Raw genomic sequence first — 230686 nt, 5'->3', positions numbered from 1 at the left:
CATGTGGCGACTTGCGAAATGCTTTCGTTTTCCCAACTTAGCCGGATAGCGGTAAGTCCAGGCGGTCTCAGCCAAAACCCGGCGCACTCGGGCATTTCCGGTCTTGGTGATGCCACCACGGCGTACGGCGTCACCGGTCGAGCGTTCCGAAGGTACAAGGCCGAGATAGGCCATTAACTGCCGCGGGTTCGTAAAGCGGCGGACATCACCGACCTCAACCATGAAAGTCGCTGCGCAAATGAGTCGGACCCCGCGCAAAGCCTGTAAACGTTCGACCACCGGTGCAAGCGGCCAGTCGAGCATGCTGTCTTCGATCGCCTTTTCCAAACGCAATACTCTTTCCCGGCACTGCGCCTCCGCGACGATCAACTCCTGCAGGACAGTTTGCTGGCCCGAATACGCAAAGCGGAGCCCGTGCATCCACTTAAAGTACTTCGTTCCCCAGGCTTTCAAGCCGGGAAAAATCTTGCCATGTCGCAACAGGAAGGATCGGATCTCCTGTCGTTTGCGGGTCCGATCCTTCACCGCTGCCTCCCGCGCACGGATCAAGTCACGCATAGCCTCATGCGCTGCATCCGGGGTCCAGATCTCCGTCAGTTCGCCGGCGCGGTACAACCGGGCAAGCTTCTCAGCATCCCGGCGGTTTGTTTTGATCCGATCGCCGGGCTTGCGTGGAATAAGGGACGGGGCAATAACAGCACATTCATGGCCAAGCGCTTCGATCTCTCGCTTCAGCCCATATCCCGTCGGCCCAGCCTCATAGCAAAATCTCAAACGTAAACCTGGCCGCGCGAGCTTGCGGACGAGCCGTCCTACCGACGCGTTGTCAGAGGGTATTTCACCCAGATAGCGAACTTCACCGTTGCGCCCGCTCTCGGCAACCGCAACTGCATGTCGATCTTTGGAAACATCCAAACCTACGAAAAGGGCGTTATTATCTTCCACGGTTCGTCCTCCTGGCGTGAGGATAGGCTCCTTGAGCAACCCTCGTTCAACACCGCCAGTGTAGGGCGAACCACCTCACCGCCGCCATCCAGAAAGGACATACGGTCTTACGGTACACAGTCGATCCGCGCCCGAGGATTGGGGTCGCCGACCGTGCGTCGAGCCGCGATGTGATTGCGCAGCGCCTTGACCTTCTTTGATTTCGCCCCACCGGCCAAATAGAAGATCAGCGTAATGGAATTTGGTTAGCCCGCTCCGCGCGGCCTGTGCCTTTCGCGCGGTGCCAAAGAAAGTCTGGCTGTCCCGGCGAATTCGAAGGCTCGGTACCGAGGGGAGGTTACGCTAATCAGAAATGACTTTCAGTGCTTCCACCAAAAGCCTATTGTCGTCTTCAGTGCGGCTTGCGATACGCAAGAATCGTTTGCCATTCTGAAGCGTCTTGCCGCCATTGTGCCTGATCAGTATCCGTCTATCTTTCAAAAGTTTTGAGGCGATCACGTCCCCATCCGGAAAATGGGGCGGGAGTTCGCAGAACACGAAATTTGCATCTGGCTTCAGAACTCTCATTCCAGCGATGCTTCGTAGGTCTGCGTACAATTTGTCCCTGTCGCTGCCCACCCGCATCCAACTCAGGTTCGCCGCGTGCGCCAGGTGAGGAAGCTTGCTTAGAAAAAACTCCGCAAACGTGTTGACATTCCACGCGGGCAGGGCAGCCCTAATTTCGTTCATCGTCTGTGCATTTGCCGATGCCGCATACCCCATCCGCAAACCGCATGTCCCGTAAATCTTTCCCAGGCTTTTGAGAACGATCACATTGGGAAATTCGAGCAAGTGATTTTCCAGGCTCGCACTTCGTCCGACTTCACTAAATTCGATGAATGACTCATCGATCAATAGGAGTTGCTGCTGATCTCGAAGCGCGGAAGCGAGATATAGCAAATCCGCATAGGGAACGGCGCGCGAAGTTGGATTATTCGGCGATATCACGATCGCGCCGTCGACACCATTTGCACGCGCAAACGCCGCATAGCCCTGCACATCGAGTTCAAAATCTGGCGGTGGCAGGACGAAACGAGACAACCGCCCGGGCAAGGCGGTGGTTTCATAAGGATTGAAGGTTGGGACCGGGACCGCAATCCTCATACCCAGTCGACCAAGAAGGATGGGAATCAGTTCAGCCACGCCATTGCAAATGACAAGATTATGCGCCGGAATCTTCACCGCATCCGCAAGAAGCTGAAGCATCTGCACATTAGGAGAGGGATAGCAGGTGATAAGCCGCGGTAGAGCGTCCTTAAGTTCGTCAAGGAACGCTTGCGGCGGAAAATATGGATTCACCAGAAGGACGAAGTCCTTGATGTCATACTTCCAATAGCCGCCGGGGAATCGGTTGACGAGGTCAGAGACGTCATCCGACCTAAGCGGTAGGTTTGTTTGTGCAGTGCTGTTCATGAGGGAGACTACTGAAACGTTTCAGGGCCGACGAAAATTCTGGAATGGTCGCGTTCTCTCGACTAGCTCACGGCGAACAGCCATCGGCAGCGCCGATTGGCGTGAAAAGTGGCCCGGCAATAGGACTGGTGCGCGCACATTGCGATTGGCGAGACTACACGTCATCACGCGACCTGCATGGTAGGGAAAGCCTGCAACACGCAGCCGCCCACTTCGTTGGATCATACTTCCATCCGCAATCAAAGGGAGCGACTAACCAAAGCCACCGATGATGCGACTGCGAAGATGCTTATTGCCGCATACATTATTGCACTGAGTGGTGGCACACGAACAGGCGCGACATGCGCCATGGCGAGCACCAAGAAGCCAATGCTCACGATGTCAGCAAATGCTTCAGCAGGAATGAGAGGCTTGAGAAGGAATAAGAGCGCCAGGAGCGGCACGTCGTAAGACAAGGGAACGCCTAAGAAGCATCCATCGCACGACCGGCCAAAGTTCGCAAAGTAGCTAAGCCTTATTGCACCAGCGACCAGTAGCGTGGTTGCGGTCGCAACGGCGAGCGCCGAGGATTGGCTGACTTGTACCACAATTACCGCAGGCAGAACGGCTCCATAGACAATATCGGCAAACCCGTCGAGGCTCGCTCCCATCTTTGCAACATCTGGATCGCGACCCTTCGTACGACCTGCCACAAACCCATCCAGGTGGTCCGACAGAACAGCCCAAAGCGCTACTGCCACAGATAGCTCGAGGCGCTCAGAGAGAGCAAGAAATAGGCTGGTGGAGGAAAAGAGGAGACCCGTGATTGTTATGGCGTTCGCTGGATCCCAAAGGTATTTTAGCATTGGGCTCTCACCTAGTCTGCAAATCACGTCTCGGCGTGTAGGCGTTCGTTCGATTCCTGAAAATGCGCTTGGCAATTTGCAAATCCTCAGCATTATCAATTTCGTACCAGCTGAGGCCATCGCATCGCGCAGCTGCGAGCTGCAAACCTCGTCTTTCTATCAGATAACCCAAAAGTTCTTCGGTGTAGGTCTGCCTAGCTCCGGCAGCGACGATATCGTCCAGCGTCGGAACGATCGTTGCCTTGAGCGTCGGCGCCGAGAGACGTAATAGGTTCATCGTCTTGAATAGCTTTGGGCCATCCGCAACAAGATTTGACGCCGTTTGCTTCATTCGAAAACCTGAGATGAAGCCGTTCTGCGACAACAAGACGGCTGATCCTTCCATGGAACCATCGAAGGGAACGACTGCAGCCACGTCAGTCCCCCGACAGATAATCAAATATCGCAACGCATCCTCTTCGAAAAAGACGTCGCCCTCGAGAAGAAAGCAGTCGCCGGAGAGAAGAGCGTCGCGCGCCAGCCACAAAGAATAGGCGCTTCCGGTGCGGTCAAAAACAGTCGACTCGACATATTTGAGTGTGAGCTTGCCAAAGCGGCTGCCGCAGGCATACTGAATGGCGTCTTTGCGGTAACCCACGACGATCGTCACCTCTTCCACGCCGACAGTTTCCAGATTGCGCAGCGCGTTGTGAAGAATCGAAGTGCCATTGACCTCGATGAGCGGCTTCGGCCTCAGATCTGTCAGAGGACGCAGGCGAGAGCCGCAGCCAGCGGCGAGAATAACGGCGTTCTTGGGAGCATCAGTCATCATCTAGTTCCTTTTCGTGGCTCCCGCTAAGGTGAAACACCGACGAGTGTCTTCGCCCGCAACTTATGCTTGCCGAAGCGAAATCAAGTCTGCCGGAGCTCTCGAACTGCTGCCGAGATAGCAAAACGCGTATTTCGGCCGAGTGAGGCGTGCTACGCGATCTAAGGACATGTACAACGAAGGCCATTTGAGATTGAAGTCGCACCTGGCCAGCTAGCAGGAAGTCCAGGACGGTAGGTGTTCGGCAACAAATATGCTCCTGTATCGACGAAACCCTATTTGCGCAATTCAGCGTCGGGCCGCAGATACAAGGCTTCCGCACGGGCGAGTTCGTCGTACTTCAAAAGTTCGAAGACTTCGTCGAGAGTAGCGATATTCGGCTCAACGCTCGCGGTGTTTTCCTCAGCGATGATGCGACTGCAGGCTTGCCGCATTGCCGCTACTGCCGCTCGCATAGAGTGGTTGGCCCAGATCACGGTGGAGATGCGGGCTTTACGGTATACAGAGATCGGCGTTCGGTAGTATTTCGTCGGAACGATCACGACGGGCAATCTGTTCTGCCAAGCGCGCGCGAACGAAAGGATTTCGTCCGCGGTGCTCCTTCGCGAATGAATGAGGATCGCATCGGCTCCCGCGTCGGCGTAGGCGTGAGCGCGCAAAAGTGCTTCGTCGATCTCATATCCAGCGATCAACGCCTCGATCCTTGCTACCAGAACCAAGTCGTCTGCGACCGTATCCTTCACTGCCCGGAGGCGGCCCGAGAATTCGTCGATAACGGCGAGGGGGTGCCGATCCCCAACAAAGGAGTTCATCTTCGGAAAACAGCTGTCCTCCAGTGCAACACCGGCAGCGCCGCGCTGGAGGAGCTTGCGCGCCAGCAGGCGAGCATTGTTGAAATTCCCGAAGCCGCCGTCGCCGTCAACCAGGACAGGAAGTTGGCTCGAATCCACGATCCGCTCAACGGCGTCGACAAGCTGGCTCCACGCTGCTTCGTTCGCGTCGCGGTAACCTAGAGAACAGGCAATCGACAGACCGGACGCCCAGAGCCCCTTGAATCCTGAGCGCTGGGCGATTGTAGCGGATAGGCCGTCATGCGCCTCCATCAGAAACGAGAGCTCGCCATTCGAGCAGACCTGGGCACGAAGCATTTCGACAGGCGACGGCCGAGTGCATTGATGACCTGCGTTGGGCCGAGCGAATTGTGGTTGATCCTTCATACAGAAATCCTGGAGGCCGGCCGTCGATTGGCGCAAACAGCACTGCTCATACCGTTTTGTTGTGATGCCGATCAATGACCAGCGCTGGTAGGTGATTGGGACGGAAAACCTTGCATGATGGACGGTGCCGAACGCGGGCCTGTTGTGATGGGTGGATCCGAGCCGACACGCTGGAAAGGAAAGCTTTGGATCAAATGAAGGATCTCGGCTCGCAAGCCGGGTGCTACGGCCCCTTCACAGAGCATTCACCCCTTGCGGGAGGACGCCTGGCCAAACGGTGATATCCAGCTCACACAAATGCGGAGCAAATATCGACGGTTGTCGTAGTTACTGCTGTTGCATTTTCGACATATGTTCGCATCCCGTCAATGGGGCTGCAGTTGCGTGGCAGTCTCCGGAGAAGTAAACCTGCAATCTCCCAAAATCTTGTCGCTGCCGCGAGACTTTGCGGTGCCACTGACTGGTATGGCATTTGCTGATCTCATTCCACGTCCTCTCGGCTCCAGGAGAAACTCATGGCGGAGGTTGTTTTGTCGACACGGGAAAGACAGTGCTTACGATGGGTCGAGGAGGGGAAGTCATCCTGGGCCATCGGAGTCATCCTGAAAGTGAGCGAGAACACCGTCAACTTTCATGTGAAAAATGCAATGCGAAAGCTGGAAACGACCACCCGTATCCAATGCGTCATCAAGGCGCGGCGTCTGCGTCTTATTGAGTAACTGCCGCCGTTCCGTTGCCGCTGATGCAGATCTAGCGAAATGTAAGGGCCGACTGTGGGTTGCTCCGGCGGAATGCGAAGCGAAGCAATGATTGGCAGGTGACTGTCGACCGACAGAAGCTGCAGCGGAAAGGCTGTAGGCTGCCAAATTGAAGGTTGAAGTGCGCACGCTCAAGAACATCGGTTAGGGAGTGCCCGGCTGCGACGGGTTGGCGGATGCAGAAGGATGGTCAATCGTTCGTGTTCTGTAGTTCACGGGCTTGGAATCTCGAGCTCGATCTCACGCGCCACTTCGATGATGCTCTCTGGATGGCGTCCGTTCTTGAAGAGGGCGTATTTCAGAGCTTCAGCGCGGTTGATAAAAAGCCCGCCAAACGCACCCCCTTTTTCGCGGGCAACCCAGTTGCCAGCCCGATTTCTGCCGACAAAAACAATCGGCGGAGCGCATGCACTTGAATCGGAATCGAGAACCTCAATCACCATGCCCGCTGGGTGGGATGACAGCTCACATTCGTGTGGAACAAGCATAGCGGAGGTGCTCCGGCTCGCGATCATAATGCGACTGTCGACTCATCGTGCTACTCACACCGCAGCATTCGAAATCAGCATCAGCGACTTCAAAAGTTCGGCTATTCGCCGCCAATCGGCTGTGGCCTTGGCTGGCGGCTCGACCTGGAAGGAATAGCGCAAACGGAAACGGAGTTCTCCTATCAGTTCTGAGAAGAGAAGAGGGTTCCGCGAGGATGCGCTGTCGGCGCGTGCCAACGGGGAAAAAGTACCGTGTTTGTGCTCGCGGGTGTCGCTCTTGATGTGGGGCCCGACGATGCGGTCGATGCATGAGAGCTTTTACACGCCCTCATCACTCCGGCTGTTTGCAGGTCTTCATTGATTTCGGCAGGGAAGATGTTCACCTTCGGCCGCATAGTTGAAACTTTGCTCCTCGAAGCGGATCAGGGTTTCGGTCACCTCGGCGCGGCGGAGTCCCTGCGTACCAAGGACAGGTAATCGTGGGTTACTGGCAGCACGCGGAGTCAATAGCGTCACCAGCAACGCAAATCCAGCTCGCGAGGCGCTGTTCACGATGGTGCCGTACCCGCATAATCCTGTCTGGACGCACTGAAATGTCAGCGCTTGCACGTACTCGAACAGATTGTCTCTGATCTCGGGATGCGCTTTCATGATCCGACGAAGATCCTCGGCGCGAATTCTGTGCGCGCTCCCGGGGGAAGACGACGACGGATTGATCCTTGAAAGATGTCCTCTCCACAAGAAAGAAGTGCCGCCCCCCGCGATGGCCTACCGAGAATACTGCCCGCGGCAACAACTCTGAGCGACACGAGGCCGCTTAGACGTGCTCGTCGGGCCTTTTTGGCTCTTGCAGAACCATCCGTTCTTTCAAGACGACCGGCTCGAGGCACTCCCCATTGCCGTAAGCTGTTGGAGCGAAAAACGCGCCAAGATTACATTCTTCACAAAGTGCCGTTTCGCAGGACGCACCGGAAGAGAACGCACAGGCTCCGGTCGTGTGCCAGGCAGCTGCCTGATAGCACTATACAGAGCAGTCAAGCACTTCGAGGACGGCGGGCACGCGATCGGTCATGGCCCGGCAGCGGCCTTTGCGCCGTAAAGGGAACGTGATTACGAGTTATAACAGCATCTTCATCTTGATTGATGCAACGAGTAACTCAACGGTGCCCAAGTCCAGCGTTGAGAGGCCTGTCTTCGATGAATTTCGACCAAGCGAATAGAGGCGTTCGCGCCACGTACCGCGTTCTTGCTTTTGCACCTTGTCTTAGCGGTACGATGCTTGCGCCCACGACATTGCAGCGTGATCCGTCGGCCACAATGGCAACAAGCTCGATAGCGGGCGCGAGAGTCTCACCCGGATCGGTGCAATCAATCGTCTGGGGGAAGCTCAACCGGAACAGCAAATCCAACCTTTACGCGATCCAATATGACCATGCTCTTGAAGCCCTTGATGTCGCGATTTTCGTAGAAGAAGCGCCGCGTGAACTCCTCGTACTCCTCCATGGACCGCGCGGTAATGTACAGGACGAAGTCGGCATCGCCTGTGACGTAAAAGCCGTTGACGACGTCAATGGATGATTTGATGGCCTTCTTGAATCTGTCGATGATATCAGCGCTTTCCCGCTCCAAGGTCACCAGTGCAAGCACTTGAATAGGTCGTCCGACCGCCCTTGGCGATACGACCGACACGTCAGCCTGGATGATGCCCTCCGAGCGAAGCCTCTTCAACCGTCGTTGGCACGCGGTAGCAGAAAGCCCGGCCATCTCGCCAATCACGTCGGAAGTCAGACGGTTATTCTTTTGCACGATCTCGAGGATCCGGGCATCTATCCGATCGTACTGCATAATCAACTCCAGCCTGAGACGAATTCCGCCGCGAGACGACGGCTCCGCGCAGGAAATCGCCGAGGGTAAAAATACGACGAAATCTTCCGTGACAAAGGCCCTACTTGATCAAAGTAGGGATGAGGGGGCGTTGTCCTTGGCATCTGCGGCGCGGCAGCAGCGAAGCCGCAAAGCCGGCCTTTCGGAGAGAGATCCGGGCCTTCGTTTTTGATAAAGATGTGAACCAAAGCGAAACCCAAGCGCAATAGGGCCCTGCGGCGTAAACTGCATCTTGATTGAGGCCAGCGAGCTACTCGCCCCTGACGAGCGCGCGCCATGGCGCCGTTTTGCCTCTGAGAGGCGAACCTTTGGGGCGACTTCGTCTCCCAGCTCGATAACAGCCGCAACATGAAATCATGACTGCGATGGTGGCGGCCGCTCCGGTACAACCCGGATCGCAAGGGGCCTTCGTGCGCGACTCGTTTGCGCGAGACAGCCGCGATCGGCACAGGCTGTAGCCTGCTCGCAACCCCATCTTGCTGGAGAGGCGAAGAAGCGCTGTCCTCGGCCCATTTTCGTGCGGTGATGTTGCTGTCGACGCACGGTGCGTAATGTACAGCTTATATTCTCCGGAAGGTGGGTACCGTTCCGTAAGAGTCATTACGGACGCACGTCCCAAGCAAACTGGCCGAACCAATTTCGTTCGTTGGCGGGTAGTCGGTAGTCGCCTGCATTGTTAGTGCCGCGGGCAGAGCATTAAGCCCACCACATCGGGGTATCCTCCTCACGGTATCAACAGGCGCATGTCACGGAACGGACCGTATCAGCGCGCAGGGCGAGACCCTGAGACAGCCAAGATTGTGAGCCGCGGCAGTTTGAGAGGAGAAGCTTCGCTGCAGGTTACTACCTCTTATTCGGATGCGCGCCGATACGTCGGGCGCGGGCGACGCCAGGACCCCTATGATGTCCGTCTATATCGTACTGTCGGAAGGCCGGAGCGGGCGACCGATCTTGGCAAGCAAGATCTGCCACATTCAGAGGGTTGAGTACTCCATATAGTCGTCAATGCGCACTAGCGCCATTCAAATGGTGCCGATCAGGACGGTGACCTCGCCACAGCGCCCGAGTCTTCCTAGCGTCGAGGCGCACTGTGCGTCGTCGCCTATGACGACAACGCCCTGCGTGTACTCATCAAGTCAATGAAGCCAAACGTCGACCTGCCTTAATCCGACATCTCGTCGCCTCCTCCGCCGCCACCGCCTCGAAGTCCTGGATGGATGCAGCAATCCGACTATTTTGCCCGACCGGTCAGCTTCGCGAAAGCTAGACCTACCATCCTGGCGAAGTGGAGGTATCTCGGGGCTGATCTGCGACTGCAACAAACGTAAACATCGTCAAGCGGAGTTGCGAGATGGTTCGAATCCAAGACACGCTCGATACGGCAACGTTGGACCCCGCCAGCACATCAGCCGCCACCGAGCAAGATGAAACCATAGGTCAAGCTGGCCTTTGATCAGCACCTGGACGAGAGACCGCAAGAGCAACAAGCTAGTGCAGGTCCTTCCGATCCCAGTGTATCGGACGAGGTGGAGGATCGCCTTGATGCTGTCAACCAGCAACCCGATTTGAATCTTGTCGTCATTTCGAACCGCATTGCGCCGTTCGACCCCAATAAACCCCAGACTGGGGGGCTTGCCGCGGGTCTCGAGCCGGTGGTGGAACGTTCGGGCGCGGTTTGGATAGGCTCTTCGGAGACCCGTGGCGACGGGATCGAGCGGCCCCTGCCACTGGTGCCGACTGGTGCAGGCCACGTCGCCAGGCTCGATCTGCCGGCCGCGGACCATGCTGGCTACTATCGAGGTTATTCGAATTCAACCTTGTGGCCAGCATTGCACTCTTTGCCGGACCGGATGTCGGCCTCGCAAGAGGATTATGGCAGCTATCGAAGGATCAACGACTTCATCGCTCGCGCGGCTTTCGACGTACGAGATAGGGACGCATTCTGGGTTCATGATTATCATCTGCTCCCGCTTGGGGCCGAGCTGAAAGACCTGGGCGTTGAGCGGCCAACCGGCTTTTTCCTCCATACGCCATGGCCCACGCCTGACATGATAGAGTGCGTACCCAACCATCGCGAACTGATGAAATCGATGCTGAAGTACGATCTGCTCGGCTTTCAGACGAACCGGGATCTAAACAATTTCCTGGCCTGCCTGCGGACCCATTTCGGGCTCGAGAGCAAGGATGGCATTGTGACCACGGAAAGTGGGCAGACACGACTTCAAAAGTTCCCAATCGGTATCGATCCCGAGCAGTTCGCGGCGTATCTTGCGGCAGACCTCTCTCCCGCTGAGCAAGAAAAAGTCTCGTCGTTATTGCAAGAATTTCAAGGCGCCAAGTTTGCTATCGGCGTAGACCGGCTCGACTACACCAAAGGCATCGATAAACGGGTCGAAGCCTTCAATGAGCTTTTGAAGAAGGAGCCGCAGAGCATCTCGCTGTTACAGATCGCGCCGTCCTCGCGCGCCGACGTCGAGGAGTATCAGAAGTACAAAGAGGACGTGGAGAATGCGATCAACCACGTCAATGACGATCATGGCACCGACGAGTGGAGGCCGATCCACTACACGAATGACTCGTTTAACCAGGCTGCACTCGCGCGTCTCTACCGCGCGGCACATGTAGGTGTGGTCACGCCACTGCGGGACGGCATGAATCTGGTAGCGAAAGAATATGTTGCTGCCCAAGTCCCGGAGGATCCCGGCGTTCTGGTCCTATCGAAGTTTGCAGGGGCGGCTGAAGACTTCAACGAGGACGAGGCGCTGCTGGTGGATCCAAACGATCCCAAAGAAGTCGCAGATGCTATATCAAGAGCGGCAAACATGCCGCTTGAGGAGCGTGTCAAGCGCTGGCGGTCGATGATGGATAAGATTGAATCCTATACCATCCACGACTGGTCGGCAGACTACGTCCGGGAGCTGGACAAACCGTTCCGGCTGATCAGTGCCTTATTATCGGTCGCGGCTGGACCAACGTGGCTCAGATGCCGCTGTACCGGAACCATGCCGAGGCGCTGGCCACCTACAACGAGATCGACCCCGCGGATGTCGCCCTGAAGGAGGCCGCGCGTGCAGACGCGAAGAAGGCCTATGAAGCGCTAGAGGCCCGACTGATGCACTCTCAGCACAGACTCTGGGAGCTGCCGATAGCCACAGCTTCGCTCAGCGGTCGTCCCGAACAAGAGCCCGGTGTCGGGTAGGATTGAGCAGGCGAGGAGCACAGCACGGCAGATTACGCTGTTCTGCAGCAGCACAGAGGAACGAATAGAATTAACGCCGACGCGGTTCTTGCAGGTTGCGCAAGCCTGGGTGATGACCGGAAAAGATTGAACGAGCTGCATCAAGGTATCAAGGGAGTGATCCATAATGGACGGGGCGGTGTGCAGCGTTGTTCCGTACCCGTAAACGACGCTTATGCAAGTGGCGTCGGCATCAGCGAGCTTTTGGTCGTTCCGCGACGGAAAGGCTGCCCATTGCAATGGAGGCCGCAAGTCCCGTTAGCACAGGGTGGCCCGCACTCGCCTCGCCCCCGCCAAGCTGCTCCGCCGCAGCGGACATTCTCGATCGACATCTCGCCCCTTCGTCCTTAGCGTGGTACGCCTTTGAAGGACCACGGGCTCGTGCGCCCGATTGCCGCCGGTAGGGTCAGGACTGTTTGAGCCTGACCCTAGCGACAAAAGAACTCCTGATGACAGCTTCGTTTCGTCAACTTATCGAAAGATAGAACCTGACCCGGCGCTTGAACCCGTCTGGTTAGAGCCTCGACCTCAAGACGGATTGCTACTAAGAGCCGTAGTCCTTGCTTCTGCCCTCATCGTCTTGAGTGCAATCCCCTGGGAAAGTCGCTTCTCTTTGTCATGATACCCCCCGTCGACAAGTCTGCCAAATAAACTCGCTCGAAGGGATCTACACAGGCGGAGCATCCGTTCTTGGTCGCTGAATCCGAAAAGACCGGTGCCATCTGACGGACTGTCCGGCTGACACGTTGTCGGTGTCTGCTTGGCAACCAGTGAAGGGAAGCGGACATCGTGCTGCAACCGGAGCGTTGAAACTTGCGACTCTTTAGTCGGCACGCAGCTTGCAGTGAGGGGGTAGCGCAAGCCGCGCTGTGTCACGCGCTTGCGTGCTTTCCGCCGCTTCTGATTGACTCGGGGCGAGCCTGGCCGCTGGACGTTAGCCGGAGCAACCATGAAGTCATCACTCCTGTTCGCCACGCTGATGTCGATTGCCTGCTTGATCTCCACGACGCTTTCACAGGAGCGAACCGATGCGGCACTGACTGATGATCCATTCCGTTGGCTCGAGGAGATCGAAGGGCCAGCCGCAGTGGCCTGGGTTCGCGCCGAGAACGAGAAGACGCTCGGGGTGCTTCAGTCGGATCCTCGCTATCGGCACTTCTACGAACAGGCGGTCTCCATCCTGCAGAAGGATCGAATCGCAGATATTCAATTGGAAGGGCGCGGTTTGGAGCATTTCTGGCAAGACGAGAACCAGGTGCGCGGCGTCTGGCGGCGCACCACGCGTGAGAGCGATCGTGGCCAGGACCCAAAGTGGGAAGCCATCCTCGACGTGGACGCCTTGGCCGTCGCCGAGAATAGAAATTGGGTCTTTCGAGGTGCCAGCTGCCTTCCGCCTGAAGAGCGCCTCTGCCTAATTAGTCTTTCCGATGGCGGCAAGGAGGCCGTGTCCATGCGGGAGTTCGATCGCACCGCGAAGACCTTCGTTGCGGACGGCTTTAGTCTCCCGGAGGGCAAGCAGGACGTCAGCTGGGTCGATCGTGACACACTGCTTGTTGCACGGGACTGGGGCGAGGGGACTTTGACGCAAGCCGGCTACCCCTTTGTGGTGAAGGAGCTCAAACGCGCTCAGTCGCTCAGTGAGGCTCGCGAGATCTATCGTGGCGAGCCCACCGACAGTGAGACGCAGTCCTTCGTGCTTCGTGACAGCGAGCGTCATATTCATGCGACCGGCGCGGTCCGCGCAATCAGCTCTTTCGAGTCCGAATATGTGGTCTTCCGCCCCGATGGGCCCGTCAAGCTCAATCTGCCGAAGAAGGCCGAGATCGTCGCGCTCGCGTGCGGCCGCCTGCTTGTGAAACTTGACGAGGACTGGATGCCGTCCGAGGACAACCGCTTCACGGCGGGCTCGGTGATCTCGTATGACCTCGACGAATGGAAGCAGGATCCGTTGCGCGCCAAAGCCTCGCTTGTCTTTCAACCTGGACCCCGCCAGGCCGTGAGCGAGTTAACGGCCACAAAGAAATTCTTGATCCTGACGATCCTTGAGAACGTTCAGAGCAAAGCGTTCGTCTATAAGTACGCTCAGGGAGCTTGGTCCGCGACGCCCATACCGCTGCCGGAACATACAGGTGTCAGCCTGTCAGTTACCTACGATGAAGCGGACCGGGTCAAGTTTGCCGTCTCGAGCTATCTCGGACCAACGTCAGTCTGGTATTTTGATGCGGAAAGCAAAAGACTTGAGGAATTGAAGAGGACACCGTCTGCCTTAGATGTGTCCAAGCACGTCGTGGAGCAGCTCGAAGCCACTTCGCCTGATGGCACGTCAATTCCCTATTTTCTGGTGCGGCCTAAGAACGCAAGGTTTGACGGCGCAATTCCGACACTTCTCCATGGCTATGGCGGTTTCCAGGTTCGGCTTCTGCCCTCTGATCTGGGGCCGGGGGGGCGGCTCTGGCTCGAACAGGGCAATGCCTATGTCGTTGCGAACCTGCGCGGGGGCGGCGAGTTTGGCCCACAATGGCATCAAGCCGCCCAGGGGGCAACGAAGCAGACGACATGGGATGATTTCCTTGCCGTTGCCGAGAACCTGATCCGCCGCAAGATCACGAGTCCACGCCGGCTTGGAGTAATTGGCGGCAGCCAGGGTGGCCTCCTCGTTGGCGCGGCAATCACCCAACGTCCCGAGTTATTCAACGCGGCGATCATCGAGGTGCCGCTGCTTGACATGCTTCGATACACTAAGCTGGGCGCGGGCGCCTCCTGGATCGGCGAGTACGGTGACCCCGCCATTGCCGAGCAGCGTGCTTGGATCGAAAGCTACTCGCCCTACCAGAAGCTGGTGGCGGGAAAAACCTATCCCGTTCCCTTAATTCTTACCTCCACCAAGGACGACCACGTGCATCCAGCACACGGCCGCAAGGCTGCCGCGAAGCTCGCCGCGCTGGGCCAACCTTACCTGTATTACGAGAACATCGACGGGGGACACAGCGCCGCGGCCAATCTCACGGAACACGCGCGTCAACTGGCGCTTGAATACACCTATGCATGGAGGCGGCTTTGTTCTGAGTAAACTTCCGTCAACGGGCTGATCGAAGCAGATCAGATCGAGACGGTTATCTCAAGGCCTTCACGTTGCTCCGGTGAATTCATCGGACCCGGGCGAGAGGCTGGTGAGCCGCCGGCGGCGCGACGAAGTTCGTCAGATGCGCAAGTTACCGGTTTGACAGGCTCCGCCGTTGTCGAGCGGGTTTGCCGATTCGCCCGAATACAACAGGACGAGCGGATAGCTTGCCAAATGCGCTTCCTTGAGCTCGGCAGGCCCTGTTCGTTCGACAGGGCGCGACGTGCGGGCGACCTCCGAAGACGAACAGCCAAAGCGCAGCCGTGTGAGCGTCTTCGTGCTTGAGAAAACATTTCAGGCATCTTCATGCAGGCATGCTCGGATTGACATTCCTGCTCCAGGCTGCGCAAGGAGTTCGCGGCCGGCCTGTCGTTCAAGGTCGATGAAAACCATCCGCCGGCTCTGGATGAGCGCGGCATGTTCGAGGCTACGCAACTGTTCTGTAAGCCGGTGGTGCGCGATGAGTGAAGCGAATATCAAAATGTCATCTGGGCTGAAGCCTTGGCGAAACTGTCGTCGACGTCAGGATTTTTGTCGCTTGCACGATGCGGCCGCAGCTAGACCACGCCATACAGAAAACAAGCACGTGATCAGCGGAGCGATTTTGGGCATCTCTTGCCGACCGTCTTGATGACGGGGAGACTCTTCGCTAGATCACAATGGTTCACTATGGAGATGCCGCCGTGGCAATGGGTATTGTGAAGTGGTTCAACCCGACCAAAGGTTATGGATTCATCAGGCCTGAGGACGGAAGTCCCGATGTCTTCGTGCACATCAGTGCCGTCGAAAAGGCCGGTTACACCACCCTCGAAGAGGGGGCCCGGGTAAGTTATGAGCTCAAGGCCGGGCGTTCGGGTAAGACCTCAGCTGAGGATCTCCGGGTTGGCTGATCCGACCCGCCTCCGGACACTGCTCTACAAAGCGTGTTCTCGCACCTGTCCGGCGATGCCTGTCACGGCGCGCCGGGCGTTCGGCCTTTCGACCGTCTCTTCTACGCATGTGGCCGTCGCGTAAACCGCTTGAGAGCTTCGATCTTCTGGGACCATCGACCAATCGCTGCAGCCAGAGTCACAGCTCTACCAGCCAGGTCGCAGTGCCGCTGTGGCAACGTATTTCGGCCAGCTAGCCACCTCGAGCCGTACGCTCGTGAACAGTCGGGAAGAAGTCGCGCACGCCTCGAGCCCATGAAGCGGTTGGCGGAACAGGGGCCGGATCCCGGCGGACTTTGTGTTTGGCGATGCTCTTGGCCGGGAAATACGCAAGAGGGGCGGCAATTCCTGTCTGCGCTCGAAGGCAGACCAGGACGGCACCGCTACTCCGGCAACCTTTTGCGAGAAGCTGACGGGCTTCGCTCCTGGCTGAAAGAAACGGCCAATTGTTGCATCTGCCCGTCGGAGCTACTATTGTCCTCAATTGGTTCAGACCACTGGCCGGCAGCGTTGCGGACATTCGGCAGCGTACCGGAGGAAGTGCTGATGGACAATCCAGGCGCGCTCGTGGTGCCCGATGACGCGGTGGGCCGGTCGGTTCAGTTTAAGACGAGCTCATCGCCTTCGCGAAGCACTGGGGCTTCCGTCTTGCACCTCCGCGCAGTAGCGGGGCGCACGAAGGGGAAGAGGGAGAATGGCGTCGAGTAGGTGAAGAAGAACGCGATCGCGGCGCGCCGAGCTGTAGAACTCAAGATGCTTTGAGATCGCATGATGGTGACAGCCTCTCGCTGGACAGAGCGTGTAGATGCGGACCCTCACGAGACCAGCCTTCGTGTCTATGATCATCGCTTCGAGCTCGAAGGCGTTAGCGCACAGAGATCTTCGCTGAATTCCTCGCGCAAGCCATGTTCCGGCCCAATCTCGGCGCAACGTACCTTTACCTCTGCAACGCGATCGGCTGGCATCAAGGCGATTCCGCGTTCCTTCTTTTCGCGGGCAACTCAGCGCAGACGGAGAGTCTTTAGGTAAGGATCTCACCAGTTCCTTGTCCAGCTTGTTGATGAGGTCCCGAAATGGAGGTCCATACTCATCCGGCTGAACACAATAGGCTGTCCGAACCCGTCGAGACCGCGGTGCTGCTACCCCAAATGCCGGAGGGTTCTCTGCGCATCGATCGCGGCTGGCGCAGCCGTGCATGCGAAATCGTCAACGACGGGCCGGTCCAGCCAGGGACACCACTGATTCGGAAAGTTCATGCTGAACCCTCGGTCAACCAAAGCCTGGCGGTCGGAAAGCTAAGGTCATCAAAATCTTTCTCAAACATAAATGAAGATCATTTCGAACGATAGAACAGCACGCGTCCAGCTGGTATCAGCTGAAGTAGAATATCATAGTCGCCGACATTCGCAGTCAGGATGACCAGGCCGAGCTTTTGCCCCTGCAGGAACAGCACGCAATCCTGAAGCGCGCGCAACTTGCCGTCCTTTTCATATCCCTGGAGGCGGCAGAGGATCCCTGATAGCAGCGCGGCTCGTCCCAGCACGTCTATGTCCGGCGCAAAGATCCGATGCGGCGGCATCGCTTTGATCTGCTTCCCGATCACATCGACGACAGAAGCGGTTCGCGCGTCGGAAGGATTGAGCGCGCCGACCGTGTGCATCAACTCCTGGATCGCGACAGTCGAATGATTGACTTGTCGCTGCGTGATCAGGTCGTCCAGGATCGGAGGCGAACGATCTTGCATTTGATCAATATAGACGCAGGTATCGAGCAGTAGCCCCTGTCCGGCGGTCAGGCCGACGCTGACGAACGGAAGTTCATCGTCGCTGCGCCGTGCCAGCGTGTTTTCCGGATTGAACCGCGCCCAACGTCGCGCCGCATCAAAGTCGAATTCCGCCACGTTAGAAACCGAGCTTTAACGCTGGGTCAACCTTGCCCCGAGACTTCTTGAACGCTTCTGCGAAGTTGTCCTCGAGTGCGACCGTCGCCAACGCAAACTCGATCAACTCCGTATCCGCCTCGATTCCCGTCTGGTGCTTGGCCTGCCGGACCAAGGCAGGACTCACCCGGCCACCGATGCGGCTGACTTTTTCACTCAAAAGGCCAGATCGTTCCGCCGCCAGCATGACCGCTTCAAATCGTGCCTTGCTCGCGACAAGCCCGCTGGTCGCCAGCTCACGCTTAAAGATTTGTATCAGTACTGAGCCACCCTTGGATGCAGCTCTTCTCCGCTTCGCCCGGAGGGGCGTGGACTTGCGAGCCGATCTTTTTGCCATAGAACTTTACCCGTTTGTTGAACAAAAATTGAATTTGTCTAACATAGTCCTTTTGCTGCGTCGACTTCAAGGCGTCTGATTGCTACGCCGGTCTCGAGGACCAAGTGGACTATCATTGGAAGGAGTTGTTGGCCGCAGCTGCGCTGTCGATGCTGCTGTCGAACTCGCGCGCGCACAAGGAGGAAGGCTCCGCGATTTGGTTCAGCTGGCAATCAGGGACACGCCCGATCACCTAGCGCCTCATGTTTTGACGCGGCTCGCCGCAGCGAGATCGTCCCGTATGTCGCCCATCCGCTGCCGGTTCGCGAGCCGCACAGGATCGCCGGGATCGTTCTGAGGCCGCAGCGTCCGCTCGACGTCGAGCGGACGCTAAGGATCTGCTTCGCTCGAGGGGCATTAGGGGGATTTCCCTGCCGATCGTCGTCGATCTCCTCTTCAATGAACCCAGTTGATATTGGGAGCAGGTTTCCGGATCGGTAACTTTTCTTGGCCCTCAGGCTCGCTTATGAGAAATATTCCCGCTCGGTAACTTTTTCACCTCCTTTGATCGGAATCACAAAAAAGTTCCCGAGCGGTAACTTTCACTGGACCTTTGCTGTTTCGCCTCATAAAGATCCCGCTCGGCAACTATAGGATGAGAGAGCTATGAACACGCCTTCAAAGGGCACTCCGCCCTCGGGCGGAAACGAAGCCCCTGGCGAGACCGGTGTTGAGCGCCAAGCCGCCGAGTTCGCTGCAGCATTCGGTCGCCTCATCCAGAATGAACGCAAACGCCAGCGCCTCCGGCAGGACCAGCTCGCCATGGTGAGCGGGACAGGAAAGCGCTTCATCGTCGACCTGGAGGCCGGAAAAAGCACCTGTCAGCTCGGGCGCAGCCTGCACGCGGCAAACGTGCTCGGGCTGCGCATCGAGGATGTTCTCAAGGAGGCCCAAGCCAGCCGCGCGAACACTTCCGAGCCACCGGACATTCCCGACAGCGACGAGGAGGAGCCTCATGGACCGTCTTCCGGTCTACTTTGAGACGCGAGGGGTTGGCTGGATCACGGCCGCTGACGAAGCGTCAGCTTCACCTATGCCGAATCCTGGCGCCGACTGACCGGCGCCTTCCCTATGTCGCTCACCATACCGCTCTCGCGGGCGTCGCACGATGCCTCGGGACTTCTGCCATGGGCGGCAAATCTGCTGCCGGAGAACGCAATTCTGGGGACCGTGGGTCATATGCTCGGCAAGTCGCCGGCCGACGTCATCGGTCTTCTTGCCCGAGATGGGCCGCGACACCGCCGGCGCGCTCTCCGTCGGACAACCTGGCACTGGTCTCATCGCCGGCAAATCGCGAGAGATCCCCGACAAGGCCTCGCTCGAGCGCATCTCAGTGAGCTACCCCACAAGCCCTTCCTCGTCGGCGAGGACGGCTTTCGATGTCGCTTGCCGAATGTGTCAGCTATGTCTCCGAACACCCGTCAGTGATCTGTCCGGTCTAAACACCCATGCCGACGGTGACGACCGGGACGGCAGGCGAATGTAGCTACCTGCCGGCTGAGCGCTATGACCGTCGTCGTGACGGTAAGAGGTGGCGGCGGCTGCATCAGGAGGACTTCTGCCAAGCCCTCGGCCGGCCGCCAGCTGCCAAGTACCAGAACAACGATAGAGGCCTAAAAGGACCATCATTTGCCGACATGATCGGCGTGACCCAGCGCCACATGACAGCACAGGACACCGCCCGCTTCCGCACGCCAAAAATTACTCGCTGATGCTATCGGCGCGCGGCGCCGCCATGGCGCCTGGCTACGACATCGTCTGGTCGGCACCATATCCGAAGATCACCCGCAACATGGCGCAGAAGATCGGCGGGCAGAAGCAGGCTGACCAGCTCGGACGCAACCACTGGGAGCGCTTCGCCATCGACTGCAAACTCTCTCCAACGCAGACGATCCGGCGCGTCTCCGAGATTGCTCAGGCCGTGACGCACCATGCAATGCCGGCCAAGGCCGAGGTCGAAGCCATGCCTCCCGGCGGCGATCCCGTCCTGGACACGGTGGTCGAGGCGGTGATTTCGTGCGCGCCCGGCTACCTAGAGCGCCTCAAGCAAGCGGATCCAGCGCCGGAAGGCGCAGCAGCCCCATTGCCCTAGCAATAGACGCATGTCGCGACGAAAGCCGAGCCTGCCTGCCTCACCGCCTGAAACATGGCTGCACATCGTGCTCAAGTCTCATGGCACAGCGAGGGCTCGGGTACTGGCCGCACTCGGGATTTCAAAGTAGGCCACTCGAATTACACACCGTAGTTATACTGACTCCAACTACCATTGCGCGAACTTATCTCTGGACTCCACCAGAATGGAGGTAGGGAATATGTCCCGAGTTACGGAAGCTGAAGTTGCCGAAGCGGCCATCAAAGTTCTTACCGATCGAGCTTCAGGTCGTGCGACCATTAAACAGTTGATTGAAGAAATTCCGAATTACCTACCGCTTTCAGCCGAAGACCTTGCGCCATCAACGACCCGGCCCGGCGAGGCGTTATGGGAGCAGCAGGTGCGCAACATCACCTCGCATAAAGCGTCGCCCGGAAACGCCATCTACGAAGGCAAGCTCGTCGCCATCCCCGGCGGCTTGGCGCTGCAGGGGCGCGAGGTTGCAGCCTAGCTAGGAGAACTTCGCCTTATAGCCGGGTTTGAACCATTTCAGTTCGGTTCTGCCCGGCGCTTCTTTATCCCAAACAAACCATGCATAAGCCGTCGTTCCGCTGCCCTTCGGCTCCACGCCGCTAGGATAGAAGGTAATACGTTCACTGAAAACCCAGACCCGAGCGGGCGGTATCTTTGCGAAGATCGTATTTGCGCGGTTCGCGCCCTCTAAGAAGGCAAGCCGCAACAGCAGTGCGAACTTGCGGTTCGAATGCTTGACGCCGCTGGCGACAAAGCCCTCAGCGCAGTTGTAAGGCGGATTGGTTACGATGTTGTCGGCTGACCATTTCGGCTCAAGAAAGTCGACGCCGATCTCGCCATAGCCGCGATCGTATAAATCAGAACTGCGAACGGGCTGCCCGGTCTGCTCTAGCACCCGGGACATCGTCCCATCACCACACGCGCTTTCCCAAATCTCGCCGGTGAATTTTTCATTGTCGATCAGAGCAAACGTTGCCCACGGTGGGGTGGGGAAAAAATCAGGCCCGCTGAGATCAGCGAACCTTTTCATTGTCGGCTTAAAGCCGCCGTTCAAATTGTAAGTTGGGTCTGCCATCCGAATCTCCTCGGATTGCAGAGTATCAGAATCATTGATTCAGCAAGGGTTCTTAGTGAGTTATTATGACTCACCCCTACCTCCCTCCCTGAATTACCTTGAACTTCCGGCGACGATCTGGCGGCGTCACAGTGGGCAGTGCAGGCGCCACGGAGAGTGCGGCGTCAACAAGCTGGGCAACGCTCCACGCCTTGTCAGCCTCGCCTAGCGCCTTAGCTGGCGTCGTGCGCAGGGCCTCCAGACTGTCGTGCGCGACGTACAGCGCGACCGCCGCAACGTGGTCGGGTGAACCGGCGCGTAGCAATGCGCAGCGAAAGGTTCTGACGCTCAACATAGCTGGTTGAAACGTACCGATCGGGATCGCCAGATACTACGTCACGGCTTACCGCTACTACGGCGGCGAGCGAGTAGCGGCCCTGCGCTTACTTTACCACGCCTACCGAGTAGGTCTTCACGCCTGAGAGGCGTCCGGGCCGAAGGCATTGCGGATTGCTACGGGGATGGAAGCCGTCCGTTAAAATCTCAGGCTGGCCGATGACGCGGCTGCGGAGGTCATGCAGTCCGTCCATGCTGCTTTCGGCGTTACGTTTGCCGAGGCCCCAGCTAACGATTGCCTTCTGCGTCCCGGCCAGCGCACGCCGACCATGATCCCCGGTCGTGCAACTCCATGCAGCCCATCCCGACGCGAAGAGCCAGGTTGGCAACGCTGCCCCCTTTTGTTGCCAGACGAGGTAACGGGGTTCATGTAAGTCACACAGATTACCACAATACTGCCATTCACCTTAGCGAACAAACTCCTGCGTTTACAACCGTGCACAAAGATTGCACACATAAGTTACCCTGACATCTGCTGCCACGTGGCAAATCAGGTCACCCTTGAGGCCACCGCGCTCGGAAACAGGCCAGTGCCTCTAACCGAGAGGTACTTCCAAAATGACACTCGAAATTAACCACGTCCCGAACTGGGACGGGGTCGATAACCCGTGGTTACCGGTTGTAGACCATCCTCCGCTCCCGTGTCAGGACGGGGGATCGGACGTGGCAAAGTCGAGGACTGCCAATCAGTTGTTCTATGGGGACAACTTGCACTATTTGCGAGAGCATGAGCGCGAAAGCGTGGATTTGATTTATCTCGACCCGCCGTTCAATTCGAAGGCGAATTATAACCTCCTTTACCGAACGCCGCAGGGTGATGCCATCCAGGCACAGACAACTGCTTTCCAAGATACTTGGTGGTGGGATACGCCGGCCGCCGTCGCTTTTGATGATGTCGTTGCATCGGGATCGCGAGCCGCGCCGATCCTCATCGCGCTGAAAAGCTATTTAGGCGAGAGCGACTTAATGGCCTATCTGGCAATGATGTCAGTCAGGCTAGTCGAAATGCACCGCATTCTTCGACCGACAGGCAGTCTTTACCTGCACTGCGACCCAACCGCTAGCCATTATCTCAAGCTGATTCTTGATGGCATCTTTGGTTTCGAAAACTTCAAGAACGAAATTACTTGGAAACGAACCGCCGCGCATGGCGATAGCAGAACGTGGAGCCGAGTGGCGGATAAGATACTGTTCTATACGCGCACGCAGGATTTCACTTGGAATATACCCTACGAACCGCACTCGGACAGTTACGTGAGTTCGCACTATTCAAATGCTGATGCGGACGGTCGCAGATTCCAACTAACATCTATTCTTAGTCCGTCGCCCCGCCCCAATATGATGTACGAATGGAAGGGTTTCCCGTCGCCTCCCATGGGATGGCGCTATTCGCGAGAAACGATGGCCGATCTCGATAGAAGGGGGATGATATGGTATCCGCGCACAAAATCCGGTGCGCTCGATACAGCAAAGAGACCGCGCTACAAGCGCTACTTGGATGAACAGAAAGGCAACGTACTAACCACGATATGGACAGACATCCCGCCAGTGAATGCGCGCGCAAAGGAGCGCATGGGATACCCGACGCAAAAGCCTGTTGTTCTCCTAGAAAGAATATTAGCGGCATCCAGCAACCCAGGTGACATTGTCCTTGATCCGTTCTGCGGGTGCGGAACGACGATTGAAGCAGCGCAACGCTTGGACCGCCGTTGGATCGGCATAGACGTTACGCACCACGCTATCGATGTCATTGAGGGTCGCCTTGATGAGAGATGCCCGAAGGCCAGCTATAAGGTTACTGGCAGGCCTGAAAATCTGAGCGAGGCAAGGGACCTTGCAAAGCGAGATGCTTATGAATTCCAATGGTGGGCCAATTGGCTTGTCGGCGTGCAGAATTACCTTGAGCACAAGAAAGGCGCCGACAAGGGGATCGACGGACTTATCTATTTTAAGAATGGCCCGCGCGGCATCGGCAAGGTGATCGTTTCTGTCACACCGTCATGGTTGCGACTTTAGCTGTCTCGTTCAAGACGTTGTTCGTTTCAAACCCGGCAACAGCGCCGCCTCCAACTAGGTGCTGCGGGAAAATTCTTCATAAAAAGGCTCAAGCGGCGCTGGCATGCCGGTTGCTTGAATATGTGGTGAAACCACTTGTGACCATGATGCTCGTTCAGCATCCGGTTGAGGTATTCAGATGAACTTGCCCGCTTGACCGATGGCAGAGGTCTCCTGATGCGCTTTCCAAACCGTGCGCCTGCGTCGCGAACTCTGCCATCTTCGGATCGCGCCCCGGTTTGCCGAGCAGAATCTGATTGTCTTGTAAAGGGCTTGATACGAATGGCGGTCCTCAACAAGATGGGGCACACCAGGGTAAAGGCGTTGTACCTCAGGACGCTTGTTTGCGTCAGTTTTGGCCGGCGGCTCAAGCGTCGGGCATCTGCGAGATACCGAGCCTGGGTTCGTGAAGCTAAGCGGCGGCCTTAAATCGGTGCTTTGCAGATGGTGAATGAGCTAATGCAGGACGATTGGGATCCTGAGAAAATACTTAGGCAACAGGACGAGCTCAAGGTCAAGCTGCTTCGCGCCCAATCGGTTGTCGCAGAATGTAAGGCAGGATTGGCGGATCTGGAGCGAAGCCTTGAGCGTCGAGCGGTCTCATCGTCGATCGATAAACGCCAGCGCAACTCTGCGGCAAACAATTCGATACGTAACGCACGACCGCCCCAATCGCGAAGCGTCGATGATCCTGTTGACCAAGATGCTGCCGTGGCGTTTTCGAGTCAATCATGGGACCGCTGAAAGCTGCCGCCGCGCACGTTAGCGGCGAAGGGTTTTGTCTCGGACTTGGCGAAGATCTCGAGACGCATGGTGTTGCGAGCACGGCGGGCGAACTGGACAACTGGGTGCGGCACTGCCGATAGGCTCGGCCTTTGGTTGATCGCGGCGCGTTGGCCAGGAGATGCGCGCAGAGTAGCACCACATACGGGACGCATCGCCGCGTTTTGGCTAGAGTTGCCCTGTTTCGGGGGGCTCACGTAGATGTCCTGAATCGAATGTCAAAGAGCTCTCCACCTTGAGCCAGCCAGTTCGCTCGTTTTGTCCATCTTCAAGGCGCTCAAATTGCCGGTAGGCGTGTCTGGAGGGGGACGCGAGGGGCGCGTTCAATGACGCGATGCTTCGCTATGGCCGTGGGCAAGGCATGCGAGTTACGGTTGGTGCTGACCGGGGAGGCCGACCATGCCTCGTCCGGCACTGCATGGAGGATGACGAGAACTGGCTGACTATGTCCGCAAATGATCACAATGCACCCGAAAGAGGGCAGGTAACGGCGGTCGCCTAAGTTCGTGAGAACCCAGGAAGAGGGTTCCTGGTGCGAATGCGCTCGAGTGCCGGCCGTAGCCTCGTCAGCTTCTCGAAAGCTTCCCCGAATACGGACTAACCCAGTGATCCTGGACGGGAGGCTGGCATGGACTTGGGGCTCAATCGAAGCGAAGCGGATCGCCTTGGACAAAGTTTAGCGGCAGCGGCGATGCACAATCCATGTCCCTAACCTCGCGGGGGCTCGATCTCGATCTTGCCGCCGTGAAAGCCGATCCGGCCGCGCGTTCGTCCAACGACGTGTCGCTACACATCTTGCGGCGCGCCTTCCAGGCTGAACGGTAGATTCGGTGTCGGATGACCCTGGGCGCTGCTGTCAGTTCTTGTGGTGCGGGCCTTTGATCGAACGTCGATGCGACGGAGCGTACGGATTGACGCGCAGTTGAGATGCCGCAAATCGGGACCGGTCGGCGCTTAAACACTGTGAGAACGCTGACAAGCTGTTTGGATTTTGGACGACCGCACAACGCTTCGTCGTTTTCGCGCATAGGCAAGGTGCTACGGCGCGATCGCACGATGGAGGCCTCTGCTACGCGTCTTATAAATGTCATCTTGCGCGGGCCAGTGACGCGCGCGACGGCTCGATCGAGCCAGCGCTCAATACAAGACAACGCACGCGGCAAGGATGCGTGTGACAAAGCACGAGCAGGTCGATGATAAAGCGTTTTCGCAACTGGGTCCTATTGTCCATACTCACCTCCATGATTGTCTGCTCCGCCGCAAAAGCGCAAGACCGCCGGACTATCGTCGAACCTGTTGCACCTGATACGATCTGCGATCGCCCTGTGCCTTCCGGCAAGAACGATACAGTTAGCCTACAGGACGCCATTGAACATTGCCCCGCTGGGGCTGCAGTCTATCTCGGGCGCGGCGAGTTTCACTCAGGTCCACTCGAGATGAAATCGGGCGTGACCTTATGGGTCGGACGCGGTGCGACGCTGATCGCAATTTCCGAACCTGCTGCTTACGACAAGGGCCTCGGACAATGTGGTCGCATCGCGGAAAAGGGCGACGGTTGCCGGCCATTCATCAGCTTCTCTAAAACGCGCGGCGGCGGCATCTACGGAGAGGGCGTCATCGATGGTCAGGGCGGGGCAATGATTGGCGGCGGCGCGGAAAGCTGGTGGCAGCTAGCCCGCCGCGCCCAAGCCCAGGGCGGCAACCAGAACGCCCCGCGATTGATCCAGATCGACCATGCGCAGGACATCACGTTCTCTGGTGTCACGTTGCGCAACGCTCCCAATTTTCATGTCGCGCTGAGCCGGGTCGAAGGTGCCACGTTTTGGGGCCTCACGATCGATTCACCGGCGGATGCCCGCAACACCGACGGCATCGATCTTGGCGCGAGTCAGGATGTGACCGTCACCCACAGCTTGATCCGTACGGGTGACGACAACGTCGCAATCAAGGCCGGCGATAGTGGCTCAAGCAGCCATATCTCGATCATTGATAATTATTTTGGCTGGGGGCATGGCATGTCGATCGGCAGTGAGGTGAATTCGGGGGCCAGAGACATATTGGTGCGTAATCTGACGCTGGATGGTACGACCTCTGGCCTGCGCATCAAGAGCGATGTTAGTCGAGGCGGTGTGGTCGAGGGCGTGACTTATGAGTACGTGTGCCTGAGGGGCAACAAGTGGCCGGTGGCTTTCGATACAAAGTATGATCCGCGCGCACAAGGCACGAGGATTCCGGTCTATCGGCAAATCGTTCTCCGTCATGTGCATGGCGACACCGGTGTGTTGCTGATGCGCGGCCTGGACGAGCGGCATGCACTTGACGTGACACTCGAAGATGTCCGATTTACCAATTCCGCGACTTGGCAAGTTGAACATGCGAACGTCACCGCAAAACATTCTGACGTATCACCGCCGCTGCCCGGACGAGCTGCAGAACCGCTGCTGCGCGGATCGGAGGTATGCTCCAGGGCATTCCGCGACGGCAATCGGTAAGCACACACACCCGGTGCCGAACTCGGGTGCTGAGTTCCGCATCTGGGGCAAGATGACCGGTGCTGACGAAGGTCAGCCTCATGCCCCGAGTTGGTTGCAACTGTCCGATGGTTTGCAGGGCCGCGAATGAAGGTGACGTGCAGGTTCTGATTCGGCGCGAAAAATGTGTTGACCACGCGCGGCGGCTATCCCGCGGCGCTATCTTACATCGGCTGCGTCGACCGTGCCGCGAACTCAACGAAGAGTGAGATCACATGCGAGTTTTGGTGCCGTCTGCGCTTCTGGCCGGATGTTTCTTCATCCCGGCGGCGTACGCTCAGCCAGTATCGGTGTCGCATGCCGGAAATGCAGACTATCACTCCGTGCAGCAAGCCGTCGACGCGTTGCCGGCGGAAGGCGGAAATGTCCGGATCGCGCCGGGCATCTATCGCGAGAAGGTCAAAATCTCCAAATCCGGTATTCATATCGAAGGGACTGGCAGGAAGCCGGAGGATACGGTCATTGTGTATGGCGACGGCGCGCTCACTGTAGGAGGAACCGCCCGTTCGGCCACGCTGGATGCCGCGGGCGATGACTTGCGGCTCGAGAATCTGACCATCCAGAACGACTACGCCCTCAATCCGGCCAATCCACCCTCGCAGGCGGTAGCGCTGTCCGTCACCGGAGACAGGGACGTCGTTACCCGAGTCCGCCTGCTCGGTGCCCAGGACACGCTGTTTGCCGGTAAGGGACCAAACGGCAGAATGTCACGACAATACTTCTCGAACTGCTACATCGAAGGGCATGTCGATTTCATATTTGGCAACGCCAAGGCCTGGTTCCGGCAATGTGAGTTGCATGGCATCGCAAATCAAGCGGTCATCTATACGGCTCAGAGCAAGGCAGCGCCGGATGAGGACAGTGGCTATGTTTTTGATCATTGCAGGCTAACTGCCGACCCTGCTGCGGGCTATATCGCACTTGGCCGCCCTTGGCGCCCCTACGCCACAGTGGTCTTCCTGGCGGCGAAGATAGATGCCCCCGTGATCGCGGAAGGGTGGCGCGAATGGACGCCCGGCAAGACCGATACGTTGAGGACAAGCTATTATGCTGAATACAGATCCTTCGGCGTCGGGGCCAACCCCTCCGCCCGCGAGCCTCACTCCCATCAACTGACAGATCGCGAAGCTGCAAGATGGTCGCTGAGCGTGTTCTTCGGAGGAGCCACAGATTGGCTGCCAAGTGAACCATATCGATGGAAGACAAAGCAACGGTGACGAGACGACAGCGATCGTCGGATGAACGACGGGAGAGTGCGGATATCACGGCAGCGTGGGCTGCGACCGACATCGCGCTTGGCACCAAATTTGCGGCTAATCGAAAGCCTCACCAGACGGTTACTCACGAACAGGGAAACGCGCAACTGCGTGCGATAGCCCAGTGCTTGATGAACGCGTTGCACGGTGTGAAAGGCGTCAAGTTCACGATGCTTGCCTTGCCTCGCGGCGACGGCAGAGCCCTTGAGATAGGTGGGTGGCGCGGGGCGGTACAGCCCTGGCTATGTCAGAACCGGCCGTGAACCCCGCGATCCATTGGGCTCTCGTGATCGATCGTTGATCCGGCGCCACCGAGCGAATAGGCCTGGACGGGTCGCTTCTGCGCCGAAACCCTTTCCATACTGCCAACGAGTGTCCCCGGAAAGGTTTGTACTTTCGTGTTGCCTCTCGAACAACGGAGGATCAATCGTGCGCACCTCCTGTTGGAGCTTCAAAGGTGGCACCGGCGGTAGTAGCGACTCAGCGGTCAGGAGTGGAAGGAGCCGTTTGGCATTTCCACGAACCCACCGCTGGGCCGATGCAGCCGTCAGGTCCACAGGATCTTGCCGCATCCCTTTTTCCGGCCCTTCTTCCTGACCGCTGCGCGGAACGAAAGGAACCGGTCATCGTGTCGATTGTCCGCCATGGTCGCCCGAAAGCGTTAGCCAGGGGAGTCAAATTGCCCGCATAGCCAGAGCAAGCTCTGGATGGTTCCGTCCTCCACTTCCGATGCGCCGTTGAGGTTCGCTGAGATGTTCGGGCTAGTGCTAGCGCACCACGGTCTTCAGGTACTGGTAGGCCTTGATGATCTCGACCAGGCGATCCTCCGTGGAGCGGTCGCCGCCATTGGCGTCGGGATGGTGCTGCTTGACCAACGCCTTGTACTTCGCCTTGATCTCGCTGAGCGTCGCGTTGGCATTCAGGCCCATCACCTGCAACGCGTTGCCCTCGACATTGAAAATCTTGCGCGCCTCAGGCTTGGCCTTCGCGCCCTCGCGGTCACCGGCGCGTCCGTTCAGCTCGACGAGCGTGCAGCGGGCATACCAGTCGTCCTCAAAATTGGCAGTGCTGCCGGTCATTTTGTGTGCGCTGATGCTCTCGCCCATCTTCCAAGTGGGACGATGGCCGGTCAGCGCGTCCCTCTCGTAGCGAGCGACCGCTTCCGGGTCCATTCCCGAGAAGAAATTGTAGGATTGATTGTATTGGCGAACATGATCGATGCAGAAGTGCCAATAGGCGCGCGCATTGTCGCGGCCCTTGGGCGCGGGATGGGTAGCGTTGTTCTTGCAGCCAGGCCATTCGCATAGCGCCGCGGGCTGGCGCTCCTGCGCTTCCTGCCTATTGATGCGAATGGAGTCGAGAATTTCGGATGTGTCGATCAACATGACCTAGCTCCGTTGGCGGAGCGGCAGTTAACAGAGCCGCTTCTATGCTAGAGACTTAGTTTGGACGGCAAGTCGGGTCTGACTCGGCCTTTGCGTCTAGTTCGTGGCATGATGTAGCGGGCACTTCCCAGCAATTGACATGCCAGGTCGCGAAGTTGATTCAGACCATCATCTCTTTGAGATTTCAGATCGACACAATCGAAATTTGCTGTCGGGTTCTGCACATGGTGGTGTTAAATGGCACGGGGGAGTACGTTCAAAAGCCAAGCGAAGGCACTGCTCGGCGGCAACGACGAAGGCGAGCGACGTCTTCTGAATCGTCTTTCGAGGCTTTGAAGGTCTTCCGTCTTGCGTAGCGAAACAGAGGGCACATTGCCTCGATTTGAAAGGCATTCGGAGCCGCTCCTTCACGGATCAACGCAATTCACAACGTCTGTCCGCCGCTGACGAAGCGCCTGCTCACCAGCCTCCCGCAACAGCCTCGCTTCAGGATTTCTTAGTCCAGAGTCTCGTCGGCCCTCACTGAAGGTTGGTCTCGACAATATCCGAGACGATCAGAGCTGCCCGTCTGGCAAAGCACCGGCGGGCTGGGACAAAGATCCGGGTTGAGGACGAGCTAGGAGTGACCAGGCCGGAGCTGCTCTAATACGGCAGAGGCCACGTCATAGGGTGAGGCCGTGCTCATTGAGCACCTTATCTCTGAGAGCCCCCTTGATCTCACGGGCGATCTCTTTGCGAACTGCGGCACCCAACTCTAGCTTGGCATCCTCGACAAGGTCAGCTTCGGCCCCGATCAAACCTTTGTCGGTGAGCTGTTGCTGCAGCCGGCTGTCGAACTCCGTCCCCATTGCAGCAAGGAGCTGGTCGTGCGCCCTGGTGTGGTCTTCGGGTGCGATGCGACTCATAACGTCGTCCCAGGGTTGCCAGTCCACCGCCAAATAGTCGGCGAATTCCGCCGCCTCTCGGTTGCGCACGGATGTCTCCGCGCTGTCAACGTCAGCGTCGGTCACACCGCAAACCTCAAAGAAGCGCATGTTCGGGGCGACGTGTTGCAGTCCCAGCCGCTCGCGGAGCTTATTTTGATAAGCAAGAGAGACCTCAATGGCGTCAATGTCTTCGCCGTTGTTGCCCGAGCCTAGCGCGTGAACCTTCTCGCGCGCAATTCTGTCCAGCGCGTCCAAGCGGAACATGACCCGCCCCAGATCGATGAGATCGGGAAGCCGGCCCTTGTTGTTATAGGCGCCGTTCTCGACCTCTGCGATGAGGCGTGCGGTCTGCATGCCGTTCCAGGTCAAAGTTCTGCGATCCTCGCAGCTCTGGTTGGCGTCCAGGACCAGTTGGAAGTAGCGCTTACGCAATTCCGGGTTTTTCGCCACTTGGCGCAGATCATTGGCCACCGACTGCCGGAATTCTTCGTTGCCAGAGTTCACGGAGTCGAACAGTTTGCCAAGGAAGAGCGCGTATTCTCGGGCGCCCGGCTCTTCAGCGACGCTCTGCCAAGCGGCCAGCACCTCTCGATCACCTTCCTGTGGATTTCCCCGGAGCCAGTTTGCGACCGCTTCAATGAGAGCATCGGCCTGTTCATCGTCCGTCTCGGACAATTCACTTTCGTCATTGCGCGAATGGTAGACGGTCGGACCGGCATAGCCCTCGGCGCTTAGGATTGTATCCAGGTTCGCGAGCACCTGCTCGGGCAGCGGATTTTCAGTCAGAATTATTCTGCCATCGGTGCCCAACTGCGTCAGGAGGTCCTCGGGCAGACTCGTCAACTGGTTTTGGCTCGCGTCGAGAAACTCCAGTGGAGCAGGGAGGGCGTGCGGCAAGCGCGTTAGTTGGTTTTCGCTGACGTCGAGAAACCGAAGCGTGGCAGGAAGGACCTCCGGCAGATTGGTCAACTGATTGTGGCCGGCGTAGAGAAACTGGAGCGAAGCAGGGAGAACCTCGGGCACATCCTGCAACTGATTGTGGCTGACGCCGAGAAACTCCAGCGCAGCAGGTAAGACCTCTGGCAAACTCCTCAGCCGGTTGGAGCTCGCGTCGAGACCTCTGAGCTCGGTCGGAAGCGCGGGCAGGCTGGTCAGCTGATTGCCCCTAACGTCAAGACGCTGGAGCGAAGCAGGGAGGCTATCCGGCAGAGTGGTCAACCGATTGAAGGGCACATCAAGCGCAACGACAGCGTTCGGCAGTCTTGGCAGGCTTGTAAGGGACAGCGATCCAAGATCCAGTGTAGTGGTCTCACCGAGAGTGTTTACTCGGCGCACCGCTTCTTCCCGATCCTCGAGCGGGCCTACCTCCGGTTCAGCAGCCCAAATCTCAAGCACCTCATCTCCGGCACCCTCGATATGGGCGGAATCTCCGGGGTTTGCTGCGGAGCCTGCGACGACCGCGTTCCACTGCGCCGCGTCTTCGTGTTGCCCGTCCTGCCCTCCGGAAGATAGAGAAGGGATGCCACCGTTGCGGTGAATATGTCCTGTCTCAAATGGATCCATCCCACCCTCCCCACGAAATTGAGCGCAGACTCAGCCCACGGTGGCAATGCTCTAGGACCCTTAGCTTTCGATAAGCTGACAAACTGTCGCCGTAAGTGGCATCGGTCGCAACGAAGCTGGCATGACCTTGGATGCAGGATTTGATCGGTCGATCCCCCGACCGTAAGATATTTTCCGCTGACGCGTTTCCGCGCATAACCGCGCAGCCGCGGCTCAAGTATAAAGCCCGCGCGTGGCGACGGTGCCTTTCTCCAATTCCTGCGAAGCAAGAGCGCACGCGCTCCAACGCCCAACGTCCGCGTCGGTCCTCTCTCGTGCCAAGACAATCGCTGCCGTGCTGGTATTTGCCGTTGGTGGCGAGCCCAACGATCTGGGTGTTTTTGCAGCGACACCCGTCAGCTGATCGACAGGTGGGCCTGCTAAGGGCGCGGGCTGCCACCGTTGACGGATCTCCGGACTTATCTGGCCAACGAGATGGCAGAGTGCGGGCAGCAGTATCGATCTATTGTCCAGGTTGGGCTCGTATCGGCCTGTGTCGAAGAGGTACTGAACGGTAGTCGCGGCCCGCGCGCTCAGGCCTTCGAATGATCATTTGCTCTGCGGACCTAGCTGCTTCCCGGCCTTGGGAAGCGGGGGGTATTCTTGTTCTGACGATGGAGAAATTGATGAACACGGGACAGGCACAGTGGAGTGCAGGTTCTTCCTCGGCGCTTTCTGAAGACGCGGACCAGGAAAGCTACCTCGGCGGCTTCAATCGTGCCGTGGCCAATTTGGTCGAAACCCTGACTGGGTATCGGACCCCAGCCTCCGCGCGCGCGCAGATTTTGGACAATTGGGTTGCCGAGGAGGGACAGGGCGAAGCCGAGAATAGGCGACAGGGGCGCAGACGAATCAGGAATTCGGATAGCACAGGCTCGCGCTCGCTGGATTTGTCCTCGCTCTCGCTGACCGCGCTGCCCGCCGCCCTGCCGCCAAGGTTGCTCGAACTGCGCGCCAGGCACAACGAGCTAAGCAGCCTGCCTGCTATGTTCCCACCCGGTCTCCAGCATCTTTTCATTAGCCATAATCGCTTGACCAGTTTGCCGGATGATCTTCCGGCGACCCTCACTGAGCTGGAGGTCGCTGACAACAGCTTGACCAGCCTGCCGGCAAACCTTCCGGCCGGGCTCCAGATCCTGAACGCAAACGACAACCGGCTCACCAGCCTGCCGGACGCTCTTCCTGGCGGGCTCACCTCGCTTGCGGTCAGTGGCAATCAGCTGACCGAGCTCCCCGCATCCCTCCCTTCGTGGCTCATTGAACTCAACGTCAGCGGCAATCAGTTGGCCAACCTCCCCGACCCTCTTCCGAGCACGCTCCAATCACTCAATGTCAGCGGTAACCGGCTGACCAGCCTGCCTGAAGGCCTTTTAGATGAGCTGCTGCCGGTTTGATGGACACCGAGATTAGGTGTTTCATGAAGCCGGAGGTGGGCGATGAAGAGACGGAAGTTCAGTCGCGAGTTCAAGGTCGAGGCGGTTAAGCTGGTTCGGGAACGTGGTGTGTCGGTGGCGCAAGCCGGCCGTGACCTGGACGTTCATGAGAACGTTCTGCGTAAATGGGTGAAGGAGTTCGGCTCCCACCCGGCGCAAGCCTTTCCCGGCCACGGGCAGATGAAGCCGGAGCAGCAGGAGATCGACCGGCTGCGCCGTGAGGTCGCCAAGCTGAAGGCCGAGCGGGATATCCTAAAAAAGGCCGCAGCCTACTTCGCGAAGGAAGCGACATGAAGTTCGCCTTCGTCGCGAAGCACCGGACGATCTGGCCGGTGGCATGGCTATGCGATGCGCTGGGAGTTTCGCGGTCGGGCTTCCATGCCTGGCTGAACCGCTCTCCCAGCGCCAGATCCCGCAGCGACGAGGAGCTCGGTGGCAAGGTCAAGGCCAGCTTTGTCGCCAGCGACCGCACCTATGGCGCGCGCCGGGTCTGGCGCGATCTGCTCGCCGGTGGGGCTGACTGCGGCCTGCACCGGATTGAGCGGCTGATGCGCCTGCAAGGCCTGCGGGCGCGGCCGCGACGTCGGCGCTTGCCGAAGGACAGCGACGATCGACAGCTCGAGACCGTACCGGCGAACCTCCTTGACCGGCAGTTCGCCGCCGAACGGCCGAACCAGAAGTGGATCGCCGACTTCACCTATCTCTGGACGGCCGAAGGCTGGCTCTACGTGGCGGCGGTGATCGACCTGTTCTCACGCCGCGTGGTGGGCTGGTCGATGAGTGCCGCCATGACGGCACAGCTTGTGGCGGACGCATTGTTGATGGCCGTCTGGCGACGCGGCAAGCCGGATGCGCTGTTGCATCACTCCGACCAGGGCAGCCAAGGCGGATTCAAACGGTCGTCGCAACACTCGGAGTTTGGAGGTTGCGATGAACGTTGTAAGGCGCAGATCGGCGCGGTCAGGACGAGCCCCATTGCCGTCGCCAGGACGGCCCTCTGTTGCGGGACGCAGTGAACAGAATAAATTTTGGCGGGCGATTGCCGCTGGGTTAAGCAGCGAAGATGCTGCACTCGAAGCCGGATTGTCACAACCTGTCGGAAGCAGATTATTCCGAAAGGCGGGCGGCATGCCACCAGCGATGTTCAGATCTTCGGCAAAGGCGCTCTCCGGGCGGTACCTCTCGTTGATTGAGCGCGAGGAGATCGCACTTCTCAAGGTGCAGGGCCATTCCATACAGGAGATTGGACGTCGCTTGGGGCGGGCTGCTTCGACAGTCTCCCGTGAACTGCGGCGCAATGCGGCCACCCGCGGCGGCGGGTTGGAGTATAGGGCAACAACTGCCCAATGGCATGCGGATCGATCCGCCCGCCGGCCCAGGCCGACCAAGCTTGCGCTCAATGCAACCTTGCGCACTTATGTGGAGGAGAGACTTGCTGGCGGCGTCGTAGCCGCGACCGGCGCTCCCGTTCCTGGTCCCTCCGTTCCGTGGAAGGGGCGCCGGCATGGCCCGCGCAAGGATCGGCGATGGGCCAAAGCCTGGAGCCCTGAGCAGATTGCCCGACGCTTGCCGATCGACTTCCCGGACGACAAGACGATGCGCATCAGCCACGAAGCTATCTATCAAGCTCTCTTCGTTCAGGGCCGCGGCGCGCTACGCCGCGAGCTGACGGCCTGCTTGCGAACAGGGCGTGTATTACGGATGCCCAGAGCGCGCGTACGCAGGCGAGGCAAGGGCTTTGTCTCCCCGGAGATCATGATCAGTGAGCGTCCTGCTGAAGCTGCCGATCGAGCAGTGCCGGGACATTGGGAGGGAGACCTCATCCTCGGTGTTGGCAGCTCGGCAATCGGCACGCTGGTCGAGCGCACGACGCGCTTCACGATGCTATTGCACCTTCCCCGGTTGGCGGGGCATGGCCAAGCTCCGCGCGTGAAGAACGGACCTGCGCTCGCGGGACATGGGGCCGAAGCCGTGCGCGACGCGATCACGCGCACCGTCATCACCTTACCCGAAGAGCTGCGTCGCTCGCTAACCTGGGATCAGGGAACCGAAATGGCTCAGCACGATCGTCTCAAGATCGATGCGGGTATCCAGGTCTACTTCTGCGACCCGCAAAGCCCTTGGCAGCGCGGCACTAACGAGAACACCAACGGGTTGCTGCGGCAGTACTTCCCGAAAGGCACAGACCTGAGCATCCACAGCGCCGAGGAGATATCCGCTGTGGCAGCCGCCCTCAATGCCCGACCGAGAAAGACACTAGGCTGGAAAACGCCGGCGGAGGCGCTTGACGATCTGCTGTCATGAGTGAAAGTAACTGGTGTTGCGACGACCGTTTGAATCCGCCCAATACACCAGCGAGCAGTTCCAGCGCCTGATGGCCGACCATGGCATCGTCTGCAGCATGAGCCGCTCCGGCAATGTCTGGGACAATGCGGCGATGGAGAGCTTCTTCTCCTCGCTCAAGACCGAGCGTACAGCTAACAAGATTTATCGAACCAGAGACGAGGCACGCGCCGATGTGTTCGACTACATCGAACGATTTTACAACACGACCCGCAGGCACTCGACTATCGGCTATCTCAGCCCGGTTGAGTTCGAGCGCAAGGTGGGATTAGCTTAACCGGGTGTCCGTCAAACCGGCAGCAGCTCAAGATGCTCTTGTGCCGAATAATAGCCTCTACTACCCGCATCTGGAGAGCCTCGAGTTCGCCGACAATGCGCTGCCGGACGACGTCCTCGCTCATCTGGCGGCGGCTGAAGCGCCACCGCAGCTTGCGCAGCAATCCCTGCATGAGGCTGCCGCCCACTGGCTCGCAGACGATCCGGCCACGCTGGCCGAATGGCAGCACTTTGCGGATGAGCCCGGCGCCCAAGACTACGCACAGTTCCTGGAGAGGCTACGAGGTACCGTGAACTACGGCAGTGACGGGTTTCGGCAGGCAGTGGCTGATGATCTGCGGCATGCGGCCGCCAATCCGACATTGCGCGAGCAGTTCTTTGCGCAGGCTTCCGAAGCCAACACGAGCTGCGAGGATCGCGTCACCTTGCACTGGAATGGTATGCAGACCGCGCGCATCAACGCTGACGTCAAGGACGGGTTATATGACGATCGGCTTGGCGATCTGATTCAGCGCGGCCGCGTCGCCTTCCGATTGGAGGCGTTGGACGAGATCGCGCGCGACAGGATCAATTCGCTCGCCAGCGGCAACCCGAACGTAGACGACATCGAAGTCTACCTAGCCTATCAACATCGGCTGCGCGAGGCGCTGGAGCTCAGTCATCTCGCCCCTGACATGCGCTTCCTGGTGGTCTCTCACGTAAGCGAGGATGATGCGACGGCGGCGCTCGACCTGATCCGGGAGCGGGAAGCAAGCCAGTTCACCAACTACATGGCTAGCCGTTGGCAACCCTGGGAGACGGTGCTGGAGCGCATCGCTCCGGGCGAACATGCAGCGATGGGAGACCGGGTGGTCGAAGCCATGGGCGAAGAGTTTCAAACCCGCTTGGATCAGCGACTGGCCGAGCATGGTCTTCTAGGCGATTCAGATGCCCAGCGGGTGCTCGGAGCCCAAGTCCGAAACGAGATCGCTGGCGAGATCAAAGGCGAGGTCATGCACCGTGTGCTCGCAGAGCGTGGCCTCGAACTATGAGGTTCCCAAACTGCCGCAGAGATATCGATTATTGCTCTGTGGCGGTACCTAAAGATCGATCGTGAAGGCTCACCCATCGCTGCCAAGGTGCTTTTGCGCCTTAAATGCGCTGCCGTCGATGAGGGTCTTTCGGCCTTGCCGAGTGATGAAAATTCCCGCGTGCCAGGCGAGGGCGTATCTACGTCCAATCGAAGGCGCTTCGGGACGAGAGCTCCTCGGTCGAAAAGTTGTCGAGGAGACAAACGTGCGCAGCGGTGCAATCATCGGTTGCGGAGGCGCTGCCGCAGCCAGCCAGCTCGGTTTGACGAGGCAGCTAACTGTTCGGGCGGGGATGCTTGAATTCGGCGCACGATCTACAGGCGATCCATTGTTACGTCCGTCGACGAATTTCGTCCGCTCGAACTGGAGGCCGGCGAAGAGGTGCGGCAAAATTGGAGCGATCCCGTCCCTGGTCAGGCGAGTGCCGATCCGAGGCCGGTCTCGCGCGCAGTAATGTCCTGATCTCGTCAGCTTTTCGAAAGGTTACGGCTACACAATCGAGAATCTGATTCTTGCTGAACGAGCTGCTATCTGGCCGTAATCCGAGCCCTATGGGTTGCTGCAGGGTCTGTATAAACATGAGGAGAGCAGGATGGATCCGATTGACCCATTCTTCCATTCAGGAGCCTGGATGCGGGAGTACGCCGCCCTGCAGGGGCGAACTGGGCAGCGAGCAGACAGCCCAAGCGAGCAGGGTGACTTTGAAGGGCGGCTGCAGGACTTGAATCTCGATCCGCCTGATGAAAGCAAGTCAACTTCACCTGATCCGGCCCCCGCAGGAGGTGGTCGAGCAGTCCGGCGGGAGGATTTCGGCGGTTCGATGCGGGTGCCGCCGCACTCCGCTTTTGGGGAGAGTGCGCTAGGCGGCACGCGCCGGAGCGTCGACATTCCCAGCTTTCCGCTTCCCGCTGCGGCGCGAGTGCCGCAGTCCAGTTTGCGAGATGATCTGTTCAGCAGCGCACGTTACAGCTTTCCGGACGCAGAGTCTGCCGCCTCCGCCAAGAGCGGAAAAGGCCGCGGATTGTGGTCACGCTTCAAGTCGGGAATCGGCAAGGCCCTTGGCGGGAGCAGCAGCGGAAAGTCGTCGCGCGACGCGCGGCAATCTGACGTTTCTTCGACAAATTTGCGAATTGATTACGCCAGGCAGCCCGGCCGGACGCGCGGGGTCAATTCGGCCGATGAGGAGCTCATTGAAGATTTCCGAAACAAGGCGACGGGTAATCTCAGCGATGGCACCATCAAGAATGCGGCAGCCGATTTGCGCCATTTGAGCGCGCGCCTGCGCGACGCCGGCAGGCCCTCAATTGCCGATCGAATTCGCCGCGAATTTGAAAATGCGCAGCTGGAAAATCCCGATGTGGAAAACCACCAGCTCGAAGCGGAGCTTGATGAGGACGTCGACACCTACGCAAAGGACCGCGGCAGGCGCATCAAGGCGGCCCTGAAGAAGCTTCGCGAAGTCGGTGCGGGAAACGCCTTGGCAGCCGATGCCCGCCGGCTGGCTCCTCATGCTGAGGATGCAACCCTCATCCGCATGTGGGCGGCGGCGGAAAAGGCAACAGACAGGATCGACCCAAAGACGATCGACAGGCAAACTCGCCGCATGTTCAGGCTGAGTGAGTGGCTGCTGACGCATGATAGACAGCCGATCGCCGGCCGACTTTCCACCCCTGGGCTCGCTGAGGATGTCGAGGAGTACAAGCACGAGACCGGGGACAGCAAGATCAACGCTGATCTGGTCAGGCTTGGGCTCTTCCAGCAAATCCTTGAGGCGAACAGGGCACTGGGATTGCCGCCTCCTGAGGACCCGGGTCAGCCTTCTGCGGAAGCTGCTCGGCAGGCCCACTCGCCACAGGAGCTTCCCGCAACGCCAGCCACGCCGAGCGCGGGAGCTTGGGATTGGCTTGGAGAGCAAATGCACGGATCTGGCTCATCGATGCCGGCGCCGCAAAGCGGATGGCGGGCCGGCTCGTCCCAGCTGCTTCCCGCAACGCCTGCGACGCCGAGCGCGGGAGCCTGGGATTGGCTCGGCGACCAAATCCATGAACCTGCCTCACCAGCGCCGGCGCCGCACTGGGCAGCGCAAGCTCATCTGCCGCTCGAGCTTCCTGCCACTCCAGCCACCCCGAGCCACGGAGCCTGGGCTTGGCTTGGGCAACAGATGCAAGAACCCGCATCGCCTTCGTCCGTGAGGCCTCGATCGTCAAACATCTACGGCGGTCTCGACTCCTTTGTTGATCTGGATCCACCCACACCCCACGACTTGCGTGACGATGCGCGCTCCGCGCCAGCACCTGAATTCACGGCCGCCTCGCCGTTCGCAGGGCCGCCGGGGGCGGCTTGGGAGCTGCGGGACATTGGAGCGATCGTTGGCGCCAACTGGCGGCACGGCTCCCAGGCGGCTTCAGACATGCTGATCGATGTATTGGGCAACATCAATCTGCTGCCAAACCAGTTCGGGCCAAGTCAGTTCACGATCAATGGGGAGCGCTATTCGTCGACATTTGGGCCGCGCGGTCGCAGGGATATTCGCCTGATCCATCACCCGCACGCCGGTGGAATGAACGAAGCCGGGCCATCCCGGCCGCTGCATCGCCCACCGCCAATCGTAAGCGCAAGGCAAGCCGGGGAAGGTCCAGTCGATCTTGGCTATCTTATCCGGGGCGGCTGGGAGCATAGGGAGCGGTTCCTGCCGCCTTACCTCGTGCGCGTTTTGGAAGGCGAGCGCCTCATGCCCCAGCCCGGGCGGCCCACCTATTTCGAGATCCGCGGAGTGCCTTACAGGGGCGAGTTGGTGGAAAGCGAGGGCCGCCAGCGCGTACGCATTTATCCTGATCGTGGCTGAAGAGGTAGCAGGGCTGCAATCTCAGTCTATCGGCGGGCAGCTCGCGTGAGCTAGCGCTGCAGATCGAACGCATTCGTAGTCGACGGAGCACAGCGCGGAGCGCACTCGACGGAACAAGGACCAAGAACATGGATACCAGACAAAGGTTTGCTGACGAAGGCTGCTTTTCCTGATGCGCGGGCCAAATTCCTCCGCGAGCGCGGTACTTCGCAACCTGCATTCGTTTAAGTCTTCATGGGCAGTTCAGTTACTGCGCTATGGAAAGTATCCTCGCGATGCCTTGCCTTCCGCTCAGTGCAGGGTGCAAGTGCCCGCCGGATCTTGGAATCGATTGAAGCAAGGTTGGTGGGAAAGAAATCGATAAACCATCATATAGCTCGTTTCGCCCTTTCCTTTTCGGTATTTATCGCACAGTCGGCTATTGGAGCGTAGACTCTCCGTGGCACTTGTCTCCGCCGTCGTCGGACAGGATTTGTCGCGAGCTATGGATTCGGCTGATCGGAAAAGTGTGCCGAGATGTTGATACATCATCTAACAGCAAAGATTATGCCTGAGACAGCGCACGATCGCGATCTCGCTTTGGACTTCACCAAAGGAGTGCTCATCATTTTAGTGATCGTCGGTCACCTGATCCAATATATCCTCTACCGAAATGAAGGGTTTTGGGATTCGGCAAGTTTCAAATGGATCTACATGTTCCACATGCCCCTCTTTATGGGAATAAGCGGTTATCTTTCCTGCCGAGCGCTGCTGGAAAAGTCCTTCATGCAAGCCATGGGCGATCGTGCGATGCAGCTCCTGGTGCCTATGCTGTTTTGGTTCTCTCTCCTGGCGACATTAAAGTTGACCGTGTTTCCCCGACTGGCGAGCGCACCAGACAACGCTTTGCAGTTCCTGAATGATTTCGCCGGCACATACTGGTTCGTCTGGGCCGCGTTCATTTGTTTTCTTCTCGCTAAAACTATTTCGATCTTCAGTCATTCGTCACCATGGGCCTTGTTCGTGTCGGTCATTCTGGTGGTCCTTGCACCTGTGACCTTTTCCATATTCCCTCTCATAAAGTATACGTACCCGTTTTTCTGCCTGGGATTCTCATTTGCAATGTCGAGAGAACGGTGGACGAGCATGATGCGCTCTCACAGGCCGTTCTTCATTATGTCTGTCACAATCGCGGCTATGATGTGCTTTCCGATCTGGCGCAAGGATACTTATGTCTACAACAATCTCGCTTTGGTCCAGGATTTGCAGTCGGCAAAAAATGTGCTTCTGATGTTTCTTGGCTCCGCAGCTGCCTCAGCGGTGATGATTAAGGTCCTGCTTCGATCCTGGAATATTGGTCGTTCAAATCGGGTGGTCCGCTTTATCGCCGCGAAACTGGGACCCAGCACGCTGGTGCTGTACTTGATCCAGGGTACGGTATTCCGTCTCATGGATTCGATACAATATGGAGAATCTTGGGACGCCACGATGAGGTCGGCCGCGGCTGCATTTCTCGGGACAATGATTGTTGCCGCCGCGCTAACGGTTCGCTGGGCCGTGCGCGACATTCCTTATCTCTCCCAGCTCGTGCTCGGAGTGCCACCCCGCTCCTTGTCGGGCAGCCAAATCAATCAGGAGGCTCTCGCAGAAGATCGTAGCTTGCGGGACTTGTGAACCTGCTGTCCATTCATGGCGCCCCAATCTGGGTGCCTCGCCGAAAAATGTTCCAGAAGATTGCGTCTTTGCTCCACGTGATTTGCTTCCTCCGAAAGTGACGGAGTAGGGACAGCGATGAGGCGGCTTTGGATGTCGACGCACGAGATGCTGACAGAGAGTTGTTGGCGAGCGTTACAGATCGGCAGACCTCGCGGAGAATATGCGAATTCTGGAAGGCTTCGCCACCATCACGGGCTTCCATCGCAAGTACGCCATGAGGTCTTCTGTCAATCGGCCCTTTAATTGCGGGTTGTTGTCAACTCTCTTCTTGAAGCCATTCGGCAAAGTGGTAGCGCTCGGCCCGACGGAGCAGGTCGGGGTTGCGCAGACGGGGCGAGCGCGGCTGGTGGATCTATAGCCAGCTCGTAGTAGTGGGCCGATTAGCTGTCACCTGGTTTCAATGCGATCAGTTGCCCGTCGCTGGGGTCATGGTCCTTTCCGAGGTCGCAAGCGCCTCATGATGATGTCCGGATCGGGTGCCTCATCGTTTGCAACGGGGTGCGGACGAGCCGCCACCAGCCGATTGACCGAGGTCACCACGACCACCGTCCCAGCGGGACATCGCCAGCCCGGCGAACCGGGCCAGGAACTTGCAAAATAAGGTCAGGCCGGCGCGTTGCCCCAGTCGAATGACGTGTCGTCGACCCAGATGCAGTGGAGGATGACAGCGATCTTGCGGGCGATAGCGACCTTTGCCTTTTTCATGCCGATCCGCTTCGCAAGTTTCATTCCCCAGGCTTTGAGGGAGGACCATTTCTTTGTTCGATAAAGCAGAACGGTCGCCGCCTCGTAAAGGTAGGTTCGGAGGAGCCTGTCGCCCCATCGGGATATCTTGCCATTGGTGTCAGTTTCACCAGATTGGTTGCGCCGAGGTGTGAGGCCGAGATAGGCGCCGACTGTCGAGGCCGATCGGAAGCGAGACGGGTCATCGATCGTATGGCGGAACGTCAAGGCGGTGACCACGCCGACACCAGGAACTGTCATCAGGCGACGCGTCGTCTCGTCCGACTTGGCCAATCGGCGGACCTCGTCGTCAAATTTGCTTTGCTGCTGGCAGATGTGCTCATGAATCGACAGGAGCGGCGCGATCACGCTGAGGAGTTGATGATCTTCGCCCAATAGCTCGCCGACCTGGTTACGGAACTGTTGGCCAATGGCGCGAGGGAATAGCAACCCACATTCCTTGATCAGACTCCGGACCTGGTTCTCGATATCCCGGCGTATGGACACAAGGCGGAATCGCGCGACGAGGATAGCTCGAACCTTCTGGCTCTCCTCACTCTTGATTTTGACTTCTCGATACCAACCAACCCGCACCAGTTCGGCAAGGCCCCGAGCATCGTTCTGATCGCTTTTGTTCATGCGGACCGACAGTGCTGCGTGTGCATGCCTTGCATCGATGCAAACGACGGGGAGTTCGACCCTACGAAGCTCATGCCAAAGCCAGCTCGCCATTGCGCCCGTCTCAAAGCCGATACGCTCCGCCAGTGGCGCATGTTTACGAAGTAACTTTGACAGATCTCCAGGATGAGACTTGGCCTTTCCTTCAAAAATTGCTTCACCAGTCTCATTGACTACGCAAACCGCAGTCTCTCTCTGCGAGACATCTAGCCCGACGTATTGCCGCATGACAGCTCCTCCGAATCGCTTGATTGCGAGAGATGGACGATAACGGAGCTCTCGTGCCCAGAGCGCTGACCGCAATTACGTCATCGTTTCCAACTATTGCAGGCGGAATGACAGCCGTAACGGTGACTTCGCGCGGCAGTAGTGTGCAGGTCAATAATGCCGGCTCCGCAAGCGACCGTCCAACGCTATCATTATCATCGACATGATCAGCTCGAAGCTCTCATCTCGCCGACTTCATCGCCTACAACTATGCACGGCGGCTAAAGACCCTGAAGGGCCTCACGCCTTACGAGCACATCTGCAAATGCTGGACGTCCGAGCCAGGACGATTCAAACTCAATCCGCTCCAGCAAATGCCGGGACTAAACACCTAACAGGGCAGTTACAATCATTCAGATTCTTCGTCAGCTTCTCGAAAGCTAAGCCTCGTAGCAAGAACGTGTTTATCCAGGTTCGACGTTAGCTGCTCAGATGTCAGGAGAATCGGATGGATGCGTTCAACCACCTCCACCCCGTCGAGGCCCCAGATGTCGAGCGGGCGTACGACGACGAGCTGGGACAGCAGCAGGATTACCAAGCGGGCTTTCAGCAGCACCTGAACGAGTTGCATCCGCACGAGCGCCCGCCCCAGAATTCAAATAACCTCAGCGACCGCGACGTTGTGTCGAACAGAGATGCGGAATTTTTGAGAATGCCGCACGGGGATCGCGTCGGACAAGGCACCTCGCGGTTGCCCTCGGATTCGTCCGCCTTCTCTGGACAAGGCGTCAATCAAGATCTGCTTTTTCCGGGCGCGGATCGGAGTGGCCAGTTGCCAGCCGGCAGTTTCAGTCTGACGGATGGTTGGCACGGCGTGGATGCAGCTGCCGATTGGCCGACGCAAAGTTTCGATGAGGAGGAGCATTGGTGGGCGGAGCCCGGTGATGTGGTGCCTGAGTGGCCAACGACCGCGGCAATTCCTTGGCAGCAAGATCTCGGAGTATCAATCCTCGGCCGACAGCCTCGGCCGGGCGATGGCAGTACGACGGACCTTGAGGACCCCGTCCTCAGGCAATCGCGGCTCGACCACGTCTTGGACACCTGGGCCGGCGAGGAGGGGCAGACGCAAGACGAAGACCGCCAAGAGGCCGTAAGACGAATAAGAGCCTGGGCAGAGGCCGGCGACGTCTATGCAGGGCTGGAGCTGCATGATCTGGGCCTGACGACACTGCCTGCCGCCCTTCCGCCCGGGCTCCAGTCGCTCAACGTCAGCGACAACGAGCTGGTGCGCCTGCCTGACACCCTTCCGTCCGGCCTCCGGACGCTTGGCGCCAGCAACAACCGGTTAACCGACCTGCCGGACACTCTGCCGACCGGACTCCAGTCTCTGGTCATCGGCAGCAACCAGCTGACCGGGCTGCCTGAAACGCTTCCGGAGAGCCTTTCGACACTCGCCGTCTGCAGCAATCGGTTGACCAGCCTGCCAGACAACCTGCCGGCCGGGCTCCAGGACCTCGATGTCCGCGGCAACCTGTTGACCCGCCTACCCGACACCTTACCGACCGGACTTCAGTCGCTTGCCCTCGGTAGCAACCGGTTGACCAGTCTACCCGACACTCTCCCGCCCGAACTCAAAGAGCTCGAAGCCGACGGCAACCGGCTGACCAGCCTGCCCGACACTCTCCCGGCCGAGCTCCTGTTGCTCTTCGCCCGCGATAACCGGCTGAACAGCCTGCCCGAGACCCTCCCGACTGAGCTCCAGAGACTCCACGTCAGCGGCAACAGCCTGTCGAGCTTGCCCGAGAACCTCCCGACCGAGCTCCAGATGCTCGAGGCACGCAACAATCGGCTCACCAGCCTGCCAGAGACCCTGCTGACCCGGCTAGGTTCTGGGTGCATGGTTTATGTGGAGGATAATGCGCTGCCCGAGCAGGTGCGGACGAATTTGGCGGCAGCCCTGAATGCGCCGAGCTATGCCGGCCCGCGGGTCTTCTTTTCAATGGGTGGAGGAACGATGGTGGACCAGGAACGGCCGCTGGCCAATGCGGTCGCGGACTGGTTGAAGGGCGAGCCGGAGGCGATCGCCGTCTGGCAGAACTTCGCCCACGAGGAGGGTGCCCCGGAATACGCGCTCTTCCTCGACAAGCTGCAGAAGACTGTGAATTATGACAATCCCGAATTCCGAGAGGCGGTGGCCGAGGATCTACGGCAGGCGGCGATCAGGCCGGAAGTGCGGCGGCAGTTTTTTGAGCTGGCCTACGGGGCGAGCGAGACCTGCCAGGATCGCGTCACCTTGACCTGGAACGGCATGCAGACCGCACGTCTGAACGCTGATGTCGAGGACGGAGCCTATGACGATCGGCTCGGCGAACTCATCCAGCAGGCGCGGATCCTGTTCCGCCTGAACGCGCTCGAGCCGATCGCCCGTCAGAAGGTCGACTCGCTCGGGTTCGTCGACGAGGTCGAGGTCTATCTCGCCTATCAGGTCAAGCTGCGTGAGCGGCTGGATCTACAGCTCATCGCTCCGGATATGCGATTCTTTGATATCGCCCACGTCACTGAAGACGACCTCACCGCAGCCGAGATCCAGGTGCGCAACGAGGAGGCGACGGGGTTCGCCGACTATCTGGCAACTCGCTGGCAACCCTGGGAGATGGTGGTGAGTCGGATTGCCCCACAAGCTCATGCACAGATGGAGGGCCGGCTCAGGGAGGCGATGGACGAGGAGTTTCCGAGCCGCCTTGAGCAACGGCTCGCCGACCATCAGCTAACCGGAGATAGCGATGCCGAGTTGCAACTCGGAGCCCAGATTCGCGAGGAGATCGCCCGCGAGATCAAGGGTCCTCTGATGCGCCAGGTGCTTGGGGACCGCGGGCTTGAGCTGTGAAATGGCCATCCTTGCGAGGAGCGTCAATTTTACGGGGACCTATATCTCAGTGACACAGCGTAACTGGCGGCTTAGTCTTGCAAATATCGATTCGTGCCGAGCCTCTGCTAGTACCGGCGGCGTTGCCGCATGAGGAACGAGATGGCGGACTGAGCAGAAAATGGTCTGTTCACGAAGCTGGTATTGTGTCCTGCGTGCAGCCACTCTTATAGCCACCCTCCGGCCACCCGGAGTCTTTGCGTTGACTAAACCTATGCGCGGGACAAGCCCGCGAAGTCACCCTTCAGATGCACTGGATGCTGAAGGCTTGGCGGACGGGATAGAAAACGGTCTATCCACGCAACTGGTATTGCGTGTCGAGTTCAACGCAGGTGTAGGGCACGCCACGGTCAAACGTCCCGTGCCTGGACTGAGCAGATTACGTACACCCAAGGCCCCGCGATTGGCGGGATTCCTACCTCTGGTCTGCTCGGCGGCAAGTTCGCTTGCTCACTAAAGAGAATGGATCGAGTCGATTCATTCTCCCGTTGGGAAGAATTACCCCGTAATTGCCCGGAGAATCGGCCGCAACCCAAATCAGATAGAACACCCAAGCTACCGTCAGCGGCTTCTCCACAACCGACAATGGTCGGGCTCCACGCCGCGCGGCTGCAATAATGCAGTCCGGAGCAAGCGGGCTTCCACCCGCCCAAAGTGCAGAGAACCGAAATGGGAATGCACCCCACTTCGGAGTCGAAGCGCGTGCACGTGAATTCGTACACGCGGAAGCGGCTCGGTCGCCTAGAGCATGTGTGCGAGCACTGGCGCTCTTGGCCGAACCAACTCAGCTTCGACTTCTAGGCCAGTCTGCAAAACTGGCTTTGCTAACGGTAGCTTGGGTTGCCCTCCATGCAACCGAGATGCGAAGCCCGGCCAGCGCCGGGCTTCGCTGCTTATGACGGTAATGCTGTCGATTCACTCCCTATTAGGAGAGTTACATCACTCTCGAAATGCAAACTCGCTAACTGCGTCCGAACCCGGCCATCGCGCCGGGTTTTTTCATGCCCGGATGTAGGAGCCCGCCACAACCAGGTTCGGCGCGCCTCCCCAAGCCCTCAATCTCAGTTCGAGGCCGCGACAGCACGCCGGTCCTTTTGCGACCGGCCGCGCCATCGCGCGTGCGCCTTTGCGTCCCCCTCAACGGAATGAAAAGGAAACACACGCATGAACGGCTTTATCTGGATCGATACCTACAATCGCATTCGCGATGGGAAGATTCAGCAGGTTTGCGGGCATTGGCGACGCTTGCCGCGTCGCCGCACCTCAGCGACCGTTATTCCGTTTCCGCATCCGTCGGTCGCGTAGAGACACCACGTTCTCTTGACTGGCTTCGCCGTCGGACGGGAGCTTCCGCTTCCTGCCCGGCGGCTTCTTCTTTTTGGACCGCGTGACGCCAGCCTCCACCTCTCTCGGGTCCGTTCCGATGAAGCGCTTCAGTGCCTCGTCAAACGGCATATCGAGGCCAAGCCGCGGCTCTGGCGGCGTGCTCTTAATCTTCTTACTCATCGGCAATCAGCACTTTGTACGGCAGAGGACCGACGACGCAGTCGAACAGGGCGTTCATGCGCTCGGCGGGGCTCGTGCTACGCCGATTCAACCGCCAAGCCATTTCCGCACCTACTGTTGCAGATGCTTCGCGCTCACCCAATGGTGGGTGCCGACGATCTGGCGCTTGAGGAGTGCCCAAACCGCCTCAATCGAATTGGTGTGTGCCTCGCCTTTCTTATACTTGCCCGCCTGATGGTTCACGATCTGGTGCGACGGATAGCCCTCAAGGCGCTAGTAGACCGGGTGAGCATCGGTCGCCAGCATCTTGGCTTCCGGCGCTACCGTCTCTTTGACGAACTCATGCATGGTCGCCTTATTGGCAACCGGCAACACCTTGGCGACGACCTCACCCTCACGCTCAACAGCCCCAATCACAGGCGTCTTGTCCTTCGGTCCACCCTGCGTGCCGCTGCGACGCTTATGACGGTTGATCGCCTTTTCCGCCGATGTAGGTCTCGTCAACTTCCACGTTGCCGGTCATGGGCCGGTTGAAAGAGCGAGTCCGGGCCGCGTGCCGCAGGCGATGCAGGACAAACCAAGCCGACTTCTGCGTGATGCCCAAGTCCTTCGCGAGCGTCGTGGAAGCAATGCCCTTGGGATGGTTCGTAATCAGCCAGATTGCCCCGAACCAAATGCGGAGCGGGAGCTTGGTATCCTCGAAGATCGTCCCGACCGTCACCGAGAAGTTCCGGCGGCACTCAGCGCAACGGTGCATGTTCTTGCGACTCAGGGTGTAGGCCTTGGCCCTGGCGCAGTAAGGGCAGACCGGCCCATTCGGCCGACGGATCGCCTTGACGCAATCGATTGCGGTTTGCGGGTCCCGAAACGCAATCATCAGGTCGCTCAAGGTCTTAAAACATGCCTATCTCCCTGATAGGCTAAGGAATCAGACCTTTGTTTGGTGTCAACTGATATATAGGTCCCATTTTACGTCATGTTGTTTTCGGATGCCGGCGCGCTGAATGGGTCGTTTGTTGAAAACGCTCGGCCGCGGATCTAAGCGCATGGGCGCTCGATCTCCCCGAAAGATGGCCGCAGGGGCGCGCGGCAGCGACGAAGATGCAATTCATCAGCTTCGCAGCTGACCGACACTATCGCTTGTTGCGCAATTGCTGCTTGGCATCAGGGCATCCATCCGGGGGTGAAGCGGACTGATTGACTGGCACATCGCCTATCCTAGGAGTCCGATGCCTCGCAACCGGAACGATGACGATGCGCCGCTCGGTACGATTCCAACTCTAGAGCATCCGCCGATCACGTTGCAGCGTATCCTGCGGCGATGAAGTAGTTACGGCATTCGGTTCCTGTGATGCGACCAATCGCGCTCCAGAGGCCGTGAACGGTTCGTTTTGCGGCCTCTACGCAAGAGTGGCTTGAGCTTGGCGAAGGCTTTCTCGATGGGGATTGAAGCCGGGGCTGTAGGGAGGCAGGTAGAGCAGGCGTGCACCCGCAGCCTCGATCATCCGGCGCACCCTTGGTCCCTTATGGCTGGAGAGGTTGTCCATGACGACGATGGCGTCTGGCGTAAGGTCGGCGATGAGAACCTTCTCGACATAGACTTGGCGTATCTGCAGTACCGCATGGGTACATCGATGCGGTTGATTTCTTCGATGAACTCCAGCGCGAAATGAGAAAATTCGCTTGATATCTGCGGTGCCCGGCAGAAATTGGCGAATTTTCCTCTTCATGACGAGGTAAGTTTTCAATTGTCGACGGTGTCCGGTCGAAGGGCCCGGGTCCGGATGAAGGCTCAAGCCGAATGAGCTCACGCCGCAGCAGCATTTTTCTATCGATACCGAGCAGCTAGGCTGCTTCGGGTGCTGCACACCAGGGTTTCTGACTCCGGAGTTGCGGAAGATGAAGGCGTGGGATCGTCGCGAAGGCTTTAAGTCTCTCCCAGGAGCGACAACTGGGAGTGATCGGGCATCTCGGCATTTCGGCTCGCTTCGATCGGGGTCCGTGAGAGTGACCAAAGTTGGTCCTCTCCAAAGCGTCAGCGCGGCACGGTGTGTGTTCCCAGCCGATCGCCGCATTTGCCAGAATTTCGACGCAAGGTCGCGAGGAAAGCGGCTCCCAGGACTGAGGAGCTGGCTCAGATTCGACCTGTACGAACCCTACCCAAAGACACACGGTCCGCAACATGGATGACGCGATACTCATGTTAAAGGTGCCGACGAATCTTCGCGTCGCCCTCAAATTCGGCGGCCCCTTCGAGCCCTCATCGACAATCCCTTTCAGCGTTTGCCGATACTTGGTGACAACACTCCGCGCAAGATTGCGATAAGAGGATTTTACTAGTTTGTTCTGATTGGAATTAAGCGAGTCCTGTTGTGAGCACTTTCCAATTTATCCATACCGGCGACATACATCTGGACAGCCCCCTGAGAGGCCTGAGCGGACAGGAGGGGCCAGCGGCCGAGCGTATTCGAACGGCGACCCGAACTGCCTTTGAGGACCTCATTACTCAGGCAATCGATAGACAGGCGGCTTTCGTGGTCATCGCCGGAGACCTCTACGACGGCGATTGGCGCGATTTTCACACCGGCCTGTTTTTCGTTCGGCAGATGGGTCGTTTGCGGGGGGCGAAAATCCCCGCCTTCGTGTTGCACGGCAATCATGACGCCGAAAGCCAAATCACGAAACGGCTGACGCTTCCCGACAATGTTGAGGTGTTTAGCTATCGAAAGCCTCAAACTTTCAAGCTCGATGATTGCCGCGTCGCCCTTCACGGTCAAAGCTTCCGCCTGCAGGCGACGACGGAAAATCTGGCGGCAGCCTATCCCGCGCCGATCAAAGGCTATTTCAACATCGGCGTGCTGCATACTGCACTCGGCGGAACGGGTGGTTCTCACGAGAACTACGCCCCTTGCACGCTCGAAGAGTTGGTCAACAAGGGGTACGACTATTGGGCGCTCGCGCACGTGCATCAGGGCGGCGTACTGCATCGAAATCCGCACGTGGTGTTCTGCGGCAATCTACAGGGGCGCCACATCCGCGAAGCCGGCCCGAAATCGGCGCAGCTCGTTACGGTCCAAGACGGAGCGATCGAAGGCGCTGAGCTGCTCCAAACGGATGTCGTGCGGTGGATGCATGTCGATGTACCGGTCAGTGGTAGCGCGCGGTTCGGGGATGTTGTAGATCAAATCAAACGCTCGATCGACGAGGCGGCCAAGAACGCAGAAGGCCGACTGCTGGCTTGTCGCATCAAACTAACTGGCCCGACCGCTCTTCACGCCGAACTGATGGCGTCTGCGCCGCAATTGTTGGCTGAAGCGAGGGCCGCAGCACTGGCTCTTGGCGAAGAGGTTGCATGGATCGAACGTGTGATCAATGCGACCGTGCCTGCGACGGCAGTTTCTAACCAGCCAGAGGGCAGCGCGATCAACGATCTCAATGTCCTGCTAGCTCAGGCTGCGGGGGATTCCGATCTCCAGGCAGAAATCGCGAACGATCTGGGCGACCTTGTCCGCAGGCTTCCTCACGACGCGGCACTTGATATTGACGATTTTCTTCTCGAAGCGGTGATCGCGAAACAATACTCGGTTGTGATTGAGCAGGCTGGCGAATATCTGAGCGCACGTCTGACTGCGGAAAGGCGTTGATCGGTGCGTATTCGTTCTCTTGACCTGATCCGTTACGGACATTTCACCGACACGACGCTTCATTTTCCGTCAGGCGAACCTGACTTTCATGTCGTGTACGGCGAGAATGAGGCTGGAAAGTCGACGACGATGTCGGCGATTGAAGATCTTCTCTTCGGTATTCCCGGGCAATCATCCCGTAATTTCCTGCATGAGAATGCGGCGCTGCGCATCGGCGCCGCCCTAGAACGCGACGGCGCGCTGCTTTCGGTCCGGCGTCGCAAGGGCAACAAGGACACGCTTCTCGGTCCGGACGATCTGCCGCTTGCGGCTGGCGATGGCATGCTTGCTCCTTTGCTCGGCGGGATGGACCGCGCGTTTTTCTGCCGGATGTTCTGTCTTGACCATGAGCGCCTGCGGGCTGGCGGGCGGGATATCACCCAGGCCAAGGATGATATCGGCGCGGCATTGTTCGCCGCCGGGGCCGGCGTGTCAGGTCTCCGCGATCGGCTGGGTGCGATGCAGGCAGAGGCGGATGGGCTCTGGGCCAGCCGCAAGGCGGGACACCGAAAATACTACCAAGCGGAAGACCGCCTTAAAGAGGCTGATGCTTCGTTGCGTCAACACACGGTGAGCGTAAACAAATGGCAGGAATTGAAATCCGCATTTGAAGAGGCGCGCGGCCTTTGCAATCAGATCGAGAAGGAAATCGAAGAGCACGTTTCCGAACTTGCGAAGATTTCTCGAGTCCGGCGCGTAAATCGCGGTGTGCGTCGGCTTCAAGAGATTGAAACGGAGATAGTGGACCTCGGCGCGGTGGTCGAATTACTTCCCGACGCGGCTAGCCAATTTGAGAAGGCCTCGGGCGATAACGCTGCTGCAGAAGTGCGTATAAGCGCATTCCACGAACAGATCGCAACAATCGGCACGGAAATTTCCGGACTTGTGGTTGACGATGGCGTTCTGCTCCACCAAACGGAGATTGAACGACTTTCGAAGCGCAGCATACAACTCTCTTCGGGCCGGGCGGACTTACCGAAGCGACGGGTCGAACTCGCCGCAGCGGAAGAAGTCCTGAAGCGCGCGGCGATTGAACTGGGGTGGACAGGGTCCGTCGCCGACCTGGTCGAGAGAGTTCCGCCGCGGGCCAAGGTTGCAGCAGTCCGCGGACTGTTGACATCGCGTGGCAGCCGATTTGCCGCCGTTGATAGCGCTGAAGCGGCGCTAGAGGATGCCAGCGAAAAACTCGCCGATATTCATGCACGGATTGAAGCGCTCGGAGCGCAGAAAGACCTTTCGGTGCTGGCTGGGGTCGTTGAGTCCATTCGCGCTTTTGGCGATCTCGATGCGCGTCTCCTGAGTATCCACCAAGAGCATCAGGATGCCGATAGATCATGTCAGCGGCAAATGGCTGATATGAATCCGCCTATCGTGAGTGAAACGAGTTTGCAGGCCTTGAAAAGCCCGGCGGAAGAGGCGGTAAGGGCGCATCGCGATGCCGCCCGCGAGCTTCAGGCGCGTATTCAGCGCCAGTAAGCTGTGACGCGTGAGCTGACGCGTACAGTCGAAAACAATCGAAAGTCTTATGCTCGTCTTGTGTCAGATGAAAGAATTGTCGGCGTTGAGGAGTTGAAGAAACTGCGCGAACGGCGAGATGCCGGATGGTCTATCATCAGGCGCAGACATGTCGACAAGATCATGGTGCCAGAATCGGAGGAGCTCGCTTTTACAAGCGGCGAGCCGCTGCTCAATGCCTATGTGAAGGCCATCGAAGACGCCGACACCGCGGCGGACCGTCGCTTTCAGAATGCGCAGTCGACGGCTGCGGCCATGGTGCTGGCGCGGCAAATCGCTGATGAGCAAGACGTCCTTGAATCCGCCAAGCAGGAGCTTTTTTCGTTCGCCGAAGAGCAGAAAGCGTTGGCCGAGGCTTGGGCGATCCTGTGGAAACAGGTTACCGATGACCCGCGTTCTCCGGACGAAATGCTGGATTGGCTCGATGCGAGGGCTGGCGTGCTCGATCAAATCGCAAAGCGTGACGGCGCGCTTCATGCAGGGTCCTCGCTCCAGGAGCAAATTGCAAAAGCCAAACAACAGCTCGCCAGCTTGATGGCGGACACGGCAATCGCAGCCTCGGCAGATATACTGCCGCTGAACGGAATTCTTGGGGCTGCCGAAGCGCGCCTCCGCACGGAGGAGGGCAACACACAAAAGAGGAATGAACTCGCGCTCGAGGAACGGAAGGTCGCAACAGAAGTCGAACGCAGGCGCGTGGCCGTTGAAAACGCTGCGAAAGAGCGTGATGTCTGGAACGCGCAATGGAAGGAGGCCCTGAGGGGGCTCAATCTGTTACCCGAAGCCCCGCTTGAGACCGTTCAAGAGCAAATCGAAGCAATCGATCAGATGCGGGAGACGTCTGCCAAGATCGCGGATTTGAAGCACGAGCGCATTGGAAAGATCGAGCGGGACATCACGGCGTTTACGGAGGATGTCGAAAAGCTCGTAAATGCGATCGCGCCACGGTTTTCCGGGCAGAATGCAGATGAAGCAATCCTCCAACTCCATGCGCAATTGAATGCGGCGAGGCAGACTGTCGTCTCCCGCGACGAAAAAGCTGAGGCGATGCGGGGCCTCCAGAAGAAATTGGAAGAATGCGACAAGTCCAGGACGGACGCCGCGGCCGTAATGGATCGCCTTAAAAGGGCCGCAGCCGTCGATTCGATCGACGGATTGCGAGCGGCTATTCTTCAGTCCGATCTACAACGCGCGCTTCGGGATGAGCGATCGCGCTTGCGGACCACGCTTGAGGCTGATGGCGATGGGCTTGGTGTCGAACAACTCGCCGAGGAATGTCGCAGCGCCGATCCCGATCAAACAACGGCTCGGGAGCAAACGCTAAAGGCAATACTCAAAGATGTCAGGGAACGCCAGCTGATCGCAATTCAGAGTCGCAATGATACTGAGCGTTTGTTCGAAGCCGTCGGCGGCGACGCCGCTGCGGCCAAAGCTGCTGGTGATCGTCAGCTGGCTTTGGCCGAGATGAAGGAGGTGGCGGCGCAGTATGCGCGCGTTCGCTCCGCAACCATCATCCTGAGGTGGGCGATCGAGCGGTTTAGGCGCGAAAAGCAGGCGCCATTGCTCAAACGGGCAGGGGAGCTGTTCTCTATTCTGACCGGCGGCTCGTTCCAACGCCTTACGCTCGAATACGACGAAAAAGATCTGCCACATCTGGCGGGCGTGCGTGGGGACGGTGGAGCGGTGCCCGTATCAGGTCTCAGCGAAGGCGCCGCCGATCAGCTCTTTTTCGCGCTGCGCATTGCTGCCGTTGAAGAGTATCTGATGCATGCTGCGCCGGTGCCATTTATCGCCGATGATCTTTTCATCAATTATGACGATGCGCGCGCCTCGGCCGGTTTCAGGGTGTTGCAACTGCTTGCGGAGAAAACGCAGGTGCTTTTCTTCACCCATCACCAGCACCTGCTTGATGTGGCGTCTACTGCGTTTGGCAGGAGTGTTTCGACGGCAACGCTTGAGCCTCGCCCACATCAAATGAAGAATGTTGCTTAGATGGATTACAAAATGCATGTCTCGACATCATTATCGCTAAGTTCAAACGCAGTCCGCGACGCGGAGTTTGCGTCGATATGCTTCTCGGACTTCCTTTGAGGATGATCAATCCCGGAAAGTTCACGGTCCTGCAGGCCCTTCGTCGCCGCGACACCAAGCGTAACCTGATCGGCTAAGGGCTAATTTCAGATCTAGCGAGGGCACAATCCTCGCCGAAATTGTTCCATTCACTAAATCTCATGGGGATGACGACGGCTGTAGTGGATACAGTCCGCGCTGGCCGGGAAGGGGACTGTATGGCGGCCAAGAGCGCGCCGGAGATGGCGCAGGAATTCGCGCAGGCGGCGCTTAGCGCCACACCGGTGATCATTCTGGGCAGCGGCGCCTCGGCTGCACACGGTGTGCCCGGCATGGGCGGCTTGGCGTTGCAGCTTTCCGCCATCAAGCCTCCCACGAGCTGGACAGCAGACGAGAGGAGCGAATGGGGTAAGTTCGTCGCGCAGCTTGCGGCCGGCAATGATCTCGAAAGCGCCCTCCAGGCCGCGCGCCCGACGGAACGCCAGACCCAGTTCATCGCCACCGAGACCCGCGCTGTCCTGCTGCCGCACGATCTTCGCGTCCTCCAGACGCTTGTGGCGGATCGACGCGCGCTACCCCTTTCGCGGCTGTACCGCCATCTCTTCGACAGCACGCACAAGACCGTCCATGTCGTCACGCCTAACTATGACCGGCTTGCCGAATATGCCGCGGATGCCGTCGATGTAAGCACGTTCACCGGCTTCAACCACGGTTATCTGCGATCGCGCGCCCGCGATTCGAACACGCGCGTTTTCGTTAATCGGCAGGTGACCCGTACCGTTGCCGTCTGGAAAGTGCATGGCTCTCTCGACTGGTTCCAGGATTCTGCTGGCCAGATCATCGGCGTTTGCGGAATGCCCGAAGTGCCGGCCGGATACTCGCCGCTGATGATCACGCCGGGCATCGATAAATACCGGCTGACACATGGCGAGCCGTTCCGAACGATCTTGGGCTGGAGCGACGACGCGCTGGAGAACGCCCGCGCCTATTTCTGCGTTGGTTATGGCTTTAACGACGAACACCTTCAGACCAAGCTGATCGAGCGTTGCGACCGCGATTCCGTCCCGCTTGTCGTGATTACCAAAGAGCTGACCACGTCCGCCCGGACCTTCCTGGGCGGCGGACGCTGCCGGCGCTACCTCGCGATCGAGGAGGGGACGATGGGCGCGCGCGCCTACATGCACGACGTGCCCAACGGGTTCGACGTAGATCAACCGATCTGGCGGCTCGACCGCTTCCTCAATGAGATGACAGGAGTTTCCGCGTGAGCATTCTGAATTTTGCGGACGCAGAAGCGCTGGGTCGCGTCCAATCGGTCGACACGACCACGGTGATCGTCCACGTCGATGATGTCGAGGCGCTGCGGGCGCTGCAGGTGAACCGGCTGGTTGCGCTCCAGAGCAGCCTTGCCGGCCATAAGTTAATTGGGGTGATCCAAAAGATCATCCGTACCGCGCTCGGTGAAGCGAAGATCGCCGATGTCGAGCTAGGCGAGGCCGCGCATCCCGAAGTCAATCTGGTTCGGATTATGTTGATCGGCACGCTGCTCGATCGGGACGGACCGCGCGCCAATGTCTTCCGCCGGACGCTCGAGACCGTCCCGGAGATCGATGCCTGCTGCTTCGCTCTCGAAGGCGAGCGCCTTACGCGCTTCATGGGGGTGATTTCGGAGGTGACCGGCGGCGCGCAGCGCCTGTCGCTTGGCGCCTATACGCTCGATCCCAACGCTCAGGCGTTCGTCAATGGCAATCGGTTGTTCCAGCGTCACGCGCTCATCGTGGGCAGCACCGGCTCGGGCAAGTCGTGGACGACCGCGCGCCTGCTCGAGCAAATCGCCGAGCTCGACAGCGCCAATGCCATCGTGTTCGACATGCACGGAGAATATGCGTCGATGGCTGGCGACGGTTTCGTCCATCTTCGCGTCGCAGGCCCAAGCGACATCGAAGCGGGGAAGGGGTTGAACGATGGTGTGCTGCATTTGCCCTATTGGCTCATGAGCTACGAGGCGCTTGTCTCGATGTTTGTTGACCGCTCCGATCAGAACGCCCCAAACCAGGCCATGATCATGTCGCGTACCGTCGTTGACGCCAAGACGGGCTTCCTGAAAGCCGGCGGTCATGTCGAGGTGCTCGCCAACTTCACGATCGACAGTCCGGTGCCTTTCAGGATGGAAACCGTGCTAGGCGAGCTCAACCGGCTCAACGCCGAGATGGTACCGGGAGCCAAGGCGGGCACTGAGAAGCAGGGCGATTTCCACGGCAAGCTCAGCCGTCTAATCCAGCGCCTCGAGGGCAAACGCACCGATCGACGCCTCGGCTTCCTATTCCCTGCGTCCGGCGTGGCGGACAGCTATGATTGGCTCGATCGCGCAGTTGAGCTGCTGCTCGGTGGCAGGGCGGCCAAAGGCGGCCACGGTGGCGTCAAGATCATCGACTTCTCTGAAGTTCCATCCGACATTTTGCCGCTGATCGTCGGCATGGTCGCGCGCATGGCCTTCCACGTGCAGCAGTGGAGCACGCAGGGGCTTCGCCATCCGGTGGCCCTGTTCTGTGACGAGGCGCATCTTTATATTCCACAGGATCCGACTTCGGGCGCCGCGGAGAATGCGATCGCTACCTTCGAGCGCATCGCCAAGGAGGGGCGGAAATATGGCGTCGGGCTGGTGGTGATCAGCCAGCGCCCCGCCGAAGTGAACCGCACGGTTGCCAGCCAGTGCAACAATCTCATCGCGATGCGGCTAACCAACGGTGACGACCAAGCTGTCGTGCGACGGCTGCTGCCCGACAGCCTCGGCGGCTTCGGCGACCTGCTTCCGGTCCTCGACACGGGCGAAGCACTCGTCGTTGGCGATGCGATTCTACTGCCCACGCGTATCCGCATTGCCAAACCGATAAACGAACCGCTTAGCGGCACGATCCAGTTCTGGGATCGTTGGGCCGACCCAGCGGCTGCGGCGACGCTCGACAAGGCTGTCGAGAGCTGGCGCCGTCAGACGCTTGTCAAATAGTTGCCTTCCGGCAAGCCTCTTCCGCATCACCATGCTGGGCGCGACGCTGCAGAAACTGATCCGGAGGGTGATCCTGCCTGCTTGCCACCATCTTTATGCACTCCTCTTGGCAGTGCGTCCGCTACGTGGTGCTGATGCCGTCCGAGATGGTTGGGGCGAAGGCAAATCTTGGCTGTCTCATCATCAACAGTCAGTACACGTTCCTGATGCCTCAGATGTAGGGCATCATCAGCATCACGATGATCGGACTTGCTTTCAACGCCGTTCTAGAGGCGCTGGAGCGGCGCCTCATGCGGTGAACGCGCCGGGCACGAATTGAGTGCGGCGGTGGCGGATTGGGCTCCTTCGATGAAGGCCGCCTTGAAAGATGGGACGCGGAGAGCGACTTCTTTCATCAAGGCGACACATAGCAAATTTATGATCCCGAGATCTTGGCTGCAACGCCGGCTCGGTCAGAAAAGCCTACCTACGCGCCGCGCCGACTGGCCGCGGATCATTCACTACTCTTGAGACCAGCCAGCGAATTCACACGGCGCTTCGCGCCATCAGCAATCGATATGGCCATCTTCTCCGGAAATCCTTTTGGAAGCGCATTCAGCACCTGATCTATGGCTTTTGCGGCTGTATCGCCGAGCTGCTGGATGACAGCCTTGACTGTTTTGTCGGATAGACCGCAGCTCTTAGCAGTCTGCACGAAATGTCGGCCGAGAACCCTGTGGACGACGTAATGCCGGTTGCTACCGATCGCCATGGCCAGCTTCATTTGGTTTTGGCTGATCTGTCCAGCGTCCAGGCTCGGTTGGGTCGAGATGATGTCGTAAAGCGGGGCAAGATGAAAACGTCCGCCCGGCGCCAAATGAATGCTAAAATTCTTCGCATGGCCATCGGTGGCGGCAAGCAGCCAGAACACGATCTGCGCCTTGAAGAAAATGGCCCGGTCGTCCTCAGGCGTATCGCTGCCCTTGAGGAAATCCGAGATTTTGCGGATGCCAGGTCCGCCGTCGGATTCATACTTGCGCGCGGGCGGAACCGATAGTGCTTGGCAGCAGTCTTCCTGCGGCAGCCGCAACAGCCGGCCGTCGCGCGTCCAGATGCGATCGAACCGCTCAACTGCGAGCACGCGGCGCCCGGCGAAATCGATGATGCTTGATTTGGCGACCGGCAAGCCGAGTGCGGCAACCAGCTCGAGGCACAGATGCTCGTTTTCAACGCTGCTGGTCAGGTCGATTCCGTTCGGCAACTTCCCGATCTGCGGCTTGATGATGTGCGTAGTTGCGGTCGTGCCATGAGGAACGTACCACTTGTCTTTCCAGTAAAGCAGCGCTGTCTTTTCCTGCGCACCGGCCAGAGAAATACGGAAATCCTGGTCGGGGCCGATGCCGAGTGGATTGCTGGCAAGATTGCCGAGAATGGCTGCAATCTCCTGATCGCTGGCGGCACGGCCATCAATAGCGCCAGCGGCTCCGGGCGCGGCACCATCGGGCAGGAACTGCAGCGCACCAATGCAGTCGCGGCCGATGGCGGAGAGCAGGCTGTAAGCGTCGGGGCCGTCAGCATGCGCACGTTCAGCGACGCGTTGGCGAATGTCGTCATTGTCGGGCAGAAGATTGTCAAAGACAGCGACGACTGGATCGCCAATATAACGATCCTCGCGCAGAGGCAGCGACACCGAAACAGGGATGGCATTTTCCCACGCGAGCCACTGCCTGTCGTACTGGAAATCGATTGCGCCGCTGCTCTCGCGTCGCAGCCGGCCGACCAGCCGCGTGTTGAGGTAAACATTGAGCGGCGCCCGGGCAGGACGACGCGCCATCAAAAGAGATCCTCAATCGCTTCAGCCGTTAATCTGGTGCGCGGCCGGATGACGAGCTCGAGGTCGAGCCCGGCCAGCGCATCCATCAGGATGCGCAGCTGCGTTGCAGGTTCGCCGGCCTCGAGCTTCGAGACTGTCGCTTGACGCGCATGCATCTTCTCACCCAGGTCACGCTGGGTAAGCTTCTTCTGCCGCCGGAAGCGCCTGATTCCAGCGCCAACTTGTTGCGGGGTGCGGGCGATCGTATCCATCAAATCACGATACGCGAGTGCGTATATGACGTCAATATGCGCGTTCGCGAATATCTATCAATTATGCGCCTTCGCGTATATTTACGCTTAATACGCGATTGCGTATGAATGGAGAGCATGGATTCGGTCGATGATGGAAAAATGCTTCGTAGATGTTTGTTAATGGTAACAAAACGGTTGTATCTCTCGCGCCAGCAACTCCTCGTACCGGAAGAGTTACACAAATAGATTCAACGACTTGAGGCCGGATTGTTCCGTATCTAAAGACCGGACACAAACTCCGATCCGACTTTTGGAGCCTCGACAGCGATTGAGCTGGAAAGCTATATTAGAACATACTAAGAACGAATCGATCTTCCGGTTGTATTTTCAAGACCCACTCTCAATAACAATGTTGTCCGGCACATCATGCCTTTAGCGTCGCCATCTCAGCATGAAGTCGGGCCCAGGAGCCGCGTCATTGACCTTGTTCCGCCATTTGCATGACGACGCGTTTTTGGCCTTCTCGCGCGATCACAAGCACCTGTACGCGGCCTGTCTGCTCGATCTGCACGAACGCTTCTTTTCAGGCGCACCGTCGTTTCCGACCCCGCAGCAGGTCGTCCATGCCATCTACGATGTCATGCGCGCCAACCCCGCCCTCTGGAACGAGGGCGATGATTTCGGCAGCCTTCCGGAATTGATCTCCGCGGGACGCCGCCGGATCCGCAAGGCCGACGTCGCGCTCGCTTCCGAGAAGGGCGACAAGGCGCTCGGTCTTGCCCGACAACTGTACGCTAGGCTGCTCGCCTGGGGATGGCTCGAAGAGGAGGAATACGGGCTTCGCGTTACCGTGGACATGGCTATGGGACCGCTGCTCGTGATCCAGCGGCTCGCGAGCCTCAACAAGGATCTCTCGCAGCGATTCGGCGGCTTGATCGTGCAAATCCGCCTCAACCTGGAGGCCGTTGAAAAACTGAGGCCCGAGATCACCGACCGCAAGCAGCGCGAAGCCGCGCTCGCCGTCCGCGAGGCGCGCAATCAGGCCGATCAGTTCACTAAGAGCCTGCGGGCCATTCTCGCCGACCTGAAGCGCGTCCGGCGGACCGTCATGGAGTCGAAAACAGTCGCTACCCGGCTGGAAGCCTTTTTCGAGGAGTTCGTCGACCAGCTCCTGCTGAAGGATTTCGAGTCCATTCTCACCGTCAACCATCCGTACCGCTTCCGCGACGCCATCGTCGATCTCGCGCGGAGGATCTCCTACACCCCGCAAACCATGCAGGTCCTCGCAGAGGAGTACACAGCTTCCAGCATGGCAGCCGATATCGAGGACGGTCGAATGGCCGCGGCCGACGACCTGCTGGCCATCGAAAGCATCTTCGATCAGATCGGGGAGATGTTCGATAGGATCGAGGCCTTCCGCAGGCAGCTCGAAGCCCGGGTCCGCAACACCATTAAGTACGCCGAGCGGGGCGGGCAGGGACTGGTCGGCCGGGCCGGCGACTTGGTGCGGCGCCTGGATGCCCTACTGCGGGACGGCAGACACCACAAGGCAACTATCGAATGGAGCATCGAGCCGCTGTGGTCCCCCTGGTCGGAGCACCATCAGGCGCCGGCCAGGCAGCCGCGCCGTCCCCTCGAAGCAAGGGAGCTCGCCGAGCCGCCATCGGACCCGCTGTACGAACTGCGCAAGAAGCTCCGCCTCGAGTACATCGCTCGCATCGCGCCCCGGCCCGAGGATGTCAGACGATTCCTCGAGGGCCAGGTGCCGCCCTTCGCGACCAGGGAAGCCCGCTTCATGGAAATCGAGACCGTGGACGACTTTCTCGCCTTCGATTGCGCCCGCCGATATGCGTTGACAGGCGAGGTTCCGGCGCAGGTCGCGGCCGGGTTCGATCTTGAGCCGCGCCCAGACACGCCGCCGCACGACAGCCAATGGCTTCGGTGCGCGAACTTCGTGGTCAGGCGATCCGGCCACTTCCGGAAAGCAGAGGCAGCCCGTGCTCAGTGAGTTCGAAAACGTCGAGCGATCCTTCGGCGCGGAAAAGGCAGCTGACCTCCGCAAAGCGCTTCACTTCCTGCTACGGCGGCAGTTCGTGTTCGCGGGAGATCCCCGGACTGGGACAGTCTACAACATGATCATGGATGGCCGCTTCCGCGACGTGGTCGACGGCTTCTTCGATAGTTGCGGATACCGCGTCCATCGCGATCCGGAAGCGCAATGGGCGGGCATCGTGGCCATGGACGAGGATGTGCCGCTACCCCGGATGAAGCTCGACGAAACTATCGTCATGCTGGTGCTGGCGGCATACTGGCAGCAGGAGGTGAACGTCGGAGCGGTCGAGGACCGGGCCGTCGTTGTCGCCACCTTGAACGACCTGTTCGATCGCTACCGTGAGATGGCGCAACATGGCGGCGGAGGCGCGATCTCGGCCGCCCGTTTCCGTGACGTCCTGCGCGAGGCCGCCCAGCGCAACCTGGTTGAGATCGGGGACTTCGACGACGAGCAGCAGGACTGCGAGATCAGGATCCGCCCGATGATCAAGCTGATCAGTGGCGGCGATGCCCTCCAACGGCTTGAGCGCTACGTCCGTAGCGAGGAGGCGCGGTTTCCGCAGCCCGCAGGAGACGAGGCATGATGGAGCTACGCCACCTGACGATGGTGAACTGGCATCTGTTCGACCTCGCCGACATCGACGTGACAGGACACGTCGGGGTCCTGGGCGAGAACCGGTCCGGAAAATCGACAATCCTCGACATGGCACAGGTCGTTCTCACCGGCGGGAGCCGGCGGTTCTTGCGCCTGAACGCGGTCGCCGGCGACAGCGGAAAATCGCGCAGCGGCTCGAAGCGCAGCGTCGTCGATTACTGCCTTGGGACGCTCGGCGAAGACCAGCGCCGGCGCGACGAGGCGCGCACCTACGTGGCGCTAGGCTTCGAAGACAAGGAAGGCGATCGACCGCCGGTCACGATCGGCATGGCGCTTGAGGCGCGCAAGTCCGACAGCAGGGAGACCGTGCTGGCACTGTTCGTCGCCGTTGGTACCGTTCTGAGCTCCAAGGACTTCATCGAGCAGCGCGGAAAGTCGCAATTCCCGGCGCCGTGGGAGGACGTGCGCGCCCGGATCGTCGCGGCGGTCGGCGAAGGCAACTTCGTCAATCATCGCGACCGGGCGAGCGACTATGTCCGCGAGTACATGCGCCATCTTTTGCCGCATTCGCCCTATGGCGAGCAGAACGCCAGCGCCCTTCAGAAATCAATCGTCAACGCGATGACGCTCGACCACAACCAGACGGCCACGCAGTTCGTGCGGAACTACATCCTCGAAGACAGCCCGATCGGCATCAAGGAGCTGCGCGAGTCGATCCAGACATACCGCAACATCAGCGAAACCATCAGAAAGATGCGCCTCAGGCTCGAAGCCCTGAGGGCGCTTCGGGTCGTCCTCGGCACTCTTGAAGAAGCGCTCGAGACCAAGTTCAGGGAGGAGTGGATCGCAAAACGCGCGACTTGGCTCGCGGCGCGCGCGATAAACCTGGACTTCAAGACCAAGCGGCGTACCGAGATGGCGCGCCGGGACGCCGCAGCAAAAGAGCTCGATTTCATCGACGACGACGTCAAGGCCATCGATAACGAGATCGAGCGCCTCACGGCCGCGATCGCCGAGCACGATGCCAAGACCGGCAGAAAGTCCCTGCAGCAGACCGCCGATGCGGCCGGGCAGACGGCGCACCGCGCCTCGGCGGACTTCAAGGCTCGTCTGGAGGACATCCGCCGCCTGGAGCCGCTCCGCGCGATGTGCGTGGACGGTTTCGAGGACTTCGTTCCTGTCCTTGAGCGTCTTCTGACCGCCACCGCCGGGGCCGACATCGGGCGCGTCTCCGACGAGCTCTCCGCGGCCGAGAAGTCCTTCGCGGCAAGCGGCCAGGAATGGCTGCCGAAGATCGACGAAGCGCGCCAAAGGATCATCGCGGAGCTTTCCGGGCTCCGAGGCCGCCGCGACGAGGTGCTCGAACGGATTCGACAGCACGCCGCCGGAGGGGCGCGGGCCTATCTCGGCGATGACACTGAACTCCTCTGCCGCAGGCTGCGGCAGAGCGGAATGGTCCCGCGCGTGCTCTGCGAGATCATCGAAGTCGCCGAACCCGAGTGGGTGGGAGCCGCCGAGGCGCTCCTCGGCCGCGACCGAGAAGCCGTGTTCGTGGACAGAGGAGATATCAGCGCCGCCACGTCGATCTTCAAGGAAGGTCGCCGCGAGTTTCGCCATGCATCGCTAGTGAGCCTAAACAAGCTCGAGCAGTTCAGGGCCAAGCCGGAGCGCGGTACTTTCCCCTCGATCTTCCGGAGCCAGGATCCGGACGCGATGGCCTTCATCATGCGCCGCTACGGCACGGTCCGCCTCGCGGATACGCTCGACCAGTTCAACAGGCCGGGGCGGGCTATCATGAAGGACGGCCTCTACGACGACGGACTCGTAAGGACCCATCGCTGGATCGAAGCCTCGCAGCACAAGATTGGAAAGGCGGCCCAGGCGAACGCCCTGCGCTCCCTGCAGGATCAGGCCGAGGAACTGGATCGGCTCCAAACGGAAAAGAGCAAGGAGGCCCAGGCGGCAGAGCAGGCCTTTGCCGCTCTGAAGAACATCTGCGAGGAGCGTGACGATCTGAAGGCTAGCGCCGCTGCCTTCGCAGCCGCGCAGACCGAGATCGCCGAAGCCCAGGCGAGGCTCGAAGCGCTTGACGGGGCGGGCGACGGCGGACTTCGCGACAAGAAACGAGCGCAGCAGAAGCTGAAGGAGAAGAGGCTCAATGAGCGAAAGATCCAGCAGAAGGCGTTCGGCGAACATGACGGTGAGGTCAGATCGGCAGAGAGGAGGCTCGGAGAGGGCGAAAACGTACCCGGCTCCGAGCTTAACCTGCGGGTCGCCCGGTCGATCTATCGCAAGACCTTCCCGCTCTACTCCGCCGCAAAGGGTAGGATCGTGTACCGCGAGCGCCTCAATGCCGCATTCCAAAAGGGCTTCGCGGAGAAACACCGCGCCATCGCGGACAGGGCACTAAAGGATGCGGACGCCTCCGACGCAGAGCGCGCCCGCATCGAGCGGCGGGTCCGCGAGCTCCTCTACGATTACTTCGACCAGTTCGGGATGAGCTCGCAAGTCGGCGCCGAGAGCGAGCCGCTGAGAGAGGTAAAGCCCTGGATGGAGCAGCTCATCGCGGATATCGAATCCAACGAGCTGCGCCAGTACGAACGGCAGGCTCGGGAAGCGGCGGAAAAGGCCTCCACCCTGCTGCGCGGCGAGTTCATCAACGCGCTCACGGCCCGGATCGGCAAGATGGAGCGGGAGCTGCAATCGTTGAACCGCAGTCTCTACGCACATCCCTTCCACAACGAGCGTTATTCATTCCACCGCACCCAGGTCGTGGAGTTCCAGCCCATCCTGAAGATCATTGAGATCGCCAAGACGTCCCCGGAGGCGCTCGACATGTTGTTCCGGGGCGACGTGCCCGACGACTTTCCGCACAAGGATACGATCGTCGCACTCGAGGCGCTGCTTGAGGACTCCGACAAGGATTTCACCCAGTTCGAGGACTACCGGAATTTTTACACCTTCGAGATTCACATGGAGGATGTCGCCACCGGCCGCTCGACGCGCTGGGAGCAGCGGCGCGGGACCGGGTCTGGCGCCGAACAGCAGGTGCCTATCTACGTCGCCATCGGCGCTTCGCTGGCCGCCGTCTACGGCAGCGCGGAGCGTCGTGCCGGCAAGCCCGCCGGTTTCGCCCTGGCCATGTTCGATGAGGCCTTCTCCAAAATGGACGGCAAGAACCAGCGGCAGATGATGAGCTTTTACAAAAAACTCGGCCTGCAGTTCGTGATCGCGGCGCCGTTCGAGAAGCGGGTCGCCGTGCTCGAGCACATGGACACGATCGTGGAGGTGGACCGGATCGGCGAGCAGTCCAGGGCGACCGTGGTGGAACTGAAAGAGAAGGCCAAGCGCGAGCTGATGGCCATCGATCCGGACCTGATGTCCGAAGATGAGCTCGCCACCCGTCTGGCCGCCGAGTAGCTATGGCGCGACGTTTCACGGACGCGATCGGCCTGCTTAACGACCTGCTCGATCGCTTCGAGGCCGGGGCCGCAAGTCCGATCGCCCACCCGGACTATGTCGCTTTCTCGTCGGTCGTCGCGGCGGACGCTTTCCTGAAGCAGATCAGGAAAGCCGAAAGTGCCGGCGCGGTGTCCATTGGCTGGGGGCGCGGCGCCCAACGAGACCAAGTGGCACACGTGCGGTTGGCCTCGGCGGAGATCTTATACCGACATCTCGGCCGTACCCCGGCGTCACGCATCGCGGAGGACGCCGCCGCGCGGCTTGTAGCCGGAGTGGCGCTGCACGAGTCCCTGAAGAACACCGGCTCTCAAATCGCAGAGGTGTGGGCGCGGGGTAAGACGTGGCACGGATTCGGTTCGTCCGACGTCGACACGCTGCGCCACGCATTCGTTCTCGCGCAGGCGATCCTCGATAACAAGCATCTGGACGTCGACTACAAAACTTTCTCGCGACGTACGGTGGGGCACAGCAAGATACTCGAACGCATCGAGGGTGCCGTGGTCCGGCTTTTGAGCGGCATAATGGACTTTCCACCTGGCGCCCGTCCCCGCGAGGCACTGCGAGCGATCGGACTGGAGCGCTTCGCGCCGCCGCTGCTGATCGCGGGCAAGATCGACCTCGACGGAGCCGATCTTTCCAGCATATCTCCGCACTATCTCGGAATCGCTCCCAAGGAAGCAGATCGCGTCCGCTTCCGGGAGCCACCGGCCTACGTTCTGACGATCGAAAACTTCGCAAGCTTCAACCGGCACATCGCCGAGGCGGACCCCGGCCGATTAGGAACGACCATGTATGTCGGCGGGTACCCCTCGCTTGCCACCCAGCAGGCGCTCCGGACGATCGCAGGATTGGTATCCGAACAGACGCCGATCTTTCATTGGTCGGACATCGATCCGGACGGCACCTGGATCTTCCACACCATCGAGCGCGCCGTCGATCGACCGATCCGTCCCCACCTCATGAGCGTCGAAGTTGCCGAGCGCTTGGGGCAAGTGCCGTTCAAAAAATCGGCACCCGCTCGGTGTCCACCGGCCTCCGGTATCGCGGCTCTGGCAGCGTATCTGGCGGAAGATGGAGCCAAGACGCTCGAGCAGGAAGAACTCGATCCAGTCCTGCCAGAGCTTCATTAGAAAATGCCCGCGGATGAACGCGGTGTCGATCCGGATGAGCTTGCTCGGTCGACGATCTCCGTCGGCCTTTGTTGAACAACACCTGTATTCCGCAGAGCGAACACATGAGGTAGGCCCTTGCCGTGCTTCGACAATCCCATGGGCACCATGGCGACAACGCTCCGAAGCACCGCCTCTCGCCTCCAGAAGTGAAGAATGGGAATCGCTTATAACCGGGGAGTTAGTCCGTTGATCCGACTACGAAAGCCCCAGTCGGTCAACGGTTTGTCGACAATCACCGAAATCAGACCACTCATGTTGTTGCCGTCTCCATAAACGCGCGGCGATGATCGCCTATCCGCCGCGTCAGCCTCGACTACCACGTCGAGGTGGAGAAGCATCACTACAGCGTTCCACATCGCTTCGCGCGTGCCGAGGTCGAGGCGCGGTTCACCGCCCGCACCGTCGAGATCTTCCACAAGGGCGAGCGGATTGCCGCGCATCAGCGCATGAGTGGCAATCACAAGCACACCACCGTGAAGTCCCATGCGGCTCGAGAAGGTGGAACCAAAACGGCACCTGCGATGATCAGAAGAATATCAACGTAGATACCAACAGATTGAGCGCGTGTTCCGTTTGGGGCGTGTGCGTGATGCTTGTGGGGTTATGAATGTATGATAATCCAACGCCTGCATATATTCCCGGAGCAAGATGGGCGGTATATGTTCCGGTGATTGCCGTGGTCTCACGATGCGCAAGCTGGCCTTTAGCCAGAGCAGCATCCACCGCAAATTTGCTCCAGCTCGTCTTGCTAGCAACGAGTGCAATCAGATCACTGGGCCGGCTATCAAAGGGGCCTTTCGCATAAAGACGAAGCTCGCAATATTGGCTGATCCTGTTGAGGTCAGGCGGAGCTCCCATGATGGAGAAGCCGCCATAGATGCCGCGAGACGGCAACCCAAGGGCGTCGCTCTGCCAGAGCTGCCTGTCCGCAGCGATGTAGTGAAAATGATTCCCAGTCTCCCTTTGTTGCTTGGGGTCCGCCAAATTCGTATAGCGGCTATTGTTGAAACCAACGCCCGCCCGCAGCCACGTGTCGGGTACGCCGGGAGCCGCCTTGCTCTTGTAGCCGGCTTCGTCAACGAGAAGGATGCCTGCATTGGCCGTGCTCCAGTTCAGGCCGGTGGGATTCTCGATTATGTGGGCATAGGCACCATCTGGGCTGATTGAGCGCTGGACGGAGACCTTGTTGTACAAGCGATCGTCAAAATTGTACTTCAAGTTGGCCGCCGGCGTCGGCGCAGCATTGGTGCTCATCCCTGCCTGGAACAAGGCAGACATGTTCGATCCTGTAATCCCTCCGAACAATGTGCCGGTGAACTCATTTTGGTTTCTGAGGTAGCCAAGCTTGAGTTCTAGCGTCCTGTCGAAGAAAGTCTGGTAATAGGCGAGCGTATTGATTCCCACTCGATCTGGTCCCGGGCGATCCCACGTCCAGTATTGCTGCTCGGCTCCTACGACAATCTGTCCGTCGGCAATGCCAAACCGGCTGAGATCGTAGGTGACGATCATGAGGTTTACCGACGCGAAGGTCGGATTCTGGCCCATATAGAGCTGGTTTGCGATAGTGCTTCTGGCCGCATTCGGCAGCTGGTTGTTTACAAAGCTGTTGTGTGTCCAGCCGATGTAGCCGATGCCGACATCTGCCAGCGCCGATCTAACGCCGTCCTTGTCCTGATCAATCGTGTCCGCAGGACCAGGTATGTTGAACCACAACCCGTTTTCACGCAGCTTGTCGTACCTTTCGAAGGGATTGATCGTCTTTTGCGGTCTCGTCTGAGCACGCCTGCCCGCATTGCCGCGCCTCTCGAAAGGCACTCCGGGACCTGCTGCTGGCGCCGGGGCAGGAGGGCGGATTGCCTGATGAACCAGGTCGATCGGGAGCTTTGCGGCCCGATCGGAAGTGTTTCCTTTCTTGCCGGTCTGATCCACAGGGTGGTTACTAGGATCAGGTCCGCTTGCGGTTTGGGCCAGGACGGAATTGCCGACCAGACAAGCCGCTAGCGAAAAGGCGATAACGAGCCCAGATCGCTTTCCCCGTGGTCTGAAATTGAAAGAAAGTGCCGCCGCAGCCGAGTATGTCCGACGCGAGCTCGTCGCAAGAAGGCAATCACGCATGGCGTGCTTCGGGTCCATGTCTGCCGGCCATGATTAAATTGGACTGCGGCCTGATTGGCCCACAGTGAGCTCCCGGCGTTTTCGCGTCCGAGGGCGAGGGCGACGAGCCAGAACACGATTCATCCGAAGCGAGTCACTCAGGCTTGCTGAACCTCTCAGCTCGCGGCGCGATGATGATCTGGTCCGAAACTCTGCTGGTGCATAACGCCGGTGCGCCCAGGGCCAGAGGACGGGGCTGGCTCGGCAAATGCTCACGATGAGCGCGCGGGCGCTTGCTGTCCGGGCCGCCGAACATTGCGAATGTCCGCCCTGCTCACTGTGAGTGGAGCGAGTCTGGCGCTGTCGCGCATCTGCATCGAAGGCGGCTTTCTGAACTAAACGGCAGCTTCCGGAAAGCAAGGCTCGCCGTGCAAGAGGCTTGCATTCACGACGCGCTTTAGCGATATGGTTGTCAGCGAAACACGAGACAATCGCCAGGCTTGAAGTTGCGCGCGCGGCAACCTCACCACAACATCCGACGCGATCGGCGCGGAGACCGCAGGAATCAGCCATCGAGCAGCTTTCGCGTGTATCGGCGAACAGTTGCTGGCTGCCGTGAGCGCGGCAAAACCTGTCTTGCATCCGAATCCTTGACGTGTGCGTCGCTTGTTGGTCACGCTTGCCACGTCCCCGTCATCTCGAACAATCTGCCGGAATTGGTAGTTGACCAGGTACAGTGTTTGCCATTCCAATCGACCATTGCCGTGGTCTCGCCGCCGTGAGGGGGCTCCATCGAACACACTGCAGGAATGAGTGAACGATTTGCATTCGTGCCGTGGGAAAGAAAATCTCCAGGGTTCTTCTGAATGGTGAAAAAATGCTGCGCCTTCGCCGGCGAAGATGAGTACCGTTGCTTACTGGTGACGCTATCATGGAGAACGCGCGCAAATTGTCGCGTTGCGTTGCTCAAGAAGTAGCGTTTCATAGGAGCAGGGCAGCCGATCGGGAAGCTCGGCAAGATTGACTATAGTCGACGCTGGCAGCTCCTGCAGCGCGTGAGCATCGCAGCCTATCGCGTCGACAAAACAAGCCTGCTGGAATGGGATCTTGGCGAGGGACAATGGACTTGATTGATCAAGCGGCCGCTTCAGACTTGCGGCCGCTCTTGCGCGGTCCGTCAAGACGGATTCTCCCGGTTTTGGTGCTCCCGCTTGTCCTCGTCAGCTCGTGTGCTGCTGGCGTCTGGCTTTGGGCTAACCTTGAAGCGTTCGTCGAGAAGCCGGAAGCCCGGGACGTCGCTTCAACGATGAGCCTGTCACTGGAAGACAGGGCAGCCTTGTTTGAGATAAACTGGGCACAGCAGAAAACTGGCGACGAGATCGCAGTACTCAACAGCCGGATCAATGCCCTGCGGGATGACCTCAAAGGGATCCTGGATCAGATCACCATGCTGACTTCGCGGATCGATTCGCTGCAGAGTTTAACACCTGTCCCTTCTGCTGCGTCCGAGCCACCTTTGTCGCCAGCCCGGGCTGCTTCGAGCGTCGCCAGGAAACGCTTCAGGCGGTCCAAACCACAGGGGCCTGTTTCCGTCGGAGGCGCGCCGGTGATCGCCGGACCGAAGACAGCCGAGCCTTGAGGTCTGAGACGCTGCAGGCGTGGTCAACTTTGCTCGATGAGGTGGACCGTAGCTTCGCAAAGCTGCCTGCCGCCGTAAAATACACGAAGCTTGTGCGGGCGCCCTCGTCTCCAGCGGCATGTCGCTGAGGCCGTCACTATCATCGAGCGCACTCCAGGACAGGTGGCGCAGAGCATTTTCCGCATGATCGAGCCGTGGCCCTGAACGGCGGAATCCGCTGAACCTTTCCCTTAAATCAGCTCTCTTCTAGTCAGCCCCGCCACTTTTTGAGATCATATCTGAAAGGTCGTGTCATCGCACCGCGGCTGCATCTTCGAAATCTGGCCTGTCTGCCCGAGGCGCTTCTTCGGATCGCTCCTCGCGAAGAGCTTAGAGGTTGGGATCTGCTCACATGGTGGCTTAGTTAATAGGAATGCGGTCGAGATAAGTGTCGAACGCGGCAGCAACAGCGCGAATGACAAACCGGTGCTTCTGCTTGACTCGAATGAATCCCTCTTCAATCTCCACTATCCCGTCTTCTGCAAGCATTCCCAGGCGGTCGGCCGAAGCGAGAAGAGGAATCGGATCAAATCCGTGAGCAGCACAGATCGCTGGTACGTCGGCCTGCAAATCGCACATCAGACGCTCGATGATTGCGGCGCGGAGGCGATCTTCGGCGGTGAGACAGTAGCCTTTTGAGGTTGCCAGACGGCCAGTCTGAATGTGTTGGTGATAGGAAGCGGTTTCGATCTCGTTCTGGACGTAACCGTCATGCAGACGGCCGATGGCTGACGGACCTAAGCCGATCACGGCTTTGCAGGTATCAGCCGAATACCCCAGGGAGTTGCGGCGCAGCCGACCAGCTTTCTGCGCCTGCGCGAGCTCGTCATTGGGCAGGGCGAAATGGTCGAGCCCGATCTGGCAGTAGCCGGCCGAGACCAGCGTGTCTGCAATAGCCGCGGCTTGCTCACCGCGGGCGACATTATCTGGCAGCGCCGTCTCGTCGATCTGGCGCTGACGTTTCATATAGGAGGGGACGTGAGCATAGCCGAAAACCGCAAGCCGGTCTGGCCGCATGGCCAGGGCCGTCCGCGCGGAGTCCACGCAGGACCGCACCGTCTGATGCGGCAGTCCGAAGAGAAGGTCGAAATTGATGCGGCTTATGCCATGCTGGCGTAGACTTTCGACGACCGAAGCTGTGAGCTCCTCGCTCTGCACGCGGTTGACCGACCTTTGAACCACCGGATCGAAGCTTTGCACGCCGATGCTCGCGCGGCTGATCCCGGCCGCTTGTAACGTTTCGACCATCTCGGCCGTGACTCCGCGCGGATCGATTTCTATCGCGATGGTAGCTGATTTACTGAATGCAAAGCAGTGGCGCAGGAGTTCCATCAAAGTGAGAAAATCGCGCGGTGCAATGGTGGTCGGCGTCCCGCCGCCGAAATGCACGTCGCTCACCGGCAGAGCGCACGGCACTTGCTCTGCGACCAAGCCGATCTCGTCCCGCACTGCTGCCAAGTAATTGCCGACCGGTCGCTCGCCGCGAGTGAGGCTTGTAGGGAAGCCGCAATACCAACATATAGAGCGACAGAACGGAACATGGATGTAGAGCGAAACGGGCTCCTGGGGCGGCAGCCGCCTCAGCCATGTCTCACAAGTCTTGGCACCGACCATCGCGGAGAAATCCGGCACGGTTGGATAGATGGTGTACCAAGGCAGGTGAGCATCGCAATACTTGTTAAGGAGGGAGGTCTGCAAGGCTTAACTTTCCCATACTCGAACAGCATGAAGCTGACCGATGCCCTCTCTTGTGTCTTTGCGTTATGTCAAACCCGGCTAGTGGTTTCTGAGATCTAGTCCGGTTTTCGATGTTACTGCCAACGCAGCTTAGGTGCAGAGCAGGGGAGTGAGAGCCGCTCGTTGGCGATTATCTGGACGTTTAGGTATGAATTTTCTCGGGCGTGCACGGTTGAAGCGGCTAGTCGTGCCCGACGAGCCGGCGCGAACGATCAATCGCCCATCAACTCGGTTCGCATTTGCTGGTCGCCATTTATTTTTGCGACGAGAACATGGGCTGTAGGTCCCACCAGGAGCAGCTGAGCTTCCCCGGATCTTCAAACCGGAAGAAAAAGCCGATTTGGTTGCTCACAGAGTTCAACGGATGCCTCCCGTTCAAGGCCGGCGCGCCACGGAAGATGAGTTGGTTGCCAGATGAGAGCGCGAGGAGCGCAATCGCACAACGTGACGCGACGTGCGATTCAAGTCCTTTGGCGCGGGCGACGAAAACGAGTTTTGATCTCTAGTATTGAACGCATAAGCCTCAATTCCGCCACGCTGCTTGTCTCATTGCCACAAGCATCATCACGGATGTACTGATGATGTTGGGGCGACCCCAGCGCACTTTCTGCCCCCCGGCGAAGTGCGTCGGGGCGCCTTGGTTCGGCGGCGTCTCGTCGCTGTCTAATGTAGCTCACCAACTCACAATGGAGCTATCGGTCCTTCGCCAGATCCCGCATGTCTATTCCGTTAGCCTTCCTTGGCGTCGCATTGATGCGATCGCAGTCAGTTTCACATAGATTGCTTGGTCAGGCGTCGACCATCCCGTCACTATGTTCTCGATGCTCCGAGCTGGAGCCGTCTATGCAGGAGCCGGCTGGGAGATCTTGCGCCTGTTCATTGCATGAAATTAGCCTTCGCATCCTGCCATTTCAGTCCATTCACAGCGGATCGAGGAAGTGTGGTAGGCCCCAATCAAACCTGGAGCTCGTCTCCCGGAAATGAGAGCTGAGCCTAGCCAGGCAACAAGGAGATTGCGGCCAAACAGCGTGATCAGTCGAAAGTGGGCGCCCCACAATTTCTGTTGTACAACGCCGAAGGCATCGAACTCATCGGGGACCGGTAAAAGGATGACTATTGTGGCGCGGATGATTTCAAAGGCTGCACGCGCGATATTTTGACGGCTTCGTGGCCGAGGCGGCTGATTGCCGCGCCTTCGCATCCATGCATCTCGAATTTGCCTGCGACTTTTGGCGCTCAGCACATCACCTTCCGTGATATTCTCCATGAGAACGTAACCGACACACGCGCGGGAAAGGAAATTGCGCGGCGTGCCGGTTCTACATTGAAGTAGATCTTCCAGGCTCCCCACCGCTCTTGAGAAAGTCGAAGACGCCCCCTGGCGCGATCCGCAGGTTAGCGTGGTCGTGCTCGATCCTCGCCCATCAGATGCTCTTCTTCCTCCGTTACTGCGCCCTAGATTAGAGGGCCGCGCAAGCCATAGACGAGATCGAGGTAGGCCTCATCCTGCTCGCGCGCCCCGCCAACATTGAGCTTCCCGCCAAATTGAAAGCGCGAACGGGATGTGACTAGGTACGGACCGCTCGGCTCATAAGAATCAGCTGGGATGCGCGAGGTGATCCGCCCCATCGCCGCTCGGCCCGACAGCTTTTCGTGGTCGCGTCGGCGGCTTTCAGAGTTAGGCAAGGCGCGCGGACCAGAACTTAAGCTGCGGCCTCCATCATGTTCTGACCGTGCTGGATCTCCTGCCGATCTCACGAAAGATGGGAGTTGAGACTTTCAAGTGAGAACCAATTGGATGCCGGCAACGACCAGAACCGCCACTAGGATAAATCTGATGCCTGCCGGGTTCAGGCAGTTCAGGCTGACTACCGTTCCAGCGACCGCACCCGCCAGCGCAGAGATAGCGTAAAGAGCCAAATCCGGAGAGGGAAATTGGCCGCTGAAAAGAGCTCCGACGAAGCCAACTGTGGAATTGGCCAGAATAAAAGCGGGTGATAACGCGACGGCCTGCTTCGGTGATGCCCAATTCAGTGTGATGAGCGTCGGCGCGAGGAACACTCCGCCGCCCACGCCGGTCAGGCCGGAAACCAGGCCAAGGGTTGCGCCAATGCTCACGCTTGCCGTGAGTGGAGTTTCGCAAAGACGATCGGCAGCTCGTCCCCGCTGCATGATCATCACTGCGCTCGCCAGAAGAAGAACGAGCCCCGTCAGCGTCTTGTACGCGTGGTCCTCGAGCACAATCAAGCCACCGGCAAGCGACGCTGGCACCGACGAAAAGAGAAGCGGGCGCAGGAGTGCCCAGTCAACGACCTTGTTGCGGTTGAAGACCCACGTAGAATAAGTCGCGACGACAATGTTGAGAGCAAGTGCCGTCGGGCGCATCTCTGTCGATGACATACCAAAAAATGCCATTAGCGAGACGAATGCAGTCCCACCAGCCTGGCCAACGCTCGCATAGAGCAGTGAGATGATCGCGAAGAGCAGAGAAGCCATGCTTCACCGACCCTGGCGACAATCTTCGCCGTTTTCCACCGAGCCCATCATGATTCGTGCATCAGCTAACCGTGTTTCTGCTTGGGGACGGATCTAAACGCTTCGCCGGAATCGCTGGCCGGAGGTGCAGTCAGTTCAATTTTCTTAACGGGTGCCATGTTTGGACCGTCCCATCAATTGCCGAACTTGGCACTTGACTGGGCTGGAATAGGGCTGCGTTTGGGCCCTAAGGGGGCGGCACTCGAGGGGGCCGCCGAGGTGAGCTGCATTTCTTGCTGTAGCTCACCTCGTGCCGCGCCTGGCAATGGTGTTGTCGCCTTTCTTCCGCATGTCATAAATGCTTCGAGAGTCCTACGTCGCAACCAAACGTGGGCGTTCGAAGCCCTTTCTGCGACGTTTGATTTGGTGAAATCAACAGTTGGTATGACACTTGCTGGTTTGGCGCGGGTCCTCTCCCTGCTGGAGAAGCGCATGCAAAGTTTCCTTCGCATCAAGCAGATCTCGCCGTTACGAGTATCTCTCGTTGCGCCTTTAAGGTGGCCCCTTTCTGCACGTTCGGTCCGTTTGCGCCAAGCCTGCCGGACGGAGTCGATGAGACGCCGCACAATGATGCGAGGCGTATGGCTTTTGCGCCGCCTGTTTCGTGTTGCTCATCGATCGCGTCGCCGGCGCCGTCGCACGGCGGAGAACCGGCGAACGGTTAGCGATGGCATCTCTCAAGATTGGGAAAAGACATGACTCTCCCGTTGTCTTCGTCTCCAAGCAGAGAATGGATGCTGAGACGCTCCTCGAGTCCCGAGCGCCCAAGCCGCTTGAGCTTAGCTGTATCGCGCAGATCAGAGCCCAGGATCTCGTCGTGCTCGGCCTCGAGACAAATCAAAGCGTCGTTCGGCTTCGTTTTCCCGCCATGCAAGCTCAACAGAGCCAAGCCTCTAGCCGGTGGAGCTGTTTCGAAGCTCAGTCTAGGACCCGCGGACCTTCTATCGGTGTCGGCATCATCAAACAGGACACCGTTGGCTTCGTATCGATGGCACAATCCTTCAACACCGATGAGGGCGATGATCTCCGATCTGGCCAGTGCGCTATCGGCGAACTGGACCGATCACTTCCGCTCAGCCTCAGGGGCAGGGATGATGGCGCTATCTCCGGTTTTTCAAGCGATCATGCCGGCGCATTCGGCGGCAGGGCAACGAATTCGGCGAATGGCGCCCGGCACAGCGCTAGCGTTCAGACTGCACGAATAACTAACTCTCGAGTTCAGCTCATGGACTGGAATTTGGCTCCGCCTGAAACAAGCGCAACCGAACACGATGACGGGAAGCTCGATCGTCGTCCTGAGGCGCCCATCATGGACCTCTTTAGCTTCACCGAATGCGCTAACCAAACGCATTCACTCAGAGCGCTATTCGAGCTTCTTGTAGGCTGTGCCACCAAGGAAGGTTTCAGTGAAGTCGCATACGGCGCTCTCAACTTCGTTGAGCCACTTCGGCTGGCGGAGTATCCACCCCCGACAGTGGCTGTGAAGTGGCCGCCAGACTGGTGCGATCGATACTTCAAACGCAAATACCATACTATCGATCCGGTGGTTCGGCGGACGCCGATGCTTACGCGGCCGTTTTTGTGGGATCAACTCGCCGACCACTATCAGCTTCGACCGGACGAAAGACGCGTACTGGACGAGGCGAGAGAGGCGGGGCTGAAGCATGGCATGAGCGTGCCGTTGTTTGGGCCGTTGGGTCGGATATCTGTGGTGTCGTTTGCATCTGCGTTCGACGATGCTGATCCTCAGGACCGCATCGGTCATCTCAAGGCGCTGGCTTGGCAGTTTCACACCGCCTATGGCGACATCGCTCGTCCCTGCGATAATGGTTGCGAAAGAAAAGTTGCACTATCGCAGCGGGAGATCAGTTGCATGCGGTGGGTGGCAGAGGGGAAATCGTCATGGGAAATTGGGAAGATCCTGGGAATCAGCTACAATACAGTCAACTTTCATGTCAAGAACGCGATGCGCAAGCTGGATGCGACCAGCCGAATTCAAGCGGTCGCTATAGCTATTCGCCTCAATGTTCTTTGAAATTTGTGAACGGGGCACTAACAGCCAAATCTTCGGCTTCCAGCTTCTGGCATGTTGAGCATGGCACCTTCGGCGAGCTCACCGATGCGCTCCTTGGAGCAAGTCCGCTATCTCACGCTGCGTGAGGTTGTGGGAATTCACGAGATCGATGAATTGTCGAATGACTGACCTGTTCTCCCAGTGTGTTGGCGGCATCTCGGCTACACTCCAGCCAGCCTCTGAATCCATTACTCAGACGAGCTCGCACCTGGTGCTTCGGAACTGGACTGGGCGCCGGCGGGGAGAGGAGCAGCTGAGGAAAGAACCCCGACCGGGGTCGGGGTTCCGATTCACGCAACCGCGTGGAGATCAGTATTTGGCAAAGGGCGAGCCAAACTTGTAATTGAGCCGTGCCGTGATGAGATCAATGTCCTGGTGGGCGCGGTCCGTGCCGAGAAACCCTGGGAAGCTTATGTTGCTGCGCTGCATGAACAAGTGATTATACTCGACGCCAGCTGACCAGGTCGGCGTGAGGCTAACTTCGGCACCGGCCCCCAGCACGCCACCCCAACGCACATCATTGCTGTTGGCAAGCTCGGTGCCAGAAGCGACCGAATTGAGGACATAGTTGTTGCTGGTCACCGCAGCACCACCCTTTCCGTAAAGTAGGACGGCATTGAACGCGTAGCCGATATGTCCCGTGAGTAGACCGAATGCGTCTGTCGTGGTGCCAACGGTGTTTGCCGGAAAGGCGGTGCTGACATTGGAGCCGCTGAAGTCGGCCCAGTTGCCCTGACCTTCGATGCCGTAGACCATGTTGAAGATCTGCCAACGATAGCCAATCTGGCCGCCAATGGTCCCGCCGGTCGAATTATGGCAGCCCTCGGGAGTAACACCATTGAAATCCCAGCAATTGTGGCTCGTTCCCCAACCACCATTGATACCGATATAGTAGCCGGACCAGTCGATAATCGGGGCTGCGACCGGCAGCAGTGGCGCCTTGACCTTGACGGGCTGTCCGGCCAAGTCCGTGCCGAATGAGGGAGCGGCGGCGCCGAGTGCGCCAATGCTTGCAGTCAGAATCAGAATCTTTTTCATTCGAGTGTCGTTTCCTTTCGGTGCCCCCGGCGTCGTGCCTTTAACAATATGAACGCGAATTGCTGTAACTGCCGCACAACATGTCTTCGAAAGAAATGGGTCCAATCGCACGCCGCGTCAGATTGTGGAGCGCGCAACGTGCCATGCACTGCCTCGACCGAAATGCTGGGCCTGACGCTGGTCGCTTCGCGCAGATGCTTCTTCGAATACGGTCCGTTCGTGATGACCTGTGACGGGACGCCGCGCTGCGAGCTGTTTGGCTCCCTCTGTCGCTGACTAGCGACAAAGCCAGGCTGAACCAACACGTCACGTGCATGCTCGCTATTCAGAGAGTTCGGTAAATGAAGACCGCCGATCGAAGGACGCGTCTTGTGCGCTCAACCTCATTCTCCCGTCAGCACCGTCGTGCTGCCGCTTGCAATCGTGAGCGATGCGGCGATGATCGATCACAGGCCTGGATCGCGTTTGACCCAGGACCTATCGCAAGTGCAGCACGATGATCCTCAAGCTCGACCTCGATCGACGGGTGTCAAGGAGCCGATGCGGCTGTGCCTGATGAGGATCTTGCTTGAACATGCAAGCTCGTGCCGAGCCAAAAGTCAGGAGAGGAAACGGTATGGCTTTTCCTGCCGTCGGCGACTATTAGCTCGGCTGTCCCGTCTCGTCGCCGACTTGCTCTGCTTTCCAGGTGATTGGTCTGTGGTCACCAGAAGAGCTGCAAAGGCGACAGTCCTCGTGAACGTGCTCGTCTTCAGCGGGGCTGAACATGAGTGGATTAAGGTCATCACCACCACGCTCTGCCCCGGTTGTTTGGCCGCCGCATAAGGCCCTCCCAAGGACTTGACAAGCCAAACTCATGTGACAGTAGAGGTTCAAGCGCCCTATTGCGCGGTCGACGGCGCCAGTTCAGCCCGCAAGCTGCGTATCGCCCCGTTAGCCAGATTCAAAGTATTCCGTTCGCCCTTCTTTATCGAAGACTCAAGAAAAGTGCACAACCGGCTATAGAGGATCGTCTTGCGATTATGCGCCAGCAACGGATCCTTCTCCACAAAGCGCCAGGCCTTATCAAAGGCTGCGCTTACGATAGCATCTTGTATTTGCACTTGCTCGGATAACAACTGATCCATCTCAACACTCCACCACGTCCTGATACAAGGAAGTACCTTCGCAAAAGCAAACCGAGAGTCTGTGGCTTGTCCCAGCAAATAAGATATCAGAGCCGCAGTACGCTCGGACATCGAGCTGCTCTCGGTGCTTCGACGAATTTATAGATGTTTGTTGAAGTTCAGATGACCCCGAATGTTGTATTTCCGGGCCCATTCGAAATAATTCTGAAGCGGTTGAGACGAGCTCGCGTTTCACGGCTTCGTTGCCGAAGTGCTCTTGTTACTCGGTATCGGTCAATAATTGTGGCTCTTCTTCCTGCAATTGGAAGATCGGCGCCATGCCATTCACGACTAAAGCCGCACATCGATGAAAATAGATCGTTCCGCTCCTTTCGCAGTCTCTAGTTTCTGGAAGCATGTGGCGTTTTCCCGTCACTGCTTGTTTGCTTTCTGACATGTGTCCGCGTGACGTCGTCCTTTGCTCGACCCTGCGCGGCCTCCTGCTCTCGGTGCGGGCTCCAGCTTTCGAGCATCGCGACGATCAGTCGTGACATGGAAAAGCCAGCGGCACCGGCGCGATTACGGGGCGGTGAGCCATAAACGCCAACTCGTCGATCCCTGGTGCGTACGGCCGTAGCAGTCCGCCCAGCGATAAACGTTCGATAAGCGCGCCATCAACTGAAATCTCAGTCCGCTGCTGCACGTGACAGAATTAGTTTCGCGATCTTCATTCGATTGGCGGGGGTTCGGAGCACTGCCGGTAATGCCGCCACGGCCTGATCGAGAAGGCGTCCCAAAACCTGAAGGTCTTCTGGGTAGTAAACGCCACGGTCTCGCGACAGTCGCGTCGTTTGCCGGTCGCCGGCGCGGGTTCTCGTATCGCCGAGCCGGCCGAGCTCCAGTTCCGCCGTAATCATCTGATTTGTGAGTGCATTTAGCAGTCGGACCGCTTCGAGCTCGTTCCCCTCTTCGCGTATGAGGGCGGCCACGATGTCGAGTTGCAGGTCGATGCGATGCTTGAGGTCCTCTGAACGTGAATTGGAAGGGTCAAGTTCCACGGTGTTGCTCCAAAGTAGTTGAATGCAGGCAGCAGGCTGAGAACGGTTGTGTCGTGCTTTCCCGTTCGCGGGACGGCAGACGGGCGATAGAACGAATGGCTGCTGCACAAGGCAAGGTGCGCACGCACGGTCGCCGAAGGGTGAGGGTGGCAGCATGTGCCGCGACAGGGCCGCAAAGGCGGAAACGACTATAGAACGCTGCGAACTGCGTTGTAGATGGCCCGTCATTTGATTCGACGGCCGAGCCGGTGCAGCGCGACGGACAGTGACAGTGACTCCAGCCAGTGGGGACACCGCTGATGACGGCAGGTCGAGAGAAGTGCGGCCCGAACTGCTGCGGGATTGCTTGCCGCCTGTCATAGCGATCCAGACATAACCTGAGGCCTCGCGAGGCAGAGTGCCATAAAGAGCGCTTGTCGCTGGACGAAGCTGTTGCTGAAGGCATGCCGTCAACTGGTCCAGACCGGCCTCCTCATTATGCCAGAAAATTAAATCCCAGCCCATGCCAGGCAACTCAGAAATAACATCCGCTACATACGTCTGCGGTTTCTCTCTCCATTCGTTGACAGGCGATGCCTGGTCCGACGAGGGTGCGGATGGGCTCCTGGAAGGTGGGGGCGCTAAGAGACAAGACCGGCAGATCGCGTATCTCCACCCCTCGTTCCGATGGTGATGTAAGAATTGCTGAGAAGGGATAACCGCGCCGGGATATGGTCGAACAGCGCCAGCGCATAGAATGAGATGGGGTAGCGTCAGTCTGTAGGAAATGGGTGTGGAAGCCGCCTGCCGACGAAGACTGAGGACGCGAGCAGAGTGAGACACCAGGGTCACACGGCGTACAGGGGCGGGCAGTAAGATCGCTAGGCTGGTCTCATCACACCGATCGACATCATTGCCTCGTCCTGGCCGGAGGATATGCGGCTTGCACGTAGCGTGGTCAGATAGCTGACCGCACTGCTTTCTTTGAAGGCTGCGACAGCGTCGGATTGTCGGCGACGCCCGCCTGGTCAGGGCAAAGAGTCCAGCCCGCACCGGCGTAGAGGGCAGTTCGCCTGCCCCAATTCTATGCAGCGCACGCATTTACCTTGACCAACCGATGTGCGTGAGAGCCGATCTTCTTGGAGGGCCTTAGTATGATTTCAAAAGGGGAGGCGCTAGCGCGATAGGTTGCGCGCCCGACGTTGCGATTAGCCACCCGACCGCATTTGCGCCGCACGTGCGTCGATTCCAAAGATTGATGGGTCTCGTTGGCGATGCAGCCGCGAGAACCTTGAATCTGCCTGCGACTATGCTGAAAGCAAAAAGGGTCCATTGCTCACACGACATTCGTGAAATGTGCTTTCCGGAAAACCGGCGATCGACTTATGGGGTATTTGTCTGAAATTGGTAAAATCGAAAGTGTTGATGGGATGTATCCAGTTCGTGGATCGCGCACGCGCGTAATCGTTCTCTTACCTCGAAAGCGAGTTAGTGTTTCCCGCCGTCTTGCTGCGGTGATCTTATGGGCACTCTAGGCCAGCCTGCTGATTCGTCGATGGAGGGGTGGCCATGATGGAGAAGACAGAAAGGTCGCAGCTCTGATCGCTGGCGAATACCTCTAAATTGGACGCCAGATGTCACGAAGATGCCAGAAACACCCCTCGATCCCATAAGCCGAAGACAGGGTCATGGAGTCTCGTCGGCGACTATCCGACCAGCTCCGGCCTCCCGCCGCGCCTTCATTGAAAAGGCCCGGGAGATCGAAGCGAACGAAGAGCGTTCGGCCGCGGATGAGTTGATAAAGCGGTTCGCAAACGCTCGCTAAGCCAAAGCTCGCCCCCAAATAGGGGCGCCAGGTGGTCAGATATCGCGGCCATTGAGGCTGACGGTCGCCTTCGTCCCGGGCAAACGACAACCAAAATCGCGACCACCTTCGGTTAACCTCAGTGCGTCGGTCTACTTGCCACGCATACGATCCCCCAATGCAGACATTATTCGTCAAAGCTATCGAGAATTTCAGCTTTGATTGCGGTTGCGGTGTACAGGGAAACCTCCAGCGGAAGGTCTCCGAATGCAAGCTGGCAAAGTAAGTAGTTGGCACCTGCCACTTCCATCTGCTGAAGAAGAAGCTGTCGGACGGAAGCCGGCGTTCCAACGACGCACAATTCGCTCTCAAGTGCTGCATCGAAGGTCAGCGCAAGGGCGGACGGTGTCGGAATGGCGTTAAGCTCGTAAAGGAACTTAAAGCTCTCCAGCCATCGCCGATACGCAGTTTCGGCCGTCGTATGCGTCCTGATCAGACTTCGCAATCTCGACCATGCGGGCCAGCCCGAGAAAGGGCTCGCGGCCGTGTGCGGCTGTATTGTGGTCTCGATGGGATCGGTCGGCATCCGTAACGTTCCGGACAACACAGGCGGGACCTATGCACGCCAGATTGGCGCCATTTGCCGCGGCCCACTGCGCCGTCTCAGCCCGATTGCTCGCGATGCAGATAGGCGGATATGGACGTTGATGAGGCCTCAACATTAGGGGTACTTCGCTGAACTCGAAGTGGTGTCCCTGATAAGATAGCGTATGTCCCTTCAGCGCAATATTGAGGATTTCACTGGCCTCCGTATAACGGCTTGGTGCAGCGTCGGCAGTGATGCCGAAATAACCCCATTCCATCGGCTGGGAGCCGCGGCCTATCCCGACCTCGAGCCTGCCGCCGCTCAATTGGTCAAGCATGCAGATCTCTTCGAATGCGCGCAATGGATGATAAAGGTTGAGCAACAGGACGAGCGGACCGAAGCGTAATCGCCGGGTTCGGCCAGGTGATAAGCGTAGAAACCGAGCGAGTCGCAGGCCTCGGTCAGCTTGAGACGATCTTCATATTGTCGTGCGGCATCTCGGCCGTCGTCATCCAAATGGTCGAAAATACCGCACCTTAGTCTTGGAAGGCCACTCTTCACTCGATTAATCTCCGATGATGGGGCAGATGGCGAGGCCTGATTGCTTCATACCGTCGCGCTCAAAGAGGTCTCGTTCGTCGTTTGACCACTTAGGCCGTTTCTCTTGGCGTGGATCTGAGCTTGCACCATGTGAGTGGATCACGAGAATGCGCAAATGGCGGTCCGGTCGCACCATTGACAGACGTTCCCGAAGCGCCTCCACAGCGAGGATGTGCTCGACCAGAAGCATCGTTAGCCGCTTCAGAGGTCCTGTGCCTTGCGTGCCAGATCAGCTCGGTACGGCTCTATCTGTCTATCATCGGACGTAGCGTCTCCGTCAGGTCGACATCGGCTAGCTCTGCGAGCGCTGCAACGAACGCGAAAAACGCTCCGAAAGCTGCAAGTATAAGAGAGCTTGCGAGTATCGCTGCTCCAACGACCTGACTGCGTCCCATCATCCGTTTCACTTTGGATCTGGAGAGGCGGCGATGCCGCCAATCAGTTCTGCTCGACAGTTTCAACACGGCCGTCTCGCCAGCGGTAAACCAGAAAGCCAGGAGCCGCATTGTCTCCCTTTCTATCGAACCGGACTGGGCCAATCACGGTATCGGTCGGCCGTGAACGAAGTGCCCTAGCTACGCGCACAGCATTGAAAGAACCGGTCCGGTTCACCGCCTCTGCCCATGCTTGCACGGCCGCGTAGGCGTAAAGCGTGTAGCCTTCAGCGGACAGGTTGGAAGCTTGGAGTTCGGCCACCACGCCGGCCGCATTGGCATTCCTGGTGGGGTCCGGCATGAAGGTAAACAACGTGCCATTGCCGGCGCTGCCTGTAATGGCCCAGAATTCAGAGGTCATCAAAGGATCGTTCGCCATGACCATAAGTTCTGCTCTTGCTTCTGACGCCTGGCGTACAAACAATCCGATTTCGGTATGATAACCGCCGATATAGGCGACGCGCACCCGTTCCTTCTTCATCCTTGAGACCAGCGCCCTGTAATCCTTTTCACCGGCTACATAGCTTTGGCGAATGACTTGTTCACCGAATCTCCGAAGCTGTGCTTCAACGACGTCGGCGATACCTTTGCCTGCGGTGCTCTTGTCGTCGAGCACTGCGATCTTGTCGTTAGGGAAGGTCCGGTGAATATACTCTGCGGCAACGATGCCCTGTTGGTCGTCGCGGCCGCAGATACGAAAGACAGTCTCAAGGCCCCGTTCTGTTAGCTGAGGATTTGACGAGCCTGGTGACACCTGAATAATGCCTGCTTCGGCGTAGATCTCGGAGGCCGGGATCGACGCAGAAGAACAAAAATGGCCAACGACCAGCCGGGCCCGGTCTGTCGTGAGCTTATTCGCGACTGCGACAGCTTGCTTCGGGTCGCACGCGTCGTCGGCGACAGTCAATATCACCTTGGTATCGAGAAATAGGCCAGAAGCGTTCAACGCCTCGACTGCCGCAGCTGCGCCATCGCGCATTTGTGCGCCGAACGCAGCGCTGCTTCCGCTCATTGGGCCAGCCACGGCAATATTGACGTCGGAGCCGCGCGCAACAGAGGCGAGGGCGCAGAAGAGAAGCGCTGCACTCGCAGCAGACGCGCAACGATTCAACATTGTAGAGCTCCCAATGTTCACCTGAAGAGTAAGCGCGAGCAGCTGTAATCAGACGTGTCTACACGTTTAGATTGTCTGTCAAAGCGAAGCTTGTGTTGGTCGGCCAGATTGGCGACCACGGTAGAACTTACAATTTGACGTTAGGTGCGTTTCAAGGCCGTTTTGAAGGAGCCTCGATGGTGCGTCAGGGAGCGCGGATCGACGAGGTCACGACGACTGTCCGGTTCAGTCCATAAAACTGTTGGCCCGCATCAGAGCCGACGAGCGCCTATCGGCAATGCCGTGCGGAGCCGGCCGGAGGACGTCAGTACGGCTGATCCTCCAACCCGCCAAGGGCCAGATCGAGATATTGCATGAGGCAGGGATCCCAACCAGCCAGACTACGGGGGGCGCTTAATCGTGCAAGTACCTTCAGGATCGTCGAAACGCGTGAATCGGCGCCAGCGATTTCGCCGATCAGCAAGCGTGCTGCGACTGCGACAGCCTTTGCCCGCTCGCCGCAAGGATGCTCCCCTCGATCCATACAATCACGCAGGTCGTCGCGGATCCGCCGCCACCGCTTCTCGCGATCTGCAGCTAACTTGCAGGTGCATCGGGACGTCTGATTATGCGTCTCGACCCGCGACATGGCATTGAGGGTGGCAGGCAGCTCATCCACACTTACCTGGATATCACTGTCGATGGTCATGTTGCGCAAGCGATCTCGCAGCAGAGTTGCTCGAGCGACTTGAAGTTCTATCCGTTCTAAATGTTTGCGCAGAAGATCGGTGAGTGAGGTCGTGCCCTCCATAGCTTTACGGATCTCGACAAGGGAGAAGCCAAGCTCACGTAGCGCTCGAATTTGGTGAACCCGTTGCACGCTTTCGCGGTCGTACATCCGGTGGCCGCCGTCAGTACGCTCTGAAGCTGCTAGGAGCCCGGTGTGTTCATAATGATGCAGCGTGCGTACCGTTACTCCGGTCGCCTCTGCAAGTTCGCCAATGCGCCATCGACGCCTTCGTGGTATAGCTTTGCTCATGTTGTTCATTTCAAAGCCTACAACCTGACGTCACGTGTGATTCAAGCTATTTCAAAGCTCTAGCTGGATCGTCTTCCATTCCAGCGCGAGACTGGTGACTATCCTCAGAATGGCGGGGGATCAACCCTGAGGGGAAATGGTGATCAACAAGTTCGTCAGGCTTGCCAGTTGAGCCTCGCCAGCCGCTGTACGCTCCAGGATGAGTTTGGCGATTGCTGTGCGATTTTCCGGACTTCGCATCGATGGGGGTAGCGCGGTGATCGCACTATCATAAAGGCGTCCCAGGACGGAAAGCTCTTCCGGATCGAACACGCCGCTGCATTGCTCCAACGTTCAGCTCCTTGTTTGTCATTGCGTCATGGCAGCGCACGTCGTCAAGACGTTTGGCTGCGATAGGGCCAAAAGAAGTCAGACCCGCGGCGCGGAGCGACGAAGATGCGATGTACTCCCATGTGATGCGACAGGGCAACATGCGTGCGCGATGCTTGCCTCGACGGCGCAAGAGATCGTGGTCATGTGCATGATCGATGACCATCGCGCTCACGGTGCGTGATGGTACGGCTTCCGAAGAAGCTGAAGCGTCTCCGCACTTCGGGAGCCGCTACTGATTCGGAGAGTTGACGAGGGCAGCCCAGCCCCGGTTCTGCAGCAGGTGCGCCCGGCGGCCGGGTGCAACGTACGTCCCTGTCTCTAAAACCAGGCCAACAGTCTGACCCGCCGCTCGCACGTCGAGCCTATTGCCAACGTGCGAAAGACCTACACAACGTCGTCATGACAGCCGTCTTTTGCGACGATCTTGATAGAGCGACCATGAATTCGAGCGAGGCGAGCCAAAACTGTATGCGTTGAGACATTCGTTGGGATATGAGGTTCGCAGATCTTGCGAACGTCCTTACGACAACGGCGAGACAGATCGTGCGAAATCCCCGGCAGTATCAGCCCGTTCCGAAGTGCAGATGATGGAGGCCTCTTGCCCAATTGCCATGCGGGTAGCTTCCTGCAACAATATCTCTCGCATCCACAGGCTTTCCGGGTCGCTATTGTGAAGCACGGGCCATTGAACCGCCTCAGTGAAGGCGGGGAATGGCTGCGGGAGCTCCGCAATGCGAAGGGGCATTGTTCTTTGGAAATGCTTTACGAGCCCTAATGGCATCGTCCCTATGCGGTTGGTGCCTACCAGCAGGGGCGGCATCATGCTGAAGCTCTGCACGAGAATGTCGATGCGCCGATTGAGACCGAGATCGAGTAAAAGGGATTCTTCGACCGGCGTCTTGCGCGCGCCTTTGACCTTAACCGCAACGTGGCCCATCGACATATACCGATCAAATGTAAGCCCCCGTAGTAGTTGGCTGTTCGTGCAGCAACCTACGCAGACGAGTCTCTCCTCGAATAGGGCCGCCCTGGGGTGCGCGCCGGACATGAATAATTCCGGCAAGATAACAAAATCGACTTCGCCGCGGCGAAGAAGCTCATCGTGCTCATCGGTGAGCGCGACCAGTTCGAAGCTGACGGCCGGTGCTTCTCGCGCGACGCGCTCCACGACATTTCGGAAGAATACGACTGTTATAAAGTCAGAAAGGCCGATCCTGAATCGCCGGTTCGATCGAGCTGGATCGAACACGTCCCGCGCGATAATTGAAAGATCGATGTGCGTTAGAGCCTCGCGTACAGGGGCTGCGAGTCCTTCCGCGCGTGAGGTCGGGACAAGTTCCCGCCCCCTCATCCCAAACAGCTCATCACGGAAGTAGGAGCGCAGCCGGGCAACGGCTGCGCTCATGGCCGGCTGACTAAGATTCATCTTGCGAGCCGCTGCGCTGAGGTTGCGCTCAGTCATTAGAGCATCCAGCGCGACGAGAAGATTTAGATCCAGACCTTTGAAACGCATGTCTTCTTATCCGGCATGAACGTAGTTGCGGCGCATACAACGAGCGGTGACGGCTGCGTCTGGGGAGGTCCTATTGGCTCGCCCGAATGGACATCGTTTCCATCCTGCGATCGCGAAAAGGACGCTCGTGAAATGAGCGCAACAATGGAGAGCAAGGCGGTAGGCCGACCAGCAGCGGCCGGAATCCGTCAGGAGTCCCGAAGTTGATCGGTCTGGCCGCTTCCGGCGAGCCACGCAACAAGACGCGGTCGGTTGGTTAACGGCAGATCAACCCAGTGTCCGGCCGGTGCCGTGAGTTCGCCAAAGCGCCCAGTCGAGGGCCGCATAGCGCAGCGTTAGTCACGGCGGCCAACCTACAACCTGACGCAGTGTGCGGTTCAAGCGATTTTATGGGGCAAGCCAAACATTATTGTACTGGAGGAGACGTGTTGTGCCGCGATAGCGTCGGGCGCCGCCTGTTTGCGGTGCAAGCGCACCAAACCTCACCTGCGAGGTCACCACGCTCACACTCGGCAAGTCTTCGCAGCCGATCGTCCGTCGCTGGCAGCTTGGCCTCAGAGACGTTGAAGTGACGAAAGCGGCCGAGCAGGTCGAAGGATTGTTAGCGTGTTTGGAACGTGCCGAGAGTGGCTTACGGTGAGCCTAGCAGCGCCTGCGAGTTGGACGCTCCTGATGCCCAGATGCCATGTTGGATGCTTCCTCCAGCAATATCCGCCGCATCCAAATGCTCGCCGGATCGGTATTGTGGAACGCAGGCCACTGCACAGCCTCTGTGAATGTGGGCAGGAGGAGCGGCGGTTCGACGATCCGCAGTGGCATCCGCTTTTCGAAGTGTTTGGCGAGTCGTAAAGGCATTGTGCCGATACGGCCTGTGTCTAACAATATGGGCGGAATCAGGCTAAAGCCCTGCACAACGATCTCAATGCGTCTCTTGACGCCGTGCTCAAGCAAGAACCATTCTTCGATGTTTGGTCTGAGCGCCCGTCCGAACTTCGCCGTAACGTGTCCCATCGAAATGTATTTCTCGAATGTCAGCTGCCGCGTGAGCTGCTTGTTCTCGCGGCATCCCACGCATACGAGGGTCTCGTCGAACAGCGTCGCCTTAGGATGCGCGCTCGACATGAACAGCTCCGGCAGAATGAGAAAGTCCACCTCGCCCCGGCGCAGCAGCTCATCGGGTTCATCGGAAAATGGCAGCAATTCGAAGCGTACCGCGGGAGCTTCCTGTGCAATACGGTCGACAATTTTGCGAAGAAAGACGATCGTCATGAAATCGGAGAGAATGAACCTGAAGCGTCGGCTCGACTGAGTAGGGTCGAACGCGTCCCGCGATATGATCGAGAGTTGGATGTGCAGCAGGGCCTCGCGAACCGGACCCGCAAGCGCCTCTGCGCCAGGTGTCGGGACGAGCTCGCGACCTCTCATGGTAAATAGTTCATCGCGAAAATAGGTGCGCAGCCGCGCGATCGCAGCGCTCATAGCAGGCTGACTCAGGTGAATTTTGCGCGCCGCCGCTGTGAGGTTGCGCTCCGTCATCAGAGCATCGAGGGCAACGAGAAGGTTTAGATCAAGTCCCTTGAACCGCATGTTGTAAGTCTATCCATCGTGTGGATGTGTTCCATCGGAACTATCGATTTTACCAAGTTGCGGGATGTTGGATAGCAAACATAAGTTTGAAAAAAGTAATGAGGCATACCACGATGGCTGCTGCTCGCTCACGCTGGCTCAGAGAAAAGCTCCTGGAGGTGCGAGCAGCCGGCGCATCCGCTTCGAGGGCGGCTATGGGCACGCCGTGCGAGCCGCGTCGCTTCTTCTCGGTACGAAGCTCGTTCGATCGAGACGCCAGGCAGATCTCCATAAACCTTGGTATGCGTGTTTCATCCGTTTCCATATTGCAGGTTTACCCGCGTACACTTGAGAGCGCGTTCAGCCGCATTCTAGTGTCGGGAAATAGCGGCAGGCGCAGATTGCGGATGCCCAAGAATTCAGGCGACTCTCCAAATGGCTCGCCTGTCCACCGCATTCAGGGCGTGTCGAAGATGTATAAGAACCAGTGTGATCTGATGCCACTCGGTTACGCCATCGATGAGGCGCCGCGCATCGAAGGCCTGCCCGCAGACGTCAAAACGTCGACAGAGATGCTGGACGAGGCGGAAAAGCTCCGTGGTGCAGACAGGTTCTGGCTAGTCCAATCGCCTCGTCGGCATCTTCCGGGATATCTCGCGCAGGGCATTGGCCGGATGACGAGTGCGAACCATGAGATCGCTTCGTCGCGAGTGAAGGCGCACGGCACGGTGCAGGCGAGGAGCGCCGCGCTCCGAGGGGGCATGGCAGCGCTTTTCAGTATTGATCAGCGGTTCGGCGACTAGCGAATTCTCGTGACCATCTCCGCTCTTAATTCCACTGGCGCAAGGAAGCCCGCCATGAACATTGCCGCATCCCGGACTGCGGAAGCTCCTACTGCGCGCGCTCAAGTGCAGTGGAGCCTTCGCTGGGAAAGCGAACTGCGGCTCGCTGATCATGCCGAGCTCGCCGAGTTCTTCCGCAAGAGTTACGGGCCGACCGGTGCGTTCAATGCGCAGCCATTTGAGGGCAACCGAAGTTGGGCCGGTGCAAGACCTGAGGTCCGCGGAATCGGTTACGACGCGCGCGGGGTAGCTGCTCACATCGGGCTACTACGCCGCTTCATCAATGTTGGTGGGGTCGATCTTCTCGTGGGGGAACTGGGGTTATATGCGGTGCGTCCGGATCTTGAAGGCCTGGGAATTAGCCAGGCAATGCGCGTGATGTATCCCATGCTGCAGCAGCTTGGGATTCCATTCGGCTTTGGCACGGTTCGGCCTGCGCTCGAGAAACATATGACCCGACTGGTCGAAAGGCAGAGGCTCGCAACCCTCATATCTGGCATTCGCGTCCGCTCCACGCATCCGGATGTCTATCCCAATTTGTCGCCGATCCGCATCGAAGACGTGATCGTGGTGGTTTTTCCGGTTGGACGCTCGATAAGCGAGTGGCCGGCCGGGACGATCATCGATCGGAACGGGCCCGAGTTGTGAAAGAGCTTTTCCCCCTATCTGCCGTCCGTTGCGACTACGCTGACGTGAGTGGAAGTCGCCCCGTCTATTTGACCTTTGATGATGGGCCAAATCCATTTTGCACGCCAGAGGTGCTCGATGTGCTGGCGCAACATCGGATTCCGGCGACGTTCTTCGTGATCGGCACGTACGCGGCCGAACAACCTGAACTCATTCGACGAATGATCGCGGAAGGGCACGAGGTTGCGAACCACACGATGACGCATCCGGATCTATCCAGATGCGGACCAGCGGAGGTACGCGATGAAGTTCTGGCGGCGAGCGAGGCGATCCGTTCGGGCTGCCCGCAGGCCTCACCCAGGCACATGCGAGCACCTTACGGCAAATGGACACAAGAGGTGCTCGCTGTGTCAGCGAGCGCTGGTCTCACAGCTGTGCACTGGTCGGTCGATCCGAGAGATTGGTCCCGCCCCGGGGTTGATAGAATTGTGAATTCAGTGCTGGCGAGCGTTCGCCCGGGTGCAATTGTGCTCTTGCACGACGGATATCCTCCTGATGAGGATCGACCGTGCACTGGTGCCACGCTGCGCGATCAGACCACGATCGCGCTGTCACATCTGATCCCGGCACTACAACGGCGCGGGTTTGTAATCCGTCCACTCCCTCAACTTCACTGAAAAAACTGAGACCTTATGGACCTGCTCGCTACAACCAGTGCTGTCGCTGTTTCGTCTTATGCGCTGCTCTCGACGATCTACAAGAGCGCGCAGGCGCTTTATGCCCAACCGCCGGCGAATTCATCGCTGCAGGACAACCTGGGACGATCGGAAGCGGTCCTTCCCAGTGTAGACGTCATCGTACCGTGCTTCAACGAGGATCCAATCACGCTCGCCCAATGTCTGGAGTCGCTTGCGAGTCAAGACTACACCGGAAAGCTACAGGTCTATGTAGTCGACGACGGATCTGCAAATCGCGACCTTGTCGCGCCTGTACACAAAATCTATGCGAACGATCCGAGGTTCAGCATCATCTTGCTGGCGAATAACGTTGGAAAACGCAAGGCGCAGATCGCCGCCATACGCAGCTCATCCGGTGACTTGGTCCTCAACGTTGACTCGGATACGATACTTGCCGCCGACGTCGTCACGAAGCTTGTATTGAAGATGCACGACCCGGAAGTCGGTGCGGCCATGGGTCAGTTGGTAGCGAGCAACCGCAGCCAAACCTGGCTGACCAGGCTGATCGATATGGAATACTGGTTGGCATGCAACGAGGAGCGCGCGGCGCAGGCGCGTTTCGGTGCCGTCATGTGCTGCTGCGGCCCATGTGCCATGTATCGTCGCTCGGCGCTCGCCTTGCTTCTCGATCAATACGAAGCCCAATTCTTTCGTGGGAAGCCGAGCGATTTCGGCGAGGATCGCCATCTAACGATCCTCATGCTCAAGGCGGGATTTCGAACGGAATACGTCCCGGACGCGATCGCAGCAACAGTCGTCCCGGACAGCCTTGGGCCATATCTACGCCAGCAACTCCGCTGGGCGCGCAGTACCTTCCGGGACACGTTCCTTGCATTACGCCTGCTGCCAGAGCTCGATGGCTATCTGACGCTAGACGTTGTCGGGCAAAATCTCGGCCCGTTACTTCTCGCCCTGTCATCACTGGCTGCGCTCGCACAGCTCCTAATCGCCGGCTCTGTACCCTGGTGGACGGGATTGACGATTGCAGCAATGACAATGGTCCGCTGCAGTGTGGCAGCCCTTCGTGCTCGCGAATTGCGGTTTCTCGGCTTCGCGCTCCACACACCGATCAATATCTTTCTCTTACTTCCTTTGAAGGCCTATGCGCTTTGTACCTTGAGCAACAGCGATTGGCTATCGCGCAAGGTCGCCAATGTGCCGGCCGAAGGGGAAAAGCAGTCTGTCATCCTGCACCCGAACGCTGGACGACATGCTGCAAGCAAAAGGGGAATGTCTGGAACAATTCATAAGGCGGGGCTTTCGAGCCCTGAATCGAGCCGGACGGCAGCGAAGAGTGTTTGCGGTTGCGATCGTTCGACCGCCTGCAAGTAGGTGATAGGCGCATGATCCCGGACGCAAACCATCAGCTATTGGAGCGAGAGTTGTCTGCCGACGATCCATGGCGCCTCGACAGTAGTTCCTTCGAGCAGGAGCGATACGCGCAAATGCTCCGGATGTCGCGTTGCAATGGAGGCGTTGCGTGTGCCCTCGAAGTGGGATGTGGAGCCGGTGCATTCACCGGCATGCTGGCGCCGCTATGCGCACGACTCACTGTGGTCGATGTCATGCCGCAGGCCATCGAGCGAGCGCGACGACGGACCAGGAAGTGGTCGCATATCACGTGGGTGACCTCCGACATCCAGCGGTTCTGGACCACCGAGCGGTTCGATTTGATTGTCGTGGCCGAAGTTCTTTACTACCTCAAGGACATTGTCGAGATGCATGCGGCTATCCGCAACCTAGTGAGTATTCTTGCGCCAAATGGCGCTCTGATTTTCGGGTCTGATGCCACATGTCAACGATGGGGCCATGCTGCTGGTGCCGAAACGGTGATCGCTCTCTTCAACGAGAGCCTATCGGAGGTGGAGCGTCTGCATTGCCACACCGAGTCGGTCAACGAAGACTGCTTGATCGTCCGGTTCCGGAAGCCGGGTCATTCGTCAGAACAATCAAACGTCGGCCACTAGACCAGGGGATCGTATGCGCATCTGCGGCATCAAGTTGACACATGACGGGGCAATTTCTGTCGTCGAGGACGGGCGGCTTGTCTTTTGCACCGAGCAAGAGAAGCGCGGCAACAGTCCACGCTATCAATCCGTCGAGAATCTCGATGCAGTCGTGCTCGCCTTGGCGGAGCATGGCCTGGATCCGCGGGATATCGATCAGTTCGTCATCGACGGCTGGGATGGGGAGATTGAGTCGCAGTTCCAGGTCCTAAGTGGCGCTGTGCCGATCGCGCTGAAAGGGGCGCCGTATGTCGAGCGCCATGCTGAGGGCCTTCTTGATTCCGTCGACGGCTTTGGCCTGATCCTCGGAGGCAAGGTGTTTCCCTATAAGAGCTACCCGCACGTCACGGGCCACGTCGCGTCAGCATATAGCACCAGTCCCTTTGCCAGTGCGGGAAAACCCGCGTTCTGTCTGGTATGGGACGGCAGCATCTTTCCGCGTCTTTACTATGTGGAACCCCGGGGGGCACGGTTCATCGCATCCCTGTTTCCGATGATCGGCCATGCCTATGCTGCCGCGGGCCTTCACTTCGGCCCTTACAGGCAGCCGAACCGCTCCAGTTGGGATTTAGGCATCGCCGGCAAGCTGATGGCTTATATCGCACTTGGTTCTGTCGACGAAAGCATTGTGGCAGTGTTTCAGGAGCTCTATGAAAAGCGCTTCGCCGCTGACACGGAGCAGGCTCGTCGCTACCGCGCTCACATCAACAATGCAGAATCGTCGCTTGCAGCTGTGCACGACTTCTTCGAGGCAAGCTCCTTGCGCCTGACGGCCAAGCGAGCGGAGGACGTCCTTGCGTCGTTTCATGTGTTCGTGGAACGTCTTCTTGTCAAGGAAATGGCAATGGTTCTGCTGCGATATTCGTCGCTTCCAGGAGCGCGAAATCTATGTATCGCCGGAGGTTGCGGTCTCAATATCAAGTGGAACAGCGCGCTTCGTGCGGCGGGATTGTTCGATGACGTTTGGGTGCCGCCGTTTCCGAATGACAGCGGCTCGGCAATCGGCGCTGCTTGCGGGGCGATGGCGGCGCAAAATGGCTTCGGGCCATTGGAATGGTCAGTCTACAGTGGTCCGGACCTGCAGGACAGCGAGCTTCCGCCGGATTGGGAGGCGGCGCCATGCAGTCTGCGTGAACTTGCGGCGATTCTGGCCGACAACAAGCCGGTCATCTTCCTTTCCGGGCGCGCCGAGCTTGGGCCGCGGGCGTTGGGCGGCAGAAGCATTCTTGCAGCGCCGACCTCCACGGCGATGAAGGATCATCTCAACGACATCAAGCGGCGCGAGCACTTCCGGCCAGTGGCGCCGATCTGTCTGGAGGATCGCGCGCCAGAAATTTTCAGCCCAGGTACGCCAGATCCTTACATGCTGTTCGATCACCAGACCCGGGCGGAATGGCGCGACAAGGTCCCCGCTGTGGTCCATCTTGACGGCTCCGCTCGGCTGCAGACAATCTCCCGCAACTCTCCGCACAAAATCGCCGCGCTTCTCGCCGAATTTGAGCAACTCACGGGGATACCGCTGCTCTGCAACACGAGCGCCAACCTCCACGGACGGGGATTTTTCCCGGATGCTGCCGCGGCCTGCCAATGGGGGCGTGTCGAGCATGTGTGGTGCGACGGCGAGCTCTGGACCAACAAGGTGGTAAGGAAGCCATTGTCGGCCGAGCGACTTCTGTCAGCCTAAGAGTGACCATGTCCACCGTAGCAATCGAGCTTGCCGGCGTGAAAAAGTCATTTGGCGACAAGGTCATCGTCAATGAACTATCGTTCTCGGTTGCGCGCGGAGAATGCTTCGGCCTGCTTGGCCCAAATGGAGCTGGCAAGAGCACGATTGCGCGTATGCTCCTCGGCATGATTTCGCCGGACGCAGGCACGATTACGGTCCTCAATGAGCCTGTGCCTTCCCGCGCTCGTGTGGCGCGTGTGCGCATCGGCGTGGTGCCGCAGTTCGATAACCTTGAACTCGAGTTCACCGTTCGAGAGAACCTGCTCGTGTTTGGTCGCTATTTCGGCATGAGCGCTCGCAAGATCGAGGCGGTCGCGCCATCGCTGCTCGAGTTTGCGCGCCTCGAAAGCAAGGCCGACGTGCGCGTCTCCGAGTTGTCCGGCGGCATGAAACGGCGGTTGACGCTGGCGCGTGCGCTAATCAATGACCCGCATCTGCTCGTGATGGACGAGCCGACGACTGGTTTGGATCCGCACGCCCGCCACCTGATTTGGGAACGTCTGCGAGTTCTGCTTGCGCGGGGCAAGACGATTCTCTTGACCACTCACTTCATGGAAGAGGCCGAACGCCTGTGCGATCGGCTGTGTGTCCTCGAGGGTGGACGCAAGATCGCCGAAGGCAAGCCGGACGGCCTGATCGATGAGCATATTGGCTGCAACGTGGTCGAAATCTATGGCGATGATCCACATCAGCTCTGCGAGTTGATCAGGCCGCATGCACGCCACATCGAAGTGAGTGGAGAGACGCTCTTTTGTTATACACCATATCCGGACCAGGTACGCGTGAAACTGCGCGGGCGAGCGGGCCTTCGTATTCTGCAGCGCCCCCCTAATCTCGAGGACGTGTTTTTGCGGCTGACCGGGCGCGAGATGGAGAAGTGAGCGATGGGTGAAAGTTTTGCGGCGGTGATGCCCGCGAACGCGTACAATTGGATTGCGGTATGGCGTCGGAACTTCCTAGCATGGAAGAAAGTCGCACTTGCATCGATTCTCGGCAACCTCGCAGATCCCATAACCAATCTGTTTGGCCTCGGCTTTGGCCTTGGACTGATCGTGGGGCGCGTTGAGGGGACGTCGTACATAGCGTTCCTGGCAGCCGGCATGGTCGCGACCAGCGCCATGACGTCCGCCACCTTTGAAACCATGTATGCAGCCTTTGCACGCATGGACGCCAAGCGCACCTGGGAAGCAATCCTCTCCACTCAGCTCACGCTTGGCGACATCGTTCTGGGTGAACTGGTGTGGGCGGCCAGTAAGTCCGTTCTGGCCGGAACAGCGATCGGGATCGTCGCTGCCACGCTGGGTTATGCGTCATGGCCATCCATTCTGTATGCGATGCCAACAATCGCCCTTACTGGCCTTGTCTTCGCCAGCCTTGCTATGGTCGTCATAGCTCTTGCGCCAAGTTACGATTACTTCGTGTTTTACCAGACACTTGTTCTCACTCCTATGGTGTTTTTGTGTGGCGTGGTCTTTCCGGCGAGCCAACTGCCCGGCTCATTTCAGCAGTTCGCCGGTTTGTTGCCTCTCGCACATTCGGTCGACCTTATTCGCCCAGCGATGCTCGAGCGCGGCGCCGACAGCGCTGCCCTGCACGTAGGTGCGCTCTGCGTTTATGCGGTCTTGCCCTTTTTCGCGTCGACAGCACTATTTCGACGCCGCCTGCTGCGTTGACGTGATTTCAGCGAAAATGGAGAAAGTCACATCGATGCAATGTCACGATGCGTTCTGCGGCAGCTCGGGATGACCCGGTCTGTCACAGCAGCTGCTTCAATGGCCTTAAGAGGCCCCGATCGAGCAAGGTCTACGGCCGTCTGTTCGGTCGATCGGTGCGGACGCCAGCACCGGTACTTTCTGAGCGCCTGTCGCTAGGCGCCGAGACGGACTTTGCAAAGTTGTGTGTGCTGCCTGGCCCGCGCACCCGACGGAGCGTGACTGTAAAGATTGGATAGGTGGGACGCAGTTGGCGTTCCCGTCATGGTCAAATGGAGAACGGGATGTTGTGCCTGGGAGTGAGTGGCGGTCTTGACAGAATCTATGAAAGCTCGCCGGAGCTGCCGAATACATTTCTTCACGATGGCGCTGCGGTTCTTGTGCAGGATGGCCGCGTGATTGCTGCTGTCGAAGAGGAGCGCCTCAACCGCGTCAAGCACTCCAACAAGTTTCCGAGCAATTCGATCCAATACTGCCTTTCTACCGCAGGAGTTGAGCTCGGCGAGATCGACCGTATCGCGTTCTACGCGACTGAAGCCTACTGCAACACCATGCTCGAGCGTCTTTCTGTTTCTCAGCCCGTTCCGTTGGACGCCAAACTGTTGCTGCGCCAGCTGCTGGCACGGGAGTTCGGCGCTGAGATCGATCCGTCGCGGCTTTCCTTCGTGAACCACCACGAAGCGCATGCTGTGAGCGCGTTTGCCATGTCCGGCTTCGAGCAAAGTCTCGTTTTTGCGATCGACGGCGGTGGTGATTTTCTCTCCGGCTTATTGGCGGTGGGGTCTGGTACCGAAATTGCGCAACTTGCAAGCTTCCCAGAACATAACTCCCTGGGGCTGTTCTATCTCGAGACGATCCGATATCTCGGATACGGGTTGTTCGACGAGTACAAAGTGATGGGGCTTGCCCCGTATGGTGATCCCGCTCCCTATCGCGAGCTCTTCGCGCAGTTCTACGAGTTGTTGGAAAACGGTGGCTATCGCGTTCACCTTGATCGGATCGGTCCGGCCCTGGTCCGCAACATCGAGGTTCGGCGAAAAGGAATGCCATTCACCCAACAGCATCGAGATGTCAGCGCTTCGCTGCAGGAGGCGCTGGAGCGGATCGTGTTTCACATCCTACGGCACCATCGTGAAGCGACGGGCATTACACGCTTGTGCTTGGCTGGGGGAGTAGCCCATAATTGCACGCTGAATGGTAAGCTGCTTTATTCCGGGCTATTTGACGACATTTTTGTTCAACCCGCGGCGCACGACGCCGGTTGCGCGCTCGGCGCTGCGTTGATGCTGTCAAACGAGCTGGGCAGGCCGGCGCCGCGGGAGCGACTGCCGGACGTTTATTGGGGGCCCGATCTCGGCAACGAGCAAGCCGTTGAGCATGAGCTCAACGCATGGTCAGGCCACCTCGACATTCAACGAAGTGATGACATAGCATCCAGTGCGGCAGACTGGATGGCGAATGGCGATGTAATCGGCTGGGTTCAGGGCCGCTCTGAGTTCGGCCCACGTGCGCTTGGTAACCGCAGCATTCTTGCGGACCCGCGGCCTGCGGGAAACAAGGGCCGCATCAACGCGATGGTCAAGAAGCGCGAGGGCTATCGCCCCTTTGCGCCATCTGTACTGGAGGAGGATGCGAGCGAGTTCTTTGAGCTCCCGGACGGCACGCGGCAGCTCCCCTTCATGAACTTCGTGGTTCGTGTGCGGGAAGCCAAGCGTAACGTGCTCGGTGCGATCACACACGTTGATGGGACCGCTCGGCTGCAGACAGTATCGCGCAAGGCAAACCCCACCTACTGGGATGTAATTAATGCGTTCAAGAGGCGAACGGGCATCCCAGTTCTTCTGAATACCTCATTTAACAACAATGCCGAGCCGATCGTGGAGTCCGTGTCAGATGCGATCACCACGTTCTTGACGACTGACCTGGACGGACTTGTTGTTGGGCCGTTCCTCGTCAGAAAGCGGCCAGCATCACTGCAGGATTGGAGTGTACTGGGCGTTTCATTGCCGCCGTATGCATCCCTTCATCGTGTTCGCTCCCACACAGCGCCAGATCGTCAGGAAACGGTCTGCGAGATCCGCACGGGACGTTCCGCCCACGACAGTATGCGTATCTCACATGAGCTTTTCGAGATCTTGATGCGGATCGAGGGCGAGGCGTCGCTCGGCTGGCTTCTCGACGCAACCATGCAGGACCAGGCCAAGCGTGAAGATCTCGTGAAGGAACTGCGGCTCGTGTGGGAGCTGCGGGGCGTTCGGCTGCATCCGCCGCGCGCGGCTTGCGGCTGCAATAAAGTGCAAAGCGAAACATAGCCGGAACTCATGAGCATGGTCATGCCTATGCCTGCATGTGAGGAGGCCAGCCCATCCGACGCCCGGGGGTCATCGGGCATCCGACTGAAATCGGGCACGTCGACGCAACACCGCTCAAGAAAAGACGGAAAGTGTTGCGAGAACGCGGCCCATCACGGATAGCGCTGCTATGAAGTTCTACCGACGCAGCTCGCCGGCACCGCGATTTCAGACCGTAACGTCGGACAAGATGATACGTGAGATGTCTGCAATGACGTCTCTTGTCCAACCAGTAGCCCGGGAAGAGGCAATGCAGAGCGGTTCGAAGAATGATAGGTTCGTAGTTTCCCGGCGACGCACGGGGTTCGGCGACTGCCTGTGGTCACTGGCGGCAGCTTGGCGTTTTGCAAAGCAGACAGGACGGACGCTAGCCATCGATTGGAGGGGATCTTGCTATCTCGATGAGCCATCCACCAACGCCTTTCCAGTCTTCTTCGAACCGGTTCAAGACATTGCTGGCGTGCGGGTGATTTGCGACGACAAGATCAATCAATGTTCATTTCCGGGACCATTCTTCCCGACATGGTGGAACAAGCCATCCATCGATTGCGTCTATCGCCCGGACGAGCAGATTTTCCGGGAGCGCGACGAACTCGATCAACTGTTCCAAAGTCGCAAAGATAGTGACGCCAACACGGTTGTGTGTGATGCGTGCCTGATGTGGCGCTGCGATCAGGAGGCCGAACGAGAAATCTTTCGGAGCATCAGGCCACGACCTGAAATTCAATCTCGGATTGATGCTATCTACCGCGAGCACTTTGAATCGTACAGCGTAATCGGCATCCATGTCCGACATGGCAACGGCGAGGACATTATGGGGCATGCTCCCTACTGGGCTGACCCGGAGCGCGCCTTGCGACAGGTCTGTAATGCCATTGATAAGGCTAGGGGGTTACCCCACGCAAAACCCATGAAGGCTTTCCTGTGCACGGACAGCGCGATCGTCGTTGAGAAGGTTTCGACTATATTTCCTGATGTTTTCACGATTCCAAAACAGTTCCGGGCACCTCAGGCCGGCCCATTGCACAACGCCGCGCTCGGAGCCGAGGGCGGCGTTTCCGCGCTCATCGATATGTACCTCCTTGCGCGCTGCGATACCGTGATCCGTTTTCCCCCGACGAGCGCCTTTACGCGCTATGCGCGTCTCTTTGCCCCACGCGTTATAGAATTCGATTTGAAGGATCCGAGCCGATTGATCCTGATTGAACAAACCTCGCGAGAGCTCGTGGATTCATGAAAGTCGTAGCCCGCCTGATCGATCTGATTGCCGCTTTTTGCATCCAGCAGTATTGGCAGATCTTTTCGGGGCGGCAATTGTCTGTCCAATGTGAATCTCTGTCGCGGACTTCCACCGAAGAACAGCGCGACGCGGGGTGCGAATGTCTTCCGCTGAAGCTCGACGTCGACAACAGTGACCTTAACATGCTGCCGCCCCGGTAAACAGGTGGTAACACGTCTTCGTCTTCGACTCGGGCAGGCCGCAAGTCGAAGCTAATCGGTGGTCGGTCGCGGATGGACATATCGAAAGCGTCTCCGTTCAGCCGGCGAGTTCCGTCTTACGGTCGGTACTCGCTGGTTGAACGGGCGCTCTCGGAGATTCACTATTTTGAAGAAAGCATTCAGTGCGCGAGGTCGTGCTCCGGGATCAATCCGCCCGGCGATGTGCCAGTGCTGGACACAACAGAGCAGGGCGCGATGAAGTCGGCCGCAGTTGCGGACAAATCTAACGTACAGGTTGGTAACGTCAGCTTTCGAGTTGAAGCGGCTACTGGCGGCGGCCGCTATCTAGTCGATCGTTGCCTGACGAGAGGCGCTGGCCATTTCTTGGCTCTTCCAGTTGTGCGATCAGGAAGGAGAGCGCGGCTCGTCGCCTTATCTTCACGAAGGCGAGTGTGCTCGCGACATTGCGTAGCTGATGCACCAGCGCTGTCACAAAACACACGCAGCGTGTCTTGAACCCGCCAAGCATTCCGCGTGCGCGACATTAGGACGCAAAACGGAAGCGGATTTACATGCATCGCAGTGGCCCAAATCCTGCTACGCGTGCGGCGCGCAACAGGGGAGGAGGCGGGCGTGGGTCTGGATCTGCCAAATGACGATCTAATCAGAGGCCCGCTGCCCGAAACACATTTGGCTTGCCCCTATCAGGTCGATAAAGCCCGTGTTCATGGCGGAGAACAGAAGGCGATGTTGCTCACCGGAGCATCGCGCGGAATTGGTCATGCCACTGCCAAGCTGTTCTCGGAGGCGGGCTGGCGCATCATTTCTTGCGCGCGTCAACCGTTCGACGGCGAGCGATGCCCCTGGGAGGCAGGGAACGAAGATCATGTCCAGATCGACCTCAGCAATCATCGAATGCTGCCGCGCGCGATCACTGAGGTCAAGAAACGCTTGGCCGGTGCACCTCTGCACGCGCTTGTGAACAATGCCGGTGTTTCGCCGAAAACGCCCGCTGGCGATCGGATGACGTCGTTGACGACGTCAATCGAAACTTGGATGAAGGTGTTCCATCTCAATCTGGTGGCCCCGATCCTGTTGGCGCAGGGCTTGTTTGACGAGCTAAGAGCCGCGTCAGGATCGATCGTGAATGTGACTTCGATTGCGGGCTCGCGGGTGCACCCGTTTGCCGGCAGTGCCTATGCGACGTCGAAAGCTGCGCTTGCGAGCCTCACACGCGAAATGGCCCACGATTATGCGCCGCATGGCATTCGCGTGAATGCGATCGCGCCCGGCGAAATCAAGACGGACATGTTATCGCCCGATACAGAAGCGCGTCTCGTGCCAAGTATCCCGCTGCGCAGAGTGGGAACCCCGGATGAAGTGGCCAAGGTCATCTTTTTCCTGTGCTCAGATGCGGCCAGCTATGTCACGGGAGCCGAGGTGCCGATCAATGGTGGGCAACATCTGTGAATCGGCCGGCCTTGGCGACGCAGCTGACTTGAGCTGCAGCAGCGGTGCTTATGTTCTCCGCTGACGACGCGCGCGCAATCCGCAAAAATGCCATGAAAGCACACCGTAAGTTTACCGTCGTGCCATGAAAAGGTGTTACGGTTCTATGTCATCTCGTCAACACTTGGCGTTAGAGCGAGAGTGACATGCAAAAAGAAGCTCGCCAACCAGGACAAGGTACCAGGGAGGATGATCAAGAGAACGGAGGCCGCCTCATGCTGGATATACCTTCCTCACGTGAAAGACCTGCCTCGCAACCTGAGCCGGAGGGTAATCTCTCGGGGGAGCCGTTGCGTGAGAGCGCGCTAACCGGCATCTTCGAAATATCGAAAATACTCGCCGCTCCCTCGCGGCTCGAAGTCACGTTGGCCAACGTTGTTGGTCTTCTGCAGTCGTTTGTGCAGATGCGACACGGCATCGTCTCACTGCTCGATGACGACGGCATGCCGGACATTACAGTGGGCGCCGGCTGGAGCGAAGGCAGCGACGAACGTTATCGGATGCGATTGCCGCGGACGGCAATCGACCAGATCATCGCGACCGACAGGCCTCTTGTCGTCGAGAACGTGGCCGCCGAGCCGTTATTCAGCGCTGCCGACCGGGAAGTGCTCGGCGCCTCGGATGATATGCCAGTCTCGTTCATCGGGGTTCCGATTCGCATTGATCCGAAGGTCGTGGGTACGCTGACGGTTGACCGCATCCGCGACGATAGGTCGAGTCTCGGGCTCGAGTACGATGCACGACTGCTCGCCATGATCGCTAACCTGGTGGGACAAACAGTGAAGTTACATCGCTTGTTCGCCTGCGATCGCGAACGACTGATGGCGGAGAAAGACCGGCTACAAAAGCAAGTACTAGAGCTCAGGCAACCCGCTCGGGAGCGCAAGAAGCTACACGCCCATGGGATCATTGGGGACAGTCCAGCCCTGCGCGGGCTGCTCGAGAAGATTGCGGTTGTAGCCAGATCTAACAGCACGGTTCTGCTGCGTGGCGAATCCGGTACCGGAAAGGAACTCGTAGCCAAGGCGATTCACGAATCATCGTCCCGCGCCAGGCGCCCGTTCGTTAAGCTGAATTGCGCGGCGCTTCCTGAGACCGTCCTGGAATCCGAATTATTCGGACATGAGAAAGGCGCCTTTACCGGTGCGTTCAGCTCGCGCAAGGGGCGCTTCGAACTTGCCGACAAAGGAACGCTGTTTCTTGATGAGATCGGCGAGATCTCAGCTCCGTTCCAGGCGAAGTTGCTGCGCGTTCTGCAAGAGCAGGAGTTCGAGCGCGTCGGCAGCAACCAGACTGTTAAGGTCGATGTTCGAATAATAGCTGCGACCAACAAGAACCTTGAAGAGGCTGTCGGAAGGAGCGAGTTTCGCGCGGACCTTTACTATCGCATCAGTGTAGTTCCCTTACTGTTGCCACCTCTGCGCGAACGACGCAGTGATATTCCGCTGCTTGCGAGGGAGTTCCTCAGAAATTTCAATAACGAGAACGGCCGTACGCTGACCTTGGAGGCGAGTGCGATCGATGTACTGATGAACTGCGGCTTTCCGGGAAATGTCCGCGAACTCGAGAACTGCATCGAGCGTACAGCGACGCTGTGCGCGGGATCATCGATCGTGAGAAGTGACTTTGCATGCTGCCACGGCCAGTGCCTATCTGCGATGCTGTGGAAAGGCACGTCGGACGAGAGACCAGACCAGCCCGCACCCATGCCATCGGTGCCCGCAAAGTCCACCATTCCGCTAGCTCAGCCGACCCAGCCGGTCCAGTCTGTCGCCGGCGAACTGGCCTCACTGGGGCCTCCCGGCACAGTTCTCGTTAGTGGCGCGAAGATGGCCGACCGCGAACGGGTCATTGCGGCCATGGAAAGATCTGGCTGGGTGCAGGCGAAAGCAGCGCGCCTGCTCGGACTAACGCCGCGCCAGATTGGCTACGCGCTGAGGAAATATGGAATCGAGATAAAGCGGTTCTGAACGACGACATCGGTCGGAACTGCTACTGCGATCTCCGATAGGTAATCTCATCACAATCTGAAGGAAATGGGTCCGCCCACAAGCGCGACTTGGCCCCGAGCGTCACCGTGCGCGCTTGCGGGACTGCTGTCGAAAGGCGGGCTCACCTGGTTCGATGACAGAGGACTTTGCTCGCAGTGACATACTTAGCGTCACCTGCGGGCCATGGAATCGCGAGCAGTCGGTTGCTGAACATCTAACAAGCGTCATGCCTATCCGTCGATCAAGGTCGGACTAAGTCAACCGGTCCGCCGGCCGCTGGTGATTGGCGGCGGTGTTCTGTCGCAAGCCATGCTGGCGCGCCCTGCGGAAAGCGCTGTCGCAGTCCTGACTATGTTAGCATTCGTTCGTCGGGAGGCGGGCTAGAGGGACGCATTACCCGGTCTAAGCCTCTGTGATGGCAAGCCGATCCCAAAAGGGCGGGCGATGGTACAACACTTGCTGTGCTCTCCGCACTGTCGCAGCTTTTGGAGCAACACCGTGCACAATGTCGTCTGCATCAAACAGGTTCCGGACTCGGCGCAGATCCGCGTGCACCCCGTGACCAATACAATCATGCGTCAGGGAGTGCCGACCATCATTAACCCATATGACCTCTTCGCCCTCGAGGCCGCGCTGGAACTGCGCGATCGGTTCGGCGGCGAAATTACGGTGCTTACAATGGGACCGCCATCGGCGGAGGATTCTTTGCGAAAGGCGCTGACTTACGGCGCCGATCGCGCCGTCCTACTCACCGATCGCTGCTTTGCGGGCTCCGACACCCTGGCCACAACGTATGCACTTGCAACAGCCATCCGAAAAATCGGTAAGGAATATGGCCCGACAAACCTCATCTTCACGGGAAAGCAGACCATCGACGGCGATACGGCGCAGGTTGGGCCCGGCATCGCAAAGCGACTGGGCGTATTGCAGCTAACCTACGTTGCGAAAGTCAGATCCTTAGATCTCGCCGCCCATACAATTGAGGCGGAACGACGCTCCGAAGGTGGTGTTCAGGTGCTGCACACGAGGCTGCCGTGTCTGATCACAATGCTGGAGGCAACGAATCAGATTCGGCGCGGCGCGATGCCGGATGCGTTGCGTGCCGCGCGTGCCCAAATCGTTAAATGGAGCGCAAACGATGCCGGTATCGAAGACGTCTCCAAATGCGGCCTCAAGGGATCGCCGACCGTCGTCAAGCGAGTGTTCGCTCCCTCTGCGCGGGCTGAGAAGGCAGCGCTGGTCGAGGCCGGCGAGCAACCGGCGCAGGCGTTGATAGACGCTATTTTCAAGCATCAGCCGAAGCTCGAAGCCGATCTTGCTGCACTTGTCCGTGACACTTGACCTGGGCGAAACGGTCCAAGATGTACCAACACCATGAGGCACCCGCATCCAGTGAGCGCGCAAGATGTAGCTAGGCATCTCAGAACGCGACCATTCTGGTCCATGACGTTCTTCGATTGCTCGCGATCACCTGGGACCGCTGTTCCGTAGACCAAATTATGGCCTCGATCGATGCCCGGAGTTGAACGCGATTGGCAGGCGCATCGACAAAGGGCTGCGCATGCGTCCAGATGCCACTTTATGGACGTGTTCGACGGCGTTGAGGCGACTGCCTCTCGCGTACTTGTCACGAGCGAAGACGGATTACGTCAGCGATCGGGATCACCATGCTGGCGCCCAAACCCCCAAAGCGTTTGTCGAGCTGATCAGGGCGTGAAGCCGACCTATGTGGCACTTTGGACCAATCTCCGCGATTCAATATGCCTATACCCATCGTGAGTGGCGGCTGGCTCTTCGCCGTCTGGTGTCCGACGACCGTGCAAGCGCTGTCAGGTTCAATACACTTGCGATGAGGAGTCGGTCGCGATTTTGTCGATGTATTCAGAGTCTGTGGAGCGAGTGCACGAGTTGGCACGGTGATTGCTGTAAGCGTGCAAGAAGACATCGTGGTGGCACTCGCGAAGGTGAAACATAGCGGCGGTCTCTTTAGGAAGCTCGTGCCGGCCAGCAGCCGGCATTTCGCGCTGTTTGCTAGCGAAGGCCAAGCGCCAAGTAGATGTGGATAGTCCTTGCAATGCTGTACGAGGCTCATATCGGTGCGATCGACTGGCAGGAGCAGCAGCAGCGAGGGCCTGCGCGGCGCAATATCTCATCATGACTCTGCAAGCGTATGCTGGCCTTGCCGGGAATTCGCGGCATCGGAGTTTTCGTGCACCGGAATCCGTCTGGATCGCCGCCGCTCAGTTGATCTACGCGCTCCCTTCGATGCGAGTGAGCAGCGCTGAACATGCCGCTGCTCCGCTACCGCGAAGGTGGCCATCAAGAACGTCGCCTGGATGGTGAGCGCGAACACAAGCCCATCAAAACCAACAAACTCGCGGTTAGCCAATAATTGGGCGGATACGATATGTCTTCGTCAAAGACCGTTCCCTCCTCATCACCAGGGGTCAAATGACATCTCAAGCGTCTCGACTTACACCCGATCAGCCTCCGCAAATATGCTGCGAGTATTTGACTGAGCAGGCGCGAGCCCTGTTCGGCCCGCACCCGTTCGCTGCGGAGATGTCCGAGGACCAGATCGCTCGCCTGTTGCCTGAATATCTAGCGATGTCACAAGCGTTCCCATACCTGCAGGCGGGGTCGCAACGGGATCTCATTTTTGATGCAATGAATCACAATCGGGATATTGCGAGAGACATTGAACTGACCAGCGTGGTCGGAAATTTCATCTGTTGGGATGAGACGGGAGGTTATGGCCAAATTCTCCAGGGTGGCAAGGCGGCGCTACCCGACATTCTGGTGACCGAGAACTTCCACGCCAACCTGCTTAGAAAGGATGCGTCGCAACTACTCGGCAGAGCAATACAGCCCTACTACAGCGCCACAACGAAGCGGTACCTGCTTTCTCTCTATGCGGGATTGTCATCGAAAGATCCCTTAGTACGTTGCGCCTACATGGTCGCTTTCGAGCTACACGCTGCGGACATGATCCAGTCGCTATGGACCACTCTGGTCAAAACCTTTAAGGCGCGGCCTGACGATCTTGAGTACTTCCGCAGCCATGTCGGCGGAGAAGATCCAGCGGAGAAGTATCACGGAGAAATGACAAGCCGACTGATTGGCGAACTTATCCCGGCTGACCGTAATGATCGCTTTTTAGATGAATTCGATCGAGCCTATCGGCTCAGCCTACAGTGGTGCCGCGATCTGCTCAGAATTGTCTCACGTAAGGGAGATCATCACTCGGAGATCGAACACCATGGCCGTTGTCACTGTGGTTCTGTCAAATTCTACGTCAAAGCACCGCGCGAGCTCTCTGCAGTTCGATGCAATTGCTCAATCTGCCAAATGTCTGGATTTCTGCACCTGCTCGTACCTGGCAATAAGCTTGGCATTGAGTGCGGCGAAGAATTCCTCACGGCGTATCAGTTCAACAAGAACATCGCTCGGCACACGTTTTGCCGGGTTTGTGGCATAAAGCCATTCTATAGGCCGCGGTCGAACCCCACCGGGTTCAGCGTAAATATTCGATGCCTCGATAAAAGGACCATCGAACGCATAACAGTAAGCGAGTTCGATGGCGAGCATTGGGACCAAGCATTCCGCTCGATGCAGCAGGACCTTCAGCCCTGCGTTGAAGACAGACCCTGGAGTGAACTCGAATGGCGCGCGTAATGAATCCTAAATCCCGTCTGCTTTCAGAAGAAGCTTTGACAAAATACCGCATAGAGCTGTTGGTAAAGGGGACGGTCGTGATCGGCCCCCAGATATTGTTCACCCAAGATGACTTGGCCAAGATCGATCAGCTGCAGGCTGAGATTCCCGAAGAAGAAGTGAGGGTGGGAGATGCCGGCGACTCGCACAATGTTTTCGTCAAACGCGTGAGGGTCGACCCGCCCGGCCGCGCTCCTAGCGACGCGAGCGGTGCAGCTCCAGGGCAGATCATGGAACTACTCGAAAGGAAAGACCGCAGCTTCGCGCTAAGAAAGATTTTGGGAGCCACGTCGGATTACATGATTCGCCGATGCCAAATGCATCGGATGCCGCCTGGTTCCTTTGTTGGCATTCATCTGGATGCTGCGAGCGACCCTGATTTCGAGTACGCGGTGATCGTGCAGCTGGCGAGGGACTTCGAGGGGGGTGGGTTCGTGGTATATCCAAACGGGTACGAACACCAGGTATTCCGACCGCCATTTGGCGCCGTGCTTATCACCACATGTAAGCTCCGGCACGAGGTGAAGCCTGTGCTGTCCGGCGAGCGCAGATCGCTGGTCTATTTCTGTTCAAAACGCAGCGGCGCGAACCGCCGGATCATCGAAAGTTCTACCGCTGGCGTATGAGGTGGGGTGGCCGAAAATTCGCTTTCGAGTGAACTTGGTAAGGGGGGAGCTCTCAGGAGAGGGGGGAGCTTGGCCATCTTGTGTCACTGTCCAAAGGCGGCCAGGGCGATGAGCATGTGGAAGAGTTGCAACGGAACGAGCCCGATCTTGCCGCCCAGACCCGATTCGTTCAACCTGCGCGAGCCCAGCTGCTGCGCTTGATCCGAGCCGGAGCGACCGCGTACAAACCTTCCAGCAGATCGTCAATGATCAGGATGGCTACGATACCGCCTGTCCGTGCCCGGGAACGATGCTGGCGTTACTGGCGGTGGCGCCCACTGGTCGCTTCTGTTGGTTGTTCGGCGCGTGCCTACCGCGCCGGTTGCCTATCACTATGACTCCGCCTGGTCTTCCAACAGTACCGTTGCAGAACAGCTCGCCGCACGTCTGGGCTTCCGCCTGCAAGCGGCCCGCTGGCCCGGCAGCAGAACGGCCATGATTGCGAGGTCTACGTGGTAGAGGCGACGCGAGCGCTGATTGGACGATTGGCGCGGGGCGAGCGGCCAGACAATGAGCCGATGCACCTCGAGCACCTCATCGCCGATCGGCCAGCCCTTCAGGAGCGACTTAAGGGCGGTCGCGATTGGAGCGGACAGAACTCGAGCTAGACGAGCGTCAGGTACCGCGCGCGATCGAAAGCAGGGACAAGTTCCGATGAATTGAGCGGTTGAAGATATGGCCGCTGTGATCTCGATCAAACCATTCGCAGTAGGTGGTGCTGTAGATCGCGGGCCGCGGCCCTATCGCGCGCAATCACAAGGCACTCCACCGTGCCAGCCTCTTGGTCGGCGGCAAGCGGGATCACGCCCTCCTTGCGTGTGCGGTCGAACAGAAATCCTTCCCTGACCAAACGATCATGCGCTATTTTGAGGGATCCTGATCGAACATTTCTTACGGATAGAATAACGTTGCAACCGGAATAGTCGAATCCCAGCAGCCGGACGGCAATGCTGTGTAACACCGAGCCGCCACCCCAACGGCCGTTCGCTTCATTAAACAGCAACCGTCCGTCAGTAGCGAAAATGGCGTCAATGTTGATCATTCCGCGATATCCCAGGTTTCGCGCAAGCGCCACAAATCGGTAGGCATGCGCCTGGGCAGTCAACCATTGCTCGTTCCCCAGGTCGCTTGGAAGCTCAAGTCCTGTCCAGATCAGAGCTCTCTCAGATCGATCCGCGCTTTTACACAGTCGTATGTTTCCACTGTTCCTGAAAACGATTGAACCATCATCCTCGATTTCATACTCGAGATAGAACAAAGACTTCGCCAAGTGGTAGGACTCAACGACCAGCGTCTTACAGGATGCCGTTGTCATCTCAGACCAAAGCGCGTCAGGATCAAAGGACGGCCATGGAATCCGCCGGGTATCTCTTGCCCCAGGTAGTGGATCGCTTTCATTGCCGGTCAGAATGACATTTCCGACCCCACCGGCTCCATTATCCAGCTTTACGATGACGCTGCCGGTCTGGGTTCTGAGCGAAGCGACCGCTCTGAATAGTTCGTTCGAGTCCGTCGTGACAGATCCATTGGGCAGCGGAAGTGCGACGCTTGTCGCCAATTGACGGAAGTGGCTCTTGCGGTTCAACAGATCAGGCCCTCGCTGCAGAGCGAAGTCGTCGCCGATCTGCGGTATGCCCAGCATGGCCGCCAGGCGTGCGACGCCTTCAGTAGAGTAGCAGGGATACAATCGCCAGGTTGAGTTCTGACGAATATGTCTGGCGATTCGCTCAACAACAGTCTTGGACAGGAGTGTGCAATCATCAAGGACCGGCGATTGGCTGCCGCCTTGAGGTACAAGCAGACAGAGACTCGATGCGTCGAAATCGAGCGTCGCGCCAATGAAGGATAGCAGATCCGCCGGGATGACTACCGGGGAGACTATCAGGTCACCCTCACGAGCAAACCACGCTGAACGGTATGCCGAGGTGGCGGCCAGCGAAAGTTGAGCTGGTGACAGATCGGCGCCCGACATTTGAGCCGTACCGGCATTCATGATCAGGATCCGCGGCATCCGCGACCTCCGGATATCTTGAAGCGATCAGAAAGGGATCGTGATGCAACAATGCTGAACTTGCTGCGCCGTGGTGAGGCACTGAGCGAAGCTTGATTTCGCGCGGTCTTGCTCCGAGAGAGGATAGGTCGGTGCGTTCTCATCGACCATTGCAGCCCCACAAAATGCGGCCTGCTGAACCTGAGGATCGCTATCCGCTCTCCCTTCCGCACGCCGAGCTGATTGAAGGCGCGAGCGATACGCTCAGTCTGTCGGTTGAGGCTGACGTAGCTGAGAGGCTGCTCTTCGAAATGGATCGCAGTGTTGTCGCGAGCATACGTAGCGTTTCGGTCGATCAGGTTGCAGAGATCCAACAACCTATTCATGCGCCTCGCGCCCGCATATTACGTTTCCGCCGCAACCCGGAATTGCTTGGCGAGGTCCCGATCACATGATTCGGTCTCCCCTTGTACAGGCTATGATCACACGGCCTTGGAGGGATGATGGTTCTCATGGGTTGCGAACAATGGATATTGCTTGAGGGATCTCGGCCGATTGATCTCTCTCTTTGCTCTCCTGGGCGGTCGTGTGCATCTGTCCGTAGTGATAAACACACCACGAAGACAGTTTCTTGCCGCGTCTTTGATATACAGGCTCGCCGCACATATAGGCCTCTCTGGCATCTCCATCTTTGAAGCCGATGATGCAACGGCATTGGCCTTCAATATGGTCGATCAACAGGACCTTCTTGAGGCCGTCGGGCTCTTTCAACTTGCTGCTCCATAATGCCAACCAATATCTTCCGATGCCGCGCTGGCCACGCGGAGCGACAATTGCAGCTTAGGCTCGTTGAAAACCTGCGCAGGCCCGCCGTCTGTCGCACCTTTGCGCGATGGAAATGCCTTGCTACCACGGGAAAGCAGTAACAGAGCGGAAAGTCGGTTCGGCAAACTGATTTTGGCGCGGTGCCGCGCCAGAGGAGGGGCTTGGTTCAGATTCGGGAAGCAGCGGCCCCCACTTAGGGGTTCGGATGGAGGCCTACGTCGCTCAATTCTGACCTCGTCGGCTCTCTGGTGCCCCGGGCCAGAACAGCCACGTAGTCTCGCTTCCGGAATGGCGAGCCTTTCAAAGCTACGCTCGAGCCATAGCGCCGCAATTGGGACTCGCAGAACCCTTCCGACCGACCCGCCACGGGGGATGAGGATCCTGACTGACCATGGGGACGAGGATCTGACCAGCTGAGACATTCGCAATCCTTCACAATCCCGGCGGCAGACCGAGATAGGTGCCCACCTCAAAATCGTACAACTTAACGTTACGTCCGATTCAAGCCCTTTTATGGAGCCGTATGTACGTGGCCAAGCTCCCAAATCGGTCCGCCGTCCGGTCTCGTGTCGCACGCATTCGGCGCGGCGATTTGCGTCAAGAAAGTTCGTCTCCCTTTGATCGGGGCCGTTGCCGATAAGCCCATTGTCGGAAACCCCTTTTGCGACCAAGTGCTCACTACCTTTGCAGCCGATTGCCCCCCTGACCTCCGCTGCCGTCATCGGATAGCTCGGTCACTTCCATCCGACGCTGATTTGCAATGCGAAATCCGGCATGCGGCCGATAGTTTTCGATGAGGTCGGCCTGACGGGGCGCAGCCTGTAGCCCTTGGGGAGGGCGAAGAACGGTCCTGCGAATCTGCCGGCGGCCGTCAATCAAAACGCACGTCGCGGTCACTGACTTCGCCTGGCGCCAGGATTATCGCAGCGTCTGATACAGGCGGTACAGCAACCGCGCGCGAGGTTCAATCGACCAGATGTAGAGTTGCTCATAGTGCGTATGCGCGCCCTTGCCGTCAACGCCAAGGCCATCAAGGGTCGCGGTATGCGGCGCGGTGAAATTGCTATCGGAGCCGCCGCCGCTGAACGCGTCGAGCAGCTCGAAGCCAAGTTCGGCGGCGAGCTTTTTAGCGTGTGCGTAAAGTGCGGCACCGGCGCTGGTCTTCTCATATGGCGGACGGTTCAATCCGCCTGATAGTTCACGCTGACGCCCTCGGTGCGCGAGGTGACGCCGAGAATCTTCGGCACCAGCTCGTCGGCATGGGCCATGGTCGGGACGCGCATGTCGACTTGTGCATAGGCCAGTTCCGCGACGACGTTGGGCCTGGTGCCGCCGCGGACGACGCCGACATTGACGGTGATGCCGCGCGTGAGATCGTTCATCGCCTCCAGCGTCTGGATCACATGGGCGAGTTCCCGGATCGCGCTGCGGCCGTCCTCGGGTCGCGTACCTGCATGCGCGGGAGCGCCCTTGATGAATACGTCAAAGCGCGCAACGCCCTTGCGCCCCGTGATGACCTTGCCCCCGTCGCGCGCCGGCTCGGTCACCAGTACGTATTTGGCCTTGCGGCCCTCGGCCTCGATCAGCGCGCGCGAGGTTGGGCTGCCGATCTCTTCGTCCGAGACGTAGAGGTGCGTGATGCCGAGCGGCGGGCGTGCATCATCGGCGGAGATTTGCCGGAATGCGTGATAGGCCAGGTAGGCACCGCCTTTCATGTCGTAGATCCCGGGGCCGAACGCACGGTCGCCCTCGATCTTGAATGGTAGCCGTTCGATGGATCCCACCGGATGAACTGTGTCGAGATGGCTCAACACCAGAATGCCTGGTACGCCCTGCCCCCAAGAAGAGCGGGTGACCAAATGATCTCCGCAGCCGTCACGCCCCGCAACGCGCTCAACGCTGGCTGGCAGGTCGCGATAACCTGCTGCGACAACATCAGCCAGTTTGTTGATCTGATCCGGTCGCTCCGTCGGAGATTCGATCAGGACCCAGCGGCGAATGCCCTCGAGAATCTGGGCGATCTCGAACGCGTTGCTGGACATAGTTGTCTGACGTCTTTGAATTCGGCTTCTCATCGCTTCTGCAAGATCATGACATCACCATGTACTCACATCAGAATTGAGCCCGAAGATCTAGAGAAGCGCCAACCGTAGTGACCTGGGGCGTGCCTCTGGACCCGATCCTTGCTGCGGCAACAAAACTACTCGCCTGTCGATCACAACTGATCTACCAAAGCTGGTAGTTTTCGACGGGATTATGCAGGCCGAGGAAGTACTGGAGTTGACGTTCTGGTAAGCTGTGGTTGGATCTACTCAGGACCTTACTGGGATATCGGAAAAGCGCATTGTCCTGACCAGGTAACCCGCACGCGTCCCGACGCGGAAGGTCGCAGACCGGCGCAAGCATAGCACGACAGGCGAAGCGCCGAAATCGCCGGAGCTGATAAGGCCTTTCAATACGAGCTAAAATTTGTGAAACTAGGCGCGGCCCGGGGAATCGTTCGATGACTGGCGTGGAAGCGACCAGGGATTGAGGCCATCGACCGTTCTGCTCTCCCGACGGGATCTGCGCCAAAGATCGCACTCAGTCAAAAGTACGAAGCGCGCCCCGGAAGTTGATCAATGGACTGCCATCGCTTTGTCGGGTCGCGATAATTCGTCCGATAAAGACGGTGTGTGTGCCAAGCACCTTGTGGTCATACAAAACGCATTCGAGCGCGCAAAATGCGTTGGGCAATAGCGGTACATCGAGGACGCCCTGATCCCAGGGCGCGGTATCGAAGCGGTGAAGGCCTTTCGCCCCATCCTCACCGCCAAAACGCAAGGCAAGGTCCTCCTGGTCACTGCGGAGAACGCTGACTCCAAAGCTGCCATTGGCAAGGATGTCATCATGTGCTTCGGAGCGGGCATTGATGCCAACGACCAGGCACGGCGGCTCCATGCAGATGGACGTCACAGAACTCACCGTCAGTCCCCGTCTTCCGGCTGCCGTCCCGGTCGTCACGATGGCGACACCACTTGGCAGGCTTTGCATGGCATGGCGGAACTCTGCCGGTCGGATAGACGGCATATCCCGAATCGCAGGAGAGAACTGGTGGGTCATGATCAGCCTCTGCAGTTGAACCCCACTTCTAGTGTCTCCACACCAGAGACGACTTTGATCCCTGTTGGGCCTGTAATGGGGTACCCGGTTTCAAAATTGCGTGACGAGTAGGCTCAGATTGAGACCGAGTATGCCTTTGATGTCCTCTGGATCAGCTACAGTCATGACCGGACGGACGTGCAATATCTCGGCGCGTTACGTTGGATGGCGATCGCGGCGGCGGAACTGAGAATTGTCGCCGCCACTGTTTCAACAGGGCCCCCATCAAACAGCGAACCGTGCTGAGCAGCCCGGCGACGCGCCAGTGCACATGGAGCGGTGGTCGCGCTCCGACCAGCTGGGCTGGAACCTCGCCGGGCCTCGTGCGGACCGGATGATGCCGATTGCGGCATCGGCCCGCGCCTGCCAGAGTGTCTCCGCATGTAGACGGCATCGGCGCACCTAATGTACTTTTAGGAGAACACGTGTTTTTGCCTCGAGAAGATGCTGATCGAGCGTCGCGTGCAGCGTACCACGCAGCTCCGGCGGGATTGAGCTATCTGTATCGATCAATTCCCGAAACTTGCGAATGATGTGTTCTATCACTGCAATAGATCCGAGTGTCTCAATCCTCTGCCAGGACATCATCGATTATCTCCTTTGGCGCGCAGCGCTTCGTCGTGGGTTCTCACCTCGGCAACCCGGGCTGCAACAGGCTCTCTTCGATAAGAAAGTTGGCTCTAGCGTCCCGTGCTCAACGCGAATTGGCGTCAGGCCGAGCTCAGGCGGCGCACGCTCCTTGAAATTCAGCAGAAGTGACGTGCATTCCTGGCTGCAATATTTTTGCGCTCGTGAGCTGCAGACTTGGTCGCAATACTGGAACATCGGCCAACTCGGTTCTCAGGCGTTCGAAACCGCGATGAGGCGCTTCAGTCGAGCGGCTGCGGCGCCGCGATCAAGTGATTCTTGTCCAAGTGCTACGCCTTCCTGCAGTGTCGAGGCCCGCCCGGCCACGACCAACGCCGCCGCCGCGTTCAAAAGCGCGGCGTCGCGAAATGGACCTGATGCGCCATCAAGCGCATTTTGCAGCGTAACGGCATTAGCCTCCGCATCGCTGCGCTCCAGCGCGTCGTTGCGGCAGCGGCGGAGCCCGGCTTGTTCCGGCGTCACTTCGAAGGTGCGGACTATACCTGCCTCAAGCGCAGCGACAAATGATGGGCCGGTGAGGGTTAGTTCGTCGAGCCCGTCCGAGCCATGAACAACCCAAGCCGACTCGGCACCAAGGTTCTTCAAGACGCACGCCAGAGGCTGCACCCATTCGGGAGACAAAGCCCCAACGATCTGCCGCTTGACCCCGGCCGGATTGCACAGAGCCTCGATCAGATTAAAGATCGTATGGGTTCCAACTGCGTTCCGGATCTGCCCAATGCGCTGCATCGCCGGATAATGGGCTGACGCAAACATGAAGCCGATGTCGGCTTCCTGCACACAACGTGCGATGGCCTCAGGCTTGAGATCGACCTTCACACCGAGGCGCGCCAACACGTCTGCGGTGCTTGAACCAAAAGACGCAGCGCGGTTGACATGCTTGGCGACAGGAATGCCGGCCCCGGCGACGATGAAGGAAGCGCAGGTCGACACCTTGACGGAATACATAAGGGTCTCGCTCGTGCCAGCGAGACCGACGGGCTCGCATGCCACCTCGACCCGCGGCATTCTATTCCGCATGGCCGAGGTGGCGCCGGTGACTTCTTCGACCGTCTCGCCCCGGACCCGCATCCCCATCAACAAGGCACCGATTTGCGAGGGAGTTGCGTAACCCGACATCATGCTGTCGAAGGCTGACGCAGTTTCGTCACGCGTCAGAGCGGCGCCTGTGGCAACTTTGCCGATGATCGATCTAAGAACTTCCATCGATTACACGTTCCCTGTCCAAACCTTGAGCTCTTCCGTTCAGCGAGACATCGTTGAAGAGACCCGGCACCGATTGCCTTGATGCAGCGGCCCGCCCCACGCGGCATGGCCTCATTGACGCTTGAGGCGGCAGTTGGTTGTGTGTGGGCACACTTGGCGAGGCTACAACCTGACGCAACGTGAGGGTCAAGCTCTCCATTTCGGTGGTGCCGTCGAGAGGAGATCATCGACCAGCTAGAACACTGCAGTTTCTTGTCGTAGGACCGATGACACTGCCTCGCGCCCGGTGGCCGCGTCCGCAGCGGTCTGTTTACCGCGGTGTTCCGGCCGGATCACCGCATCCTACAAGCCTTTTAGCCTTCGGGCGCCGCCGTGGTGAAGCGTTGAAACGGCAAACGAACAGCCGGCACATCGTCACTTCGATTCGCTGCTTTTCTTGCCAGTGTCTCGCACGGAGATCACGTGGCGACATTGCTGACTGAGGCTCGCCTGCTTGGATCTGAGGCAGGCAGTGATAGCTGCGCGATCTGGTATGTGGCTGCTACAAAGGCGGAATACGTCCTCCATGCAGGCCTCTTTCTCTTCTGCGGTCGGCGTTTGATCGCGCGCGTTGACCGGCCCGGGGATTACAGCTGTCATTGCGACGACAAGAGCGATGGCGCAGTGGTAGATTGTGAGGCGCGGAGTTAACTGACTTCGTTGATTTTGAGTCATGATATCCTTTCAAGTCCGTGTAGCTAGGTTATTGTCCTGTGCGCGGAGCGCGACATGACCTGTCAACCGGTAAACAGGCCGGAACTGCTTAAGGACGGTGCCGGCATGCTCGTGCTTCCGCTTTTGCGGTCCGCACGGTGCTGGTCATCTGTCCGGCACGACAGAAACGACACGTGCCCTAGTGGCGCAGCACCACTAACCGTGGAAGCACTGGCGGCTGAGCTGGTCCAGCAAGTGATCATTCTGGAACTTCCAGTTGTTCGGTGCATGCCTCGACGTCGCGAGGCATTCTGGCGCCTGACATGTGCTTAGGTACTCTGGCTCACCGTACCGCCAACCGACTAATGACGCCGTAGCAGGGAAGGGCTCGTGCCAGCTATCGCGAGGCAGAGAGAGCAGGCAAAAGGGGCAGGTGCGCCCAAGCCACTGTTGATGATGCATTCGATCGTTCAGAGCGAACCATGATGGCGCGCGCCGAGACTATGTTTGGTGTAATCGCGCCTGTGCTCCGCGATATGTGAAGACCTTGGGTGGCGTATCTGGGACGGAGCCTCCATCGTCCGCTCTGCCGAGGCGACGGTGGTGGGAGCGCCTACCGTGCAGAGCTCGAAACGCGCGATTTCGTCCAGCCGCGACAGGAACAACTCCGACGCAGCGCGGACAAGGATGCACCTGGAGGATCTTATCGTCCTGATCGAGTCGCGCCAGGCGAGTTTAGATGTCTGAAACATTCGCAATTCTCATGACCTGTCCGGAACGGTCTGGATTGTCGGACGTGGTTCCCGCTTGTCGAGGATCGTACAATCTAACGCTACGTGCGGTTCAAGCCCCTTCGTGCGTCTGATCGCCTGAGGATGTCGGAGCTGTGCATTCTTCGTAAGAGCCTCGGCTGCAAAGCGCACTGTGGTGTTTCAGAATAGCGGCTGTGCATGCGACTGTCCGCTTCGCAACCGTGGCTCCGACCGTCGCTGTTACGTGATTATACGGAGCGCCGGTGTCGCATTTCTTTGATCTGCGAATTGCATGCTCGCGGCATGAATCCGAAAAGTAAACTCTACCAACCCGACCACTGGCGAGGCCGTGCGGAAGCAACGCGAAAGAAAGCGGAAGCGCTCGCTGACGGAAAAGCCAAAGACAGGCTGCTCAAAATTGCCGTGGAATACGACAAGCTGGCTCGGCGCGCCCACGTGTGGCAGATGCACAAAGAGGAGGACGAGACCTGGCATGAGGAAGAGCTGTAGAGCGTCCCTTCGGATCATCAAAAGGCGCCAGCCTGTTGATCGCTAGCCAACCCAATGGCCACGCAAATGTCGCTCAGCGAGCAAGTCAGTGCCTGGAAGGGACGTTGAGGGGCATCAGGGTGGCGCATCCTGACGGTCCTGTGCCGCGCTCCAGATCGCGACATATATGTGAAGGCGGAGCAGTCCGCCTGCCGAACGCTCCTTCAGGCCTACTTGTTTAGTCAGCTTCTCGAAAGCTAATTCTCATATAAAAAAATGCGCAACTTACACCTCAATTTGCAGTCGATGCGTCGCAGTTAACGCGGAAGCCCGTATGCCATCTGCGCCGGAACGCTCAGCTGTTACAGGTCCAGTGTTTGGAACTTCGTCGCGGCTGCAGTTGCATATCAGTTTCGCCAATTCGAGACATCTGCGTCATGCCTCAACATTTCCTTTACGTTGGTCCGAGGGGCAGATTTCCAGGTAGTCGGGCGAAGTGTGCGCTGGAACCAAGTCTGTGAAAGAGGTCTCCACGTCCGGTTGATGGTCTGCAGATGGTGCGGCCGCGGCCTGCGAGAGGCGTCGGAAAGCTCCTCGCGCCTCTGCCGTCCGCGAGGATTATTTCAGAAGAACGCTGCGATGATAAAGTAGAGTCCAGCCCAAAGCAGCGCATTTACGAGGAGTGCGGCCAGAGGCCAAAGGTTCCACCTCTTTTGCGCGTGCCGGGAGCGACAATCGCAGCGGTAGTGCTTGATCGGTGGGGGCTTTGGTGCGCGCCAATGCGTCATTTCATCAGACGTCGCGCTGGTCCCCCGAAAAATGCCGAGCTTTGCATGCCTCATACCACTCATAAGTTGGTAGTCCTCTTTCATAAGGAGAGTATCAGATCGTTGTCTGTTGCGCGGCGATCCTCCGGTCGATGTATGCTCGTGTATCGTCGGTACAGTTAAGGTCGCTTTCCGTCACCGCAGCAATCTACATGCCACGACGCAGAAGTATCGGTACCGCTTTGCTGCCAACAAAAGCGCGTCTGTCGGGCGTTGGCGATACAGAGTCGCTGCCAGAGGTCGGATTCGCGACGTCCATGTCTGAAAGACGACACCCGCAATGGCAGCAAAAGGCGCTGCGCTTCGCGAGCGCGATGCCATGAACAATGAGTTGGGACTTGCATCGTAGTGACGCGGGAAGATCGGTCGGCGGTCGCCCAGATTGAGATCGACTAATCATTGTTTCTGACCGTTAGCTTACGAGGAGACACCGAGATGGCAGGCGACCCGCTGGATGCTACCAGCTCCAAGACAGTTCATGTCAGGCGTCCGCGGCTCTGGTGCAGGCGGCATAGAGGGTCGAACTCGACGACAAGCTGTGAATGATCAAGTGCGATCTCACCAAGCAGTTAATCGCCGGGCAGCATCGACTGGTGCCATCAGTGGCTTTGCGAGTCGTCATGGAGTGTGGATGTCGAAGGTCCTACGGGAGCATGCCATGATGACGACCAATTCGTTGGAGAGGAGGAGCCGCCAGTGTCTTGTGCTCAAGCAGGTAGCCATGAAACATGAATGCCCACTAACGCTTGCTCGAAGCGCGGGAGAGCGATGGCGGGCATCAGTGTTACTGATGGGCGCTCTATTCGTCGATGTGCGACCAATACTGGCTGGCATCGGTGAGTAAGATGCGTCGCATGAGAGGGGCTCGATGACAGAGTTGCTTCATGACGGGAAGTTGCGATTGGCGGACTGATTCGCTATCGCCCAGATCGTTACCGCCGTACTCAGGCAATCAGTGGCCCCTGAGAGCGTTCGGCCCACAATGCGATCGAAGACTATAGCAGGAGAACGAGTGATGATGGACATCTGCGGTTTGCTCAGATGGTGCTCTGAAGAGCGGTATAGGAGCGCTGGGCCGAGGATCGAACCGGTTTACGAGTTGCGAGACAACGTCATCTGCATCGAGTTCAAGGCCCTCCGAAAGGCAGAGGAGCGGGCGTGCGAGCGCGGCTGATAGAGAAGCTGGAGGCCGGCCGCGTGCAACACGGCCGGTTCGCTACGGTTCCGGGATCAGGTCCTTGCGGCGTGTTCTTTGTGCAGGGGCCTTGCGGGTGTGAACTAAAGATAACTGGATTTGTCCGTCCTGGCTGGGAGCATGTCGCTGTCTCGACGCCGCGGCGCTGTCCGAACTGGGAAGAGATGTGCTTTGTCAAGGACCTGTTCTGGGATGAAGAGGAGTGCGTCATGCAACTGCATCCGCCACATTCGCAGTATGTGAATAACAGCCGATATTGCCTTCACCTGTGGAGACCCACTCATCGGGACATCCCGATGCCGCCGCCGAGCTTTGTAGGCATCGTTGGACTGGGGCCCTCAGACGCGGCAATGTTGTTCGCGCGGATCAGCGCGACACCATGATGAGCTGAGTTATTAATATCCAAGCGGAAGGTGACGCCGAGCGGCTGCAGAAGCACCGATTCGGCGCCGCCGAACTGACGCGTCAAAAGCGGGTATATGTCAGGATCGATCGGCGGTTGCCGTGTGCGGGGGCTGAGCCTGAATTAGCTGCGATCAACTGGGAGCAGCTAACAGTGCACTGATCCCGGAAAGATCGCGGAGCCGTGCTGAAGGCGCTTCGCCAGCAACAACAGTCGACGCGACCGGTCACAAGGCAATCAGTGCGCGATCCGAGGACGCGAATGGCGCACTTCTTTGGCGCGAGAAGTGTGTGCCGAGGCGAAATAACGCAATGATGGTGAATCGAGGCCAACGCGACCGTCGAATTCGGTTTGACGAAGGAGGCGTTGTCGAATTTACTGTTCGGTCAGATCAGATGGGTGAGTTGTTCAAAAGTCTCGCCGATCGCTACAGGAACCCGAATCGACATGATATATCGACTGTCGCCACACAAAGGATAACGTGAGTGTTTCGGAGGTTGCAACAGACCCGAGGCCCGCGAGTGAATCTTTCGCGATCGATGCCGGACAGCCGCAGCGCCTCCGACAGCGCACCCACGGCAGGGAACATGGATGTGGCGCCCTGAACGCGCGCCCGACGTGTTAGCGAAGCTCACCGCGGCCCTTCGGACGCTGGAGGAGCACGCTCAAGAGAAGCTCTCTGGAAGTAGTGCGGCGAGGAGAGAATGTTCAGAGAGAGGCTGGCCGGTCACTCAGGTTGATGAGCTTGTGCCCTGGCGCGTCAAAGCCTGAATGGGCTGCGCTTGCACACAAGCAGGACCGTTGGCCCGTTAGACTTTCCTGATAGCTGGCTAATTTCCTTGTTGGGAGTTTCGACGCCTTTAGCCCTTGAGCGTAGGGCTAAGGGCGGGCATCACGCATCCAACACACGCGGCACAAGCTGTTTTTTCGGTTTGCTTCGGAATCGTCGCAGGCCCGTTTCTCTACTGACCTCGTCAGCCAAACAGCTGCTGTCAGCGACAATGCGTGCCGTAGCACCAGCGCGCGAACGACACGACGCTCGCCACGCGCTGCGCAACAATCCTTGCCCTTGTCCTCGTCACTGCGCTTTCGCTGAGGTCCGGCTCTGGTTGAAGATCTCAAAACCGGACCAAAGTTGATAACACTACGCACCGTGTTCGTTCCAAGCAAACGTTTGCGCCGAGCCGATTACAAGGTCATTTAACAATTTTCGAATTTACGGCCTTGACCCCTCTCCGCGGAGCGGGCGCAAGCTGGCTATTAGTTTGATCTGGAAGATGTCGTCTGGTGGTTTTCATATGATCCCAGTCTCACACCGGGTGCAGCACGGGCGCGACTCGGCGTTGGTCAGGCCGGTGGATCAAACGCTGTCGCTGCCACGCCCGCACTGGTTGAAGTTAGCAGAAACGTGACTCGGCGCCCAAAAGCCCCACGCATACACGGGGCAAGCGCTGTCCCTACCACGCACCACTAACTTCGACGTCACCGTACAGGGACTAGCTTTCCGAAAGCTGACGAACCCGACGCGATTCACAAAAGCGAAAGCTGCGGGTGTGGGTCGATGCCCTTCTGGAACCCACCCATCTGTCCAGCGGAAATCCGATTTAACGGTATGATCAAGCATAGACATAAGCCGATCTCTTCAAAGAGATCGTGAAACTCGCATATGCCATGTGCCGCGAGAAGGTGTCAGCAGAAGTCCATCGATATTTGCAAAGGCGCGGCTCTGCGACATCGCAGGAAAGACGATCCATTATCTCTGGACTTCGACTACAGCTGGGCCCATCCGATCAAGCTCGAAAGTGATCGGCAACATGCCAACGAACGGCCCTTCATTATTACTCGATGCCGCCGGTCGCGTCCCGAGGGAGATGTCGGCGGTGTGTCGGACGATGTCGAATACCTCGATGTCAAAGGTCATCCGTTGTTCCCGAGCACGAACACTGCGCCCGCGCGGCCCAGATAGATTTGATCGCTGCCGGTCGTCTTCGCATTGTCCGGAAAATGGAAGGCGCGTCAGCCGCTGGACCGACCGGGCGCATACACTTCCAACCGCGAGAGAAGATCGACCGCGGTCAAGTGCGGAGCCGCCGGTATGCCGTTTTGCAACCAGAGCAATGACGAGGCATCGGGTCCCATGCGGCCGGAAGGCCTCTCGGCCGCGAGGAAGGCGGGTTCTGAAGCTCATGAAACCCCGCGACGATTGAGAGGCGCGGGGCAGTTTCCTTTTGGAAATGTGGCGATGCATTGATTCGGCGACGGCCTCGTCAGCTTCTGGAAAGCCCATCCATAATAGGATCAGCTCAATTGATTTCTTGGACCTGAGGCTAGCATGGACCCGCACAATTTCGATCCATCCAATGTCCCAGCTTGGACTCGGGCGCAGCAGGCTGTTCCGGACGAGCACCAGGGGGGCCATGACGCGCAAGGGGTCTTTGAGCAGCACTTGACCGAGGCGCGCCCAGCCAATCCGGGTCCTGTCTCCGGTGGCGGCCGCAACCACCATCCCCATCTCTCTACAGAACAGCGGGACACTATCGACAAGGCGATTGCCCAATATGAGGCTCAGAAGAGCCCGACGCCGAAGACAGTTAAGCGCTACACTCAGGCGCTTCGTCGACTAGGAAATCATCTTGGCGCTCATCGCCAAACGATTGATCTGGGGGATCATGAGGCCCTGGTCCGTTACGTCAAGACCAACTTCCCGAAGGACGAAGACATGAAGAAGGGGTTGGGTGTCCTTCGTGCGTATCATGATCCGAGCTTTGTATCTTCTGGCGGGCGGCCGCGCACAATGCCCTCAGCGGACGACGCGCCCCTCTCAGAGCGGCTTAAGGCCAGCGGCATGACGCCGGGCAGCGTCGCTCTTTATGATCGTAGTCTTCGCAGATTTTCTAAAGCGCTTAATCGTGCGGGCTACTCGATATCCGGGCTAGACCACGCCGCGCGCATTGAATTCGCTCAGAAGTGGTCCCCGAAGGACGAGCATATATTGATCGCGTTAAAGAAGGTTGGCGAGGCCGAGGGCGTTTCCGGAGCGGGTGCGTCCCGGAAGCCCAGCGGTCATGCTGGCCCGTCGCCCACATTGCATCTTTACCCCGATGACGCTCGCATCATAGATGACCTGGAAAAGGCAGAGCTGAGCATGCTAAAACCCGAGGACAGCCGGAGAAAAGTTGTTCAACATCTGGCCCACAACCAACGAAGATTCGGTGCTTGGCTTCAAGGGGAGGGGCGAGGGAGCATAGTGAGCCGACTCACCGGCACCAGTGAGCAGCAAAAGTCTTTGAACGACGATCACATGGACTTTAAAAAAGCCAGTCGAAACGCTGACATGGGCTTCGATCGTCTTCGGAGCTACCTATTGCTCGTCGAGGCGAACGCTGCGCTGGGCGTCTCCCCTGACCAGACGGGTGGACAGCCGCGGCCTGGCGAGTCGAACTCAACGTGGTCGCCGCACCTGCCGTCCGATTTCGAGTGGCCGACGCCGGAAGCGGTGCCAGATGGGTCGTCCGCGATCTACCGAGGTCTCGACTCTTTGGTTGATCTGCCGCACTCCTTGCAGGAGGTGAGAGACGATGCTCAGTCCGCGGGTGGGGCTGCGGGGAGACCGCCGCTCTTCACCGGACCATCTAACACGCCAGCTCAGTCGTCAGACATCTACTGCGGTCTCAATTCTTTCGTTGATCTCCCATACACACCGCAGCAGATGCAAGACGATGCTGAGTCCGCGCCGGTGGGTAGGGCTGCCGCCGGACCGCCGCTCTTCATCGGGCCACCTGACACGCCAGCTCAGTCGTTAGACATCTACAGCGGTCTCAATTCTCTCGTGGATTTGCCGTACACACCGCCGCAGGTGCGAGACGATGCTCAGTCAGCGCCGATGGGTGGGGCTGCGGGGAGACCGCCGCTCTTCACCGAACCATCAGACGCGCCAGCTCAGTCGTCAGACATCTACCGCGGTCTCAACTCTTTGGTTGACTTGCCGTACACGCCGCAGCAGATGCGAGATGATGCTCAATCAACGCCGGTGGGTGGGGCTGCGGGGAGACCGCCGCTCTTCACCGAACCATCAGACGCGCCAGCTCAGTCGTCAGACATCTACCGCGGTCTCAACTCTTTGGTTGACTTGCCGTACACGCCGCAGCAGATGCGAGATGATGCTCAATCAGCGCCGGTGGGTGGGGCTGCACGAAGACCGCCGCTCTTCACCGAACCATCCTACTCGCGAGCTCAGTCGTCGGACATCTACCCCGATCTCAGCTCTTTGGTTGATTTGCCGTACACACCGCCGCAGCTGCGAGACGATGCTCAGTCAGCGCCCTTGGGTGGGGCTGCCGCCAGACCGCCGCTCTTCACCGAGCCACCAGACACGCCAGCTCAGTCGTCGGACATCTACCGCGGGCTCAACTCTTTGGTTGATTTGCCGTACACGCCGCAGCAGATGCGAGACGATGCTCAGTCAGCGCCCTTGGGTGGGGCTGCCGCCACACCGCCGCTCTTCACCGAACCACCACACACGCCAGCTCAGTCGACGGACATCTACCGGGGGCTCAACTCTTTCGTTGATTTGCCGTACACACCGCGGCAGATGCAAGATGATGCTCAGTCAGCGCCGGTGCTCAACTCCGGCGGTAAACCCGAATTCTTCGTCGGGCGGTCGGGCGTGCTTCAGGAACTTGAGGACATCGGATACCGAGCCGGCGAGGATTGGCAAGATGGCTCCAAGCCGGTACCGGAGTTCCTGCTCGGTGTCCTGGATAACATCGAGGGCCGGCCGGCCCAGTTCAGCGGCCCAATGAAGGTCTCCATGAACGGTGAGACCTACTCGATCACATTGGGGCGCCGAGGAGGCCGCGACGCGCAATTCATCGACGATCCTCGCCCGCCCCCTGTCCCGGGTGCTCAGCCTGGCCCAACGGCTACCGCTGACTATTCCGACCATCGCAGCGGGCCCGTTCTGGGCCCCACGCAGTGGCTGGGTGACGAGCATATCCAGCGGGATTATGAGCTCCTGGCGCACGAGTTGCAGCAAAACAATCCGGATCTCGCCGCCCGAACGCGGTTCGTGGATCCCCTGATAGCCCAGATGTTGCGATCTCCCTTTAAGGAGGTCGCCGAACGAGCATTAGGGTGGGTTCGCTATGATACAGCCGACTTCTTATTCCTGCCGGTGAGCGATGCCAGCGATACGAATAGACATCGGCGCGGCAGTCACTGGTCGCTGCTGCTGGTTGATCGCCGCGATCGGGGCCGGCCGGTCGCCTATCACTATGACTCCACCCAGGGATACAATGACAGGCCCGCAGCGGAACTCGCAGGACGGCTCGACGCTAACCTGCAACGGGTCCCGATAAGACAGCAGCAGAACGGTTATGACTGCGGCGTCTTTGTCGTGGACGGCACCCGGGAACTGGTTAGGCGATTGGCAGCAAGATGGCCGGACCTGAACCTCAATAATCTTGTCATCAGTCGGGAGGCACTGCGGGACCGACTAGGCCCTGGTGTCCGCTTCAACTGAACAGGGTGCGCGATCGACTCAAATGCGCTTCTTGCCGATCGAAGATCCGCAATCGGTGTGTTCGCAGAGCATCATAGTGTCTCACGTGAGGAGGTGAGCACGCATACGACGAAGACCGCCTCATTGACGCATGTGCGCGGGCACAATGAGCTCTGCGGCTTGCTGACCGGCGGCTTATCGGCCTGGTGCAGGAGCTTTCATTCCCAGGGCAGCAGTTCGTGCAGGCGTGTCGCGGGAAGGTCGGCGATCCGGGTCAGGACCTCGGTGAGACAGGCCTTGGGCTCGACGTCGCTGAGGCGACAGGTCCTGATCATCGTCAGCACGGTGGCGGCACGGTCGGCCCCACGCTGGCTATGAAGGTCCAGTTGGGCTCCCAAGGCGGTGCCTCTCAACGCGCGCTCAGCGCAATTGTTAAAGGGCATGATGCTTTCGGCGCCTCAAACGCTGATGGTGAGGACTGGCCGGCGGCTGCCAGGACCACCAGGTGGAAAGACGTCTGGCATCCGCCAGATGTCAGACATACTGCACCAATCTAAGGTAATCGTTCGTGAGGACAGGTGAGCGAATAGAACAAGCCGCGTCTTCAAGGAAGGTGGTCAGAGTCCGACTAGCCCGATCGCGGACTTCGACAGATTGCCGAGTCGGCGCGCGAGTACGGAGAGTTGCAAGTTCGGAACTGACCAGGTCAGCCGCCGCTGCCGCGCAATCTGAGGCAGAGAAGCAACCAGCAGACATGACAGCTTTTGCCAGTCCCAATGTGGTGAGCCAACCCGCATAGATCAGCACGGCACCGTCGGTCTCATTGAGCCCAGAGAGCTCCTCGATTGCAGCAGCATGGACTGATGCCGCTCCAACTGACCGAAAGAGATTGGCTATTTCGTCACGCGTGGCTTTAGAGAGGAGGCAGCGGCCGAGATGTGATAGGAGTGCCTCAGTCGGACCTTCGAAGATGCGAAGGATGCGAGCGTCTCGATAGATTTTGGCTAAAGGCGCTCCCTCGTCGTAACCACGGCCACCTAACAGCTGGACGCATTGATCAGCGACAAGGCCGCACCACTCCGAGGACAAAACCTTCGTTGCCGACGCAAGGTGGACGTTTGGCGCGCCCTGCGCTGAAACAAGTCGGCAGGATGCGGCCAGCATCGCCTTCACGACTTCCCGCCGCAGCACCATCTGTCCAAATAACTGCTCGATGTAGCTGTTCTCGATCATACGCAGTTTACCGAGCCGACGATGGCTTGCATAAGAGGCTGCGACCTGGATAGCGCGCTCAAGGGCTCCAAGACCCATAGCAGCCACACCGACACGGCCGCGGTTCATACTAGATGCCGCCGCGCCCCAGCCGTCTTGATCGCGAGAGAGCACGTACGAACGCGGCACCTCGACGTCGTGGAACTCCAGGGTATTCTGAATGATGCCACGTAGACCGAGTGTGCGATGCTCGTGCGTGACCTTTAGGCCTGGAGCTTGCCTGTCAACGAGTACACCAACGAGGCGACCTTTCGCATCGGGTCCAGACGCGCGCGCAAAGCAAACGATCCAGCGAGCCCAGTCAGCGAGGCCGATCCAGATCTTGCGGCCAGAGATACGAACTTTATCTTCGCGCATGAGAGCCGAAGCCTCTATGTGCCTCGGGGCCGAGCCAGCTCCGGGCTCCGTCAAAGCGAAAGCGCAGAGATCGCCACGTGTTGCACCCCAAATGATATGCTTTTGCTCGGGGATGTGCGGTGCCGCTTGGATGCAGGGCAAGGCCAGGAAGTTATGGATGACGAGGGTAGAGGCAGCGGAGACATCGAAGGATGCAGTGGCGGAGATGAAATTGATGGCTTCCTGCAACGGAAGAGCTAATCCGCCGTGCTCTCCTGGTGTGGTGAGCCCGAACAGTCCATGCCTTGCCAATATGCTGTGTAGGGTCGGAGGGAATGCCCGGCGGTCATCCGCGTCAGCGAAATTCAGCTGACTGAGGTCAGAGATCAAACTGGAGTATAGTGCAGCTGCACGGCCCTCGGCCGTGCGTTCCTGCGCCTCCCGGAATTGGGAGTAAACCTGAGCATACATAGTCATAAGTCCGACAATGAACCCGGTCGCGCTTCGTGCCAATTCATCCCCGTGGCTATCTCGGTTACACATTGGTATAGTGTGGATGTAAGCGCAGTATAAGCACGTTCTCCGGGACTTGGATTTATTGCGGCCGCTGCGCGGGCTCTCATCAAGGTAAGTCTTGTCGATATGACCTATCGGAGGCGCACGCTCGTTTCAGTGATCTCCCATTCCCCTCAAAGACTCACACAGCGTTGCGGTGTTTCGTCCCAAAGAGAGACGACCGGGGAGAGATTCGTCATGCACCAATCGGCATGGGCTTTCAATCATGTCCTCCGTGGCTGTTCGGCATAGCGCGGGCATACGCGCAGTACCAACGAAACGAACCGAATGATCTTGCGCTCGCGTCTGCAAACGGATCGCTCGCATCATGTTCAGGGCCGCCTACCTTGATCTCTCGCCACGAGCACCCGAACGGTGATGTGGGACAATGGTCAAGGAAGAACGTTTTCGAATGTGGACCGAAGCCGCGGTTCGATCCCCGGGGCTGGCTCCCTGGTGCAGGGCCCCCGATCATCATTTGTGCAATTCAGCTGGTCCTTGCTTGCGCGTTCGTCGAACGCAACCCGGAAGCCGGTACGTAATTGCTCCGGAAGTCGACCGGTACTCAGGATTTGATGAGCTCCGACCACGCAGTTCCTCTGGGATGGTTGCAGTATTCGACCAGATTGCGAGCGGCATCGCCGCGACGGGTCCCCGGATTGACGGCAATCATCGGCGCGACATCGGCGGCCCTGCACCAGTCCATGAATTCATTGGGGCTGTTCGGCTCGGTGCTGAACTAGGCCAAGTCGAGGCGCGCCGGCCTCGTTTCGGGTGGTCCAACGCCGTCCTCCCAATTGTAACCGGAGACGAAATTGCCGCCAGGGTATCGAACGAGGGTCGGGCCGAGCTCCTTCACCAGCGCCAGCACGTCCTTCCGAAAACCTCTTTCGTCTGCATGGCCGGGCTATCATAGTGCATCGGCCCAGATGTTCGGCGAAAGCACCAAACAGACTAGGGTCCGTGTGACCAATGTAAAGTCGCGATCGATCAGAACTTTGGCTTTCCTCATGTTTCTCTCGGGTGGCCTGCGGCTGATGACAGTTACGGCGTGGCTGCTGCTCTGCGAAGGGAACGAATCAAAAGTCGTGCCGAGACTGGAGAGAATTCCATGAAACCGATCCGCATCTATTGTGGGATTTGCGGATTGCGAGCTTCGACAGCGACGTCGTGGAGATACCTGAAATGGCCTACAGAGAAGTGGGATGTCGACGATCCGCATCGAGCAGAGCAGCGAGTTAGTCTCGTGCATCTTGCCTGACGGCTACAGCTCGGCGTGCTGAGTTTGGCAGCCCGGCAAGCCAAACAATAATGCGCTTGCGGTCGCTTCCGGGCGGGATCTCAACACCGATCGGGCCTCAGCCTTGCAGACGCACAGAAAAAGGGGGAGATTTGGCGCAAATACTACAACAAAAAACGCCGCCAGGGGGCATCGGCAACAGATCGCCGATTTTGCCGCAACCGAGCGAAAAGTCACAAGCAAATTAGGTCTGGGCCCTAGCGCCGTTCATACGGATAGGCCGATAGGTTGGGCTTTTGGCGCGGCTTGCTAGGACTACGTTGCAAGGTCGCCGAAGCAAAACCCTGGCATTCGTGCCAGGGTTTTGCACGGTCGTCGACACTTTGACAGAGTGGATCAGAAGTCCATACCGCCCATGCCGGCGCCTGGAGGCATTGCTGGACCGGCCGCGGCCTTCTTCGGCAGCTCGGCAACCATGGCCTCCGTCGTGATCAGCAGCGCCGCCACCGAGGAGGCGTTCTGGACCGCGATACGCACGACCTTGGTCGGGTCAATGATGCCCTTGGAGACTAGGTTGCTATACTCGCCCGTCTGCGCATCGAAGCCATAAGAGTACTGCTCGTTGTCCAGGACTTTGCCGACCACGATCGAACCGTCTTCACCGGCGTTAATCGCGATCTGGCGGGCCGGCCAGGACAGCGCCTTGCGCACGATCTCGACGCCGGTCTTCTGGTCGTCGTTCTTGGTCCGCAGGCCCTTGAGCTGCTCGGAGGCACGGAGCAGGGCGACGCCGCCGCCCGGCAGAATGCCTTCCTCGACAGCGGCGCGGGTCGCATGCATCGCGTCATCAACGCGATCCTTGCGCTCCTTCACCTCGACCTCGGTCGCGCCGCCGACGCGGATCACCGCGACGCCGCCAGCGAGCTTGGCCAGACGCTCCTGGAGCTTCTCACGGTCGTAGTCCGAGGTGGTCTCCTCGATCTGCGCCTTGATCTGGGCCACGCGCGCCTCGATGTCGGCCTTCTTGCCGGCGCCGTTGACGATCGTGGTGTTCTCCTTGTCGATCATCACCTTCTTGGCGCGACCGAGCATGTTGAGCGTGACGTTCTCGAGCTTGATGCCGAGATCTTCCGAGATCGCCTGGCCGCCGGTCAGGATCGCGATGTCCTGCAGCATGGCCTTGCGGCGATCGCCGAAGCCCGGAGCCTTGACGGCCGCGACCTTCAGGCCGCCGCGCAGGCGGTTCACGACCAGGGTCGCGAGGGCTTCGCCTTCGACGTCCTCGGCGACGATGACCAGTGGCTTACCACTCTGCACCACGGCCTCGAGCAACGGCAGCAGCTCGTTCAGCGAGGAGAGCTTCTTCTCGTTGATGAGGATGTAGGCGTCGTCCATCTCAACGCGCATCTTGTCGGCGTTGGTGACGAAGTAGGGCGAGATGTAGCCGCGGTCGAACTGCATGCCCTCAACGACGTCGAGCTCGGTCTCAAGGGACTTGGCCTCTTCGACCGTGATCACGCCTTCGTTGCCGACCTTCTTCACGGCGTCGGCGAGGAACTTGCCGATCTCCTGGTCGCCGTTGGCCGAAATGGTGCCGACTTGGGCGATCTCCTCATTCGAGGTGACCTCCTTGGAGTTCTTCTGGAGGTCCGCAACCACGGCTTCGACCGCCAGGTCGATACCGCGCTTCAGGTCCATCGGGTTCATACCGGCGGCAACCGACTTGGCGCCTTCGCGGACAATCGCGGCGGCCAGGACGGTCGCAGTGGTGGTGCCGTCGCCGGCAGCATCCGCCGCCTTCGAAGCTACTTCGCGCACCATCTGGGCGCCCATGTTCTCGAACTTGTCATCGAGTTCGATGTCCTTGGCGACGGCAACGCCGTCCTTGGTGATGCGGGGAGCGCCGAACGACTTGTCGAGCACGACGTTGCGACCCTTTGGACCGAGCGTGACCTGCACGGCATTGGCGAGGATGTCGACGCCGCGCAGCATGCGGTCCCGCGCGTCTACTCCGAATTTGACTTCTTTGGCTGACATAAAGAATTTCCTCAGTTCTTATTTTCTCATCCTTCAGTGCGCCTAAGTGGGCGCTCGTCAGGGAGTGAGCTGTGCGATCGCTGGGTTAGGCGGCTTTCTTCTTGGGAAACACGTCGGTGAGAACGCCCATGATGTCGCTCTCCTTCATGATCAACAGCTCCTCGCTGTCGATCTTGACTTCGGTGCCCGACCATTTGCCGAACAGCACGCGGTCCCCGACCTGGATGTCAATCGGAATCAGCTTCCCAGTCTCATCGCGGCCGCCCGGGCCAATTGCAATGACTTCGCCCTGCGAGGGCTTTTCCTTGGCTGTGTCGGGAATGATAATGCCACCAGCGGTCTTCTCATCGGCGTCGATGCGCTTGACCACGACGCGGTCGTGAAGCGGACGAAAATTCATACAAGACTCCTGAGCGTTTCGAACAAGTTGGAGATAGTCACAGTGTGACAAGCCCAATTATAGCAAGGGTCAGGCCAATAATGAGCTGAACGATCCATGCCTGCAGCTTTTGCGTGGCTGTGTCGGGAATGATAACCCCACAAGCTGTCTTCTCATCGGCGTCGATGCGCTTGACCACGAAGCGGTCGTGAAGCGGACGAAAATTCATGCAAGTCTCCTGAGCTCAAGTTGGAGATAGTCACATTATGACAAGACAAATTATAGCAAGAGTCAGGCCAAAAATGAGGTGAACGATCGATAGCTGCAGTTCTGCTGAACGGTTGCCTGGCCTGCGCGTGTCTTTGTCCGGAAGCAAACGCCATCAGATACACGGCCCGCCAAGCTGTTGCGAAGATGACATTGCGTTTTACCGAAACACCCGGTTGGGGCCCGGGCGTCCTCAACATTAACGGCCCTTACACCGATCGAAGCACCGCGTATTTCGAAGGCGGTAGCCGGGCTGCACATGATTGCTTCGTCTGACCGCGAGCATCGAGGGGCTGGCGCCGGGAAAACGTGCGGCGCACAAGATCCATCGAAGAGCCGGGCCCGAACAATATGAGACCCTCGCGCATAATAAAGATTATGCCGACATCTCGAGCGCGGGGAAGAATTTATCTGCACCGACCTTGATCAGGCCACTGGATGCTGCGGTACGAACACAGCAGAGGCGGGCCATGACAATGGCGCGCGGAGTCAGGCTTCATCGGCACGGCGATCCGCCGCGGTCGCCGACCACAGGTTCGAGCGAGCCGCGCTTCTGCACGCTTGGCAACTACGACGAACAAACCGCGTTCGTCACACCCTCTCGTCAGCGTTGGATCTTGCTTCCGCTTCCCCACGTTCGAGCCTTGGAGCGTTAGCCACCATGGTACAGCGGTGCTGATGGAAATTCGGTTCCGCAGTTCTAGCAGCCCGGGTCGCCCACTCCGGATGCTCACCGTCGTCTTCACATTTGTTGTGTTCGCGACTGACTAGCCTAGCTAGGCCATGTACTCACTAAGTGACCGGCCGCCTGATGTCCGCTCACCCCAACAGCGGCGGAAAAGCGGACATCTCCCGGGGCCGCTGTAGGGCAAAACCAGCCGTACCCGCTTGGGTGGCTTCCTCTTGAAGCAAGAGGCAGTTTGATAGGGGGCCGCATCAAACTGCTCTGGTCGTGCGCATAATGGCTAAATTGACCGTTGCCCGCATCCGCTGCGGTACCCCATACATGCACGAGCGCCAGAGCCACTCGACAGGACCGAACCGATAGCGGCGCAGCCACCACGCGCTGAACACCACCTGCGCGACATACACCAAAATGCCGATCCCCAGTGTCGCGGCCACGCCGAGGCGACCAAATTGGCCTAGACCATAGCCGTAGAAGATCCAGCCGCAGATCACAGATTGCGCCAGATAGTTGGTGAACGCCATGCGGCCAACCGGCGCGGCCCAGCTCAGCATCTTCCGCCCGCCCGAGAGGTTCACAGCGGCGATGACCGCGGCCGCATAACCCAGGGCCAATACGACCGCCCCCAGCTGTTCCACCGGAAAATGCGCGCGCCCGAGCGACGACCAATCGAAGAGCTCTTGTCCTGCTGCCGCGAGACTCAATCCGCCCCCGAGAAGAATGCCAAAGGTTGCGACCACGAACAGCAGGCGCCGGTTCGCCGAAGACCGACGCACAACCCCGCTGCGCCACGCGAAGGCGCCGACCAGGAACAGCGCGACAGTGCGCGGAAAGATCAAGACGTGCAGCGGAAAAATCACCGGCACCTCCCGGATCCGGAACGCGAGTACGTCGAAAAATCCGCCTGTGCCGTAGGCACGCGCCGCGTCTGCGGCAAGAGCGGCCATCTCGGCTGCACCCGGCAGCGGCACGATCGGCGGTAGCACCAGCATGGTCACGTAGAGCCCCAGGAGCAGCAGGGCTGCACCCGCCATGAGCCACCGCGGGGCGCCGAGGAAGGGCAGCACCACGAAGCCCGCCAGCGCATATTCGACGAGAATGTCGCCGTTCCAGATCAAATAGAGATGCACCAGGCCAATCGCCAGCAACACCACGAGCCTGCGCACGAGCAAGATAATGCGCCGTGCATTGCCGGCAAGCCGCTCGAATTGGATGGCGAGCCCGACGCCGAACAGCAGCGAGAACAGCGCAAGCGCCTTGAAGTCGACGGCGACCGTCAGCACAGCCGCCACCGCCCGGTCGAGCGGCCCCGCCGGCTCCGCGTTCGGCAAGAACGCCGCGAAGAAGGAGGCCCGAAATATGGTGACGATGTTCATGGCGAGCACGCCGAACAGGGCCAAGCCCCGCAGCACGTCAATCGAGTCGAGCCGTTCCGACGGGCTCTTAGGCTTTGGAGGCGCGTCACTCCCCGGCGCGGTTCGCGAGCCGATGCGTCCGCCGGTCATTGCCGGACTCCCCCCGTTTCCGATGGAGAGAGTTAGTTAGAATGCCGCCTCGTGCTGCGTCAAACTACCTAAATTGGGGGGGCGAATCGAACCATGACATATTGTTCCACTGCCAATGCGAGGAAATAGACAAGCCGGCGCGTGGCAACGCGCTATGACAAACTCGCCGCCAACTACCTCGCATTCGTCCAACTTGCATCAATCAGGCTGTGGCTGCGCGTTAATGAGTCCACGTCCGAGGCTAGTCGTGTTGCGACCTAATGTCCCGAGCGGGTCTTCCTACTTCACTCAGGCCTTTGAACAACACACACGTTGCCGCTGTCCTGAGCGGCTGGCACGAAATTTGAGGCGTGGAGCAGCACACCCTCGACGATCATATGCGCAAAGAGTGGACTTGGGTATCCTGTAACATCGCACTTGGTGGATTCGAGCCTAAGATCGATAGGATTATGAAAATTTGCGATCAAACTGGGCTGCGGGAGGTAATCGAGCATTGGCCCGGTGGTTTCCAAACCTACCTGGGCGAAAACGGCGTAAAATTGTCTGGTGGCGAGAAGCAGCGCCTTTCGTTAGCACGAGCTCTATATCGGAATCCGGAAATCCTAATCTTGGACGAGCCGACCGCCTCCCTTGACTCGGTTGCCGAAGCCACTGTGCACTGGCTCCTTGAGAAGTTTGCGTCGGGCCGGTAAGACGATCGTGGTGATCTCTCACCGACTCAGCACCATCTGTGGTGCCGACAAGATCGTCGTCTTAGACAAGGGGCCGGATCGTTGCGGAGGGCAGACAGACAGATCTGCTGGCTGAAAGCGCTTATGCGCGCTTGTGGCAGACGTAAACCGACCGGCCCTAAAGTTGCAGATGATGGCTTATCGCAAAATTGGGCGGAATCGCGGAGAGCTTATCCTCTCAAACTGACCCTGCTGATCGACGTTCGAAAAGTGTATACCACGGTCGTGTGACGGAGCGAGATCGGCAGCTCAACAACGACCACGCCTGATGACCGACGATGGCAAGCATCGGGAGAGCGTGCGCGAAATCAACCATAAGGCATGTGAAATCTCGAGGTGAACTACGCCAGCGGCAAGCTGAGGTCGTCAGACGGCGTGGTCCCATGGCATAAGCGCGTCGATTTCGTTCCAGGGTAAGCCGTTGGCAATACGCTGAAGTATCTGAATATAGGCGAATGGATGGACATTGTCATTTCCGTTGTGCGGCAGCGTTGCGAGGCTGCCAACGTTTGTCGCCGCCGTCGCTGCCCGCGAAGAGCTTTTTTGAATTGTTGTAGCTGATGGGGCGTTCGACGATGGTGGAGTCGAGCTCGACGCGGCCGTCGGTGGGAAGCGTTCGAAGATGGCGCGCCGAGAGACGGCATAGCGGATCGCCTCGCCCAGCTTTGGTTTTCGGAGATCCGCCGCAAGGTGTGCTGCCAGAAGTCGAAGAGATCCGCAGCGACCGCCGTGCAGTGTTTTGCTTGCGCCCGGCAACGCGTGCGTCGATGCTTGACCGCGTACGGTCTTCCGAAGAGCAGCTGATTCCGAGGACTGGAGTGGTGCACACATTGCGCCAGCGATCTGTGATGGCAGCGGTTAGTCGGCAGAGCACATCTCGCCTGTCGCAACTGTGATCGAGGTGATTGGCTATTGGTGCGCACGAGAGATCAGTCTGGCTGGCACGCTTTAGAGAGAATAGGCGACGACTGACATTCGCACGAAGCCGATCTTTCCGCCGCTCCTAAAGGCGGACCTGAGACGACCATTCTGGCTCACAGTTGGCGGTGTCTCCCGACACCGAGCGGCAATTTGCGTTGCAGGGTAGTCGCTGCGCCCCCCTTCCGACAGGCTACCCTTTTGATGTTGATGGCATCCAAATAGCTGCCATGGATCAAGGGGACCGACGGGTACATGAATTATATACATTGATATACGTTGTGCCGGCGCGTCTGGCGTGTGATTGCTGCGTCAAAGACGAAATTCATCGGATCTTCGCGCCAAATGGAAAAAGCACCTGTGTCCTCTGTCGAAGTACACCAGCACATTGTTTCACTTCTTCAAAAGCCGAATCCCGTCATCCTGGATATCGGCTGCAATGACGGGACCGATACGCAACAGTTTCTCAACCTCTGCCCGCAAGCTAATCTCTACTGCTTTGAGCCGGACCCCAGAGCGATTGCGCGCTTCAAGAAGAAGCTGGGCCCATCGCTTTCTAAGGTGAAGCTGCTTGAAATCGCGATCAGTGATCGAAACGGGATGATCGACTTCCATCCAAGCAATGCAGATGGTGATGCGAAGGAATGGGACCTCTCCGGCTCAATACGCCGGCCGAAGAATCATCTTACTGAGTATGATTGGGTTCGGTTCGATCGCCCTGTCTCGGTTGAAACGCGGCGGCTGGACGACTGGTGCAGCGAAGCCAATCTGAATACGGTGGATTTCATCTGGATGGATGTCCAGGGAGCTGAAGCCGATGTTATCGCTGGAGGCATGCAGACCTTGAGCAACACGCGCTTTGTCTACACGGAATATAGCGACCGCGAGCTCTACGAAGGGCAGTTGTCCCTGCAAGCCATTCTTGACCTATTGCCATCATTCGAAGTGGAGGCCCACTTTCCCCGCGCAGTGGAGGGTGATGTATTGCTCAAAAATACGCGCTTCTAGTGGCTAATCATATAGGACGCCTCTTACATCGCTGCAAAACCTGATCAGCGCGCTTATGACGCCCAAAGCTGCAGAATGGGTGATCATTCGAGCGGATATCAACCGGACGGGCGCTCCGGTTTCCGGTTGCCATTGCAGACCCCGCGCACGACGTCGGCCGTCGGGCGGGGTGGCGGGTTTCTCGCAATCATTTATTTAGGAGGCCGGCACGAGCGACGACTTCGCGGTCAGCAGCCCGAGCCGTTTCAGACGCTTGAATCAACATTGCCAGCCGATGCTCGAAGCGTTGAATCTTCTTGAACCGCTTTTGTATGGGCTGGCCCTCTAGGAGAGCCGGTGCACTGCTTCGATCAAATGCGAAAGAAATTGCATCAGTTCTCCTAGTTCCGCAAGATGGGCGGATTTCAGCACGCGCTGGCGTGAGCTAAAGTATGTGTTCATTCCAGATTAGGTCGCTGTGTGGCGGCCGGCATAACTCCAGCAGCCGATTGTCCCGCAAGGCGTCCGGAACGAAGCGCAGGAGGAGGCGGCGGCCGATCTCGCGCCGGATCGGATCAAGATCGTCACCGCAATCGGGGTTACTTGCCTGCTCATTTGCCGCAGGCAGAGCTGATCATCGAATCTGCGAGGACGTTCTGCCCGTGCGGCTGCGGCGCGATGGCAAAGATCTGCGAGGACGTCATTAAACGCCTCGACGTAATCCCGGCGCGATGGCGCGAAGTTTCTCCTAGCCGCGTCGCCCGATCACCCACAATTCCAGATCGGCCCGATCGGCGTCCGGGTCCAGCACGGCCCGAAACTGCCGCCATTGTAGCGGCCGCCCCGGAACCCGGGGTGGCCGAAATAGTGCCACTCGCCATCCCAACCGTAATACTGAGGAACCGGGTCAATATACCAGTGGCGCTGGTCGGCACGCGAGAGCCGGCGCATCGCGTCCTTCTGTTTGTAGAGCGGAATGCTGTTGCTCAGCGGCTGGCGATAGCCGGGCAAGAAGCCGTAACCTTGCCAGACCGGCTTGGGCCGCTTTTGAATTGGCGCAGCGTTCGCGACGACCGGCAGCAGCGACAGCATGATAGTAGCAGCTAGACAAACAAGGCGAGACATGGATCGATAATAGTCGGTCGGTTGCGCGGAGGCCATTCAAATGTGGGTGCAGAGTTCTGCGTAATCTTGCGCAGAAGTTTTCTTTTCGCTGATCACGTCCTTCTTGATCAGAAAGCACGCATATCCCCGGCTGTCACCCACCTGCACGACGCCGAAGCTACAGCGAGAGAAAATCCGGACGCGAGAGCTTGCCGCGACTGAAGACACACACCGTGCGCGTGTGTGGGACGGCCGACCGAGCGTTCAATCTCGACCAGCACGATGCGCTTGCGTCCGGGCAAACGGTCGGGATCGTCGACGGGCATCGTCACGCGCACGGATCGATGAGATTGTCGAGCGGATGGAGCGTTAGTATGGCGCGGACGGTCCTCTCTAACTCATGCCCGTCAGCTGAATCAGGCGCTCCGAGTAGAGCCGTGGCGGCGATGCGGTTGGCCGGGTGGTTGGCGTCAACGGCCACGAGGTCGCCGCCATAGCCATGGAGGCAAGTAGACAGAGCGGCTCGGGCGTTAGGATCGGATCGATCGATTTCAGCATGCGACGAACTATCCTCCCGATCAATCGCTTACTAACCGTTCGCAATCATCAGAGATCGCGGGCCGGAACACTTCCAAACTGTCGCTCATCAGTGGCAAAAAAAGGCCCGGCCTCATTTCGATGGCCGGGCCGAAGTCAGTCGCCGACAGAGGGAGAGCTGCCGACGGTTCTTGCGGCAAAACGTTCACCGCAAATTCGAATTAAGGAAGGATCAATGAATGGAGAGATCTGGCGTCGTTTCCTATCAATCAGACCATATTGATGGAATGCGGCTCAACACTTGCTCGCACAAACCTTGAAGGGCGTATTGTCCCTTGTTTTGCGTATCTTCAAAGCCATTGCGATTAAATGAGCGGCGCCCAACAGAGACGATCCTCGGCTGTTCGAACGGCGCCGACGTCCCGGCCGCCAAGCGCAGCAACCCAGTACCCCCTGGGCTTGGACGAAGTACGTTGTTGTTCGCATGCGAGGACTGGGACCCCGTCCGCCAGACCTGGCAGACGGGGATTGGGGCCGTGTCGCCCATTGCCGTACACACATCGACCGCATTGGTATCATCGTCTCACCGATGGCAGCAAACAGCGGGCCGGTCCGATTTGCCGGGCATCCTCGTCAGCAACTTAGCAATGGTACAACGTGACGCCACGTGCGATTCAAGGCCTTTTAGCTCATCCGTATAAAATTCAAGCCGCCGATTTCTCACAGGCAGCTGAGGAAACCGCCAGCGGTCGAGGTGCGTGATTCCATTTTGAATGGGCTTGTACACGTGAGCGCTCAAGGCACATTGCACGTCATATTTTGTGTGATGCAATATAGTTGCGTTCTTCGCGTCGAATGCGCACAAAGGAGACGCCGGCGAATGGCGTCCTACTTCCACAAGCGAGATCGGTATGCGGCGGGTGGGTCCTATCTACGGTGTATTTGCTGCGTGGCTGCTGCGTTTTGCACCGGCCGTGAGCCCCGAGCGGTCAGGTTCATCGAAGTGATTTCTGGGCATCGCGAGCTCTTAGTCGCGGCAAACAGAAGCATTGGTTCAACGCTAAGAAAAGGCAACATCCCGCGATTGGTCGTGAGCTATAACGGAGATCACATAACGACAGTCATCACAAATCTGCTCGCCCGAAAGCAGATGCTCATTAAGCAACTTGATTGTAGCCAGGACGTTGCGCAACGCGAAAAGATCGGGCGTCAACTTGAGGAGAACGCGATATCGACGATCAGGGCGTTTTGACGTGCGGCCTCTGATCTTGCAGCAAAGACTCGCGCTGCATCGGGTCCGCCGCGCTTCGGTGTCCCAATCAATTTTGCAAACGGGCGAATGCTGTTCGCCCTCCTGAAAACTCAGCCAGAGTCCCGCGAACCTCCTCCGAATGAGTGGACACCTGTAATAGCGTCAGAAAGCCTAGAGATGCGAATGCCAGCACGTCAACGTAGATCGTTCGCAGAGGATTATTAGCGCTAGGCCGTTGCACTGGCGGGTATCGAGCGGTCGATCGATCGGAACGGTCGAAGGAAGTCGGTCTTGGGCGACTCGGCGACGCTGGGTCGATAAGCTCCTGCAGGAGCTGGCATCAGCGGCGTGGCGCCCGCGCAGGGCGACGCCTAAGCAGGCGCTCCGGGCTTCGGAGATCGCCCGCCTGCGGCAGGAGAACGAACGGCTGCGCATGGAGCGCGACATTAAAAAAGGAAGCCGGGCTTGGAAGGTTCGTGAGTTGAACCGCCGGCTGTCGTGCCGAAATGCAAATGGATTGTGCTCGAGATGACAATGATCGAGGGGGGGCGTAGAGACCTGTGAGAGCGCGTTTGCGATGGGGAGGGATGCTCCACGGATATGAAGTGGTGTTTTTGAGAAGCGCCTGACTGCAAGGGTCTCTCTCTCTCTCTCTCTCTCTCTCTCTCTCTCTCTCTCTCTCTCTCTCTCTCTCTCTCTCTCTCTTGTCCTTTAAAATAAGGCCGGCAGGCGACTAGGTCCTGTAGCTGCGAACAGCATCATATCGCGCGTCCGGCAATCCGTTGCCGCGGGGTGTGCGGAACGTGAAGAACCAGTTCATGGAAATCCCGGCTGTGCTGCACTTCCGAGCAGGAGTCGGCCGGCGCTCTGAAGCGTTCCCTCGTTTAAAGCTGCGTGCTGGGCAACCACGAAGCTGTCGCACATGGCGCGTGCCAGATTGCTGGTGGTATAGAGCGACGCGCTTCCAGCGAGACCGCTCGCAATGTTGCAGACCTCAGCACTCTGCCGCGCGGCGTTCGTCGCGGCGAGTCGCATCAGCGTCGCCGTGTTCGGGGTTACGGCACCTTTGAGCGCTTCCTTCCACAGCTCCTCGGTGGCCTCATAGAAGAAGGCACGGGCGGAACGCAGCCTGGCTTCGGCTCTGGCCATCTCCAGTTGGACATAGCCGCGCTCTGCCATCACGGGCGCTCCCGTGATTGAGGCGCGGCTTCCGGCCATGGCGATCACCTCGTCCAGCGCGGAGCGCGCAATACCGACGCCGACAATCGCATGCGCCTGCGCAGCGAAAGTCACGGACGGATATCGATAGACCGGCGCGTCGAGCGTCGGCGGACCGCCGCGGATCAAGGTCCATTCCTCCGGCACAATGACATCGTTGACAACGACGTCGTGGCTGCCGGTGCCTTGCAGGCCAATGACGTCCCAATTGGGCCGGATTGTCACCTTCTCGGCCGGCATCACGGCTACACGCGCAAGGCCACCGGTCGGATCGTCTTCCACAGTGATGCCAACGCCTATCAGATCCGCGCCCGGTGAGCCGCTGGCGAATGGCCACACGCCGTTCACGACAAACCCGTCAGTGCTTCGCCTGGCGGGCTGAAGGGAGAAAAGCGCACCTGCCAACGCCACGTCAGGTCCGTTCGCGTATACCTCGCGAAGCGTGTCGTCCGGCAGAGCTGCGAGGTAGCGAGCCCCATCGCCGAAGCTAGCGACCCAACCGGCGGAGCCGTCGGCTTCGGAAATTTGCTCGATCAGGCGACAAAAATCGGCCGGCGTTCGCTCCTCGCCGCCGAACCGCCTGGCGACCATAGCCCGATAGACGCCAACGCGCTTGAAGCCTTCGATGATGTCGTCTGGAATCTTTTGCGCGCGGGCGAACTCGTTTCGACGCGCGCGGATATCGACCAGCAGCGGCGACAGATTGTCCCAGGTCGCAGCCGTACCTTCGGTTTCTGAAGTGATCTTCTCTGGTGGAGCGTTCATAAGCTGTCCTCGGTGCCTTGAGCCGATCCGCCGCGCTTCATTGATTTGGATTGCGCGCGCATGGCGAAGCCGGCCGGATTGAAACCCAGTCGGAAGGGATCGTCGAAACTGTCGCAGTTGATATCGACTGTGATGCGATTGCAGGCGGTTGCCTCCAAAAAGGCTGGCTCAAAGAAGGGTCTTGAGCGCTGGAAGGCTGACCGAGATATCGCTGTCGATGCTGTCTTTGAGGCTGAAACGGCAAAGCAGCCGATATGCGGCGGCAAGATCGATCCGCCTCTGCTGCACTATGTCTCCGACCGTTGAAAGCAGCGCTCGTTTTGTCATGTCGTCTCCAACGGACGATTTGTCACAATTGGTGCCGGCCGGCTCGAAGCATGTTGTGAATTCCTGACTTGGCGACCGCGAGGCGCCAGGCCTGCGGCTCGTTTACATGGCCCCAGCAATCGATGTGCCATCAATCATGGTCTGCCGGCCGTGTCTGAATCGAGCGAGACCCCGTGCCGCGCCAGCAGGATGCTCGCGCCTCCCGTGTCTGATCCCAGGCACAAGACGTCATCAACCGAACACGGCAGAAGGAGAACGACTGAAGTGGACCTCGACCGCGAACCTGTCGGGCTCGGCTTACCTCCTGCAGTTTCACGCCCGCTCCGACCTCCGACAACCTTCTGTTTATGCTGATCCAAGGTACAGGCCCGAGATAGATGCAACGAGGCTGCTTTTGCTACACTGCCGGTTTTCCAAATGGCTGAGCAGGACAGGCCGTCCGATGCCGACGCGAGTAGAACTTTTCTTTACATCGGTCGGCTAGGCAGTCGTCGTGGTTGTAACTTTGCACTCTATGATCTTCGGACCTGGCTGAGCCCTGCTGATCATGAGCAGGGGCCATAGGTGGCTTCCCGGATCGCGGGTGAGAATCTACCGGAATTTGGTAGCATGCTCCGAAGGCCGAGGAGCTCAGACCCCGCATGCCTCGCACCCGATCTGCCGCTTGAACCACCTCCGTCGGCCTAGCGCATCAGCGTCCAGGTACTGTTGCGCCGCGGTATGAGAGTGCTGGCCTCGCGTGCCCACATGAGGACGTAGAATACGAGGAGATTAAGAGGCCGCGCATACCAAGGGTCTTCCCGAAGCTATGACAAATTGTGGAGCGGATTGTATTCGGTGCATTTGATGCAGCCGATGCGCGAGCGAATTGCGCGGAACTCGACCGAAGCCCTGTATCAGGCGGCAAACGACTGTCCGGCAGCGCGAAGGTGCCAGCGTCAGCTCAGCAAATCGACTCTGCCGGTGTCGAGCCGATACAGACCCCCAACGACCTTTAGTCTGTTCTGCTCGACTGCCGCGTTCAGAATCGGCCCCGTCGATTTGAGTTTGTTGACATTGTCGATTACATTTTGTCGGGTTGCTTCGGCGGACGTGTCACCGGTTTGCTGGCGAGAGACTTCTACCGCTGGCGCAAGCGCAGCGACCAGGGATGAAATGTGCCCCGGCGGCGGCTTATTGTCGTGGAGCGACTTGATCGTGGCGTCTATCGCACCGCAATGATCGTGGCCAAGTACCAGGATCAGCGGCGTGTTCAGCACGGCCACCGCATATTCCATACTGGCGAGCGTGTCATCGTTGACGAAGTTACCAGCGAGGCGACAGACAAACAGATCACCAAGTCCGCTGCCGAAGACAAGTTCAGGCGCCACGCGAGAATCGGCGCAGCTCAGAACCGCGGCATATGGATTTTGCCCATCCACCAAAATCTGACGCTCGCGCTTGAAATCGTCGCGTCGTGATACGCCCTGGACATAGCGATCGTTCCCTTCCATCAGCCGCTTCAGGGCAGCCTCCGGCGAGATCAGGTTATTTGGCTTGGGCGGCGCTTTTGCTTCCTTTGCATCGACAATGTTGTCGCCAAGCCGTATGCAGACCGACGAAATAGCGAACAGCAACAGCAACAGCGAGCGGCGCGAAGGCGCGATCTTGGCCAGGTAGGTCGGAGAATGGCCTGCCTTCATGCATCTCACCTCATCGCGCGGCTTTACGCCACCCGGTGGCTTCGGCTTCCGCTTCGCTGCAGAGCCAGCGTTCACCGGGCTTCTTCGTCATGTCGAGTTGTTCGTAGCTGAGTTGCCCGGGCAGGTGGTAAATGCGCTCGCCGTTGCGGTCTACGGCGCCTTTTATCAGACACTCGGACGAGGGCGGGTCCGATAGCAGCGCGGATCCGAGCAGGAGTTCCCGAGCGTCGATCGGAACCGAGCTCGCGCCGATGATGATCGTCCCCTTGTTGCCGCGACGCCAGTCCCAGGGCGCGATGAACGCCCCCGACCACAGCCCCGCATGGGCTTTGCTCGCCACAACCTCATAGATAACGTAGGTATGGGTAGAAGGATCCGACGATAGTGCCCAGCCGGAGCGTACCATCCAGGCGCTCACGTCCTCGCCTTCTATGAAGCAACTGCCGCCTGACCTGCCGTATTCATCACCTCCTGTGGTATGACAATCCCACGTTCGTCCGTTTGAATGCTTGATCAGCTCGTCGCGAGCAGCTATGCCGCAAGCCCATTTCCGACCGTGGGCGTCGAGGCAAATCTGGTCAGTTTCAGGAGCTTCGATGCCTGAGAGCCGAAGCTTGGATTGCTCGATCTCGATCGTATTGCCGTCGAGGATGCGGGCAGGGCCGCTGAGCTTCGCCGCGCAGACCGGAGATGTGATGACAGCGAACAATGCGACCATCATTACGCGCTGTTTCATCCCCACAATAATCTCCCGCTCTTGATCCATGTTCACGCACGATCCGGCGCGCCACGTTCGACTGCTTAAACACTACTTACGTTATTCGGCCGGCATCTTTGGACGTTTGCTCTAGGAAAGCGTGGCCGTCATTTCCAAGCTACGACCTGACGCTGCGTGAGGTTCAAGCGATTTCTTCCGGTGTGCGCGCGCCGGTCTCTCTCTCTCTCTTCTCTCTCTCTCTCTCTCTCTCTCTCTCTCTCTCTCTCTCTCTCTCTCTCTCTCTCTCTCTCTCTCTCTCTCTCTCTCTCTGAGCGCGCACTGCACCCTCTCGACCTGAGGAGGAGATCCCCATCGCTCAGCCGCGAACTCGGTATATGAGAGAAAACCGAACCTCGGAACGCTGTTTCTCACGCGCTTGAAGAACAAAAGTCGCCTGTGAATCTTGACGGCCGAGTGGAAGTCAGGCGGGGAGGAGCAACTTGGCTAGCTGTGTGGCAGCCACCATCGGCAAGGCCTCGATGGTTTCAGCGACGGCGATGACATTTCGCCGTCAATTCTTAGGAAAATATTGATCTCCGAAGAGAAATCTGGTCTCGCTTCCTCTGAGATCTGGACAAAGGCGCGACGGAGTTCAGCTCAACACCCGCTGCGTAAAATGAATCGGTATCGTTTTGCGCAAACCGCGCCAAACCCGGAGCCCTCTTTCGGAGAGTCAGCCGGGTGATCGTTGATGCCAATTGCATTGAGGCTTTTCGCATGTCTGCGCTGCACCATAATCGTTCGTGGTGCCATCGCCGCGTTCGTACAAGGACCGGATTGTCATGGCCCAGGCGGCGCGACTGGCGGCCGCTCTCTCGTAGTATGCTTCACCGCGATCACATGCGGAGAGTTATCCAGCAAGCCCGGCGTGAGGGCGTGCGTTTTGCGCCACGGAAATTTGGAGCGGCAACCTCCGCGGCTTCGTCGTATACGCACTGGGCGAGGGGTAAGCCGCCCCGTGTTCGGACGATCGCGAGTGCCATCCTGTGCGAAGCCTCAATCCACAACATGGTTGCCCCCGTTGCGGCACTCGGGCAGCTAGCTCTGGTGCGGTTTAGCCGACTCAAGCTACAAATCATTCTCAATGGCCTCACTACAGAATGGGAATGAAATGGCTGCCCCCCGGGAATTGCCAGTCTCTTCTTACGCGCTTGAAGTAGATGGCCGACTCAGAGCCGAATTCGCAACCAGAGACGGCGCCAGGGCAGGCGGAGCAGAACTAAAGAAGCGTTTTCCCACGCTTCAAATCCGGATCTATGACGCGCAGACGAATGCGCGCGAGGAAATCTAGCACCGACCCAGTTCGGTCCTCGATACCTGGCGCACGGCGCCGGGTTCCTCGCCGGGGTCGCTCGCCGGTGCTCAGGGGGCGTGCCGGGCGCTAACGCTTGCCCCATTACCGTCTTAACGCGCTTCGTCGCAGCACTCGATCTCGCGTGCCGCCTCGGCGTCGGCACGCTCACGCTCTTGCGGGTGCCAGTCAGTCGCGCGATGCGCGGCGCGCACGCCGGATCGGGCTTGGGCCCGAGGCATCTCCAGGCCCGGTCCCTTGAAGACTGGCATGGAGAGCTGGTTCCCTCGCGGATTGGTGTCCTCCCACTGCCTCGGGTGCCCCGGGGGCCAAATCTCGCCAGCTGGCACGTGCCGCTGCACTCGACTACTCGCAGAAGGAGGCGGTGGTAATCTTGCTGTCCGATTGTTTCCTGACGAGCTGAAAGCTGCGGGAAAATCTCGAGACTGTTGAAGGCGCAAACACCGACATTTTAGAGCTGATATGTCTTGCAGTTGTTCAGAGGCGTTGGCGGTAAAAGGAGCTACGGCGCGATCTTGCTCTGCGCGACCATTTTACCGAGGGCTTTCGTCGCCTTGCTCTTCCCGATCCTTTGGCTCTATGCGAGCGAACCAGGAGCCAGGAGGAAAGGCCGCGATACGCTTGGCAAAGGAGGATTGCGGCTTCCAATCTTGCCCTTCGCTCTTCTCGAAAGTGATGACCCCGTTGTGTGTAAAAAAACGGGGTCCTGCGATATCGCAGTTCACTAAAAGCAAAACGCGCCACAGATCACCTTTCTCGGTCGGTTTGTCATTCTGCTTCGGCAAGTAGTCCACTCCAACAGGTTCAACGATAGTGCAGCGGCCCTGCCGCAGAAGATCGCCGAGCCGGCCTTGCGTGGTCGTCACAAAGTTGAAATTGCTCGGATCATGCAAAAAGCGAAGATTTGCGTCCCTTTCGCCATCCTTGACTTCACTGGCGATCAACGAGAGCGCCAGGGCGCGCCAGCCCAATTCCATCGGCTTTGCATAGGTCGACGCAAGTTGAAAGGTTCCGTCGTGCGCGATCTTCCAGGTGATAACATTCTGTTCGCCTGATGTATCATCCCGGTGCCTAGTCCACGAAACGAACACATGGTCATCTTGATCAAGTTCAGCGAGGCCCCACATTCGAGGGACGAACTGTGCCACCTTCGAGACGTTGGAGACAATTTGTTCAATTGTCTCGCCGTCTTGCGCTCGCCACGTTGACTTGAATCGTTCGATAAGGGGGCTCTCGTTGGCGCGAACACTGTTGCTCGTCGGAGCCAACCCGGCCAGGTAGATCAGGCATTGACCAAGACAAAACCATAACGCGCGTCTTCCAGAGATTTTTCTCATAACTGTCGGCCTATCTGGTTTCATCCACACGTCGTTCTAAAGCGGGCAACCTTCAACCAGTATGCGCGAGCGCAAGAAGTTAGCGGCGACGCGACGGGGAGAGCGATGGTGTCCCGTGCGAGCAGGGCTCCCCTCTATGTCACGCGCCGCTAACTTCGCTGCCGGCGACAGCCTCAATTTGCTGTGCTGGACATGCCCAGAAGGAGAAGACTGGGTATGCCGAAGACTTGCATCCTTCGTGCCAGGTAATGGACTGCAATTCACACCGCTTTTGTGTTCTCTTTGTCGACTTTCCGACTGGCCCATGTCTCGATGTTTCCGTTCAGCGCTATCCAGCGCGGCTTATGCATCCTCGTCACGCGACCGTTTAGTTCGGTATCGTTGCCATCGGAAGCCGGGACTCGCAACAGATGCGTTCGGCTCGAGGCAGCAGTCCCGACTGCGCAAGCCGCATTTGTCCCTGCCACCGATCTGCCATGCGGCCCGCGGGCAGCTGCGATGGTCATTCCGATATGGCCGATTGAGAGCGCTTCTACATCATCTGAACCATAGAGATGCATGGTCATTCGCGTCGCAGATGTCGCAGCTCAGCTTGAGACATAATCTGAGAGGTTGACGGAAGACTTCTCTTGCCGATATTCCAAGCCGTCGAGGTTCTCCGGTTTCCACTTGCCGGAGCTAAGAGGGAAGCCGGTGACAATGCCGGCGCTGCCCCCGCAACTGTGAGCGGCAAGCCGCTGTCCAACGATGTCACTGAAGCCTGCGCGGCTTCGGGAAGGCCGGACAGAAGCGATGACCCGCGAGCCAGGAGACCTGCCCCGACAATATATTCGTCCACGGGCGGGGTGTCCCGGTGGTGCGCCAAGCAGCCGTCGCACCGCGCGACTTCCCCTGCCTGCGTCCGCCATGGCCTTTGCCCCCAACATGGGGTTAACGCTATGTCTCTTCTCTCCCTTCCGGTTGCTACGCTCGGAACGCCACGCATCGGTCCAAGGCGGGAGCTCAAGCTCGCTCTAGAAAGCTACTGGGCCGGAAAAAGCAGCGAACAGCAGTTGCTCGAGGACGCAGCTGGCTTGCGTGCCGCGAACTGGGCTCGACAGAAATCTATCGGCGTCACAGTCATTCCATCGAACGATTTCTCGCTGTATGATCAGGTGCTCGACACGAGTGTCATGGTTGGCGCCATCCCGGAGATCTACGCCTCGAAAGCCGAATCCGTTTCGCTCAAGACGTACTTCGCCATGGCCCGCGGATCACAATGCGACGATCGGGATGCGAATTGCGGTCACGGACCGCGCGGATTTGGCGCACCCGCGCAGGAGATGACTAAGTGGTTCGACACCAACTACCACTACATGGTCCCGGAGTTTCACAGGGGGCAGACTTTCAGGCTATGCTCTCGCAAGCCGATCGAGGAGTATGAGGAAGCCAAGGCCCTTGGCTTCCAAACCCGCCCTGTCCTGATCGGGCCGGTCACATTCCTAAAGCTCGGCAAGAGTCCCGATCCTGCGTTCCAGCCACTTTCACTACTGGATGAACTGATACAGGCCTATATCGAGGTTCTGCAGGAATTGGGCAAACGTGGGGCAAATTGGGTTCAGTTCGACGAGCCCTGCCTGGTTCTTGATCTGGATGAAAGGGGGCGGCAATCTTTGCGACATGCCTATGATCGGCTCGCCAAGGAGGTGCCGGCCATCAAGATCTTAGTTGCCAGCTATTTCGGCGACCTCGGGGACAATCTGAACACCGCGTTGAGCCTGCCAGTTGCCGGACTACACCTCGACCTAGTTCGAGCGCCACAGTTGTTGGACCAGATCAGCGCTGGCGGCCGAAGTGATCTCGTCATGTCGCTCGGTGTCGTCGACGGCCGGAATGTATGGCGGTCGAATTTGTCGTCGCTGCGCCAGCGGCTCGAACCCGCGATTGCGAAGCTCGGCAAGGACCGTGTACAGATTGCCCCATCCTGCTCGCTACTTCATGTGCCGGTCGATGTTGAACTCGAAACCGGGCTCGCTTCCGACGTCAAGAGCTGGCTTGCTTTCGCGGTCCAGAAGATGCGGGAGCTTGCGATCCTGGCGCGGGCACTCGCAGGCGACCAGAATGTTGCGCCAGCTCTTGCCGAGTCGGAATGTGCCGCGACTGTTCGCCGGACTTCGCCGAAAATCCGTGATGCCAATGTCGCTGTCCGGATGAAAGCGATCGATCAGACCATGCGTCGACGGGCGAGCCCATTTGCCCGTCGTGCCGAGATCCAAAGCAATCGTTTCGGACTACCGGCTTTTCCTACCACGACCATCGGATCGTTTCCGCAGACCACAGAGGTCCGGAATGCCCGTGCGGCGCATGCGCGAGGCGCGATAAGTGACGAGCAATACGACAGGTTCCTCAAGGAGGAGACTGCGCGCGCCGTACGTTGGCAGGAGGACATCGGTCTCGACGTCCTCGTGCACGGCGAGTTCGAGCGCAATGACATGGTGCAGTACTTCGGCGAGCACCTCGCCGGCTTCGCATTTACCAGGAACGGATGGGTGCAGTCGTACGGCTCGCGCTGCGTCAGGCCACCGATCCTGTTTGGCGATGTGGTGCGGCCGAAGCCTATCACCGTGGACTGGTGGCGCTACGCGCAATCACTAACGAGGAAGCCGATGAAGGCTATGTTGACCGGACCGGTGACGATCTTGAACTGGTCCTTCGTTCGCGATGATATTCCCAGAAGCGAGGTCTGCCGCCAGATTGCGCTCGCGATCCGAGACGAAGTCCGCGATCTCGAGAATGCTGGTGCGACAATGATCCAGATCGACGAAGCCGCACTGCGCGAAGGAATGCCGTTGCGTCGATCGGAGTGGACGGCCTATCTCGACTGGGCCGTGGATTGCTTCAGCATCTGCTCATCGGGTGTCGCCGACGAAACACAAATTCATACACATATGTGCTACTCGGAGTTCAACGACATCATCGGTGCGATCGCTGCAATGGACGCAGATGTCATCTCGATCGAGACGTCGCGTTCGAAAATGGAACTACTCGACGCGTTCAGGAACTACGAATATCCAAATCAGATCGGGCCGGGCGTGTACGACATCCACTCCCCACGCGTTCCCGAGGCGGGCGAAATGAAGGAACTGATGGCGTTGGCTCAGACCCGGCTCCAGGATTCGCAGCTCTGGGTCAATCCGGACTGCGGCCTGAAGACGCGCAAATGGGAGGAAGTGCGGCCGGCGCTAGCGAACATGGTCGCTGCCGCCCGCCAACTGCGCGCTGCATTCGATCTGCAAGGCCGTTGATCCGGGCTTGGGTCGCTTCTCGACAAAGCGGATCCTCTTGCGGTCATTTGCGCTGTCGATGATCGATGGAGCCTTGGGAATACAAAAAAAGCCCGGCCCCGCTTAGCGGGCCGGGCGAAAGTCTGGGAGGAGCGACGCTGACGCATCGCGCGGACTTCCATCGGCAGAGAGAGGTCAACCGCCGGTTCGATCACGGCAAGGACATTCGCCGAAAATCTGAGCTCAGTTGAAGCACAAGCTCAGCGGAGCTCAATTATGCCGTGGTATGCGACCGTTAGCCTGAGGTTTATAAAGTTACACCAAGGTTTGTCGCTCAAGAGCACGTCGGCAACGATTACGACGGCGACGAGGGACGGTGATGCCGGGCGGTCACCGCAGCGACGAGCCGCAAACTCGGTGCGCTTTCCTGCTTGGAAACCTTATGCTCGATCAGCGCGACGATACGAAAAACCCGGCTCCAAGGATCTTGCAAGCGTAGACAATGCATGAGCGGTTGCTATTGATTGAACCCTGCTTAAGGTAGTCCTTGGTCGACCAGTCCCACCCGATAGTCGGGTTTCGTCTTGGGCCTCTGTTTGAGAGTCTATGAGCGAACCACGCGGAGGATGTCACGAGCTTGAAGATGGCACTGGTGCCGACAGGGTGCTCCTCAGCCGTGAGCGTGGTCCTGCCCTCAGCACAGGCCAGTTGAATGATGGCGATCTCCGATCCGACACGACTCGGCGCAGAGTTAGACCTGACGTCGTCCAGCGCCTTGCCGTTCGTGCTAAACGTACCCGGGCGAGCAGTGCCTGGCAATTGGCGTGCTGTGGGTCGAACCGGCCGCGGTCGGATCATTCAGAGCGTGCCAGGCTGGCAAAGAGTGGGAGTGCTTCGCCCCACCCGCGCGGCGGAAATCGTCCGTCGTTGTGGGGCGGCGGACATGAGAGGCATCCGTTTCGCGATGTCACTGCGCAACTGCCAGACCTGCGACATCACATTGTGGAACGTGCCGGAACCAGGGCTCAGGAAGGCTCAGCCATGCCGTTGGCACCGGAAGCGATCATCGTGCGCAGAAAGCCATTTTGGCGGTGCAGCAGGCTACGTGCCCGCGAACACCCCATTTTCATTTCGACATGATGAGCATGAGGTCTAATTCCTGCTGTAAGACGGCGCCGATCAATACGGCCCCTACGTCTCGGCGCCGTGTCACGGGTTGCCGGCCTTGGCGGACGAAAACGCGACCGAGCTCCGTTCGGCCTCAGCTTCTTGCTCCAATTGCAGAATATGCGCTCTTAGCGCGTCGGAAGTGGCTGCCGCTGTCTCGCTGAACAGGGGATCTCCATCATCGGTGACGGCGGAAGCGATTTGGGTCCATTCCTGTGCCGAGAGAGCCTTCAGTGCGGCCGGAAAGAAATCTCGTTCTTCCCACATCATGTGGCGCCGCTCGCGTACTATAAAGTCGCGTATGATATCGCCGACGTCTTGCCGAAAGAGTTCACGATCCGCGAGGATGGCGTCAATAGCTCGCGCGAAGTGGTGCAAACGGTCGACCACTTCCTGGTGTTCAAGCGCGAGATCGCCGACGATTGCAGCTGCATCCGGATCGCGAGCCTTGAGCTTGAAAAAAATCAAGTCTTCTTGTGGATGATGGTACAGCTCGGGGTAAACCTCGAAATAGCTGATAATCGCGCGAATGACCTCATAATCGGGACGAACCCCTCTCTCAAAAATCTCCAATTCGCGTTGAAGAGCGGCCAGAAGCAGCTCAATGTTGCGATGCTCTCGAAGCAAAAGGTCGATGATCATTCCGGTGCTCCTGGAGGCACAATGTAGGCCGGAAGCGTTTCTGCCACTTACAAGATCGCCCAAGCCGAATTCGGTGTCCTTCGCTACGCCGCAATTTTCTGCGCTGTTCGACGCAAAAACGCAGCGCGCTTTGAATTTGAGCTGACGTAAATCAACTTAGCCGAAGTGTTGAGGTTGCCCGCGCAAGACGCTGGTCGGATAACGGCTGGTATCGGTAAATTTGCGGGCTGGGCGTGCATGGCGGACCCTATTTTGCGGACATCGATGGGACGCAGATTGGCTGCTCCTGACGAACTCGAAAATTTGGATGTTTTCCCTAGGTAGAAGTCCTTAAGTATTTACCCGTCAGTGCCATGAGCAGGGCGGTCTTGAATGGGGGCGGCGGGATCCCTTTTGCTCAAACATGGCCAAACCGGATTAGAAAGCTGCATGCTGGCTTCCTCGGCCGCGTCCATGGAAGCAGTCGGAAGCGCACGGCCGCACCCGTGAAGAGCTCCAGCCAGCCGAAAAGTTGTCGTCCACCGCCACTTTCGGCTTGCCGCGGGAAGTCTTGTTCGGGCGCCTTGGCTCTGATCCCCGTCAGCATCGGTCGGCCGCGGAGGTGACCAGGCAGATATTGACGGCATCCCGATCGATGTACGCTGACCGACGTGGTCGACGCGCTCGATGATCATGCGATACGCTGTCGTAGCCCCCGTTCTCCGGGGTGACAGACCTGCTGTATATCGGAGCACAAATGTGGGCCGACGTAATTGATCTGCTTCATGTGCGGTCGTGATTCAAGAAACCAGCAGCGTGTGCTGCATAGGTAGCCGTCATCGAAAACATGGCCCGCTCGGTGCGGTGCGCCTGAAAACCGTCGGTTCGTGGTCTGGAGTGCGCAGCTTGAATGCATGAATAAGCCATTCGCGCCATTGCGCTGGTGCTAGAGTCCCGCCGTAATGGCGATCCGCATCAACTCGGACATGCTGCGGACACTTGTCTTGGCCATGAGGTTTGCACGGTAAACCTCGACTGTCCTGGGACTGATGCCGAGATCATGGGCGATCACCTTGTTAATCTTGCCGGCTAATAGTCCCTGCAGGACGTCACGCTCGCGCGACGAGAGGCCCGCGAGGCGGGCTTCCGCCTGGAGTTTTGCTGCGTCATCGGCTGGTTTTGTTGGCCGCGCTTCCAAAGCACTATTGATCGCACGCAATAGCACCTCCTCCACGAACGGCTTCTCGAGGAAGTCGACCGCACCCGCTTTCATCGCTTCGACTGCGAGCGATACGTCGCTATGACCAGTTATTAAGACGACGGGGCAGTTGACGCGATTGGCCTTCACTTTACCGACTAGCTCGAGACCGCTCATACCCGGCATGCGGATGTCCGACACAATGCAATCAACTGGACCGCTCGCGACGTCATTAAGAAACGCGGTCGCCGTCTCATAGGTTGCTACGTAGAAACCGTTAACATCAAGAAGAAACGCGAGCGAGTCCCGCATTGCGGCGTCATCGTCGATCACAAGAATGCGCCGCCCAATCATGCTGTCCCTTCGCTAAGCTCCACAAATGGCGCGGTGAACTGAAGGATCGCGCTGCCACCCGGTTTTGCTTGCGCGACGATATGGCCGCCATGTGACTCGATGATCGTCCGGCAGATTGATAGCCCCACACCCATGCCATGCCTTTTGGTCGTGACAAAGGGCTGGAACAGTCGGTCGGCGATATCAGCGCTGATGCCGGGGTCCTTATGAGCAACTGCAAACCTGTCGACAGCAACTTCGCCGCGCGGGCAGGAAGCCATGGCCTCCATTGCATTGCGTATCAGGTCCAGCGCGACCTTCTGCATCTGGACATTGTCCACGACAGCACGAGAGGAAGCGCGGCGGCTGCCGCGGCAGTGCCATAGCCTTACCAGATGTGGTCCGACATGCTTCCTGGTAGAACCTCTCATTCGATCGACTCTACATTCGAGGGCCACCGGAGCAGAACGCGCCTCAGCTCACACCAATCTATTGTGAAAGACGGCCGCCGCCATTTGGCCATATGCGCCAGTGCGTCGGCTGCACGGCTACGTGTTCTCCGGACTTGGCCTTGATCCAGCCGCCGAAGGCCCGGCGGCAAGGAAAGACCACCCGGTGAATGGCATTCCCCTCGATCACGGCAATCTCCAGATCCTGATCAAAGGGCGGCGCCGTTTCGACCCGCTCCCAGGTCAGGTCGCCAGTAGATCTTGGACGGTGTTCATCGCTGTAGGCTGACAAATTCAGGCAACCTTCTGAACTACACAGGAGATGGCTTGGCCGCCGCGCGAGCAGGCTCAGCCCAATATTGCCCAGGCGGCGTGGTCCCCATTGCGCCAGCCGCGGCCGGGGTTTTATCGGCCGTGGCGCCGTTGAACCTATCATGCCGGGACATGATCGGCTCGCCACCCGAAATATTAGGATTGGCGCTGCGAAACAACTCCCGGGCCTCGGTCGAATCGATCTGGATCAGCTCAGGTTCTCGGCGCTTGGTATTAAACGCTGTTCTGCAGAAGTTGAACTGGACTGCCGCTCCCGCGATCTGGCCGGCGGCGGGACCAATGTCCCCGTGGTCTGTCATGTCGAACACCCTTCGTTGGTGAGAAATCTCTTTGTCCCACGGCGTCAACGTGGGGCATTGGGTTGTGATGACGTCAGCCGCGCCCTTGTGTGCGGGGCGGCATCCCCGAGAACCCGAAGACGCCGGAACTCGCTTGACACCATTCGGATGAGCCTAGCTGCGCGCGGCGCCGATCTCGGCGCCGATCATCGCGCCCGTCCGCGGGTCGATGAAGTGGACGCCTTCGCACGCGGCGCAGGTTCTTGTGTGTAGGTCATCGGCACGCGGCTCGGGGACGTCCGGCAGCAGTCCTTGAACTCGGTCGCCGGTATCTGGACATGAAAAGATGATGGGGCGCCAAGTCTTTCTTTCTGCCATGTGTGTGACCTTGGACGGGAAGCTCACTTCTATCAGTAGGCACTCGCCGCAGTATTTGATACAGGTCAAAAAGAGCTGATGCGCATCCAGAATGGCCGAGCTCGAGCGGCTGCTGCGAGCCCCACAGGCCCGCGTTGGCCGGCAACATGTCCCAAGTCGGGCGATCCGCGAGGGCCTCGCGTTGGTCCGCAACGCGCCAGCGTGTAGCGGGGTTGATTTGAGGCGTGCCGCTCGCGAATGGGCCACGACGGCATTTGTCCTCAATGTTTGCGATAGCCGTCAAGCGGATGGTCAATTGATCGCTCGCCTCGCAATGCCGGTGGCCTTGCCGGGCAGATCCCAGCCAAAGGCTTTGGCGCTGACGTCTTGAGCCGTGGGCTCATCGAAACTTTGGCTGCGACAAGCGTGATCATCGGCTGTGCTGTCGCGGCCGCAGGGGCAGTTTGCCTCATCTTGGCCCACGATCACGTGCGCATAGGTCTCGCCATCGATTGCTTCGGCCGCCGGCGCGCCTCAGAAATGGCTCTGCTCAGTGATTGGCGCGACGACCTGGTGTTTGCGGCAATGCCTCGTGAGATCACCAAGTATCGCGTGTAAAGTTAGCGGCCTCTCAATATTGCCATCGGTTGAGTATGGATCGACAGAGATCAATAGCCGGCATCTCGGGCGTGACGGCGCATGCGTCGTCTCTTCAGACGTTCCTCGAGTCATCGGTCGTTCAATTTTGTCAGTCGAGGGCATGAGCAGACCAGAAGGCGTTATCCCTCGGCGCAAAACAGAGTGCGATCCGCCAAGCTGGAAACGTAGAGGCCGCGTGGTCTGCGCGACAACAGGAGCGCTCGAGTCGCGCTGCCAAAGTTTCGACCTTATCTCGATGGAGGAGCGGACAACCGGTTTGGGGATGCCGCTTGAGGCAGATCAAATACTCTTGTGGAGCGAATGGCAGAATGGTGGATAAGCAAACCCACAAGAAGAGGATGCCATGCCTTCATTTAATGTTCGGTTCATCAAGACCGTTTGTGACGATACCGGGCACGAACATCGTGCCTGTCAGGCGACGTTCAAGGTCGATGCCGCCTCGGTGTGCGCTGCTGCACAGCAGGCGGAGAGCGATTTCTGCAAGCAAAAGAGTGTCCGCGACTGGACCGTCTTCGCCGATGTGATAGAGCTCCGAACCCCGCCTGCATTGCCGCCGGCATGGGCTGGTTAGCCTTTGGCGGAGGGAGTCTGCGAATTGGGTTGTGGGTCAATTTGTAATCTAAGCGTGATCCCGGACAGGGTCGCGTCGACCGTCGATTCGAGAACAACTGGTGATGCTGGCGTCAAATCGGCGAGCGCCCTATTGTCTCACGACACCTAGCGGACCTCGCTGGAGGGTTTTCCGCCTGCCGCCCAACTGGCTCTGCAGCGCTCCGTAAAGCGTCGTACCGGCAGGGCCAACCGGATCGAAGGATCCGCTCCCACAAATCGGTCTTGTTTGATTCGTGACAAGAGCAAGTCTGCCTCTGGCAGCCATGGCTGTCTCAAAGGGTATGCGTGGTTGGCCAATCTGCAGTTAAGGCATTTACTCAGCCGGTTGCGCGCGAGCCCGTCCCGGACATCCGAACCGGCCTTCTCTTGAGCCCGCAGCACATCGATGCGATCGCACGTGACCTTAATCTGTCCGCATCTGCCTTTCAAACCATGGCGCAAAGAGCGCGCTCTCCTGAACAGCTCAGGAGCGCCTCCCGCTTGCCGGGTGTTCCGAGAACGCGCTTGCTGCGGCTATGGAGACGTATTGCGCGATCTGCAGCGGGTGAGCGGCCTATGTCAGACCAAAGTCCTCTGCGCCGCCAACCTCGAGAGGCATAACCATGCAAGTCCGCTCGTGAGCATGCCCACATTCGAAGAAGGCCGACACAGGACAAGCCTCATTGCCGAAATCCACGACAGCCCTTATGTCTGTACTCGCTGTTTGGCGGCAATGGGAATACGATCCGGCGTTTACCTCTGCGGATTGCTCACTTTCGCCGCCAGGCTGCCAGCGTCGCCGTCATCCTCAATAGCCGCTATGAACGGGCGGTAAGTTGGGACGTGAACACGTTCGCGTCCGTCGGCACCATCGCGCCCGCGACGGTCCTCACGTACATTGTAACATCAGCATCCGAGTACGATTCGATCGCGCGGTGGTCAGGGATAAACTCAGAACAAAAGAGAATTGCCACGGCAGACAAACGTTCAATCAAATTCGTCCGAGCGGCAAAAGTCCGTCGCATCACAGATCAGGCCTCTGTATAAAGGACAACTCAGTTCACCGGCTCGTTATCGATCCGACGGTCGCCTGCAAGGCTTTTTGCCTTGAACGACGCCCAGAGAGGGGGAATCTGTTAGCGACAATAGGGCGCGCGCGAAGGCTCCTGTATTCTCGGCAATGCGGAGCACGTGAAGGAGAAGCGAGATTGCGCCGTGCACTCTCAAGTGCGGGCGAAATCCGGAGACAACTCGCGTAGTCTTTAAGCGCAACTGTTGCTTCGATGTCACCAAATGTATGAACCGGAAATCTACGCTGGTGTCAACCGAGGGACGACATGTTCGATATTTATGTGAACGGAAGACGCGATCTTTTGGTCGTTCCGCAAGGGTTTGCGATCCCTGCGGGGTTGGCCGGCAGTTGGAAGCGAAAGAAGCGGGCGGTGCGTTCAGTGAGCGATGTTATTCGCCAAGATGTGCAACAGCGCGGTTACCACCGACGTAGTTTGATATCGAATCGGTCGAAGACGGCAGTCGAGACCTCGTCACACGCGTAGCCAACGCGGCTATCTCCGCTGACCCATTCTTCAAAACACTCTGGGCAGGATGTCGCCGATGCCGTCGAGAACCTTGCTTACCGCGTTATGGCGCAAGTTTTCTTTTGAAAAGCCGCGCACGGCGCTGCGGCTTCCCTCAGGATAAGTATTATGGAGCTTTTCCTCGACTCAATGGCGTGCGCGCGTGAGTTTTCAGCTGTCCATACTAAAGATACTTGCCGGCCAGCCGCACGGACGGGCGAGCATCGAAGTCGTTAAACAGCATTTGGCCATTTATTACAGCAGCGGCCCAGAGTGGCCGGCGCGTATGGAGCGCATCGCGAGCCGAGCGCCCCGACTCGATATTTTTGGCCAAAGACTGATCGAGCGAGAGGCCGGGTGCTGGATTATCACCGACGAGGGAAGGAAGACTCTTGAAAGGCTCGAATTTGTAGATGTGGGTACTATGCAGGGTCAGGTTAAGCGGGAGATCGCTCAAGAGCGCGAAGATGAGTAGCCGCCCCTGGTGTCTTCGCAGCTACGAACGAGCGCGCGCAGAAAGCGCTCGCCGGCAAGCGCTAGAGCACGAAGGGCTATCGGCGTGACGGCTTGCCGCTCAATCCCTTGCTGAAGGCCACGTACGCGGACTAGATTGCGCAAGTTCAGTTTGGATATGAATGCAGTGGCTATTCGTACTGTGAAGTGGTTCAACGCGACCAAGGGATGATATGGCTTCATCCAACCTAAGGAATGGTGGAGCTGATGTCTTCGTGCACTCCGACGCGTTGAGCCGAGCCCGAACCACCGACACGAAGCCCTGACCGATCTAGTATTCGCGCACGCCCGAAGGGAGCTCTGGCGTTTAGATAACGAGCGCGCTAATCGTCATAAGGTGACCAAGAGACCGCCCCGATGTCTCTCAGGGCCTCGATGTTTGAGCTGCTGCCGGTTTGATGGACACCGAGATTAGGTGTTTCATGAAGCCGGAGGTGGGCGATGAAGAGACGGAAGTTCAGTCGCGAGTTCAAGGTCGAGGCGGTTAAGCTGGTTCGGGAACGTGGTGTGTCGGTGGCGCAAGCCGGCCGTGACCTGGACGTTCATGAGAACGTTCTGCGTAAATGGGTGAAGGAGTTCGGCTCCCACCCGGCGCAAGCCTTTCCCGGCCACGGGCAGATGAAGCCGGAGCAGCAGGAGATCGACCGGCTGCGCCGTGAGGTCGCCAAGCTGAAGGCCGAGCGGGATATCCTAAAAAAGGCCGCAGCCTACTTCGCGAAGGAAGCGACATGAAGTTCGCCTTCGTCGCGAAGCACCGGACGATCTGGCCGGTGGCATGGCTATGCGATGCGCTGGGAGTTTCGCGGTCGGGCTTCCATGCCTGGCTGAACCGCTCTCCCAGCGCCAGATCCCGCAGCGACGAGGAGCTCGGTGGCAAGGTCAAGGCCAGCTTTGTCGCCAGCGACCGCACCTATGGCGCGCGCCGGGTCTGGCGCGATCTGCTCGCCGGTGGGGCTGACTGCGGCCTGCACCGGATTGAGCGGCTGATGCGCCTGCAAGGCCTGCGGGCGCGGCCGCGACGTCGGCGCTTGCCGAAGGACAGCGACGATCGACAGCTCGAGACCGTACCGGCGAACCTCCTTGACCGGCAGTTCGCCGCCGAACGGCCGAACCAGAAGTGGATCGCCGACTTCACCTATCTCTGGACGGCCGAAGGCTGGCTCTACGTGGCGGCGGTGATCGACCTGTTCTCACGCCGCGTGGTGGGCTGGTCGATGAGTGCCGCCATGACGGCACAGCTTGTGGCGGACGCATTGTTGATGGCCGTCTGGCGACGCGGCAAGCCGGATGCGCTGTTGCATCACTCCGACCAGGGCAGCCAAGGCGGATTCAAACGGTCGTCGCAACACTCGGAGTTTGGAGGTTGCGATGAACGTTGTAAGGCGCAGATCGGCGCGGTCAGGACGAGCCCCATTGCCGTCGCCAGGACGGCCCTCTGTTGCGGGACGCAGTGAACAGAATAAATTTTGGCGGGCGATTGCCGCTGGGTTAAGCAGCGAAGATGCTGCACTCGAAGCCGGATTGTCACAACCTGTCGGAAGCAGATTATTCCGAAAGGCGGGCGGCATGCCACCAGCGATGTTCAGATCTTCGGCAAAGGCGCTCTCCGGGCGGTACCTCTCGTTGATTGAGCGCGAGGAGATCGCACTTCTCAAGGTGCAGGGCCATTCCATACAGGAGATTGGACGTCGCTTGGGGCGGGCTGCTTCGACAGTCTCCCGTGAACTGCGGCGCAATGCGGCCACCCGCGGCGGCGGGTTGGAGTATAGGGCAACAACTGCCCAATGGCATGCGGATCGATCCGCCCGCCGGCCCAGGCCGACCAAGCTTGCGCTCAATGCAACCTTGCGCACTTATGTGGAGGAGAGACTTGCTGGCGGCGTCGTAGCCGCGACCGGCGCTCCCGTTCCTGGTCCCTCCGTTCCGTGGAAGGGGCGCCGGCATGGCCCGCGCAAGGATCGGCGATGGGCCAAAGCCTGGAGCCCTGAGCAGATTGCCCGACGCTTGCCGATCGACTTCCCGGACGACAAGACGATGCGCATCAGCCACGAAGCTATCTATCAAGCTCTCTTCGTTCAGGGCCGCGGCGCGCTACGCCGCGAGCTGACGGCCTGCTTGCGAACAGGGCGTGTATTACGGATGCCCAGAGCGCGCGTACGCAGGCGAGGCAAGGGCTTTGTCTCCCCGGAGATCATGATCAGTGAGCGTCCTGCTGAAGCTGCCGATCGAGCAGTGCCGGGACATTGGGAGGAGACCTCATCCTCGGTGTTGGCAGCTCGGCAATCGGCACGCTGGTCGAGCGCACGACGCGCTTCACGATGCTATTGCACCTTCCCCGGTTGGCGGGGCATGGCCAAGCTCCGCGCGTGAAGAACGGACCTGCGCTCGCGGGACATGGGGCCGAAGCCGTGCGCGACGCGATCACGCGCACCGTCATCACCTTACCCGAAGAGCTGCGTCGCTCGCTAACCTGGGATCAGGGAACCGAAATGGCTCAGCACGATCGTCTCAAGATCGATGCGGGTATCCAGGTCTACTTCTGCGACCCGCAAAGCCCTTGGCAGCGCGGCACTAACGAGAACACCAACGGGTTGCTGCGGCAGTACTTCCCGAAAGGCACAGACCTGAGCATCCACAGCGCCGAGGAGATATCCGCTGTGGCAGCCGCCCTCAATGCCCGACCGAGAAAGACACTAGGCTGGAAAACGCCGGCGGAGGCGCTTGACGATCTGCTGTCATGAGTGAAAGTAACTGGTGTTGCGACGACCGTTTGAATCCGCCCAATACACCAGCGAGCAGTTCCAGCGCCTGATGGCCGACCATGGCATCGTCTGCAGCATGAGCCGCTCCGGCAATGTCTGGGACAATGCGGCGATGGAGAGCTTCTTCTCCTCGCTCAAGACCGAGCGTACAGCTAACAAGATTTATCGAACCAGAGACGAGGCACGCGCCGATGTGTTCGACTACATCGAACGATTTTACAACACGACCCGCAGGCACTCGACTATCGGCTATCTCAGCCCGGTTGAGTTTGAGCGCAAGGTGGGATTAGCTTAACCGGGTGTCCGTCAAACCGGCAGCAGCTCAATCCTCGAAGCTCGTGCCCGGCTAAAGTTTGGGCGTAAGCCAACCTCGCCGAGCCTGTCGGATAGATCGAGCTCCGACGCGATATGGCGCGCTCAGCAGCAATTGAAAAAGCGCTCTGTTAGCTTGGTAGATGGCGGCGGACCGGTTACGTCCTGAACCCGTCATCACCTGCGCGCCGTCGGCGTTGTGAACGGACCACAACCACCTTCGACCGCGCCGCTTCAAGAAATATTCGAAGAATGGGCGACTCATGGTTAGCGAGCTCCATTTCTGACAGTAACGTGCGTTTGGTCTTCTGAATGCCAGAGCCGGCCCATTCCAGGCGATGTCTCACTGTAGCAGCCTTGGCAATGAACTCGCTTGATCGGTCAATGCCGCTTTCATTAAAAGTGAGCTCATCCTGTGCTGCCTGTCGTGGCGCCAAAGTCGCGAGATGCTTGCGCGTTTTGGCCGTTAGCGACATCTGCAGGATCAGGTCATCGTTTGCGGAGTGCTTATGCCGCAGCACCGTTTTTCTCTAGCAACTTTGAGTGGGTCGTCACGAAGGAAGAGCCGCCGTGCATCAATCGTGACACCAGATTGGCGGGTACAACCCTTTTCTCTCTGCCCAAATAGGTCACCGCCATCAGGATTGCCCACCGTGGCCCAGTGATGCCCAGCACAATGGCTCTCCCACGTGATCGGCCGGACAATCTCGTTTCCGTCAGTATAGATGCGGCCAAGCGCGCTTGCTGGATCAGCCATCTTAAGCCAGGTTCCGTCCTTTACAACCGTCCTTAGCGCCGATTAGGGGGGCGGCAGTGCTGCAAGAGCGGGTAAATCAAACAGTTGGTATAGTTCGGACGGATGGGCTTGCGAGATCGTGTCCCTGGCGTGGTGTAGCTGACGGCAGGTCACCGCCCCGGAGCTATGGCTCAGTGTCTTGGACCAACGGCAGTATGCACGGCAAAGTTGTGTAGGATCGATACGCGCTGACAAGATAGCTGCGCGTCGCCCAGTGAGATGTCCGCGATGTGGGCTGCTTCTTTGCCGCGCTCGCCGGTCTGCCGAATATTCAGCGAGGTGCATGTCGCATTTACGGCTTCAATGCCCCAGCAACGGGCAACTTATGACTACACGTAATAGCCTTCCTGTATCGCGGGCGGTCTTCGGCAAACGTCCGTATAGTTCTTTCCAACCTTCCCATATCCGCAATCGATCTTCGTGTAATTGAGCTGCCGCTTGACGTCGTTTTAACTGTCGGGCAATCGAGGGGGGGGGCGATTGCAGTTATCTTTCGGTGATCCCCGATCGATCGAACTGAACGGATCTAAACTCATGAGTGCTAGACAAAATTCTTGTCTCGTTTTGATGCTTTGCACGGAAGCGACTGCTCATGTGATCCCGCGGCTGGCTTTGTTTCGCTCAATCGAGCGAGTGCCGGCAGGGTTTGCTTTTCAGGCACGAGGGTCTGAACGATGAGCGGGCGTTTTGGCCGTTCGCCTGCGGTGTGCTTTCTTCTTGGTATTCCACGATCCGGGACGACACTCCTGGCGCATTTGCTCCAGCACCATCCAGACATTGTGGCTCCGCCTGAACCCTGGTTGATGCTGGCGCTTGAAGCATTTGGCAGGGTGGACCAGCGCCATCCGGCGGGCAGCTCACTGATCAAGGCCGCGACCTCGGAGTTCCTGGGGCGGATAGATCGCACGATCGCCAGCCGCGCTTATGCCGATGCAGCATATGATCAGTATCTGGCGGACGCGGGCAAGCGCATCATTATAGACAAGACACCACGGTATTGGACCGTGCTCGGGTTCCTTGAAGCTGTCTATCCAGAAGCGCCACACATCCTTCTGATGCGAAATCCCTATGCCATCGCCGCTTCAATGAAATCGACGTGGGGCGTCCCACTGCGGACAGAAAGCCCGCATTCGGTTAGCGTATCCAGTCTCGCCGATCTCATGCTCCGTCTGCCCGACGTCATCATAACTTTACTCGCCGATTTGGTTCTGGGCCTTCCCAAGCTCGCCGCGCACCGCTCTCGCCCGCAGACACAGTTCGTGCAATATGAACTGCTCGTGGCGCATCCGGACGAGGAAATCCGGCGTCTGTTGAAGGGGCTCGGCTGTGACCCAGCGTCCGTCGCGTCGGCTGGGATGAGACAAGCAGATTATCTTCGATCCAGCAGCTTTGGGGATCGAAAAATCTTGGAACGAAACGCCGTCGACGAAAGCTCTGTCAAATCATGGCAATCTCAATTGAGCGTCGAAGAGATGCAAACCGTGACTGATTTGGTCGGCGCTGAGCTTTTGCTAGAACTCGGATATGAGCAGGAACTGCTGCGGGCACAGAAAGCCGGAGTGCTGGATAGGGGAGGTGAGGTAACCGAACTCTATCGCCGGATATTCCGAACCTGGTGGGATTTGCGAAGTACCAAGGCCGGAGCATTATCCGGCCCCTGTCACACTGGAGAGCCGGTCCATACTGCTTGGAACGTTTCGGAGAACCGCGACGCGGCTATCGAGATGTTGCGAGGCGAGGTCGCGCGGCTTGAGCAGATCCTCAATAACTCCTAGGGCGATCTGAATGCTTGCGATCAAAACACGCGGGTTGATTTAGCCAAGATCCTTGACCCGCACGAGCTGATCTCCCGATCAGGTATGAGGCCGGCGCCGGCCGCACCAGTGGAGGAATAGGATATGCTGCCGCGTCTGCAAGTCTGCTGCCCAATGGAGCTTGACCTCATGGACGAGCCTGCCGCTTGGCCGGCCGTATCCGCCGCGGATATTCCACACTCTGGGCTGGAGCCACAGAACGGCGAAGAACAGCGATCCTGCATCGAAAAGAAGATATATGCTGCCGATACATCTGCGCCGTCTCGAAGCTGAATCGATTGAAATCATGCGTGATGTGGTCGCCGAGTTTGAAAGGCCGGTCATGCTTTACTCGATCGGAAAAGACTCAAGCGTGATGCTGCACATTGCGATCAAGGCGTTCTATCCGGCAAAATTGCCTTTCCCCCTGCTTCACGTCGACACGACCTGGAAGTTCCGTGAGATGATCAGCTTTCGAGACGCGACAGCCAAGCGGCTCGGCCTCGACTTGATTGTCCATATCAACAAGGAGGGCATCGCGCGCGGGATCAATCCGATCGATTCCGGCTCCGCGCTCCATACCCAGGTGATGAAGACAGACGCGCTGAAGCAGGCCCTCGACCTCCACGGATTTGATGCCGCCTTTGGCGGCGCCCGGCGCGATGAGGAAAAGAGTCGCGCGAAAGAACGGATACTCTCCTTCCGTTCGGCCGGACACGTATGGGACCCCCGTAACCAGCGGCCGGAGCTTTGGAGCCTGTTCAACACACGCATACGCCAGGGTGAAACCATGCGCGTGTTTGCGATGTCAAACTGGACCGAGCTCGATGTCTGGGAATACATCATGCTCGAGAAGATTCCCGTCGTTCCGCTCTACTTCGCAAAACAAAGACCCACAGTGCGTCGGAATGGTGCGACGATCATGATCGACGACAAGCGATTGCCGCTCAACTGCGGCGAGACGCCGGAAATGCGGATGATCCGCTTTCGCACGCTTGGATGTTATCCTTTGAGCGGGGCTATTGAATCCGATGCGATGGCGATTGAAGACATCGTCGCAGAAATGCAGACGGCGACTGTGTCGGAGCGCCAGGGACGTCTAATTGATGTCGATGAAGCCGCTTCAATGGAGAAGAAGAAGAGGGAAGGCTACTTTTGATGTTTGTAAAGCCGGCAACGGAAGCGGTCCCGGCCAGGACAAAGGATCAGCTGCGATTCATCACATGTGGCTCGGTGGACGACGGCAAATCGACGCTGATCGGCCGGTTACTGCACGACAGCAAGATGATCTATCACGATCAGCTCACGGTGCTGGAACGCGACAGCATCAAGCACGGTAGCGCCGGAAATGACATCGATTTCGCGTTGCTCATGGACGGGCTCGAGGCCGAACGGGAGCAGGGCATCACGATCGACGTCGCCTACCGCTTCTTCACGACGCCGCGGCGCTCCTTCATGGTGGCCGACACTCCCGGCCACGAGCAGTATACCCGCAATATGGCTACCGGCGCCTCGCATGCCCAGCTCGCCATCATCCTGATCGATGCCCGCAAAGGCGTGATGGTTCAGACCCGCCGCCACTCCTTTATCTGTTCGCTGCTTGGTATTCGTCATGTCGTTCTGGCAGTGAACAAGATCGATCTTGTCGCATACAACAAAGAGTGCTTCGATCGGATCGCCCGTGACTATCTGGCCTTTGCCGCCGGTCTCGGCTTCACCTCGATCGTTCCGATCCCGATCTCGGGCCGCTACGGCGACAACGTTGTGGATCGCTCCGCTCATGCCAACTGGTACGATGGTCCCTGCCTGCTCGAGCATTTGGAGAGCATTGACATCCCGTCCGGCACCGCAGGCCAGGCTTTCCGCTTTCCGGTCCAATGGGTGAACCGCCCAAACCCGGATTTTCGGGGCTATGCCGGGACGGTGGCTTCCGGGAGGATCTCGGCAGGAGACGAGATCGTTGTCGCCGCGTCGGGACGGACCACGCGCATCAAGCGGATCGTGACCCACGATGGCGACCTTGTCGGCGCCGAAGCCGGCGATGCGGTTACCATTACACTGGAAGATGAAATCGATATCGGCCGTGGCGACATTCTGTCGCGACCGGACGACCGACCGAAGGTCGCCGGCCAGTTCGCCGCTTATGTGATCTGGATGGACAAGGAGCCGCTCGCTCCTGGACGCAATTACGTCCTGCGGATTGGATCGCAGACGATTACCGGCAGCATTTCCGCAATTAGGCATCGGATCGACGTCAACACCTGTGAGCATCTGGCCGCCGGGATGCTTTCCCTCAACGAGATCGCCTTCTGCGATGTTGCAACCGCAATGCCCGCAGTATTCGATCCTTACGACCTCAATCGAAAGACCGGATCATTTATCTTCATCGATCGTTACACGAATCGTACGGTCGGGGCTGGCATGATCGCCTTTCCGCTACGGCGGGACACCAATATTGCTAGGCAAGCGCTATCCGTGGACAGGAGGGAGCGCGCCGCGCTCAAGAATCAGAAGCCTTGCGTCATCTGGTTCACCGGCCTGTCTGGCGCGGGAAAGACGACGATTGCCAACCTGGTTGATCAAAAGCTGTGTGGCATGTCGCGGCATGCCATGCTGCTGGATGGCGACAACCTCCGGCACGGATTAAACGCGGACCTCGGCTTCTCGGAGACGGACCGCGTGGAGAACATTCGGCGGGTCGCTGAAGTTGCCAAGTTGATGGCGGACAGCGGCTTGATCGTGATCTGCTCGTTCATCTCGCCCTCTAGGGCCGAACGGGACAGGGTGCGCGGCCTGGTTGGCAAGGAAGAGTTCATAGAAGTCTTTGTCGATACGCCGATCGAGGAATGCGCGCGGCGAGACCCAAAAGGCCTGTATTCAAAAGTGAAATCCGGCAAGATCAAGAACTTCACCGGAATCGATTCGTGCTACGAAGCACCAACAACACCGGATGTTCATCTCAGGACCATGGAGCAGACCCTAGAGCATTCAGCGGAAGCGGTAGTGGATGTCTTGATGGCGCGCTCAATTCTTGATGGTTAGATGTCCCTCGCATCGCACCATCGATTCGCAGCAATATCCTGCTGGCCCGGCCAAGGCGATGCGGCTCAGGCGGGCCCGCGGTCGGACTTTTCGCTCTAAAGGAACAAAATGGTCGCCCCCATTCCTTGACTGCCCGCTTCCGGTTACGTGCTCGAAGTGGATGGTCAATTCAAGACCGAGTACGCGAGCAGAGATGGAGCATGGGCGGCAGCGGAGGAGCTCAAGAAGCGCCCTTCCATGCTCCAGATCAGAATCTACGACGCCATGACAAAGGCCAGAGAAAGTCCGAATCCCAGTAGGTTGAGTTTCGCTTAGCGCTTCTTGCTACGCGTGCGGCCAGTGACATGCCGAGGTCCCATAAAGCCGAGCCAGGCAGCGTCTCGGCCGGCATCGATCTTTCGCGCAGCAAGAGGGGGCGGGCCTAGGTTTTCCGAGCCTTGCCGCATCCAGCGAGCGGGCGCTTGCTTCAGTATATTGACCAATCCGAACTTAGCAGTGGGCCACGACTCCCTCCTGTCGCGACCGTGCCAGCTTTCGGAAGCTTGCCATGCTTAGGGTTCTGCTCCGTTCCGCCTGCCGCCGTTGATCGCCATGAAGCCGGCGATGGGCGCGGCCGAAAAGGCAAGGGAGTTCGTCCAAGGCAAGCGACAAGGACGATGTCTTGATGATCCGCTCTGGTCAACCGTCAACCTATTCGACCGCGCGGTAGACCGCGTCGAACGCGAGCTCGCCATCAACGAGCAGGCGCTGCAGAGGAGCCAACGCGAGCAGAAGGGCTCGGAGGTGCGATCCGTCCAACCAGAGCGCCTCACGGCCGAGGTACTTGCGCTCATTGAGTGCGGCGACGCGATGGAACTCCGGCTCACCTCGGGCCTCACGCGTTGGACCAACCGTCGACCACGGCACGCTCACAAACCGATGATTGATCCGTAAGACGTTCTCGCCGCGAAGGGGCGTACAAAACCGAGAGATGCCACCAGCCTAGCGACTGCTCGCAGAGAGGACACGTGCCACTCATCTGGAGTCGGCTCGACGTAGTCCTAGCAAAGCAGGATGAGATGTTCTGCTTCACGGCGACTCGCCGAAAGGTGTCGAACTGATCGTTGCTAAACGGCCAGCGATCCAAGGTCGCCCAATTGTCTTCGACCCGGGCTCGACCACAGCCTGGCAAGGCCGCTCCATTCAAGCGCAACGACGTGATACCGACAGTCATCTGCGACGAGGGCATACACTTTCCAGGCACCACCATGCAGGGGGATCTCGCCGGTACGGCGGAGAAACACGTACTCCATCTGGGGGTATGGCGAGGATTGTACGTGAACGGGAAGATTGGGCCATCACTTACCTGCAGGTATCGCGCTTGCAGGCGGAATGCCGACGGTCCTGAGGTCGAACTCTCAAATTATTCTACCTCGCTGTGAATCTCCGCACTTTGCTACCTTCGGCTTGTCGCCGCCAGATGGGGGTACGTCAGGAAAAATTCACGCGAGAAAATCCGCGAGAGGGTTGAAACGCCCCTAACGTCAAGTTGTACGATCTCGAAATGGACAACGACAGTCATCGGCGTCACAAACCCTCCAACGAGCGACGGAGTGCGAATGCACCAAGTCTTGAGCCCATGCATCAGACTCCCGCTGCGAACGACGATCATCAAGTGTGCCATGCCTTGATCTGCATTCGGGCGCGATGATCCGACTGCATCGTTCCCCACCGTCAAGTTTGCCTGAATGGCGCAGGTTCACACGCGTAAGTCGGTCGGCCAACCTGCCGCTTCGTGATGGCAGGATAAGAGCGCGCGTGGGCGCCACTTGCGTTCGAGCGCGCGCTCGCAAAGCCAATTTCTGAGAGGTGTGAATGGTATCGGTGAGGAGCTTTGCGAAAGATCGCTGTGCATCTGCGATGAGATATGGAGGCTTGCCATCCGGCAGGCTTTTCGGACGCCGACCCGAAACGCGGCCGCGATCTATTGCGTTTGACCGAAGAAGTCGACGCTCGCCACAGGGCCTCCCTGGGTGGGGTGGGCATACTCCGGATCTATTGACGACTACAATCTGAGGAGGAATGGTTTGACAAGACAGCGCTCTTTGCTGACGCCTGGTCCATTGTCGTTATCGCTGGCAGTCAGAAGCCAGATGCAGCTTGATCTCGCATCCCGCGATTGCGAGTTCAAGGAAGTGACCGCCTGCATGAGGCGGCTGATGCTCAGCTTGCTGGGAAATGCTGAAGACTATTCGGTGGTGCCTATTCAGGGAGGTGGCTCCTTTGCAATGGAAGCTGCTCTCTCTTCATTTGTGTCCCGAGCCGACAGGCCGCTCGTCTGCATAAACGGCATCTATGGCGAGCGCATTTTCCGAATGTTGCAGCTGTGGGGCGTCGAAGCACTGAAGCTTGTCAAGCGAGCGACCGATCCTTTGGATTCTCAAGAAATTGGCGAACATCTGAGCCGAAATCCTGGCGTTACGCACCTGTGTTTCGTGCATTGTGAGACGACAACCGGAATCGTCAATCCGCTGGACGCGATCGTTGAAGAGGCGAGGCGACGTGGCGTAAAGACCATCATCGATGGGATGAGTTCTTTCGGCGCCCTTAATATTGATCTGAGCCCGCGTGGACCTGACGTCCTGGTCACCTCGGGCAACAAGTGCATAGAGGGGCCGCCGGGAGTAGCGTTTGTCATCGCGTCTCGCGAGCTGCTGGAGAATGCGGTTCAAGAACCGAGGTCGTTTGTGCTCGACGTGAGAGATCAATGGCTCTCGCTCGAGCGCACGGGTGAGTGGCGATCGACCCCTCCCACACACATCGTTCAGGCAACGACAAAGGCCCTGGAGATTCTACACGAGGAGGGCATTGATGCCAGGCGCTGCAGGTATGAGAAGGTCAGGGACGATCTCGTCAAAGAACTCGAAGGTGTGGTGTCTCCGCTGCTGCCCACGGAGTTGCAGTCGCCGGTCTGCGTCGCGTTCAGTGCGCCATCCGGAATCGTGGACCAAGCAGGATTCGATGGGCTGTATCGCCACTTGGCGGCCCACAACCTTTACGTCTACTCGAAGCTGCATCTTGCGACGCGGAGCTTCCGCGTCGGTTGTATTGGGGAAATTCAATCCAGCTGGATCGAGCAGTTAGGCTGCGCTTTTCGTACATATTTCCGGTCCGGTCAGGCTCGGTCAGCGGCGCCGATGTCGGCCCAAGAGTCATGCGGGGCTCGCGTAACGATGCCGGCGCGAGCGGCTGGGGACTGGCAGCTGCCGTTTTCGGCCGAGACTGCTGTTCTGCATGCGGGCTATCGCCGTGACGTAGCAACGAAAGCTGTCGCAGTGCCGATTTACCAGAATACAGCTTATGAACTCGATGGCGATCTAAACCACATTGCCGACGTCTACAACGTCAAGGCCGATGGGTTCACCTACACTAGGATCATCAATCCAACGACGCGCGCGCTGGAAAGGCGCTACGCCGCCGTCGATATGGGAAGGGACGCGCTCGCCGTTGCGTCAGGTCAAGCAGCGACGTTCCTTGCTATCGTCAACCTGTCAAGTGGCGAAGTGGGGGACAATGTCGTCGCTTCTCCGTATCTATATGGCAATACCTGGAACCTGCTCCACAACACCTTGAAGCGTCTTGGGATCAGCGTGAGGACGGCCGATCCTCGAAGGCCAGAGACGTTTGAACGTGCCATTGATGATCGCACGATATGCCTGTTCGGAGAGGTGATTTCGAATCCTTGTCTGATTCCGCTCCCCGTCAAACAGCTGGCCGAGATCGGCCGAAAGTACGGCGTGCCTTTGGTCGTGGACAATACGACGACGCCACTGGTATGCCGGCCGTCAGATCTCGGCGCTGCTATTACGACGTACTCCGCAACGAAATATATATGCGGCCATGGCACGACGCTCGGTGGACTGATCGTTGACAACGGCGAGTTTAGCTACCGGGGAGCCTCTCGCTTTCCCTTGTTTAACCGTCCCGACGATGCGCATGGCGGAATTGTTTGGCATAACGCGGTGCGCGATGTCGACGATCTAGGAAAGAGCGAGTTTCTTCTCAAGGCTCGCATGACCTGGTTGCGCGATACCGGCGCGGCCATCGCTCCGTTTGCGAGCTTTCAACTGATCCAAGGGCTTGAAACGCTGCCACTTCGTATGAAGCAGCACTGCGCGAATGCCACGATCGTGGCCGACGTTCTCAAGGAGCATCCAAAAGTACGCCGTGTGTTCTACCCGGGGCTCTTTGAAGGCGCCGATCGGGAAATCGTCGACCAGACACTCAGTGCTGCATACGGCCACGGGGCGATGGTCATGTTCGAAGTAGAGGACGAACAAGCCGGGCGAAAGTTCATCCAGAACGTCGACTTGATGTATCACGTTTCGAATGTAGGCGATGCCCGCACGCTCGTGACCCATCCCGTCTCGACGACCCACACCACCGTCCCGCGGGAAAAGCGCGAAGCCGCCGGCATATTTGGCGGCTCGATCCGACTTTGCGTCGGCATCGAAGATGTGAACGACATCCTGCGCGATCTGGATAAGGCGCTTTCCGCAATCTGACAACCTGCAAGGCAATCAGGAGGAGGTTCTCATGAATCAGGCAGATGCTTGGAAATTGAGGTCATCACGCTATGAGGCCGTACAATTCAGCCGGGAAATCAATAGGCAGCTCTCCGAGCTGAGGCCCGACAACATAACGGGAGCGGCTTATATTGCCAAAGATTACGCTGTCATCACAGCGTGCACGCTCGCCACTGTGTCGGTCTCATGGTGGCTCTACCCGCTGGCGGTCCTTCTGATTGGTGCCTATCAGCGCGGCTTGACAACCATCGCTCATGATGCGGCCCACCGTACGCTCGCGAAGAACACGACCTGGAACTACGTCCTGGGCATTCTGTTCGCTTCCTATCCCTTGTTCCAGCGCCATTGGGCCTACCGGATCTCGCACGTCTATTTGCATCATCCCTACCTCGGAGACCCGGACAAGGATCCCGACCTGAAGTTCTTCCTGGCCAGCGGCGTTTACGACGTGCAGCCTCCGGACCGGTACGCTTTCAACATGATCTGGAAGCCGATCTTCGGCGGCGCGACAGTAGCGTATCTGAAGTATCTTTGGACCAATCGATTTTCGATCACAGATGCCGAGGATCAGAGCCGCTCAAGCATACTTATCGACAAGTATGGCTTCTATCTCTTCTGGATCAGCATCCTGGCCGGGTCATATGCTGTTGGGCTGCTCCATATCGTCGTCCTGTTTTGGATCGTGCCCTATCTCACCACGTTTCAGGTCCTCGGCTGGTTTATCGAGCTAGCCGAGCACTCACCTATGTGCGAAACCGAGACGCAGAACGTCTATCTCACCAGGAATCGGAAAGGAAATTTCCTCGAGCGGGCCATCCTCGGGCAGAATCTGGATGAGTACCACCTTGAGCATCACCTTTCGCCGGGTATCCCGTTTTGGCTGTTACGCAAAGCTCAGAAAATCCGAATGCAGGATCCCAACTATGCGAAGGTTGCCGCGACCTGGGGCGGACTCTTTGTCAAGGGGCCTCAAGGCCAACCTAGCGTCATAGGTCAGTTAAAGGAGCGGAATCGACGCTTGTATGAGCAATCTGTTGCCGAGATTCGCTCGCGAGGGCAGGTCGCGTGACGTTGCTACGGCCAGAGAGCACCCGAGCCGTGGTCGGCGTCACTTCGAACCGTGTTCTGGTCGATGGTGTGCATCGCGACTGGTTGCGGCGCAAGTACTTGCAGGCACTTCATCGTCATGCGGGAGTGGCTTGCGTCATATTGCCGACGGTCGACGCCGAAGATGCTAGGGAGGAGGTCGCCCCGGCGATCATGCGCCGGCTCGACGGCCTGGTGTTGACAGGTGATGAATCGAACATCGACCCCGCCGTCCTGAGAGCGCCTGCGTCCCTGACGGAGGCTGATCGGCAGGACGTTGAGGTTGGGATCCTTGACCGTCCGCGGGACAGGCTCTCTGCCGTAACTATAGAGAGCGCCATCGCGCTCGGAATGCCTATTCTGGGCATCTGCCGTGGGCTTCAGGAACTCAACGTCTATTTCGGCGGCACGCTCCGGTCATCGCTTGCGGAGTGGAGGCCGGAAAGTGGCGCGATGCATGCCGAGAAGCCAGATCGTCCAAGAGACCGTCAGTACGACGCCGCGCACAGCGTCAGAATATGTTCCGATGGCGTGCTCTTTCCAATCGCGCGGACGATCGAAGCGCAAGTCAACTCGCTGCACAATCAAGGAATCGAGGCGCTGGCGCCGGCGCTGAGGCGGGAGGCGTGGGCGCCTGACGGTTTGGTCGAGGCGGCTTCGGTCATTGGCGCCCCGACGCTGCAAATCGGTGTGCAATGGCACCCTGAATGGCACGTCTCAACCGATCTCCTCAGCAAGCAACTGTTCAAGGCATTTGGAGAGGCGTGTGTTGGATACTACCGAACTAAGAAGAACTAGAGGCTGATTGTGACATTTCGAACCAAACGTGGTCCGTGTACGTCGAAAGGACACTTCCTCGGAGCCGACGCACGCGTCCGGCCCTGCGAGGGACGTGCGCCGCCTCGTGGGCAAAGGAAGACTGGACGATTGGCGAATCGCTTCGCTCTGGGAGTTTTCTTTGTGGCGCTTTATGTCGTGGTGAGCGCGGCAGGCGAGGTCTATGCGGCGTCGTATTTTCAGCAAGCGGATGTGTTCGTCGCGCTCCTGCTGTCCTTCGCTGTGGTTTGTCTGATGTTCAATCTCCTGGCTCGCCACGAGGGAGCCGGGGCAACGGTGGCGAAATGGTCGCTCCTGGTCTTCGTCGCGCTCAATGTCGTGACAGCAATCAGCTGGATCGGCTTATTTATCGGACTGAAATACGCAGAACCCGCGATCGTCGTCGCCTTCATGGTGGCGCTGGGGCCTACCGCAACAGTGTGGTTAAACGCGCTGATCAGGCGCCAGGGTGGCCCTCCAGCATCCGATATTGTCGTGAGCGTTACGATCGCAACGATCGGAACTTACATGATTTGGATCTCGGCCAGCGGCAACGCGGGCGTGGAGTGGGGGGCTCGATCGTCCTTTGGCATCGTCTTGGCAATCGTGGCCGGCCTATCGCTGGCCCTCACAAATATACTTGTCAAACTGCTCTTCGACCGTGGGTTTTCTGGCCGACAAGTCCTGGCGCATCGCTTTTATGGAACGATTCTCTTGCTGCTGGGACTGGTCGATCATTCATCTATCTTGCCTGAGATCTCGCAGCATTGGTTTGCGATCACAGCAATTGGGCTGTCGACGATCCTTATTCCTTTGCTCTTGATCCAGCAGGGCATTCGGCACGTTGAACCCTTCACCGTCAACATGGTCCTGTCCACCGCCCCTATCATCACCTTCCTGTTCCAGTACTTCGATTCTCGCATCGTGCCTTCGTCACATACGTTCATTGGAAATGTTCTCATTACGGCTGTTGCTGTCGGCAACATCTACTTGCAGTATCGGAGGTCCGCATGAAAGAACGGAACTGTGTAATCGTAGACGCATACTCTACCGGCCGATACCTACCGGAAGAGTTCAAGCGCTATGGAATTGGAACGGTGCATGTGATGTCGGCTGCACAGATTCCGCCCATATTCCAATCGCATTTCAATGCGGATCTGTATGATGAAGTCATTCGCCCCAGCGAGGGCATGGGGTATGACGACATCGTTGAATATCAGCTTCAGGCTCTCCATGGCCGGGAATTGGAGTTCGTTATCGCGGGCTGCGAGACCGGAGTTGAACTCGCTGATTCTTTGTCGGAGCGGCTTGGCTTACCATCAAATGGGACCGCGCTATCCGCTGCTCGGCGTGACAAAGCGCGATTGTCTTGCGCGCTGACCTTTGCCGGCGTGCGAGCGATCAGACAAGTCGTGTCCGACAGTCCTGTAGAGATCGCGAGCTGGAAGCGTGAAGCGAAGTACGATCAAATCGTGATCAAGCCTCTGAACAGTACGGGTACCGAAGATGTATTCTTTTGCTCGACAGAGGCTGATATTCAGCGGGCGCTAAGCGTAATTGTCGGGAAGACGAACCGCGTCGGAGCGTTGAATCGTTTTGCCCTTGGGCAAGAAAAAATAAACGGCCAGCAATACACGGTAAATGCCGTCTCGATCGACGGGGAAGCCTTCGTTACGGAGGCCTGGACCTATGACACGGTTCCTATTGAGAGGGCATCATCGGTCTGCTCGCTTGAGAGATTGTTGGACGGCAGCGAACCAATCGTTCAGGAACTGTCCGACTACTTGGTGCGCGCATTGAAGGCACTACAGATCGTCGACGGACCGGCTCACGCTGAGATCATCGTCGATGATCGGGGACCGGTTCTGGTGGACTTCGGAGCGAGGCTTCAAGGGACCATGTCGGCAAAAGCACGAACGATCGCGTTGGGGCACAACCATATGACCCTGACGGCCTGGCGTTACGCAGATCCCAAGGGCTTTGGTGAACATATGAGGCTGCGCGGGCCCTACAAGCGGCAGGCTCACGCACTTTGCGTCTCGCTCATCTCAGATATGGGCGGTGTCGTTGCCGGTTACCCGGGACTCGAAGCAATCCGCAAGCTCCCGAGCTTCGCGGATGCCATTGCATTCGTTCCGATTGGTCAAGAGCTAGTTCCCACGATCGACTTGGCGTCCACACCAGGCATCGTTTATCTCGTGAATAGCGACTTGACTCAGCTTGAGAATGACTATCGCAAGTTGCGAGCAATGCGGATGGACCAGGTGTTCGATTTAGTGATGCAGGACCGCGACTAATGCCAACGGATCCCAGGTTGACCGGAGCGAATTCAGCCCGCGCGGCGATGGTCGGCGTAAGCGACTTCGATGGCGTTCTGCGAGGCAAACACGTCTTGGGTGAAGATCTCTCGGATGGAGATAAAGTTATCAAGTTCTCTGAAGCGGTGCTGGCGTGGGATTGCACGGACCGAGTCATTCCAGCCAGTTTCACGCAAAAGCCGCTATCAGCGTTCGGAGATGCTGACCTGCGTATTCTGTCAGGCACCGGCCGTTCGGTGTCTCATCTCGGCGATCAATATCTCTACCTCGCGGAATTCACGGGCGCACATGAGAACATCTGCCCGCGCGGTGTTCTGCGTAAGGTTCTGCGAAGGGCTGCTGAACACGGATACGACTGCACTGCCGGGTTCGAGTTTGAATTCATGCTGTTTAAGGAGAACGCAGACACGATTGAAGCAAAGCCGTTCGGCGAATGGGCTCCTTTAACTCGCGGCCCGTTCGGCTACTCAATTGCGCGCTCTGTCGCGCAACATGAGCTGTTCGACGAGATCTTGGCGCTTTGTGACAAGGCTAGAATACCTCTCAGCGGACTGCACTTTGAAACGGGACCTGGCGTGGTCGAAGCGTCACTTCGTCATTGTGATGCGATGGAAGCTGCCGATCGAGCAACCATATTCAAGTCGATGATAAAGGCCTGGGCGCAAACGCGAGGCATGATGGCTACATTTATGGCCAAGGTTTCCGAGGAATGGCCCGGCCAGTCCGGGCATATTCACATTTCGATGTCCTCGGATAGTCAGAATGCGTTTTACGACAATGATGCGTTCGGCAACGTCTCGAAGCTTATGAGGCAATTCATCGCCGGACAACTAGAATATATGAATGAGTTCTGTGTGCTCGCTGCGCCGAACTTCAACAGCTACAAGAGATTGGTACCTGGCTGCTGGGCACCAATCTGTCCAACCTGGGGAGTTGACAACCGCTCCTGCGCGGTTCGCGTCATTCCGGGAGAGCCATCTGCCCATCGCCTGGAGTATAGGCTGCCTGGCGCAGACCTGAACCCATATCTCGCGCTCGCATGTGCGATTGGTTCGGGAATATTGGGTGTCGAGACAAGCCCGGCACTACCGGCTTCGATCGTCGGTGATGCAAGCGCGGAGACGTGTCGGCCGTCCGCGAGACTGCCTCAAAGCCTATCAGAGGCAACTTCTCGGTTTTCAGAGTCTGCAGCGGCAAGTGATGTCTTCGGAGAAAGGTTTGTTGACGCGTTTTCTTGCTCGCGCCGTTGGGAGTGGGAAGCCGTTCAACATCGGGTCACCGACTTTGAACGTCGGAGATACTTCGAGATCATTTAGCTTGAGCTCTTCGACAGTTCCGAACTTCATTCCTCTGGCCGGTGTCGGTCGCATTATTGCGGCTGCCTGTTCCGCTGATGCTGGACTTCATACAGAGCAAATGTGCGTTACTCGTTAAGTGAGGACCTCGGGAACGCTGAGGAGGTCTGCTGTTATCTGCTCTGTGGCAGCAATCGCGATTGCTACGTTGGGATGCTAGATTATATCTAACGTCCGGTCCTTTTCGTGAGCTTTACATCGGCAAGCAGATGGTGGAGCTCAAGCATGCGCCCGGTTGGCACCTATCCCTCGCAAGCCGTCCAGCGTGCGCGCGCTTGCCTGGGTTGGTCCCAAAGCGGCAAGACAAGCGCTGCGGTCCGTCAGCCGGAAACTCACTCCGGCTGAAGTGAGCGAGCTGAAGTCCTTCGCCTCTTCGTTGCCAACTTGGCTTGCCAGACCGGTAAGCGAACTGTAAGACCGTATGTCCTTTCTGGATGCCGGCGGTGAGGTGGTTCGCCCTACACTGGCGGTGTTGAACGAGGGTTGCTCAAGGAGCCTATCCTCACGCCAGGAGGACGAACCGTGGAAGATAATAACGCCCTTTTCGTAGGTTTGGATGTTTCCAAAGATCGACATGCAGTTGCGGTTGCCGAGAGCGGGCGCAACGGTGAAGTTCGCTATCTGGGTGAAATACCCTCTGACAACGCGTCGGTAGGACGGCTCGTCCGCAAGCTCGCGCGGCCAGGTTTACGTTTGAGATTTTGCTATGAGGCTGGGCCGACGGGATATGGGCTGAAGCGAGAGATCGAAGCGCTTGGCCATGAATGTGCTGTTATTGCCCCGTCCCTTATTCCACGCAAGCCCGGCGATCGGATCAAAACAAACCGCCGGGATGCTGAGAAGCTTGCCCGGTTGTACCGCGCCGGCGAACTGACGGAGATCTGGACCCCGGATGCAGCGCATGAGGCTATGCGTGACTTGATCCGTGCGCGGGAGGCAGCGGTGAAGGATCGGACCCGCAAACGACAGGAGATCCGATCCTTCCTGTTGCGACATGGCAAGATTTTTCCCGGCTTGAAAGCCTGGGGAACGAAGCTAACTTTAAGTGGATGCACGGGCTCCGCTTTGCGTATTCGGGCCAGCAAACTGTCCTGCAGGAGTTGATCGTCGCGGAGGCGCAGTGCCGGGAAAGAGTATTGCGTTTGGAAAAGGCGATCGAAGACAGCATGCTCGACTGGCCGCTTGCACCGGTGGTCGAACGTTTACAGGCTTTGCGCGGGGTCCGACTCATTTGCGCAGCGACTTTCATGGTTGAGGTCGGTGATGTCCGCCGCTTTACGAACCCGCGGCAGTTAATGGCCTATCTCGGCCTTGTACCTTCGGAACGCTCGACCGGTGACGCCGTACGCCGTGGTGGCATCACCAAGACCGGAAATGCCCGAGTGCGCCGGGTTTTGGCTGAGACCGCCTGGACTTACCGCTATCCGGCTAAGTTGGGAAAACGAAAGTACTTCGCAAGTCGCCACATGCCTGAGGTCGTGCGAGAGATCGCATGGAAGGCTCAGGCGCGTTTGACCAAGCGTTACCGAGCCCTCGTTGCTCGCGGCAAGCGCAGCACGGTGGCGGTGACCGCGGTCGCTCGCGAGCTTGCTGCCTTCATGTGGGCCATCGCGAGAATAGACGATCAGCCGGCGACGACCTAACCTACGGCTCACCCGGTATCGTTATCGCGTCTATCGGTGGGGACGTGGCGTTGAACGGGGAATTCCCGGCAACGCTTTGTGGCCGGCAATGCCGACGCCCGTTGTAAGAGAGGACCAGCCCCGGACGAATACATGGACATGCGGTAACCAACCCGCGCATCAGAGCTTGTTCACCTACGTCCCAGGCCACGTCTCCTCCGATAGGCACTTCAGTGATGAGAACCGACCGAGAAATCGGCGCGGGTAAATTGATGCGCGATTAGGTCTTGCAAAAGGACATCAGAGCGTTACCGAGCCCTCGTTGCTCGCGGCAAGCGCAGCACGGTGGCGGTGACCGCGGTCGCTCGCGAGCTTGCTGCCTTCATGTGGGCCATCGCGAGAATAGACGATCAGCCGGCGACGACCTAACCTACGGCTCACCCGGTATCGTTATCGCGTCTATCGGTGGGGACGTGGCGTTGAACGGGGAATTCCCGGCAACGCTTTGTGGCCGGCAATGCCGACGCCCGTTGTAAGAGAGGACCAGCCCCGGACGAATACATGGACATGCGGTAACCAACCCGCGCATCAGAGCTTGTTCACCTACGTCCCAGGCCACGTCTCCTCCGATAGGCACTTCAGTGATGAGAACCGACCGAGAAATCGGCGCGGGTAAATTGATGCGCGATTAGGTCTTGCAAAAGGACATCAGAGCGTAGCTCTGCGGCCCTTTTGATGATTGATGCTTGTCATCTATTTGAGCCGCGTGCCGCCACGCCGCGGCTTCCAAATCTTGGACAATGCGCTGACGGCGGCCTCGAGCGTCTTCGGGCCGTCGACGTTGGGATCGAACTGTGCGGGCCCCAAAGGCGCATATTTTCATGTTCCAGATGAGTAGGGTCGCCGCTGGCATCGAGGTATTCCGCTTAGCCGGGCGCACCGCCGACGTCCTCGAGCAGGAGGGAAGTCCCTCTATCGTCGTGGTGTCGAACCGTTTTTCGAGTTTGATCACTTGGTCTCAGCTGTCACCGAAGTCATAGAGATAATGGATCGTCGTCGCGCCGGTCTCCTGAACGATTTTTGAAGAGCCGAGTCTTGCGATGCATCGATGGGCTGATTGCCAAAATGTCCTTCGGGACCAGATACCACGACGTCCTTCGCCGGCCAGGAGCTCGAAGAGATGGCTGTTCGTCCAGCCAAACGCCGCCTGAAGCGTCAGATGCAGCCGATCAAGGCGCAGCGTGAGCGGCACGACCAGGCATCGCGTCACCTCCGGTTTCGCATCCTTGAGGTCACCTTGATCCGGACCGCGGTCGTGTTCAGGCTCATGCCGCCAGCCTCGGATCATTCATGCATCGTGTAGATCGACGGCCGAGCTGTCCAAGGCAGCCAGGAGATGCAGTCCATTGATTGGAAACCACCTTGATAGCGCTTTCGATACGTCAGGCGATGAGTTCAGCATTGAAGATTGAGCGGTTGGCGCCATTTTCTTTGGAGTAGCGCTTTCGCAGCGTTGATTGCCTCAAAGCAGTTTGGAAAGGCCGGCGGGGACCTGACAACGCTTTTGTCGATGTTTCTGCTGATACCATTCGGCGGTATCCTTCTCGTCTTCGGATATGCACTGGGATACATGCAGCTCGAAATATCTGCATATCGCGATATCGGTGGGAGCAATTGTGGTGGTGGAACCGATTCTCACGCTTCTGCTGTTTCGAGACGGGCCGACGGTAGGTTCGCCGATATCGGATTGGCGGTCGGCGTGCTTGGCACGCTCACTGCGCTGTTATTCCAAGTGCACTTAACTGGGCAACATCCTCAGCGAGGTCCTATTCTGAAAAAGACTTGCGCAACGTAGGTTCTGCTCCTCGAACGCGAGAAGAAGAGGTAGTCTTGACGGAACGTTCCACATCGAGCCAGATCTACGCATTGTTGATCCGAAACCCTTTGGTCGAACAATAGCATCTCCTCCCGGTAAGTAAGAGCTTTGCTGCTGCCGAAAGTCTGAAAATCGACCCTGCGGTTCGCCATGCTCGACGGCTTTCGGTATTTGGGAATGACTTTGGCAGGGCTATTTCTGGCAGCGCACATTTCCATACTGGTCACGGTGAGGCAACGGAATGCGGACAGGCGCTACAATCGACGATCCCGCACCATCCCATATTGCTGCCTCAGCACCACAACAGCTTCCATGAAATTGGAACTCGGACAGCGGGTTGAGCATCCGGAGAGCATCCTTCGTCAGCCAACCGTCAGCCAGGCGGCCTATCCAGGGACGCTGCGCATTGTTGACCGTAGGAGGATAGAACATGACGGGCATTGGCCGACCTGGCGAACCGCACGTTGGGGCTGCAGGAGCCGACAGCACGTCGGGATCGAGCAGTGCGCATTCGGAACCAAATTCTGTCCCTGCGGAAGGCCACCGAGTTTTCAACTCCTTCTTGGAGCGAATGTGCTTAGCGCCTGAAGATAGAATGGCGACGCTCGCGAGCGTGCCCTCAGGTTCGGGTGTGACTGTCCCCATTTCCTCAAGCGGTGAGGGGATCAATGCAGCGAAACAAAATATGGACGGCCTACTTGAGGAACTTGATGCTTGCCACAGTGCTGCCATGGGCGCTCAGAGCTCGTCTGAGGCGCAAGAGCTGATCGATCAGGTTGTCAAAGCAGGCGCAGCAGTTCTGGACTACTACGCGAGCCTGTCTCCAGATGTGGCGCGCAGCATTCTGTCCGAAAATCAGGCTCGCCGAATTCGTGACCGGACTCTGGGTGCGGGGAACGAATGCAACGCGCTGGCCGAACCGACTATCTACGCCTTGGAGAAGAGTAGGGAGCATGCGGGAAAGATACTCGAGCGGATGCGCCAATCCAATGCTCCGCCCGACCAGCTGATCCGAGCGGCTTCCAGTGTGGCGAAACACTATTTGGCCTGCACGGAGTGGTGGGAAAAGAAGGCATTGCGCTCTGAACGGATGCAGTCCGTCTGCGCAGCCACTGCCAGCTTGCCAAGTGCAACGGCCGAAATGCAACAGACCGAACAGGCGACACTACGGCTGCATACCGGCTGGGCACTGAATACGAGGTGCGTGCATCTGCAATCGCAGGTCCTTCTCGCGCGGGTCATGATTGAGTCGCATGCGAGCAGGCTCGACCCGGCTGTCAGGCAAATCCTCTTGGGTGAGAACGGTCGGGCACGTCTACTCGGAACCTTCATGGGCGATGTTGTTCCGGCATTCCTCTCAACGGGCGACGCTGTTCTGCACAGCAAAGGACAAGCCCTCGACGCAGAGCACTGCGCCGTTCTGGAAGGGGTCATGGAGCGGCTATCGGAATTTGCGTCGGCGTTGCCCAACATGGTTGCCGAGCTAAGGCATAAGGGAGCAAGTCCCGAGCTTCCGTTGGATCTGTTGGATCAGATCGTCGAAGGAGCGTGGGTCACTGCCCATGAGGTCATGCGCCTCCTAGCAGTGCAGCCGAAGACACCAGCCATCATTGCCGCGCCAACGGAGGCTGCCCTTGCGTTGCCGGCCGACGCTGCCGGCAAGGACCCGGTGGCCGAAGGCAGTCCAACGCGCAGGAAAGGGAAGGGCAAGCGGAGGCAGGCCGGAGGTGCGGGGAGTTCGGCCGCCGGGCAGCCCGAGCCGCAGCTCGCTAGGCCCGAAGCCGACACGGCTCGAACCACCAAGGTTATTGTGCTCTCGGATCTGGGCACGAAGAAACTCGCGAGCGCGGAAGAGGCGCATACGAGGATGTCATCGTCGGCGAGGGAACACTTGGCAATATGGCAGGCTCCGCCATCGAAGGAGACACTGACGCGCCTGCTCGCGCGATTGGACGAACTCTTGCAATTCGATCTGCGCAGCGAGCAAAGAGCCATTTCGCAAGCGCGCCACATGAAGCCCGAAGATGCCGACCACGTCGTGGATATCGTGGTTGAGCGGCTGCAGAGCCAATCTGCGGAGATTGAGGCCTGTGTAGCCGCGCTGGACGAACCTCGCCGACGCGGCCTACTCACGCCTATGCAACTGCCCGAAGTGCACGACAAAATAGTCCGCCTCAAGGCGATGTTGTCGGAGGTTCAGGGGCAGGCACATGCTTGGAAGGCGCGAAAGGCTTCGATCGAGATCGATTGCATGAAGACTTATGCGTTTCCCTCGCAGAAGTACCTCGAACGGTTGCAGGCGGCCGAGGAGTTGGCTCCCTTGGAGTCACCGCGCGCGTTGAAGGGCGAGCCAGGAACGCTGTTCGAGATCAAGCTGCAGCCTACGCCACTGCGCAATGGTACGGTGAATCCGATGTGGGTGCACATCCATACGAAGCGGCCGGTTTATGCGTGGCAGTTAACGACATTGGATGACGCCGAATTCGCCGCTTGCCACGTGAAATCCAACGAACAGCGCGGCTACAACCGCCTCTGGCAGAACGCTCGAGCTGCAACGGGTCACGAAAACGTCGTGATCCATCGCGGCAAGCTCACGCCTGCGTTCTGCAAGTCCCTGTTAGGTTCCGCTTTTAGCGGCTATCCAGGGCATCCGTTTGCCGGAGCGGAGCGCGGGGCGCGCAGGTGACTCGATACGAGACTAGTTAAACGACACGATAGAGTGCCGCTTGTGGTACGGCATCGGTCTTCTTCGCATCCGGATGCAGTGGCCGAATGAACCGCACCTTGGGCTCCACAGGCTCCAACTCCTGAGTTAAGAAGCCGGATTGAGCTGTATTGGAGTGGCAAGCGTTCGCTATTAGCAACTCCAGGAAGAGGCCCAAGAGTTCTTGAGCCAGGCGAGGTGCGTCGGAAGTTGTGGCCGACGGCTGAGAGGACGACATTGGCGGCGTCGCCGGCGCGGCCTTTGAGGTAGCCGCGGCGGAAGTCGCCTTCGGCCTTCATGTGCCCGATGATGGGCTCGATGGCAGAGCGACGGCGCAGCTCGCGCTTGATGACAGCGAAGACGCTGCGCTTCTGGCGGGAGATGAAGACGCGACGGTGATTTTGGGCATCGTGGCCGCGGTACCCCTTGTCGACATAGGCCCGCTCGATCGGACAGCCGGTAAGCGTCTCGGTGCGCTCGATGACTCCCGCAGGGGGGGACCCATCATACGGATTGTCGGGCATTGCGCTCGCGTGCAGCACGAACAGGCCGCCCGGAGCGCGGCGATTGTTGGTGACGACGGAGGCCTTCATGCCGATCTATGGACCACGCCCGCGTTGCAAGAGGAATCGACAAAGGGATGTAGCGGTCTGCGCCAATCTATCCGGCTTCACTTTGGGGCTGTGGCCCCGAGCCATCATGGATATCCGCCCACTTCTGTCCTCAATAACTCGTCGGCCTCAATAAGGGCCATGGAGTCGAACCAGGCTTCAGAAGTGTCGGTGGAACCGTTTCTCCATTCGTCCTTTCCGTCTCGCAAACCTCGGCGGGTCATTGTGCCTTCCGATCGGACCTTGGATCTTCCTTTCCGGCCCTGTTTCTCATGCGCTGCGGCCCAAGAGGCTGGCGTCGTAGTCACGGCCCTTTGTGAGCATGCTCCAGGCCATGCGCGCGAGTTTTGCGGCCAGGGCAACAACCAAGACATTAGACTGGAGCCGCTTGGACGCTGCCTCCAACCAGGCTCCGAAGCCATGCCGCGGCCAACTCTGACGCTGCAGAAGTACGGCTCTGGCACCTTGAATGAACAGCGTCCGCAGGTACCGATTACCGCGCCTCGATATGCGCCCGAGGATGGTTCGATCACCGGTCGAGATTTGCTTCGGTACCAGACCAAGCCATGCGGCAAAGTCCCGGCCCTTATGGAAGGCATCGCCGGTTCCGATGGCGGCGACCATCGCGCTTGAGATGATCGGCCCGACGCCGGGCGCACTCATTAAGCGGCGACAGTGTGGATCTCGATCAGCGAGTTCGTCGATTTCTTTCGTCATTGACGCGACCCGTCGGTCGAGATAGCGCCAGTCCTCGGCCAAGTCTTGAATGAGCTGGATCACTCGAGGTGATAAGTTATCCTTTGGCGCTGAGAGAACCTGAGGAAGTGCCAATCGGAGCGCTGCCGCTCCTTGCCGGTCCGGCAGCCCTCGCTCAAGCAAAAAGCCTCGGATTTGATTGATGACCGCGGTTCTTTGCGTCACCAATCGACTGCGAACTCTGTGCAGCGCCTGCAAATCCAGTTGTTCGGCCGATTTCAACGGGACAAAGCGCATGGTCGGGCGCTGAACGGCCTCGGCGATGGCTTCGGCATCACGGAAGTCATTTTTGTGGCCCTTAGGTATGGCTTCACATACTGTGCTGGCAAGAGCCGTACTTGATGGCCTAATTTCTCGAGCTTGCGACCCAGGTGGTGTGCTCCTGCACAGGCTTCCATTCCGATCAGGCAGGGCGGAACATTAGCCAGCGACTGCTCAAGCTGATTTCTCGATCGCTTCTTGCGTAGGATGATTGTACCCGTGGCATCGAACCCCACCACATGGAATGTGTTCTTGCCTAGATCGATACCGATCGTGACAATGTTCGTATGGGACATGGTTTGCGCTCCTCTTGCTGGGGCTCTACCTTGCCGCTGAGAGCGGGCGTGGTCCATGCCATTAACTCGTAAGGCGCGGCGGCCTTGGCTTTGCCGATGCACTCCACCTCCGGAGCATGGAAGGAATAAAGCTTCCAGCCGCGCTGGCGCTGCTGCGAACGAATCTGCGCGGCCCGGCCGAGCGGAAGGGCGAAGGCCTCCTCCAGTGCCGGCTGGCCATCGATGTTGCGGGGGATGTCGCGAATGATCCGGCCGAGCCTGCTACGCAGGATGCGCAACTGTTGCTGATGCCGCCTGAACTGTTTGGCGTGAGCGTAGCGGGAAGCCATCATCGCGGCGGCCTTGTCCACGCGGGCATAGGATTGCCGGAGCCTGACCCCGTGCCTTCTCGCCAGGCGATTGAGGCCTTTGACGGCCGCATGCAGCAGCTCGGCATCGGTCGGAAAGGTGATGGGCTTCGGCTGCACCGTGGTATGTGCGCCATGACGGCGCGAAGAAGGAGGTTGAGTATGTAGACCATCTTCCGAGCAGCCTTGCTGCGCAAGAGATGAGGGCAGACCCCTCGGACTCGGATCGGAGTCCAAACCGCCACAAGCGAATCGCAAGGTTTGGCGGTCTTGAGCTCCAAATCCTTGCAATCTCAAACGCCCACTCGGCCGAAAAACAGACTCCCGCTCAATCGCTTAAACCCTTGTTCACGAACGACTAGGAGCAACGAACAGCACCATTTCCATTCGCACTAATGACTTCTTCAAGAGGGAGGGCAAAGTTGAGTATGCTCAGAAGGACGGGCCGAAGAGGTCCGTGATGCGCGACGCTGTAGCCGAGCCGCGGAGCCACGCAGGACGCGAGGCGCAGCATCAATGGGGGCAGCGCGACCAGACGATGGCTTAGCCGCCGCCGGCCAAGTCGAGGATGGCGTAGATCGGTGCTGACTAGTACGCGGTTCGCGCGCCGCTCTGAATGCCGCCAGAGAAGAGGTCCCAATCACCTTGGGTCCATTAATTTCATGAGAGAGCGAGAAATGCGGCGCTCGCGTCGATGCGAAAAGGATTGCCCTCAAGCCGCACGACCTCATCGCGCAGAACCGTCCTCGGGATATCGTGCGGAATGCGAGCGTACAAAGCATCTAACACTGATCTTGTTAAATCGTGATTGTCGAGAATTAGTGGGAGGTGTCTTGCGGCCGACCTAAGTTTGGCAGTTCGTCTGGAACTGCCGAGTGCATCCTCCGGAATAGCCTTAAGCCGCGCTACTCCCTTACCAGCTCGCGATCCAGGTCCGCTTTGATGGGTACGGCATAATAGTTGCTGAACTCTACGGCGTGGCCCGAATCGTTGTGGTCCAGCGTTCCTGCGGGCAGGAGCTGATAGGCTCTTATACCCAGGGCGTGCGTATCGTTCGCGCAAGCAGCAACTCGTGCTTCATCATAGGGCGGGGCTTCGACTGTCGGCAGCAGATCGGCATCCAGCGCATCAGTTTAACTCCCCCACGAATACGCCTCGAGATCGACCAGAGCGTCCTCACACATGCTGTGGAATGTCGGCGCGCGGGTATATGACGTGCCGTCGGATCGCTTCGCGTGCAAGATGACATGCAGTTTGTTAACCGCCTTGATCGCCGTTATGTTCGCTTGCGTGCAACGCTGCTCCAGGTCCCCAGCCAGATGGACAACGAGCTTCAGAGCGCGCAACCTTCTTCCTCAGATCGCAAATTGTCTTTGAGGATCGCAATCGCCGCCGGAAGACCTTCGAGGATGCAAGTTCCCTGGTCGTGTTCATCCTTGCAATCAAGAGCGACGTCATATGTCGGCCGCTCGATGTCGATGTCGACGAAATGCCAGCGGTAGGTGTCCTTTCGTCCGAAGTTGAACTTATAGTCGTCCGCCCAGTTTGAGATGGTGGCCAGCGAAGTGTGCTGATCGGCTCCGTGAGCTTGGGCCTGCGCTGCCGGACTTAAGTGCCGCTACGCCAGTTCCGCAATGACAGAATGACGTGGCTGTCCCCGCCCTAGGGCGGAAGATGTGCTGCCTACAGCAGCGGTGCAGATCGCAAGTATGGGTCTGAGTGGTTGCCCAATGAAGTGCGAGTCGTTTGCGGACAGAGGCAGGTGCCTGGGTTACGGCACGTCGACCAGGGGCATGGATGCCGTCGGGCGTGGCACGAAGCCATTTTGGCGCCGGTCACGTGCCGCCAACATGATCGTAAAAGCCGCGAGGAGGATTAGGAGAACGCGCATGCAACAAGGATTACTCGAAACGATATATCGCAAATATGAAACGGCTCACATCCTGTGCCTTGGAGGAGGGGCGGCTCTTACGGGGCATCTCACGGCCTATTGGCCAGCAAACACCTCACAAATTTTGATACTCGTTCGTTCTCGCCGGCAGCCGCCGAACAGCGGGACGATTGCGCTTAAAAAAAGCATTTTCTCTTGCAGACTGCAGGAATAGTGCAGCCAATTTGAGTAGTAATCTGGTGATTGGCTATTCACCACGAAGGCAGCCGCCCGCTCGTGCTGCTTCCGGGCGCCATGAGGGACGGTTCATGCGCAATCATGACATGGTGTCCGGCAGCCTGTTGGCCCTGACCGCCGCTGGCCTTGCGCTGCTTTGCTCTAGCCTGCTCGCATTTGCGTTCATTTAGATCCCGTGGTCGACCTTTGGCGCGCTAGGATCTCTACAAGACCTCACGCAAAGACGTACGCAGCCGGACAGGGACGTTGGTATGGTTTTCCACAAACGGAGGTCCGGCGGTTGCAGATGATCTGCTCAGGCATCCGTAGGGATCCCCTTCCTCGAACCGCTTCGTTTTCGCATAGTGCCGGTGGTTCTGAACGGCCGACCTGATCTCCTGGCTGGGCTTCGTGCAGTTGCCCACTAACAACGCAAGTCCCCCTCCATCGAACGATATAGTTAGTCTTACGGTTGGGCTCGCATCACACGCTTCTTGCATGGGTTGCGCAGCATTTTTGCGCCAAAGTCAACGTGCCCAGCCTTTCGGTGAGGCGGCCCTCTCTAGAGCAAGCAGGCATGAATGTGCTTCACGGGTAATGCCCTCTACCGGCCCTTATTATTTACCTGCGTTGCTCGTAAAAACCCTGACGCGATCAAGTCCCGGCTTTGGGGACAACATTGCTGAAAATGATGCAGCGGGGCTTGCGGCTCGCGGCAGCTCTTGACCATCTTCTGCTATCGCGGCAACGAAAACAACCAAAGCAGATCGAGATGATGAGAGCGGGGTGTGGCTGTAACGGATCAATCCCAAGCATCTGAGTTGCCGCCGGTCCTGCAGAGACCGTCGAAAGGCTGTCGGTGGATCTTTGCTCTTCTAGCCGTATTGCTCGTTCTTTGCGCCGGAGGAGTCTATTTTTGGGCGAATATCGAAACGTTTGCTGAGGCGCCGTCGGCGCATCAAGTCGTGCCTCCGACGCTTGGCTTGTCACCTGAAGATAGGGACGTCCTTTTAGGGATCCAATCGGGGCAGCAGAAGACAGCCGATGAAATTGCCGAGCTCAATCGCAACGTCGGTGCGCAGCAAGCCGAGGTAAAGCGGATCTCGGATCAGATCGCAGCCCTGACCCAAAGAATCGAGCAGTTGCAGAATCCGGCGCTTGTTGCTTCTCCTGCTCCTGCTGCTTCTTCGCCATCGGTGCGCACCACATCCAAGCCGGCCAAGAGAGACGTCCGGCCCTTGAAACCGCAAGGTCCGATTTCTGTCGGAGGCGGGCCGCTAACTGCGGAGCCGAGCACGGAACAGCGCTGATTGCCACAAAATGCCTGCCATATGCCGCTGCGCCTTCCAACCAAGTCGGAAACCAACGGTCCACCATCTTGATGGGCAAGCCGAGCCTCTCATTGCTCCGCGTGGCTTCGGAAATGCTCTGTCAGTCGCAAGAAGTTCATAAGCAGGACGTGCCCCTGTGAGGTAAGGATCGACTCCGGATGGAACTGGACCCCATACGTGGGATAATAGCCGTGAGTGAGGGCCATGATCTCGCCTTCCTCCGAACGCGCTGTCACTATGAGGTTCTGCGCACATGACTGATCAAGCTCGACGATGAGAGAATGGTAGCGTCCGACGTCAAGCGGGGTTGGCAGTCCCTTGAATAACCCTCGGCCGTCATGCGCAACGGATGAGCGCCGTCCGTGCATGGGCCGTTGCGCGCGCGCCACCCGTCCTCCGAAAACGCTCCCAATACACTGATGTCCAAGGCAGATGCCGAGAATTGGTACGCGTCCTGAAAGTTCGCGGACCACTGCTGTCGATATTCCTGCCTCAGTTGGGGTGCAGGGGCCGGGCGATATCACCACCGCGCGCGGTTTGAGACCAACGAGCTCGCTGGTGCTGATAGCGTCGTTTCGGATCACTTCCGTTGCTTCACCGAGCTTGTGGAAATAGCGGGCAATGTTGAAAACGAAGGAATCGTAATTATCGATGATGATAATCAAAAAGCACCAGCTGGTTCACAACCAAATGCATCAAAGATTCGCTCTGCCTTGGCGAGCGTTTCCTCGTATTCGGCCTCGGGCTCCGACAGGGCCGTTATACCACCGCCCGCATGAAACAAAGCCAGGTCGCCATCGATCGTGACAGTGCGGATCGCAATACTCGTGTCCATGTGCCCATTGAAGCCGATGAAGCCGATCGCCCCGCAATAGACCTCTCGCGCTATGCGCTCGATTTCTGTAATAATTTCCATCGACCGCAGCTTTGGCGCTCCCGTAATGGAGCCACCGGGAAAGCAAGCACGGAGCAGGCTAACGGCGTCTTCGTCTCCGGCAAGTGTCCCCGTCACGATCGACACGAGATGGTGCACCGAGGCATAGGACTCGAGATTGCACAGGGCCGGAACCTGGACCGAATGGGCAGTGCAAACGCGTGACAGATCGTTACGCAAAAGGTCGACAATCATCGTGTTCTCGGCATGATCCTTCTCGGAAGCAAGGAGAACAGCCGCACGGCGGTGGTCTTCCTTGGAATCAGGCGAACGCGCGATCGTGCCCTTGATCGGTCGTGTCTCGACTTGTCGCCCCTCAAGCTTCAGAAATCGTTCCGGCGAGCTTGATGCGATGGTCAGCTTTCCCCATCGCAGCAGGGCCGCAAAAGGCGCCGGATTCAATGATCGTAGCTGGCAATAGAAGGCGAGCGGATCAAACGAGGTCGACAGGCGGGCACTGAAACGCTGCGCAATATTCGCCTGGAACACGTCACCCGCCAGGATTAAGTCAATCACGCGTTGTACCGCCGCAATGTAGCCCTCGCGGCTGAAGTTCGAGCGCCATGCGCCCGCTTTGCTGGGACAACCCTTCTGTGGCGCCTTTGGACCGGCAAGCAATGCTGCAAACTCGTCGGCTCGACGACGCGCTCGTTCGCTCCGTCGCACGCGATCCTGCTCTGGCCACCCGGTCGAGACGATCCAGCATTTGTTATCCCGGCGGTCGAAGCTGATGACCACGTCGTAGAAATGCAGGATGGACTGGGGCAAACCCAAACCGGCATTTGCTGGCGCAGACAATCGCTCCAATGTTCTGTTCATGTCGTAGGCAAAGTAGCCTGCCGCTCCTCCCTGGAACGGTGGGAGATCGGGACAGTCCTCTTGCGGGTACTTCGCGAGTAGCATGCGGAGGACCTTCCATGGATCGGCCTCGAGAGTCAGTCCGTTCCAACTGGCTTGGCCGTTCGCGACCCTGTAGGTGCCGAACGGGTCGCACGTTAGATATGAGTAGCGCCCAAGCAGCTCGTGCCTTGCTGCGCTATCGAGAAACGTGAGATGCGATCGATGCCCAAGATGTCGCATCGCTGTGACAGGTTCGAGCCACTGCAACTCGCGAACGTACATCGGGTTATCGGTCACCGGCGGCTGACGTCGTAAGAGTGCTGTACCATCTGTTGCCCCAGCCGATGAGAATGACGCTTGTCTGCGATGGCCCGAAACTTGAGGTCCATTGCCAAGTTAGCCCGGCGCTGGACTTTTTGCTGCGCGGCATCACCTGGATCATCCTGCCGTGGAGGCGAAAGGGGTATCTATTGATACATTGTAGTCGGCCGCAAACCGCAGCTCGCGGAGAGGTCGGACCCGTTTAATCGATTCCTGGTAGAGATCGTGCGCTTTGTACGCCGCGAGCTCCGCCTCGCTGTCGAACTCACCATAGACCACGATGTCGATATCGTTGCCGAGTTGATCGGTCTTGCGGTTGCGGGCAACCTCAAGCCGGCGCGCATGTGGTATCGTGGTGAGAAGCGAAAGACCTTCGATGATCTGATCGATATGCGCCTCGTCCTTGGCGCTGAAGAAGACGATGTGACGAATCATGGCCGTCCGTGGAGATGTCGCTAGCGGGGTGGCATAACTATCTGGGAATAGAGTGCGTTGCAATGAGGCTCGTCGCTTGCCGCATGATCGTCGCTTGCGATCGTCGGCGATCCGCAATGAAGCTTGCCAGATTTGCTTAGGACGCCGGAAGGGTAAGGCGCTCAATGGTTTGAATGTGCCGCGTAAGTAGGTTACAGGCTTGATCGATGTTGCGCGTTCGCAAGGCCTGCAGAATCAGGCGGTGATCTTGATTGGAGCGCGGTCGCCAGCCCACCGTTCGCGCCATCGCGAACACCAATCGAGAATTGGCAAGCTGCAGCCCATCGAGGCTCGCGAGCAGACGCGGCATTCCACACGGCGCGACCAAGGCTTGGTGAAAGGCGCGGTTGGCCGTCTCAAACTCCTCGATCGTCTTTGCATTGTCTCCTTCGATCAAGGCGAGCTCGATCCGAGCCAAATGAGCTGTCGTGAGCCTTGGCGCCGAATGGCGCAATGCCACCACTTCGAGCGCGGCGCGCATTTCGGCGATCTCCTTCACTGAACGGGTATCGAGCGGGGCAACCCGAACACCGCGACGCGGCACAGCGACAACAAGATGTTGTGCCTGCAACTCCCGAAAGGCCTCGCGCACGGGGACGTGGCTGGAATTGAATTCTCGTGCAACGTGATCCTGACGGAGTGGCGCGCCTGGCTCTAAGGCGCCGCTGATAATGCGCTCAGCGATTGAGTCCGCGATGCGCGCCACCGTCGTAACGTTGTCAGCAGTGATCATAGATTATCTACCGCAATAACCGGTGCATTTGCAAGGCAGCTCGATTAGCATCTCTTCGAGAGCAATGACTATAGATAATTCACGCGATTATCTACAATTGGACGGGGTTGGGTTATGGATGCTGCGGCGCAAGTCCAGCGGAAGGAAGCAAGCAACGGGGCGCAGGTTCGTAACAATTGGAACGTCGAAGAGGCTAAGGCGCTCTACGACCTTCCTTTTGCCGACCTGATGCTTCAGGCGCAGCGCGCTCATCGCAAGAACTTCGATCCAAACCACGTCGAAACCGCGAGCCTGCTCAGCATCAAGACCGGCGGCTGTCCGGAAGACTGCGGATACTGCTCGCAAAGCGCGTATTACGAGACCGGCCTGAAAGCCACCCGTCTGATGCGTTGCCCAGATGTGATTGCGATTGCGCAGCGCGCGAAGGATGCCGGCGCCACGCGCTTCTGCATGGCCGCGGCCTGGCGCACGCCAAAAGATCGCGATCTTGATTCCGTCTGCGACATGGTCAACGCGGTCAAAGGACTCGGCATGGAAACGTGCGTCACGCTGGGCATGCTGACGCCGAAGCAGGCCGCGCGCCTCGCCGAGGCCGGCCTTGACTTCTACAATCACAACGTCGACACATCGCCCGAGTTTTACAGCAAGATCATCACCACCCGCAGCCTGCAGGACCGCATCGATACACTGGCGCATGTGCGCGATGCCGGCATTAAGATCTGCTGCGGCGGGATTATCGGGATGGGCGAGCGCGTCGAGGACCGCCTAGGTATGCTCGTGCTGCTCGCCAACCTTCCCAGCCATCCCGAAAGTGTGCCGATCAACTTGTGGAACAAGATCGAGGGCGTGCCGGTGGAAGACACCGCGGAGCCTCCCGATCCGATCGCGCTGGTCCGGCTGCTGGCGACCGCGCGGATCATGATGCCGAGGAGTGTGGTTCGCTTGTCCGCCGGGCGGCAATACATGACCGATGAATTGCAGGCGCTTTGCTTCTTGGCCGGCGCAAATTCAATATTCATCGGCGATGTGCTCTTGACCACCAAAAACCCGAAAGTTGATCGCGATGCGCATCTCCTGGCCCGGCTCGGCATCACGTCCGGGCTCGCCTGACGAAAGCAGTGCGCGCAAATATGTTGCCCTACATCCAGCCTAGGTGAGAAATGCAGATAACTTTGATGAAGGGCAAAATCCATCGCGCCTCAGTGACCGAAGCTGACCTGCACTATGAAGGCTCGATCTCGATAGATCGTGCGCTCCTGGAGGCAGCGGGAATGGTGATCAACGAGCGCGTCGAAATCTACAATGTCGAAACAGGAGCGCGCTTTGCCACCTACGTGATCGAGGCGCCGCCGAGGTCTGGCACGATAAGCCTGAACGGTGCGGCCGCACGGCTGGCGATGCCCGGAGACAAGATCATTATCGTTGCATATGCCTCATTCGACGAGGCCGAAGCAAAGATATTCAAGCCACGCATTGTGCGTGTGGACGGAGACAATCGCATCCTGGCAAGTTGAACCTAACGGGCCATCCTTCCTTCTTAAACGGCCAACGCATTTTCTGCGTACTTTGATGCGATCGGTGGGAGTGGTGAATGCGGTCAATCCAAACAGCTAGACTTAGTCCCTACGTCGCAGCGTTGAATGGCTTGAACGAAGATAAACGGCTGCGCTGCCTCAAGCCGCGCGTGGGGATCGATTTCGCATCCAACGACTATCTCGCACTCGGGAGCGACCCGCGCATCAAAAAGGCGGTGGTCGCCGCGCTCGAGGCGGGCACTCCGGTTGGAGCCGGCGGGTCGCGGCTGCTGCGCGGCAATTGCGAGGAGCATGAACGGCTCGAAACGGAAGCGGCTCAGTTCTTTGGCGCGGAGGCCGCCCTTTTCTTTGGAGGCGGCTATATCGCAAATTTTGCCCTCCTGACAACGCTGCCGCAGCGCGGCGATCTGCTGGTTCTCGATTCGCTCGTGCACGCTAGTATTCACGAGGGGGCGCGGGCCGGCCGCGCAGAGTGTCGAATTCACGCGCACAATGATCCCCAGTCGGTCGAAGACGCAATTCGCGACTGGCGAACCAAAGGTGGGGCGGGCCGCGTCTGGATTGTGGCGGAAAGTCTCTACAGTATGGATGGCGACTTCGCTCCACTCGAAGAGCTGGTGGCAATCGCCGATCGCCAAGACGCGTTTCTGATCGTGGATGAGGCTCATGCCACAGGCGCTTACGGGCATCAGGGACGAGGGCTCACGGCCCCTTATGACATGCGTGAAAATCTGATCGTCGTTCATACCTGCGGCAAAGCGCTCGGTGCGGCGGGTGCACTTGTTACGGCCTCCGGCATCTTGCGCGATTTCATGGTCAACCGCTGCCGTCCGTTTATTTTTGCCACCGCTCCATCACCATTGATGGCGGTTGCCGTTCGAGAGGCACTCCTCGTCCTGCAGAAAGAGCCGGAGCGGCAGCGACGGCTGGCCAAACTCGTCGCGTTTGCGCATCGGCAGATCACCTCGCTCGGTTTGCGCACACCATCGACCTCTCAGATCGTGCCGTACATCGTAGGTGATAATGCTCATGCAATGCGACTTGCCACTGCTCTGCAGGCGCGCGGCTTCGATATCCGCGGAATTCGGCCGCCAACCGTCCCTGCAGGCACTGCCCGCTTGCGAATTTCGTTGACACTCAATGTCGGGGAAGCGGACGTGCGCGCAATGCTCGATGCGCTGGTTGAGGTGACGAGGGCTCATTTTAATGAATAAGCGGATCGTCGTGACTGGTACGGACACCGGGGTCGGCAAAACGGTATTTTCCGCAGGGCTCGCCGGCCTTCTCGGCGCGAATTACTGGAAGCCGGTCCAGGCTGGACTCGAACAAGAGACCGACTCCGAGTGCGTCCGCCGCCTCGGCGGCCTCTCGTCCGATCGCATTGTCACCGAGCTCTATCGACTTCGGACGCCTGCGTCGCCCCATTACTCTGCGGAGAGCGACGGCATTCGCGTAGATACAGAGACGCTTCGACTGCCGGACAGCGGCGAACGGCAACTCGTAATCGAGGGCGCCGGCGGACTCATGGTGCCGCTGACAGCGCGCACTCTTTACATCGACATTTTCGAGCGCTGGCAGCTTCCCGTCGTGCTTTGCGCAAGGACGGGACTGGGCACAATCAATCACTCCCTGCTCTCCATAGAGGCTCTGCGGAAGCGTCAGATTCGAATCCTTGGAGTTGCGTTCATTGGCGAAAGAAACGCCGAAACTGAAAGCGCGATTTGCGAGATGGGGAGAGTGCGTTGGTTGGGACGGCTCCCGTGGCTTGTTCCCCTCACGGACGAAAGGCTGCAGGCCGCTTTCAAAGACTCCTTTGTTAGCAGTGATTTCCTGAACCTATGAAGATAGCCAAGAGGTCGCCGATCTGGCACCCGTTCACGCAACATGCTCTACAGCGGGACATGACGAAGCTGCTGCGGGGGGAGGGGGCTTATCTCTACACCGAAGATGGCCGACGCCTTATCGATGCAATCTCTTCCTGGTGGGTCGTGACCCACGGCCATTGCCATCCATGCATCGTGAACGCGGTTCGGGAACAGGCAGGCAAGCTCGATCAGGTCATCTTCGCCGGATACACTCACGATCCGGCTGAGCAAGTTGCGACGGAACTATTGAAGGTCACCTCGCCGGCGCTGGAGCATGTGTTCTTCTCCGATAGCGGGTCGACCAGCGTCGAAGTCGCGCTGAAAATGGCGCTCGGCTACTGGCACAACACCGGAAGACAGCGAACCCAAATTGTGGTGATGCAGCACTCGTACCATGGCGACACGATCGGGGCGATGTCGGTAGGTAGCCGTGGCGTCTTCAATGCGGCCTACGGGGCGCTGATGTTCGAGGTGACCTCGATTCCGTTCCCGGCAAGAGGTCGTGAGCAAATAACGCTCGATGCGCTTGAAAACGCGTGCCGAAACGAACATCCCGCAGCCTTTATCGTGGAGCCCCTGATATTGGGCGCCGGTGGAATGCTGATGTATTCTCCCTCGGTGCTAAGAGAGATGAAGCGGATCTGCGAAGCCTTCGACGTCCTGTTCATTGCGGACGAGGTCATGACCGGGTGGGGCCGGACGGGTACCTTGTTTGCGTGCGAGCAGGCCGGTGTCACGCCCGATATTGCCTGCTATTCGAAAGGCCTCACGGCTGGGGCGCTGCCGCTCGCCGTCACACTCTGTCGTGCCGATATTTTTGATGCGCATTATTCTCAAGATCGCACGCGTACGTTTTTTCATTCGAGCTCATATACAGCCAATCCAGTGGCTTGTGCCGCCGCCAAGGCAAATCTGGAGCTGTGGCAGGACGAGGAATATCGCCGGCGGCTGGCATCCTTGGCCAGCATGCAAGAACAGGCACTCGCGCCATTCCGCACCGATTCACGGTTCGCAAACGTCCGACGCACAGGAACAGTCACAGCGCTTGAACTCAACACGAGCGATGCTGGCTATCTGGCGGACATCGGGCTGAAGCTTTTGGCTTTCTTCCAAGCGCGGAATCTGCTGTTACGCCCACTCGGTAACACGATCTATGTGATGCCGCCTTACTGCGTTACGGCCGCCGACCTTGATGAGATCTATGCTGCAATACGTGACGCTGCTGACTTGCTGATGTGAGCTGCATCAGAGTGTTTTAATCGTCTGCAGTGAGAGGATCATGCAAGACAAAATGCCCGTATTGCTGCCGCTTGATAGTGCAACGAGGATGCAGCACACTCGGCTCGCAGGCTGATCGTGCTTTAAGCACTTGCTTTAAGCGCTCCCGATCCGGCTGCCGCAGCAATCCTGCGGGCTAGCCAAGAAAAGCGCAGCATTTGACCGAAATGTCGAGCGAATTGCGTTAATCACGATTAGAGAAATCCATTATTTTGAGCAAATTCTCAGCGAGGCTTTCTGCGGAAAGTAATGCTTCGCGAGGCAGTCGCACATCAGTCACTTGATGGCTGCAAGCACCAGGAAGACAGGCCGCCGGAAGACCGCACCGTTGGTGCGGGCGTGGTGCCGTGGTCAGAGGGCAGCAGGGCTTCCAAATTAAATGTCTGACAGGAGGCGAGAATGCACATTGGCTTCCGTAATTCCCTCGACCATTCAGCCACATGCTGTGCGGTATGCGGCGGAAAATTTGGGCTGATCCGCCATTACTGCTGGCGGACCGCCCTTTGCTCCAAGAAATGCGTCAACCGCTTCAAGGCTCGGCGGGAGGCCGATCAGAAATGGCTTCGATGGCGGAGAGCGGCTTAGGAATGGACTGAGTTGTGACGGTACGGCCCTGGTCGAGAATTCGAGTGGGCCCTCTAAAGCGCGTGGAAATCAAGTGACAGAAACATCGGCAAAAATAATCGACTTCAGGGCTTACAGGGCCGGCAGGCTGGCTCGGTCTGAGCGCCTTCGCGACGACGTCTACTCGACCGCGGCTCTCGATGCGCTCGCAGCCGCCTGTCACCTTTGGACGTTCCTGGCCTGCCATCCGTTCGCCTTGCTCGGCGCGCCAGCGCCGAAGCAGGAGCCTCACGAGTACCGCTAGGGGCAGGCACGGAGGTGTGCCCTAAAGACGGAGTCCCCACTGCGCGCATCTCCAGCTCGGTCCGGTCGAGCCGTCACCGTTTGAAGAGACTGCAATCAGCCCAGAAACGCGTGCAGATGGTGGCTCGTCACGAGCGCCGCTCCTCGATCGAGGCTTCGGCCGGCATAGTCGCGGAAACCGTAGGGGAAGACGAGCCATGGGGTGGTGAAATCGCGATGAGAAAGATCTTGGCTCATGGTTGCGCGGCCATTGGACTGTTTTTGCGATGTTCTCCAGTTCTAGAGAACTGGGATCTCCATTCTCATTGCCATTGACAGGTTTCTCCCGCGTTCTCTAGGAAGTGCCGACGGTGTGTGGGGAGCGGGTCCAATATGAGCCACAATTCAGAGCAGCCTCTAGAGCGTGTCACGATTCCGGCATTGCAGCAGTGGAAAGATAAAGGCCGGCGTGTCGTGATGACCACCGCCTACGATGCGGTTGCGGCGCGCATCGCGGATCCCATTGTCGACATCATCCTGGTCGGCGATAGTGTTGGAAACGTCTGCCTGGGATTCGACAACACGCTGCCCGTCAGCGTGGCCATGATGAATCATCACCTGGAGGCCGTTGCGCGCACGAGGCCTCATGCCCTGCTTGTGGCCGACATGCCCTTTCTAAGCTTTCATGTCGGTTCTGAAGATACGATTCGCAATGCCGGAGGTTTCCTGCAGCGTGGCGCCGATGCTGTGAAACTCGAGGGGGGCGCCAAACGCATCGAGATGGTACGCGCCTTGGTCGATTGCGAAATTCCTGTGATGGGACATCTCGGTCTGACCCCACAAAGCGTCAACGTCATGGGTGGATTCAAGGTGCAGGGACGGACAACGGACACCGCCTTGCGGCTGCTCGATGACGCGCACCGTCTGCAGGAAGCCGGCTGCTTCGCGCTGGTCCTGGAGGGCATTCCTGCCGAGCTCGCGGCGCGAGCGACCGAATTTCTCACGATACCTACCATCGGGATCGGAGCAGGACCCGATTGCTCGGGCCAAGTGCTCGTGTTTCATGATGTCTTGGGGCTGACCGAAGGCCATCGCCCCAAATTCGTTCGTACCTATGCAAATGGATTCCAGCTGTTCCAGGAGGCGCTGTCGCGCTGGGCTGCCGATATCCGCAAAGGTGCATTCCCAGGCTCAGAGGAGTGCTATCGGCTTCCTGATCAGCTTCGGCATGCCGTCGCCAACTGGGCGCCCTCCAATTCAACCACAAGGTAAGATATGCAAGTAATTACGAAGGTCGCTGAGCTGCGTCGCGCCCTTGCAGATGTTCGCAATGCCGATAAGCGCATCGGATTCGTTCCGACGATGGGGTACCTGCACGACGGCCACCTGGCCCTGATCTCGGCTAGCCGGGGACACTGTGACGTGACTGTCGTCAGCATCTTCGTCAACCCTACTCAGTTCGGCCCAAATGAGGATCTCAGCAAGTACCCTCGCGACTTCGCGCGCGATGAAGCGTTGTGCCGCAGTGCCGGGGTCTCCATCATCTTCGCACCCAGTGCAGAGGAGATCTATCCGGCTCAGTTTGAGAGCTTTGTCGAGCCGGGCGAACTCGCAAAACCGCTCTGCGGAGCCTTCAGACCTGGGCATTTTCGTGGTGTAGCGACTGTCGTCTGCAAGCTATTCAACATGGTGCAGCCGGACGTCGCGTACTTTGGACAGAAGGATTTTCAGCAATGCGCTGTGATACGCCGCATGACGGTTGATCTGAATCTTCCGATCGAGATTGTCACTGTGCCAACCGTTCGGGAGCCAGATGGGCTGGCAATGAGCAGTCGCAACCGTTATCTCAGCCCGGAAGAACGTGGTCGCAGCATTGCGATCAGCCGTGGCTTGTTCGCCGCAGCACAAGAGTTTGCCTCAGGGGAGCGCGACGCGGGAACGCTGATTGCGCTTGCAACAAAGCATTTGGAATTGGTCGATCGACTGCAGTACCTTGAGCTTGTCGACACTGGGACTCTAAGGGCTGCCGAGAGCCCTCTGCGCTTTCCGGCGGCGCTCTGTGTCGCAGCGTACGTCGGCTCGACTCGGTTGATCGACAATGTAGTCCTGTCCTTGTCGACATCGTAGCCAGATCCGCAAGTGATTGCGCTCAGAAGCAGTCGAACCGGATAGGTTGGCCCTGAATCCTCGACATCCCGGAAGAGCTCTCGAAGGCGATCCGGAACTGCCCTTTGCATGCTGAACAACTGCTCATGCTCGAGCTCATGATGCCCGGTTGGAGATTGGCTCTGCCGCTGACGGGGTGGAGCGAGGCGGGGCCGCTCCCACCCTGCCGAGAGCAGCCAAGCGCGAGTTCGCTTTCCGTATTATGACTTCGGCGGCTCGCTCAGACCCTCCGGGACATTCCGGCTGCTTTGGGCACTCTGTACGACGTGGCGCAAAACAATTTCAGAAAGTCGTACAACCAGCTGTTTGAGGTGCGCAATCTCCTGCTTGCAGCGCTCCAGCTCGTGCTGTTCGTCTGTCATCACAGATGTTGTGCGACGATGGCTGCTGCCGAGATGATTCATATAGCTCCCCTTCGATTCGACAAACACAGCAGATAATCTGAACAGCCCAGCCTCTTCTCTTCCCCGAACGAGGCGCCTCGGCGTCAGATCGGAGCATTTCACACGCAGCCCGTGGTGAGCTGGTTAATAGCTCGCTCCCAAAGGGCTTGCGCCCAGCGCGCAGATGCGACGGCACTTTCGGCGACGTCATCTCGCTCGTCGCTCATGCTCGGTTGCAGCAATGGCCCCCAACAATGTGGCCGCGGAGTATGCCGCCCTGCGGCTACATGTGATTGGTCTGGGCGGAGACTGTAACAAAATGGCAATATCGATTAATGCAACGAGCCGCGCTCTCGCGCTCAAATCCTGCATTGCGCCGGCACCCCCCGATGAATTTTCACGCGAGTTCGCGTGTCCGTGCTGGGGTCCTTCAGCTGCACCAGGCTTCTGTGTCAAAAACGCAAGTCGCTATCGAGATCATCCACCTGCAAGCGGGCATTGCCGGAGGTTCGCTCAAAGTCGTGTGCTGCCAATACGTGCGATTATAGATCAATAACCACGCGCCCACGACCATGAAATTACTTCGCGATTGCGCAGACGACCTCGTTAAGCTGCATAAAGCCGAAGTTCCCTCGAGAGAGGCCAGGGCAGCTTCACGGCAAGAATTGATCGCGATGTCCCGGAGCAGGGCAGTGGCAAGCTACTTAACTCCATCGGGGCAGGTATGCCGAAGCATTGGTTGGACACAGCAGGCGCGATAAACGGCAAATCCTCTAGCCGCAATTGATCCTGATGAGGATCGGCAACGAACTAGCACCGTCCGAGCATTGGCCTACCGCATCGGCCCAGTCAGTCCGGCGCGCAATAGATGGCGGAAGGCCGTACACAGAGCATGATCGCGGGGTCACATTGACCTCTGAGCTCTAGCAAGCTTGTCTGTTAAGCCGAGACGGCCAACGAGAAAACAAAAGCATTCCGATCAAGCGAGCTGCCGCAATGGATCAGCGATCGCAGAGGTGCTGGACATTGCACTGCGCTGGAAATCGGCTGACCGGCAGTCGCGGAGACTCATACGATCTGATGTACTTGAGTTGCGGTCCTGTAAAGTCCCATTATCTTCCTCGATGGTATGAGGGAGATCTCCCAATGCTGGACGGTGCCACGACCGCGCTTCTGCGCGCGATCCTGGATGAGGTTTGCGAGAGCGTCTCACCGTATGACGCGGGCGTCCGCGCCTACGTTGCCTCCAAAATCCTGGAGGCCGCCACCAGAGGTGAGACGCGCCCCGATCTGCTTAAACAGATCGGTCAGGAAGCTCTTTCCAGAGCACCAACGATGTGGCGATAGATCTAGGACATGGCTTGTCCTTGAGGTGAATTTCCAAGCCACAGTGCTGAAGATGCTGGCCTGCTATCCAGGTTCGCGCGCGCCGTCGCGTCGCCTGCGGCATAGCGATCTGGCCAGCTCGCAGATGTGTATCGTGGTCGCAAATCGATGGAAGCCTAACGTCACCCAAGACGCGTCGTTATCCGATGTGAATCGGTTGACGCGTTGCTCGCTGCGAGGGCGTCGCGCTAATAACCTTCGTCCGGAAACGAGGGCGAACTCAGTGTTCGGCGCCGAAGCGCAGTCAACTCACGCGAGCCGGTGCGCCGTTGTTGCTTACTCCTGTGGGAGCGCCGCAAGCGCCCTTTCGATCACTGTGATGTCTTGACTGACCTGAGCGATCGCTGGCTTCGGATCAACTCCAGTAACGCAGTTCAACTGCTGCAGTAGCTCCCGCCGATGCACCAGAAGGTTCTCCAGCGCGCTGCGGTTGTTTAGTTTCACATAGCCGTCGACAATCAATCCAATCGAAAGAGACATTGAAACTCTCAAACAAAGCTGTCCTCAACTTAGATGCGTATAGCACATCGACAAACGATGTTCAGCTCGTCGGGAGAGAATACTGGCGGGCGATCTTGTCAGCGACAGGCGTCCGGCGCCGCGGGTGTGACCGACTATTCCTTGCGCCTTACAAGCGTCCAGCTCTGTTTGAGGGACTAATCGTGCAGAAAGACGGCGTATGGCGAGCAAAAAACGCTGTGGATCGTCGCCATGGAAAGGCTAGGCTAGGCTAGGCTAGGCTAGGCTAGGCGAACGAATGATATCACGAACTGCCATGGTCCTTATCCGCCTGCCGAACGGCTTCCGAGGTGCGATGACAGGCGGCGCGTTGATCGACGACATGCTCGCCTGAATATCTCTTCGTAGAGATTGCGACGACTCAGGAGCGTCCAGGATGCTCGATGAATATTTGGCCCGCATTCGTGCTCACCGCAACAACATCCACCGCTATCGTCGCCTGCTGAAGTCGAACCTGTCGGACGTCGAACGTCAGTTCATCGAAGAACGCCTCACCGAAGAGCGGACCGCGCTGGAGTCTCTTTCGGACGAGACCTTCCCGCTCGCGTTTAGCCTTCGGAAGGCGGCGGACATCCCGGCGAGCTAGGCGCGGAGCCGCGAACGACGCGCATTTGGGACTACGCGAGTTCTCGCCGGCGGCATTATCATGAGTTCGCGACCTGGCAAATAATCGATGATATCCGCCCGCTGTTGGCCTAGTCCCGAAGACCTGATCTGCTGACCTGCACGTGAGTTCATTCGGCTCGCGTATCAGGTGCTCAATCTATGTCGGCATTAGCCCATAGCGGATAAAAAGCAGCACTGTTCGATCGGTCCTCGCTCGCGGACCTGTTTGTATTCGGCCATATCCTCGGCAGTTTGTTAGATTGGCTACACTCCCAGCCAAATCGTTCTCAGTCGCTAGCCAGCTGAGACAGCCACAACTTCATCTTTTCATCGGTCTGCGACCACGGCATGAGATTTGCTCTACTAGCTGAGACGCTGCGGAACCATATTCGCGGCGAGAGGCACAGCAAGGAAGGAAACGACTTGCCAAATCTGCGACTGGAGACAGTTTATGCCGCCGGCAATATCTCCAGCAGCATTCTGGGGAATATAATGGTGAGCGGCGGCGCCACGCGAAAGGTGGAACATAAAGTTGGTGCGCGCCGAGGCTCGCCTGCGAAATACCCTCGCGCCGATATTTTCACTAATCGCCGTCGGGCAAATGGCAGGCCTTTTGCGTGTAGCCGATCCCATAGGCCTACTGCACAGGCTCTCGGCGACCGACGGTTGGTTGTTTCGACGGAGATCGCAGTTCGGCCGAGCGACAGGGAAGTCGCAGTTCCCTGGCAGAACAACGGTCTCCAGCTTTTGGATCAATCACGTCAACCTGCACCGGGCAATCCAACACTATGATTGTGCGCAGCCTGTACGACGTCGAAGCAACCGATCACTTCGTCGATTGGGGCAATGGTACCAGCCACCGCCTTCTGACGGATAAGGACGGCATGGGTTTTAGTATCTGCCACACCGTGGTGCGCGCTAACACCGTTTCTCTTCTGCAATACCGGAATCATCTCGAGGCCTGCTACTGCATCGGCGGAGAGGGCGAGGTCGAGGACATGGACGGGAATGTCTTTCCCATTCGCAAGGGTGACATGTATGTGCTTGACAAGCATGACAAGCATTTCCTGCGCGGGGGACGAAACAACGACATGATCCTCGTTAGCATCTTCAACCCGCCCCTCACCGGAACCGAGCGCCACAAGCTCGACGACCCGGCAGGTTCCACATATTGAGGGATGCGAAGAAACGCCAATTCCAACATGACTGCCGTTAATTGCGAGAAACATTTACTCGAGCGATCCAGCACTGCCTCGTATCGCACGCGCGGACCTTAGAAAAAGTGTTTGTCCCGGTTGTACTAAAGGCGCACGCGATGCGCTTCGGCTGAGCTGACAAATTACTTTGGTATTCCGGGTCCCTTTTTCCTTGTCGGGAAGACCGGGCGGGCGAAGGCTTGTGCCGATTGATAGCGCGCTCAGCTGTACGATGTCTGGCGACGCTGTTGGATAGCTGACATAGCACCGCTGTGGCTATCGCATTGATTGCACCCGATTTCACCTTTGGCACGATACATGCGTAATCCTCTAAAGAGTGCCATAGAGGAGAAGTCGGTCGATGCGAACGCTTACCAGAACTCTGACGCGGTCGAGTGGCAGCTGCGATACCGCCCGCATCATTTTCGGTGATGCGGAAGGTTGGCAGGAAAATTGAGTGATCTGCTTCGGCGGGTCTCGCCACATCAATGCAGACCAGCCTAAGCCCCAAAACAGATTCGAACGTGTGAGCGATTTGCGTGAATCAAGGAAGTCGCCTTCCGAACTTGAGCGATGAACAGGTGCACAGCATATCTGCCGCACATGAACTCCTGGCGCGAGGGGAGGAGTTTTGGCGACGGCGGCTCGAACAGTTTAGAAGATTGCATCCTCCTTTCGTGTCATCGTCCGTGGCTGCGGCGCCTTCTCGATGGCAGTCGAGTTCGTGGTGTAGCCCAAGCGCTTTGGCTAAATTGTCCCCACAAGATCGGTCGGAATATCTGGTAACGGCTTGGCTGATCTATCTCGCTCGGATGACGGGGGAAACCGAATTTCAACTGGGATGGAAGCCTGCATGGGATGGATTGCAAACTGGCTGTAAACTCGTCGAGGCGTTAATCGCCTCCGTCGTGCCGATGGATGTTTGCATTGAGCTTGCTCTCGATTTTGAAGAAGTGCGCAAAACCGTAGCGGCGGAAGTCGCGCAGCTGAGGACGCACGCTAGCTATACTCGGGATCTTATCGCGCGCTGCCCGACATTGCGAAGTGTAGAGGCGCTGCGGGCACGCCAGCCTTGGCCGATCGGCATTGCAATCACGAAAGAGAGCTGTTCCGCCGCCGACGAGCTGTCGACGAGCCACAAGGCTGGCCAAGCCTTATGCGGCGATTTGCTGACCTTTGAGGTTCGCGCTCTGGATGGGAGCTTCCGCTGGCATTTTGATGCCGCTCGATTAGCGCCCAAGCAGATCGACCGCATGACGCAGCATTTGCAAGCTTTGTTACGCGGCGTGATGGACGATGCGGGGCAGCCTGTCGGCCGAATCGGCATTCTGCCGACTGACGAGCGCGCGTATCTACTGGAGGAGTTGAATCGGACGGCGGCGCCTTGTTCGTATGAGCGATGTATCCATGAGCTGTTCGAGGCGCAGGTGCAAAAGGCGCCGGAAGCGGTGGCGGTGGTCCATGAGAAGGAGAGACTGAGCTATGGCGAACTCAATGCGCGTGCCAACGGGCTGGCGCATCATCTGATCGAGCTTGGGGTCAAGCCGGACCAGCCGGTGGCGATCTGCCTGGAACGCAGCCTAGCGATGGTGGTTGGTGTTTTGGCGATCATGAAGGCTGGCGGCGCCTATCTGCCGCTAGATCCGGCTTATCCGTCAGCGCGGCTGCGGCAGATCGTCGACGACGCAAAACCGAAACTGCTGCTTTGTGATGTCGCCGGTCGAACCGCATTGGGCGCCGAAGCCGTGGCCGATGTGACGGTGGTCGATCTGGAGACGGCGATCCCGCCTTGGGCCGACCGGCCGGCTTCGAACCCGGACCCGGGCACGCTTGGCCTCACCTCGCGCCATCTTGCCTATGTCATCTATACGTCCGGCTCAACTGGAATCCCCAAGGGCGTTGAAATGTCCCATGGCGCGCTTATGAATTCGCTTGCGGGGATTAGCACGTCAAAACTGCGCACACTTCAATTCGCGACCCTGAACTTCGATGTGTCCTGTCAGGAATTGTTCATTTGTTGGAAGGACGGCGGAGCGCTTGTGCTCCTGCGGGAAGAGACCCGGAGGCGATTCTCCGACCTATTGGAATTTGTAGAGCGGGAGGCGATCGAGCGGCTTTTCCTCCCGTTCGTGGCATTGAATCATTTTGCGGAAGTCTGGAGCACCCAGCGCGTGCAACTGCCCTCTTTAAAAGAGCTCTATACAGCCGGCGAGCGATTGCAGGCCACTCCACTGCTTAGGGAGTTCTTCGAAGCACACCCGAACGCGAGATTGATCAATCAATATGGCTCCACGGAAATCAGCGTCATTTCTGAGCACCACCTTGGAGCTGATCCGTCATGTTGGCCCCAGATGCCTCACGTCGGGCGTCCAATCGCCAACACGCGGGTGTACCTGCTGGATGGCCATGGCGCGCCCGTGCCGTTCGGCGCGGTGGGCGAGCTTTACATTGGCGGGGCGGGGGTGGCACGGGGCTACCTGAACCGCCCTGAACTGACAGAGGAGCGGTTCATCGCCAGTCCCTTTGTCGAGGGCGATCGGCTGTACCGGACCGGCGACCTTGCACGTTATCTGCCGGACGGCAATCTTGAGTTCCTGGGCCGCAACGACGATCAGGTGAAGATCCGCGGCTATCGCATCGAGCCGGGCGAGATCGTCGCGCGGCTTTGCGAGCACGCCTGGGTGCGCGAGGCGGTGGTGGTGGCGCGCCAGAACGGCGCCGGCGACAAGCATCTGATCGCCTATGTAGTCTGCGCGCCCGAGACCGGCTCGGACGAGGGCGATGGAGGCGGGCTTGCGGGCGCCTTGCGGGCGCACTTAAGTGCGCGGCTGCCGGATTACATGGTGCCGAGTGCGTTCGTGCGGCTGGCGGCGCTTCCGCTGACGGTGAACGGCAAGCTCGATCGGAACGCGCTGCCGGCGCCGGCCGATCAGGCCTATGCGCTGGCGGCCTACCAGGCGCCGCAAGGTGCGGTCGAGACGGCGCTGGCGCGGATCTGGGCCGAACTCCTGGGTGTCGAGCGCATCGGGCGCAACGACCACTTCTTCGAACTGGGCGGCCACTCGCTCTTGGCCGTGCAGATGTCGAGCCGGCTGTCACAGGCTGTCGGGGTCGAACTGCCGCTGTCGACGCTGTTCGCAAGGCCAGTGCTGACTGATCTGGCGGCAAGCATCGTCGAGCTGTTGAGCCGCTCCGGTCCGCAAGAGCTGCCGTCGATTGCGACCGTGTCGCGTCATGAGCCGCTTGTACTGTCGTTTGCCCAGCAGCGGCTATGGTTTTTGGCGCAGCTGAACGAAGGCAGCACGAACTATCACATTCCGCTGGCCTTGCGACTGCGCGGGATGCTCGACCACAGCGCCTGGCAGCGCAGCCTTGACCGTCTGTTTGCGCGTCATGAGGCGCTGCGCAGTGTCTTTGTCGCGACCCAGGGCAAGCCCCGGGTTGAGGTTCTGCCGCCGGATGCGGGTCTGCCGATAGTTGAGCACGATCTGCGGGAGAGATCGGATGCGGAAGCGGCACTTTTGGATCTGTGCCATGAAGAGGGCCACACGCCATTCGATCTTGCGCGCGGTCCGCTGATCCGCGGGCGTCTGGTGCGGATGTCGGATAAGGAACACGTCTTTCTGCTCACCCAGCATCACATCGTCTCGGACGGCTGGTCGATGGGCGTGCTGCTGCGCGAACTTAGCCAGCTCTACCGGGCATTCGAGGCTGGGCAGGACGATCCTCTGCCGCCGCTTGCGATCCAGTATCCGGATTATGCCGCCTGGCAACGCCAATGGCTGTCGGGAGATCGGCTGCAGAAGCAGGCGCAGTATTGGCGCAGCGCCCTGGCAGGCGCGACCCGTCTTGTCTTGCCGACGGACCATGCGCGGCCTGCCCAGCAATCGTTTGCCGCGGCGACGGTCCCGATCATCATCGATGCGGATTTGACGCGGGAGCTGAAGCGGCTGAGCCTGCAGCATGGCACGACGTTGTTCATGACGGTGCTGGCGGCCTGGGCGGCGGTGCTGTCGTGTCTGTCGGGGCAGGACGATCTTGTGATTGGCGTGCCGAGCGCCAATCGGGGGCATCGCGAGATCGAAGAGCTGATCGGGTTCTTCGTCAACACCCTTGCGCTTCGGATGGACCTGTCCGGCAAGCCGCGCGTGTCGGAGCTTCTGGAGCGGACGCGGTGCACGGTGCTGGCTGCGCAGGAGCATCAGGACCTGCCGTTCGAGCAGGTGGTGGAGATCGTGCAGCCGCCTCGGGCTCTTGATCACACGCCATTGTTCCAGGTGATGCTGGCCTGGGAAAACAATGCGGTTGGGTCATTGGACCTGCCGGGGCTGAGCGTGAAAGCTGCCGGGGAGGTGCTTGATCAGGTCGAGTTCGATCTGGAGCTGAGCCTTGGCGAGCATGGCGAGGAGATCGCCGGAACGCTGGGGTATGCCACGGCGCTGTTTGATCAGGCGACGATCGAGCGGCAGCGTGGTTATCTGCTGGCGCTGCTGCGGGCGATGGCTGCCGATGCGCAGCAAGAGGTCCACCGGATTGAGCTGCTGTCGACTGCCGAGCGCACGTATCTGCTGGACGAGCTGAACCGGACGGCGGCGCCGTACCCTGCGGAGCGGTGCATCCACGAGCTGTTCGAGGCGCAGGTGCACAAGGCGCCGGATGCGGTGGCGGTGGTCTGCGATGATGAGCGGCTGAGCTATGGCGAGCTCAATGCGAAGGCCAACCGTCTGGCGCATCACCTGATCGCCCTCGGGGTCAGGCCGGAGGATCGCGTTGCCACCGTGCTGGACCGCTCCGCAGCTCTTGTGGTGGCGCAGCTGGCGATTCTGAAGGCCGGCGGCGTGTATGTACCGATTGATCGCGCCCTTCCGGTGGCGCGACAAGAATTGTTGATGGCCGATTGTGCTGCCCGCTTGGTGCTTTGCGCTGATGATCTGGTTGAGGCGAGGATACCCGTCCGTGCTATTGAGCCGCTCATAGCTCGAATGGGATGTAGTTCCGATCCTGGGCTGGCGTTGAGCGCTGAAACTGCCGCTTACGTCATGTACACCTCCGGCTCAACTGGCCTTCCCAAAGGAGTTGTTGTTCCTCATCGTGCCGTCAACCGGCTCGTGATCAACAGTGGATATGTGAAGATCGATGCAGGAGATCGGGTGGCATGGGCCGGCAATCCCGCATTCGACGCAAGCACATTCGAAGTATGGGCACCGCTGCTTAACGGTGGTTGCATTGTTGCCATGCATACCGCCACCGTCAGGGATACTCCCAGTTTTGCGCGAGCGCTTGAACAGCACCGGGTGACGTCACTGTTTCTGACAACAGCATTGTTCAACCAATATACATCATCGATTGCTCCGACGTTGGCGCAACTGAAGCACCTCCTCTGTGGGGGTGAGCGCGGTGATCTTGCCTCATTTCTGAGATTGTTGAAAGAAAAGGGCCCCGTACGTCTCATTCACTGCTACGGGCCCACCGAGACGACGACCTTCGCGACGATCTGGACTTGCCCGGCTGATTTCAATGGGTCGTTGGTCCCGATCGGGCGTCCAATCGCCAACACGCGGGTGTACCTGCTGGATGGCCATGGCGCGCCCGTGCCGTTCGGCGCGGTGGGCGAGCTTTACATTGGCGGGGCGGGGGTGGCACGGGGCTACCTGAACCGCCCTGAACTGACAGAGGAGCGGTTCATCGCCAGTCCCTTTGTCGAGGGCGATCGGCTGTACCGGACCGGCGACCTTGCACGTTATCTGCCGGACGGCAATCTTGAGTTCCTGGGCCGCAACGACGATCAGGTGAAGATCCGCGGCTATCGCATCGAGCCGGGCGAGATCGTCGCGCGGCTTTGCGAGCACGCCTGGGTGCGCGAGGCGGTGGTGGTGGCGCGCCAGAACGGCGCCGGCGACAAGCATCTGATCGCCTATGTAGTCTGCGCGCCCGAGACCGGCTCGGACGAGGGCGATGGAGGCGGGCTTGCGGGCGCCTTGCGGGCGCACTTAAGTGCGCGGCTGCCGGATTACATGGTGCCGAGTGCGTTCGTGCGGCTGGCGGCGCTTCCGCTGACGGTGAACGGCAAGCTCGATCGGAACGCGCTGCCGGCGCCGGCCGATCAGGCCTATGCGCTGGCGGCCTACCAGGCGCCGCAAGGTGCGGTCGAGACGGCGCTGGCGCGGATCTGGGCCGAACTCCTGGGTGTCGAGCGCATCGGGCGCAACGACCACTTCTTCGAACTGGGCGGCCACTCGCTCTTGGCCGTGCAGATGTCGAGCCGGCTGTCACAGGCTGTCGGGGTCGAACTGCCGCTGTCGACGCTGTTCGCAAGGCCAGTGCTGACTGATCTGGCGGCAAGCATCGTCGAGCTGTTGAGCCGCTCCGGTCCGCAAGAGCTGCCGTCGATTGCGACCGTGTCGCGTCATGAGCCGCTTGTGCTGTCGTTTGCCCAGCAGCGGCTATGGTTTTTGGCGCAGCTGAACGAAGGCAGCACGAACTATCACATTCCGCTGGCCTTGCGACTGCGCGGGATGCTCGACCACAGCGCCTGGCAGCGCAGCCTTGACCGTCTGTTTGCGCGTCATGAGGCGCTGCGCAGTGTCTTTGTCGCGACCCAGGGCAAGCCCCGGGTTGAGGTTCTGCCGCCGGATGCGGGTCTGCCGATAGTTGAGCACGATCTGCGGGAGAGATCGGATGCGGAAGCGGCACTTTTGGATCTGTGCCATGAAGAGGGCCACACGCCATTCGATCTTGCGCGCGGTCCGCTGATCCGCGGGCGTCTGGTGCGGATGTCGGATAAGGAACACGTCTTTCTGCTCACCCAGCATCACATCGTCTCGGACGGCTGGTCGATGGGCGTGCTGCTGCGCGAACTTAGCCAGCTCTACCGGGCATTCGAGGCTGGGCAGGACGATCCTCTGCCGCCGCTTGCGATCCAGTATCCGGATTATGCCGCCTGGCAACGCCAATGGCTGTCGGGAGATCGGCTGCAGAAGCAGGCGCAGTATTGGCGCAGCGTCCTGGCAGGCACAGCCCGTCTTGTCTTGCCGACGGACCATGCACGGCCTGCCCAGCAATCGTTTGCCGCGGCGACTGTCCCGATCATCATCGATGCGGATTTGACGCGGGAGCTGAAGCGGCTGAGCCTGCAGCATGGCACGACGTTGTTCATGACGGTGCTGGCGGCCTGGGCGGCGGTGCTGTCGCGTCTGTCGGGGCAGGACGATCTTGTGATTGGCGTGCCGAGCGCCAATCGGGGGCACCGCGAGATCGAAGAGCTGATCGGGTTCTTCGTCAACACCCTTGCGCTTCGGATGGACCTGTCCGGCAAGCCGCGCGTGTCGGAGCTTCTGGAGCGGACGCGGTGCACGGTGCTGGCTGCGCAGGAGCATCAGGACCTGCCGTTCGAGCAGGTGGTGGAGATCGTGCAGCCGCCTCGGGCTCTTGATCACACGCCATTGTTCCAGGTGATGCTGGCCTGGGAGAACAATGCGGTTGGATCATTGGACCTGCCGGGGCTGAGCGTGGAAGCTGCCGGGGAGGAGCTTGATCAGGTCAAGTTCGATCTGGAGCTGAGCCTTGGCGAGCATGGCGAGGAGATCGCCGGAACGCTGGGGTATGCCACGGCGCTGTTTGATCAGGCGACGATCGAGCGGCAGCGTGGTTATCTGCTGGCGCTGCTGCGGGCGATGGCTGCCGATGCGCAGCAAGAGGTCCACCGGATCGAGCTGCTCTCGACTGCCGAGCGCACGCATCTGCTGGACGAGCTGAACCGGACGGCGGCGCCGTACCCTGCGGAGCGGTGCATCCACGAGCTGTTCGAGGCGCAGGTGCACAAGGCGCCGGATGCAGTGGCGTTGGTCTGCGATGATGAGCGGCTGAGCTATGGCGAGCTCAATGCCCGGGCCAACCGCCTGGCGCATCACCTGATCGCCCTCGGGGTCAGGCCGGACCAGCCGGTTGCGATCTGCGTCGAGCGCAGTCCGATGATGGTGGTGGCGCTTTTGGCAATCTTGAAGGCCGGCGGGGCGTATATGCCGCTGGACCCGGCCTATCCGTCGGCGCGGCTGCATCAGGTACTCGACGATGCGGCGCCGCGGCTGCTGCTGGCCGATGTGGCCGGCCGTGCCGCCTTCGGCGCGGATGTGCCGGGAAATGTGAGCGTGGTGAAGCTCGATGCTGCGGCGCCGGCCTGGGCCAGCCTTCCGGAAGCGGACCCTGACCCGCGCGCGCTCAGCCTGAGCTCCCGCAATCTCGCCTATGTGATCTACACCTCGGGATCCACGGGCACGCCAAAAGGGGCACAGAACGAGCATCGGGCTATCGTTAATCGCCTGATCTGGATGCAGAACGCCTATGGTCTGAAGGCAACAGACGTCGTGTTGCAGAAGACGCCATTTAGCTTCGATGTCTCGGCTTGGGAGTTCTTTTGGACTTTGCTTGAAGGGGCAACGCTGGTCGTGGCGCCGCCCGGTGCGCACAGAGAACCCGATGCATTGGTCGACTTGATCGTCAGCCAGCGCATCACGACAGTTCACTTCGTCCCATCCATGCTGGTCAGCTTTTTGGATGCGAAGAGTGTTGACCGCTGCACATCGCTGCGGCGGGTTTTATGCAGCGGCGAGGCGCTCCCTGCCGCCAGTGTGCATAGGGTTCGGCGCGTATTGCCCTGGACGGCCCTGCACAATCTCTACGGTCCGACTGAGGCCGCGATCGACGTTACATCCTGGAGCTGCCCGGCTGGATTTGATGAGGCTATCGTCCCGATTGGCCGCCCTATTGCCAACACGCGGGTCTACTTGCTGGATGGTCATGGCGGGCTGGTGCCGTTCGGTGCGGTGGGCGAGCTCTGCATTGGCGGGGCGGGGGTGGCGCGGGGCTACTTGAATCGCCCTGAGCTGACAGCGGAGCGGTTCATCCCCAGCCCCTTTGTCGAGGGCGACCGGCTGTACCGGACCGGCGACCTTGCACGTTATCTGCCGGACGGCAATATTGAGTTCCTGGGCCGCAACGACGATCAGGTGAAGATCCGCGGCTTCCGAATCGAACCGGGCGAGATCGTCGCGCGGCTTTGCGGCCGCGCCTGCGTGCGCGAGGCGGTGGTGGTCGCGCGCGAGGATGGTCGCGGCGAGCAGCGCCTCGTTGCGTATGTCGTTGCCGCCGAAGCTGAGGAATCTGATCTTGCCGGCGATTTGCGGGCGCATGTGAGTGCGGGGCTGCCGGACCACATGGTGCCGAGTGCGTTCGTGCGGCTGGCGGCGCTTCCGCTGACGCTGAACGGGAAGCTCGATCGAAACGCGCTGCCCGCCCCGGGCGACGAAGCTTATGCGCGCCGGACCTACGCGCCGCCACAGGGCGAGATGGAGACGGTGCTGGCGCAGATTTGGGCCGAGCTGCTGGGGCTGGAGCGGGTCGGACGGAACGACAACTTCTTCGAACTGGGAGGGCACTCGCTCTTGGCGGTGCAGATGATCGAGCGTCTACGGCGGCGGTCACTGCGCATCGAGGTGCGCACCTTGTTCGTCAACCCGGTGCTGGCGGATCTGGCTGCAAGTCTGGGCCGCCATCACGAGGTGGCGGTCCCAGCCAACCTGATCACCGAGCGGAGTGCGGCGATCACGCCGCAGATGTTGCCACTGATCGAGCTGGCGCAGGACGAGATTGACCGGATCATCGCCACGATACCCGGCGGGGTTTGCAACATCCAGGACATCTACGGCCTGTCGCCGCTGCAGGACGGCATCCTGTTCCATCATTTGCTAGCGGCAAAGGGCGATCCATACCTACTGGTGTCGCAGATGGCGTTTGCCGAGCGTGGGCTGCTCGATCGCTATCTTGCCGCGGTCCAGCGGGTGGTGGATCGGCATGACATCCTGCGTACCTCGTTTGTCTGGGAGGGATTGTCGCGGCCGGCCCAGGTGGTTTGGCGGCAGGCGCAACTGGAGGTGATCGAGGTCCAGCTGGATGGCGCTCATGGCACTGGAGCCGAGCAGCTCAGGCAGCAGTTTGACCCACGTCGGCACCGCATCGAGCTTGGCCGGGCGCCACTGCTGCGGTTTGTGATAGCGCGCGAGCCCCGCAGCCCGCGCTGGCTGCTGCTGGAGCTGCAGCATCATCTGATCGGAGATCACACGACGCGGGACGTGATGCATGCTGAGGTCCGGGCCGAGCTGGAGGGGCGCCAGCATGAGCTGACCGCGCCGCAGCCATTCCGCAATCTGGTGGCGCAGGCGCATCTGCGCCGTGATGCCAAGGCCGATGAAGCGTTCTTCCGGGAGCTGCTGGCCGACATCGACGAGCCGACCACGCCCTTCGACTTGAGCGAGGTGCGTGGCGACGGCGGCGGGGTTCGAGAGGCGCATCGGATGCTGCCGTCAGCGCTCCATGCGAGGCTGCGCGAACAGGCGCGGCGGCTGGGCGTGAGTCTGGCGAGCCTCTGCCATCTGGCGTGGGGACAGGTGGTGGCGCGCAGCAGCGGCCGCGAGCAGGTGGTGTTCGGCACGGTGCTGTTAGGCCGGCTGCAGGGCAGCGCTGGCGCCGACCGCGCCGTGGGGCTGTTCATCAACACCCTTCCGCTGCGGCTTGATCTCGATGACACCGCCGTCGAGGCGAGCGTGCGGATGACGCACGCCCGGCTGGCCGACCTGCTGGCACATGAGCATGCCTCGCTGGCGCTCGCACAGCGCTGCAGCGCTGTTGCGGCGTCGGCACCGCTGTTCAGCACACTGTTGAACTACCGTCACAACACGGCGCCGGCTGTGCCCGGCTCCGGGACGGATGATGTGTTGTCGGGCATGGAATGGCTGGGTGGGGAGGAACGCACCAACTATCCCCTGACTCTGTCGGTGGAGGATTTTGGCGAGGCGCTGGGCCTCACTGTGCAGGTGGCGGAACCGATCTCGGCGGATCGGATCTGCGGCTACATGCAGCGGGTGCTCGAGCAGCTGGCAAAGTCGCTGGAGCATGCCCCGGATACGCCGGTACGCGAGCTGGACATCTTGCCGGCTGAGGAGCGCACCTATCTGCTGGAGGATCTGAACCGGACGGCGGAGGCCTATCCATCGAACCGGTGCGTCCATGAGCTGTTCGAGGCGCAGGTGCAAAAGGCGCCGGAGGCGGTGGCGCTGGTCTGCGAAAACGAGCGGCTGAGCTATGGCGAGCTCAATGCGAAGGCCAACCGCCTGGCGCACCACCTGATCGCGCTCGGGGTCAAGCCGGACCAGCCGGTTGCGATCTGCCTCGAACGCAGTCCGGCGATGGTGGTTGGTGTCTTGGCGATCCTCAAGGCTGGCGGTGCCTATCTGCCGCTGGACCCAGCCTATCCCAGCCAGCGGCTGCATCAGGTTGTCGACGATGCCGCGCCGCGGCTGCTGCTTTGCGACGTCGTCGGTCGCGCAGCACTCGGCCCTGAGGTGCTGACCGATGTGACGGTTATCGATGTGGAGACGGCCACGCCCGCCTGGGCCGACCGGGCGGCTTCAAACCCTGACCCGCGCACGCTTGGCCTCACATCGGGCCATCTCGCTTATGTGATCTACACCTCAGGCTCAACCGGAACCCCAAAGGGGGTCATGGTCCAGCATCAGGGCTTGGTCAATCTGCTGTCGGCTCAGGTCGGCCTCTTTGGCGCTTCTTCCAACAGCCGCGTCGTGCAGTTTGCCTCCATTGCTTTTGATGCAAGCGCTTGGGAGCTTGTCATGGCGTTTGGCTCCGGAGCCGCTCTGCACTTGCCTGCGGAAGAGATCCGTCAAGCGAGTAGCAAGCTATCGGATTATCTGCAAAGCGAATCCATCACCCACGCGACATTACCCCCAGCGTTGCTTCAGACAAGCAAGGATCCGGAAGGTTTGGCTGTGCAAGTTCTCATTCTTGCTGGAGAGCTGCCGAAGCCAGAACTCATGCGAAGTCTGGCCCCAGCATCAATTGCCAATGCTTACGGCCCGACCGAGGCAACAGTCTGTGCGACGATCTGGACTTGCCCGGCTGATTTCAATGGGTCGTTGGTCCCGATCGGGCGTCCAATCGCCAACACGCGGGTGTACTTGCTTGATGGCCATGGCGCGCCCGTGCCGTTCGGCGCGGTGGGCGAGCTTTACATTGGCGGGGCGGGGGTGGCACGGGGCTACCTGAACCGCCCTGAACTGACAGAGGAGCGGTTCATCGCCAGTCCCTTTGTCGAGGGCGATCGGCTGTACCGGACCGGCGACCTTGCACGTTATCTGCCGGACGGCAATCTTGAGTTCCTGGGCCGCAACGACGATCAGGTGAAGATCCGCGGCTATCGCATCGAGCCGGGCGAGATCGTCGCGCGGCTTTGCGAGCACGCCTGGGTGCGCGAGGCGGTGGTGGTGGCGCGCCAGAACGGCGCCGGCGACAAGCATCTGATCGCCTATGTAGTCTGCGCGCCCGAGACCGGCTCGGACGAGGGCGATGGAGGCGGGCTTGCGGGCGCCTTGCGGGCGCACTTAAGTGCGCGGCTGCCGGATTACATGGTGCCGAGTGCGTTCGTGCGGCTGGCGGCGCTTCCGCTGACGCTGAACGGCAAGCTCGATCGGAACGCGCTGCCGGCGCCGGCCGATCAGGCCTATGCGCTGGCGGCCTACCAGGCGCCGCAAGGTGCGGTCGAGACGGCACTGGCGCGGATCTGGGCCGAGCTCCTGGGTGTCGAGCGCATCGGGCGCAACGACCACTTCTTCGAACTGGGCGGCCACTCGCTCTTGGCCGTGCAGATGCTCAGTCGCGCATTAAAGCTTGGCCTGAGTTTTAGCGCCACCGACCTCTTCCGAGCCCCAGTTCTGAAGGAGCTTGCATCGAAGATTCGTTTGCAGGTGCAGCCCAGTAACACGGCGGTGATTCCCGTTCGACCGACCGGCTCGCAGCCACCTCTGTTCTTTGTCCCGACAGGTTTTGGGGATTGTTCGTATGTCCTCGGTTTGGCAGCGGAAATGGATGCAGACTGCTCGGTCTACGCTCTGCCATGGCCTCCTTTCGATGACGTTCGTCCACCGACTATTGAGGCAATAGCCGCAGAGGTGATTCTTGCAATTAAACAGATCCAGCCACGTGGCCCATACCGCTTTGCTGGATACTCATCAGGTGCAATCCTGGCTTATGCAATTGCCGAGCAGTTACTGAGTGTTGATGAAGTTGTATCATTCATGGCGTTCATCGATGTTAGTCTAGCTGCGGCTTCTTCAAAGGGATCACTGAAGAATTTGGCACGAGAATTTGTCTTGGATCGTTGTGGAATCTTGCGCGATGAGTATCACGAGGTTTTGGAACGCGACACCGAACAATGTTCCATCTCTGAGTTGTTTGAAAAGGCGCAGCAAACAGGAGCGTTAGCTCCAGATCACGATCTTCACAGTGACGTTTCGATGTACCAAAGGGCCGCGACATTTCACCGCGCGCTACAATCGTATCGCGTTCCGCCGCTCGCGATTGAAATACATCAGTTCTATGCGAGTGAGCCTCGCATCAGTCGTTGGGTACCACCTGACAAACAACCCAGTAGCGGCTTGCCAAACCAAGGGTGGGACCGGGTCGTGAATGCTGGGTCTCTTCGTGCCGTACCGGTTCCAGGCAACCACGTGACAATGGTGAGCAATCCAGAAAACCGCCGAGTTCTGGCTCGAGCCATTTCAACAGCCTTGATCGGCACTGTTGAATAGACTGAGAGAACTTTCTCCGAAAGCTGAGGGTTCGAAGGTTCGTCTCGAGCTCCGGCGCTGCCCGAGTCGACAGCTTCAGCACGAAAGCGGCGGCCGACTGGTCTGCCTATTCAGCGCGGTATGACCACTTGTGCTCGTACAGGTGCATAGACAGGAATACGAGATGGCCTGGAAAGCAGCTCCTGATGTGGCTGAGTATATCCTCAATCTCATTCGCATGAAATTTGGCTACCATCACATGGACGATGTCCGTGTTGGGAACGGGTTCATTTGGGAGACTTCTCAGGTTCGAGTTTATTTCGATAAGGTTGGCTCGCCGAATTTTAGCCTTTCAAGCGGACCACGGGCGAGTCATCTTGATGATCGTTGGGCCAATCTATTTGATGATGACTTCAGCCCGGACGGGATCTACTCGCATAGCTTGGCGATGCGGATGGTGTCGGGGGAAGAGCCATCATCGCCTATCCTTGAACGTCTGCGCTACGCAAACGCGCTTATCGCAGAGGCGTTTAGTGAGCCACATGATCGAATTCGCCTCGTTCGCCTGGTGGCGGCGCTGGAGGCACTTGCCGTGCTGCCGCGCGAGGAGAAATCTGAAGGCCTCGCCGAACGGTGCGCATTTGCGGGCGGCTGACCAAAGAGGCGTCTGAGCGTGCGCTCGCCCATTTTGGATGTCGCGCCAAGCTTCTGTTTGGTAAGCGTCGTTCTCAGGCCACGGCTTTGAGGGCTTGAGCGCGGTAAGCCCAGGGCAGTAGCTGGTCGATGTCGCGGTTTGGATGACCATTGACGATGCTGGTGAGCGCGTCGGTCAGGTAAGCAAGCGGATCGACGTCATTCAGCTTACAGGTTTCGACCAGGGAGGCGATGATGGCCCAGTGCTCGGCGCCGCCGTCGGAGCCTGCGAACAGCGCATTTTTCCGGTTGAGCGTGATCGGACGGATCGAACGTTCGACGGCGTTGTTGTCGAGTTCGATGCGGCCGTCATCGATGAAGCGCGTCAGACCGTCCCAGCGTGAGAGCGCATAGCGGATGGCGTCGGCGAGCTTGCCCTTCTGGCTGATCAGGGCGAGTTTTGCGTGTAACCACTTCTGGAAGGTATTGGCAAGCGGCCGGCTTTTCTGCTGCCGCACGAGGCGACGCTCCTCGGCGCTGCGGCCGCGGATGTCCTTCTCAATCGCGTAGAACTCGGCGATGTGCTTGAGCGCCTCGCTCGCGATGGGTGCCGGGCCAGGTGTCGCGAGCTCATAGAAGTTGCGGCGCATGTGCGCCCAACAGAACGCAAGCTCAACGTCGCCCCGCTCAGCGAGTTTGGCGTAGCCGGCATAGCCGTCGACCTGCAGGATTCCCTTGAAGCCTGCGAGATGAGCGATCGGTCGATCGGCTTTGCGATCGGGGGCATAGACATAGGCGACGCCCGGCGGATCGACGCCGCCCCATGGTCGGTCGTCTGCCGCATAGGCCCAGAGCTGACCGGTCTTTGTGCGCCCGCGGCCGGGATCAAGCACCGGCATTGTTGTCTCGTCAGCGAACAGCTTTGGCCGTTGCCTGAGCTTGCCGAGGAGGCGCTCATGCAGCGGACGCAGGTGGAAGGCTGCTTGTCCTACCCAGTCCGCCAACGTTGAACGATCGAGCTCAATGCCCTGACGGGCGTAAATCTGCGCCTGCCGGTAGAGCGGCAGGTGATCGGCATATTTGGAGACCAGCACCTGGGCGACGGTAGCCTCGGTCGGCAATCCGCCCTCGATCAGCCTAGCCGCGGCTGGCGCCTGCATGACGCCATCCTCGCAGGCCCGGCAGGCGTATTTGGGCCGGCGGGTCACGAGGATCCGGAACTGCGCCGGGACCAAGTCCAGCCGCTCGCTTCTGTCCTCACCGATCCGGTGCAACTCGCCTTGGCAGCAGGGACAGGACTTGTTCTCGATGTCGACGATGATCTCGATCCGCGGCAGGTGCGCCGGCAACGCGCCACGGTTGCCGCGGCGCTTGCGAGCTCGCGCATCGCGGCCTTCAGGTGCACTGACGTTCTGTGCCGTCTCGCCGTACGCGGCGACTTGCTCGACGTCTTCCAGGCCCAGCAGCATCTGATCTTCGGGTAGCGTCTCCGCCCGCCGGCCAAACCGGTGTCGCTGCATTTCCTTGATGATCTGACGCAGCCGTTCGCTCTCGCACCGCTCGGCAAGCAGCATCGCTTTCAGCGTCTCGAGATCGTCAGGCAGGGCGTCGCTCACATCCAAATCAGAGCATATTCGCCGCCATCTTGCGACGCGTTCGGCGCTCCTGATTCACTTCGCCGCAGTACTGCCAACAGCTATCCGGGCTGCGCTGGCGCCGGCGTCTCCCGTGCCTCATGCACAAGCCGCCAGTCGAGTCCTTCCAGCAGCGCCGACAATTGCGCCGCTGACAGGCGCATCACACCGTCCTCGATCTTCGGCCAGCGGAAGATCCCATCCTCAAGCCTCTTGGCGAACAGGCACAGGCCCGTTCCGTCCCAGAACACCAGCTTGATCCGGTCCGCCCGCTTGGCCCGGAACACATAGACAGCTCCCGAGAATGGATCTGCACCCATGCTCTCGCGCACCAGGGTCGGTCGCCACCATCACCCGGACCGCGCCTGACGGACCGATCACCGGCTCGCCTTCAGCGCCTGGACGATCGACGCAATCATCGCCGTATCCGCTCCACGACCGGCTCGGATCGTGATGCCGTCGACTTCAATCTCGATGATCCCGCTATCTGGCTTGCGCACCACTCTGCGCTCCCGGTGAGCAGTCGGCGCCGGCACCACGGCGTCCATCACCGCCGGCACAAACTGTACTTCGTCCGCCTCGGAATGACCGCCTGCGGCTTCTCGCAACTGACGCCGCCACCCAAACAACTGCTGCGGCGACAATCCATGCCGTCGAGCCACGGAACACACAGAGTCGCCACTCGCCACGATCTCCGCGACGATCCGCGCCTTGTCCTCGTCACTCCACTTCCGCCGACGACCGGCGCCGGTGAAGACCTCAAGCCGCCGCACCGGCTCCGTGATAGCAGTATGCACTGTGTCCATTCTAAGCCTAACGGTCGAAACCGGACCGCAGACTCGCAGATCGCCCCGTCATCCGGTAGGTGGCCGCTGTCTGATGTCCTTTTGCAAGACCTAATCGCGCATCAATTTACCCGCGCCGATTTCTCGGTCGGTTCTCATCACTGAAGTGCCTATCGGAGGAGACGTGGCCTGGGACGTAGGTGAACAAGCTCTGATGCGCGGGTTGGTTACCGCATGTCCATGTATTCGTCCGGGGCTGGTCCTCTCTTACAACGGGCGTCGGCATTGCCGGCCACAAAGTGTTGCCGGGAATTCCCCATTCAACGCCACGTCCCCACCGATAGACGCGATAACGATACCGGGTGAGCCGTAGGTTAGGTCGTCGCCGGCTGATCGTCTATTCTCGCGATGGCCCACATGAAGGCAGCAAGCTCGCGAGCGACCGCGGTCACCGCCACCGTGCTGCGCTTGCCGCGAGCAACGAGGGCTCGGTAACGCTTGGTCAAACGCGCCTGAGCCTTCCATGCGATCTCTCGCACGACCTCAGGCATGTGGCGACTTGCGAAGTACTTTCGTTTTCCCAACTTAGCCGGATAGCGGTAAGTCCAGGCGGTCTCAGCCAAAACCCGGCGCACTCGGGCATTTCCGGTCTTGGTGATGCCACCACGGCGTACGGCGTCACCGGTCGAGCGTTCCGAAGGTACAAGGCCGAGATAGGCCATTAACTGCCGCGGGTTCGTAAAGCGGCGGACATCACCGACCTCAACCATGAAAGTCGCTGCGCAAATGAGTCGGACCCCGCGCAAAGCCTGTAAACGTTCGACCACCGGTGCAAGCGGCCAGTCGAGCATGCTGTCTTCGATCGCCTTTTCCAAACGCAATACTCTTTCCCGGCACTGCGCCTCCGCGACGATCAACTCCTGCAGGACAGTTTGCTGGCCCGAATACGCAAAGCGGAGCCCGTGCATCCACTTAAAGTACTTCGTTCCCCAGGCTTTCAAGCCGGGAAAAATCTTGCCATGTCGCAACAGGAAGGATCGGATCTCCTGTCGTTTGCGGGTCCGATCCTTCACCGCTGCCTCCCGCGCACGGATCAAGTCACGCATAGCCTCATGCGCTGCATCCGGGGTCCAGATCTCCGTCAGTTCGCCGGCGCGGTACAACCGGGCAAGCTTCTCAGCATCCCGGCGGTTTGTTTTGATCCGATCGCCGGGCTTGCGTGGAATAAGGGACGGGGCAATAACAGCACATTCATGGCCAAGCGCTTCGATCTCTCGCTTCAGCCCATATCCCGTCGGCCCAGCCTCATAGCAAAATCTCAAACGTAAACCTGGCCGCGCGAGCTTGCGGACGAGCCGTCCTACCGACGCGTTGTCAGAGGGTATTTCACCCAGATAGCGAACTTCACCGTTGCGCCCGCTCTCGGCAACCGCAACTGCATGTCGATCTTTGGAAACATCCAAACCTACGAAAAGGGCGTTATTATCTTCCACGGTTCGTCCTCCTGGCGTGAGGATAGGCTCCTTGAGCAACCCTCGTTCAACACCGCCAGTGTAGGGCGAACCACCTCACCGCCGGCATCCAGAAAGGACATACGGTCTTACTCTGTTTGCCACCCCTCGATCTTTGAAGGGGCGTGAGGTCCAGCCAGGCGGCAAAGTCGCGGCCCTTGGCGAAGGTCTCGACCGGCGAGCCGGACAACTTTAAGAAATCACTCTGTTGGTGCGTGGATCGGCCTGACGACGCGCCGAAAGAATCGGCTTCAAAAGAGCTGCCGTGGCTGTGGCGAGCAAGCTGGCAGTGATAATGCATACAATGCTTAAGACTGGCGAGCTGTTCAATCCGACAGCCGGAGCCATCGCATGAATCCGATTAGCGTTCTGAAGCTGAACGCTTGAGGTGTCCCTTGCCGGGACATGAGCCGAGCCATTCCGCTGATGGGGTTGCACCGCTGACTCAGCAAAGTGCGTCGTCCACATTGAAGGGCTCGTCCCGCGAAGCTCCATCATGCGGCGGCTACTGTCGACCGCGAAGACAACCGTGCACCCGGCAAGCACTTCAACAACATTATATGCTTGACCTTTCAGCAACGATTAGACAACCCCATCATAAACGGGATGGTGCGGGTCAGAGCCCGTTTAGGGATCAAGAGCGTCATCCTGCATCGGCGCTCGAAGTCGAGCGATAATTTCGCCTGCTCGCGTACCGTCCTTAGCGATAGTACTAAGTGCTCGCCGGGCTTCTTCCAGATCTGGCGGTTGAGTGCCCAACCAGTTTAAGGCGGCCTCTGCATTGAGAATCGCGGCTGTGAGCGCGTCGACGACAGCACTATAGGTGCGCACAACCTCTGCTGAGGTCTGCAATGGCGCTTCGCCCTTCGCCTTGCGCGGATTTCCTTTTGGTTCGCTGAACCGGCTGCGATGCACCTTGCGCCGCCTTAGGTGCAGAATGGCGTTTGCAGCCTTGCGGATCAGATCGAGTACCAGGTCGGGCTGGGCCCGCTTGGGTACGCGGCGGCCGTCGATCTTAAAGACAGTCGAGCGTTTTGTGACAAGACATTGAAGGGCCGGTTGCACGATGCTGGCCTTGCCGCCCAAGATGTACCAACTCGGCTTCCACTTCCAGGACATAGCGCGCTCCTCTAGTGGGTCATGAGAACGCCTCGGCGCTGTCGGCCGGGGGAACCGTTTCAACGTCGATGCAACGAACCAACGCCTTCCGGCCAGCTCATTGTGAGTTTGTGAATATATGCTCATAAGCCACAATACCGGGCGTCAGGTCAGTTGTCCGCGCAGTTCCGGTTCAGGTGATCCAGCGGGTTTGCGGCGCAACCATCCCTTCATTTTGAGACCGTCCCGCATGTTGAGAGCAAGAAGTGTAATGTTTGTTGCGCCCGCGACGAGCTCGATCGCCTGCACAGCATAGAACGTGGCATCGAATTCTGCCGCCTGAGCCTTGGAAGCAAGGAAGAGCGCAGACGGAATAAGAATCAGGATTCCGTTTCCTGCAATGAATGGCATGCGCTTGAATTTGGCCCCGATCAGTCCGGCCCGGAGCCCCTTTGCCAAGATGACACCTGTACCACCGGTCGCAGCGAGCGCCGGAATCAGCAACAAGAAACCCCACGGTATGGTGCTCTTAACCGTTGCAACTGTGGCATGGGACGCGAACAGCTCGCTGAGTACCGTCGAAAGCCAAAATGTGCCTATCGTTGCGATAGCCAAGGCGCCAGCGACAGGATGGATTAACTTGATCATGAGTATCTTCCCTTCCTAAAAACAGCAGGGCTAGGCAACGCAGATGCCGGGCACGGCAACTTTCTGGAACAGATGAGGGGAAGCTATCGCCGAGGCCGGATAGGTGGCGATTTTTGCTAGAAAGTCAGGATGGGTGAAGGCCGCGCGGAAGTGTGCGGTGGATTCCCAGACGGCGTAGTTCAGATAGGTCGAACTGTCGCCGAGAGCTCTGTGCAGCTGAGTGGAAATGAAGCCCGGCTGTCGCTTCATGAACGCTGCGTCGTCCTGCCAGGTTTTGAGAAAAGCCGCCTCATCGGCTTTGTCGAGAGTGAATAAGTTCACCAGGACGACCGAATTTGCCTCGATAGCAATCTGGCGGTCGATCGGGAAGGAAGGGTCCAGTGGGCGTAGCAACGACATGAGTGCCTCCATCGCTATTTAATATGTGATGCCTAATTGGTATTATGATTACATAACAGATTGACATTATAGTGTCAATATAAAACAATGGTGACAAATGAAAAAAGCCGAGCGAACCCCCGAGGGTGACGCCCTGACCGACCTTGTTCTCGATCTTTTCAGGCTCGACAGCCTACTTCTGACGGCCGGCGACCGTCTGGTCGCCCCGCTTGGCCTAACAAGCGCACGCTGGCAGGTGCTTGGCGCCATTGTGTCCGCCGAACGTCCCCAACCGGTCGCTTGGCTCGCACGCGACCTCGGCGGCAATCGTCAAAACGTGCAGCGGATTATCAATGATCTGCACAGGGAGGGCCTCGTATCTTTTGAGGTCAACCCGCATCACCGACGGGCGCAGCTCGTCGTGCTCACTGAGAATGGACAGCGTGCCTTCGAAGCCGCAATGGAATTGCAGGCTCCCTGGATCAACGATCTTTCAGAAGGGCTATCGGTCAAGGATATACGGATTGTCCATCGCGTGATCACGGCCTTGCGAGATAAGCTTGAGGGCGCGGGCGGCTGTGCCACCAGTTTCTCGAAATAGAACGCTGCCGGGCTCGAAATACATGTCCCGGCAGCGTTTCATTCTCAAACTGAGCCCTAAATCCCAGTTAGCGCTACCCTAGCAATGGCCGTGCCACAGGTTCGTGACAGGAAACAACAAAACGGCCTCAAGCATTTTCCGGGGCTGGCTCGGACGCTGAGGCCGTATGGCCAGCGAGGAACGAGCAAGCAAAAAGACGACGACCGGCACCAATTTCTGAAGATCACTAGCCAGAACAAGGCTCGCCAGCGCGGAGACCGGCAGCCAATTGAGGCGACCTTACCGGCTCGCCCGGTCTGCTGCCTCCGGACCCCAGCTCGTCCCACGCGAGCTGGGGCATCATTTGCGTCGATTCACAAATGTGAATCCCGAGGGGGTGATTTTTTGGGATTAAGGTGCGTTTGCCGCGACCAGATAGCGGCAGACCTCTCGGTCCCAGCTCGTTTTTCGATCCGGAAAAACCTCCAGGCTGGGGCCGGTTGGTCTACGTTGTCAGCACCTTTCCCGGCTCCAGCAAACGCACGAAAGTCCTGCTCTCGTGTAGCTCGAGCCAGCCCTTCTAAACAGCGTGCTTGATGCCAGCTCCGAACTCCGGCCCGCTGGCCTTGAGCGTGTAGAGAAATCGCGCATTGATCCGCTCGATGTAGATGCGGCCATCCTGGACCGGCTCAATGCTGGCTGCCAATCCGACAAGCTTGCGCGCGGCGCTTCAGGGCTGGCGTAAGATCGTTCAGCAGACAGCTTCAATTCTCAGCGATCCCCGGCCACCAAACAGAAGGTGGATTACTGGCCGAGATCTTCGTGGTCCGCAAGGCGACGAGATGGCTGCGCTTAAACGGGCGCCCCTGACTGAGCATTGCTCGCATCGCATATAGCGCTTAAGCTCTTGGATGGGCGTGATCTTGGGCCGCCGAACGATATCGAGCGCTACGGTCTGGTGGGTGTCGCAACCGAGACAGTTCACCTCAAGATAGCGATAGCCGGCATTGAGGGCGTCGCCGAGCACCGGGGAGGGCTGCGCAGGGCCTTGGAAACCAAGCATGCGGGCATTCCAAGCCTGACAGGCTAGGGCGTCAGCGTCCTCGCGCGCTCTTCTTCAGGAAGTTCAGCAACCTTCATTACTGCGCGATGGACGAAACCCATGATGGCATCGAACGCTGCTTTCTGGTCTGGCGTCACCGCCACTCTCCCCGAAAATTGAAGGTCTATCGCAACTTCCGCAGCCAAGGCAGGGAGCCCGGAACCACCGGTTTCGGGATGCGCGTAGGCTTAGATGGCGCCAATCTTCACGCAGATCGCGTGAGCTACGATGAATATCGGGAGCGCTATCAGGAACCACACAATGGCGTCCGTGTCGCTATCCGGCGCAAACTCTCGATTCGGGTCTGTCTCCCGCCCGTGGGCCCCTACTGAAACGGACTCGCTGAGCCGGCTACGCTTGACGGCGCGCCGCAATAGCTGTTTGACCGTAGCTTCGCGCTTTAACGTCGCATCTATGCGTGTTTCTCGGGCGGACATCCCAAAAAAAGCTCCATCGCAGCGATATCTCGACCGCCTACTGTTTGTCAGGTGCTTCGGGAGGTGTTTCCGGCGCGGCGGGTTCGGCGGCGGGTGTAGTACCCCTGAGCTCCGACGGTGTGACACAATCGCCTGCCCAAAGCTTGGTCCCTCTCACCGTTCCCACGAGCTTACAACCCATCGGGGCCAGCGGCTGTTTTTGCGGCTTGGCCGCGCGGGCTTTGGGGGGCGCGGTCGCCTTCGGCGCGCCAGTTTGAGCGTAGGCAGATGCCGAAAAGCCGAGAATGGCGGTGGCGAGAATCAGCGCAGCCCTCATCATCTTCCTTCTCCCCAGATTTACTATTTGGCGTCGGGGATAACCTCGTCCTCGACTTCAGAGCTTACTCGGCGAGACCGTCGGATCAGGCCCGAGACGCCGAGAACAATGAAGACGCCGCAAGCGATTATGAGCCAATGCCGAAGCCTCACCGGCTGGAGTACCTCGGCGAGCGCGTCCATCCTATCTCTTTTTGGGGCGGGGTTGATCGAGACGGTCTTCCCGGAATTCCGAGGGCCCTTTCACCAGCCTGCGCCTGCGAACCACCTTCTCTTCGGATGGAGTCTCCGATCGGCCACGCGATCGATGGTTTTTTCGGCAAGTTCTTTGGCTCTATCAGCGCTGGCGCCACCGGCCCTTGTCGCAGGCCTTGCACATGAGAAGGCTCTGCCGAGCCCCAGCTCGACCAGGCGGCGGATGGCTTCGGAGCGGCCGGGGAGGTCTTCTTGCTTAGCCGCCCAGGCATCGACCCTTTTCCGTAATTCCGAGGACAGGCGGATAGCCGTAACCGGGTCCTGACCGGTGGCCGGCCGGCCCGGACGTTTCCGTACTACGTTTTTCGTTGACGGCTTCATAATAAGTGTAGTACGCTAATCGAGCTTGGAAAACAAGCGGCCTGCCGTCGTGTTGCAGAGCGAGACATGGACACAGCCGGGACGAGGAGGCCACGGTGGCGTGGGCCTTGGTGAATGTCCCGCCCTCGACGAGGCATGGAACGCTGGAGCTGCTCCAGTACGTCACCACCAAACGCGGCTGGCACGTTGATAGCTGGCACACTGTCTGCTCAAGAAACTCGCCTCGGCCATCAACCGGTTCTTTGGGACCGTCTCCTGAAGGTAACAAGCACGAACCACCAAGTCGGTATCAGCTCAGAGATTGCTGGGGGACCGCGACAGAGGGCGGTGATAAGTTGGAATGGTTTTATGAACCGGGCTGCCGTCTCGAGTGCGAAGGGAGCAGCACCCGGGGATGTGGTATCTAATCTGGGATAATCCGCCCCAGACCGCTTTGCAGGCCGTCCTTTCCGCCATCCAAGCGAACTGAGCCTTCACAAGGCTAAAAACCCGTCGGTCACGCTGGCGGGACGCAGAGTTTTGCCCGGACGTTGGTTAGACTTCTTGGTCTAGCACTTGCGGCGGTTAGGGCTCGGTTGATGCATCGAACTTAGCCGCATTCTCGGCGGCAACAGCCCAGGCACGATAGAACTCGTGACCTGAAAATGCACGCCGACAATGCTTGCGATGACGAAGGCGATCTCGTCGTCGACCTGCTCAACTATGATCGCCGCCCACTCGTTGAGTTCGATTTCATCGATCCGGCCGAAAACATCTTGTTCATTCGCCGTCGCTGCGCTGTCTTGCTGTGATCACCGATGAAATCCGACCATGTAGCGGATTGCGACGAAAGTTCCCACGACGACGGCGGCCGTGATAGCGACTGAAAACGCCACTCGCGCCAAGAACTGGCCAAGGCTAAGTCCGTCCCACGAACTCATTTTCGCCTGAGGCGTGAAGATGCCGTATTCGGCGCCACCAATCCTCTTCCAAGCCCAACGTGTCGGCGATGCGTTGACCAACCTGACGCTCGACGTTGCCATCGTAAGCTGGTCCTGGCAGCGGACCCTTACCCACAGGATTGGAAACCGAATTCCCCAAAGCGGAAGGACTATCCTTTATGAACTTCGCGAAAACGGGGACGCGCGCGAACTCCAGAACAAGTCTGTTGAGAGATACGCCGTAGATTTCACGAGCTTGCAGGAACACCCTCATGCAGTCGGCGAGGGTCGCCTTACCATCAGCAGCCCCAAAAGAACTCCAGGCGCAGTCGCCACGCGGATTGACCTCGCGAGGAACGCGCGCCCATAGCTCTCGCTGACCACTTGCGATCACAAATCGATCATCAGCCCGTTCAAAGGCGTCGATGTCCAATCCACGCCCGCTATCCGCTGCCCAATACCACCGGGGCGCATCGTCAAAATCAGAATTGCTCATAAATAATCAGTCCATCGAAGCGAAAAGTAAGACGAATGGTAACCCAGCGTGTTCCTGCAGTTAGATGCGTGCATTGATCCACTACCAGACCTGTTGGGACAACCAGCCTTGATGCTGATCATTTACCAATTTCGTAACGATAAGCCTATCGGCTTTGTCCATGTACCTTCGTATGTCAGGATCTAGCGCGTCAGCTGTCGAGAGTGCTTGGATGAACGGAATCGAGGCCTCATCTCTGATTTGCTGAAGTGTTAAAGGTAATCGATCAGATTCTGTCTAGCCTGCGCATATCCCAAGTGACCAAGTACACAGCCATTACTGATTTCCATCGCTCCCGTAAGACGCTCACAGTGAGCCTACTACACACGCATTGCTAGTAAACGGCGGTATTCGGGTTACACACGCCTTCTGCCACTCGATGCGATCTTCCGCGGTCCAAAGGAAGCACTCACGTTCGAAGCGAGTTTTCTCGCGGTCGTGGAATTCCTCGTAGAGTTTGATATCACGCTCCACTCCATCAAGTTGTTCGCGAATAGTATTAGGCATGGCGGTCCCTTGGGGCGTTGCCTCCAGCCGATGCCGGTCATCGGCTCAATACCAGCGGTTAGCAACAGTGGTTTGACCGATCCATGGTTTGTTCACAAAAGATATTACGCGAGATTCTAAGCAGGCCCGCAGCGTGACGGCGATCTATAGCCGCCCGCCTTGTCAGCTTTCGGAAAGGTAGTCCGCGTAAAACGCCTTTGAAGTTGGTGGCGAGTGGCAGGGACAGCGCAATGGCACCAGAACGGTCGGCGCCGAGTCATGTTCCAGCTAACTTCAAATGGTAGCGCGGGCGGGGCAGGG

At 58.8% G+C, this 230686-nt stretch carries 141 protein-coding genes, 24 pseudogenes and 1 riboswitch (1 of these 166 only partly in view); of the genes and pseudogenes, 88 read left to right on the top strand and 77 right to left on the bottom strand.

Features of this window, described 5'->3' with window-relative positions; genetic code table 11:
- The 5 genes from QA649_RS36080 to aepX form a co-directional block, all read right to left on the bottom strand.
- Positions 1-945, bottom strand: the 5' portion of a protein-coding gene (locus QA649_RS36080; protein ID WP_283021351.1) for an IS110 family transposase. 174 nt of this gene lie to the left of the window's left edge; only the first 945 of its 1119 coding nucleotides appear in the window; the start codon lies at positions 943-945; the stop codon falls past the left edge of the window.
- A 342-nt stretch (positions 946-1287) separates the two neighbouring features.
- Positions 1288-2397, bottom strand: a complete 1110-nt coding sequence (locus QA649_RS36075; RefSeq protein WP_283021350.1) for a histidinol-phosphate transaminase — start codon at positions 2395-2397, stop codon at positions 1288-1290.
- 239 nt (positions 2398-2636) lie between these two features.
- Positions 2637-3242, bottom strand: a complete 606-nt coding sequence (locus tag QA649_RS36070; RefSeq protein ID WP_283021349.1) for a CDP-alcohol phosphatidyltransferase family protein — start codon at positions 3240-3242, stop codon at positions 2637-2639.
- A gap of 7 nt (positions 3243-3249) precedes the next feature.
- Positions 3250-4053, bottom strand: coding sequence for a phosphocholine cytidylyltransferase family protein (locus QA649_RS36065; protein ID WP_283021348.1), 804 nt, complete (start codon positions 4051-4053; stop codon positions 3250-3252).
- 272 nt (positions 4054-4325) lie between these two features.
- Positions 4326-5198, bottom strand: a complete 873-nt coding sequence (gene aepX, locus QA649_RS36060) for a phosphoenolpyruvate mutase (protein WP_283026173.1) — start codon at positions 5196-5198, stop codon at positions 4326-4328.
- A 584-nt stretch (positions 5199-5782) separates the two neighbouring features.
- On the opposite strand from aepX, the gene QA649_RS36055 reads away from it, so the two are divergent.
- The gene (locus QA649_RS36055; protein WP_283021347.1) at positions 5783-5986 is read left to right on the top strand and encodes a helix-turn-helix transcriptional regulator; all 204 of its coding nucleotides are present in this window, start codon (positions 5783-5785) and stop codon (positions 5984-5986) included.
- A gap of 251 nt (positions 5987-6237) precedes the next feature.
- On the opposite strand, the gene QA649_RS36050 is transcribed toward QA649_RS36055, so the two are convergent.
- From QA649_RS36050 to QA649_RS36040, 3 genes are all read right to left on the bottom strand, one after another.
- A complete protein-coding gene (locus QA649_RS36050) occupies positions 6238-6468 on the bottom strand; it encodes a hypothetical protein (protein ID WP_283021346.1) in 231 nt (76 codons plus the stop codon).
- Positions 6469-6867: 399 nt separating this feature from the next.
- The gene (locus tag QA649_RS36045; protein ID WP_283021345.1) at positions 6868-7164 is read right to left on the bottom strand and encodes a hypothetical protein; all 297 of its coding nucleotides are present in this window, start codon (positions 7162-7164) and stop codon (positions 6868-6870) included.
- Positions 7165-7881: 717 nt separating this feature from the next.
- On the bottom strand, positions 7882-8358 hold the full coding sequence (locus tag QA649_RS36040; RefSeq protein WP_271614601.1) for an Lrp/AsnC family transcriptional regulator: 477 nt from the start codon (positions 8356-8358) through the stop codon (positions 7882-7884).
- A 1565-nt stretch (positions 8359-9923) separates the two neighbouring features.
- Between QA649_RS36040 and QA649_RS36035 the strand changes: the two genes are divergently transcribed.
- From QA649_RS36035 to QA649_RS36025, 3 genes are all read left to right on the top strand, one after another.
- The gene (locus tag QA649_RS36035; protein ID WP_283021344.1) at positions 9924-11453 is read left to right on the top strand and encodes a trehalose-6-phosphate synthase; all 1530 of its coding nucleotides are present in this window, start codon (positions 9924-9926) and stop codon (positions 11451-11453) included.
- Positions 11454-12584: 1131 nt separating this feature from the next.
- A complete protein-coding gene (locus QA649_RS36030) occupies positions 12585-14705 on the top strand; it encodes a prolyl oligopeptidase family serine peptidase (protein ID WP_283021343.1) in 2121 nt (706 codons plus the stop codon).
- Between the two features lie 734 nt (positions 14706-15439).
- Positions 15440-15646, top strand: a complete 207-nt coding sequence (locus QA649_RS36025) for a cold-shock protein (RefSeq protein WP_208639263.1) — start codon at positions 15440-15442, stop codon at positions 15644-15646.
- A gap of 1372 nt (positions 15647-17018) precedes the next feature.
- On the opposite strand, the gene QA649_RS36020 is transcribed toward QA649_RS36025, so the two are convergent.
- Complete coding sequence (locus tag QA649_RS36020) at positions 17019-17585, bottom strand: DNA-binding protein (protein WP_283021342.1); 567 nt, start codon at positions 17583-17585, stop codon at positions 17019-17021.
- Position 17586: 1 nt separating this feature from the next.
- Positions 17587-17811, bottom strand: coding sequence for a hypothetical protein (locus QA649_RS36015; RefSeq protein ID WP_283021341.1), 225 nt, complete (start codon positions 17809-17811; stop codon positions 17587-17589).
- Between the two features lie 903 nt (positions 17812-18714).
- Between QA649_RS36015 and QA649_RS36010 the strand changes: the two are divergent.
- The 4 genes and pseudogenes from QA649_RS36010 to QA649_RS35995 form a co-directional block, all read left to right on the top strand.
- Positions 18715-18840 (top strand): annotated as a pseudogene (locus QA649_RS36010) (transcriptional regulator); the annotation flags it as partial.
- A 608-nt stretch (positions 18841-19448) separates the two neighbouring features.
- The gene (locus QA649_RS36005; protein WP_283021340.1) at positions 19449-19712 is read left to right on the top strand and encodes a HipA domain-containing protein; all 264 of its coding nucleotides are present in this window, start codon (positions 19449-19451) and stop codon (positions 19710-19712) included.
- A gap of 23 nt (positions 19713-19735) precedes the next feature.
- Entirely contained in the window at positions 19736-20092 is a 357-nt protein-coding gene (locus QA649_RS36000; RefSeq protein ID WP_283021339.1) for a hypothetical protein, read from the top strand.
- 220 nt (positions 20093-20312) lie between these two features.
- A complete protein-coding gene (locus QA649_RS35995) occupies positions 20313-20603 on the top strand; it encodes a hypothetical protein (protein ID WP_283021338.1) in 291 nt (96 codons plus the stop codon).
- Here QA649_RS35995 and QA649_RS35990 read toward each other — a convergent pair whose 3' ends face one another.
- A complete protein-coding gene (locus QA649_RS35990; protein WP_283021337.1) occupies positions 20604-21200 on the bottom strand; it encodes a hypothetical protein in 597 nt (198 codons plus the stop codon).
- 1116 nt (positions 21201-22316) lie between these two features.
- Here QA649_RS35990 and QA649_RS35985 point away from each other — a divergent pair.
- The 4 genes from QA649_RS35985 to QA649_RS35970 all read left to right on the top strand — a co-directional run bounded on the left by QA649_RS35985 (position 22317) and on the right by QA649_RS35970 (position 28161).
- Positions 22317-23591 carry a DNA methyltransferase gene (locus tag QA649_RS35985; RefSeq protein WP_283021336.1) on the top strand — a complete coding sequence of 425 codons (1275 nt, stop codon included), beginning with the start codon at positions 22317-22319 and terminating at the stop codon, positions 23589-23591.
- Between the two features lie 1524 nt (positions 23592-25115).
- Positions 25116-25238 carry a hypothetical protein gene (locus QA649_RS35980; protein WP_283021335.1) on the top strand — a complete coding sequence of 41 codons (123 nt, stop codon included), beginning with the start codon at positions 25116-25118 and terminating at the stop codon, positions 25236-25238.
- Positions 25239-25606: 368 nt separating this feature from the next.
- The gene (locus tag QA649_RS35975) at positions 25607-26905 is read left to right on the top strand and encodes a glycosyl hydrolase family 28 protein (RefSeq protein WP_283021334.1); all 1299 of its coding nucleotides are present in this window, start codon (positions 25607-25609) and stop codon (positions 26903-26905) included.
- Positions 26906-27159: 254 nt separating this feature from the next.
- Positions 27160-28161, top strand: a complete 1002-nt coding sequence (locus QA649_RS35970) for a pectinesterase family protein (protein WP_283021333.1) — start codon at positions 27160-27162, stop codon at positions 28159-28161.
- Positions 28162-28967: 806 nt separating this feature from the next.
- Here QA649_RS35970 and QA649_RS35965 read toward each other — a convergent pair.
- The gene (locus tag QA649_RS35965; RefSeq protein WP_283021332.1) at positions 28968-29585 is read right to left on the bottom strand and encodes a J domain-containing protein; all 618 of its coding nucleotides are present in this window, start codon (positions 29583-29585) and stop codon (positions 28968-28970) included.
- A 662-nt stretch (positions 29586-30247) separates the two neighbouring features.
- Positions 30248-32074: an NEL-type E3 ubiquitin ligase domain-containing protein gene (locus QA649_RS35960; protein ID WP_283021331.1), complete on the bottom strand. Its 1827-nt coding sequence runs from the start codon at positions 32072-32074 to the stop codon at positions 30248-30250.
- A gap of 665 nt (positions 32075-32739) precedes the next feature.
- On the opposite strand from QA649_RS35960, the gene QA649_RS35955 reads away from it, so the two are divergent.
- The 7 genes and pseudogenes from QA649_RS35955 (at position 32740) to nolL (ending at position 41733) form a co-directional block, all read left to right on the top strand.
- Positions 32740-33507, top strand: coding sequence for a hypothetical protein (locus tag QA649_RS35955; RefSeq protein ID WP_283021330.1), 768 nt, complete (start codon positions 32740-32742; stop codon positions 33505-33507).
- A gap of 42 nt (positions 33508-33549) precedes the next feature.
- Positions 33550-34430: pseudogene (locus tag QA649_RS35950) on the top strand (IS3 family transposase); the annotation flags it as partial.
- Between the two features lie 46 nt (positions 34431-34476).
- Positions 34477-35850, top strand: a complete 1374-nt coding sequence (locus tag QA649_RS35945; RefSeq protein WP_283021329.1) for an IS30 family transposase — start codon at positions 34477-34479, stop codon at positions 35848-35850.
- Between the two features lie 37 nt (positions 35851-35887).
- Positions 35888-36166 (top strand): annotated as a pseudogene (locus QA649_RS35940) (IS3 family transposase); the annotation flags it as partial.
- 40 nt (positions 36167-36206) lie between these two features.
- Positions 36207-37196: pseudogene (locus QA649_RS35935) on the top strand (NEL domain-containing protein); the annotation flags it as partial.
- A gap of 631 nt (positions 37197-37827) precedes the next feature.
- Positions 37828-40080: a hypothetical protein gene (locus tag QA649_RS35930; RefSeq protein ID WP_283021328.1), complete on the top strand. Its 2253-nt coding sequence runs from the start codon at positions 37828-37830 to the stop codon at positions 40078-40080.
- 516 nt (positions 40081-40596) lie between these two features.
- The gene (gene nolL / locus QA649_RS35925) at positions 40597-41733 is read left to right on the top strand and encodes a nodulation factor fucose acetyltransferase NolL (RefSeq protein ID WP_349254047.1); all 1137 of its coding nucleotides are present in this window, start codon (positions 40597-40599) and stop codon (positions 41731-41733) included.
- A gap of 645 nt (positions 41734-42378) precedes the next feature.
- Here nolL and QA649_RS35920 read toward each other — a convergent pair.
- A complete protein-coding gene (locus tag QA649_RS35920) occupies positions 42379-43404 on the bottom strand; it encodes an IS110 family transposase (protein ID WP_283021326.1) in 1026 nt (341 codons plus the stop codon).
- Positions 43405-43575: 171 nt separating this feature from the next.
- Between QA649_RS35920 and QA649_RS35915 the strand changes: the two are divergent.
- Positions 43576-43778 (top strand): annotated as a pseudogene (locus QA649_RS35915) (IS3 family transposase); the annotation flags it as partial.
- 113 nt (positions 43779-43891) lie between these two features.
- Positions 43892-46270 carry an NEL-type E3 ubiquitin ligase domain-containing protein gene (locus tag QA649_RS35910; protein WP_283021325.1) on the top strand — a complete coding sequence of 793 codons (2379 nt, stop codon included), beginning with the start codon at positions 43892-43894 and terminating at the stop codon, positions 46268-46270.
- 1302 nt (positions 46271-47572) lie between these two features.
- Here QA649_RS35910 and QA649_RS35905 read toward each other — a convergent pair.
- The 4 genes and pseudogenes from QA649_RS35905 to QA649_RS35890 all read right to left on the bottom strand — a co-directional run.
- Positions 47573-47815, bottom strand: coding sequence for a hypothetical protein (locus QA649_RS35905; protein WP_283021324.1), 243 nt, complete (start codon positions 47813-47815; stop codon positions 47573-47575).
- Between the two features lie 111 nt (positions 47816-47926).
- Positions 47927-48232 (bottom strand): annotated as a pseudogene (locus QA649_RS35900) (IS1595 family transposase).
- 43 nt (positions 48233-48275) lie between these two features.
- Complete coding sequence (locus QA649_RS35895; RefSeq protein WP_283021323.1) at positions 48276-48704, bottom strand: IS1595 family transposase; 429 nt, start codon at positions 48702-48704, stop codon at positions 48276-48278.
- A 407-nt stretch (positions 48705-49111) separates the two neighbouring features.
- Positions 49112-49419 (bottom strand): annotated as a pseudogene (locus tag QA649_RS35890) (transposase); the annotation flags it as partial.
- A 768-nt stretch (positions 49420-50187) separates the two neighbouring features.
- Here QA649_RS35890 and QA649_RS35885 point away from each other — a divergent pair.
- The 5 genes from QA649_RS35885 (at position 50188) to QA649_RS35865 (ending at position 58090) form a co-directional block, all read left to right on the top strand.
- Positions 50188-51459 carry a DNA repair exonuclease gene (locus QA649_RS35885; RefSeq protein WP_283021322.1) on the top strand — a complete coding sequence of 424 codons (1272 nt, stop codon included), beginning with the start codon at positions 50188-50190 and terminating at the stop codon, positions 51457-51459.
- Between the two features lie 3 nt (positions 51460-51462).
- Positions 51463-52974 (top strand): AAA family ATPase, encoded by a 1512-nt coding sequence (locus QA649_RS35880; protein WP_283021321.1) that lies wholly within the window; start codon positions 51463-51465, stop codon positions 52972-52974.
- A gap of 93 nt (positions 52975-53067) precedes the next feature.
- Positions 53068-55005, top strand: a complete 1938-nt coding sequence (locus QA649_RS35875) for a hypothetical protein (RefSeq protein ID WP_283021320.1) — start codon at positions 53068-53070, stop codon at positions 55003-55005.
- A 296-nt stretch (positions 55006-55301) separates the two neighbouring features.
- Complete coding sequence (locus QA649_RS35870; RefSeq protein WP_283021319.1) at positions 55302-56351, top strand: SIR2 family protein; 1050 nt, start codon at positions 55302-55304, stop codon at positions 56349-56351.
- On the top strand, positions 56348-58090 hold the full coding sequence (locus tag QA649_RS35865) for an ATP-binding protein (protein WP_283021318.1): 1743 nt from the start codon (positions 56348-56350) through the stop codon (positions 58088-58090). Before QA649_RS35870 ends, QA649_RS35865 begins: the two co-directional genes overlap by 4 nt.
- A 493-nt stretch (positions 58091-58583) precedes the next feature.
- On the opposite strand, the gene QA649_RS35860 is transcribed toward QA649_RS35865, so the two are convergent.
- A complete protein-coding gene (locus QA649_RS35860) occupies positions 58584-59903 on the bottom strand; it encodes a type II toxin-antitoxin system HipA family toxin (protein ID WP_283021317.1) in 1320 nt (439 codons plus the stop codon).
- Positions 59903-60154: a helix-turn-helix transcriptional regulator gene (locus QA649_RS35855; RefSeq protein WP_283021316.1), complete on the bottom strand. Its 252-nt coding sequence runs from the start codon at positions 60152-60154 to the stop codon at positions 59903-59905. The genes QA649_RS35860 and QA649_RS35855 overlap by 1 nt, the downstream gene beginning before the upstream one ends.
- Before the next feature lie 460 nt (positions 60155-60614).
- On the opposite strand from QA649_RS35855, the gene QA649_RS35850 reads away from it, so the two are divergent.
- The 5 genes and pseudogenes from QA649_RS35850 to QA649_RS35830 all read left to right on the top strand — a co-directional run.
- Positions 60615-62144 carry a Wadjet anti-phage system protein JetA family protein gene (locus QA649_RS35850; RefSeq protein ID WP_283021315.1) on the top strand — a complete coding sequence of 510 codons (1530 nt, stop codon included), beginning with the start codon at positions 60615-60617 and terminating at the stop codon, positions 62142-62144.
- Between the two features lie 124 nt (positions 62145-62268).
- Positions 62269-62772, top strand: coding sequence for a DUF4194 domain-containing protein (locus QA649_RS35845; RefSeq protein WP_246250321.1), 504 nt, complete (start codon positions 62269-62271; stop codon positions 62770-62772).
- Entirely contained in the window at positions 62769-66203 is a 3435-nt protein-coding gene (locus QA649_RS35840) for an SbcC/MukB-like Walker B domain-containing protein (RefSeq protein WP_283021314.1), read from the top strand. The genes QA649_RS35845 and QA649_RS35840 overlap by 4 nt, the downstream gene beginning before the upstream one ends.
- A 2-nt stretch (positions 66204-66205) precedes the next feature.
- Positions 66206-67375: a Wadjet anti-phage system protein JetD domain-containing protein gene (locus tag QA649_RS35835; RefSeq protein ID WP_283021313.1), complete on the top strand. Its 1170-nt coding sequence runs from the start codon at positions 66206-66208 to the stop codon at positions 67373-67375.
- Positions 67376-67710: 335 nt separating this feature from the next.
- Positions 67711-67890: pseudogene (locus tag QA649_RS35830) on the top strand (IS21 family transposase); the annotation flags it as partial.
- Between the two features lie 52 nt (positions 67891-67942).
- On the opposite strand, the gene QA649_RS35825 reads toward QA649_RS35830, so the two are convergent.
- A complete protein-coding gene (locus QA649_RS35825; RefSeq protein ID WP_283021312.1) occupies positions 67943-69346 on the bottom strand; it encodes a carbohydrate porin in 1404 nt (467 codons plus the stop codon).
- Between the two features lie 1285 nt (positions 69347-70631).
- Between QA649_RS35825 and QA649_RS35820 the strand changes: the two genes are divergently transcribed.
- Positions 70632-71150, top strand: coding sequence for a hypothetical protein (locus QA649_RS35820; protein ID WP_283021311.1), 519 nt, complete (start codon positions 70632-70634; stop codon positions 71148-71150).
- A 399-nt stretch (positions 71151-71549) separates the two neighbouring features.
- Here QA649_RS35820 and hemN read toward each other — a convergent pair whose 3' ends face one another.
- The 3 genes from hemN to QA649_RS35805 form a co-directional block, all read right to left on the bottom strand.
- Positions 71550-72887, bottom strand: a complete 1338-nt coding sequence (gene hemN, locus QA649_RS35815; protein WP_283021310.1) for an oxygen-independent coproporphyrinogen III oxidase — start codon at positions 72885-72887, stop codon at positions 71550-71552.
- A 928-nt stretch (positions 72888-73815) separates the two neighbouring features.
- Positions 73816-74193 carry a hypothetical protein gene (locus QA649_RS35810; protein ID WP_283021309.1) on the bottom strand — a complete coding sequence of 126 codons (378 nt, stop codon included), beginning with the start codon at positions 74191-74193 and terminating at the stop codon, positions 73816-73818.
- Between the two features lie 512 nt (positions 74194-74705).
- Positions 74706-75422, bottom strand: coding sequence for a sulfite exporter TauE/SafE family protein (locus QA649_RS35805; RefSeq protein ID WP_283021308.1), 717 nt, complete (start codon positions 75420-75422; stop codon positions 74706-74708).
- Positions 75423-76770: 1348 nt separating this feature from the next.
- Here QA649_RS35805 and QA649_RS35800 point away from each other — a divergent pair.
- Positions 76771-77496, top strand: coding sequence for a LuxR family transcriptional regulator (locus QA649_RS35800; RefSeq protein WP_100235598.1), 726 nt, complete (start codon positions 76771-76773; stop codon positions 77494-77496).
- A gap of 348 nt (positions 77497-77844) precedes the next feature.
- Here QA649_RS35800 and QA649_RS35795 read toward each other — a convergent pair whose 3' ends face one another.
- The 9 genes and pseudogenes from QA649_RS35795 to nodD1 all read right to left on the bottom strand — a co-directional run bounded on the left by QA649_RS35795 (position 77845) and on the right by nodD1 (position 89744).
- Positions 77845-78573, bottom strand: a complete 729-nt coding sequence (locus QA649_RS35795) for an outer membrane beta-barrel protein (RefSeq protein ID WP_283021307.1) — start codon at positions 78571-78573, stop codon at positions 77845-77847.
- An 881-nt stretch (positions 78574-79454) separates the two neighbouring features.
- Entirely contained in the window at positions 79455-79700 is a 246-nt protein-coding gene (locus QA649_RS35790; RefSeq protein ID WP_283021306.1) for a hypothetical protein, read from the bottom strand.
- A gap of 665 nt (positions 79701-80365) precedes the next feature.
- Positions 80366-80737, bottom strand: a complete 372-nt coding sequence (locus QA649_RS35785; protein ID WP_283021305.1) for a NolY — start codon at positions 80735-80737, stop codon at positions 80366-80368.
- Positions 80738-82707: 1970 nt separating this feature from the next.
- A pseudogene (locus QA649_RS35780) lies at positions 82708-83667 on the bottom strand (LLM class flavin-dependent oxidoreductase).
- Positions 83668-84144: 477 nt separating this feature from the next.
- A complete protein-coding gene (locus QA649_RS35775; protein WP_283021304.1) occupies positions 84145-85254 on the bottom strand; it encodes a branched-chain amino acid ABC transporter substrate-binding protein in 1110 nt (369 codons plus the stop codon).
- Between the two features lie 304 nt (positions 85255-85558).
- A complete protein-coding gene (locus QA649_RS35770) occupies positions 85559-86272 on the bottom strand; it encodes a MerR family transcriptional regulator (RefSeq protein ID WP_349254086.1) in 714 nt (237 codons plus the stop codon).
- A gap of 120 nt (positions 86273-86392) precedes the next feature.
- Positions 86393-86602 (bottom strand): hypothetical protein, encoded by a 210-nt coding sequence (locus QA649_RS35765; protein WP_167407154.1) that lies wholly within the window; start codon positions 86600-86602, stop codon positions 86393-86395.
- 562 nt (positions 86603-87164) lie between these two features.
- Positions 87165-88157, bottom strand: coding sequence for a transcriptional regulator NodD2 (gene nodD2, locus QA649_RS35760; RefSeq protein ID WP_283021302.1), 993 nt, complete (start codon positions 88155-88157; stop codon positions 87165-87167).
- A 642-nt stretch (positions 88158-88799) separates the two neighbouring features.
- Positions 88800-89744: a transcriptional regulator NodD1 gene (gene nodD1, locus QA649_RS35755; protein ID WP_283021301.1), complete on the bottom strand. Its 945-nt coding sequence runs from the start codon at positions 89742-89744 to the stop codon at positions 88800-88802.
- 386 nt (positions 89745-90130) lie between these two features.
- On the opposite strand from nodD1, the gene QA649_RS35750 reads away from it, so the two are divergent.
- The 16 genes from QA649_RS35750 (at position 90131) to QA649_RS35675 (ending at position 109004) form a co-directional block, all read left to right on the top strand.
- A complete protein-coding gene (locus QA649_RS35750; RefSeq protein WP_283021300.1) occupies positions 90131-90526 on the top strand; it encodes a hypothetical protein in 396 nt (131 codons plus the stop codon).
- A gap of 54 nt (positions 90527-90580) precedes the next feature.
- Positions 90581-91213, top strand: a complete 633-nt coding sequence (locus QA649_RS35745) for a NodA family N-acyltransferase (RefSeq protein ID WP_283021299.1) — start codon at positions 90581-90583, stop codon at positions 91211-91213.
- Complete coding sequence (nodB, locus tag QA649_RS35740; RefSeq protein ID WP_283021298.1) at positions 91210-91869, top strand: chitooligosaccharide deacetylase NodB; 660 nt, start codon at positions 91210-91212, stop codon at positions 91867-91869. The genes QA649_RS35745 and nodB overlap by 4 nt, the downstream gene beginning before the upstream one ends.
- A gap of 15 nt (positions 91870-91884) precedes the next feature.
- Positions 91885-93261, top strand: a complete 1377-nt coding sequence (gene nodC / locus QA649_RS35735) for a chitooligosaccharide synthase NodC (RefSeq protein ID WP_283021297.1) — start codon at positions 91885-91887, stop codon at positions 93259-93261.
- 11 nt (positions 93262-93272) lie between these two features.
- Positions 93273-93896: a nodulation methyltransferase NodS gene (gene nodS / locus QA649_RS35730; protein ID WP_283021296.1), complete on the top strand. Its 624-nt coding sequence runs from the start codon at positions 93273-93275 to the stop codon at positions 93894-93896.
- Between the two features lie 13 nt (positions 93897-93909).
- Positions 93910-95619 (top strand): nodulation protein NodU, encoded by a 1710-nt coding sequence (gene nodU, locus QA649_RS35725; RefSeq protein WP_283021295.1) that lies wholly within the window; start codon positions 93910-93912, stop codon positions 95617-95619.
- Positions 95620-95627: 8 nt separating this feature from the next.
- On the top strand, positions 95628-96542 hold the full coding sequence (gene nodI, locus QA649_RS35720; RefSeq protein ID WP_283021294.1) for a nodulation factor ABC transporter ATP-binding protein NodI: 915 nt from the start codon (positions 95628-95630) through the stop codon (positions 96540-96542).
- A 3-nt stretch (positions 96543-96545) separates the two neighbouring features.
- Complete coding sequence (locus QA649_RS35715) at positions 96546-97334, top strand: ABC transporter permease (RefSeq protein WP_100235588.1); 789 nt, start codon at positions 96546-96548, stop codon at positions 97332-97334.
- A gap of 323 nt (positions 97335-97657) precedes the next feature.
- Entirely contained in the window at positions 97658-99685 is a 2028-nt protein-coding gene (locus QA649_RS35710; protein ID WP_283021293.1) for a carbamoyltransferase, read from the top strand.
- 169 nt (positions 99686-99854) lie between these two features.
- Positions 99855-100961, top strand: coding sequence for a nodulation protein NodZ (locus QA649_RS35705; RefSeq protein WP_283021292.1), 1107 nt, complete (start codon positions 99855-99857; stop codon positions 100959-100961).
- On the top strand, positions 100958-101164 hold the full coding sequence (locus QA649_RS35700) for a hypothetical protein (RefSeq protein WP_283021291.1): 207 nt from the start codon (positions 100958-100960) through the stop codon (positions 101162-101164). The genes QA649_RS35705 and QA649_RS35700 overlap by 4 nt, the downstream gene beginning before the upstream one ends.
- A gap of 633 nt (positions 101165-101797) precedes the next feature.
- Positions 101798-102634 (top strand): SDR family oxidoreductase, encoded by an 837-nt coding sequence (locus tag QA649_RS35695; protein ID WP_283021290.1) that lies wholly within the window; start codon positions 101798-101800, stop codon positions 102632-102634.
- Between the two features lie 185 nt (positions 102635-102819).
- Complete coding sequence (nifA, locus tag QA649_RS35690) at positions 102820-104643, top strand: nif-specific transcriptional activator NifA (RefSeq protein WP_283021289.1); 1824 nt, start codon at positions 102820-102822, stop codon at positions 104641-104643.
- 519 nt (positions 104644-105162) lie between these two features.
- Entirely contained in the window at positions 105163-106005 is an 843-nt protein-coding gene (locus tag QA649_RS35685) for an electron transfer flavoprotein subunit beta/FixA family protein (RefSeq protein WP_283021288.1), read from the top strand.
- Positions 106006-107175: 1170 nt separating this feature from the next.
- The gene (locus QA649_RS35680; protein ID WP_283021287.1) at positions 107176-108339 is read left to right on the top strand and encodes a GFA family protein; all 1164 of its coding nucleotides are present in this window, start codon (positions 107176-107178) and stop codon (positions 108337-108339) included.
- Positions 108327-109004 (top strand): 2OG-Fe(II) oxygenase, encoded by a 678-nt coding sequence (locus QA649_RS35675; protein ID WP_283021286.1) that lies wholly within the window; start codon positions 108327-108329, stop codon positions 109002-109004. Before QA649_RS35680 ends, QA649_RS35675 begins: the two co-directional genes overlap by 13 nt.
- A gap of 733 nt (positions 109005-109737) precedes the next feature.
- Here the strand turns inward: QA649_RS35675 and QA649_RS35670 are convergent.
- From QA649_RS35670 to trpD, 7 genes and pseudogenes are all read right to left on the bottom strand, one after another.
- Positions 109738-111054, bottom strand: coding sequence for a peptide ligase PGM1-related protein (locus QA649_RS35670; protein WP_283021285.1), 1317 nt, complete (start codon positions 111052-111054; stop codon positions 109738-109740).
- Positions 111039-111419, bottom strand: coding sequence for an AMP-binding protein (locus QA649_RS35665; RefSeq protein ID WP_283021284.1), 381 nt, complete (start codon positions 111417-111419; stop codon positions 111039-111041). Before QA649_RS35665 ends, QA649_RS35670 begins: the two co-directional genes overlap by 16 nt.
- Positions 111420-111543: 124 nt before the next feature.
- The gene (locus QA649_RS35660) at positions 111544-111804 is read right to left on the bottom strand and encodes a hypothetical protein (RefSeq protein WP_283021283.1); all 261 of its coding nucleotides are present in this window, start codon (positions 111802-111804) and stop codon (positions 111544-111546) included.
- Positions 111805-112776: 972 nt separating this feature from the next.
- A pseudogene (locus QA649_RS35655) lies at positions 112777-113900 on the bottom strand (M20 family metallopeptidase).
- A gap of 541 nt (positions 113901-114441) precedes the next feature.
- The gene (locus QA649_RS35650; protein WP_283021282.1) at positions 114442-114960 is read right to left on the bottom strand and encodes a flavin reductase family protein; all 519 of its coding nucleotides are present in this window, start codon (positions 114958-114960) and stop codon (positions 114442-114444) included.
- A gap of 441 nt (positions 114961-115401) precedes the next feature.
- A complete protein-coding gene (locus QA649_RS35645) occupies positions 115402-115587 on the bottom strand; it encodes a hypothetical protein (protein WP_283021281.1) in 186 nt (61 codons plus the stop codon).
- 252 nt (positions 115588-115839) lie between these two features.
- Entirely contained in the window at positions 115840-116853 is a 1014-nt protein-coding gene (trpD, locus tag QA649_RS35640; RefSeq protein WP_283021280.1) for an anthranilate phosphoribosyltransferase, read from the bottom strand.
- Between the two features lie 1748 nt (positions 116854-118601).
- Between trpD and QA649_RS35635 the strand changes: the two genes are divergently transcribed.
- Both QA649_RS35635 and QA649_RS35630 read left to right on the top strand, forming a co-directional pair.
- A complete protein-coding gene (locus tag QA649_RS35635) occupies positions 118602-118808 on the top strand; it encodes a hypothetical protein (protein ID WP_208639223.1) in 207 nt (68 codons plus the stop codon).
- Positions 118809-123544: 4736 nt separating this feature from the next.
- Positions 123545-126733 carry a Ulp1 family isopeptidase gene (locus QA649_RS35630; RefSeq protein WP_283021279.1) on the top strand — a complete coding sequence of 1063 codons (3189 nt, stop codon included), beginning with the start codon at positions 123545-123547 and terminating at the stop codon, positions 126731-126733.
- Between the two features lie 197 nt (positions 126734-126930).
- Here the strand turns inward: QA649_RS35630 and QA649_RS35625 are convergent.
- From QA649_RS35625 to QA649_RS35595, 7 genes and pseudogenes are all read right to left on the bottom strand, one after another.
- Positions 126931-127146 (bottom strand): annotated as a pseudogene (locus QA649_RS35625) (transposase domain-containing protein); the annotation flags it as partial.
- A gap of 100 nt (positions 127147-127246) precedes the next feature.
- Positions 127247-128791, bottom strand: coding sequence for an acyl-CoA dehydrogenase family protein (locus QA649_RS35620; RefSeq protein ID WP_283021278.1), 1545 nt, complete (start codon positions 128789-128791; stop codon positions 127247-127249).
- A gap of 661 nt (positions 128792-129452) precedes the next feature.
- Positions 129453-129887, bottom strand: a pseudogene (locus QA649_RS35615) (alpha-N-arabinofuranosidase); the annotation flags it as partial.
- A 624-nt stretch (positions 129888-130511) separates the two neighbouring features.
- Positions 130512-132152 carry a chaperonin GroEL gene (gene groL / locus QA649_RS35610; protein ID WP_283021277.1) on the bottom strand — a complete coding sequence of 547 codons (1641 nt, stop codon included), beginning with the start codon at positions 132150-132152 and terminating at the stop codon, positions 130512-130514.
- Positions 132153-132237: 85 nt separating this feature from the next.
- Entirely contained in the window at positions 132238-132552 is a 315-nt protein-coding gene (locus tag QA649_RS35605; protein ID WP_100233444.1) for a co-chaperone GroES, read from the bottom strand.
- A 106-nt stretch (positions 132553-132658) separates the two neighbouring features.
- Positions 132659-132760, bottom strand: a pseudogene (locus QA649_RS35600) (co-chaperone GroES); the annotation flags it as partial.
- Between the two features lie 974 nt (positions 132761-133734).
- Positions 133735-134988: a DUF418 domain-containing protein gene (locus QA649_RS35595; protein ID WP_283021276.1), complete on the bottom strand. Its 1254-nt coding sequence runs from the start codon at positions 134986-134988 to the stop codon at positions 133735-133737.
- A gap of 407 nt (positions 134989-135395) precedes the next feature.
- Between QA649_RS35595 and QA649_RS35590 the strand changes: the two are divergent.
- Both QA649_RS35590 and QA649_RS35585 read left to right on the top strand, forming a co-directional pair.
- Positions 135396-135826 (top strand): annotated as a pseudogene (locus QA649_RS35590) (ATP-binding cassette domain-containing protein); the annotation flags it as partial.
- A gap of 1171 nt (positions 135827-136997) precedes the next feature.
- The gene (locus QA649_RS35585) at positions 136998-137645 is read left to right on the top strand and encodes an FkbM family methyltransferase (protein WP_100233534.1); all 648 of its coding nucleotides are present in this window, start codon (positions 136998-137000) and stop codon (positions 137643-137645) included.
- A gap of 744 nt (positions 137646-138389) precedes the next feature.
- On the opposite strand, the gene QA649_RS35580 is transcribed toward QA649_RS35585, so the two are convergent.
- A complete protein-coding gene (locus tag QA649_RS35580; RefSeq protein ID WP_283026172.1) occupies positions 138390-138749 on the bottom strand; it encodes a hypothetical protein in 360 nt (119 codons plus the stop codon).
- Positions 138750-141333: 2584 nt separating this feature from the next.
- Positions 141334-142500, bottom strand: a complete 1167-nt coding sequence (locus QA649_RS35575; RefSeq protein ID WP_283021275.1) for an acyl-CoA dehydrogenase family protein — start codon at positions 142498-142500, stop codon at positions 141334-141336.
- Between the two features lie 60 nt (positions 142501-142560).
- Between QA649_RS35575 and QA649_RS35570 the strand changes: the two genes are divergently transcribed.
- A complete protein-coding gene (locus QA649_RS35570) occupies positions 142561-142806 on the top strand; it encodes a hypothetical protein (protein ID WP_283021274.1) in 246 nt (81 codons plus the stop codon).
- A gap of 959 nt (positions 142807-143765) precedes the next feature.
- On the opposite strand, the gene QA649_RS35565 is transcribed toward QA649_RS35570, so the two are convergent.
- The 3 genes from QA649_RS35565 to QA649_RS35555 form a co-directional block, all read right to left on the bottom strand.
- Positions 143766-144509, bottom strand: coding sequence for a carbonic anhydrase (locus tag QA649_RS35565; RefSeq protein WP_283021273.1), 744 nt, complete (start codon positions 144507-144509; stop codon positions 143766-143768).
- Positions 144510-144519: 10 nt separating this feature from the next.
- Positions 144520-145275, bottom strand: a complete 756-nt coding sequence (locus QA649_RS35560) for a thermonuclease family protein (RefSeq protein WP_157329556.1) — start codon at positions 145273-145275, stop codon at positions 144520-144522.
- A gap of 1836 nt (positions 145276-147111) precedes the next feature.
- Complete coding sequence (locus tag QA649_RS35555; RefSeq protein ID WP_283021272.1) at positions 147112-147939, bottom strand: nodulate formation efficiency C protein; 828 nt, start codon at positions 147937-147939, stop codon at positions 147112-147114.
- 610 nt (positions 147940-148549) lie between these two features.
- Positions 148550-148751, top strand: a riboswitch (cobalamin riboswitch).
- Positions 148752-148853: 102 nt separating this feature from the next.
- Between QA649_RS35555 and metE the strand changes: the two genes are divergently transcribed.
- Positions 148854-151199, top strand: coding sequence for a 5-methyltetrahydropteroyltriglutamate--homocysteine S-methyltransferase (metE, locus tag QA649_RS35550; RefSeq protein ID WP_283021271.1), 2346 nt, complete (start codon positions 148854-148856; stop codon positions 151197-151199).
- A gap of 1188 nt (positions 151200-152387) precedes the next feature.
- On the opposite strand, the gene QA649_RS35545 is transcribed toward metE, so the two are convergent.
- The 5 genes from QA649_RS35545 to QA649_RS35525 form a co-directional block, all read right to left on the bottom strand.
- On the bottom strand, positions 152388-152987 hold the full coding sequence (locus QA649_RS35545) for a hemerythrin domain-containing protein (RefSeq protein ID WP_100233451.1): 600 nt from the start codon (positions 152985-152987) through the stop codon (positions 152388-152390).
- Between the two features lie 925 nt (positions 152988-153912).
- A complete protein-coding gene (gene fixJ, locus QA649_RS35540) occupies positions 153913-154518 on the bottom strand; it encodes a response regulator FixJ (RefSeq protein ID WP_100233452.1) in 606 nt (201 codons plus the stop codon).
- On the bottom strand, positions 154515-154823 hold the full coding sequence (locus tag QA649_RS35535; RefSeq protein ID WP_283021270.1) for an ATP-binding protein: 309 nt from the start codon (positions 154821-154823) through the stop codon (positions 154515-154517). Before QA649_RS35535 ends, fixJ begins: the two co-directional genes overlap by 4 nt.
- 163 nt (positions 154824-154986) lie before the next feature.
- Complete coding sequence (locus tag QA649_RS35530) at positions 154987-155238, bottom strand: hypothetical protein (protein ID WP_283021269.1); 252 nt, start codon at positions 155236-155238, stop codon at positions 154987-154989.
- A 19-nt stretch (positions 155239-155257) separates the two neighbouring features.
- The gene (locus QA649_RS35525) at positions 155258-155578 is read right to left on the bottom strand and encodes a hypothetical protein (protein WP_283021268.1); all 321 of its coding nucleotides are present in this window, start codon (positions 155576-155578) and stop codon (positions 155258-155260) included.
- Between the two features lie 1339 nt (positions 155579-156917).
- On the opposite strand from QA649_RS35525, the gene QA649_RS35520 reads away from it, so the two are divergent.
- The 5 genes and pseudogenes from QA649_RS35520 to QA649_RS35500 all read left to right on the top strand — a co-directional run.
- On the top strand, positions 156918-157145 hold the full coding sequence (locus QA649_RS35520; protein WP_100233537.1) for a hypothetical protein: 228 nt from the start codon (positions 156918-156920) through the stop codon (positions 157143-157145).
- 1760 nt (positions 157146-158905) lie between these two features.
- The gene (locus tag QA649_RS35515; RefSeq protein ID WP_208639224.1) at positions 158906-159217 is read left to right on the top strand and encodes a hypothetical protein; all 312 of its coding nucleotides are present in this window, start codon (positions 158906-158908) and stop codon (positions 159215-159217) included.
- 479 nt (positions 159218-159696) lie between these two features.
- Positions 159697-160577 (top strand): annotated as a pseudogene (locus QA649_RS35510) (IS3 family transposase); the annotation flags it as partial.
- A gap of 46 nt (positions 160578-160623) precedes the next feature.
- Positions 160624-161996, top strand: a pseudogene (locus tag QA649_RS35505) (IS30 family transposase).
- A 37-nt stretch (positions 161997-162033) separates the two neighbouring features.
- Positions 162034-162312: pseudogene (locus QA649_RS35500) on the top strand (IS3 family transposase); the annotation flags it as partial.
- A gap of 175 nt (positions 162313-162487) precedes the next feature.
- On the opposite strand, the gene QA649_RS35495 reads toward QA649_RS35500, so the two are convergent.
- Positions 162488-162850 (bottom strand): hypothetical protein, encoded by a 363-nt coding sequence (locus tag QA649_RS35495; protein ID WP_283021267.1) that lies wholly within the window; start codon positions 162848-162850, stop codon positions 162488-162490.
- Between the two features lie 949 nt (positions 162851-163799).
- Between QA649_RS35495 and QA649_RS35490 the strand changes: the two genes are divergently transcribed.
- The 11 genes and pseudogenes from QA649_RS35490 to QA649_RS35435 all read left to right on the top strand — a co-directional run bounded on the left by QA649_RS35490 (position 163800) and on the right by QA649_RS35435 (position 179743).
- Positions 163800-164900 carry a sulfotransferase gene (locus tag QA649_RS35490; RefSeq protein ID WP_283021266.1) on the top strand — a complete coding sequence of 367 codons (1101 nt, stop codon included), beginning with the start codon at positions 163800-163802 and terminating at the stop codon, positions 164898-164900.
- A 277-nt stretch (positions 164901-165177) separates the two neighbouring features.
- Entirely contained in the window at positions 165178-166077 is a 900-nt protein-coding gene (gene cysD, locus QA649_RS35485; RefSeq protein ID WP_100233460.1) for a sulfate adenylyltransferase subunit CysD, read from the top strand.
- The gene (cysN, locus tag QA649_RS35480; protein ID WP_283021265.1) at positions 166077-167960 is read left to right on the top strand and encodes a sulfate adenylyltransferase subunit CysN; all 1884 of its coding nucleotides are present in this window, start codon (positions 166077-166079) and stop codon (positions 167958-167960) included. The genes cysD and cysN overlap by 1 nt, the downstream gene beginning before the upstream one ends.
- A gap of 591 nt (positions 167961-168551) precedes the next feature.
- Positions 168552-168893 (top strand): hypothetical protein, encoded by a 342-nt coding sequence (locus QA649_RS35475; RefSeq protein ID WP_283021264.1) that lies wholly within the window; start codon positions 168552-168554, stop codon positions 168891-168893.
- Positions 168894-170092: 1199 nt separating this feature from the next.
- Positions 170093-172504 carry a 2-aminoethylphosphonate--pyruvate transaminase gene (locus QA649_RS43005; RefSeq protein WP_349254046.1) on the top strand — a complete coding sequence of 804 codons (2412 nt, stop codon included), beginning with the start codon at positions 170093-170095 and terminating at the stop codon, positions 172502-172504.
- Positions 172505-172535: 31 nt separating this feature from the next.
- Entirely contained in the window at positions 172536-173594 is a 1059-nt protein-coding gene (gene rtxC, locus QA649_RS35460; RefSeq protein WP_100233464.1) for a dhydrorhizobitoxine desaturase, read from the top strand.
- Between the two features lie 29 nt (positions 173595-173623).
- Positions 173624-174409: a gamma-glutamyl-gamma-aminobutyrate hydrolase family protein gene (locus QA649_RS35455; protein WP_283021263.1), complete on the top strand. Its 786-nt coding sequence runs from the start codon at positions 173624-173626 to the stop codon at positions 174407-174409.
- A gap of 129 nt (positions 174410-174538) precedes the next feature.
- The gene (locus QA649_RS35450) at positions 174539-175441 is read left to right on the top strand and encodes a DMT family transporter (protein WP_283021262.1); all 903 of its coding nucleotides are present in this window, start codon (positions 174539-174541) and stop codon (positions 175439-175441) included.
- A complete protein-coding gene (locus QA649_RS35445) occupies positions 175438-176724 on the top strand; it encodes an ATP-grasp domain-containing protein (protein ID WP_283021261.1) in 1287 nt (428 codons plus the stop codon). Before QA649_RS35450 ends, QA649_RS35445 begins: the two co-directional genes overlap by 4 nt.
- Before the next feature lie 17 nt (positions 176725-176741).
- Complete coding sequence (locus QA649_RS35440; RefSeq protein WP_283021260.1) at positions 176742-178061, top strand: glutamine synthetase; 1320 nt, start codon at positions 176742-176744, stop codon at positions 178059-178061.
- A 561-nt stretch (positions 178062-178622) separates the two neighbouring features.
- Positions 178623-179743: pseudogene (locus QA649_RS35435) on the top strand (IS110 family transposase).
- A gap of 997 nt (positions 179744-180740) precedes the next feature.
- Here QA649_RS35435 and QA649_RS35430 read toward each other — a convergent pair.
- A complete protein-coding gene (locus QA649_RS35430; protein WP_283021259.1) occupies positions 180741-181070 on the bottom strand; it encodes a hypothetical protein in 330 nt (109 codons plus the stop codon).
- A gap of 958 nt (positions 181071-182028) precedes the next feature.
- On the opposite strand from QA649_RS35430, the gene QA649_RS35425 reads away from it, so the two are divergent.
- Positions 182029-184284 carry a hypothetical protein gene (locus QA649_RS35425; RefSeq protein WP_283021258.1) on the top strand — a complete coding sequence of 752 codons (2256 nt, stop codon included), beginning with the start codon at positions 182029-182031 and terminating at the stop codon, positions 184282-184284.
- A gap of 201 nt (positions 184285-184485) precedes the next feature.
- Here the strand turns inward: QA649_RS35425 and QA649_RS35420 are convergent.
- The 3 pseudogenes from QA649_RS35420 to QA649_RS35410 all read right to left on the bottom strand — a co-directional run.
- Positions 184486-184898: pseudogene (locus QA649_RS35420) on the bottom strand (transposase); the annotation flags it as partial.
- A 285-nt stretch (positions 184899-185183) separates the two neighbouring features.
- Positions 185184-186283 (bottom strand): annotated as a pseudogene (locus QA649_RS35415) (IS110 family transposase).
- A gap of 8 nt (positions 186284-186291) precedes the next feature.
- Positions 186292-186699: pseudogene (locus tag QA649_RS35410) on the bottom strand (IS5/IS1182 family transposase); the annotation flags it as partial.
- A 2769-nt stretch (positions 186700-189468) separates the two neighbouring features.
- On the opposite strand from QA649_RS35410, the gene QA649_RS35405 reads away from it, so the two are divergent.
- A complete protein-coding gene (locus tag QA649_RS35405) occupies positions 189469-189990 on the top strand; it encodes a hypothetical protein (protein ID WP_283021257.1) in 522 nt (173 codons plus the stop codon).
- Between the two features lie 89 nt (positions 189991-190079).
- Here the strand turns inward: QA649_RS35405 and QA649_RS35400 are convergent, their stop codons facing one another.
- The 4 genes from QA649_RS35400 to QA649_RS35385 form a co-directional block, all read right to left on the bottom strand.
- Complete coding sequence (locus QA649_RS35400) at positions 190080-190676, bottom strand: aminodeoxychorismate/anthranilate synthase component II (RefSeq protein ID WP_167406925.1); 597 nt, start codon at positions 190674-190676, stop codon at positions 190080-190082.
- The gene (pabB, locus tag QA649_RS35395) at positions 190673-192067 is read right to left on the bottom strand and encodes an aminodeoxychorismate synthase component I (protein ID WP_283021256.1); all 1395 of its coding nucleotides are present in this window, start codon (positions 192065-192067) and stop codon (positions 190673-190675) included. The genes QA649_RS35400 and pabB overlap by 4 nt, the downstream gene beginning before the upstream one ends.
- Before the next feature lie 156 nt (positions 192068-192223).
- Positions 192224-192541: a Dabb family protein gene (locus tag QA649_RS35390; RefSeq protein WP_280969186.1), complete on the bottom strand. Its 318-nt coding sequence runs from the start codon at positions 192539-192541 to the stop codon at positions 192224-192226.
- Positions 192542-192677: 136 nt separating this feature from the next.
- Positions 192678-193313 carry a GntR family transcriptional regulator gene (locus QA649_RS35385; RefSeq protein ID WP_283021255.1) on the bottom strand — a complete coding sequence of 212 codons (636 nt, stop codon included), beginning with the start codon at positions 193311-193313 and terminating at the stop codon, positions 192678-192680.
- Between the two features lie 114 nt (positions 193314-193427).
- Here QA649_RS35385 and bioB point away from each other — a divergent pair, with 114 nt between their 5' ends.
- The 8 genes from bioB to QA649_RS35345 all read left to right on the top strand — a co-directional run bounded on the left by bioB (position 193428) and on the right by QA649_RS35345 (position 202733).
- Complete coding sequence (bioB, locus tag QA649_RS35380; protein ID WP_283021254.1) at positions 193428-194423, top strand: biotin synthase BioB; 996 nt, start codon at positions 193428-193430, stop codon at positions 194421-194423.
- A 50-nt stretch (positions 194424-194473) separates the two neighbouring features.
- Entirely contained in the window at positions 194474-194827 is a 354-nt protein-coding gene (gene panD, locus QA649_RS35375) for an aspartate 1-decarboxylase (protein WP_100233477.1), read from the top strand.
- A 77-nt stretch (positions 194828-194904) separates the two neighbouring features.
- Positions 194905-196062, top strand: a complete 1158-nt coding sequence (locus tag QA649_RS35370) for an 8-amino-7-oxononanoate synthase (protein WP_283021253.1) — start codon at positions 194905-194907, stop codon at positions 196060-196062.
- Entirely contained in the window at positions 196055-196690 is a 636-nt protein-coding gene (gene bioD / locus QA649_RS35365; RefSeq protein ID WP_283021252.1) for a dethiobiotin synthase, read from the top strand. The genes QA649_RS35370 and bioD overlap by 8 nt, the downstream gene beginning before the upstream one ends.
- The gene (locus tag QA649_RS35360; RefSeq protein WP_283021251.1) at positions 196687-197952 is read left to right on the top strand and encodes an adenosylmethionine--8-amino-7-oxononanoate transaminase; all 1266 of its coding nucleotides are present in this window, start codon (positions 196687-196689) and stop codon (positions 197950-197952) included. The genes bioD and QA649_RS35360 overlap by 4 nt, the downstream gene beginning before the upstream one ends.
- A 1278-nt stretch (positions 197953-199230) precedes the next feature.
- On the top strand, positions 199231-200109 hold the full coding sequence (gene panB / locus QA649_RS35355) for a 3-methyl-2-oxobutanoate hydroxymethyltransferase (RefSeq protein WP_157329405.1): 879 nt from the start codon (positions 199231-199233) through the stop codon (positions 200107-200109).
- Between the two features lie 3 nt (positions 200110-200112).
- Entirely contained in the window at positions 200113-200964 is an 852-nt protein-coding gene (gene panC / locus QA649_RS35350) for a pantoate--beta-alanine ligase (protein ID WP_283021250.1), read from the top strand.
- A gap of 1568 nt (positions 200965-202532) precedes the next feature.
- Positions 202533-202733, top strand: coding sequence for a hypothetical protein (locus QA649_RS35345; protein ID WP_283021249.1), 201 nt, complete (start codon positions 202533-202535; stop codon positions 202731-202733).
- Positions 202734-203048: 315 nt separating this feature from the next.
- Here the strand turns inward: QA649_RS35345 and QA649_RS35340 are convergent, their stop codons facing one another.
- A complete protein-coding gene (locus QA649_RS35340; RefSeq protein ID WP_100233486.1) occupies positions 203049-203252 on the bottom strand; it encodes a hypothetical protein in 204 nt (67 codons plus the stop codon).
- A gap of 415 nt (positions 203253-203667) precedes the next feature.
- Here QA649_RS35340 and QA649_RS35335 point away from each other — a divergent pair, with 415 nt between their 5' ends.
- From QA649_RS35335 to QA649_RS35320, 4 genes are all read left to right on the top strand, one after another.
- Entirely contained in the window at positions 203668-203877 is a 210-nt protein-coding gene (locus tag QA649_RS35335) for a hypothetical protein (protein ID WP_100233487.1), read from the top strand.
- A gap of 808 nt (positions 203878-204685) precedes the next feature.
- The gene (locus tag QA649_RS35330; protein WP_100233488.1) at positions 204686-205072 is read left to right on the top strand and encodes an ectoine synthase; all 387 of its coding nucleotides are present in this window, start codon (positions 204686-204688) and stop codon (positions 205070-205072) included.
- 833 nt (positions 205073-205905) lie between these two features.
- A complete protein-coding gene (locus QA649_RS35325; RefSeq protein WP_283021248.1) occupies positions 205906-218748 on the top strand; it encodes a non-ribosomal peptide synthetase in 12843 nt (4280 codons plus the stop codon).
- Between the two features lie 163 nt (positions 218749-218911).
- Positions 218912-219382, top strand: coding sequence for a hypothetical protein (locus tag QA649_RS35320; RefSeq protein ID WP_283021247.1), 471 nt, complete (start codon positions 218912-218914; stop codon positions 219380-219382).
- Between the two features lie 73 nt (positions 219383-219455).
- Here the strand turns inward: QA649_RS35320 and QA649_RS35315 are convergent, their stop codons facing one another.
- From QA649_RS35315 to QA649_RS35300, 4 genes and pseudogenes are all read right to left on the bottom strand, one after another.
- Complete coding sequence (locus tag QA649_RS35315; RefSeq protein WP_283026171.1) at positions 219456-220934, bottom strand: IS66 family transposase; 1479 nt, start codon at positions 220932-220934, stop codon at positions 219456-219458.
- Between the two features lie 122 nt (positions 220935-221056).
- A pseudogene (gene tnpB, locus QA649_RS35310) lies at positions 221057-221375 on the bottom strand (IS66 family insertion sequence element accessory protein TnpB).
- Positions 221372-221800 (bottom strand): transposase, encoded by a 429-nt coding sequence (locus QA649_RS35305; protein ID WP_283021246.1) that lies wholly within the window; start codon positions 221798-221800, stop codon positions 221372-221374. Before QA649_RS35305 ends, tnpB begins: the two are co-directional and overlap by 4 nt.
- Positions 221801-222153: 353 nt before the next feature.
- Positions 222154-223272 (bottom strand): IS110 family transposase, encoded by a 1119-nt coding sequence (locus QA649_RS35300; RefSeq protein WP_283021245.1) that lies wholly within the window; start codon positions 223270-223272, stop codon positions 222154-222156.
- 256 nt (positions 223273-223528) lie between these two features.
- Between QA649_RS35300 and QA649_RS35295 the strand changes: the two are divergent.
- Positions 223529-223645, top strand: a pseudogene (locus QA649_RS35295) (IS110 family transposase); the annotation flags it as partial.
- A 272-nt stretch (positions 223646-223917) separates the two neighbouring features.
- Here the strand turns inward: QA649_RS35295 and QA649_RS35290 are convergent.
- From QA649_RS35290 to QA649_RS35280, 3 genes are all read right to left on the bottom strand, one after another.
- Entirely contained in the window at positions 223918-224409 is a 492-nt protein-coding gene (locus tag QA649_RS35290) for a hypothetical protein (RefSeq protein WP_283021244.1), read from the bottom strand.
- Between the two features lie 144 nt (positions 224410-224553).
- A complete protein-coding gene (locus tag QA649_RS35285; RefSeq protein ID WP_283021243.1) occupies positions 224554-225036 on the bottom strand; it encodes a hypothetical protein in 483 nt (160 codons plus the stop codon).
- Positions 225037-225066: 30 nt separating this feature from the next.
- Positions 225067-225435 (bottom strand): antibiotic biosynthesis monooxygenase family protein, encoded by a 369-nt coding sequence (locus tag QA649_RS35280; protein ID WP_283021242.1) that lies wholly within the window; start codon positions 225433-225435, stop codon positions 225067-225069.
- A 97-nt stretch (positions 225436-225532) separates the two neighbouring features.
- On the opposite strand from QA649_RS35280, the gene QA649_RS35275 reads away from it, so the two are divergent.
- The gene (locus QA649_RS35275; protein WP_100233494.1) at positions 225533-226015 is read left to right on the top strand and encodes a MarR family winged helix-turn-helix transcriptional regulator; all 483 of its coding nucleotides are present in this window, start codon (positions 225533-225535) and stop codon (positions 226013-226015) included.
- Between the two features lie 559 nt (positions 226016-226574).
- Here the strand turns inward: QA649_RS35275 and QA649_RS35270 are convergent.
- Together QA649_RS35270 and QA649_RS35265 are read right to left on the bottom strand one after the other, a co-directional pair.
- Complete coding sequence (locus tag QA649_RS35270) at positions 226575-226700, bottom strand: hypothetical protein (protein ID WP_283021241.1); 126 nt, start codon at positions 226698-226700, stop codon at positions 226575-226577.
- Between the two features lie 58 nt (positions 226701-226758).
- A pseudogene (locus QA649_RS35265) lies at positions 226759-227108 on the bottom strand (hypothetical protein); the annotation flags it as partial.
- 1960 nt (positions 227109-229068) lie between these two features.
- Here QA649_RS35265 and QA649_RS35260 point away from each other — a divergent pair.
- Positions 229069-229215: a hypothetical protein gene (locus QA649_RS35260; protein WP_283021240.1), complete on the top strand. Its 147-nt coding sequence runs from the start codon at positions 229069-229071 to the stop codon at positions 229213-229215.
- Between the two features lie 106 nt (positions 229216-229321).
- On the opposite strand, the gene QA649_RS35255 is transcribed toward QA649_RS35260, so the two are convergent.
- Complete coding sequence (locus tag QA649_RS35255) at positions 229322-229840, bottom strand: hypothetical protein (protein ID WP_283021239.1); 519 nt, start codon at positions 229838-229840, stop codon at positions 229322-229324.
- Positions 229841-230686: the final 846 nt, after the last annotated feature.

Origin of the sequence: Bradyrhizobium sp. CB1717, assembly GCF_029714325.1 — a bacterium.
Classification (GTDB): Bacteria; Pseudomonadota; Alphaproteobacteria; order Rhizobiales; family Xanthobacteraceae; genus Bradyrhizobium.
This window is presented reverse-complemented; position numbering and strand designations above follow the sequence as displayed.

What these genes read in the sequence shown, in the direction of transcription:
- QA649_RS36030 (WP_283021343.1), top strand. Translation starts at nt 12,585, where the DNA reads ATGAAGTCATCACTCCTGTTCGCCACGCTGATGTCGATTGCCTGCTTG.
- QA649_RS35800 (WP_100235598.1), top strand. Translation starts at nt 76,771, where the DNA reads ATGGACCTCTTTAGCTTCACCGAATGCGCTAACCAAACGCATTCACTC.
- nodD2 (WP_283021302.1), bottom strand. Translation starts at nt 88,157, where the DNA reads ATGCGTTTCAAAGGTCTGGATCTAAATCTTCTCGTCGCGCTGGATGCT.
- QA649_RS35255 (WP_283021239.1), bottom strand. Translation starts at nt 229,840, where the DNA reads ATGAGCAATTCTGATTTTGACGATGCGCCCCGGTGGTATTGGGCAGCG.
- QA649_RS35775 (WP_283021304.1), bottom strand. Translation starts at nt 85,254, where the DNA reads ATGTTGAATCGTTGCGCGTCTGCTGCGAGTGCAGCGCTTCTCTTCTGC.
- QA649_RS35280 (WP_283021242.1), bottom strand. Translation starts at nt 225,435, where the DNA reads ATGTCGTTGCTACGCCCACTGGACCCTTCCTTCCCGATCGACCGCCAG.
- QA649_RS35360 (WP_283021251.1), top strand. Translation starts at nt 196,687, where the DNA reads ATGAAGATAGCCAAGAGGTCGCCGATCTGGCACCCGTTCACGCAACAT.
- QA649_RS36050 (WP_283021346.1), bottom strand. Translation starts at nt 6,468, where the DNA reads ATGGTGATTGAGGTTCTCGATTCCGATTCAAGTGCATGCGCTCCGCCG.
- bioB (WP_283021254.1), top strand. Translation starts at nt 193,428, where the DNA reads ATGGATGCTGCGGCGCAAGTCCAGCGGAAGGAAGCAAGCAACGGGGCG.
- QA649_RS35650 (WP_283021282.1), bottom strand. Translation starts at nt 114,960, where the DNA reads ATGACCCACCAGTTCTCTCCTGCGATTCGGGATATGCCGTCTATCCGA.
- QA649_RS36070 (WP_283021349.1), bottom strand. Translation starts at nt 3,242, where the DNA reads ATGCTAAAATACCTTTGGGATCCAGCGAACGCCATAACAATCACGGGT.
- QA649_RS35700 (WP_283021291.1), top strand. Translation starts at nt 100,958, where the DNA reads ATGAAAGTCGTAGCCCGCCTGATCGATCTGATTGCCGCTTTTTGCATC.
- QA649_RS35960 (WP_283021331.1), bottom strand. Translation starts at nt 32,074, where the DNA reads ATGGATCCATTTGAGACAGGACATATTCACCGCAACGGTGGCATCCCT.
- QA649_RS35445 (WP_283021261.1), top strand. Translation starts at nt 175,438, where the DNA reads ATGAAAGAACGGAACTGTGTAATCGTAGACGCATACTCTACCGGCCGA.
- QA649_RS35820 (WP_283021311.1), top strand. Translation starts at nt 70,632, where the DNA reads ATGGACTTGATTGATCAAGCGGCCGCTTCAGACTTGCGGCCGCTCTTG.
- QA649_RS35620 (WP_283021278.1), bottom strand. Translation starts at nt 128,791, where the DNA reads ATGTATGCTCAGGTTTACTCCCAATTCCGGGAGGCGCAGGAACGCACG.
- QA649_RS36000 (WP_283021339.1), top strand. Translation starts at nt 19,736, where the DNA reads ATGGCGCCTGGCTACGACATCGTCTGGTCGGCACCATATCCGAAGATC.
- metE (WP_283021271.1), top strand. Translation starts at nt 148,854, where the DNA reads ATGTCTCTTCTCTCCCTTCCGGTTGCTACGCTCGGAACGCCACGCATC.
- rtxC (WP_100233464.1), top strand. Translation starts at nt 172,536, where the DNA reads ATGAATCAGGCAGATGCTTGGAAATTGAGGTCATCACGCTATGAGGCC.
- QA649_RS35635 (WP_208639223.1), top strand. Translation starts at nt 118,602, where the DNA reads ATGAATCCGAAAAGTAAACTCTACCAACCCGACCACTGGCGAGGCCGT.
- QA649_RS36040 (WP_271614601.1), bottom strand. Translation starts at nt 8,358, where the DNA reads ATGCAGTACGATCGGATAGATGCCCGGATCCTCGAGATCGTGCAAAAG.
- QA649_RS35595 (WP_283021276.1), bottom strand. Translation starts at nt 134,988, where the DNA reads ATGACCGGCGGACGCATCGGCTCGCGAACCGCGCCGGGGAGTGACGCG.
- QA649_RS35795 (WP_283021307.1), bottom strand. Translation starts at nt 78,573, where the DNA reads ATGAAAAAGATTCTGATTCTGACTGCAAGCATTGGCGCACTCGGCGCC.
- QA649_RS35810 (WP_283021309.1), bottom strand. Translation starts at nt 74,193, where the DNA reads ATGGAGAATATCACGGAAGGTGATGTGCTGAGCGCCAAAAGTCGCAGG.
- QA649_RS35770 (WP_349254086.1), bottom strand. Translation starts at nt 86,272, where the DNA reads ATGAGCAAAGCTATACCACGAAGGCGTCGATGGCGCATTGGCGAACTT.
- QA649_RS43005 (WP_349254046.1), top strand. Translation starts at nt 170,093, where the DNA reads ATGCAGCTTGATCTCGCATCCCGCGATTGCGAGTTCAAGGAAGTGACC.
- nolL (WP_349254047.1), top strand. Translation starts at nt 40,597, where the DNA reads ATGTTGATACATCATCTAACAGCAAAGATTATGCCTGAGACAGCGCAC.
- QA649_RS35705 (WP_283021292.1), top strand. Translation starts at nt 99,855, where the DNA reads ATGAAGTTCTACCGACGCAGCTCGCCGGCACCGCGATTTCAGACCGTA.
- QA649_RS35535 (WP_283021270.1), bottom strand. Translation starts at nt 154,823, where the DNA reads ATGCAGAAGGTCGCGCTGGACCTGATACGCAATGCAATGGAGGCCATG.
- QA649_RS35575 (WP_283021275.1), bottom strand. Translation starts at nt 142,500, where the DNA reads ATGAACGCTCCACCAGAGAAGATCACTTCAGAAACCGAAGGTACGGCT.
- QA649_RS35990 (WP_283021337.1), bottom strand. Translation starts at nt 21,200, where the DNA reads ATGGCAGACCCAACTTACAATTTGAACGGCGGCTTTAAGCCGACAATG.
- cysN (WP_283021265.1), top strand. Translation starts at nt 166,077, where the DNA reads ATGTTTGTAAAGCCGGCAACGGAAGCGGTCCCGGCCAGGACAAAGGAT.
- QA649_RS35260 (WP_283021240.1), top strand. Translation starts at nt 229,069, where the DNA reads ATGCACGCCGACAATGCTTGCGATGACGAAGGCGATCTCGTCGTCGAC.
- groL (WP_283021277.1), bottom strand. Translation starts at nt 132,152, where the DNA reads ATGTCAGCCAAAGAAGTCAAATTCGGAGTAGACGCGCGGGACCGCATG.
- QA649_RS35920 (WP_283021326.1), bottom strand. Translation starts at nt 43,404, where the DNA reads ATGCGGCAATACGTCGGGCTAGATGTCTCGCAGAGAGAGACTGCGGTT.
- QA649_RS35965 (WP_283021332.1), bottom strand. Translation starts at nt 29,585, where the DNA reads ATGTTGATCGACACATCCGAAATTCTCGACTCCATTCGCATCAATAGG.
- QA649_RS36015 (WP_283021341.1), bottom strand. Translation starts at nt 17,811, where the DNA reads ATGCTGGCGGCGGAACGATCTGGCCTTTTGAGTGAAAAAGTCAGCCGC.
- QA649_RS35525 (WP_283021268.1), bottom strand. Translation starts at nt 155,578, where the DNA reads ATGACAGACCACGGGGACATTGGTCCCGCCGCCGGCCAGATCGCGGGA.
- QA649_RS36065 (WP_283021348.1), bottom strand. Translation starts at nt 4,053, where the DNA reads ATGATGACTGATGCTCCCAAGAACGCCGTTATTCTCGCCGCTGGCTGC.
- aepX (WP_283026173.1), bottom strand. Translation starts at nt 5,198, where the DNA reads ATGCTTCGTGCCCAGGTCTGCTCGAATGGCGAGCTCTCGTTTCTGATG.
- QA649_RS35790 (WP_283021306.1), bottom strand. Translation starts at nt 79,700, where the DNA reads ATGGATCAGTTGTTATCCGAGCAAGTGCAAATACAAGATGCTATCGTA.
- QA649_RS35970 (WP_283021333.1), top strand. Translation starts at nt 27,160, where the DNA reads ATGCGAGTTTTGGTGCCGTCTGCGCTTCTGGCCGGATGTTTCTTCATC.
- QA649_RS35710 (WP_283021293.1), top strand. Translation starts at nt 97,658, where the DNA reads ATGTTGTGCCTGGGAGTGAGTGGCGGTCTTGACAGAATCTATGAAAGC.
- QA649_RS35845 (WP_246250321.1), top strand. Translation starts at nt 62,269, where the DNA reads ATGATCATGGATGGCCGCTTCCGCGACGTGGTCGACGGCTTCTTCGAT.
- QA649_RS35315 (WP_283026171.1), bottom strand. Translation starts at nt 220,934, where the DNA reads ATGCTGCTTGCCGAGCGGTGCGAGAGCGAACGGCTGCGTCAGATCATC.
- QA649_RS35665 (WP_283021284.1), bottom strand. Translation starts at nt 111,419, where the DNA reads ATGAATAGGTTGTTGGATCTCTGCAACCTGATCGACCGAAACGCTACG.
- trpD (WP_283021280.1), bottom strand. Translation starts at nt 116,853, where the DNA reads ATGGAAGTTCTTAGATCGATCATCGGCAAAGTTGCCACAGGCGCCGCT.
- fixJ (WP_100233452.1), bottom strand. Translation starts at nt 154,518, where the DNA reads ATGATTGGGCGGCGCATTCTTGTGATCGACGATGACGCCGCAATGCGG.
- nodU (WP_283021295.1), top strand. Translation starts at nt 93,910, where the DNA reads ATGCGCATCTGCGGCATCAAGTTGACACATGACGGGGCAATTTCTGTC.
- QA649_RS35975 (WP_283021334.1), top strand. Translation starts at nt 25,607, where the DNA reads ATGATAAAGCGTTTTCGCAACTGGGTCCTATTGTCCATACTCACCTCC.
- QA649_RS35805 (WP_283021308.1), bottom strand. Translation starts at nt 75,422, where the DNA reads ATGGCTTCTCTGCTCTTCGCGATCATCTCACTGCTCTATGCGAGCGTT.
- QA649_RS35945 (WP_283021329.1), top strand. Translation starts at nt 34,477, where the DNA reads ATGAACGTTGTAAGGCGCAGATCGGCGCGGTCAGGACGAGCCCCATTG.
- QA649_RS35860 (WP_283021317.1), bottom strand. Translation starts at nt 59,903, where the DNA reads ATGGCGCGTCGTCCTGCCCGGGCGCCGCTCAATGTTTACCTCAACACG.
- QA649_RS35305 (WP_283021246.1), bottom strand. Translation starts at nt 221,800, where the DNA reads ATGGACACAGTGCATACTGCTATCACGGAGCCGGTGCGGCGGCTTGAG.
- QA649_RS35385 (WP_283021255.1), bottom strand. Translation starts at nt 193,313, where the DNA reads ATGATCACTGCTGACAACGTTACGACGGTGGCGCGCATCGCGGACTCA.
- QA649_RS35325 (WP_283021248.1), top strand. Translation starts at nt 205,906, where the DNA reads ATGACGGGGGAAACCGAATTTCAACTGGGATGGAAGCCTGCATGGGAT.
- panC (WP_283021250.1), top strand. Translation starts at nt 200,113, where the DNA reads ATGCAAGTAATTACGAAGGTCGCTGAGCTGCGTCGCGCCCTTGCAGAT.
- bioD (WP_283021252.1), top strand. Translation starts at nt 196,055, where the DNA reads ATGAATAAGCGGATCGTCGTGACTGGTACGGACACCGGGGTCGGCAAA.
- QA649_RS35840 (WP_283021314.1), top strand. Translation starts at nt 62,769, where the DNA reads ATGATGGAGCTACGCCACCTGACGATGGTGAACTGGCATCTGTTCGAC.
- nodS (WP_283021296.1), top strand. Translation starts at nt 93,273, where the DNA reads ATGATCCCGGACGCAAACCATCAGCTATTGGAGCGAGAGTTGTCTGCC.
- QA649_RS35290 (WP_283021244.1), bottom strand. Translation starts at nt 224,409, where the DNA reads ATGTCCTGGAAGTGGAAGCCGAGTTGGTACATCTTGGGCGGCAAGGCC.
- QA649_RS35980 (WP_283021335.1), top strand. Translation starts at nt 25,116, where the DNA reads ATGTCCCTAACCTCGCGGGGGCTCGATCTCGATCTTGCCGCCGTGAAA.
- QA649_RS35930 (WP_283021328.1), top strand. Translation starts at nt 37,828, where the DNA reads ATGGATCCGATTGACCCATTCTTCCATTCAGGAGCCTGGATGCGGGAG.
- QA649_RS35645 (WP_283021281.1), bottom strand. Translation starts at nt 115,587, where the DNA reads ATGATGTCCTGGCAGAGGATTGAGACACTCGGATCTATTGCAGTGATA.
- QA649_RS35910 (WP_283021325.1), top strand. Translation starts at nt 43,892, where the DNA reads ATGGATGCGTTCAACCACCTCCACCCCGTCGAGGCCCCAGATGTCGAG.
- nodC (WP_283021297.1), top strand. Translation starts at nt 91,885, where the DNA reads ATGGACCTGCTCGCTACAACCAGTGCTGTCGCTGTTTCGTCTTATGCG.
- QA649_RS35345 (WP_283021249.1), top strand. Translation starts at nt 202,533, where the DNA reads ATGCTGGACGGTGCCACGACCGCGCTTCTGCGCGCGATCCTGGATGAG.
- QA649_RS35330 (WP_100233488.1), top strand. Translation starts at nt 204,686, where the DNA reads ATGATTGTGCGCAGCCTGTACGACGTCGAAGCAACCGATCACTTCGTC.
- QA649_RS35855 (WP_283021316.1), bottom strand. Translation starts at nt 60,154, where the DNA reads ATGGATACGATCGCCCGCACCCCGCAACAAGTTGGCGCTGGAATCAGG.
- QA649_RS35560 (WP_157329556.1), bottom strand. Translation starts at nt 145,275, where the DNA reads ATGGATCAAGAGCGGGAGATTATTGTGGGGATGAAACAGCGCGTAATG.
- QA649_RS35715 (WP_100235588.1), top strand. Translation starts at nt 96,546, where the DNA reads ATGGGTGAAAGTTTTGCGGCGGTGATGCCCGCGAACGCGTACAATTGG.
- QA649_RS35675 (WP_283021286.1), top strand. Translation starts at nt 108,327, where the DNA reads ATGGCGCGCGTAATGAATCCTAAATCCCGTCTGCTTTCAGAAGAAGCT.
- QA649_RS35580 (WP_283026172.1), bottom strand. Translation starts at nt 138,749, where the DNA reads ATGTCTCGCCTTGTTTGTCTAGCTGCTACTATCATGCTGTCGCTGCTG.
- QA649_RS35605 (WP_100233444.1), bottom strand. Translation starts at nt 132,552, where the DNA reads ATGAATTTTCGTCCGCTTCACGACCGCGTCGTGGTCAAGCGCATCGAC.
- QA649_RS35745 (WP_283021299.1), top strand. Translation starts at nt 90,581, where the DNA reads ATGAACATTGCCGCATCCCGGACTGCGGAAGCTCCTACTGCGCGCGCT.
- QA649_RS35570 (WP_283021274.1), top strand. Translation starts at nt 142,561, where the DNA reads ATGGCGAAGCCGGCCGGATTGAAACCCAGTCGGAAGGGATCGTCGAAA.
- QA649_RS35285 (WP_283021243.1), bottom strand. Translation starts at nt 225,036, where the DNA reads ATGATCAAGTTAATCCATCCTGTCGCTGGCGCCTTGGCTATCGCAACG.
- QA649_RS35995 (WP_283021338.1), top strand. Translation starts at nt 20,313, where the DNA reads ATGTCCCGAGTTACGGAAGCTGAAGTTGCCGAAGCGGCCATCAAAGTT.
- QA649_RS36045 (WP_283021345.1), bottom strand. Translation starts at nt 7,164, where the DNA reads ATGAAAGCGCATCCCGAGATCAGAGACAATCTGTTCGAGTACGTGCAA.
- QA649_RS35275 (WP_100233494.1), top strand. Translation starts at nt 225,533, where the DNA reads ATGAAAAAAGCCGAGCGAACCCCCGAGGGTGACGCCCTGACCGACCTT.
- panD (WP_100233477.1), top strand. Translation starts at nt 194,474, where the DNA reads ATGCAGATAACTTTGATGAAGGGCAAAATCCATCGCGCCTCAGTGACC.
- QA649_RS35370 (WP_283021253.1), top strand. Translation starts at nt 194,905, where the DNA reads ATGCGGTCAATCCAAACAGCTAGACTTAGTCCCTACGTCGCAGCGTTG.
- QA649_RS35340 (WP_100233486.1), bottom strand. Translation starts at nt 203,252, where the DNA reads ATGTCTCTTTCGATTGGATTGATTGTCGACGGCTATGTGAAACTAAAC.
- QA649_RS35475 (WP_283021264.1), top strand. Translation starts at nt 168,552, where the DNA reads ATGAAGCCGGCGATGGGCGCGGCCGAAAAGGCAAGGGAGTTCGTCCAA.
- QA649_RS35320 (WP_283021247.1), top strand. Translation starts at nt 218,912, where the DNA reads ATGGCCTGGAAAGCAGCTCCTGATGTGGCTGAGTATATCCTCAATCTC.
- QA649_RS35545 (WP_100233451.1), bottom strand. Translation starts at nt 152,987, where the DNA reads ATGATCATCGACCTTTTGCTTCGAGAGCATCGCAACATTGAGCTGCTT.
- nodI (WP_283021294.1), top strand. Translation starts at nt 95,628, where the DNA reads ATGTCCACCGTAGCAATCGAGCTTGCCGGCGTGAAAAAGTCATTTGGC.
- QA649_RS35750 (WP_283021300.1), top strand. Translation starts at nt 90,131, where the DNA reads ATGCCCAAGAATTCAGGCGACTCTCCAAATGGCTCGCCTGTCCACCGC.
- nifA (WP_283021289.1), top strand. Translation starts at nt 102,820, where the DNA reads ATGCAAAAAGAAGCTCGCCAACCAGGACAAGGTACCAGGGAGGATGAT.
- QA649_RS36005 (WP_283021340.1), top strand. Translation starts at nt 19,449, where the DNA reads ATGCCGACGGTGACGACCGGGACGGCAGGCGAATGTAGCTACCTGCCG.
- QA649_RS35565 (WP_283021273.1), bottom strand. Translation starts at nt 144,509, where the DNA reads ATGAAGGCAGGCCATTCTCCGACCTACCTGGCCAAGATCGCGCCTTCG.
- pabB (WP_283021256.1), bottom strand. Translation starts at nt 192,067, where the DNA reads ATGTACGTTCGCGAGTTGCAGTGGCTCGAACCTGTCACAGCGATGCGA.
- QA649_RS35905 (WP_283021324.1), bottom strand. Translation starts at nt 47,815, where the DNA reads ATGAGTAAGAAGATTAAGAGCACGCCGCCAGAGCCGCGGCTTGGCCTC.
- nodD1 (WP_283021301.1), bottom strand. Translation starts at nt 89,744, where the DNA reads ATGCGGTTCAAGGGACTTGATCTAAACCTTCTCGTTGCCCTCGATGCT.
- QA649_RS35870 (WP_283021319.1), top strand. Translation starts at nt 55,302, where the DNA reads ATGGCGGCCAAGAGCGCGCCGGAGATGGCGCAGGAATTCGCGCAGGCG.
- QA649_RS35520 (WP_100233537.1), top strand. Translation starts at nt 156,918, where the DNA reads ATGCCTTCATTTAATGTTCGGTTCATCAAGACCGTTTGTGACGATACC.
- QA649_RS35555 (WP_283021272.1), bottom strand. Translation starts at nt 147,939, where the DNA reads ATGAAACCAGATAGGCCGACAGTTATGAGAAAAATCTCTGGAAGACGC.
- QA649_RS35430 (WP_283021259.1), bottom strand. Translation starts at nt 181,070, where the DNA reads ATGATCCGAGGCTGGCGGCATGAGCCTGAACACGACCGCGGTCCGGAT.
- QA649_RS35390 (WP_280969186.1), bottom strand. Translation starts at nt 192,541, where the DNA reads ATGATTCGTCACATCGTCTTCTTCAGCGCCAAGGACGAGGCGCATATC.
- QA649_RS35490 (WP_283021266.1), top strand. Translation starts at nt 163,800, where the DNA reads ATGAGCGGGCGTTTTGGCCGTTCGCCTGCGGTGTGCTTTCTTCTTGGT.
- QA649_RS35425 (WP_283021258.1), top strand. Translation starts at nt 182,029, where the DNA reads ATGACGGGCATTGGCCGACCTGGCGAACCGCACGTTGGGGCTGCAGGA.
- QA649_RS35955 (WP_283021330.1), top strand. Translation starts at nt 32,740, where the DNA reads ATGAACACGGGACAGGCACAGTGGAGTGCAGGTTCTTCCTCGGCGCTT.
- QA649_RS35835 (WP_283021313.1), top strand. Translation starts at nt 66,206, where the DNA reads ATGGCGCGACGTTTCACGGACGCGATCGGCCTGCTTAACGACCTGCTC.
- cysD (WP_100233460.1), top strand. Translation starts at nt 165,178, where the DNA reads ATGCTGCCGATACATCTGCGCCGTCTCGAAGCTGAATCGATTGAAATC.
- panB (WP_157329405.1), top strand. Translation starts at nt 199,231, where the DNA reads ATGAGCCACAATTCAGAGCAGCCTCTAGAGCGTGTCACGATTCCGGCA.
- QA649_RS35335 (WP_100233487.1), top strand. Translation starts at nt 203,668, where the DNA reads ATGCTCGATGAATATTTGGCCCGCATTCGTGCTCACCGCAACAACATC.
- QA649_RS35670 (WP_283021285.1), bottom strand. Translation starts at nt 111,054, where the DNA reads ATGCCGCGGATCCTGATCATGAATGCCGGTACGGCTCAAATGTCGGGC.
- QA649_RS35630 (WP_283021279.1), top strand. Translation starts at nt 123,545, where the DNA reads ATGGACCCGCACAATTTCGATCCATCCAATGTCCCAGCTTGGACTCGG.
- QA649_RS36075 (WP_283021350.1), bottom strand. Translation starts at nt 2,397, where the DNA reads ATGAACAGCACTGCACAAACAAACCTACCGCTTAGGTCGGATGACGTC.
- QA649_RS36055 (WP_283021347.1), top strand. Translation starts at nt 5,783, where the DNA reads ATGGCGGAGGTTGTTTTGTCGACACGGGAAAGACAGTGCTTACGATGG.